This window comes from Ensifer sp. B1-9 (genome assembly GCF_050474445.1).
In the GTDB taxonomy this organism is placed as follows: Bacteria; Pseudomonadota; Alphaproteobacteria; order Rhizobiales; family Rhizobiaceae; genus Ensifer.
The window spans coordinates 55,738-281,466 of record NZ_JBCHVG010000012.1; the positions used below are offsets into that span (position 1 = coordinate 55,738).

The following is a 225,729-nucleotide window of genomic DNA, read 5'->3' on the forward strand; positions in this document are numbered from 1 at the left end:
TGACAGAAAGGACGGCACGGCCGCCACCGCATGGCTTCTTAAATCGAAATGGATTCAAGGACAGATCCGGGCAGCAGATCTCAGTGTCGCAGCGGACTCTCGCTAAGATCGCGCGCCGCACGATGCGCACTATCCTACGGGCAGGCGCACCGATCAAGCAAAAGCCGGATTCCAGTTACAGCTATCAGCGGCCGCGCCAGTGGCCGACGAACATCACCGCCGCCTCGTCGCAAGAGCGGGCCCGCTCCAGCGCCGCCTCGGGCGTCTGCTTGCGCGCGAGAAGCGCATGATAGAAGCAATGGACGAAGAGCGGCGCATCGGCCCCTTCGGGCGAACCGTCGGGAGCGACATAGAGTGCTGCCCCTCCCTTCCCGACGATGGCATCGGCGAACGCCTTGCCGCCGGTTTCGCAGCAGGTGCTGAGAACGATCTTGCCGTCGAGCCGGGCGTGCTCTGCGACCACCGAGGGCGGCAGACTTCCTTCGACCAGCATCGAGGTGTCGATATCCTCGATATATTCGCCGAAGACGAAACCGTTTTCGTCGCCGTGGCCGCAGATGATCAGATGCTGATGCACGCGTTCACCGCCAGCGATCAGGGTCAGGAAATCCTCAGGCGTTCCCGGCAGATGCAGCGTGACGACGGCGCCAAGGCTCTCCAGCATGGAACGGATCAACAGGGCCTCCAGCGTGTCGCCGATATCGACGACAGCCACCGGCACGCGCGGGAACATGAACTTCTGGTCGATCAATGCAGGCTCCCCGGATTTTTCGCCGCCTCCACAGGGCCGGCGGAATTCTGAGGCGCATATGCGGCCCAAGGGTCGTGCGTTCAACGGCGCAAGCCCCTTATTTACCGTGAACAGGGCGTGCGCCCTTGACCAGGAAGCGCCCTTCCCGCATAGCCACGCCAACGGAATTTTAAGATACGGACGAGACCCCATGGGCTTCAAATGCGGTATTGTCGGACTGCCGAACGTCGGCAAGTCCACTCTCTTCAACGCGCTCACCAAGACGGCGGCCGCGCAAGCCGCCAACTATCCCTTCTGCACCATCGAGCCGAACACCGGCGAAGTGGCAGTGCCGGATCCGCGCATGCGCAAGCTTGCCGAAACTGCCAAGTCGAAGGAAATCATCCCGACGCGCATCTCCTTCGTCGACATCGCCGGCCTGGTGCGCGGCGCGTCGAAGGGCGAAGGCCTCGGCAACCAGTTCCTCGCCAACATCCGCGAAGTGGACGCCGTCGTTCACGTGCTCCGCTGCTTCGAGGATGACGACATCACCCACGTCGAAGGCCGCATCCATCCGGTCGCCGACGCCGAGACGATCGAGACCGAGCTGATGCTCGCCGACCTCGATAGCCTGGAGCGCCGCACCGAGCAGACTCGCAAGCGCGCCGTCGGCAAGGACAAGGAGTCCATGGCCCAGCTTCCGATCATGGAGGCCTCACTGAACCTGCTGCGCGAAGGCAAGCCGGTCCGCACCCTGCTTTCGAAGCTCGATGCCGAAGAACTGCGCATCCTGCAGGGGCTCAACCTCCTGACCGCGCATCCGGTTCTCTATGTTTGCAACGTCGCCGAAAGTGACGCTGCCGACGGCAACGAACACACCCGTGCCGTCGCCGAAATGGCCAAGGCCCAGGGCGCCGAGTCCGTCGTGATTTCGGCTGCCATCGAGTCGGAAGTGGCGCAGCTGCCGGATGAAGAGGCCAAGGAATTCCTCAGCGCGCTCGGCCTGGAAGAAGCCGGTCTCGACCGCCTGATCCGTGCCGGCTACAAGCTGCTCGACCTCATCACCTATTTCACCGTCGGCCCCAAGGAAACCCGCGCCTGGACGATCCAGCGCGGCACCAAGGCGCCGCAGGCTGCCGGCGTCATCCACTCGGATTTCGAACGCGGTTTCATTCGCGCCAACACCATCGCCTATGACGACTACATCGCGCTCGGCGGCGAAACCGGCGCCAAGGAAGCTGGCAAGGCGCGCGACGAAGGCAAGGAATACGTTGTCCAGGACGGCGACGTCATCCACTTCCGCTTCAACACGTAAGTGTTGCGGCGGTCTTGCGCGACACGCGCAAGATCAAGGACCAGGCGCGATGCAAGGAGTGCAGCGCGCGACGAACTCGGCATTTCGGCGCGGCATGCAACCGCGCCGTAATCGTTTCCGGCAACAGGTCCATGATCATGCGGCGCAGTCGCTGCCGGAGGGTGCCGATGACGTCGAGGCCGGCATCCGGCCATCCCGCTCAAATCGATTCCGCTCCGCGAAATTATGCAGTAGGTAAGGCGGCAACAAATCAGACGGGACAACTCAAGCATGCTGTATTTCGAGGATTTTTCCGAAGGGCGGCGTTTCGACTACAAGCCGGTCGAGATGAAGCCGGCGGAGATGATCGCCTTCGCCAGCGAGTTCGACCAGCAGCCGATGCATCTCGACGAGGAAGCGGGAAAACGCAGCATCCTAGGTGGTCTTGCAGCGTCCGGCTGGCACACCAGCGCCGTCGGCATGCGCATGATGCTCGACGCCTTCATGGGCGACTCGACGTCCCAGGGTTCGCCCGGCATCGACTTCATGGACTGGAGGAAACCGGTTATCGCTGGAGACGTCCTCACCGGCTTCAGCCTCGTGCTCGAGGCGCGGCGCTCGCGGTCGAAGCCTGAGCTCGGCATCGTCAAGTTCCGCAACGAAATCACCAACCAGACGGGTGAACCCGTGGCGATCTCCGAATGTACGGTTCTCTTTCGCGCCCGCGAGAAGGGCCAGGCCTGATGATGACGATGGAAGAATTTTACGCCGCCCGGGCCAAGACTGCCATCGGCAGCCTGACTTTCACGGCCGAGGACATCATCCGCTTCGCTCGCGACTTCGACCCGCAGCCTTTCCATCTCGATGAAGAAGCGGCGCGGCATTCGCTGTTCGGCGGGCTCTGCGCATCGGGCTGGCATACCTCAGCCGGTTGGATGCAATGCTTCGTCCGCTTCTGGAAGAACGAGCAGCGCCGGCTTGCCGCCGAGGGGCTGCGTGCGCCGAACCTCGGCCCCTCGCCCGGCTTCCGCGACCTCAAATGGCTGAAGCCGGTCTATGCCGGAGACACCGTCACCTATTTCGTGACCTTCCTCGAAAGCCGCTCGCTCAACTCGAAACCCGGCTGGCGGATCAACACGATCCTGTGCGAAGGCGACAACCAGCATGGCGAGGCGGTGATCCGCTTCGAGAGCAAGGTGATCGAGTTCGTCTGACGCGGCGATGGCCGCCCCGCCTACAGTGCCACGCTGCTTTTAAGAGGCGCCAAGATCGCTGTAACACCTTGAACCGCCGCACCTCCATAAATTCGCCGCTGACCAGAGATAGACTGTCTATTCGCAAGCAAGGTCGCGCGCCGTCGGCCGCGTCTCCGGCGGCTTGAGGGCGACGAACCGCTCGTAGCGGAGGAGTAGCCATGGAAAAAACCCATGTCCGCGAACTGGCGGACGAATATATACGTCTCGGCGGTCACCGTCGTGTCGTCATAGACGACAACCAAACATCGGTCAGAAGCTGGGAAGAAGAGCCGCCGGAAGCCGAAAGCTTCTGGCAGAAGGAAGTGGAAACACTGCCACCGGCAACACAGCGTGAAGTGCAGCTGATGTTGCGGACGATCAATCGGCTCTAGCGCAGAGACGAGAAAGGGCGCAGCATTCGCCCCGCTCTATGGCGTCGCGCGTCTTATCACGCGCGACGGTGGCCGATTTGCTGCATATCTGCGTCCCGACGACATGCAGGAATCGCCGGATTGATCAATGGCCTTCGAATTCGATCAGCGTCCGGACGTTGACGCCGAGCGCTTCGAGCTTCTTACGTCCGCCGAGTTCGGGCAGATCGATGACGAAACAGGCCGCTACGATTTCGGCGCCCATCTGCTTCAGAAGCTTGGTAGCGGCTTCCGCCGTGCCGCCGGTTGCGATCAGGTCGTCGACGAGGATCACCTTTTCACCCGGTCGGATCGCATCCTTGTGCATCTCCATCTCGTCGACGCCGTATTCCAGGCTGTAGGCGATGCGCACGGTGTCGTGCGGCAGCTTGCCTTTCTTGCGGATCGGCACGAAGCCCGACGAAAGCTGGTGTGCGATCGCGCCACCGAGAATGAAACCGCGCGCCTCGATGCCGGCGATCTTATCGATCTTGGTACCGGCGTAGGGATGTACCAGCTCGTCAATCGCGCGGCGAAAGGCGCGTGGATTACCGAGCAGCGTGGTGATATCGCGAAACATCACGCCCGGCTTCGGATAATCAGGAATGTTCCGGATGGCGGAGATCAGTTCCGATTGAACGGTGGTCATGGGCAAAAGGGCCTTTGCGTCTCTTGTTACCGCAAACCCATAACACCATCGGCACGCTTGTCGATAATGCTTTCTGCTCGCGCGCCCGGCTGGAACAATTTGGCCGCCTCGGGGGTTGATGCTACTCTATTTGCGCGGTCGCCCGGCTGGCGCACCGCGCTCTCGCATCAAACTTACACAGGGAAGGAAGCACCATGCGCCTGTTTGAATGCGGTTCACTCGTCCCGGGTTGCGAATGGCACACGCGCGCCGACAACGATGCCGAAATCGTGCGCCGCGTCGTGGAGCACATGCGCGAAACGCACGGCGAGACGATCATCCGCGAAAACATGATCGAAAACATCAAGGCCCGGATCACCGACGAATCCAAGGCGGCGTAGCCGTCCTCTAGGCGGCGTAAGCCGTCCGATCAGTCCGGCCGCACCATGGCTTCGAGCCGGGCGACGAGGTTTGCCCGGTCGAGAGTGAAGTTGCGCTCGATCCAAAGATTTTCGAGTTCGCCGAGGATTTCCCCCACTCTTGGGCCGGCCGGCACGCCGGCCTTCAGCACGTCACCGCCACTCAGCGGAAAGCTTGGCCGTTTCCAGGCTTCCGCACGCGCCAATAGCCGGCGCAGCGCCGCGGTTTCCGACAACAATGCCGGATCGCCTTCCGACTTGCGCCGCGCCGTTGCCAGCGCCAGCCGCAGCCGGACGACAATCCCCTCCGCGCCATGACGATAAAGCAGCCGGTCGAAGGCCGTATCGGCGGTCGCCGCCGGGACCGCCGGCGCCTTGGCCCAGCGACCGAAATAGGCAGCCTCGACCTTCGACAGACGCAGACGCTCCGCCATCGCCTCCAGCCGCTCCTCGTCCGGCGGCACGATTGCGGCCAGGCGCAGAAGCGGGCTCGGCGTCCAGCCAAAGGCCCGCTCGGCGGCAACGATATCCGGGATCGCGTCGATGCCCCATTTCTCCGTTTCCGGCAGAATCTCGGTCAGCACGCCGGCCTGGCGCATCCAAAGGAGCGCACGGCCGGGATCCTCGGCGGAGAGCAATTTCTTCGTTTCGGCCCAGACCCGTTCGGCCGAGAGCGTTGCAAGTTTCGAACGCGCCCTCGCGCAGGCGCGCAAGCCGTCGGCATCCGGTCGGCCGCTGCCGTAATGAGCGAAGAACCGGAAGAAACGCAGGATGCGCAGATAATCCTCGGCGACCCGCTCGGAAGCATCGCCGATGAAGCGTACCGTGCGGGTCTCGATATCCGCCAGCCCACCGACGTCATCGAACACTTCGCCGCGATCGTTGGCATAGAGTGCGTTGATCGTGAAATCCCGCCGCTCCGCATCCGCCTTCCAGTCGGTGCCGAACGCGACTTCCGCGCGCCGCCCATCGGTCTCAACGTCGCGGCGGAGCGTCGTGACTTCATAGGGTGTTGCGTCGATGACGAGCGTCACCGTGCCATGATCGATGCCGGTCGGCACCACCTTGATGCCCGCCGCCTTCGCCCGCTCGGACACGTCCTGCGGGCGCCAGGTGGTCGCCATGTCGATGTCGCCGGCAGGCAGGCCCATCAAGCTGTTGCGCACCGCGCCGCCGACGACCCTGACCTCGCCGCCCTCGACGTTCAGGACCTCGAAGACGCGGCGGAGAGAAGGCGATGAAAACCAGCCTTCGCCGGCAACGGAAATCATGCATAAAGCCTTTCATAGAGCATGCGGAGAATGCCGGCGGTGATACCCCAGATGTTGTAGTCGCCATAGGGCATTCGGTAGAAATGCCGTTCCTCGCCCTGCCAATGTCCGCGCCCGCGGGCGTGATTGCTCGGGTTCATCAGGAAGGACAGCGGCACCTCGAAGACGCTTTCGACCTCATCCGGATTGGCTGTCAGTTCGAAGCCGGGTTTCACCACCGCCAGCACCGGAGTGATGCGAAAACCGGACATGGCCATGTAATGCGGCAGCCGGCCGATGGTTTCGACAAAGCGCGGATCGAGACCGATCTCCTCCTGCGCCTCGCGGAGCGCTGCCACTTCGACGGACCGGTCCTCGGGATCGACAGCGCCCCCGGGGAAAGCCACCTGGCCGGAATGCTTGCGCAGGCTGGTGGTGCGCTGGGTCAGGATGACGCTCGCATCGTCGCCATCGTCGACAACCGGCACGAGAACGGCAGCGTCCTTCAGGTGCAGCGTCTCGAGATAAGGCACCATGCCGGGATTGAGCAGGAAGTCGCCATGATCGCGCCAGGCGGTTTCCACCGGCCCGCCCATCTGGGTCAGCGCGCGTCGACGGAACTCGTCAGCAGAGAAGAGATGCCGGTTCATCGGGAAAGCGCTTCCAACTCGACCGCCGGCATGATCGGGAAGACGGCGCCGGCGGAGCGCACGCAGAACATTTCCGTGCCGTCGACTTCAAGCGTCTCGCCGAGTTCGACGATGTCATACATCACCGGCCGGGAGACCAGTGCCTCCAGGCGTCCGCGCACATGTAGATATGGCTTCAGCTCCCGGTTCTCGCCATGGATGACGAAGCGCAGCGGGTGCTCCGGCCCCGCTTCGACCACGTCGCCGACATTGGTGCGGAAGGTCAGGACCTGGCCCTCTCCTCCATGCGTGACGCTCATCTCGACGGCGACGAAGGGGGCATCGACGATGCGGATGCCGACCTTTTCCACAGGAGTCACAAGATAGGTGCGCCCGTCCTCGTCCTTGCGCAGAACGGTGGAGAACAGTCTGACCAGGGGCTGCCGGCCGATCGGAGTGCCCAGATAGAACCAGGTGCCGTCGGCGCGAATCTCCATGTCGATGTCACCGCAGAACGGCGGATTCCAACGGTCCACCGGCGGCAGGCCGCGCGCCTTTTCGCCGGTCTGCCCGGCGGCACGCGCAATCAGCGCCGCCAGTCCGGCGGCATCGCCGGTTTGCTGAATTTCGGCTTCTGCCATTGTTCCGTCCCGTTTGACCCCGATTTTTGCATCGAGACCTTTGATATCTCACGAGATAGTGCGTCGGCGCCGACTTGTCAGCCGTCCGGCAGGGTCTAAATTGGAATTTGGCAACTGAAATCCCGGCTACCGTATAATTCCGTAAATCGGAATCGATTTAAGGACAAAATTATGCAGCAGCTCAAAATGTTACAGCGACCTTTGCACGTCTTATAAAGACGCGCGGCGCTGTAAGGCGATTCGGTTTAACAACGGGCGACCGGGGAGTACGACCATGACTGTAATGAAAGGCGCGGCCGACGCGATCGACGAGAAGGCGATTGTCGCCGCAGCCGAAAGCGCTCTCGGAGAAATCGCCCGGGTGCGTGCGGAAGTCGGCAAGGTCATCTTCGGCCAGGAAAGCGTCGTCGAGCAGACCCTGCTCGCCGTTCTCTCCGGCGGCCATGCCCTGCTCGTCGGCGTTCCCGGTCTTGCCAAGACGAAGCTCGTCGCCACGCTCGGCACGGTGCTCGGCCTTGATTCCAGCCGCGTGCAATTCACGCCCGACCTGATGCCCTCCGACATCCTCGGCTCCGAAGTCATGGACCAGGATGCGGCCGGCCACCGCTCGTTCCGCTTCATCCCCGGCCCGATCTTCACGCAATTGCTGATGGCCGACGAGATCAACCGCGCCTCGCCGCGGACGCAATCGGCGCTGCTGCAGGCAATGCAGGAGTATCACATCACCGTTGCGGGCGCGCGCAAGGATCTGCCCCAGCCTTTCCACGTGCTCGCCACCCAGAACCCCCTGGAGCAGGAAGGCACCTATCCCCTGCCTGAGGCGCAGCTCGACCGCTTCCTGATGCAGGTGGACGTCGGCTATCCGGACCTTTCCGCCGAGCGGCAGATCCTGCTCGAAACCACCGGCGTCGGCGAAGCGACCGCCCACCCGGTCATTGATGCCGCGCGGCTTCAGCAGATCCAGGCCCTCATCCGCCAGATGCCGGTCGGCGAAAAGGTGGTCGATGCGATCCTGTCGCTGGTGCGCTCTGCCCGTCCGGGCAACGGCAACGCCGCGACCGACAAGAACGTCGCCTGGGGTCCCGGCCCCCGCGCCGGCCAGGCGCTGATGCTCTGCGCTCGCGCTCGCGCGCTCTACGATGGCCGCCTGGCGCCGTCGATCGACGACATCCTGGCGCTCGCCGAGCCCGTGCTTCAGCACCGCATGGCGCTCACCTTCGCTGCCCGTGCCGAAGGCATGACCGTGCGCGACGTCATCGCCGGCCTGGTGAAGCAGGCCAGAGGCTAGGGCATGGCCACCGTCGGGCACATAGTCTCGCGTACTCCCGCTGGTGAAGTGCTTTCGCGCGCCCAGCAGCGCGCCATGCTCGTTCCCGATTGCCTGGTCGAGGCACGGCGGATCGCCAACACGGTGATCTCCGGCTGGCATGGCCGGCGCAAGCGTGGGATCGGCGAGAATTTCTGGCAGTTCCGGCCCTATAGCGACGGCGAAAGCATGTCGCGCATCGACTGGCGCCGCTCGGCCCGCGACGACCACACCTATGTCCGCGACCGCGAATGGGAGGCCGCGCATACGATCTGGCTGTGGGCGGATCTTTCCCCTTCGATGATGTACAAGTCGAAGCTCGGCGCCGTCTCCAAGGAAAGCCGCGCGCTGGTCCTGATGCTGGCGCTCGCGGAGATCCTCGCGCGCTCCGGCGAACGCATCGGTTGCCCCGGCATCATGGAGCCGATCTCGGCTCGCAACGCCGCCGAAAGGCTGGCGACCGCGATCATGCTGAGCCCGCTCGCGGAAGGCATCCCCAATACCGGGATGATCCGCAACGCCAGCGATCTCGTGCTGATCGGCGATTTTCTCGATCCGGCGGAAAAGATCATGGACCGCCTCGGCCCGCTGGCACGGCGGGGGCTGCGCGGCCATGTGGTCGAGATCGCCGACCCGGCCGAAGAGGTGTTTCCCTATAGCGGCCGCACCGAGTTCACCGACCCGGAGACCGGCGAGACGCTGACGGCCGGCCGCGCCGAAGTGCTGCGCGAGGACTATCAGCGTGCCTATGTCAGCCGGCGCGACGGCCTGGGCGTGACGCTCCGTCATCTCGGCTGGACCTTCATCCCGCACAGAACCGACCGGCCCGCCTCGGAGGCGCTCGTCGCCGTGCACACCTACCTCTCCGGCATGCCGGGACGCGCAACGCACGGGGGGCTGCTATGAGCGGCTTGCCCTTCCTCTTCACCAATCCCGCCATCCTCGCCGCCCTGGTCGCCCTGCCTGTCATCTGGTGGCTGCTGCGCATGACGCCGCCAAGGCCCGCGGCCGAAGTCTTCCCGCCGCTGCGCATCCTGGCCTCCGTGATAAAGCGCGAGGAAACCCCGGCGCAAAGCCCGTGGTGGCTGACGCTGCTGCGCATGCTGATGGCGGCCGCGGTGATCCTGGCGATCGCCGATCCGGTGTTCAACCCGCGACAGAACACGCTTTCCTCCTCTGGTCCGCTCGCACTCGTCATCGACAATAGCTGGGCGACGGTCTCCGATTGGGATCGGCGGGTCGAGGCCGCTAACGCCCTCATCGACGATGCGGAAGCCAAGGACCTGCCGGTTTCGATCGCCTTCACGACCGACCGGCAGCACGACGCGACACCGGCCTCGGCCACCACTGCGCGCGATCGTCTCGCCGCGGCGCAGCCGCAACCGCTGCCAGCCGTGCGCGACCAGGCGCTTGCCGCCATGAAGGCTGCCCTTTCGAGTTCGCCGCCCGGCACGCTTGCCTTCCTCAGTGACGGGATCGAGACCGGGGACGGCCATACGATGCGGCAAGTGGCGGAGATCGGCGCCGCCAACGTTCGTCGGATCGAAGGCAATGCGGAAAGCGCCATCGCGCTGACGTCCGCGACCAACGAAAACGATGGTATGCGCGTCACGGCATCGCGGCTGCCGCTTGGCGAGCCACGGGCCTATTACGTTTTTGCCCGCGACGCGCGCGGCACCGCCATTGCCGAAGGCGAACTCCGCTTCGGTGCAGGCGCCACGACTGCGAACGCACTTCTGAAAGCTCCCTTCGAGCTGCGCAACGACTTCGCACGCCTGACGATCGAGGGCCAGGCGACGGCCGGCGCCATCCACCTGCTCGACGACGGCAACCGCCGCCGTCGCGTGGCGTTGCTGAGCGGCGAGGTCCACCAGTCGCAGCCGCTGCTCTCGCCGCTCTACTACATCAAGCGGGCGCTCGAACCGCATGCCGATCTGATCGAGCCGCGAGAGGAAGCGATCGGCAAGGCGATTGCCGAACTTCTCGCTCAAAATCCCTCGATCCTTGTCATGGCCGACGTCGGCCGGTTGCCGGACGAAAGCTATCCGCTGGTGACGCGCTGGCTGGAGAACGGCGGCATGCTCGTTCGCTTTGCCGGCCCGAGACTGGCCGGTGCGCCTGCCGATGACCCGCTGGTCCCCGTCGTGCTCAGGCAGGGCGAACGTTCCCTCGATGGCGCGCTCTCCTGGTCAGAGCCGCAGCCGCTTGCCGACTACCCGTCTTCCAGCCCCTTTGCCGGTCTCGAGCATCCGCGCGATGTGCTTGTCAAACGCCAGGTGCTGGCACAGCCGACACCAGACCTCGCCGAACGGACCTGGGCCAACCTCGCCGATGGCACGCCGCTGGTCACGACAGCCGAACGCGGACGCGGACGCATCGTGCTCTTCCACGTGAGCGCAGACCCGGGCTGGTCGAACCTGCCGATTTCAGGCTCCTTCGTCGATATGCTGCGCCGATCCATCCAGCTTTCGCGTGCCGGCGGCATCGCCGGCGACCAGGCGAGCAAGGCTGAGACCCTGCCGCCCTATCGCCTGGTAAGCGCCCGGGGCGAACTGACCACCGAGACCGGCAGCGCCCGGCCGCTCGAGATCGCCCCTGGCGTCGCCCCGACCGTTTCCGCAGACACACCACCCGGCCTCTACGGCTCGGAAGAGGGCTTCGTTGCCAACAATCTTCTTCCCGACGGCGGCAGCCTCGCTCCGATCAGGGGCAACCTCGTCAGCGAACGCGCGGAAGGGCTGGAAGGCGCGCGCCCCTTCTCTATCCGGCCGTATCTCTTCGGGCTGGCGCTGATGCTCTTCCTCATCGACACCCTGATCGTGCTTTACATGGCCGGCGGCCTTGCGGGATTGCGCGGCCGCGGAAGCCGTGGCGCCGCCACCGCAGCGGTGCTCGCCACGCTCGGCCTCGCAACGCTTGGCTTTACGGCGTTGGCGCCCACGAGCGCGCATGCGCAGGATAGCCAGCCGAGCGACGAGCAGACGCTGCAACGCCTCGACACGACCCACCTCGCCTATGTCATCACCGGCGAGGCCGATGTTGACCGGCTGTCGGAACAGGGCCTCGTCGGCCTGAGCAACTACCTGACCTATCGCACGGCTCTCGAACCGGGCGCGCCTGTCGGCGTCGACCTCGAACAGGACGAGCTGGCCTTCTACCCGATCATCTACTGGCCGGTATCCGCGACGGCGCCGATGCCGAGCAGCAGAGTGATGAGCCGGATCGACGCCTATATGCGCAACGGCGGCACCGTTCTCTTCGACACGCGCGACCAGTTCTCCTCGCTCACGCCTTCGGCGGCAGGCGACAGTCCCAATGTGCAGCGCCTGCAGGAGATGCTGAACGGTCTCGACATTCCGCCGCTGGAACCGGTGCCCGCCGACCACGTCCTGACAAAGGCCTTCTACCTGCTTTCGAATTTTCCCGGCCGCTACACCGAGAGCCAGTTGTGGGTGGAAGCCGCCCCCAACGGCGCCGAGGAACAGAGCAACCGGCCGGTGCGCGGCGGCGACGGTGTCACGCCGATCATGATCACCGGCAACGATTTCGCCGGCGCCTGGGCCGTGGACGCCAACGGCGCGCCGCTCCTGCCGACGGTTCCGCCGGACGAAATGCAGCGCGAATATGCCTATCGGGCAGGCGTCAACATCATGATGTATATGCTGACCGGCAACTATAAGTCCGATCAGGTTCATGTGCCGGACCTCCTCCAGAGGCTTGGGCAGTGAGGGCCGATCGATGACCTATGGTTTTGCTCCGTTGCTTCCGCTGATGTTCTTCGCGCCGCTTCTGGTCGTCGCGGCACTGTTCATCGGCTATGGCCTGTGGCGAAAGATACGCGGCGCCTGGCTGCGCGCCCTCGCCTTGGCTGCACTCGCCCTGGCGATCGCCAACCCTTCCATCTTCGTCGAACTGCGTGATCCGCTTTCGACGATCGTCGCGATCGTCGTCGACCGCAGCCAGAGCCAGCAAAATGGCGACCGTACCGCGCAGACCGATCGTGCGGTCGAAGGCCTGAAGGCGCGGCTGGCCGGGATACCGCTGATCGAGCCCCGCATCGTCGAGGCCAAGTCCGATCCGGCGAGCGTCTCGCCGGCGACCAATCTGTTCTCCGCTCTCGCAACAGCGCTCGCCGACGTTCCGCCGGCGCGCATCGGCGGCGCGATCTTCGTGACCGACGGCCAGATCCACGACGTGCCCGACGTCAGCCGCAAGCTGGGATTCGACGCCCCGATTCATGGCCTCATCACCGGCAAGCCTGATGAATTCGACCGGCGTGTCGAGCTCATCAACCCGCCGCGCTTCGGCATCGTCGGCGAAGAGCAGAAGCTTTCGTTCCGGGTCGTCGACGACGGCGCCGCACCCGGCGGGACCGCGGAAGTCAGCATCCGCCTCAACGGCAATGAAATCGCCCGGGAAAGGGCCGAGCCGGGCACCGACGTTCCCTTCAGCTTCAAGGTTCCGCGCGGCGGCAACAACGTGCTTGAATTTGCGGTGGATGCGGTTCCCGGCGAAGTGACCACGGCCAACAACCGCGCGGTGCACGTGCTCGACGGCATTCGCGAAAACCTCCGCGTCCTGCTCGTCTCCGGCGAACCCCACGCCGGCGAGCGCGCCTGGCGCAACCTTTTGAAATCCGACGCTGCGGTCGATCTGGTGCACTTCACCATTCTGCGTCCGCAGGAAAAGCAGGACGGCACGCCGATCAATGAGCTGTCGCTGATTGCCTTCCCGACGCGTGAGCTGTTCGTCGACAAGATCAACGAGTTCGACCTGATCATCCTCGACCGCTATCAGCATCGCGGCCTGCTGCCGATCCTCTACTACGACAACATCGCGCAATATGTGGAGAACGGCGGCGCGCTTCTGATTGCCGCCGGACCGGAACATGCCGGCGACGATTCGATCGCCGCAACGCCGCTCTCGGCCGTGCTTCCGGCCGCGCCCACGGGCGTCATGAACGAGAAGGCCTTCTTCCCCCGCCTGTCGGAGGAAGGGAAGAAACATCCGGTGACCCGCGGCCTTGAAGGCTCCGATAGCGAGCCGCCGCACTGGGGCCGCTGGTTCCGCACGGTCGATGTCAACAGGCCGCAGGGCAATACGGTGATGGAAGCTGCCGACGGCAAGCCGCTGCTCGTGCTCAACCGCGTCGGCAAGGGCCGCGTCGCCATGCTGCTCTCCGACCAGGGCTGGCTCTGGGCACGCGGCTTCGAAGGCGGCGGCCCGCATGTCTCGCTCTATCGTCGCACCGCCCATTGGCTGATGCAGGAGCCGTCGCTCGAGGAAGAAGCCTTGACGGCACGCGCCCGGGGCCGGACGCTGGAAATCACCCGCCAGACGATCGATGGCGATCCTGGTCCCGTTTCTCTCGTTTCGCCGTCGGGCCAAAAGCAGGATGTGAAGCTGACCGAGCGCCAGCCGGGCCTCTACTCGGCAGAACTCGCCACGACCGAGACCGGCCTGTTCGAGATGACCAATGGCGAACTCACGGCCCTTGCCCATGTCGGCGATCCCAATGCGCCGGAGTTCAAGGCGGCGATTTCGACCGAGGACAAGCTGCGCCCCTGGGCGGAGAAGACCAAGGGGCTGGTGCGGCGTCTCGCAAGCGCCGACGGCCCGCTTGACCTGCCGACGGTGCTGCCGGTCAGAGGCTCGATTAGGTCGGCCGACGATCAGCGCCTCTCCATCCGCATGACCGACGAAACCGTATTGAAGGGCATCAACTCGCTGCCGTTGTTCACCGGGCTTCTCGGGCTTGCGGCACTGCTCTTCCTGATCTCCGCCACCTGGTATCGCGAGGGACGATGATCGGTCAGACCGTTGTCGTCAGCGACCTTCGCGACGCACCGCATTTCTTCGATACTGTGGCCGACCGTATCTGGCGCGCCTGGTGGGAGCCACAGGGCTTCCCGCTGAGCCATATCACCGGCCTGCTCGAAGAGAGTCTTGCCGATAGCGCAGAACCCCTTTGCCTGGTGGCCCACGCCGGAGATCGCTTCGTCGGCACCGCCTCGGTGATTGCCTCGGACCTTGAGGAGCGGCCGAACCTCACCCCTTGGGTGGCAGCCGTCTGGGTCGACTCGCCGTTCCGCGGCCTCGGCATCGGCGGCGATATCGTGCTGAAAGCCGCTTCTGCGGCGCTCGATACCGGGGCCGACACCGTGCATCTCTGCGCCCTTCCCGGCAAGCGGGCCTTCTACGAGCGCCTCGGCTGGCGGCTCGATGAAAAGGACGTGGGCGAGGATCGCCTCGACGTCTTCAGCATGCGCCGCACGTGAGAGGTCTTCGATGTTCGAGGTAACGGACGCGCCCTCACCCGAGGCGCTGGAAACGATCGGCAATGGCCTGACGGCCTTCAATGCCGCCGATGTCGGGCCGTCGGAGCGGCGACCGCTCGCCGTTCTGGTCGGCGGTCCCGATGCGAAAGGGAAACGCGGTGGCCTGAACGGTTACACCGGCTGGGGTTGGCTCTTCGTGCAGTGGCTGTGGCTGCCGGAGGATCTTCGTGGCCAAGGCCTCGCCGGCAAGCTGCTTCAGGCAGCAGAGGATGAGGCTCGAAGCCGCGGCTGCCACAGTGCCTGGATCGATACCTTCAATCCGCAAGCCCGGCGCGCTTACGAACGCCAGGGTTACCAGGCCTTCGGTGAGCTGCCTGACTTCCCCATCGGCCGCACCCGGGTTTTCCTGAAGAAATCGCTCGCCGCCCGATAGCATCCGCGTCAGACCGCAAGCGGCAGATCGAGCACCACGACCGGCACGACCGCATCGTCCCGCCAGCCGATGACACCAGCAAGGCCAGCATGCACGTCGTCTGCCATCGGCACGACGAGCACACGCGCGGGATCGACCGGCCCGGGAAACTCGAGCGCGCCGTAGCGGACCTTCTCGAAGCCGAGCGGCTGGTAGTAAGGCGGATCACCGACGAGGATCACCGCCTGCGACCCCTTCCGCCGTGCCGCTTCGACGGCGATGCGCACCAGTTCCCGGCCAATGCCCTGGTTCTTGTGCGACGGCCGCACCGCGAGCGGCCCGAGCAGATGACCTTTGACCGAACCGGCCATGACCGGCGTCATCCTGACCGAGGCGATCGTCTCGCCGTTGTCGGCGCAGATGAAGGACAGCGACCGATCATGCGGCCCCTGCTCGCGAATACGCGCGGCCGCCCGGGCGAACCGACCGGGGCCGAAGGCTTCTTCGTTGATGATTTCGATGGCTGCGTCATGGGACGCGTCTTCGGTCAGGTAGACGAGATCGTGCTTTTTCATGGGAACGGGAACCAAGCATGCGGACAGACATAAGGATGGCTTCGCCCGAATTAGGGCGTTGGCAGCATCAGCGTCGTCGCAGGTTTCCCGAGAACATCATCGGTGTGGTTTCTTCCAACACGAAAAAAATTGTGAGATCGCCGATATCAGAAAAATGCCCTCTGTCAAAGCCTAAAACGCACTGTTCCCAATTCGCTACCTATCGGACGCCGCTGGAAGCGCTATCTATGAGGGCAAGGATCACGAAGGAGATTTCAGGATGGGCAGGTTGGTGGACGGCGTCTGGCAGGACGTTTGGTACGATACCGTGGCAACGAACGGCCATTTCAAGCGCAGCGCTTCGCAGTTCCGCAACTGGGTGACGGCAGATGGATCGGCCGGCCCGAGCGGTGACGCCGGCTTCAAGGCGGAGCCCGGTCGCTATCATCTCTATGTTTCGCTCGCCTGTCCCTGGGCGCACCGCACGCTGATCTTCCGCAAGCTGAAGAAGCTCGAGGACCTCATCTCCGTTTCGGTCGTCGATCCGCTGATGCTCGCCCAGGGCTGGGAATTCAAGGAAGGCGGTATCGGCACGAGCGACCACCTCTTCGGATCGAAGGCGCTGTGGCAGATCTATACCCGCGCCGATGCCCACTACTCCGGCCGCGTGACCGTGCCGGTTCTCTGGGACAAGCAGCAAAACACCATCGTCTCGAATGAATCCTCCGAGATCATCCGGATGTTCAATTCCGCCTTCGATGGCCTGACCGGCTCGAGGCTCGACTTCTACCCGGAAGAACTGCGCGACGAGATCGATGCGATGAACACGGACGTCTACAACGACGTCAACAACGGCGTCTATAAGGCGGGCTTCGCCACCACGCAGACCGCCTATGAAGAGAGCGTCACCGCGCTCTTCGCCCGGCTCGACAAGCTGGAAGAACGCCTTGCATCGCATCGCTACCTGATCGGCAACCACCTCACCGAGGCCGACTGGCGCCTGTTCACGACGCTGGTGCGCTTCGACCCGGTCTATGTCGGCCATTTCAAGTGCAATATTCGCCGGATCGCCGACTATCCGAACCTTCAGGGTTACCTCCGGGAGCTCTACCAGGTGCCGGGCGTGGCCGAGACGGTCGACATGCGCCACATCAAGGAGCACTACTACCGCAGCCACACGACCATCAACCCGACCGGCGTCGTGCCGGTGGGTCCGGTGCTTAACCTTTCCTCCCCGCACGGACGTGAGCGGCTGTAGACTGATCGTTCGAGGGGACCGATCGCCTCTACCAGTAAAGGTCGAAAGCAGCGCTGCCGGCGAGTTCCGCAAGCCGGCGGCGCGTCGCCGGCGTGGTCTCCTCCGGCAGCGCATCGAGCGCGAAGAAGCCGCTCGCGGCAATCTCCAGGTCCGGCGCCTTCGGCGCAATCTGCCTGACGCCGGTGCAGCGATAGAAGACGACATGGTCACGGCGGCTCGTGCGCCTGTTGTAATAGACCTGGATCAGCACCGGCGGCGTCGTCACCTCCAGGTTCCCCTCTTCGCGCAGCTCCCGCAGCAGCCCGTCGATCGAGGCTTCGTCGCGATCGAGCCCGCCCCCCGGCAGGTGCCAGCCCGGCAGATAGGAATGACGCACCAGAAAGACCCGGCCCTCGTCATCGAAACAGGCAGCGCGCACGCCGATCGTCATGCCGCGCGCAAGTGCGAAATAGCCATGCGCGAGCCGCATCAGGAGCCGGAGATACCAGCGCCGCATCTCCGGTGGCCGTTCGTCGCTCAGTCGTCTCGTCCTTCTCAGTGTTCGGCCACACGCGATTCATCGGGCGACCTGATTCCCCTCGACCGGAATATGCGCTAGACGGGGGCGATGTTCAAACTTGCCCATATCTCCGATGTCCATCTCGGCCCCCTGCCCGAATTGTCCCTGCGGGAGCTCGCGTCGAAGCGCATCACCGGTTTCGTCAATTGGCACCGCAACCGCAGCCGGAATCTCTTTACCGGCATGCTCGACACCCTGCTGGCCGATATCGAGAAGAAGGACCCCGACCATCTGGCGATCACCGGCGACCTCGTGAACCTGGCGTCTTCGCTGGAGATCAAGGCCGTGACCGAATGGCTGGAGGATGCCGGCAAGCCGGAGAACATTTCCGTCGTGCCCGGCAACCACGACGCCTATGTGCCGGGCGCTTACGAGAAAACCACCCGTGCCTGGTACCCCTATATGCGGGGCGACGATGCGCCCGCCCATTGGCACGACCGGTACCATTGCTTTCCCTATATGCGGGTGCGAGGGCCCGTCGCACTGATCGGCTGTTCGACCGCCGTCGCGACGCCCCCTTTTGCGGCAAGCGGCTATTTCGGCCAGCGGCAGGCGCGCGCGACCGTCAACATGCTCAGGGCCGCCGGCGAGGCCGGCCTCTTTCGCATCGTCATGATCCATCACCCGCCGATCCGCGGCGCGACCTCGATGCACAAGCGCATGATCGGTATTCGCCGCTTTGCCGCGACGATTTCATCGGGCGGCGCGGAACTGGTCATTCACGGCCACACCCATCTCAACACCGTCTATTGGCTCAAAGGACCAGAGGCTCCCGTCCCGGTCGTCGGCATCGCCTCCGCTTCGCAGGCACCCGACGGCCACAAGCCGCCAGCCGCCTACAACCTGTTCACCGTCGTCGGCGAGCCTGGAAACTGGCACCTCACGCGCGAGCGCTACGCGCTGAACAGCGACGCGACCACGCTGACGCTCGCCGAAACGACGCGCTTCTGAAGCCGTCAGGCGGATCCGCTTCGCAGAATATTCATCGCCCCGCGAATAAATTCCCATATTCATGCGTCATACGCCGGTCGCGCACCGCTCGCCGGTGGCGTCCCCGTGTTCTGGCATCTTCGTGGGTGAATTGGCCGACGGCGGTTCACCTCCTTTCGGGGGCGTCAAGGACATGCGATCAATTTGAAACGATGCGCTGACTTTCGAGGGCATGCGCGAGGAACAGGAGATGGCATGATGTACCGGAAGAGCCTGCTTGGTGCCATGATTGTGGCCGGCGCAACCAGCTTCATGGCGCAAGCCGTGATAGCCGCCGGAGAAGACACCAGCGAACCGCCCAAGAAAACCAAGACGACCAGCGAATGCACGGATGGCAAGGTGTGGGACGCAAAGAAGAATGCTTGCGTCAACGCCAAGAAAAGCGACCTCAGCGACGATATCCTGTTCCAGGCCGCCCGCGAACTCGCCTATGCCGGCCAGTATGAAAATTCCATCAAGGTGCTCGGCGCGGTCAAGGACCAGAAGAGCGCCCGCGTGCTCAACTATCTCGGCTATGCCAACCGCAAGGCCGGCCGCATGGAACTCGGCATGCAATACTACAAACGTGCACTCCAGGCTGACGAGAACTACATTCTCGCCCGCTCCTACATGGGCCAGGCGCTGATCGAACAGGGACGCGTCGAGGAAGCCCGCGTGCAGCTCGTCGAGATCCGCGATCGCGGCGGCGAAAACACCTGGGCCTACCGCGCCCTGTTGCAGTCGCTAGGCGGCATTCGCCAATACTGACCAACAGCAATCGAGGTGGCGCTGGGCGCCACCTCGATTGCCAAGCGACGGATCGCCGTGCGTTCAGCCAAGCGTACAAGCGGCGCTACCGCATTGGTTTCTAGCTCTTCTTTGCGCCTCCGCCGGCACCGCTCGCAATCGGCGCGCTCTCGTTCTTCTTCTCCGACCATTCCGGCGGCAGGCCGAGTGCGCCACTGGCGATGCCGCCGAGGCCGGATCCTTTTCCGAAAACGGCGCAATCCGGATCGGAGGGCTTGCCCGTCACCGCATAGGCGACGCTGTTCTTGACGTTCTTCATCGAAGGCAGTTTGAAATCGGATTTCATCGGGTCACCCGATTTTTCCAGCAACGCGCTGAAATCGCCTGAAAAATCTCCCGCGAGTTCAAAGGCGTCGGCTGCCGTCGAGGCGCGGGAGCCATTGGTGAGGATATTGGCGCCACGTGCCCAGGTCAGCCCGGCGATCTGCTTGCCAGTCGCATCGAAAGCCTCCGCCTCGACCGCAAGACTTCCGAGACCGATCGGAATGCGCGGAACCGGAACGGGAGAAACCGCCGAGGTGACGGTCGACACGCCCGCAACGACGGCATTTGTCGATTTGACCTTGCTGATCACCGACCGCACGGCCATATCCGCCGGCTTCGATATCGGCACGACATCGAATTGCGCACTTAATGCTTCGCAGAGCGAGCGGTCAATCGCTGTCGCCACCAGCTTCTTCTGCGGATCTCCAAGCTTGTCGAGATCGGCATTGGCCGCGAAGGTGGTCGGGATCACGTGCACCGTCTTTACGTTCTTGGTGGCGGCGGCATCGACCCGATATTTCGTCTTGGTCACCATCCCGTTGCTGGCGACGAAATCCTTGTAGGATGATAGCGATCCGGTTTCGATGACCTCAGCGCTCTGGCAGGCAGCGAGTCCCGCAAGCAAAGGAGCCAGAGCAACCGTGCGGATGGCCGCGGCGCCTCCCCGGACGCAGCCTCCGCCACGATGTCTCCCGACAAACCAGGCAAAATTCATCCTATTCCGATGCTGTGCGTTCATTGGCGTGTCCCCGACATCGACTTGCAGTTGTGCGATGAGGTCTGGCCAGATTCGGGCCGAACTTTGACGCGATCTCCGGGCGCCACTGCAGTTTACGGTAACGAGGACCTTGGTTAACGGCCGCCGGCAAGCAAAAGCTTTTTGGGAAAAGACGCCAAGAAGCAGCAGAATTTGCTTTCCGTTCCGGCACTTCCCTTGCAGACTAAGGGGCAAATGTTTCATACAATCCGGCTCGTGCCCCGTACCGCGAATAAACGCACGATCCGGCACGTTTCATTTGGAAGAGCAATGCGTCCAGCGGCAGAAACGAAGGACTTCAGACGCGACTTGGTCAGCCTCCTGCCCAAATTGCGCCGGTTCGCGATGACGCTGACGCGCAATGCCAATGACGCCGACGATCTCGTTCAGGAAGCCTGCGAGCGCGCGATTACGCGCAGCCACCTCTGGAACGGAGAAGGCCGTCTGGAGAGCTGGATCTATGCGATGACGCGCAACCTCTGGGTCGACGAGATTCGCAAGCGCAAGGTCCGCGCCGGCAGCGGCACGGTCGATGCGCTTGGCCAGGACGAGCTCAGCATCGAGCCTTCGGCCGAAAAAGCCGTCTACGCCAACCAGTTGCAGAAAATGATCCTGTCGATGCCCGAAGGGCTTGCGAGTGTGTTCCTGCTGGTCAACGTCGAAGGCCATAGCTATCGCGAGACGGCCGACATCCTCGGCATTCCGATCGGCACCGTCATGAGCAGGCTGTCGACCGCGCGCCTCAGGCTTGCGGCCTTGATCTCCGAAAATACCGAAAGGAGGGCCTGACCGTTGCAACAGACAAAGGGTCACGCACTCGAAGTTCGCCTTTCCGCCTATATCGACGGCGAGGTCGGCGAAGCGGAACGAGCTGAACTCGAAGCGCTTCTCGCCCGCGACGACGACGCCAAGGCCTTGTTCGATAAGCTGAAGGCCGGCAGCAGCTTCGGCGATACGGCTTTTGAGGATTTCCTGCACGATCCGGTGCCGCTGGCCCTGGTGCGGCAGATCAAGCAGGGTCCCGGTGTCAGCCCCAAGACCGAACGCGTGACGGCAACGGCCGCCAGCGTCCGAAATGTGCGTATCTGGCCGCGCGTGGTTGCTGCGTCGGTGGCGCTGATACTGCTCGGCGGTTCGGCCGGCTTCATCATCGGCGCGGCAAACAATGTGGGCGAACCGACCCAAGTGGCCGCCGCGCGCGGCTGGCTGGACGATATCGCCGACTATCACCGGGTCTATTCGCGCCAGAAGGAACATCTCGTCGAGGTTCCCGCCTCCGAGGCCCCCAAGATCGAGACCTGGCTTGCGTCCAGCGTCGGCGTTCCCTTCAAGATTCCGCAGCTCGGCGGCAAGGGCCTGACCTTCGAAGGCGCCCGCCTGCTGGTGGCCAACGGCAAACCCGTGGCACAGCTTGTCTACCGCAGCGCCGAAGGCGAGATCTTCGCGATCTGCTTCCTCAAGAACACGACCGGGCCGCAGTCGGACAATTTTGACGAAAGCATCCGCGACGATCTCGGCATGGTCTCCTGGCAGAGAGGCGGCGCCTCCTTCGTGCTCGTCGGCCCTTCCGCCCATGTGGGATTGCAGGATATCGCCGAGGCAGCCGCCGCAACGATCTGAAGCCGTTTCTGGAAAAAACGGCGTCCCTTCAAGGCGCAAGCCACAATCGAATTCATGGCATGAAAAAGGCCGCACCGGCTTGCCGGTACGGCCTGTTGTTTGCTCGCCTGACGCGGCGGTCAGCCGCGCTTCATGTCCAGGACGCGGTTCGCCGCCGAGACGATCGCTTCGAGCGAGGCCGCGACGATGTTGGTGTTGATGCCGGCGCCGAACAGCTTTCCGCCCGGATGCTCCATCTCGACATAGGCGATGGCCGCCGCGTTGGAGCCGTGCTGCAGCGAGTGCTCGGAGTAATCCGCTACCGAGAGGTCGATGCCGAGATAGATCGACAGCGCATTGATGAAGCCGTCGATCGGGCCGGTGCCCTTGCCTTCGATCCGCTTGACCTCGCCATTGTCGGTGATCTCGGCCGCAACCACGCGCACGCCCTTGTGTTCGCCCACCGGATAGGTGTGGTGGTCGACGAACTTGATGCGCGCGCCCGGCTGCTCGACATAACGCTCGATGAAGCGTTCGTAGATGCGCTTCGAGGGCAGCTCCTTGCCTTCCTCGTCGGTGATGCGCTGAATGTCCTCGCGGAACTCGACCTGGAGGTTGCGCGGCAGGTTGATGCCGTAATCCTCCTGCAGGATGTAGGCAATGCCGCCCTTGCCCGATTGCGAGTTGATGCGGATGATCGCCTCGTAGGAGCGGCCGACGTCGCGCGGGTCGATCGGCAGATACGGCACTTCCCAGAGCGGCTTGTTGGCGGTCTTGATCGCCTTCATGCCCTTGTTGATCGCGTCCTGGTGCGAGCCGGAGAAGGCCGTATAGACCAGTTCGCCGACATAAGGATGGCGCTCCGGAATGACCATCTGGTTGGAGTATTCGTAGACTTCCTTGATGCGCTCGATATCGGAGCAGTCGAGCAGCGGGTCGACGCCTTGCGTGAACATGTTCAGCGCCAGCGTGACGACGTCGACGTTGCCGGTCCGCTCGCCATTGCCGAACAGCGTGCCCTCGACGCGATCTGCGCCGGCCATCAGACCCAGTTCGGTGGCCGCGATGCCGGTGCCGCGGTCGTTATGCGGGTGCAACGAGATGATCAGGCTTTCGCGGTTGTCGAGGTTGCGGCACATCCACTCGATCTGGTCGGCATAGATGTTCGGCGTCGCCATCTCGACGGTCGACGGCAGGTTCAGGATCAGCTTGTTGTCGGGCGTCGGCTTGACGATTTCGGTGACCGCGTTGCAGATCTCCAGCGCCACTTCGAGCTCGGTGCCGGTGAAGCTCTCCGGCGAATATTCGAAGCGGTAGCCGCCGCCAGCCTTGGCCGCCATGTCGGTGATCATCTTGGCGGCATCGGTGGCGATCTTCTTGATGCCGGCGACGTCCTTGGCAAAGACCACACGGCGCTGCAATTCGCTGGTCGAATTGTAGAAGTGCACGATCGGCTTGTGGGCGCCTTCCAATGCTTCGAATGTGCGGGTGATCAGCTCGGGCCGGCACTGCACCAGCACCTGCAGCGACACGTCGTCGGCAACATTGCCCTCTTCGATGCACCAGCGGGCGAAGTCGAAGTCGGTCTGCGATGCCGAGGGGAAGCCGATCTCGATTTCCTTGAAGCCCATGTCGAGCAGCAACTGGAACATGCGGGCCTTGCGATCGTGGCCCATCGGGTCGATCAGCGACTGGTTGCCGTCGCGCAGGTCGACCGAGCACCAGATCGGCGCCTTGGTGATCGTCTTTGACGGCCAGGTACGGTCGGCAAGCGCAATCTGCGGATAGGGTTGATACTTCACCGCCGCGTCCGGCATGCCAATCTTAACGGGGTGCGATTTCTGGATCATTGCAGCTTCTCTTCATCACTGAGCGTCCTGGCCGCCTTGCCATAGCCGATCGGAGATCGGATTGCGATGGCTACTGCGCGATTCCTTAAATCGGAAGGCGATTTAAGGACAAATTATGCAGCAGACCTAAAGCGTTACAGCATCGCGTCGAACGCGTCTTTTCCTAAAACTCTTATGGATTCGAGGAGCATCTGCCGGCGTGGCTTTTCGGCCGCCGGGCGCTCCTCAGCGAACCCGGCAACCGCGAGTAAGGCCGAGAAGAAGAAGCGATGCGAAGGCGCGCAACGGCGCACGATTGTCATCGTGTCCGGCGGGGATCGAGGCGATCCGATATGCGTCTGCCTTGGTCATGGTCAAAGCCTATACACGGCTTGCCGGACCGGAGCAAGCGTCGCAATGCGCGAAGGTCGCTGCAAAAGAAAAAGGCACCGAGCGATGTCGGTGCCCTCGATATCTATTCGACTGAAGCGGACTCAGACGTCCGCAGCCGAAGTGATGATGCGCGACACGAGACCATAGGCCTTGGCTTCTTCAGCCGAGAGCCAGTAGTCGCGGTCGGTGTCCTTGGCGATCTTCTCGACCGGCTGGCCGGTCGCATCGGAGAAGATCTTGTTCAGGCGCTCGTTCATCTTGATGATTTCGCGTGCCTGGATCTCGATGTCCGAAGCCATGCCACGAGTGCCGCCGGACGGTTGATGCAGCAGGAAGCGCGTGTTCGGCATGCAGATGCGGCGCTCCTTCGCGGCGCCGACATAGATCAGGGCGCCGGCGGAAGCGACCCAGCCGGTGCCGATGGTCCAGACCTTCGGCTTCACGAACTTGATCATGTCGTGGATGCTGTCACCCGACTCGACATGGCCGCCCGGCGAATTGACGAAGATGCGGATGTCTTCGTCGCTGGCCGCGGCAAGCGCCACGAGCTGCGAGCAGACCTTCTGCGCCAGTTCCTGGTTGATCGTGCCGTAGATGAAAATCGAACGCGACTTGAAAAGGTTCGCCTCCGTTTCCTTGCCGAGCGGCAATTCAATCTTCTTGTCGTCCTCGTCGTCGTTGTCGTTCATCCGTATTTCTCCGGCGTCTCATGAATTCACAGTCAAAATCAGATAATGCGACTCGGCCCCGAAAACAATGCAACAAACGGAAGGGGCAACATAGCGGCAGGGCGGACTATGCTTATGGTAAAAACTGCTTGCGCCAAATGCCGTATAGACAGGTCCGGAAAGGCCAATAAGATCAATCGCGTCGAACAATCGCAGGACGGGGCCATCCTCCCAGGCCCCGCCGATCCACGGGGACACGCATGAACAGACGCATCCTGATCGCTGCGGCGGCACTGGCGGCTTCGGCCGCGCCCGCCTTCGCCCATCTCAATCCGGCCGAACATGGCTCGCTTGCCGCCGGCTTCTCCCATCCGCTCTTCGGCGTCGACCATATCCTGGTCATGGTCGCCGTTGGCCTCTGGGCCGCCCAGATCGGCGGCCGCGCCTTGTGGGTCGTGCCCACCGCCTTCGTCGCCATGATGACGGCAGGCTTCGCGCTGGCGGTGGCCGGCGTCACGCTCCCCTTCGTCGAACCGGCAATTCTTGCTTCCGTGGTGGCGCTCGGCCTGCTCGTCGCCATGGCCGCGCGTCTCGACACGGCTGCGTCGGCAGCAATCGTCGGCGTTTTCGCCCTCTTCCATGGGCATGCGCATGGCGGCGAACTCGGCAGCGCCGGGGCGCTCGCCTTCTCGGCCGGTTTCATCGCCGCCACTGCGGCTCTTCACGGGGCGGGCATCGGCCTCGGTATCGCCCTGCAGCGCCTCTCCGGCGGCGGCCTGCTGGCCCGCATCCTCGGCGGCCTCACCGCCCTTGCCGGCGCCGCCCTGATCTTCGGCTGATCTAAATCACCCGGAGAAAAGCAAATGGCGGGCCGAGCCCGCCATTTTCGTTTAACCGCGACCGCGATAGGTCGGCACGCCCTGGTCGGGCAGCCACAAACCCTCCGGCGGCTTGCCGGTCTGCCAGAAGACGTCGATCGGGATGCCGCCGCGCGGATACCAATAGGCGCCAATGCGAAGCCAGCGCGGCGAAAGCAGCGAAACCAGCCGGCTGGCGATCTCGATCGTGCAATCCTCGTGGAAAGCGCCGTGGTTACGGAAGGAATGCAGGAACAGCTTCAGCGACTTCGATTCCACCAGCCACTCGTCCGGCACATAGTCGATGACGATATGGGCGAAATCCGGCTGGCCGGTCATCGGGCAGAGCGAGGTGAATTCCGGCGCGGTGAAGCGCACCAGATAATCCTTGCCCCGGTTGCCGCTCGGCACCCGCTCCAGCACAGCCTCTTCCGGGCTTTGCGGTAGATCGACCTTCGCGCCCAGTTGCGAAAGGCCGGATACGTCGGTCTTGCTCATTTGCCTGTTGCTCCGTGAGAACATTTGCGCATCAGCGCGATCGGCTCTGGCTCGCACCACACCGACCCGCCTCGCTTGCGGCCCTTAAATCAGAACTGCCTTAAGAAGGAAACCTTCTTGCGGTTCAAGAGAAATATGGCCGTTTGTGCTTTCAGTGGCGCGCCGACGTCGTCTTGACGCGCACGCCGTGCGCCTTTTCACCTTCCGGCTCCACATGGATCGCGATCCTGGCGCCCGGATGCACGGCGCGGATCGCATCCTCGATCCGGTCGCAGATATCATGCGCCTCGCCGACCGGCATAGCCTCCGGCACGACCATGTGGAAATCCACGAAGATCGCAGGGCCGGCCTGGCGGGTCTTGAGGTCATGCACGCCGAGCGATCCCTTGGCATTGGCCGCGATCGCCTGCTTGATCGCCTCTTCCTCTTCACCCGAAACCGCCCGGTCCATCAAGCCGTCGATCGAACGGGAGATGACCTTCCAGCCCTGAAACAGGATATTGCAGGCAACGACAACTGCCAGCAGCGGGTCGAGGATCGCGTAGCCGGTGGCGATGGCGAGAACAAGGCCGACGAGCACGCCGGCCGAAGTCACCACATCGGACAGGATATGGTGACCGTCGGCGCTGAGCGCGGGAGAGCGATGGCGCGCGCCGGCGCGGATCAGCACATAGGCCCAGACGGCGTTGATGACGCCGGCGACGAAGTTGATCGCAAGCCCGAACACAGGAGCCTCGAGCAGGACCGGCGACAGGATCGCCGGCACCGCCTCCCAGACGATGAGCAGCGCCGCGACGACGATCAGCACGCCTTCGATGACGGCCGAAAAATACTCCGCCTTGTGGTGGCCGAAGGGATGCCCCGCATCGGCCGGCTTTGCCGCATAGCCGATCATCGCATAGGCGATCACCGCCGCGATCACGTTGACCGTCGACTCCAGCCCATCGGACAGAAGCGCGATCGAACCGGTCAACCACCAGGCGAGCAGCTTCAGGCCGAGCACGGCGAGCGAGAGTGGTATGCCCCAGAAGGCCAGTCGGAGCACGGTACGGTTTTCGGTTCCAGTCGTCATTGTCATTCCTCGTGCAGATGCAAACGAGTTGCAAACGCAAGCCCATTCAAACGCAAAACCGCCCGCGCGAATTTTCGCGCAGGCGGTCGATGGACAAGCATATGGTGGATTAAACGCCGCTTGTCAAAGATTGGTTCGGCTGGATCCGGTTTCTCCGCAGGGAATGGCCTCGAAAGCCAGCAGCTCGGCGTTGGTTTCACCGTCGTCGGCAGCCTTGCCGCCCCGGCCAATGAAGAAAAACACGACCGCTGCGGTCGCCACCGTAATGCCGGTCAGTAGCCAAAGCAGGGCACTGAACGCGTCGGCGTAGGCTTGCAGGAGAACGGCATGCGATGTCTGGGGAGCAAGCAATGCTGCGTCCGCGAGGTTGCCGGTCACGACGCGCTGTGCCGTCGCAGCCGCGTTCGCGCTCGCTTCCGCACCCAGGTTCGAAGCCGTGAGCGCGGAGAGAAGCGCGGTCACGATCGCGAGCGCCACCCCCTCGCCTGCCACGCGCGTGGTACTGAATATTCCCGTTGCCATGCCCGCGCGCTCCTTCGGCACCACACTCACCGCAAGCCCGTCCATCAGCCCCCAGGGCAAGCTGATACCAAGACCGATCAACAGCAGAGGGGCCAGCAGCATGGCCGGCTCGGAGCCCACCGGAATCCGACCGAGCCAGAAGAGCCCCGCCGCCGAGAGCAGCAAGCCCACGCCGCAGATTGCCGCCGGCGTGAACCAGCGCGTCAAAAGGCCCGCGGCAACCGGCAGGACTAGAAGCGGCGCCGACATGGCGATCATCATTTGCCCCCCGGCAACCGCGCTCATCCCCTCTATGCCGATGAAACGCACGGGAAGCAGGATGAGCAGCACCACGAACCCATAGGCAGGCGCGGCCGCAAGCAGTTGCACGCCGACGAAGCGCGGATAGCGAAAGAGCGTCAGATCCAGCATCGGCCGCGCGGCTGACCGTTCGATCCGCCAGAAGGCCAGAAAGAGGAACGCGGAGGCCGCGAGCATGGCGATCACGAGCGGATCACTCCAGCCCCTTTCCGGGGCCTGCAGGATGCCGAAGGTGAGCGCGGTCAACGCCGCGGTGAAGCTCGCGGCTCCCTTCCAGTCAAGGCCTGTTGCATCCGGATCGCGCGTCTCTCGCATGAAGACCGCTCCGAGCGCCAGCGCCAGGCCCGCGAGAACAACGACGAGCAGGAAGATCGCGGGCCATCCGAATGCCTCGATCATGAGGCCTGAGGCGATTGGCCCGAAGGCCAGGCCGACGCCGAAGCTGGCACCGACGAGACTGAAGGCTCTCAGCCGCTCGTTTTCTTCGAATTCCTGGGCAAGCGAGGCCATGCCGCCGGAGAATGCGGCGGCCGCCCCGACCCCTTGGAGCGCGCGCAACACATCGAACCAGACGATATTGCCGGCGAATGCCAGAGCAGCCGAGAACAAGAGGAAGGCGGCAAGACCGCCGAGAAAGACACGCTTGCGACCGAAACTGTCGGCAACTGCCCCTGCCGCCATCAGCGAACTGCCGAAGGCCAGCATGAAGGCATTGGTGACCCAATTGAGTGCGATGGGATCGGCGCCGAGGCTGCGGCTGATCGCCGGCAGCGCCACCGCCGGTCCCGTGAAAGTGAGCGGCATCGCCGCGGCGGCGCAACAAACCGCTGGGAGCACGAACCAGCGTCTGCGTGTATTTCGAATATCTTCTCTCATGCCTCATTCCATCCGTTCGAGCAAAGGAGATGCCCCCGCGCAGGCTCCGTGGACCCTCCGCCCAGAGGTCGCAACTCCCGGGTATCCGTTGACGAATGCAGGATAGTTTCGACATAATTGTATGAATACAGTGCCACTTGGCCGTTCATACTGGAATATGACGCTCGAATGGAGAAGCAATGGATCGCTTGAGCGGATTGACGGCCTTCGTGCGCACCGCCGATCTCGGCAGCTTCGTTGCCGCCGGACGCGTGCTCGGCTTGTCCGCCTCCGCGGTCGGCAAGGCCGTGACCAATCTCGAAAGAGAGCTCGGGGTGCGCCTGCTGCAGCGCTCGACGCGCAGTATCCGGCTGACCGAGGAAGGACGCCTCTTTCACGAGCGCTGCCGCCGCATCCTCGACGATCTCGACGACGCCGAGGCTTCATTGGCCGAGGCGGTGGCCGTTCCACGCGGACGGCTGCGCGTCAGCGTGCCGATCGTCAGCTACCATCTGCTGCTGCCGGTCCTGCCGGAATTCGTGCGGCGTTATCCCGAGGTCGAGCTCGACCTCGACTTCAACGACCGCATCGTCGACCTCATCGATGAGGAAGTGGATGTTGCCATCCGTAGCGGCGTGCTGCCGGATTCCCGGCTGATGACCCGGGCGCTCAGGCCATTCCAGCTTCTGCTCTGCGCCGCCCCCGCCTATCTCGATCGGCACGGCACGCCTGAACGCCCGCGCGACCTCGATGGGCACCACGCGATCCGGTTCCGTTTCCCCAACAGCCGCAAGCTGCAGGAATGGCCGATCGTCATGCCCCCGGGCGGGCCCGACCCACAGATCAGGACCGTGCTCACCTGCAACAACATGGAGGCGCTGAGCGGTTCTGTCCTCAGCGGCCTTGGCATCGGCTGCCTGCCGGATTTCCTCGCCCGTCGGCCGCTCACCGATGGCCGCCTCCGCACAGTGCTCGATGCCTATCTCGACGCTCCCGGACAGTTCCACCTTCTCTGGCCGTCAAGCCGGCATCTGTCGCCAAAGGTGCGCGTTTTCGTCGACTTCCTGAGCGAGCGGCTTTTTTCCGATCGCTGCGAGCGCGTGCCGGCAATGCCTGCGACACGGTGAAGACAAAAAGGTGCCGCCTCCCGCGCGGAAGCGGCACCTTGGGTTTCCTCTTCAGCATCGCCCGACTTCGGGAATGCTCCAGCGATCAGGCGGCCTTGATCTTTGCGCGCTTGGCAAGATGCGCCACCACGTTCTCGATCATCCGCATGCCGGCATCGCCACCGAGCGTCATGATCGATTCCGGGTGGAACTGCACTGCCGCCACCGGTTCCTTCGTGTGCTCGATCCCCATGATCGTGCCGTCTTCGCTTTCGGCGGTGATCATGAAATCGTTGGGCAGGCTCGACGGATCGGCGAAGATCGAGTGGTAACGACCGACCGTCACTTCCTTGCCGAGGCCGGAGAAGACGATGCCGGGTTCCAGCACGCGGATGCGCGACGGCTTGCCGTGCATCGGGATCGCGAGCTGGCGCAGGTCCCCACCATAGGCTTCGGCCAGCGCCTGCAGGCCGAGGCAGACGCCGAAAATCGGCAGGTCGCGCGCCCGCGCCTTCTTGATCGTCGCCTTGCAATCGAAGTCTTTCGGATTGCCCGGTCCAGGCGAAAGCACGACGAGGTCCGGCTTGACGCGTTCGAAGATCTCTTCGGCCACCGGCGTGCGCACCGTCGTCACGGTGGCCCCCGTCTGGCGGAAATAGTTCGCCAGCGTATGAACGAAGCTGTCCTCGTGATCGACGAGCAGGATGTTGACGCCGGCGCCAACCGCGGCAACGTCGCGGCTTGCCTTGGCGCTGTTGGCGGATTTCGCGTCACGAATGGCTGCGATCATGGCGGAGGCCTTCAGTTCGGTTTCGGCTTCTTCTTCTTCCGGGCTTGAATCGTAGAGCAGCGTCGCCCCCGCCCTCACCTCGGCGATGCCGTCCTTGATGCGGATCGTGCGCAGCGTCAGGCCCGTGTTCATGTCGCCGTTGAAGCCGACCATGCCGATGGCGCCACCATACCACGCGCGCGGGCTCTTCTCATGGCTTTCGATGAAGCGCATCGCCCAGAGCTTCGGCGCACCGGTGACCGTCACCGCCCAGGCATGGCTCAAGAAGCCGTCGAAGGCGTCCATGTCGTCGCGCAGGCGTCCTTCGATATGGTCGACCGTGTGGATCAGGCGCGAATACATCTCGATCTGGCGGCGGCCGATGACCTTGACGGAGCCCGGCACGCATACACGGCTCTTGTCGTTGCGGTCGACGTCCGAACACATGGTGAGTTCGGATTCGTCCTTCTTGGAGTTCAGCAGCTTCAGGATCTGTTCGCTGTCGGCGATCGGGTCGTCGCCACGCTTGATCGTGCCGGAGATCGGGCAGGTTTCGATGCGACGACCGGAAACGCGCACGAACATTTCCGGCGATGCGCCGACGAGATATTCCTGGTTTCCGAGATTGATGAAGAAGGAATAGGGCGACGGATTGATCGCCTTCAGCCGGTTGGAGATCTCCGAAGGCTTGCTCTCGCAGCGCTCATAGAACTTCTGGCCGGGCACCACTTCAAAGAGGTCGCCGCGGCGGAAGCTCTCCTTCGCCTTGACCACGAGTTCGGCATATTCGCCCGGACGATGGTCGCCATGCGGCGGGATAGTGTCGACCGTCTGGAACGGTTCCGGCGCAATCTCGTCCGCCTTGCCTTCGGTGGTGCGGCCATCCTTGGCGAAATCATAGCGATCGATCCAGGCCTTGGCGGCATAGTGGTCGACGACCAGGATCTCGTCCGGCAGGAACAGCACCATGTCGCGCTGGTCGTCCGGGCGCTTGAGCTTCAGCTCGATCGCATCGAACTGGAAGGCGAGATCGTAGCCGAAGGCGCCATAGAGGCCGAGGCTCGCATCCTCGGCCGAATGGAAAAGATTGGTGACGGCGCGAAGCACGCTGAACACCGTCGGTATCTTCGAGCGCTCTTCCTCGGTGAAGACGCGATCCGGTTCGTTGATCGTGAGATCCAGACGACGGTTGGTCGAAGCGCCGAGCGTGATGTCGGAAACGGTCTTCAGATGCTCGGTGATGATCGACAGCAGCACCTCGCCGCGGCCGTTATAGGCTTCGATCCAGAGCGAACGGCCGAAAGAGGAGATGCCGAGCGGAGGGTCGACGACCGCCGTATCCCAGCGGGTGTAGCGGCCGGGATATTCATAGTTGGAAGAAAACACCGCGCCGCGGCGTTCATCGAGCTTGTCCACATAGCTCGCGATCGCCTGGCCATAGGAAGCTTCGCGCCGCCTGCGCGTCACCACGATGCCGCCCTTGGTGGTGTAGCTCTCCGCTCCGTCTTCGAGAATTACCGTTGCCATTCGCCTCGCTCCGTAAAAGCCCGGTCCTTGAGCGGCCCAAACATGAAAAAAGCCGCCTCGAAATCTCCGGGCGGCTTCATCTCTCAATCACGCATGACTGGTCAAGGCCGCCTCAGCGAACCCACCACCAGATCGAAATGTTGCGTGCGTTTTCCATGGGCGAAAGTGTTAGCGTGGCTTTATGCCACGCGCAAGCGGGAAAGCGACGGCAACTGCGGTGGCTGCGGCAAAAAAAGAGGCGACCCTTGCGAGCCGCCCCGACTGGAGTTGATCCGATACTATCAGAACTTCGCCTTCGCCGTCACCAGGAAGGTGCGGCCGCGGCCCGTATCGATCGTGCTGCCGGCAATCGTGCTCGACGACGGCGTATAGGTCTTGTCGAACAGGTTCGTCACCGTCGCCGTCACCTCGAAGCCATTCTCGAACTTGTAGTTCGCGAAGAGGTCGACGAGGCCATAGCCCGGAACGTTCGGTGGCGTGCGGTTGATCTCGCCGACGAAGGCGTTCGATACGGCATAGAGCCGCGTGCCGACCGTCAGGCGCTGGTCTTCGAGGAAGCGCGCACCGAGCGTTGCGCTGATGATGTTGTCAGGCAGGTAGCTCTGGACGCCGAAACCGTTGACCTGGGAAGGCAGATCGCTCTCGGTGTAGGTGTAGGCGAGATCGCCGAAGACAAAGCCGGCATCGTAAGCCGCCTGGAGTTCGAAGCCCTGCACCGTCGAAGTGCCCGGATTGTTGACGAAGAAGATCTGGCGACCGCCACCGAGGAGCGCTGCAGTGATGTAGTTGTCGATGCGGTTGTGGAAGTAGTTGGCCTTCAGGCGCAGGCTGTCGCTGGGATCGAGCAGTCCGTCGAAGGTGAAGTTCGCGCCGATTTCCCAGCCTTTCGAGATTTCAGGCTCGAGGAACGGGTTGGGGAAGAACATCTGGAAGCCGCCCGGGTGGGAGCCGCCGGCAAAGGTCTCGTTGACCGTCGGCGAACGCGAGGTCTCGGCATAGGTCACATAGGGCTGGAACCAGTCGGTGGGGTTCAGCGCGACCGTGACGCTTGGGTTGAGACGTCCGTCGGACTTGTCGACCGTGTACGGACCCGCCGGCAGGCCGATCGGGTTGCCGGCCGAGACGGCACCGGAGCCATCGAGGCTGAAGTGATCCCAACGCAGGCCGGCCGTCAGGTCGACGATGCCGTAGGTGAAGGTGGTGTTGCTGAAGACACCGGTCGTCGCATTGGTGCCGCTGCCGTTGACGCCGCCGGACGGACGCGCCGCACTGTTGATGACGTCGTAGTCGTCGCGGAAATACTCGACGCCGTAGTTCGCCCTGACCGAAACATCGCCAAGATCGAACAGCGAGGTGTTCGAGATATCGAAGCCCTTGCCGGTGTCGGTGATGCGGCGGCCGGCCGCCGAGCCGCCACCGCGAACGTCGGTGTCGTACTTCATCCTCAGCCGGTTCCAATAGGCATTGGCCTTGAAGTCGATGAGTTCGTTGTCCGGCGTGTAGGAATAGCTGGCCGAAATCGTCTCATTCTTCACGTTCTGGAAGTAGGAGTTCGCGAAGAAGTCGTTGTCATAGGTGATGCCGGTGAGCTTGAAGGTGTGATCCTTGTCCGGCGTCACCTCGAACTTCAACAGGCCCGACAGCAGGTCTTCCTCGGTAAAGGGCACCTTTACGCCATTGCCGTTGTCGTAGTTGCCGGGGTCGGCCTTGCTGATACCGCCGAGCACCGAGAAGACGTCGTTGAAGCGGTAGGCGCCGATCAGTGATTCCGACCAGCCGGCCTCGTTGCTGCCGTAGGTGGCCGAAGCGATGCCGCCGTAGTTCTTGCCGTCCTGGATCAGGTCTTCGACGTCATAGGTCTTGAAATTGACCGCACCGGCGAGTGCGCCACCGCCAATACCGGTGACGGCGCCACGGGTCACGTCGATCTCGGACAGGAATGCCGGATCGAAATAGGCAAAGCCCTGGGCTTCATGGCCGGTGAAACGGAAATTCTGGCGCACACCATCGATCATCATGTTGACGCGGCCGGAGCCCTCGAAGCCGCGGATGTTCACGGCGACGCCCGGGTTTTGCGGGTTGTTCGCGGTCGAAGTACCGGGAACGCCGCGCAGCAGGTCGTCGGTATCCAGGCCGGATTGCAGGTCGATCTGGTCGGACGTGACAACGCTGACCGGGCCGGCCTTGGCATAGGGGTCGGCGGTGCGCGAGCCCTTGGCAACGATCGGCGACAGGTAGGTTTCGCCCTTCTTGGTCTCCTCGGCCTTTTTCTCTTCCGGCTTTACCTGGGTTGTCGCGCTCTGGGCGAAGGCGACGGTGGCGACTGAAATTGCAAGAGTTGTCGTGCAAGCCAAGAGGGCCTGGCGACGATGCCGGGTGAGCATGGACCAATCCTTTGAGGTTCGAGGCCGGGCTTGCTGTTGAGCGGCAAACTCAAGGGGCTGGCTGGGCGTTCTGGGCGTTACGACATGTCGTCGCCTCATTCATGCCGCATAAAAAACATGAGTATCTTTGTCAACATACAAAGATCCTCCCCACAATTTGTGGGGTTGCGGCAATTCGAGGCGTTGCCGAACTGCAACGCTTTTGCCCGAAGAGCTGGAGCGGATGAGGAAAAGTGCCTGAGCCGTCCCGCTCGCATCCCGCTCTAATTCATTGGAATCGGTGATGTTTATGATTTCGGTCGACCCACCCAAATCATCGTGATCTCATGAAACCAGATCCGGTTCCGCGCGTTCCCTCCGCTCAAAGCCCGCTGCGCGGGCAGCAAGAAAGGAACTGGATGCGTCGCTCTTTCCCCCTGATCCTGCTGTCATTCCTGATCCTGACGGGCGCCAGCCTGCCGAAATACGGCCCCATCCCCGCAAAAAGGCCGGCGACAGATGCGGGGACGGAGGAGGCCGTTCCAACGCCCGACAAGAAGCCGACGGACGATGCCAAGGGCGCAACGACGCAACAGCCGCCGGCGGGCAACGGCGAGCGACCCGTCCCGCAGCCGAAGCAGACGGCTGGAGACGAGCAACCGCCAAAGGACGAGAAGCCGGTGGCGGACGAAAAGGACCAGCGCGCGGACGAGAAGAAGGATATCGAGCCCGCGCCGGCGCCAATCGTCTATCCACCGGTCGAAACGGAGAATGCAGCCGAATATGCGAAATGCCTGGCCGACTTGAGGGCGGTCGGGGCGACGTTCGTCGAAGCCAAGCGCATCGACGACGGCAAGGGCTGCGGCATCGACAAGCCGTTGGAGGTCACAAGCATTCTGCCGGACGTCAAGCTCTCACCCAAGGGATTGATGCGGTGCGAAACGGCGCTGGCGCTGGCACGCTGGACGAAGGAGACCGCCCAGCCGGCTGCCGAAGTCGCCTTCGCCAAGACCATCAAGATCAAGGCGCTGAACCAGGCATCGACCTATGTTTGTCGCCTGCGCAACAATGCGACGACAGGCAAGATCTCCGAACATGCCCACGGCAATGCCATCGACATCGCGTCCTTCAGCTTGAGCGACGGGACGACGATCGCCATCCAGCCGCGCGATGAGGACGGTACGATGGAAGGTGCGTTCCAGCGCGCGGTCACCGCCTCCGCCTGCCTGTATTTCAAGACCGTGCTCGATCCCGGCAGCGATGCCGCCCACGAAACTCACCTGCATCTCGACGTCATCAATCGCCGCAACGGCTATCGCTACTGCCGTTAGGCGAGGACCATTGGCGAGGGGCGTCGCGGCTCAGCCCTTGCCATATCCGAGGGCGACGAATTCACCCTCGAAGCGTCCGGCCAAAGCGTCGCCGTCGAGGAGGTCTGCAGCGACCACGGCGCGCGCCCTGCCCCGCCGTTCGAGCATCCGCAGAAAGCTCGGCCATTGCGCGGCGTCCGCCAGCGACGAGCGGGCGGAAAAGGCGCCGGCGACGGGTTTCAGATAGTCCATCCGGTTGCTCTGGATCACCAGGCGGGCCGCCACGCCGTTGTTGCGCAACCGCACATGCAGGAGCGACCAGGCCGAAAGGATCGTGAGCGCCGAGGCGCTGCCGCCAAACACCGTTTCGCGGTGGTTGATGTTTGGCGCCAAAGGAGCAGAGAGCCGAACATGGTCGTCGGTTATGTCGTCCACGTGCACCTGCATCGCCGCCGAAAGCGGGATATGGGCGTGAAGATAGGCCTGCAAATCCTGAGGTGTCATCGCGGTGTCCATGGTCTTGCTGCAGCGCTGCACGCCTTATGGGACGCGCGGTGTTCGCTTTCGATCAATGCGAGACCCCATGTCCTGGCCAGAACAGCGGCAGGCCTGCATCCTATCGCCTCTTGCCAGCGCTCCATGGCCCGCAAAGATACCGGTTCGCCCGCCTTGCAGGAACGGGCCTCGGCCCCCAAAATACAAGCGCGAGGAAATCCACCCGTTTTACGCCCAGTCTCAAGGATAATTGTCATGGCATTGACGATGTACCAGCTCTCCATTCCCGCTCTCATTCGCGGGCTCGGTGTCCTCACCAAACTGCTCGACAAGGCCGAGGCTTTCGCGCGCGACAACGGCATCTCCTCCGGCGACCTCGTCAATGCCCGGCTTGCGCCGGACATGTTGACGCTGGCCGGCCAGGTGCAGCGCGTCAGCGATACGAGCAAGGGCCTGGTCGGCCGCCTGACCTCGATCGAGGTGCCCCGTTTCCCGGATGAGGAAAAGACCCTGGACGAACTGCGGCAGCGCATCGCCAACACCGTTGCCTTCCTCGAAACGGTCCGTCCGGTCGATCTGGAGGACAGCGCCAGCCGCCAGGTCGTCCTCAACTTCCCGACGCTGAAAGTGACGCTCACGGGTGAAGAGTATCTGTTGAGGTTCGTGTTGCCGAACTTCTATTTCCACCTGACGACGGCCTACGACATTCTGCGCCACAACGGCGTTCCGATCGGCAAGGGTGACTTCCTCAGCCTCACGGCCTAGTTTCCGCCGCGGAAGCGAACAGAAATGCAGACATGACAACGCCGCGCATCTGCCGGATGCGCGGCGTTGTTTTCGTCAGGCTGCCGGTAAGCAAGCGCGCCCTAGAACAGGCCTTCAATATAACCCTGCTCGTTCAGGAAGATCTTCTCCGACGACGGCACCTTGGGAAGGCCGGGCATGGTCATGATCTCGCCGGTGATGACGACGATGAAGCCGGCGCCGGCCGCAAGCCGCACCTCGCGGATCGGCACCGCATGGCCGGTTGGCGCGCCGCGCAGGTTCGGATCGGTCGAGAAGGAATATTGCGTCTTCGCCATGCAGATCGGCAGGTGGCCATAGCCCTGCTCCTCCCAAGTGCGCAACTGGTCGCGCACTGTCTTGTCGGCGATCACCTCGCTCGCGTGGTAGATGTCCTTGGCGATCGTCTCGATCTTGTGGAAGAGCGACATGTCGTCGGGATAAAGCGGCGAGAACTGCGAGTGACCGGCTTCGGCCAGTTCCGCAACCCTGCGCGCCAATTCCTCGATGCCAGCCGACCCTTGGGCCCAATGCCGGCAGAGCACCGCTTCGGCACCAAGCGTCGCGACGTAGTCCTTGATCGCCTGGATCTCGGCTTCGGTATCGGACGTGAAGTGATTGATCGCGACGACGACGGGCACGCCGAATTTCTTGACGTTCTGCACGTGCCGCCCGAGATTGGCGCAGCCCCTGCGCAGCGCCTCCAGGTTTTCCTTGCCGAGATCGTCCTTCTTGACGCCGCCGTTCATCTTGATCGCCCGGACCGTCGCGACGATCACTGCGGCGTCTGGCTTCAACCCCGCCTTGCGGCACTTGATGTCGAAGAATTTCTCCGCGCCGAGATCGGCACCGAAACCGGCTTCGGTCACCACGTAGTCGGCGAGCTTCAGCGCCGTCGTCGTCGCGATCACCGAATTGCAGCCATGGGCAATGTTGGCGAAGGGACCGCCGTGCACGAAGGCGGGATTGTTTTCGAGCGTCTGCACCAGGTTCGGCTGCATCGCGTCCTTGAGCAGCACCGTCATCGCGCCATCGGCCTTGATGTCACGGGCAAAGACCGGGCTCTTGTCGCGGCGATAGCCGATGATGATATTGCCGAGCCGTTGTTCGAGATCCTTAAGATCGGTCGCCAGGCAAAGGATCGCCATCACCTCGGAGGCGACGGTAATGTCGAAGCCGGTCTCGCGCGGATAGCCGTTGGCGACGCCGCCGAGCGAGCCGACGATGTGACGCAGCGCCCGGTCGTTCATGTCCATGACCCGCCGCCAGGCGATGCGGCGGACGTCGATATTCTGCTCATTGCTCCAATAGATGTGGTTGTCGATCAACGCGGCGAGCAGATTGTGCGCCGACGTGATCGCATGGAAATCGCCGGTGAAGTGCAGGTTTATGTCTTCCATCGGCACGACCTGGGAATACCCGCCGCCGGCGGCGCCGCCCTTGATGCCGAAACAGGGGCCGAGCGAGGCCTCGCGGATACAGACGATCGCCTTCTTGCCGATGCGGTTGAGGCCGTCGCCGAGACCCACCGTGGTCGTCGTCTTGCCTTCGCCGGCCGGCGTCGGGTTGATCGCGGTTACCAGGATCAGGCGGCCGTTCTTCTTGTCCTGTTGGCGCGCGATGAAATCGGCGCCGATCTTCGCCTTGTCGTGGCCATAGGGCAGCAGGTCTTCGGGTGGTATTCCGAGCGCCGCGCCGATCTCCAGGATCGGCTTCTTCCTGGCCGCGCGCGCGATTTCGATATCCGACTTCACCTCCGTCATGCCATGCTCCTCCCTGGCTCTTTTCTTGTTCGCTCCATTTCGGGCGCGTTATGAACGCATGCAAGGGCGGCCGTCGCCGACTGCCCTCTTTCGCGTTAGCGGGCGAGAATATCGCGCATTTCGACGATGTTCGAGCGCACCCTCAGAATGTAGAAGCCCATGGTCGCCAGATGCGTCGGCATGATCCAACCGGCCTCCTCACCATTGGAGATGATGAACGGCTGGATGCGCAAGGCGGCACGCAACTGCTTGATCGTCTCGGCCCAGATCGGCGTCAGCCCGCGCTGGGCAACCACGTTTTCGAAATCGGCACCGGCCGCCGACAGGATGCCGTAGTAGCCATAGAGCTGACCATAGGAGAACCAGAAGCGGTCGTCGGCGCGCGTGTCGAACCAGCCGCCATTGTGGTTTTCCGAACGCTCGCGAAGGATCGCCGAGGTGTTGCCGAGGTCGTTGGCGACACGATCGAGAAACTCGACGAGGTTGTCGGAACGGCCGTCGAAGATCGCTTCGCACTTGCTGAGCGAGGTATTGAATGAGCGCAGGTCCTTCATTGCCGCACGGTAGAAGCTCGGCGTCGGCGTCTTCGGACCAAACGGGTTCAGGCCGAAATACCAGGTCTCCTCGTCGAACTGGACGTTGCCGCGCGCGCGCTGCAGGTCGTTGTTGATGCCGGACGTACCGCGCACGCGGCCGAGCGAGTCGACCAGCTCGACCGAAGTACGGCGGATCGCCTGGTTGATGCCGCGCTGGAACGACGCCTTGTTGTCGAGCCACGGCGTGTCATCCCAATCGAGCCCGAAGAAGCCGAGCTTGTAGAGCAGCATCGACGAGATCCAGGCATTCTCGTTGACATTGAAATCGATGAGGTCGGCGGTGACATCGACGATTGCCGAGGTCTGGCAGACGGTGCCGGCCGGCAACTGCACGGCCGACAGCGCTTCCGGCGTCGATTCCTGCGGCTGCCCCGCAACACCCGCGAGATTGTTGGCGCCACCCGTCGCCAACTGTCCTGTCGTCGCGCCGGGCCCGCTCATCGGCGAGCCGGCAGGAACCTTGCGTTCCGCCAGCTTGTAGCGGTCGACATAGTCCTCGTTGAAATTCGTCCAGGCCTGGGTCTGCCAGATGAAATAGCCATAGAACAGGATCAGGCCGAGCAGAATGATGCCGATCGGTCCCTTGATGATCCAGCTGCGCTGCCGATACCAGTCGCCGACCGCGATGAAGGGCCAGAGCAACCAGGCGACGGCGAGCCCGATGCCGCGGCCGATCGCGGTAAAGACACGCTGGAAAAACGCAACGATCGGGTCGAACATGTCCTATTCCTCTCTGAGGCCGTAAAGCTTGTGGCGGAAGGCCGCCTTGTCCTTGAGATATGAGCCCGTCAGCGTCGCCACAACATAGGCCTTGAAGCTCTCGCTATAGCGCTCATAGGCGTCATAGAAGCCCTGCTTGTCGAAGACGAAGCGGGAGATGAAATCGCGAGGGACGAGCTGGGAAATCAGGCGGTTGACGAGCCATTGATCAGGATGGGTCGGGGCCGCGCGCACCAGCATGAAGCGGTTCGCCGGCGCGACATCCTGCATCTTGATCGTGCCGGTGGCAGCCACGGTGCGGATCATCTCCTGCAGGAACGGATAGGCTCCGTCCCTGGCGACGGCGGCCGCATTGCGGTGCATCCAGGTCTGCAGCCAGATCCGGTCGGCGTTGGCGAGATCGGCCGTCGGGTCGCTTTCGTTGATCAGGCCGCGCACGACCATGTCGGCGCGATGCTGGTAGAGGCCGGAGTCCTCTACCCAGGAGGCCTGCGGCAACTGCAGCCGTTTGGTCGAGGCGAGAAAATCGTAGATCCGGGCGTGGTCGTTGATGGCGATGTAGCTCACCTGCCAGGGCCGCGACCGACGGAAGCCGGGAACCGAGGGGTCGCAGATGACGGTGGTCGTCTTGTCGTCGAGGAAGACGTAGACGCCGCCGAAATGATTGGCCCAGAAGGCTTCGTGGCGGAAGACGAGCTGATCCGGCACCAGCGCGTTCTGGCGGATATCGCCGGTCAGCTTGGCGAGCTCGACCATGCGGTTCAGCATCTCGTCGTCGGCCCAGGCCGTCGGTACTTTCTTCAGCCGGTCGACCAGCCCGCGCAACTCGGCCGCCTTGCCGAGCATGTCCTCGGCCGACAGAACCCGGAAGCGCACCTCGTTGATCGAGAGCAGATCATCGATGTCGTCGACGATCGAAACCGAATCCTCGATCTCGCCGTAGAGCGCATCCTTGATCGTCACCGCGTTGATCGCGCGGCTATTGGCGTTGAAGAATTCGTGCATCAGCGCCGCGGTGTTGGAAAAGCTGGTGTGAACGACCGGCAGTTCCGCCTGTTCCGGCGTCATGATGATGAAGCGGCGGTTGACGCGGTTCGGGTCGAGATAATCGCGATCGCCCAGTTCCTCGGCGATCTCGGGCGAAAACCCGGTCATGTCGATGCTGAAGGCCGTGACCGCCGTCGGCCGCAGGCCGAATCCCTCAAGCGCCTTGTTGTAGCGCGCGATCAGATGCGGCTCGGAAATATCGAGCAACCGCCCATAGATGAGTTCCGCTTCAAGCAGGCGTTTCATGCGACATCCCCTTCAGCGTAGGTGCCGCGTAGGCCGCATCGCGCACCGCGAACGCCGCGTGGGCCACGTCCCCTCTCCCCGCCTGCGGGGAGAGGGCTAGGGTGAGGGGCAACTCGCCGTAGCTTAATCATGCCTTCCGCCTGCTGGAATGAACGTCAAATCCGATGCCCTCACTTCGTCCGTTAGCCGCTTTTCCAGGATCGCCACGATCGTCTCGAGAACCGCACCACACTCCTTCAGAACCTGTGTGTTCCAGAAGCGAACGACACTCCATCCATTGGCCACCATGTACATATCGCGAATTGAATCGCCACTCCTGTTCGCGTGCTGACTGCCATCGACTTCGACGACGAGATGGTGATCCCGACAAGCAAAATCAGCAAAATAGCGACCTATCGGGAACTGCCGCACGAATTTGTAGCCGTTAAGCCGTCGCCCCCTCAGCTCCGACCACATGACCGCCTCGGCCTCGTTGTCTGAACGCCTGAGGAGCCGGGCGCGTTCGGTCCCTTTCGTATTCGCGCCTCTCAAGGTCTGCCCCTCACCCTAGCCCTCTCCCCGCAGGCGGGGAGAGGGGACGGCGTCGTGGCTCGCAGCCACCCTCTCAGTCTTGGGCACGGCCTAGACATCTTCATCCCTGCCACCGGCCGTCGCGTTTCATCGCCTCGATCTCGCGGATCGCCTTTTCGCGCTGGCGCTCGCGGCGGATGATGTCGGTGACGGCGGCATCGTCGGATTTGTCGGTGTAGCGGAATTCGCTGTCAGCGTAGCGGTTGATCTCCTGCAGCACCATCTCGATGGTGATCGGACCGCGCAGCGCCTCGATCATCGCCTTCTTCTCATCGTAGCCCTTGTGCATGAACGAGCCGGCGTCTTTGAACCAATCGTCAGGAAGCTCGACATCCATGGCCCTGAGCTTGATCGCATCGGTGATGTTCTTGATCGCCCGGCCGGTAAAGCGGGGCTCCGCCTCCTTGATCATGTGCAGGTAGGCGCCGACATCGGCGAGCGAGGCGATCTTGCCCCTCTCCTTCTCGTAGCGCTCCCAGACAGCTACGAGACCATCCTCTTTCGGCCGTGCGTGCTCGGCGTAGGATTGCGACACGGCGCGCTTGATCTCCTGGCCTTCGAACAACTCGTGCTCGCCGAGCGGGATCTTGTGGTTCTTGCCGACGAGAAGCGCGAAGATGTCGATATAGTCGTCCTCCGTCTGCGGCCCGTCCACCAGCCAGCGGGCACCGGCGCGCTGGCGCAGCGCATCGTCGACATTTTCCGGGTAGTTGGAGAACATGCCGAAGGTGCAATTGCCGCGCACCACCGTCGAGGCGCCGGCAAAGCTCTCCATCAGCACCGCCGTCACCTCGTGCTGGCCGGCCGAGGCGCGATCGTCGGAGCGCTTCGCCGCCACCTGGTCGACATCGTCGATCGTGCCGAATCCGATCGCCCGCGGGTTCATGACGTTGTTGACGAACTCCTTGCAGTTCTGGCCGGATTTGCCCTGATAGGAGGAGATCTGGTCGACACCGAAATTCTCGTAGTGGAAGGCGTAGCCGGCAATCGCGCAATAATCGTTGAGCATGCCGGCGAGCATCTGGATCAGGATCGTCTTGCCGGTACCCGGCATGCCGTCGCCGATGAAAGTGAAGAGAAAGCCGCCGAGCTCGACGAAGGGGTTCATCTGCCGGTCGAAGTCATAGGCCATCAGCATCTTGGCAAGCTTCAGCGCCTGGTACTTGGCGATGTGGTTGCCGATGATCTCCTCCGGCTTCTTGAAGGTCATGACCAGGGGCTTGCGCTTCTGGCCGGGCGCGACGTCGAAACCGTTCAGCGTGAAATCGTCCTGGTCGAGCCGGATATGCACGGTCTCGAAGCTTTGCAGGCCGGTGAAGCGCGCCTTGCGCGCGATCAGCCCTTCGATCGCCACGCGCGCGAACGCCCGCGTCCGGGCCGTCAGCGCCAGCTCGTCAGGAGCGCCGGCAATGCTGCGGTCAAGCGCCGCGACGAGACTCTTCAGCGCGTCCTGCGGCGTGTCGAACAAAAAGTCGGGCTCGGCCGCATCGTCGACCGGCTCGCCCTCGCCGGCAAGCGTCGAGCCGAGATAGGCGGCCAACGTGAAGGCGGCGACGTAAGCCGAGGCCGAAAGCAGCGCCTTGAACTGGTTCGCCTCGTCTCCGGCGAGCGGCGAGGTGGCGTTCCTCGCCTGCAACTGTTCCAGGCTCGTCTGGCGCGCGAAGACGTCGGCGACGGCCAGCGCCACCTGGATGCCGCGGCGCGTGCGGTAAAGCACGGCGTGCTGGGCCGGCGAGAACATCGGGTCGCCCTGGCGCACCGCCTGGATGGTCTTCGTCAGCTCGACCTCGCGCGTGCGGCGCTGGCCGCCGGTCGAAACCGTCGACACGAAACGGCGACCGGTACCGGCAAGCGACGTGCCGGCGGCCCCATCCTCTCGCTCCAGGATGATGAGCTTGGTGACCAGCCCCTGCGCCACCGCCTGGTGCTTGGCGATATCGTCCTCGTGCAGCGTCGTCAGCCCCGTATTGAGTGTCATCGTCAAACCTCGCTCACGACCTGATTGCCGGAAATGACGTGGACCTTGTAGTCGCCGAACACCTGTTCGGCCTCGCCGGCGGCATAGAGCGCCTGATAGGCATCATGCGGCACCAGCGCGTGCTTCTCGTAGGACGATACACCCATGCGCGTCGCTTCGAGGTTGGCGGTATCGATGTGGAATTCCTCCTGCGCCGGCGTCGTCGACCAGAAGCCACGCTTGGCAGGCCGCTCCGCCTTCGAGAAGACTTCCTGCACCGTCCAGGTCAAAAGCCAGGCATTCTCCGTCTTGCGGACCTTGGAGAGAATGTCGTTGATGCGGGCGTTGTTCTCGGTGATACCGGCCGAATAGAAGGGGCCGAGCACGATGCGGCGCAACTGCTTCGGGTGCAGTTCGTCGAAATCCTTGTCGAGATTGGTGACGATTGTCACCGGCGTCAGCGAATAGCTGCTGTTCTTGGAGGCAAAGTCGTCGAAGCGGCTGGCGAGATCCGGATTGAGCAGGCCGCCCACCGGCAGCGGAATCTCGACCTGCGGGTTGAGCTTGCCGTCCTCGGTCACGAGCATCTCGACGATCTTCTCGGACGAATCCTCGATCGTCGCCATGTAGACCATCGGCAAGGTGTTGGCGCCGTCGAAGGCACCCCAGCTCACCACGTAATAGGGCCGCATCGTCTTGGAATTGACGGCAACGCGGATGGTTTCCGGCAGGATGAAGGGCGAGAAGATCTCTCCCTTGCCGATCTGCTCGAGATAGAGCCGCTCGGCCATGCGCGTCTGCAGCGCCTCCGGAAAGGCCTTCTGCCTCAGGATGAAATCGACCATCTCGTCACGCAGCGCATCGGCCGAGGGAATGTCGGCCAGGCGCTTGGCCGCCGTCTGGCGGTCGTTCTCCAGTTCCAGCACGTTCTGGAAGACGGGAAAACCGCTTTCGGCGCGGGAAATCCGGAACTGGTCGACGAAACCGATCCGGTTTTCCCAGCAGTCGATCGAGGCTTTCAAGCGCGCGAGATAGGGAATGATGACCTCGCCGACGACAGTGTTGCGGTAGAGCGGCGAGTTGCGGTCGCCGAGAAAAAGCTCGAGCCCGGCGAGCGCCGCGTGGATCGACGCGAAATATTGTGAGACAGCGGATGAAGCCGCGACCTTCATGCAAATCCCCGTGGCGCGTGCCAGGCAAACGCGGTTGCGATCATGCGCCTGCCGATCACTGCTTCACGTAGTTGGCAGTGTTGTGTTTGTCCATCACCGCCTGGAAGCGGCGGGCAAAGGCATCGTCGGCGAGCTTCTTGCGGCGCTGGATATCCTGCGTCGAAAGCATGTTCTTTTCGTGCATTTCGAGGAGATCGCCGATATGGCGCTGCGCCGCGGCACCGATGCCGGCCATCGTTTCTTCGGCGGCCGTGTCGACCTGGCTGCCGAGCGTGTTGATCTTATGCGCGACGTCCTGCTGCGCAGCCGTCTTCAACGAGTCTTCCAGTGCCTTGTAGAGCACGATGCGCTGCTCGGTATCGATCGTCAGCTTGTTGATCAGCGTGTTCTGCGCGGCGATCTGGTTGTTGAGCGAATCGACGAAGGTCTGGAACATCGAGGTGTAGCGCTCGAGCGTCTGGCTCTCGGCCAGCAGTTCCTGCTCCTTGGCCTGCTTCTCGTTGTATTCGGTGGCAAGCGCGGAGCGTTCGCCTTCGAGCTCGGTGCGGACCTTCTGCTCCGTCGAGGCGGCAATGCGGTTCTCGATGTCGAGCAGCAGCGGATTCAGTTCTTCGATCCGCTTCTGCACGGTTTCGAGGTTCGCCATCGTGCCTTTGCGGCGCTCGATCACCTGGATGAGGCTCTGCTCCGAGGTTTTGTAGCGCTGGTCGAGGATCGACTTCTGCTCCTTGAGGATGCCGACGATCATGTCGGACTTCGACAGCAGCTCCTGCAGGTTGCCGGCGAGCGACATGTTGCGTACGCGGTCGGTGCGCATGCGCTGCATCTTCTGCTTGGAGAAGATGCCGATGAACTTCTCATAGCCGGTATAGTTCTTCATGCTCTCGAATTCGGAGCCGAAGACGTTGGTCGCATCCTCAAGGCCGATGATCAGGTCGGCGATGTTGGCTTCCATCACCTTCTGCTGGTTGATCACGTCCTGGATGCGGGCGTTCTCGATGTCGAAGTTGACGTCGCCGAGCTTGGTCTCTGCCTTGGCGAACTGCTCCAGCACCACACCGGATTGCTCGAGCTTGCCGCGCATCTGTTCGACGACGCCTTTCGTCTTCTCGATCTCCGCATCAAAATTCTGAAGACTCGCCATGTCCTGCCCCCTCGATCTACCCCGGCGAAACGCGCCAGCCCGGCCGAATTATTCAGCCTTCGATTGCAGTTATATAAAGGGTGTTTGCGGGAAGAGAACAAGCCTTTCCCGGCGGCTTTTTTCGATCAGGCGTTGCAGCGAAGTGCTTGAGATATCGAAGGCATTGCCTATTTGGCGGCCGGCTGCGCCTTGAGATAGGCAATCACGTCGGCAATGTCCTGAGGCTTCTTGAGACCGGGAAAACTCATCTTGGTGCCGCCGACCATCGCCTTGGGGCTCAGGAGATATTCGCTCAGCGTCGCCTCGTCCCAGACATGTCCCTCGGCGCCGAAAGCCTTCATCGCCTCTGAATAGCTGTAGCCGGAAACCGATGCCGCCGGCCGGCCGACGACCCCCATGAGGCTCGGCCCCACCCGATTGACCGGCTCGCTCGCCGTGTGACAGGTCGCGCATTTGCGAAACACCGCCGCGCCCGCGGTCGCATCGCCACCGGCCTCAGCGGCCGGCACTTCAAGACAGAGACAGAGCAGAAGGCCGGCAACCAGACGCGACATGGAAGACCTCATGGAGAGAAGACCGGGGCACAATGGCACCGTGAATGCGGCGATTCAACGTGCGACGGCGACCGCGTCTTAAAGGACGCGCAGTGCCGTCAGCCGCCGCACTCATTCGCAACGCATCAGGTCGTCCCAGTGACGCCGGCAATAGGAGACATATTTCTCGTTGCCGCCGACGTCGACCTGGGCGCCCTCGCGGACGACCTTGCCTTGGCCATCAAGACGCACGACCATGGTCGCCTTCCGGCCGCAATGGCAGATGGTGCGCACTTCACGCAGCTCGTCGGCGATCGCCAGCAGCGCCATCGAGCCCGGAAACAGCTTGCCCTGAAAATCCGTGCGCAGGCCGTAGGCCATGACGGGAATGCCGATGCGGTCAGCGACGCGCGCGAGCTGCCAGACCTGCCCCTCGTTGAGGAACTGTGCCTCGTCGACGAACACGCAGGCGATCTCGCCGCCACCATCGGAATGGAGCGTTTCTATCAGCGTGTAGAGGTCGTCGTCGCCATGGAACGGAATGGCGTCGGAGGCAAGACCGATGCGCGACGAGATGCGACCCACCCCTGCCCGGTCGTCATGCGCGGCGATCAGCATCACCACGCGCATGCCGCGCTCCTGGTAGTTGTAGGAGGCCTGCAAGAGCATCGTGCTCTTGCCAGCGTTCATCGTCGCATAGCTGAAATAGAGTTTGGCCATCTTCACCGCGTCCGGTTTCCGTCTCCCGGGTAATGACGAGGCTTGTCCCGGAAGGCCAGAGCGTCTTTGCAGCACCCACAGTTTTTCGCTGGACCAGACCATTTCGTGGACATTGCGACATTCAGCGTCGCACCGTGCACCCCGTCAGCATATTGACGCAATACACTTCCTTCGACATCAAAGCGCTTGAATTCGCTATCCAATGGTGTTTGGCTAAAACAATAATCGAGGCAGGGGAACGACAATGAAAAAAGGACTCTCTCTCAAATTGATGCTGGCGGGCGCCGTTTCGGTCTTCGCCCTTACCGCTGGGCAGGCTGCAGCTGCCGAGCCGGAAAGCTGTGCAACCGTCCGTTTCTCCGACGTCGGATGGACGGACATCACTGCAACCACAGCGACGATCTCGACCGTCCTCAAGGGCCTCGGCTACCAGACCGACATCAAGGTTCTCTCGGTTCCGGTCACCTACACGTCGCTCAAGAACAAGGACATCGACGTCTTCCTCGGCAACTGGATGCCGACCCAGGAAAACGACGTGCGCCCCTATCTCGACGACAAGTCGGTCGAATCCTTCGGGCCGAACCTGGTCGGCGCCAAGTACACGCTGGCGACCAATGCCAAGGGTGCCGAACTCGGCATCAAGGATTTCAAGGATATCGCCACCAAGAAGGACGCCCTTGATGGCAAGATCTATGGCATCGAGCCCGGCAATGACGGCAACCGCCTGATCATCGACATGGTCGACAAGGATACCTTCGGCCTGAAGGGCTTCGAGGTGGTCGAATCCTCCGAGCAGGGCATGCTCGCCCAGGTCGCCCGCGCCGAAAAGGACGGCTCGCCGATCGTCTTCCTCGGATGGGAACCGCATCCGATGAACGCCAACTTCAAGCTGACCTATCTCTCGGGCGGCGACGACATCTTCGGCGCGAACTACGGCGGCGCGGAAGTCTTCACCAACGTGCGCGCCGGTTACACCACCGAGTGCCCGAACGTCGGCAAGCTGCTCACCAATCTGAAGTTCTCGCTCCAGATGGAAAACGAGATCATGGGCAAGATCCTGAACGACGGGCAGGAGCCGGACAAGGCTGCGGAAGAATGGCTGAAGGCCAACCCGACCACGATCGATCCGTGGCTTGCGGGTGTGACCGCCAAGGATGGCGGCGATGGGCTCGCCGCGGTCAAGGCCGCGCTCGGCCTCTGATCGGCATCAAGGCGGGGAAAGACCCCGCCTTTTTTTCACCGCGTCATGCGCACTTTTTGACCTGATGAAACGGATCTACCTTCGTGGAATATCTGACCGATAATCGCATCCCCATCGGCGGCTGGGCCAAGGCGTTCGTCGACTGGCTGACGACCAATTTCGAACTGTTCTTCGACCAGCTCGCCCGCTTCCTCTCCGGCGTCGTTGCCGTGCTGCTCTGGGTGCTGCAGACCCCGCACCCGCTGATCGTCGTCGCCGTCATCACGGCGGCTGCCTGGTGGTTCCGCCGGTCGCTCGGCGTCACGCTGTTCACCGGCCTCGGCCTGCTGTTGATCATCAACCAGGGCTATTGGAAGGAAACGACGGAAACCTTGGCACTGGTGCTCGCCGCCAGCTTCGTCAGCATGGCCGTCGGCGTGCCGCTCGGCATCGCCGCCGCCCGCCGCGCCTGGGTCTATGCCATCATGCGGCCGATCCTCGACCTGATGCAGACGATCCCGACCTTCGTCTATCTGATCCCGGCGCTGATCCTCTTCGGCCTCGGCATGGTCCCGGGCCTCATCGCCACCGTGATCTTCGCGATCCCCGCGCCGATCCGCCTCACCCGCCTCGGCATCATCTCGACGCCGCCGTCGCTCGTCGAGGCCGCCCAGGCCTTCGGCGCGACGCCCGGCCAGGTGCTGCGCAAGGTGGAGCTGCCCTTCGCCATGCCGCAGATCATGGCCGGCCTCACCCAGACGATCATGTTGTCGCTGTCGATGGTGGTTATCGCGGCACTGGTCGGCGCCAACGGTCTCGGCGTTCCGGTTCTGCGCGCGCTGAACTCCGTCAACGTCGCCAAGGGCTTTGAAGCCGGCCTCTGCATCGTTATCCTGGCGATCATTCTCGACCGCCTTTTCCGCTCGTCCGACGAAGGAGAAGGCGCATGACCAACGCCGTCGTTTTCAAGAATGTCGATATCATCTTTGGCAACAACCCGCAGACAGCGCTGCAAATGGTCGATCAGGGCAAGACCCGCGACGAGATCGGCGCCGAAACCGGGCTGGTGCTGGGTGTCGCCGGCGCATCGCTCGAAATCACCGAGGGCGAAATCCTTGTGCTGATGGGGCTTTCGGGTTCCGGCAAGTCGACGCTTCTGCGCGCCGTCAACGGCCTCGCCCCTGTGGTGCGTGGCGACGTCGAGGTGAAGACCTCGAACGGACCGCTCAACCCCTACCGGACCAATGCGAAATCGTTGCGCGACTTCCGCATGCACACGGTCTCGATGGTGTTCCAGCAGTTCGCACTGCTGCCCTGGCGCACCGTTGCCGACAATGTGGGCTTCGGCCTGGAGCTTGCCGGCATGCCGGACGCCGAGCGCAAGGCGCGTGTCGGCGAACAGCTCGATCTCGTCAATCTGACGAAATGGGCGGGGCGTAAGGTCAACGAACTTTCGGGCGGTATGCAACAGCGCGTCGGGCTTGCCCGCGCCTTTGCCACCGGCGCACCGATCCTTCTGATGGATGAACCGTTCTCGGCGCTCGACCCCCTGATCCGCACCCGCCTGCAGGACGAACTGCTCGAGTTCCAGCGGCGGCTGAAGAAGACGATCATCTTCGTCAGCCACGACCTCGACGAGGCCTTCCGCATCGGTAACCGCATTGCCATCATGGAAGGCGGGCGCATCATCCAGTGCGGCACGCCGCAGGATATCGTCAAGAATCCGGCCAACCAGTATGTCGCGGATTTCGTTCAGCACATGAACCCGATCACCATGCTGACCGCCAAGGACGTAATGCAGACCGGCGTACAGCGCGGCGCAACGGTTGCCGGCGTTACCGCTACCGCCAAGCCGACGACACCACTCGTCGATATTCTCGACGCCATGTCACGCCAGCCGGGCAGCATCGGCGTCGTCGAAAACGGTTCGGTGGTCGGCACCATCGATGCCCAGGACATCGTCCATGGATTGACGCGCCACCGCAACAAAAGTTGACGAAACCGCTCAGCAAGCCAATAAAGGCCCGGGGTCCCGCTCCGGGCTTTTTTGTTACTGCATGTTTCCCCAAGTCATAACCGACCGAAGGACGAAAAGATGCAGTCCTTCAAAGTGCCGTTGCGGCCTCTGTGCGTCTGATAAAACGCGCGGCACCGTGATAGCATGAAGGAAGGGTTGAGGACATGAGCGACAAGCCGAACGTATTGCGCGATACCGATGACGAGGCCCGCACCCTCGCCCGCACCCTTCTGCGGGGCGCCCGCAGCGGTTCGCTCGCCGCGATCGAACCGGAAAGCGGTGGCTTCCCCTTCGTCAGCCGCGTCCTCGTCGGCATGGATGTCGACGGCGTGCCGGTGATCCTGATCTCCCGGCTCTCGACGCACACCCAGGCGCTGCTTGCCGACAACCGCGCCTCGTTGCTGACGGGCGAGCCCGGCAAAGGTGATCCTCTGGCGCACCCGCGCCTCACCGTGCAGTGCGCGGCCGAGCAGGTCGCCCGCGACAGCGACATCCACGCCCGCATCCGTGAGCGATTCGTTCGCCGTCACCCGAAGTCGAAGCTCTATGTGGATTTTCCCGATTTCGGCTTCTTCCGGCTGAGACCGTTACGCGCCAGCCTCAACGGCGGTTTCGGTCGCGCCTATGTCCTGACGGCGGAAGATCTCCTGATCGACACGCCCGCCATAGCCTCGCTTGCCGCCAAGGAAGCAAGCGCGATCGAGCATATGAATGCGGATCATTCGGACGCCGTGCAGCACTATGCCGTCAAGCTCTGCAACGCGCCGGAAGGCAACTGGAAGATCGTCGGGATCGACGCTGCCGGCATCGATCTTGCCGATGGCGATCGGCTGAAGCGCCTTGAATTTTCCGTGCCAATCGAAGACAGTTCCAATTTACGGGCAATTTTGCGTGAACTTTACGGTTAATCGCAAAAGAACTACCCCCATTTCTTGCAGTGGGTGGTTGCCCTTTTATGCGTCACGACTAATTATCGTGCTTCGTCAACCATAACTACGTGTGATGTAATTTTCGCATGGAGCACGCAATGCAGCCACTTTCGCCTGAAAAACACGATGAAGCCGAGGTAGCAGCCGGTTTCCTCTCGGCCATGGCAAACCCTAAGCGCCTTCTCATCCTCGATTCCCTCGTCAAGGAAGAGATGGCGGTCGGCGCATTGGCCAACAAGGTTGGGCTGAGCCAGTCGGCTCTCTCCCAGCATCTTTCGAAGCTCCGTGCCCAGAATCTCGTCAGCACCCGCCGCGATGCGCAGACGATCTATTATTCGAGCTCATCCGACGCAGTGATGCGGATTCTAGGCACGCTCAACCAAATCTACGGCGACGAGCAGAACGTCACCGCAGAAAAGACTGTGGTCCGCAAGTCGGCCTGATATTTCGGTTCGCTCTGCGGACCCGTTCGAACAGCCCCACACGAGAAATCGCGCGGGGCTTATTCTTTTCCTGTGGGATCGCAACGAGCCCGCGAAGCGTGCCGGCCTCGCCTCCGCCGTTTACCGAGCCTTGAGACTTCCGCGGCACCATGCGCCCGACAAGATCAGCCCGAACGGCGGACATTAGGGAATGCGTGACAGGGTCCGTTGGGGCATCGCCGGTACCGGCACAATCGCGAACAGCTTCGCATCGGATTTGCGGTTCGCCGGCAACGCGACGCTTGCTGCCGTTTCCTCCCGCAGTGCTGAGAAAGCCCATGCTTTCGCCGCGCATTATGGCGGCATCCGCAGCTACCACGATATCCAGGCGCTAGCCGAAGCGCCGGATATCGATGCCATCTATATCGCCTCACCCAATGCGGTGCACTGCGACCATGCCGCCTTGGCCCTTGCTGCCGGCAAGGCCGTGCTGGTCGAGAAGCCGCTGACCACATGCGTCATTGATGCGCGCGTCCTCGCGGAAGCCGCCGCTGCCAGCGGCGCCTTCGCAATGGAAGCGCTATGGACCTGCTTCCTGCCGGCGATCGCCGCGCTTTGCATGCTCCTCCGCGACGAGAGGATCGGCACCATCGTGCGCGTCCGGACGGAACTCGCCTATGAAAAGCCGTTCGATGCGGGCAGCCGCTTTTTCGATCCGAAACTGGGCGGTGGTTCGCTGCTCGATCTCGGCATCTATCCGATCGCGCTTTGCCTGAACCTCTTCGGCCATCCGAAGTCGATTGCCGGCACCTGGAGAAGCGCGCCGACCGGCGTCGACGTCTCGGCAGACATCAGGCTGGGCTACGACGGCTTCGATGCCGAACTCCGCTGTGGTTTTGATCGAAACGGCGACAATCGCTTCGTCATCGAAGGCGACCGCGGCACACTTGCCATTGACGCGCCGTTTCTGAAGGCAAGCCGCCTGTTCGTCGGCACCACCGCCCCGGCGCGCAGGCTGCTGGCATCGACAGGGCAGTCCCTTTTCAAGGTCGCTCGGCGGATCCCCTTGCCCGGTCTCGAACGCTTCGACCATGCGTTTCCGGGCAACGGCCTTCAGTTCGAGATCGAGGCCGCCAGCGCGGCCATTCTGCACGGCCGGCGCGAGCATCCGCTGATGCCGCTTTCGCGCAGCATCGCAGCTCTGGAAATCATCGAGACGATCCGCGCCAAGGCACCCCTGGCCTGACCATCCTGCCCGACACGCCGGCGGCCGCCCTTCGGAAGAGTTTCCGGAGCATCCTTTGTGCATTTACCTGAACGCACGGCGTCCTAGAGATCGAGCGGACGATAGTCCCGCCAGCCGCTGTTGAGTGCGAGCACGACCTCGGTCAGGTGCCGTGCCGTCGCGCCAGAGAAAAACGGCGTTTCGCCGCGCCTGATCGCGTCGGCCTGGATTGCGATCCCCCGCACGAAATCGATCTGCGACGGAAAGGCCGGAAGGGCCGGCCCGGACGACGCCTTGGCGTAACGCACCCTCGTTCCGGGATAGAGCCGAACAGGCAATTTTCGCCCCATTTTCCATTCCAGCCAGTCGAGCCCGCGATGCACAAGCGAGCGCCTGGCACCGAACGCCTCCACATGAACGGGCGAGCGGTTGTCCCAGAGGTCGCGAACGACGATGGTTCCCTTATCGCCGATGATCGTCAGCGACCGGTCGCGTGGCGCCGCCAGGCCGCAGGTGACGCGCGCCGTCACGCCGGAGCGGAACGTGAGACACCCCACCGAAAAATCAGGACCGAGCGCCAGCGTCTCGGTTCCCGGGCCCTTGTCCGGAAAGGTCAGGGCGGAAACGGCGCTGACCTCGGCGACCGGCCCGAAGAGCGAGACGAGCCAGCTTGCGGCATAGCCTGCATGCTCGAGAGTGCAGCCCACCTCGAACTCATGTACGCCGGGCCAGCGGGCACCTGAGTGGCTGCGCCAGGCGCGCCAGTTCGCCTTGAAGACCGGGCCATCCTCCATCTCGGCATAGACCAGCCGCGGCGTGCCGATGGTCCCGGCCGCAAGCAGGCTCGCACAGAGCGCCTGCGCATCGCTAAGGCCATTGGCAGGCGCGCCGGCAAGCACGCGTGCACGCCCACGGGCGAGCTCCACCAGTTCGCTCGCCTCCTCGACCGTCATTGCCAGCGGCTTCTCGCAATAGACATGCTTGCCGGCGGAGAGAGCGGCGCGGTTGATGCTGTAATGGCTTTCCGGCGTCGTCAGATTGACGACGATCGAGACGGCGGGATCGGCAAGCACCGCATTCAGCGAAGCGTAGGCCGCAACGTTCCAGTAGCGCGCAAAGGCGTCGAGACGCTCCGCATCGCGATCCCAGACGCCGACGAGCCGGAGTTGCGGATGGTTGGCGAGCGTCGTCATGTAATAGTCGGCGACGAAGCCGGTTCCGACGAAGGCTATTCCGGTCACGCTTTCACTCTCCTAGCGCGCATCGGCAAGGAACGAAGCGACATAGACGAGCGGCGCGTTCCAGTTGATGGCGATTTCATTGGATCCATAGGCTTCGATATCATCGGCATAGCAGGTCTGCGGCGCGCAGCCCTTCAAGTGCTGCCGTGCGACGTCATCGACAAGGGTGGAGTTCGGGCCGCCGGCGAGAGAGCCGACCGGCGGGTTCGGCAGTTGCGGATCGCGCTGCTGCGCGTACCAGCGACTGTGCTGGTTCTTGGCGGCGCGCGTGCCGTAGCCGGTGATATAGGATAGCGCCAACGCATTGCGGCCGAGAATGTAATCCATGCCCTCGCGCGCACCGTCGAGAAAGGTCTTCTCGCCGGAGAGATCGAAAGCGGCCGAGAGCACGATGATGTTCTGCAGCATCAGCTGGTTCGATCCCCAGTCGTAACGCCGGTCCTCGGGTCGGTAGACGACACCGAAGGGTTCTGTCTTTTGCAGCGACAGGAAGTGCCGCGCTGCCGAAAGCACCGAGTTCCGGATCGCGTCACGGTCGCCGTCCGGCAACCCGGTGCCATAAAGGGCCAATTGCAGCCGTGCAAAGCCTGCGACGTTGCGCCAATCGAAGGCACCGCCGGGAGACAGCGTATCCGCCGCCCAAAGCAGCGACGCCCTCACCACGTCGAGATAGGCCTCGTCACCGGTCGTCAGATAGAGCTCGGTCGCCGCCCAGAAGAGTTCGTCCGAAATACTGTCGTCGTCGTAGTCGCCGCCGCCGGCAAGTCCGTCCGATGTTGGCGCGAAGAGCGCGGGATTGGCATTGGCCGCCACCCATGCCTTGCGTGCGGCCGCAAGCAGCCGTTCCGAGAACGTCGGATCCTGATCGGCGAAAAGCCGGGCGCCCTGAGCCGCGACGGCTGCGACGTCGAGCGTTGCGGCAGTCGAAGGGCGGTAAAGCGCCCGCGGCTGCGGGTCGTCGCTCGGCAGCATCGGCACCGCGGTCCAGGCGATGTCATGGACCTTGTGATGCACCATGCCCGCGAGCGGCTCGCCATCCGGCACCATCATGCGCAACAGGAATTCGAGCTCCCAGCGGGCCTCGTCGAGGATGTCGGGCATGCCGTTGCCGTCTTCGGGAATGTGCGAGAGACCGTCGCGCGTCACCGGCGACCCCGTGGCATAAACACGCCCGCGCTCGTAGGTGGCGAGCAGTTGCGCTGCGGACAGCGCGCCGGTCATCGCGTATTTGCCGTGGTCGCCTGCATCGTACCACCCGCCGGAAACGTCCAGCCGATAGGAACAGGACCAGCCGCTGTAGAGCGCCTCGGCTTGCTTGCCATCGAGGCACGCGACCGCCTTGTCGCCCTGGTTCGGGGCCACACCGATATGGCCGGCGGAACGGGCGTAGGCCTTGCCGGCGATCGCCGCCTTGATCTCGATGCCGCTTCGCTGCGGATAGAACCAGGACAGCGCATCGACGCGCAGGCGGTCATAGAGATCATCGCCGATCGAAAAGCGATCACTCGCCCAGTCGCCGGCCACGAGACGATAGCCGTTTCCAGCCGTTGCGAAGGATGAGAAATCCGCGACCTGGGTTTCGACACCCGCCATCGGATCGAAGCCGCTTGGTTGCGTGCGACCCTTGCCGACGACCGTGTCCTTGGCATCGTGCAACTGGAAATCTATCGGGCGTTTCGCAGCGGCAACGAAGGTCGCACGCTTCGGGCCGCCGGTGAAGTAACCGAGCTGATTGACGCGGATGGCAGGCTCCTCGATCGCTCGCTTTGCCATCGACGAGACGGCGCCGGTCGCGACCAGCGATATGTCGTCAAGACAGAGGCGGCCGGCCTCCCCACCCCCGAGCGGCAGCACAAACTGCGCCTCATTCGCTTCGCTTGCCTCAAATTCAATCGAGAACGGGGTGCCGCCGGGTGACCCCGCCATCGCAAATTCGGCAACGGCAGTCCAGGGATCTGCAGCCCGCTGCACCCTTGCCGGGATCGCGCGCGCCGGCTGGGCGGTGACTTTCGCCGAGAGGCGGTAGAGATGCCCCGGCATCAGCTTCAACCCATTGACGCCGATGATCTGGCTCCAGACCTCTCCCCCGCCCCGGGTCTCCACGCAGAGCCGCCCGCTCTCTCGCTCGAGCGTCAACCCGTCGCTCGCCCAGAACGCGTCCCGCCCCTTTTCGAAGCGACCGTCGGCGATCAGTTCGGCAGCAGCCGGGGCAGGCAGGAAGAGCGCGGCAACTGCCGCGTGTACTATCCCGAACCTCGACACGTCTAAGCTCCCAAGTGGCTCAGCCGGGCCGCAGGCGCGAAGACCCATTCACAGGCGGCCATGGACCCGGCAAGGCATGGCAACGCAGCGTTGACGCAAACAAGTTAAGCTAGAGAAAATATCCAGCCCCGAGACAAAAATTCGCCACCCCGAAGGCTCTCTGTGCGGGACTTCCAAGGCTTGACGCGTCCCGGGGCGCTGATAGTTTGACCAAAGGGTAAAAAATGCGGGCGGCGAGCGCCTGACGAAAAACGGACCGAGGAGAACTGGAATGTCGAACCGTCTCAACACCCCGAACGATCTGCGCGCCTTCTGGATGCCGTTCACCGCGAACCGGCAGTTCAAGAAGGAACCGCGCCTGTTCGTCGGCGCCAAGGATATGTACTACACGACCCATGACGGTCGTACGGTTCTGGACGGGACGGCGGGTCTGTGGTGCGTGAACGCCGGCCATTGTCGCCCGAAGATCACCGAGGCGATCCGCGAACAGGCGGGCGAACTCGATTATGCGCCGGCCTTCCAGCTCGGCCACCCCAAGGCCTTTGAGCTTGCAAACCGCCTGGTCGACATCGCGCCCGAAGGCATGAACCACGTTCTCTACACCAACTCCGGTTCGGAATCGGTCGACACCGCACTCAAAGTGGCGCTCGCCTATCACCGCGCCAAGGGCGACGGCTCGCGCTTCCGGCTGATCGGCCGCGAGCGCGGCTATCACGGCGTCAATTTCGGCGGCGTCTCGGTCGGCGGCATCGTCTCCAACCGCAAGATGTTCGGCACGCTTCTGACCGGTGTCGACCACATGCCGCACACCCACCTGCCGGCGCAGAATTCCTTTACCCGCGGCGAGCCGGAACATGGCGGCGACATCGCCACCGAACTCGAGCGCATCGTGACGCTGCATGACGCTTCCACCATCGCCGCCGTGATCGTCGAGCCGGTGGCCGGCTCCACCGGCGTGCTGATCCCGCCGAAGGGCTACCTGCAGAAGCTTCGCGACATCTGCACCAAGCATGGCATCCTGTTGATCTTCGATGAAGTCATCACCGGTTTCGGCCGCCTTGGCACGCCCTTTGCCGCACAGTATTTCGACGTGAAGCCGGACATCATCACCACCGCCAAGGGCCTGACCAACGGCGTCATCCCGATGGGCGCGGTCTTCGTCACCTCCGAGATCCATGATGCCTTCATGAACGGCCCGGAGCACATGATCGAGTTCTTCCACGGCTACACCTATTCCGGCAATCCGATCGCCTCGGCCGCAGCCCTCGGCACGCTCGACACCTACAAGGAAGAAGGCTTGCTGACGCGCGCCGCCGAGCTCGCCCCCTACTGGGAAGACGGGCTGCACTCGCTGAAAGATTGCCCGAATGTCATCGACATCCGCAATCTCGGCCTGATCGGTGCGATCGAGCTCCAGCCGATCGCCGGCGAGCCGACCAAGCGCGCCTTCTCCGCCTTCCTGAAGGCCTATGAGAGCGGCCTGCTGATCCGCACCACCGGCGATATCATCGCGCTGTCGCCACCGCTGATCATCAGCAAGACCCAGATCGACGAGCTGTTCGGCAAGCTGCGCGCCGTTCTCAACAACAACATCTGATCCGGCCTCGCGCCGACCATCAATGACCCTTTCCCCGGCGACGGGGAGAGGGTTACTCTTATCTGCCACGCGGAACCGAAGCACGGTCGCTGCCAGACCGGTGGCTCGATGCACACAAGAACTGGAGTTGTCCCCATGTCCGAAGCGCTGGAACGCTACATCGATCAGGGCGTCGGACGCGAACCGGCCGATATCGTTTTGAAGGGCGGGCGCTTCTTCGATCTCGTGACCGGCGAGCTGGTCGCCTCCGACATTGCGATCTGCGGCGACCGCATCGTCGGCACCTTCGGCAGCTACGAGGGGCGCGAGGAGATCGACATCACCGGCCGCATCGTCGTGCCCGGCTTCATCGACACGCATCTGCACATCGAATCCTCGCTCGTCACGCCGCATGAATTCGACCGCTGCGTCCTGCCGCTCGGCATCACCACCGTTGTCTGCGACCCGCATGAAATTGCCAACGTGCTCGGCACCGAGGGTATCCAGTTCTTCCTGGATTCGGCCCAGGAAACGATCATGGACATCCGTGTCCAGCTCTCCTCCTGCGTACCGGCAACTCACCTGGAAACGTCGGGCGCCGACCTACCGATCGAAAGGCTCCTGCCCTTCCGCCATCACCCCAAGGTCATCGGCCTCGCCGAGTTCATGAATTTCCCCGGCGTCGTCCACAAGGATCCCGTCTGCCTTACCAAGCTCGACGCCTTCCAGGGCGGCCATATCGATGGCCATGCGCCGTTGCTCTCCGGCAAGGATCTGAACGGCTATCTCGCCGCCGGCATCCGCACCGACCACGAATGCACCAGTGCCGAAGAAGCGATGGAGAAGATCCGCAAGGGCATGCACATCCTCGTGCGCGAGGGTTCGGTCTCGAAGGACCTCAATGCGCTGATGCCGATCATCACCGTACGCCTGTCACCGCATCTGGCCCTCTGCACCGACGATCGAAATCCGCTCGACATCGCCGAACAGGGCCATCTCGACCACATGATCCGTACGGCTATCGCCGCCGGCGTCGAGCCGCTGGCGATCTATCGCGCCGCTTCGATCTCAGCCGCCCGCGCCTTCGGGCTCTCCGACCGCGGCCTCGTCGCGCCCGGCTGGCGCGCCGATCTCGTCGTCGTCGACAGCCTGGAAAACTGCAAGGCCGAGACAGTCTTTTCCGGTGGCCGACGTGTGACGGACGCTCTGTTTGCCACCCGCAAGCCGGTGGCGCCCGTCGGGCTCGACAGCGTCAAGGCCGGCCAGGTTCATGCCAGCGCCTTCGGCATCCCCGTCACCGATGGCGACAGTTCGGTCATCGGCGTGCTCCCCGGCAAGATCATCACCGAACACCGCCGCTACCGCCTGCCGGCCGTCGGCAACCAGACCGGCGTCGATCTCGGCCGCGACATCATCAAGGTGGCAGTCATCGAGCGGCACGGCGTCAACGGCAACCAAGCCAACGGCTTCGTTCAGGGTTTCGGATTGAAAAAGGGCGCGATCGCTTCGACCGTCGGTCATGACAGCCACAATATCTGCGTCGTCGGCGTCAACGACGAGGACATGGCGATCGCCGCCAACCGGCTCGGCGAAATCAAGGGCGGTTTCGTCGTCGTCGAGGACGGCAAAGTGACCGGCGAGATCGCGCTTCCGGTCGCGGGCCTGATGAGCCTGGAGCCCTACGAGTCCGTGCGCGATACCCTGCATCACCTGAGACACGCCGCCTTCGCGCTCGGCGCCACGCTGGAAGAGCCCTTCCTGCAGCTCGCCTTCCTGCCTCTACCGGTCATCCCGCACCTGAAGATCTCCGACCGCGGGCTGGTCGACGTCGACAAGTTCATGCTGATCGGCTGAGGCCCGCCTCTGGCCGCTGGAGCGCTCAATTGTCCGCTGCAGCCGGCGCGAGCTCCTTGCGGAAATAGACGACCCGCTCCGTCTCTTCGAAGCCGAGCGCCATGTGCAGGCTCTGGCTCCTGAGATTGTCGGTCGCCGTGTCGGAGGCAAGTTCCTGGCATCCCTGGCTCGTCGCCCAGCGTTCGACGGCAGTGACCAGTGCCCGCGCGACCCCGCGCCGGCGATAGGCCGGCAACACATAAATCCCTTCGAGAAAGGCCACGGGCGAGGTTTCGCAGCCGTTGACATAGTCCCGGCGGATCGACGCCTCGGCAAAGCCTGCGGCGACCCCCGCCTCGTCCTCGCACAGGAACGACGCATAGCGATCACTTTCGGCAAGAGAGGATTCGACCTCGGCGCGATGCTCCGCTTCCGGCGTATCCGGCCACAGCGCCAGGCGCATTTCGACCCAGCGGCCGATGGTTTCACCATCCATCAACAAGACGCGCATCAGAATTTTCCTGAGAAGGCCGACAATCCGGCGAGCTTGATGCTACCGGCTTCGAGGCGCGCCGGATATCCGGGCAAATCCAGGGGTTGCACCGTGTCGGCCGGAGCCAGAAACTCGAGCGGTTCACGCGTGAGGTTGAAGACGAAGAGCAGCCGCTCGCCGTCCTTCTCGCGAACGAAGGCGAGCAGCTCGCTGTTGCTGTCGAGGAAGCGCATCGCACCATCGCGCAATACCGGTTGCGAATTGCGGAAAGCGAGCGTCGCCCGGTAATGGTCGAGGGTCGTATCCACGCCCGCAACCATGGCATCCACAGCCAGGCGGCGGTGTTCAGCCGGCACCGGCAGCCAAGGCTTGCCAGCGGAGAAGCCGGCATTGGCCGCCGCCTCTTCCCAGACCATCGGCGTGCGGCACCCGTCGCGGCCCTTGTAGGACGGCCAGAAGCGGATGCCGTAGGGATCGCGCAGGTCCTCGAAGGCGAGCTCCGCCTCCGGAAGCCCCAGTTCTTCGCCCTGATAGAGACAGATCGAGCCGCGCAGGCTGGAAAGCAGCGTGATCGCCAGCCGCGCTATCCTCTCCCGCTCTGCCTCGCTCCGGGCGAAGCGGCTGACATGGCGCGTCACGTCGTGGTTGGAGAAGGCCCAGCAAACCCAGCCATCGGTGACCACCTTCTGGAAATTCTCGACGCAGCGGCGGATATGCCGCGCCGTAAAGTCCGGACCGAGCAGATCGAAGGTGTAGCACATGTTGAGCTTGTCGCCGCCGCCGGTATAGGCGGCCACCGTCTTCAGCGAGCGGGCGCCATCGCCGACTTCGCCGACGGTCATGCGCCCCTTGTAACGGTCGAGCAGCGCCCGGAACCGCTGGAGAAACGCGATGTTTTCCGGCTGGCTCTTGTCGTGGAGATGGTCCTGCATGCCGTAGGGGTTCACGTCAGGCGCATCGTTGCTGGTGGCATCGGGATCGGGAACAAGCGGCGGGTTGTCTCTGAGATGCCGGTCGTGAAAATAGAAATTCACGGTATCGAGGCGGAAGCCGTCGACGCCGCGGTCGAGCCAGAAGCGGGCGGCATCGAGCACCGCGTCCTGGACTGCGGGATTGTGGAAGTTGAGGTCTGGCTGTGAGCCGAGGAAGTTGTGCATGTAATATTGCTTGCGCACCCCGTCCCATTCCCAGGCCGGCCCACCAAAGATCGACAGCCAGTTGTTGGGCGCCGTGCCATCCGGCTTCGGATCCGCCCAGACATACCAATCGGCCTTCGGATTCGTCCGGTCCGAGCGGCTTTCGATGAACCAGGGATGGCGGTCGGACGTATGCGAGATCACCTGATCGATGATCACCTTGAGGCCGAGACGGTGGGCCTCGCCGAGCATCTCGTCGAAATCGGCGAGCGTTCCGAACATCGGGTCGACGCCGCAATAGTCGGAGACGTCGTAGCCCATGTCGGCCTGCGGTGAAGTGAAGAAAGGCGACAGCCAGATCGCGTCCACGCCCAGCGAGGCGATATGCGCCAGCCGACGGGTGACGCCCTTCAGATCGCCGATGCCGTCGTCGTCGGTATCCTGGAAGGAGCGCGGATAGACCTGGTAGATCACCGCGCCGCGCCACCAATCGTCACCCGTTACCTGCCGAGACGTCATGAGTGCCCCCTTGAAGACGGTTCGCCCGCAAAGGTGTAGCGTTGCTCGCCGGATCAGTAAACGCCGTCTTCTATCGACACCAACGCCACCGGAAACAATCTCTTGCCGAGAACGGCAGAGCCCCTTATCCCGTCTCAGGCGAAATCTTGCGAGGAGGAATGTCGTTGGCCGGGAAGATGCTTGCGATCGGGGAGTGCATGGTCGAGCTCATGCAGGCGGAAGGCGGACTGCTGCGCAAGGGTTATGCCGGCGACACCTTCAACGCCGCCTACTACGCGCGGCTGTTCATGCCTGCCGACTGGACCGTCGCCTATTGCTCCGCCGTCGGCACCGATACGGTCTCGGACGAGATGCTGGCCTTCATGGCGGAAAAAGGGATCGACACCTCGGCCGTGCGCCGGATCGAGAACCGTTCCGCCGGGCTCTACATGATCCACCTGAAGGACGGCGAGCGCAGCTTCTCCTACTGGCGCTCGCACTCGGCCGCCAAGCTTCTGGCCGACGATGCCGAGCACCTTCGGCGCGCGATCGAGGCTTCCGACCTCATTCTCTATTCCGGCATCACCCTGGCGATCCTTGCACCCGATGCGGTGGAAACGCTGCTTTCGGAGCTCCGCCGCGCGAAAGCCGCCGGCAAGCTGGTGGTCTTCGACCCCAATATTCGCCCGCGGCTTTGGGACGACGCCGAACGCATGCGCCGGACGCTGACCGATGGCGCCCGTGCGGCAAGCCTCGTCATGCCGAGTTTCGACGACGAGGTCACCCATTTCGGCGACGCATCAATCGAAGCGACGATCGCGCGCTACAAGGGCCTCGGCGCCGCCAATGTCGTTGTGAAAGATGGCGAAAAGGGCGTGACGCTTGCCTTCGGCGATGCAGCCCTCCAGCACGTGCCGGCAACGCCGGTCGCGCGCGTCGTCGACACGACGAGCGCCGGCGACAGCTTCAACGGCGCCTTCGTTGCCCGCCTGGTCGCCGGTGCTCAACCGGCCGAGGCCGCCGCCTTTGCAGCAAGCGTTGCCGCGGGCGTTATCGGCCATCATGGGGCGCTCGTCCCCAAGGAAAAGCTGCCTGCGGCCTGAGCGGAAGGATCCCTTTCAGCTTTGCTTTGGTCACGCAATTCCGGACGGAAAACCGCTTCGCACTTTTCCTGGAACTGCTTTAACGCCGCTTCTTCGCCTTCGATTCGTAGGGGTTGTCGCCCGAACGGAAATGCATGCGGATCGGCACGCCCGGCAGGTCGAAATCGTTGCGCAGACCGTTGATCAGGTAGCGCACGTAAGATTCCGGCAGCGCGTCGGGGCGCGTGCAGGAGATCATGAAGCCCGGCGGGCGGGCCTTCACCTGGGTCATGTATTTGAGTTTCAGGCGGCGGCCGGATACCGCCGGTGGCGGATGCTGCACCTGCTGCGACTCCAGCCAACGGTTGAGCCGCGCGGTGGAGATGCGGCGGTTCCAGGTCCTGTCCGTCTCGATGATCGCCTGCATCAGCCGGTCGAGGCCATAACCGGTGTGGCCGGAAATCGGCACGGCACGGATGCCGCGCGCCTGCGGCAAGAGCCGCTCGGTCTTTTCACGAAGGTCGGCAAGCACCGCCTGCCAGTCCTCGACAAGGTCCCACTTGTTGAAGGCGAGCACGGCCGCCCGGCCCTCGCGCAGGACGAGGTCGACGATCTGCAGATCCTGCTTCTCGAAGGGGATGGTCGCGTCGAAGACGATGACGACCGTTTCGGCAAAGCGGATGGCGCGCAGCGCATCGGCGACCGAGAGCTTTTCCAGCTTCTCCTGCACCTTCGCCTTGCGACGCATGCCGGCCGTGTCGAACATCTTGATGGTGCGGCCGCGCCATTCCCATTCAACGGAAATGGAATCGCGCGTGATGCCGGCTTCCGGGCCGGTCAGCAGGCGGTCTTCACCGAGGAAGCGGTTGATCAGCGTCGACTTGCCGGCATTCGGACGACCGACGATCGCCACGCGCAACGGCTTGGTCTCGTCATAGGCAGCCTCGATTTCTTCCTCTTCGCCCTCGCCGTCTCTCGCCGTCGGGCGCAGATCGATATCGGTCTCCGCCACGTCGTCTTCCGGTGGGAAGGCGCGGTCTTCGCCGATCGCGGCGACGATCGCATCGCGCAGGTCGAGCATGCCCTGGCCGTGTTCGGCCGAGATTGGACAAGGTTCGCCAAGACCGAGCGTGAAGGCATCATAGAAGCCGCCGTCGGAACCGCGCGCCTCGGACTTGTTGGCGACCAGCACCACCGGCTTGCCGCGCCGGCGCAGCATTTCGGCAAGCGTCTCGTCGGCCGGCGTCAGGCCGCCCTTGGCATCGACCAGAAACAGCGAAAGATCCGCCTCGTCGATCGCAGCCTCGGTCTGCGCCCACATCCGTCCCTGAAGCGTGTCTGGCGCCGATTGCTCGAGGCCGGCCGTATCGATGATGCGGAAGCGCAGGTCGATGAGCTTTGCCTCGCCCGGCCGCCGGTCACGGGTAACGCCCGGCGTATCGTCGACGAGCGCCAGCTTCTTGCCGACCAGACGGTTGAACAAGGTGGACTTGCCGACATTGGGACGCCCGACGATGGCGACGGTGAAGCTCATGGATCTATCCGTTTCCGCTTGGAGCGCGGCAGCCGATCGGGCGGCCGCGCTCGTAATTTCGTTCTCTGCCGCATTGAGGCGGCCTGGGAGCGTTTCCTCTGGAGAACCGCTCCGTCTGATTGCTGGCGCAATTCCAGGCGCAAAATTACCGCGCACTTTTGCTGGAACTGCTTGTCTACCTCTTGCAGTTCCGGACGCAAAACCGCTACGCACTTTTGCTGGAACTGCTTGTCTGTCTTTCGCAGTTCCGGACGCAAAACCGCTACGCACTTTTGCTGGAACTGCTTGCCTGTCTTTCGCAGTTCCGGACGCAAAACCGCTGCGCACTTTTGCTGGAACTGCTTGTCTGTCTTTCGCAGTTCCGGACGCAAAACCGCTACGCACTTTTGCTGGAACTGCTTTAAATGCTTTAGCGCACAACCCCAAGATCGAGATCGATTTTGGGATCATGCGCTGATTCGAAAGGGTCGTGCACCCTGTGCCCATCCACATGGCGGATGGGCGAAACGTCAGGCCTTGCCGCTGGCGGTGATCACATCGAGCAGCATCTGGGCGCGACCGGTGATGTTGCGCGGGCTCTGCGGATCGTCGACGATCTGCTGAAACCAGGTCTTTGCCTTGGCGTAGTCGCCGGCCTTGTAGGCTGCGAGGCCAAGCGCTTCGCGCGCCGAGTGGCGCATGTTGTTCTGCGGCGTCGCGAGCTGTTCGACCTCGGCCGAAACCTGATCGTAGCTGCCGGCGTCAACCAGCAGATAGGCGGCACGCAGCCGCGCCGCGTCCTGAATGGCCGCCGGTACGCTGCCGTCCTTGCCGATGGCCGAGAATGCCTTCACGGCCGCATCGATGTCGCCCTTCTGGGCCTGAAGCGTCGCCGCGCGCAAGCGCGCGAGTACCGGATAGGCGCCGTAGCCGTCCTTTTCCAGCGCGTTCAAGGCAGCAAGCGCCTCGTCCGTCTTGTTTTCCTTGGCAAGGTTGAGCGCCTGGAGGAAGGCATCGCCCGACTTCGAGGAAGCTCCCTCCTGCCAGTAGTCGAACCCGACCTTGCCGATGGTTCCGAGGACGATAAGTAGGGCGATCGCGACGATGACACCGCCGAAACGAGCCCAGATGTTCTTCATCTGGTCGGAACGCAGTTCCTCATTGACCTCGCGGATAAAGCTGTCGTCTTGGTTCGCCATCTACTGCCCCGGCCTTGCCTGCCACTGGTGCGCCATTCCGACCGTCATCAACGGGAACAGCGCATGATCTCAAACTGTTCGAGCGCGCGCGACGCGTTCTTGCCCACGCACCGCGCTCTCATGGATTTTGCGCCTTCTACCCGATTTTGCGGCGCTTGTAAGGGGGCCGACGTGATTTAGAGCGCCTACGGTCGACACGAGGCCACCTCCGCCGCTCTAGATTTCTCGTTCCAGGCAATCCCGAAGCAAGACCCGCTGCGCACTTTCTCCGGAATTGCCTTAGCCCATCGCCACGGGGGCAACCCCGATCAGCCATTCGTGCAGCTTCCAGACGAAGAGCACATAGCCGACGAGACCGATGACGATCGCCAACACGTCGTTCGTCGATGATTTGAACACCGGCAGCACGCGCTCCCCTGCCCGCTCGCGGCGCTTCAACGAGATGCGCAGGATCACGCCCCAGGCGAGAAACGAACCGAACAGCAGGACGGAGGATGTCTCGCCGTTGGCGAGCAGATGCGCGAAGGCCCAGATTTTGATCGACAGGATCTGCGGATGCTTGACCGCCACGGCAATACGACCTGCCGGCAGGAAGCCGGCTGCCAGGAAGACGAATGCGAAGAGCATCAGCAGAAGCGCAATGTGGCGCAGGAACACCGGCGGATTGTAGAGCATGCCCGTTTCGCTGCGGGCCTGGCCGAAGCCGTAGATGATCAGACAGAGGCCGATGAGGCTGAGGATCGCATAGATCCCCATCCAGGTTCCCTTGCCGCGGCTCTCGATGACGCTGGCGCGGAAACCGGGCGCAACCACGCGGATGAGATGCAAGCCGAGAAAGATGATGATGCCGAGAACGAGTATCGCCATGGGGCCACCGCTTTGTTCGAGAGATCGGACCAACACAGCGTCCGCGTGCCGGGCAGGCGCGCTTGAGTCGCTGTAGCTCTTTGATTTTTTATGCCATTCGCCCTTGGACCGATTCTGGCCCGGGTTGCTATGGAGTAGCCTTGATGGCGTCCTTTTTCCAGCCCGATCAAAGGATTGCCGCAATTTCGAACCATCTGCGACGAAAATTCCTCGCTGCAGTTGATCATGATTCGTATATCTCTCGCCTTTTCCCTTGCCATGGTACCTGCGCTTGCGCGCTCCGAACCGGCGACGCCGGCCACCGTTCCCACCGCTGACCAGCAGCTTGTCATCGTCTCTTTCGACGGTGCCCATGACAATGCGCTTTGGGAAAAGAGCCTGGCGATGGCGAAGCGCACCGGCGCACACTTCACCTATTTCCTCTCCTGCACCTTCCTGATGACCAGGGCCGACGGCAAGGAGATCTATAGGCCGCCGGGCCAGAAACCCGGCCGCTCGAATGTCGGCTTCGCCCAGAGCCGCGAGGAGATCGCGGTTCGCGCCGGTCATATCTGGCAGGCCCACCTCGATGGCCACGACATCGCCAGCCACGCCTGCGGACATTTCGACGGCAAGGGCTGGAGCAAGGCCGATTGGCAGAGCGAATTCACAACGTTCAACACCGCGCTCCGCGACGCCTGGAAGAAGGCGGATCGACCGGAGGCAGAGCCCGGGGGCTGGGCCGAGTTCGCCAAAGCCGGCGTCAAGGGTTTCCGTGCTCCCTATCTTTCACTGAGCGACGGCTTGCTGCCGGCCCTGACGGAATCGGGCTTCACCTATGACGCCAGCCTGGTGACCAAGGGACCGGGCTGGCCGACGACCAAGGACGGGTTGCCGCGCTTCGGCTTGCCGATGATTCCCGAGGGACCGTCGCAGCGCCCCATCATCGGCATGGACTACAATCTCTTCGTCCGCCACTCCATGGGTGTCGAGAACAAGAAAGACAGCGCGCGCTTCGAGGAGCGCACCTACGAGGCCTACCGGAAAGCCTTCGACCGCGAATATGGCGGCGACCGGATTCCCCTGCAGCTCGGCTTCCACTTCGTCGAGATGAACGGCGGCGCCTATTGGCGCGCCCTCGATCGTTTACTGACGGAAGTCTGCGGAAAACCGGACGTTGCCTGCGTCAGTTATGCCCAGGCGTTGCCTGTCATCGAGCAGGCAAAAAAGAAGGCGGATCGCTCCGCCTTCTGATCGTCGTCGATGGTTTGCGCACCCGCCTCAGGCGGGCTGCGCATCTTCCGCAGCGCCGCGCTCCAGATAGCGCTGGTCGATATCCGGCAGCGGTTCGTCGGAGATGGCCGCCTCGAAGGCCTTCAGGCGCTTGTGGATCGACAGCAGCTCGATGATCGTCGACCAGTAATTCACCAGGTACTGGAACGAGTTGCTGACCTCGCCGAAGGCCGTGGCTATCTGCTGCCAGATACCCATCGTGATCTTCCCGGCGACGAATGTCGGGATCAGGATGAAGTTCAGGAAAATCGCATCGAGCTGGCCATAGGAAAAGCGCGCGATGTTGAAATAGAGATAGTGCCAGTACATGCGGAAGTAGTTTCGGCGAACATTGCCGAAAAGCTCCCGCACCGTAACCGGCTGCGCGCGATCCTCATGGTCCTCGCCATAGACCAGTTCCTTGCGATAGGCCGCCTCGACGCGCTGGTTTTTGAAGTTCAGCCCAGGCAGCTTGATACCGGCAAGCGCCAGAAGCACCGTGCCGAACAGCGACCACGCGATCGCCAGCCAGAACAGCGCGTGCGGGACCGCGCCGATGATCGGAAGGTCGGAGACGTGCTGCGACATGTTGAACAGCAAAGGCAGGAACACCACCAGCGTCATCACCGAGTTGATCAGGGTAACGCCGAGCCCTTCGAGGATATTGGCAAAGCGCATGGTGTCTTCCTGCACACGTTGCGACGCTCCCTCGATGTGGCGCAACTTGTCCCACTTCGACATATAGAAGTCGTTCATGGCGGTGCGCCAGCGGAACACATAGTGATTGGTGAAAAACGCGGTGACGACGTTCAACGTGACGCCGACGAAGCCGATTTCGAGGAAGCGCAGTTGCAGCGTGTAGAACTGGCTGGTGGTAATGCCGGGCTTTCCGGCAAGCGCATCCTGCAGGAGATCGAAGAACGGACCGCGCCAGTTGTTGAGCGCCACGGACGCCTGCACAGCGAAATAGGCGATAAAGATGATGAAGGCCGAGCCCCAGATCGACCAGTTGGCCCAGGGGTGATCCCTGGCGATGATCTTCCAGACACCGCCGTATATCGCCACGAAGATGGTGAAGTAGAGATAGAACCAGAGATTGTCCGGCGTGAAGAAATAGGCAAGGCCTATCGGTGGCTTTTCGCCCGGAGCCAGTGGCGGCAGGCCGATAGCCGCGCCCATTTGCGGACCGACCGTGTACCAGACGAGAATGCAGATAAGCGACCAGAGGGCGCCGGAGGTGAAGAACAGTTTCGGCTTCGGGAAGAAGGAATGGAACAAAGGGTCTACTCACGTTTCGGTAAGGCGATATGTCACCGCTCGAAGCGCCGAAACTAGGGCAAAGCGCCGTCGTCAACAATCGGATAATATAAACGTTACTGTTATTTCATCCGGGCAAACCGCGACGAACACGGCCTTTTTTGCCGCAGCGCATGGCGCCCGTCAGGCCCTTAGTGCTGCGGAAATCCGCTTCAATTCGGCCAGGATGACGCCACCACAGAGGAAGAGCACGATCGCCGCGATCAAGGTCGGTGCGGCGAAGCTGCCGGTGCGTTCCGCCAGCCAACCGGCGACCAGCGGGCCGATGATCTGGCCGATGCCGAAGGCGGCGGTCATCAGGGCGAGCGCCTTGCGCGGGCTTTCCGGCGCGAGCTTGCGGCCGATCTGGAGGCCATAGGCCGTTATCATCATGAAGGTAGCCCCAAGCATCAGCCCGCCGGCAAGGGGCGCATAGGGCAAGGGCAGTCCGACCGTCAGCACCAGGCCGACCGCCTCGACCAAAAGGCCGACCGCGTAGACACCGGCAAGACCGAGGCGCGGGACGGCAAAGCGCCAGAGATGGACGGAGAGCGCCGCGGCAAGGCCGGTCAGCAGCCAGGCGAGAAACTCGATGCTGTGGCCGCCGCTCGGGTCACGCGCCATGGCGACAAGGAAGGTGGCGGTGATGACATAGCCGAAGCCGAACAGCGCATAGGTAAATGTCACCACCGTGAACGGTCGCGTCCAGGCAAGCGGCTTCTCGCGCACCGTGCCGCCACCGGACGAAGGAACGCCGGGCAGGAGCGCTGCGACCAAAATGGTCCCGACCAGCCCAACGAGGGCACCGGTAAACCAATCGCTCATCGAAGTCGTCAAGCTGGCATGCCCCGCAAGCGGGTTTGCCCAGACGCAGAGCGAAGAAAATGCGATGCCGAGGCCGACGCCGCCAAAGTGGACGGCCGGCACATGCTCCGACCGCGCAAGCAGGCCATGGCCAAGCACGATGCCGGAGATGAAGATCATGGCAAAGGCGCTGGCAAGGCCGGCCAGGAAGCGGATGAGCGCCAGCACGGCGACGGAGGACGAGAGCCCCATGGCCGCCAGCAGTGCCGTCGTGGCGACGAGCGACGCCAGCCCGATCCGGCGCTCGTGCCCATGCGCCCAACCATAGGCGGCGAGAATGGCACCGGCGAGATAGCCGACGAAGTTGGCCGAGGCGATGAGGCCGGCATCGCCCGGCGAAAGGCCGAGATCGGCCATCATCGCCGGCAGGATCGGCGTATAGGAAAAACGGCCGAAGCCCATGGCGACGGCCATGGCGATAGCGCCTGCAGTGGCCGTGGCGGAGATGTTGGTCTGGAGCGGTCTGTCGAGCGTGGTCATGCTCTTTTATTGCACCGCAACAAGGGCCCCACAAATGACAATAATTGAAGGACCTATTGAAGAAATCGAACGATCGAACGACTTCAATGGGTTACGGGGGGCGCGACCCCGAACCCGCGCGCAACGCCGGACGGAAAACCGCCGCGCACTTTTCCTGGCGTTGCCCCTGTAGACGCAACGCCGGACGGAAAACCGCTGCGCACCTTTCCTGGCGTTACCCCTGTAGACGCAACACCGGACGGAAAACCGCTTCGCACTTTTCCTGGCGTTGCCCCTGTAAGACGCAACACCGGACGGAAAACCGCTTCGCACTTTTCCTGGCGTTGCTTTAGCCAGGCAGCGTCACCACCAGCGGCCCACCGCGGGTGACCACGACGGTGTGCTCGTATTGCACCGTCGGCGCCCGCGGATCGCTGTAGAGCGTCCAGTCGTCATTGCCGCCCTCGGCCCATTGCGCGCCCATGGAGAGGAAAGGCTCGACGGTGAAGACCATGCCGTCGGTCATCCGGCGGCGCTCGCGCGGATCCGGCCAAGTGGCAATCTCGGTCGGCTCTTCATGCAGCGAGCGGCCGATGCCGTGGCTGGCGAGATTGGTGACGAGCGAATAGCGGTTCTTGCGGGCGAAGTCGCCGATCGCGTTGCCGATGGCCGCCAGCGGTTGGTCGGGGCGCACCTGCTTGAGGCCCACCCACATCGCCCGCTTGCCATCGCGGCAGAGCCTGTCGATCGCGACGCTGACCGGCGGCACCGGGAAGGAGGCGCCCGTGTCGGCGAAGATGCCGTCCTTTTCGGCCGAGACGTCGATGTTGACAAGATCACCCGCCTGGATCACCCGGCTGCCGGGAATGCCGTGGGCGATTTCCTCGTTGACGCTGATGCAGGTGGCACCGGGGAAATTGTAGCAGAGCTCGGGCGCCGAGCGTGCGCCGGCCTCTTCCAGCACCTTGCGGCCGATCGCATCCAGTTCCGCCGTGGTGATGCCGGGCTCGAGCGCCTCGCCCATGGCCTGCAATGCATTGGCGCAGATGCGGCCGATTTCCTTCAGCCGCAGCAGATCTTCTTCGTTGTTCAGGGTCATCCGTGTCTCGCTTTCGCGCTCACATGTAGCGTGTCGCCATATGTTATGCCAGCGCCGAACGGGACGGCCGGCAATCGGGCCCTGAAACCCCGCGTTGCAGGTCAGACGGCGGCCGGTGCCGCCGCCTTCTCTTCCGCCACCGCCTTGCGCACGAGCGGTGCCACCTTGGTGCCGTATAGTTCGATGCCGCGCATGATCTGGTCGTGCGGCATCGGCCCGATCGCCATCTGCAGCAGGAAGCGATCGTTGCGGAAGACCTTCCAGTTTTCGACGATCTTCTGCGCCACCGTTTCCGGATCGCCGAGGAAGAGGTTGCCGCTAGGCCCACGCGCCTGATCGAAATGCGCCCGATTCGTCGGTCCCCAGCCGCGCTCGCGACCGATGCGGTTCATCACTTCCGCCTGCGGCCCATAGAACTGGTCGGCGGCCAGATCGGTCGTGTCGGCGATGAAGCCGTGCACGTTGATGCTGGTTTTCAGCTTGGCAGGATCCTGACCGGCGCGACGCGCGGCCTCGCGGTAGAGATCAAAGAGCGGCGCGAAACGGCGCGGCTCGCCGCCGATGATCGCAAGCGCCACCGGCAGGCCGAGCGCGCCGGCGCGCGCCACCGATTGCGGCGTGCCGCCAACGGCGATCCAGAGCGGTAACGAATCCTGCAGCGGCCGCGGGTAGACGCCGCGATCGTGGATCGCCGGCCGCATCTCGCCCGACCACGTGACCTTCTCGCTGTCACGCAACGCCATCAAGAGATCGAGCTTCTCGGCAAATAGCTGGTCGTAGTCATCGAGCGACTGGCCGAAGAGCGGGAAGGACTCGATGAAGGACCCGCGCCCCGCCATGATCTCGGCGCGGCCATTGGAGATCAGGTCCAGGGTCGAGAACTGCTGGAAGACGCGCACGGGATCGTCCGAACTCAGCACCGTGACGGCGCTGCTCAATCGGATATTCTTCGTCTTGGCGGCGGCCGCAGCCAGAATGACGGATGGTACAGAAGCCGCATAATCGGGGCGATGATGCTCGCCGAGCCCGAAAACGTCGAGGCCTACCTGATCGGCGAGCTCGATTTCTTCGAGAAGGTTCTTGAGGCGGCGCTGCCCCTCTTTGCCCTTTTCTTCAGCATTCGGATCGACATCCGCGAAAGTGTAAAGCCCGAGTTCCATGATGCCCGTCCTGTTTCTGTTGCGACAACAGATAGTTGCCGCGCGCAGGAGCAGCAAATGCTCATCCGGGAAACGCAGTGTTTCCCAGATGAACATGAATGGAGCCTGTGTCGGATGATTGGCGGGAACCGGATATTACGGCTGAAAATCGCGTCTCGCCCGCGCTGTTAGTTCAGCGTGCGCCTCACGGCGTTATGCCATCCCCTGAGCTTGGCCTTGCGCGTCTTCTCGTCCATGGCCGGCTCAAAGCGGCGGTCGCGCGCCCAGGACTGGGCGAACGCTTCCTGTTTCGGCCAGACGCCGGCGCGGCCGCCGGCGAGCCAGGCGACGCCGAGCGCGGTCGTTTCGAGGATGATGGGCCGATCGACCGGTGCGTCGAGCAGATCAGACAACCGCTGCATCGTCCAGTCGGAGGCAACCATGCCGCCATCGACGCGCAGCACCGTTTCGTTACCGTTGTTGCGCCAGTCCTTGTGCATCGCCTCCAGCAGGTCGCGCGTCTGGTAGCAGACGGCTTCGAGCGCGGCGCGGGCAAACTCGGCCGGGCCGGTGTTTCGGGTCATGCCGAAGATTGCGCCGCGCGCATCCGGATCCCAGTGCGGCGCGCCGAGACCGGTGAAGGCCGGGACCAGATAGACCTCCTGCGTCGGATCGGCGCCTTCAGCGAGCGTACCGGTATCGGGTGCGGCCTTGATGACCTTGAGCCCATCGCGCAGCCACTGCACGGCTGCACCGGCGACGAAGATCGAACCTTCCAGCGCATAGGTCGTTTCGCCGTCGAGCCGGTAGGCAATGGTGGTGAGCAGCCGGTTCTTGGAGCGCACCATGTCCTTACCGGTGTTGAGCAGCGCGAAGCAGCCGGTGCCATAGGTGGATTTCAGCATGCCCGGCTTGAAGCAGGCCTGGCCGATCGTCGCCGCCTGCTGGTCGCCGGCAACGCCGAGAATCGGGATTGCCGCGCCGAAGATCGCCGGGTAGGTCATGCCGAAATCGGCGGCGCAGTCCTTGACCTCCGGCAGCATGGCGCGCGGCACCTTGAGAATCTTCAGCAGCTCGTCGTCCCAAGCGTTCTCGGCGATATTGTAGAGAAGCGTGCGCGACGCATTGGTGGCGTCGGTCGCGAAGGACTTGCCGCCGGTCAGCCGCCAGATGAGGAAGGTATCGATCGTGCCGAAGCAGAGCTCGCCCCTGGCCGCGCGCGCCTGCGCGCCCTCGATGTTGGTCAGTAGCCAGTTGAGTTTGGTGCCGGAAAAATAGGGATCGAGCAACAGGCCGGTCTTCTTGGTGAAGGTCTTTTCAAGCCCCTGCTTCTTGAGCTTGTCGCAATAGGCGGCGGTGCGGCGATCCTGCCAGACGATCGCGTTGTGGATCGGGTTGCCGGTTTCGCGATCCCAGACGACGACGGTTTCGCGCTGGTTGGTGATGCCGATGCCCGAGATGTCGCCGGCGGTGATGCCTGCCTTGGCGATCGCTTCCTGGACCGTCGAAAGCACCGTCTGCCAGATTTCCTCGGGATCGTGCTCGACCCAGCCGGATTTCGGGAAGTGCTGCTTGAATTCCTTCTGGCCGGCACCGACGACCTGCTGCCGACCGTCGAAGACGATCGCACGGCTCGAGGTCGTACCCTGATCGATCGCGAGAATATATCCGCCCATATGCCCCTCCCCGGCCGCATCAAAAGTCAGAGCGGGAGGCGGGCGGACAACCGCACACACATTTCCTCATCCCGCTCAATGTTCTCCGCCCTTCCTCAAGGGCGGGACGTCATTTCGGAAACTTCAATACGATGGCAAAACGAATGTCAAACGAAAACAAAACGCAACCACCCGCCTTCGCTGATCCCTGCGGCAACTCTGCGGTCCCTACAGCGCCGCGCGTCTCATCAGACGCGCAAAGGTCGCTGTAGCACTCTGAACTGCTGCATGCTTGCTTAACTCGGATCCAATTTAAGCAAGCATGCAGGGCTCAAAAACACAATTGTCAGCGCTGCGGTTTTACGCGTAGGCTGGCGCTGTTGCGCCGCAACAAGGGCAGTCCGCGGCGCCGCAAAGGGAGAGAGCAGCAATGACGAAAACAGCGGTCATCACCGGTTCGACGAGCGGCATCGGGCTTGCGATCGCCAAGGCCTTCGCCAAGGGCGGCGCCAACATCGTGTTGAACGGCTTCGGCAGCCCCGATGAAATCAGACAAGCGACGGACGACGTCGGCGCACTGACGAGCGGGACGGTCGTATATCATGGCGCCGACATGACGAAGCCGACCGAGATCGCCGATCTGATCGCCACGGCGACGACCCGCTTCGGCGGCGTCGATATCCTCGTCAATAATGCGGGCATTCAATATGTCGAGAAAGTCGAGGATTTCCCGATCGAGCAATGGGACCGCATCATTGCGATCAACCTCTCCTCTTCCTTCCATACGATCCGCGCCGCCGTTCCCGGCATGAAGGCGAAGGGCTGGGGTCGCATCGTCAACATCGCCTCCGCCCACGGCCTCGTCGCCTCGCCATTCAAGGCGGCCTATGTCGCTGCCAAGCACGGCGTCCTCGGCCTGACGAAGACCGTGGCTCTCGAAGTCGCGGAAAGCGGCATCACCGTAAATTCGATCTGCCCCGGCTACGTGCTGACGCCACTCGTCGAAAAGCAGATCCCGGACCAGGCGCGCACCCGCGGCATCACCGAGCAGCAGGTAATCAATGACGTGATGCTGAAGGGCCAGCCGACCAAGAAATTCATCACCGTCGAACAGGTCGCTTCCCTCGCCGTCTATCTCGCCGGCGACGACGCGGCCCAGATCACCGGCACCCATGTTTCCATGGACGGCGGCTGGACGGCGCAATAGGCACGCCCCTGGAGCAGGCAAAAGTTTCTTCGGCCCTTTGCTTTTCTGCATAACCACCTAAAATCAAAGTGATTTCAGGTAATGCAGCCGCAGGGAATGAATGGCATGCCCCAGTCGAACGGAACGATCAGCTTCATCCTCAACGACCGCGAGGTCTCGCTTTCGGACATCGCGCCGACCACGACCCTGCTCGACTATCTGCGGCTCGGGCGCCGGCTGACCGGCACCAAGGAAGGCTGCGCCGAGGGCGACTGCGGCGCCTGCACCGTGCTGGTCGGGCGGCTCGCAGGCGACGCACTCGTCTACGAAAGCGTCAACGCCTGCATCCGCTTCCTCGGCTCGCTGCAGGCAACGCATGTGGTCACCGTCGAGCATCTGGCCGGCAAGGACGGCACGTTGCATCCGGTACAGCAGGCAATGGTCGATTTCCACGGCTCGCAATGCGGCTTCTGCACGCCCGGATTCGTCATGTCGCTCTATGGCCTCTGGCTTACGAACGACGACCCGAGCCGGGCTGCTATCGAGAAGGCGCTGCAAGGCAATCTCTGTCGCTGCACCGGCTACGAGCCGATCGTGCGCGCCGCGGAAGCGGCCGCGAAAGAGCGGCCCTCCGCCATTTTCGATCCGATCACCAGGGAGCGTGAAGCGATCACCGCAAGGCTCAAGGCGCTGATACCGGCCGAAACGATCACCATTCGCCAGGGCGAAAACTGTCTGATCGTGCCGGCGGACGGCGACGGCCTGGCCGCGGCACTTGCGGAACATCCGGGAGCGACGGTCGTTGCGGGTTCCACCGATGTCGGTCTCTGGGTGACCAAGCAGATGCGGCCGATCAACCCGGTCATCTTCATCAACGGCATCGCCGAGTTGCAGCGCATCGAAGAGACCGAGGCAGGCCTGACGATCGGCGCCGGCGTCACCTATACCGCCGCATTTTCGGCCCTCGCCAAGATCCATCCCGGCTTCGGTCCGTTGATCGACCGGATCGGCGGCGAGCAGGTGCGCAACATGGGCACGATCGGCGGCAACATCGCCAACGGCTCGCCGATCGGCGACAGCCCGCCGCCCTTGATCGTGCTCGAGGCCACCGTGACGCTCAGCTCGACCAACGGCCGGCGCACGTTGCCGCTCGAATCCTTCTTCATCGCCTATGGCAAGCAGGATCGCCAACCCGGCGAATTCGTCGAGAGCATTTTCGTGCCGCGCCTGCCGGCCGGGGATCTCTTTGCCGCCTACAAGGTCTCCAAACGCCGCGACGAGGATATCTCCGCCCTGCTCGGCGCCTTCCGCCTGTCGGTGGAAAATGGCGTTGTCCATTCCGCCCGCGTCGCCTTCGGCGGCATGGCCGCCACGCCGAAGCGCGCCACGACCGTGGAATCAGCGCTGATCGGCAAGCCATGGACCGAAGAAACGATCCACGCGGCACAGCCAGCCTTCGAGACCGATTATCAGCCGCTCACCGACTGGCGTGCCACCGGCGAATATCGCATGCTAGCGGCGAAGAACCTGTTGATGCGCTTCTTCCTGGAAAGCAGCGGCGAGACGGCTCAACTGCGGCGTTTCGAGGAGGCGGTATGAGCATCGATCGCCAGTTTAATGGGCGGGATTTGCCCCTCACCCCAGCCCCTTCCCCGCAAGCGGGGAGAGCAAACGAGGACGTCGCAGGTTTCGCCAACCAGGCGGTGGTGTCAGGCCAAGCAGCGGCCAGGAGCGTTCAACCCGCCATGGGCGGTTACCACGAGTCTTCTCCCCGCATGGCGGGGAGAAGGTGGCCGGCAGGCCGGATGACGGGCATTTTCTTCGGAAGGAACCAGTAAGATGGACAAATCGACTTTCGAGGAACGCAAGGCGATCCGAGGCGAGATGCATGCGCCGCTGCGTCATGACAGCGCCCACAAGCATGTGGCCGGCACCGCCGATTATATCGACGATATGCCCGAACCGGCAGGCACCCTGCATGGCGCGCTCGGCATGACCGACCGGGCGCATGCGGAAATCATCGCCATGGACCTCGCGGCGGTCGCCGCCGTGCCCGGCGTCGTCTTGGTGCTGACCGCCAAGGACATGCCGCATTCCAACGACATCAGCCCCAGCCACCTGCACGACGAGCCGGTGCTCGCCGATGGGCTGGTGCAGTTCCATGGTCAGCCGGCCTTTGCCGTGATTGCGGAGACCCGCGACATTGCCCGCCGGGCCGCGCGGCTGGCGAAGATCACCTACCGCGACCTGCCGCATTTCACCGACATTCTCGATGCTGTCGCCCACGGCGGCGAACTCGTCACCCAACCCTTGACCCTGCAGCGCGGCGACGCCGAGGCGGAGCTGGAAAAGGCGCCGCGCCGGCTCAAGGGCAGCATCCGGATCGGCGGCCAGGAGCATTTCTACCTTGAAGGCCATATCGCGCTCGCCATTCCCGGCGAGGACGACGAGGTCACCGTCTGGTCCTCGACCCAGCATCCGAGCGAAATCCAGCATATGGTATCGCACGTGCTCGGCGTTCCCTCGAACGCGGTGACGGTGAACGTGCGCCGCATGGGCGGCGGCTTCGGCGGCAAGGAAACGCAAGGCAACCAGTTCGCAGCGCTTGCGGCCGTTGCGGCGAAGAAGCTCAACCGCGCGGTCAAGTTCCGCCCGGATCGCGACGAGGACATGACGGCGACCGGCAAGCGCCACGACTTCCTGGTCGACTATGACGTCGGCTACGACGACGAGGGCCGCATCCATGCCGTCCACGCCAATTATGCGGCGCGCTGCGGCTATTCGTCCGACCTCTCCGGACCGGTCACCGACCGGGCCCTGTTCCACGCGGACAGCTCCTATTTCTACCCGCATGTAAAGCTCACGTCGCAACCGCTGAAGACCAACACGGTATCGAACACCGCCTATCGCGGCTTCGGCGGCCCGCAGGGCATGCTCGGCGGCGAGCGCATCATCGAAGAGATCGCCTATCAGCTTGGCAAGGACCCGCTCGATATCCGCAAGCTGAACTTTTATGGCGAAAAGAGCTCCGGCCGCGACATCACTCCCTATCATCAGCAGGTCGAAGACAACATCATCGCGCAGATCGTCGCCGAACTCGAAGAGGGTGCGGATTATCAGGCGCGCCGCCGGGCGGTTCTCGACTTCAACCGGACCAGCCGCGTCATCCGCAAGGGCATTGCGTTGACGCCGGTGAAGTTCGGCATCTCCTTCACCATGACCGCCTTCAACCAGGCGGGAGCCCTGGTGCATATCTATCAGGACGGATCGATCCACCTGAACCATGGCGGCACCGAGATGGGCCAGGGCCTCTATATCAAGGTGGCGCAGGTGATCGCCGACAGTTTCCAGGTCGATCTCGACCGCGTCCGCATCACCGCGACGACGACGGGCAAGGTGCCGAATACGTCGGCGACCGCCGCCTCCTCCGGCTCCGACCTCAACGGCATGGCCGCCTTCGACGCCGCCCGCCAGATCAAGGAACGGCTGGTGAGCTTCGCCTGCGAGCGCTGGCAGACAACGCCGGACAGTGTCAGCTTCGTGGCCAACCATGTGAAAATCGGCGAAGAGCTGGTGCCCTTCCCCGAATTCATCAAGCAGGCCTATATGGGTCGCATCCAGCTTTCGGCCGCCGGCTACTACAAGACGCCGAAGATCCATTGGGATCGCGCCACCGGTCGCGGCACGCCCTTCTATTATTTCGCCTATGGCGCCGCGGTTTCGGAGGTCTCAATCGACACGCTGACCGGCGAGTACATGGTCGATCGTGTCGACGTGCTGCACGATGTCGGCCGCTCGCTCAACCCGGCGATCGATATCGGCCAGATCGAGGGCGGTTTCGTGCAGGGCATGGGCTGGCTGACGACGGAAGAACTCTGGTGGGACGACAAGGGCCGGCTGCGCACCCACGCCCCCTCCACCTACAAGATCCCGCTCGCTTCCGACCGGCCGAAGATCTTCAACGTCAGGCTTGCCGAATGGTCGAGCAACGTCGAGAAAACCATTGGTCGCTCCAAGGCGGTGGGAGAGCCGCCCTTCATGCTACCGATCTCAGTACTGGAAGCCCTGTCGATGGCAGTCGCGAGCGTCGCGGATTACCGCGAATGCCCGCGGCTCGACGCGCCGGCAACACCGGAGCGCGTGCTGATGGCCGTCGAACGCCTTCGGCGCGCCTGACCGGCCATCGATCCCGCGTCCAGAGCATCCCGCTTTCAAGTCGAATCACCGGAAGCGGGAAGATGCTCTAGAAACGGAACGTACGGCCTCTACAGCCGCGGCAGTTCATTGATGCTGAGCAGACGGCGAGCGTTGGCCATTGCCTCCTCGTCGTCGCTGTGGGGGCTGTGGACATCCATGAAACCCATATCTCTCTTCATGTGATCGGAGAGCGCGTTGACATCCAGCATCGGCTTGGGGGCAACGAGGCCTCCGAGCAGGGCGGCCGTGAGCCGGACCACCGGCTCAAACGAAAGAAATGGTTTTCTTTCAGTACGTTCGAAAGTATCGCAAGTCATCTCGGCACCTGTTCGTCTTGGGAAGTTGACTTGGAGGATGCCGTGGAGGAGGATCGAAATCCAATCGAACATCCGTCTGCATGCATCAAGAGAACTTATCCATGAAGATGTCGAAGCAGTTTCCGCTGAATGCGCTCCGGGTCTTCGAAGCGGTCGCGAGACTCGGCAGTTTCACCAAGGCCGGCGAAGAGCTGGGCATGACCCAGACGGCCGTCAGCTACCAGGTCAAGTTGATCGAGGAGAATGTCGGCGAGCCGCTGTTCCTGCGCCGCCCGCGCCAGATCTCGCTGACGGAAGTCGGCCAGCGCATGGCCCCACGCGTGACCGAAGCCTTCGAAATGCTGCAGGAAGCGGTATCCAACGCCCGCGGCGATATCGACAGCGCGCTCCTGATCAGCTCGACGCCGACCTTCGCCTCGCAATGGCTCGCGCGCAACATCGGCAGCTTCCAGCTCGCCCATCCCAACATTGCCGTCCGGCTGACGACGAGCGACTCGCTCACCGATTTCACCCGGGAGCCGGCCGATCTCGCGATCCGTTCAGGCGCCGGCGTCTGGCCCGGCCTCGACACACACCCGCTGATGCGCGTGGAATTCAGCCCGATGCTGAGCCCGGCACTTGCCGAAACCATCGGCGGCGTGCACGAGCCGCGCGACCTGCTGAAGCTCAGGATCATCGACGCCGGCGATCCCTGGTGGCGGATGTGGTTCAAGGCGGCAGGGGTCGACGATCCCGATCTCGAAGGGCGGCCGCACAGCCGGCTCGGCGCGCAATCCTTCGAGGCGCGCGCTGCCGTCGCGGGCCAAGGGGTCGCGATCCTGACGCCGGAATTCTATCCGGACGATGTGGCACTCGGCCGCCTCTACCAGCCGTTCGATCTGCGCTGCAGCGACGGTTGCGACTACTGGCTCGCCTATCCGCACGCCCGCCGCAACACACCGAAGATCCGGATCTTCCGCGAGTGGATCCTCGGTGAGCTCTGCCCGCCAGAATTCCTTAAAGCAAATAGCTCTTGAGAAGATAATGTAGTGCCGTAAAAAGCAAGACAGGATTACTAGAGAAGCCAGATAATTTGAGTATATATGCAGCAGCCATCTCGAAAGAGAGATGGTTTTGTTCCAGTCTGCTCGAATTTTCCTGTTAAGGCTAACCATCGCTCAAGGATGGCAAGCACGTGAAGAAGGCAACCACCCTCCGCACTTTGTTTTATGCCGCGGCTACTGCTGTAGCGACCCCTTTTTTAGGCGCCATTGTATATTACGATGTAAAGCCCGGCGAGGAACAAGGCACGACTCTATTCACAATAATCTTCATAGCTTCGATTTTAATCGTAATAAGTCTCGGATTTATGACGTTTATCTCTCTTTTAACTGAGGTGTTCATAAACGCCTCGGGAGGAAAGTATGTCGGGGAAAGACTGGGAGCCCATTTCACTACCTTCTGTGGAATGAACTGCGGGAACGCATTGAACGCGACTGAGGCTCGATCACACCTCGAGCGCCGATCGCCCTGTCACATGGTCTCTCTGCATCAAGTGCTGCAACGGCGCGAGCGACATTGCAGAGCCGTGCGTCTTATCAGACGCGCAAAGGTCGCTATAGCACTTTGAATTGCCGCATGTTTTTGTCCTTTAGCCGGCTACGATTAAAGGACACGTGCAGGATACCTAGATCGCAACGAATGGAGCCAACGCAATGAATAATTCTGAAGTCTTCAGAGGACCGGCTACCTGGCGGATTGTGCTTGCCGCATTGCTTGACTTCTTCACCGCCTTCTTCGGGATCGGATATCTTTTGGCACTGATCTTCGGCGGAAGAACTGAAGCAGGCTTCCACCTCAAGGGCGGCCCTGCGCTCCTCGCGATCATCTTGATCGTGGCGTACTTTCTGGTTTTCAATAAGTATTTGGGCGGCACGATCTGGAAGAGAATACTGCGGGCGCAGCGTTGACCGCCTTCTCATCGGCTATTTTTGCGCAAAGCGTTAAACGCAGACAAAAGGGGATCTGAATGTACGAGTTCGCCATTGCCTGGGAATGGCTGGCCTTTGCCGTGCGCTGGCTGCACGTGATCACCGCCATCGCCTGGATCGGCTCATCCTTCTATTTCATCGCGCTCGACCTCGGCCTGATGAAGCGCGATCACCTGCCCGTCGGCGCCTATGGCGAGGAGTGGCAGGTGCATGGCGGCGGCTTCTACCATATCCAGAAATACCTGGTGGCGCCGGCCGCGATGCCGGAGCATCTCACCTGGTTCAAATGGGAATCCTACATGACATGGCTTTCGGGCTTCGCCATGCTCTGTATCGTCTATTACGGCGGCGCCGATCTCTTCCTCATCGACCGCCATGTGCTCGATATTTCCGCAACGACCGCGATCCTGATCTCGCTCGCCTCGCTCGGCGTCGGCTGGCTGTTCTACGATCTCCTGTGCAAATCGCCGGTCGGCCGGAACACCTGGGGGCTGATGGCGCTGCTCTATGTCGCGCTCGTCGCCATGGCCTGGGGCTATACCCAGCTTTTCGCCGGCCGCGCCGCCTTCCTCCATCTCGGCGCCTTCACCGCGACGATCATGTCGGCCAACGTGTTCTTCATCATCATCCCCAACCAGAAGATCGTCGTCGCGGATTTGATCGCCGGCCGCACGCCGGATCCGAAGCTCGGAGCGCAAGCCAAGCAGCGTTCGCTCCACAACAACTACCTGACGCTTCCCGTCATCTTCTTCATGCTGTCGAACCACTATCCGCTGGCGTTTGCGACGGCGTTCAACTGGATCATCGCGGCGCTGGTCTTCCTGATGGGCGTCACCATCCGCCACTGGTTCAACACCACCCATGCCCGCAAGGGCAAGCCGACCTGGACCTGGCTCGTCACCGCGCTGATCTTCGTCCTGATCATGTGGCTTTCGACCGTGCCGAAGGTTCTGACCGGCGGCGAGAAGGCGGAAGTGGCGCCGGCCTTCGCCCGCTTTGCCGCGAACGCCCACTTCCCCGCCGTCAAAGACACGATCTCGACCCGCTGCTCCATGTGCCATGCCGTCGAACCGGTTTATGAGGGCATCACCCGGGCGCCGAAGGGCGTGGTGCTGGAAAGCGAGGCGGAGATTGCCGCCCATGCCCGTGAAATCTATATCCAGGCCGGGCGCAGCCACGCAATGCCGCCCGGCAACGTGACAGACATGACGACGGACGAGCGTCAGCTTCTGACAGCGTGGTTCGAAGGCGCCGTCGAGGAAGGCAGGACACGATGACAACCACTCTCATCCGCGGCCGACTCTTAAGCTTCCACCGCGCGCCAACGTCGATCGACGACAGCGCCGCCTATAGCTACGAGAGCGACGGCGCGCTGTTGGTCGAAGGGGGGCAGATCATTGCCAGCGGCGGCTACACCGCGGTCAAGGCACGCGCTCCCGAGGGCGTCCCGGAAATCGATCATCGCCCGCACCTGATCGTACCCGGTTTCATCGACACGCACCTGCATTTCCCGCAGATGCAGGTGATGGCCTCCTATGCCGCCAACCTCTTGGAGTGGCTGAACACCTACACCTTCCCGGAGGAATGCCGCTTCGTCGAAACCGCCCATGCCGAACGCATTGCGACGCGTTTCTTCGACGAGATGGTGCGGCACGGAACGACGACGGCGACCGCCTATTGCTCGGTGCACAAGGCCTCCGCCGACGCCTTCTTCGCCGAGGCGCTCCGCCGCGACATGCGCATGGTCGCCGGCAAGGTGATGATGGACCGCAACGCGCCGCAAGGGCTGCTCGACACGCCTGAGATGAGCTACGACGAAACCCGCGCGGTGATCCGCGAATGGCACGGCAAGGGCCGCAACCACGTGGCCATCACGCCGCGCTTCGCCATCACCTCGACGCCGGAACAGATGGACGTCGCCAGGTCGCTGGTGCGCGAGTTCCCCGACCTGCACGTCCAGACCCATCTTTCGGAAAACCGCGACGAGATCGCCTTTACCTGCGAGCTCTATCCGGAAGCCAAGGACTATACCGACGTCTACGCCCGCTATGGCCTGCTCGGACCGAAAAGCCTGTTCGGCCATTGCATCCACCTGTCGGAGCGCGAGGCGGATGCGATGAGCGAAACCGGTTCCGTCGCCGTCTTCTGCCCGACCTCCAATCTCTTTCTCGGTTCCGGTCTCTTTCCGCTGCGCGCGCTCACCCGCCGCGACAAGCCGGTGCGCACCTCGGTCGCCTCCGACATCGGCGGCGGCACCAGCTATTCGATGCTGAAGACACTCGACGAGGCCTACAAGATCCTGCAGTTGCAGGGCGAGCGGCTGAACCCCTTCGACAGCTTCTTCATGATGACCCGCGGCAACGCCGAAGCGCTCTCGCTCGTCGACAGGATCGGCACGCTCGAAGCTGGTACGGATGCCGATTTCATCGTGCTCGACATGGCGGCGACGCCGGCGATGGCGCTCCGCGCCGAAGTGGTCAATTCACTGGCCGACGAACTCTTCCTGCTGCAGACCATGGGCGACGACCGCGCGATCGTCGAAACCTATGTCGCCGGCAAGCCGGCGAAATCGGCGCTCGCCGCCGCGTGACCCGCCAAACGCGGAGAGGTCAAGAAAATTGACCTCTCCGCGTTCTGGCTATTAACAAGCCTCCGGCAAACATGATAATGGCTCGTCAATCTCCCTTGGACGAAGGCCGTTTCCATGACGCAAATCCTCGAAATCAGCGACCTCAAGGCTCTTGCCAAGCGCCGCGTGCCGAAGCTCTTCTTCGACTATGCCGACAGCGGCGCCTGGACCGAAGGCACCTATCGCGCCAACGAGGAGGATTTCGCCAAGGTGAAGCTGCGCCAGCGGGTGCTGGTCGACATGACCAACCGTTCGCTGGAAACGACGATGATCGGCCAGAAGGTCTCGATGCCGGTGGCGCTCGCCCCAACCGGCCTCACCGGCATGCAGCACGCCGACGGAGAGATGCTGGCAGCCCAAGCCGCCGAAGCCTTCGGCGTCCCCTTCACGCTCTCGACCATGAGCATCTGCTCGATCGAGGACGTCGCCTCGGTCACCACCAAGCCCTTCTGGTTCCAGCTCTACGTCATGCGCGAGCGTGAATTCGTGCTGAACCTGATCGACCGCGCCAAGGCAGCGAAATGCTCGGCGCTGGTGTTGACGCTCGACCTGCAGATCCTCGGCCAGCGCCACAAGGACTTGAGGAACGGCCTTTCCGCACCGCCGAAAATGACGCCCAAGCATCTCTGGCAGATGGCGACGCGCCCCGGCTGGTGCATGAAGATGCTCGGCACCAAGCGCCGCACCTTCCGCAACATCGTCGGCCACGCCAAGAGCGTTACCGACCTTTCCTCGCTCGGCGCCTGGACGGCGGAACAGTTCGATCCGCAACTCTCGTGGAAGGATGTCGCCTGGATCAAGGAGCGTTGGGGCGGGCCGCTGATCCTCAAGGGTATTCTTGACCCCGAAGACGCCAAGATGGCAGCCGCGACCGGCGCCGACGCGATTATCGTTTCCAACCATGGCGGCCGCCAGCTCGACGGCGCTCATTCGTCGATCAGCATGCTGCCGCGCATCGTCGATGCGGTCGGCCACCAGATCGAGGTCCATATCGACGGCGGCATCCGCTCCGGCCAGGACGTGCTGAAGGCTGTCGCCATGGGCGCCAAGGGCACCTATATCGGCCGCCCCTTCCTCTACGGCCTCGGCGCCATGGGCAAGGAAGGCGTGACCAAGGCGCTGGAAATCATCCGCAAGGAGATGGACATCACCATGGCGCTCTGCGGCAAGCGCAACATCAACGACGTCGACCGCAGCATTCTGGCGGATTGAGAAGGCGCGTCACCACTCCGTCATGCTCGGGCTTGACCCGCGCATCCATTGCCGCGGGTGGCCGTATGAATGCTTGTGCCCGAGGATGACCGAAGGAGAGGTCAGCACGCGACCCGCTTTAGGCAGGGGGACGTCGAACGGAAGCCCTCAGCTCCCCCGATAGGTCGAGTAGCCATAGGGCGAGAGCAACAGCGGCACGTGATAGTGGTTGGCCGGGTCGGCGATGCCGAAGCGCAACGGGATGCGGTCGAGGAAGGCCGGCTCCGGCAGCGTGGCGCCGGTGCGGCGCAGGTAGTCGCCGGCATGGAAGACCAACTCGTAATGGCCGGCCATGAAGCCGATGCCTTCGACCATCGGTCCGTCGACCCGGCCGTCGCTGTTGGTGTGGACGGTGCGGATCAACTGCCGCTCTTCGCCCTCGAGCCAGTAGAGATCGATGCGCAGGCCCTCGGCCGGCTTGCCGAGTGCGGTGTCGAGAACATGGGTCGTCAGGCGGCCGGTGCTGCTCATGGCATCCTCTTTCTGCTGGCGCGGCATGCGGGCGTCCAACCCGCTAGACTGGGCTCGGAATGACAAAAGGCTCGTCGTAGAAATATTCTTCCAGATTGTTGCCCGGCCCTTCGCGATCGACGATCAGGAAATCACTGACAGCCCCGACCGACATCAGCGGATGATGCCAGACATTGCGACCATAGTTGACGCCCTGCCGACCACTTGCCTGGAATACCCTCGGCGTGCCCGGACGCCCGTCCTCGTCTTCGGCGACAACGACGAGCCAAGGGCGATCGTCGAGCGGCGAGAAGCTCTGGCTGCCGAGCGGATGGCGCTCCATCATGGTCACGGCATACGGAAACGCGCGCGGCTGGCCACGGAAGATGTTGATGATGACATTGGCGCCGTCGCCGACCATATCCGCGCGCGCCAGCCCGTGAAAGCGTTCCGTATTGCCGCCGTTGATGTAGCGCATCGTCGCCGGATCCGCTTCGATGATGGTTCCGAAGGGTGCAAAGGCGTCGCGCGTCAGCGGTTCGATCTCAAGCAGGCGCGGCATCAGACATTGGCCTCACGAGAGGGGGCCGCACTTGCGGATATCAGCTCCAGTTCGACGGCCTCCCCAGTGCGTGAGAGCGCGTATCGAACGGATTTGTCAGGCATTTTCGTCTCCAGGAAGCATCGACTGCAGCCGCAGGCGGGCGATTTTTTCCACCTGCGCGCAAGCGGTTTCAAATTCCTCTTCGGGCGAATTGTCAATGCGGCTTTCGAAGGAGGCGAGAATCTGGCCCTTGGTGAGCCCCTTCACCGCGATGATGAAGGGAAAACCGAATTTCTGCGTATAGGCGTCGTTGAGCGCCGTGAAGCGCTGATGCTCCTCGGGCGTCAGCCGATCGAGGCCGGCAGACGCCTGCTCCGCAGTCGAGTCCGCCGTGAGCTTGCCCGCGATCGCCAGCTTGCCGGCAAGATCGGGATGGGCGCGCAAGACCTCCAGCTTCTCGCGCGGCAGCGCCGCACGAAAAGCCTGGCAGAGCGCGGAATGCACGTTGCCCGCCGTCAGACCCGTCGCCGCGGCGCGATCGAAGGCGCGTTCGGCCACCCAGGGCGAATGCTCGAACACACCCCCGAAACGGGCGACGAAGGCGTCGCGGTCGGACATCAAAGCGCCCCTTCCGGCTTGTGGTGCTGGTACCAATGGCGGGCGATGTCGATGCGCCTGGGCACCCAGACCTTGTCGTGCGACATGACGTAATCGATGAAGCGGGCGAGCGCGGCGGCCCGGCCGGGGCGGCCGACAAGCCGGCAATGCAGGCCGATATTCATCATCTTGGCATCGCCCTGGCGGCCTTCCTCGTAGAGCACGTCGAAGGTGTCCTTGAGATAGGTGAAGAACTGGTCGCCGGAGTTGAAGCCCTGATTGGTGGCAAAGCGCATGTCGTTGGCATCGAGCGTATAGGGAATGATCAGGTGCGGCTTGTCGGCCGGCAGACCCGGCACCCAATAGGGCAACTCGTCGGCGTAGGAATCGCAGGAATAGAGGAACCCCCCCTCTTCCAGCACCAGTTTCAGCGTGTTGGCCGAGGGCTTGCCCTGGTAGATGCCGAGCGGGCGCTCGCCGGTCAGCTCCGTATGCAGGCGCACGACCTCGCGGATATGCTCGCGTTCCACATCTTCCGGGAAATCCTTGTACTCCAGCCAGCGCAGGCCGTGGCTGGCGATCTCCCAACCGGCTTCCTTCATGGCCGCAACCGCCTCGGGGTTGCGCGCCATGGCAAGCGTCACGCCATAGACGGTCAGCGGCACGTTGCGGCTCGTGAACATGCGCCACAGCCGCCAAAAGCCGGAACGGGCGCCATATTCGTAGATCGATTCCATGTTGAGGTTGCGCTGGCCGTGCCAGGGCTGCGCGCCGACGATCTCGGACAGCAGACATTCGGACGCCGGATCGCCATCGAGAATGCAGCTTTCGCCGCCCTCCTCGTAGTTCAGCACGAACTGCACGGCAATGCGCGCATCGCCCGGCCAGTTTGCCTTCGGCGGATTGCGGCCATAGCCAACAAGGTCGCGTGGATACTTCGTCTCAGACATCAAATCACCCTTCGATTTTTCCAGAACGGTATCACCGCCGGCCGGATTGTCGATACCGAAATGACGGGAGACGACGCAGCGATATCGTCAGGATCTGGGCTGAAATCACCAGAATAGCCCAACCCAAGCCTAGGTTGAGCACTTACCTGAAGTAACGTTAAATGGATCGACAATTCGAGCGGCCTCGTCGAGATGAAATCTTACATTCAAACGCTTCGCGAAAAAATCGGCACCGGCCTTCTCCTTTGTCCGTCGGTGGCGGCCGCCATTCTTGATTCCGCTGGCCAGATTCTGCTGCAGGAAAAATCAAGCGGCGAAGGCTGGAGCTTGCCGGCGGGAGCAATCGAACCGGGCGAAACGCCAGCGGAGGCCATCATCCGGGAGGTGATGGAAGAAACGGGTTATCCCGTCTCGGTGGAAACGATCTTGGGTGTATTCGGCGGGAAAGAGTTCCGGCACACCTACCCGAACGGCGACCGGGTTGAATATGTAGTTACCCTCTTTAGGTGTCGGATCGTCGGCTCTCAGACCGCCATCGCCGACGGGGAAACAAAGTCGCTGCGCTACTTCTCGCAAGCGAACATGCCGTCTCTGGGCTTGCCCTATCCAAAAGCGCTTTTGTTTAGCTCTTGCTGCACAGCCGCCAAATTTAACGCTGCGCCATCAAGGCCGCAACGATGAGCGGCAAGGGCCGGATCGATCCCGGACCAAGGGAGGGCTCGGCGGCAACGCGTTTGGCGCGCTCGGTGCGCGCACTGGTGGAGATCTTGCCGAGCGGGTGCTGCGAATGCACGCGCAGAGGTGCGCCGGTCTCCGGCTCGACGAAGAGAGCAAGGCTGCCGATGGCAAGCGGTGGCGCCAGGTGCGGTTCGAACAGGCCGCGAAGCGGCGCCTCGACCTGACGCAGCGCTTCCGGGGCGAGCGGGCCGGTGAGCAGCATATGGAAGCGATACTCGTCCATGACGTGAGGGGCGCCCCAGCGGTGCAGATTGGAGAATTGCGGCGCGGTCAGCCGGTCCGGATCGGAACGCTCGATCTCGTCTTCGCTGAGCGGTGCGCGAAAGGCGTTGAACTCCTGCACGATATTGGCTGCCAGCAGGTGCATGGCAGTGCTCGGCACCTGCGGCATCAGGCCGAAGCACCGACCGATGCGGGCGACCTCCAGCCGGTCGATTTCGAACGGCGTCTGCGCGCCGGCAAAGTGCATGAGCGCCTTCAGGAGCTGCGATTCCGTCATGTCCGGGTGCAGGCGAAACGGCGGCATCATCATCGCATGGAAACCGAAGCGGCGCGGCACGGCCGTGTGGTAGGCAATGTCGGCAGAGCTCAGGCCGGCAACCGAAGGCAGCTCCGTCGGCTCGCCGGAATAGACGTTGCGCCCCAGCCAGCTTGCGGCAACCGCGGAAAGCGGGTCGGCCATCGGCGGTGTGAAACAAATGGCGTAGCGCATGGGTGGCTCCGGTTGTCCTTGAGCGGGATGAGGAAAACACGTGCGATTTCCGCCCGCATCCCCCGCCCAACTCATGAGAATAGACCATGATGATCTATCGGCCGCGTCTTAGGTGATTTGCGTGACAGATTGACGAAGTGGACCGGGCAAAACCGCCCGACACCACCGGTTTGCGTCGAGACATCGGAACCATCCGGCCCAAGATCCGTTCCTTCGAGGTAACAATCAAGGATGGAGAAGAAGCGTGAGCTACCACAACGCAAGCCTGCAGGACGCCGGGATCAAGGAAACCCATGACCTGATCGCAAGCGACAAGGTTGAAGGCACGAAGGTTTATGGCTCCGACAACAAGCACATCGGCTCGATCGAGCGCGTGATCATCGAAAAGCGCAGCGGTCGCGTGGCCTATGCCGTGCTCGGTTTCGGCGGCTTTCTCGGCGTCGGCGAAGATCACTATCCGTTGCCCTGGGCGAAGTTGACCTATGACGAAAGCCTCGGCGGCTACCGCACCGACGTGACGCGTGATCAGGTGGAGCGCGCACCGAAATATCGCGGCGACGAGGAATACGACTGGAACGAGGAAAACGGCCGCCGCGTCTACGACTACTACGGCGTGCCGCCCTATTGGATGTAAGGTCGGGCTTTCGATTGTCCGAACAGGGCTCCGCCGGCGGGCGGGGCCCTTCCTCGATCCAGCCCTAAAGATGCTCCTCGCGAAGCGCCCCCAAGTGATTCCGGCACAGGAAAGATGCGGGAATGTCGATCGTCGGAATGCCGGCGATCTCGTCGACGACAAATCGCGCGAGGCGGTGCGCTATGCCGAAGCTTACCTTGAAACCGCCGGTCAGCACGGAAATGTTCGAATGATCAGGATGCCGGCCGACGATGGGTTCGCGCCCCGCCGACTTTGGCCTGAGCCCTGCCCAGCGCTCGACCACCTGCGCATCGGCCAGACGCGGCGCCAGGAGGATGGCGCGCCGCAACAGATCGTCGAGCTGTTCGTCCGTGGACAATGGATCGGCAAAGCTGTTTTCGCTGGTGCTGCCCACCGCCACATGGCCGTCGTCATGCGCGATGATATAGACGCCGTCGGTGAAGATAACCGGCAAGGCGGGGTCCACCGCTGCCCGCAAGAGCGCGGCCTGCCCCTTGACAGCCGTGCCGCTCGTCGCTTTCAGCGGACCTGACACCGCATCGATCAGCGGGAAACTGCCGACGCCGGCTGCGATGATGCAATGATCGAAGCTGTGTCGACTGCCATCGTCGAGCTCGATCCGGCCATGCACCGGGAGAACGGCGCGCACGCCTGAGCCTTCGTCGATCTGAACATTGGAGAACCGCGACAGGGCGGCACGCAGGGCCGACAGCATTCTGCGCGGCGACACCCGCGCGGCGAGCGTATCGAAAACGACGCCGTGCGCCGTTGCCTCCCCGGTCGGCCAGCCCTCGGGTCCATTCTCCTGGACATGCCAGAAGAATTGCCGGTCGCCCGCGCGCCATTGCTGTTTCGCGTCCTGCTCATGCCGGAGCGCGATGTCGCGCAGATGCGGCTTGGCGAGCGGCATCAGCCGCCCGGTGCGCCGATAGCCGGTCGACGTCCCCGCCTCGGCTTCGAGCTGCGCGATCTCCTCTTCGAGCGACACCAGCGCATCGAACTGGAATTGCTTCTTGGCGTTCCAGCGGTCGGGCATGTGCGGCATGAGCGCGCCCAGCAGGCCGCCGCTCGCGCCGGCGCCGATCGCCTGCTGCTCGACAAGCCGCACTTCCATGCCCTTGCGCGCGGCGGAAAGGGCGGCCCACAGCCCCATGATGCCGCCGCCGACGACCAAAAGCTCGCTCATCGATTGACCTTCTCCGGCCAGCGGATTATCGCCTTCGCCATGACAGGATCCGCAGACCCGTTCGAGCCCCCGGCGCACCAAAACCTCGATTGGCACGAGGGCGATATGCCCTATTCCCGGGAGTTTGGCGATCACTTTTATTGCCGCACCGATGGCCGGCTGGAATGCGGCCATGTCTTCCTTTCCGGCAACGGCCTGCCGCATCGCTGGGTCGGTGCGGGCACCTTCCGCATCGGCGAACTGGGCTTCGGCACCGGGCTCAATTTCTGCGAGACGTGGCGCCAGTGGACGATGACCGCGACCGTCGGCGACCGCCTGCATTTCGTCTCGTTCGAGCGCTTCCCGATGGCGGCCGAGGAGATTTCCCGGGCGCTCGCTCACTGGCCGGAGATCGACGCGGAACGGCAGGCACTGGTCTCGCGCTGGCCGGCAAGCCCCGACGGTGACGTCCACATCGACTTTGGCGACCATGTCACCCTCACCGTCGTCTGCGGCCCGGCGCTCGAAGGCGTTGCCCGGGCTGAAGATCCGTTCAACGCCTGGTATCTCGACGGCTTCGCGCCGTCCCGCAATCCCGACATGTGGTCGGAAGAGCTGATGCGCCTCGTCTTCGAAAAGACGGCATCACGCGGCAGCTTCGCGACTTACGCGGCCGCCGGCTTCGTCCGCCGCAATCTCCAGGCCGCCGGCTTCGTCGTCGAGAAGCGCAAGGGTTTTGCCGGCAAGCGCGAGATGTTACGGGGCGACCGCCCCTAAATCACCTTCCCCCGATTTCGACCCGTCTTGAACGCTTGCGCCATCGCACTGCGAAAATGCGTCAGCGGCAACGATTTACTCCACAAGAGAACTGAACTGTCGCAAATGGCGGGCCATCGCCACCGAGAATCTGCGACACACACCCATCGGCAACGCGGTGGGACCATCATGAACAACGATCAGTTTCCCGATGCAGCAACCGGCGATGCGGCCTCGACGCCGCTGGAGCGGCGACGCAGGCCGGGCGGCCGCGGAGCAGAACGGGCTCGCAAGTCCACAGGCGGGAAATACCTCAATCTCGTCAATACGTTGAGCAAATCGACGATCCTTTCGGAAGATGCGATCGAGGCGATCCATGACGCGTCGCTGACCATCCTCGAAGAGATCGGCATGGACATCATCCTGCCGGAAGCGCGTGACCGGATGAAGGCTGCCGGCGCTGACGTGACGCCCGGCACCGACCGGGTGCGCTTCGACCGCGGCCTGATCATGGAGATGGTCGCGTCAGCGCCCTCCTCCTTCACCATGCATGCCCGCAACCCGGCGCGCAACGTCGCGATCGGCGGCAACAATCTCGTCTTCGCCCAGATCGCCAGCGCGCCTTTTGTCGCCGATCGTGACGGTGGCCGCCGCACCGGCAACCACGAAGATTTCCGCAAGCTGGTGAAGCTCGCCCAGTCCTACGACATCGTCCACACGACCGGCGGCTATCCCGTCGAGCCCGTGGACCTGCACGCGTCCGTGCGTCACCTCGACTGCCTCTCCGACATGGTGAAGCTGACGGACAAGGTCTTCCACGTCTATTCACTCGGGCGGCAGCGCAACACCGACGGCATCGAGATCGCCCGCATCGGCCGCGGCATTTCCATGGAGCAGATGGAGCGCGAACCGTCGCTCTTCACCATCATCAACACCTCCTCGCCGCTGCGCCTCGATGGACCGATGCTGCAAGGGATCATCGAGATGTCCTCGCGCAATCAGGTGGTGGTGGTCACGCCCTTTACGCTGGCCGGCGCCATGGCCCCCGTGACGATCGCCGGTGCCCTGGTGCAGCAGAACGCCGAGGCGCTCTGCGGCATCGCCTTCACCCAGATGGTCCGGCGCGGGGCGCCTGTGATGTATGGCGGCTTTACCTCGAATGTCGACATGAAGACCGGCGCGCCGGCCTTCGGCACGCCCGAATACATGAAGGCGGTGGTTGCTGGCGGCCAGCTCGCGCGCAAATACAACATCCCCTACCGCACCTCGAACACCAATGCCGCCAATACGCTCGATGCCCAGGCGGCCTACGAGTCGGCGATGTCGCTCTGGGCGCTGACGCAAGGGGGCGGCAATTTCGTCATGCATGCCGCCGGCTGGACCGAAGGCGGGCTCACCGCCTCCTTCGAGAAGTTCATCCTCGACGTCGACATGCTGCAGATGGTGGCGGAATATCTGGCGCCGCTCGATGTCAGCGAGGATGCCCTCGGCCTCGATGCCGTGCGCGACGTTGGTCCCGGTGGCCACTACTTCGGCACGCTGCATACGCTGCAGCGCTACGAAACGGCCTTCTATTCGCCGATCCTTTCCGACTGGCGCAATTTCGAGACCTGGACCGAAGCCGGGCGACCGACGACCTACGACCACGCCAACCGGATCTTCAAGCAGAAGCTCAACGAATACGAGCGGCCGCCCCTCGACCCTGCGATCGAGGAGGAGCTCGATGCCTTTGTCGCCAAGCGCAAGGCAGAAGGCGGCGTCCCGACGGACTTCTGACGGGGCGCGCGCCCAAGAGATGCATTGCGAAGCTTAATCTCGCCCGAACTTAGGGGAACACCGCGGCCCGCGCTGTCGCGATCAGTTGCTCGGTGGTGGCCGCAACGCAATTGCGGTCGATCTCGGCGACCGTCCGCTCCCGGACGTGCGTGGAAAGGTGCTTCCTGAGATCGCCGAGCGTCTTTGGAGCCGCGCAGATCACCAGGCTGTCGAAAGCATGGTCGGCGGCGTAGCTCTCCAGTTTTTCAGCCACGTCTGCAACGAAGCGTTGCTGCTCTTCGCGAACGGGATCGCTCTTGTATTCCATTGCGGATCGGCCGTATCCGACCGAAGTGTGCGACCGACCCGGCTTGTCGGCCATGATGTCCTGCACGCGCTTGGGTTCGGTGTGAAAAGTCTCCTCGTCCGGTCGCTGGCGGCACTCTTTCAAGAGATTAACGCCCTTGACGATGCGCGCGGTGTTGCCGTCCGCGACCAGTATCCATGTCCGGTTCTGCACGATTGTCTCCCAGTGAAAGGTGTGGATCGTGGCGGGCCGAAGAGGCCCTTTAAAGAAACGCACGAGGCCCGGTTCGGTTCCATAGGCGGCCGCTTCCGCGCCATTTATTTGCGCCCGCGGTGGCATCTACATCCGTGCAAGATAGGCTTCGAAGCTGCGCTCGGGCATCGCCTCGTAGCGTTCGCGTTCGACCTGGAGCGAACTGATCCGGTCGACCCGGAAATCCCGGAAGTCCGACCTCAGCTCGCACCAGCCGGTCAGCAGCCAGTTATGACCGAAGACGCTGAGGCCGAGCGGCCAGATGGTGCGCTCGGAGTGCTCGTCCTTGAGGCTGTCATAGGCAAGCCGAAGCTTGCGCCGCTCGGCGATCGCCTGTCGGAGATCGCCGAGCAGTGCCGGCGGTTCCGGCTGGAGTGCCGAGCGGAAGGCGCGAAGCGGTGCCGCCGTCAGCCGCTGCCGGTGTTCGGGCGGCAGACCGTGGGCGATCTTCTCCATCGCCTCGCGCGCCGACTGGGCAAGCCGCCCGTCGCCCAGCATCTGCACGGCGCGGGCACCGAAGGCGAGCGCTTCGAGCTGCTCGAAGGTGAAGGCGAGCGGCGGCGCGTCGAAGGCCCCGCGCAGCAGATAGCCGACGCCGCGCTCGCCATCGATCGGAGCGCCCGAGGCGATCAGATGCTCCATGTCGCGGTAGATCGTCCGTTGAGCGACCTCCATCTTCTCGGCGATCTCACGCGCCGTCATCGCCCGCCCGGTGGCGCGCATGAGCTGGATGATGCGAAAGAGCCGGTCGGCGGGTCTCATGCGTGGCCTCCTTCGCCGTCGTGCCGCACGTTTGAAGGGGTACAGCGACCGCCCGCCACACACAAGCATGCGAAGGTCGACTATGGCCATAAGGCTGTCAGTTGCCCTGTGCTAAATCAAGCTCCAACAGACATGGAGCATGAACATGACCAGCGATCACATCCTTGAGCTTGCCGTTTGCATCGTCCTCGACAAGCCCGCGGCGACAGCCACGCGCCACCGGGCGATGCAAGCCGTTTCCCGCTATCCCGGCTTCATCTCCTGGCGCGCGGTCGACTCCTGCGAGACGTCGGGAATGTTTGCGGATCTGGTCGAATGGGAGACGCTGGAGGCTGCCCGATCCGCCGGTGAACGCGTTCGGGTCGATCCGGAGTTTGCGCCTTATGCGGCAACGATCAGTGCGGTAATGCTGGTGCAGCATTTTACCGACGGCCAGAAGATCTGAGCGCCAGAGAGACGAGAGTCCAGAGAGACGAGAGGAAGGACTGCCTGACAATGGCCGAGCCACTGAAGAACCTGCTGCACCCCGGCGTCGTCACGGACATTGCCGACCGGATCGCCCGTGGCGCCAGCGCCTTCGATCGGGCAAAATTCCTGAGGTTCGCGGGCGATGGCCTCGAGGCGCTGGAACTGATGCAGCGTTCGCTCAAGATCCGCGACGCGCTCGTCGAGACCTTGCCGCAACCGTTTGCCGGGGCCGCCGAGATTCTCGCAGCCTGCCTGCCCCGGGATGGCGTTCCCGGCATCAGCGGCTGGGCGCTTCTGCCCGTCAGCCAGTTTGTCGCCCTGCGCGGTCTCGAGGACTTCGATCTGTCGCTATCGCTGCTGCGCGCCTTGACACCGCATTTCACCGGCGAGTTCGGCATTCGCGTCTTCATCGATCACGACCAGGATCGCGCACTGGCGACGATCCGGACCTGGACCGGCGACGCCAACCATCACGTCCGGCGGCTGGCGAGCGAAGGTACGCGGCCGCGCCTGCCCTGGGCAATGCGTCTGCCGAAACTCATTCGCGATCCGAAACCGATCCTGCCGATCCTGACGGCGCTCCTCGACGACCCCGAGGACTATGTGCGCCGCTCGGTCGCCAACAGTCTCAACGACATTGCCAAGGACCACCCGGATATGGTGGCAGCCTTCGTCGCCGAACATGTCGGCGATGCGCCACCTGAGCGTCGCCAGCTTCTGCGCCACGCCTCGCGCACGCTCCTGAAGCAGGGGCATTCCGCCGCGCTTTCGAATTTCGGCTTCGCCCCTCCGAGCCGCGTCCACGCCCGCCTCTCGCTCGACCGCTCCGAAATCGTGCTCGGCGAAAGCCTCGGCCTGCGCCTTGCAATCAGCCATCAGGCCAAAACCAGCCAGAAGGTGATGATCGACTACGCCGTGCACCATCGCAAGGCGAACGGCTCGACAACACCCAAAGTCTTCAAATGGACATCGGCGACGCTTGCGCCCGGCGGCTCGATCGAGATCGAGAAACGCCATGCGATCCGGCCGATCACGACGCGCCGCTACTATGCCGGCACGCACCGCATCGTCATCCTCGTCAACGGACAGGAAGCGGCGGAAGCCGGTTTTGAACTCGCGCTGGAGTAGATCTCATTTCGCACCTGCGAAAAGATGCACCTTGACTTTTTCGTCCAAACCAACGACATGGTGCCCAGCGTCACCTTCCGGCCGCCGCGTGAGCGCGCCCTCGGCAAGCACTGAAAGCCGAGAAGAAGGTATAGCGCACCCATCGCCGCACTAGGCGGCATAGCACAGGCGCTTGACGACTTTCTTTAACCCACAAGTTCCCAATTCACGCGGGGTTCTTGACGCCGAACGACACCGGAACAGCAAGGATGCGGTTCCGGCGAATGCGTTTGGCGCCCCCAAAAGGTATATGCATTTGTCCACCTTTAAAGATCTCGGCCTCTCCCAGCACATTCTGGACACCCTGTCCGCCAACGGCTTCGAAAAACCGACGCCGATCCAGGCGCAGGCCATTCCGCAGGTGCTGAAGGGCAACGATCTCATCGGTCTCGCCCAGACCGGCACCGGCAAGACGGCCGCCTTCGGCCTGCCAATGATCGAAAAGCTCGTTGCCGAAGGCAGACGTCCTGACCCCCGCAACATCCGCGCCCTCGTGCTCGCTCCGACCCGCGAACTGGTCAACCAGATCGCTGCCAACCTCAAGCTCTTCGTCAAGAAGTCTCCGCTGAAGATCGGCGTCGTCGTCGGTGGCGTCTCGATCAACAAGCAGACCGAACAGCTCGCCCGCGGCGTCGATATCCTGGTCGCAACGCCGGGCCGCCTGCTCGATCTCGTCGCCCGCAAGGCCGTGACACTGACGCAGGGGCGCTACCTCGTGCTCGACGAAGCCGACCAGATGCTCGACCTCGGCTTCATCCACGACCTGCGCAAGATTTCCAAGCTCGTGCCGAAGACCCGCCAGACGCTGCTGTTCTCGGCGACCATGCCGAAGCAGATCGCGGATCTCGCGGGTGAATATCTGACCAACCCGGTCAAGGTCGAAGTGACGCCTCCGGGCAAGGCCGCCGACAAGGTCGAGCAGTATGTGCACTTCGTGCCCGGCAAGGACCTGAAGACGCAGATCCTCAAGCAGTCGCTGACCGACAATCCGGACGGCCTGTCGCTGATCTTCAGCCGCACCAAGCATGGCGCCGAGAAGCTGATGAAGCATCTCGACCACGTCGGCTTCAAGGCCGCTTCGATCCATGGCAACAAGAGCCAGGGCCAGCGCGAGCGCGCGCTGAAGGCGTTCCGTGACGGCGAAATCCGCGTGCTGGTCGCGACCGACGTCGCCGCCCGCGGCATCGACATCCCCGGCGTCACCCACGTCTACAACTACGACCTGCCGGAAGTGCCCGACGCCTATGTTCACCGCATCGGCCGCACCGCCCGTGCCGGCCGCGACGGCATCGCGATCGCTTTCTGCGCACCGGACGAAATCCGCCTGCTGCGTGACATCGAGAAGCTGATGGGCATCTCTATCGCCGTTGCCAGCGGCGAAGCGCCGGCCGACCAGGCACGCGCCGCTAAAAGCCGCAGCGGCCGCGGCAATGGCCATCGCAAGGGCAACGGCGGCGGCCAGCACCAGAACGGCGGTCGCCCGCGTCGTGAACGCCCGGCCGGAGAACCGATTGCCGTCACCAGCGGCTTCACCGGCGATGACCTGCTGCGCGACGAACGCCGCCCGCAGAAGCAGGAGCGCCGTGACCATGGCCATCCGCAGAACGACGGCCGTGGCGAGGGTAACCGCAACCACGAAGGCAAGAAGCACCATGGTCGCCCCGGCCAGAAGCAGGGCGAACGGCGTGACCGCAACCATGGCGGCCGCAACGACAACCGCGGTGGCGGCGAGCGCCGCGACGGTGGCCAGGGCATGCGCCGTGGTGCCGGCGGCGGCCGCGGCCACCAGGGCTGATCCCTAGACTAGAAATCGTCGATACGGACGGCGGGTCGTTTCGGCCCGCCGTTTGAGTTTCTGGTTATTCGCATGTCGTTATCGCAAAACCGCCGCACACTTTTGCGCGACATGCTTTATGCCCGTTGCTTGCGGTTGGTGAGATAGACCCCGGCAACGGCGATCACCGTTCCGATGATCATCGGCAGGGTCAGCGCCTCGCCGAAGAAAATAGCCGCCTGCACCGCCGCAAGCGGCGGCACGAGATAGATCAGCGATGCCGCGCGCGACACCTGGCCACGCCGAATGAGATAGAGCAGCAGCGCGATCGCCCCCATCGAAAGCCCCAGCACCGACCAGGCGAGCGCCGCAACGACCTGAAGATTCCAGGTGACATGCAGGTCCTCCAGCAGCAGCGCCAGCGGAACTGTGACGATCAGCGCGCCGAGATATTGAAGGGCCGCGATGGTGCGGATATCGCCGCTCTGCAGATGGCGCTTCTGGTAGAGCGTGCCGTAGGTGACGGCGCCCATTCCGAGCACGTTGACGATGACGGGCAGGAGATGGATCGGCGTCGCACCGGTATCGATCGCCAGCACCTTCGGCAGCACCGCAAGAGCAATGCCGAAGAAGCCGAGCACCAGCCCGAGCTTTTGTTGGATCGTCAGTTTTTCGTCGATGACGAAGGCGGCGGTGACCGCCGTCATCAGCGGCTGCAGGCCGGCAATGATGCCGGAAATGCCAGCGGGCACGCCCTCGCCGATCGCCCACCAGACCGCCCCGAGATAGAGTCCATGCAGGAACATGCCCGACACCACGGCGTGGCCGGCTACCGCCCACGATTTCGGCCATCGGGCGCCGGTCGCGACACAGAACAGGATGAAGAGCGCGATCGCCAGTGTGTAGCGCAGCACCAGAAAGGTCAGCGGATCGGCATAAACCGCCGCATATTTCGCGACGACCCAGCCGGTCGACCAGAGCAGAACGAAGATGGCGGGGGCCAGGCGGGCGAGCATAATGAGCCTATCGGGGTGACGGTGGCGAAAGGGCAAAGCAATACAACGCGCCTTCCGGGATGGCTCGAAGCCGCTATAACACTTTGATCTGCCGTTGATTTCTGCTCAAACCCTCTGATTTGAGCACTCATGCAAGTATCCGTGACCCCATTGATGGTCAAAGCAATTTTTCTGATGGCAAGCATCAGCCAATCGGAACCATCAGCCGCAGCGGGGAAAGCGACAGCGAGACGAACCCGGGTTCGTACTCTTCGCGATAGTGCAGCAGGGCCGTGTCGACCGCGTACCCCTCGGCCGCAATCCAATCGAACATTTTCTGGTAGTGCGCGAAAACGTCGCCGCTCTCCGGATGATGCAAGGCCGTGGCGAAGCGCATCTGCGGCAGGTCGACATGCCCGGGGTGAACCGTCGCCTCGGCCTCGTCCGAGACATAACCGACGAGATAGCGGAAACCGTCCGGTCGGCCGTTCCAGGAAAGGCCGACCAAGGCGGCATGATCCCTGGGGTGAAGGCGCCTGTGATGCTCCTGCATCTCGGCGATCAGCCGGCGTACGGCGCCATCGGCCGCCTCGACGAAAGTCCCTTCCCAGAAGGCACCGGCAATACGCTGTGCGGGTCTCTCGACGATTTCGAATGCCATGGTCACCTCTTCAAGCGAAAGACCCTACAAGGATTGCCCATTTTCCCGCGTTGCAGCCGCGCGAGCAAAACGAAATTTGCCTCAAAGCAGTTCCACGAAGGCGCGCGCCGCATGGCTGAACTGTCTTTCACGATGGGTCAGCAGTTCGAAGCTGCGCTCCGCGAGTTCGAACGGCAGCTCGACCAGGCGGCCACTATCGACGAAGGGCTGGGCGGCAAGCCGGGAAACGGCCGTCACGAACGGACCGCCTTCGACAGCCGTCAGCACCGCTTCGTTGGAAGGCAGCTCGAGCTCGATCTTCAACCCCTCGAGGTCCGCTCCATGATCACCCATCGATTGCAGGAACATTGCCCGCGTACCGGACCCCTCTTCGCGCAGCACCCAACGCGCCGCAAGCAGCATCGCCAGATTGACCGGGGCGCCGACGAGCGGATGAGCGGGTGAAGCATAGACCGCGATGCGATCGATCGCGACGCGGCGATGGTCGAGCTTGGCACCATCGACCCGCCCTTCGACGAAGCCGAGCTGTGCGGTCCCCTCCTCCACTGCTTCGGCGACGACGGCCGTATTGCGCACGGTCAGCTTCACGTCGACCTGCGGATAGTCGTGGGTGAAGCGGGCGAGACGCGCCGGCAGCCAGTAGCTCGCAACCGTCTGGCTTGCGGCAATCGAGAGTTCGCCGCGGCGAAGCTGCGAGAGATCGTTGAGACAGGCAGTCGCTGCCGTCGCCCGGGCGAGGACCGCCCTCGCTTCCGGCAGGAACGCCTTGCCGGCGTCCGTCAGCGCCAAGCCGCGGCCGACCCGATCGAACAACCGCACGTCGTGCTGGGTTTCGAGCGCGGCGATTGCGGCGCTTGCCGCCGACTGGGTGACGTTCATCGCCTCGGCGGCTTTGGTCATGTGCAGGCGCTCGGCGACCGCGACGAAGATTCTAAGCTGATCGAGTGTCATGGCAGATCAATCTCAAAAATCGATCAGAATGACAAGAATAATCCGTTAGACTGATTCATGGATCGGCGTAGGTTGCGCGCCATGTCCAGATTGCATCCCACATCCCGCTTCGCTCTTTCATCCTCCATTTCCCGTCTGACGTGTATTCTTCCGGGACTTTTCCTCTGCTGTCTCGTCGCGCTCGCGGCCATCGGCCTCGAATGGATCGAGTGGCGCTGGACAGGTCGGGCCTGGCTGGAGGCCCTTGTTCTTGCCATTCTTCTTGGCGCCATCGTGCGCACCATCTGGACGCCCGGCGCCCGCTTCCTCTCCGGCATCCATTTCTCCGCCAAGGTTCTGCTGGAGACGGCGATCGTCCTGATCGGTGCCATGCTGAGCTTCGACGCGATCGTCGCGAGCGGGCCGACGCTGCTCGCCACCATCGTCTCCATGGTGTTGCTGTCGATCTCGACCGGTTACCTGATCGCAAGGCTGCTCGGCCTGCCGAAACGCCTGGCGACGCTGATCGCCTGCGGCAACGCCATCTGCGGCAACTCCGCCATCGCGGCCGTTGCTCCCGCGATCGGCGCCCGCGGCGAAGAGGTGGCAGCCGCCATCTCGTTCACCGCCATTCTCGGCATCGCCGTCGTCCTGTCGCTGCCCTTCGTCGGCGGCTGGCTCGGCATGACGCCGCAGGGCTACGGCGTCTTTGCCGGCATGACGGTCTATGCCGTGCCGCAGGTGCTGGCCGCTGCCAGCCCTTTCAGTTCGCTCTCGGTTCAGGTCGGCACGCTCGTCAAGCTCGTGCGCGTGCTGATGCTCGGCCCCGTCGTCTTCTGTTTCTCGCTGATCGGCGGCCGCGATGCCGAGCCTGAATCCGTGCCGGGCGAGCGCCATAAAGCGGGTTCGCGTCTCGCCACCGTCGCCCACTTCGTTCCCTGGTTCATCCTCGGTTTCCTGGCCGTCGCCATCGCCCGCAACAGCGGTGTAATCTCCGATCCGCTCGCGACAGGCGCCGTGAAGGCCTCCACCTGGCTGACCGTCATCGCCATGGCCGCTCTCGGCCTCGAGGTCGACATCCGCACGCTCGCTAATGCCGGCCCGCGCGCCAGTGCCGCTGCCCTGCTCTCGCTCCTCGTTCTCTGCATACTGTCGGCGCTCGCAATCGCCTGCCTTGGGCTCGGTTAGCCTCGAGAACCGAGCCCAATTTTAGAGCATGTGCATATTTTGTAGCCGAACGGCAGCCACAGTTTTTCGGCGGCTGGATCCCGCTGCCCGGATGTTGGGCAGTTTTCCCCGCAAACAGGCGTCAATTTTCTTTTCAGGCGACTGAGCACGCTTCTTGCATTGCAACCAGCGTTGTACTCAAATGGTCAAAAATAAGGGGACCACGCCTTTGGCATTTGACGAAATGATGAATGCGGACAGCAGTCCGCGCCAGCCATATTCGACCTATCATGAATGGTATGCCAGCCAGGACAGAAATCGGCTCATAGCGAAATCCAAGGAAGCCGAGAACATATTCCGCAAAACCGGCATCACCTTCGCAGTCTACGGACACGCGGACTCCTCCGAAAAGCTCATCCCCTTCGATCTTATCCCCCGCATCATCTCCGGCCGCGAATGGCGCAAGCTCGCCCAAGGCATCGAACAGCGGGTCATCGCCCTCAACGCCTTCCTCGACGACATCTACCACAAGCAGGAAATCATCCGCGCCGGCCGCATCCCGCGCGAACTGATCGAGAAGAATGAAGCATTTCTGCCGCAGATGATCGGCTTCAGGCCGCCGGGCGGCGTCTACACCCACATCGTCGGCACCGACATCGTGCGCACCGGCGAAGACCAGTTCTATGTGCTGGAGGACAATGCGCGCACGCCGTCCGGCGTCAGCTACATGCTGGAAAACCGCGAAACGATGATGCAGATGTTCCCGGAACTCTTCCATCAGAACCGCGTACGCCCGGTCGAGAACTATCCCTATCTGCTGCGCCAGAGCCTTGCTTCGCTCGCCCCTCCCGGCTGCAGCGGCAAGCCGCGCGTCGCGGTTCTGACGCCCGGCATCTACAACTCCGCCTTCTACGAACACGCCTTCCTCGCCGACATGATGGGCGTGGAACTCGTCGAGGGCTCGGATCTGCGGGTCATCGACGGCAAGGTGAAGATGCGCACGACCCGCGGCTACGAGGCGATCGATGTGCTCTACCGCCGCGTCGACGACGACTTCCTCGATCCGCTGACCTTCCGGCCGGATTCGGCGCTCGGCATTCCCGGCATCATGGATGTCTACCGCGCCGGCAACATCACGATCGCCAACGCCCCCGGCACCGGGATTTCCGACGATAAGGCGATCTATTCCTACATGCCCGAGATCGTCGAGTTCTACACCGGTCGTAAGCCGCTGCTCGAAAACGTGCCCACCTGGCGCTGTTCCGAGCCGCAGAGCCTGAAATACGTGCTCGAACATCTGGAAGAGCTGGTGGTCAAGGAAGTGCACGGTTCCGGCGGCTACGGCATGCTGGTTGGACCGACGGCGACCAGGAAGGAGCGCGCCGTCTTTGCGGAAAAGCTGAAGAGCCGCCCCAACAACTACATCGCCCAGCCGACGCTTTCCCTCTCCACCGTACCGATCCTCGTCAACAAGGGCATTGCGCCCCGGCACGTCGACCTTCGCCCCTATGTCCTCGTCTCCGACAAGGTGCAGATCATCCCCGGCGGCCTGACGCGCGTGGCGCTCAAGGCCGGTTCGCTCGTCGTGAATTCCAGCCAGGGCGGCGGGACCAAGGACACCTGGGTGCTGGAGGACTGAGAGATGCTGGGAAGAACTGCAAACGGCCTCTACTGGATGTTCCGCTACATCGAGCGCGCGGAAAACGGCGCCCGGCTGATCGATGCCGGCCTGCGCATGTCGCTGACGCGCAGCGAAGCGAGCGAAGACGATTGGGACGGCGTGCTGCAAAGCGCCGGCGTGCGCGAAAACTATGACGAGGTGCACGACAAGCTGACGAGCATCGACGCGATCGACTTCCTGCTGCGCGACCGCGCCAATCCGTCGAGTGTGATGTCCTGCATCGAGGCAGGCCGCCACAACGCCCGCATGGTGCGCACGGCGCTCACCCGTGAGACCTGGGAAGCGACCAACGAATGCTGGATCGAGATGAAGGCGATGCTTTCCAAGAAGGCGCGTCCGACCGACATGCCGGAGATCATCGACACGATCAAGCGCCGCGCCGGTCTCATCCGCGGCGCATTCCACGGCACGATGCTCAGAAACGAGATCTTCAACTTCTCGCGCATCGGCACCTTCATCGAGCGGGCCGACAATACCGCCCGGATCCTCGACGTGAAATACTACGTGCTTTTGCCGGCGGTCGCCGCCGTCGGCTCGTCCATGGACAATGTGCAGTGGGAATCGATCCTGCGGTCGGTCTCGGCGCACCGCGCCTACGGCTGGGTCTATGATGCCGAGCTTCGCCCCGCCAATATCGCGGACTTCCTGATTTCCAACGGCCGCATGCCGCGTTCGCTAGCCTATTGCTACGAGAAGATCGCCAGCAACCTCGGCTATCTCGAGCGGGAATATGGCGAGCGCCACGCCGCCCACGACACGGCCGACCGCACGCTCGCATCGCTGCGCAGCCAGTCCATCAAGGACATCATGGACCAGGGTCTGCACGAATATCTCGAAGGCTTCATCAGCCACAACAACCGTCTGGGACAGGAAATCTCCGACGGTTACCGGTTCTATTGAGTTCGGGAGGATGGCATGCACCTGAAGATCAGCCACACGACCGAATACCACTATGACGAGCCCGTGCAATACGCGCTGCAGCGCCTGCGGCTAACGCCGTTGACGCAGCCTGGCCAGACCGTGCTCGGCTGGCAGACGCTGGTTGACGGCGCCGCGATCGAAGTGAGCTACGACGATCACTTCGGCAACCGGGTTCACCTGGTCAGCGTCGACGGCGACCGCGAGGCGATCCGCATCACCGCCTCCGGCGAGGTCCATACGGAGGACCGCGCCGGCGTCTTCGGCCCGCATCAGTCCTACGTGCCGCTGTGGCTCTATGCCCGCGAAACGCCTCTGACCAAGGCCGGCAAATTGATCCGGGAACTGGCGAAATCTGCCGAGGGCGATACCGATCTTGCCCGCATGCATGCGCTGATGGCGACGATCCACGAGGCGGTGGAGTACAAGCCCGGCGAGACCCATGCGGAGACGACGGCCGAGGATGCGCTGGAAAGCGGCCGCGGCGTCTGCCAGGACCACGCCCATATCCTGATCGCGGCGGCGCGCTCGCTCGACCTGCCGGCCCGTTACATCTCAGGCTATCTGATGATGGAGGGTCAGCCTGACCAAACGGCGAGCCACGCCTGGGCGGAAATTCATCTGAACGGACTGGGCTGGGTCGGCTTCGACGCCGCCAACAAGATTTGCCCCAACGACCGCTATGTCCGGATCGCCTCTGGCCTCTGCTACCGCGACGCCGCGCCTATATCGGGCCTGATCCATGGCGAAGCCAAGGAGACGCTCAAAGTATCGGTGACGGTCGAACAGCAGCAAAGCCAGAGTCAGAGCCAGTCATAAGACCGGTAACTTTCGCGATGGCGCGCAAAGCTTGCGCACTCTTTCGATCGATCGGATCAAAAATGGAAATGCCGCACCGACAAGCGGTGCGGCATTGCATTCCAACAGCCAGAAAAATCAGTGGCTGTCGCGGTTCATCGGAATGTCCGCGCCGCGCGGACCGACGAGGAAGTCCAGATCCGCGCCGGTATCGGCTTGCATGACCGTCTTGACGTAGAGGCCGCCATAGCCACCGGCAAGCGGCTTCACCGGCGACACCCAGGCCGCGCGACGGCGAGCCAGTTCCTCATCCGAAACCTCGAGGTGGATGGTGCGAGCCGGCACGTCGACGGCGATCATGTCGCCATTCTCCACGAGCGCCAGCGGACCGCCATCGGCCGCCTCCGGTGCGGTGTGCAGGATCACCGTGCCATAGGCCGTGCCGGACATGCGCGCATCGGAAATGCGGATCATGTCGGTGATGCCCTTCTTCAGGACTTTCGGCGGCAGGCCCATATTACCGACCTCGGCCATGCCGGGATAACCCTTCGGGCCGCAATATTTCAGCACCATGATGCAGGTCTCGTCGATATCGAGATCGTCGCGATTGATGCGGGCGTGGTAGTCCTCGATGCTCTCGAACACGACGGCGCGGCCCTTGTGCTGCATCAGGTGCGGCGAAGCGGCGGACGGCTTCAGGACGCAGCCCTTCGGCGCCAGGTTGCCGCGCAGCACCGCGATGCCGCCGGACTTGGTCAGTGCCTTGTCGCGCGGCACGATGACGTCGTCGTTGTAGTTCACCGCATCCTTGACGTCGGTCCAGATCGTATCGCCGGTGACCGTCAGCGCCTCCTTATGCAAGAGGCCCATTTCGCCGACGGCCTTGATCACGACCGGAAGGCCACCGGCGTAATAGAACTCCTCCATCAGGTATTTGCCCGACGGCTGCAGGTTGACGATCGTCGGTACGTCGCGGCCGAGGCGATCCCAATCGTCGAGCGTCAGGTCGACGCCGATGCGGCCGGCAAGCGCCAGGAGGTGGAGCACGGCGTTGGTCGAGCCGCCGACGGCGCCGTTGACGCGGATGGCATTCTCGAAGGCTTCCTTCGTTAGGATGTCCGAGGGCTTCAGGTCCTCCTTGACCATCTCGACGATGCGGCGGCCGGAAAGCTGCGAGATCACCCGCCGACGTGCGTCGACCGCGGGGATCGCCGCATTGCCGGGCAGCGTCATTCCCAAGGCTTCCGCCATCGAGGCCATGGTGGAAGCGGTGCCCATGGTCATGCAGCTTCCGGCCGAGCGGGCCATGCCCTGTTCCGCATCCATGAACTCGGTCAGCGACATCTCGCCGGATTTCACCATTTCCGAGAATTGCCAGATCGCCGTGCCGGAGCCGACGTCCTTGCCGCGCCACTTGCCGTTCAGCATCGGGCCGCCGGAAACGAGGATGACCGGGATATCGACGCTGGCAGCCCCCATCAGCAGGCTCGGCGTGGTCTTGTCACAGCCGCCGAGCAGCACGACACCATCGACCGGATTGCCGCGGATCGCCTCTTCCACGTCCATCGCCGCAAGATTGCGGAACATCATCGCCGTCGGGCGCAGCGTGCTTTCGCCGACGGAGAACACCGGAAACTCAACCGGGAAGCCGCCCGCCTCGTAGACGCCGCGCTTCACCCGCTCGGCAAGGTCGCGCAGATGCGCGTTGCACGGCGTCAGCTCCGACCAGGTGTTACAGATGCCGATGATCGGCCGCCCGTCGAACGTGTCGGCGGGCAGACCCTGGTTCTTCATCCAGGAGCGATGCATGATGGCATTCTTGCCCGTACCGCCGAACCACTCCTGGGAACGGAGCTTGCGCGGCCACTCAGCTTTCTTCTTCATCTTTTCCTTCCTTGAGCGGCCCGCGCAGATCACGCGGGCCCTGCACGGCTTCCCTTAGGCCAGGGTATAGGCCGTCTTGACGGTGGTGTAGAACTCGGCGGCGTAGCGTCCCTGCTCGCGCGAGCCGTAGGACGAGCCCTTGCGGCCGCCGAAGGGCACGTGGAAATCGACGCCCGCCGTCGGCAGGTTGACCATCACCATGCCGGCTTCGGCATTGCGCTTGAAATGGGTCGCATGCTTGAGGCTGGTGGTGGCGATGCCGGAGGACAGGCCGAAGGGCGTGTCGTTGGCGACCGAGAGCGCCTCGTCGTAGTCGCGGACGCGGATGACGGCGGCGACCGGCCCGAAGATCTCCTCGCGGGAGATGCGCATCGCGTTCGTCGCCTCGGTGAACAGCGCCGGCTGCAGGTAGAAGCCGGGCGTGTCGCGCTTCAGAAGCTCGCCGCCAAAAGCCAGCTTCGCGCCTTCCTGCTTGCCGATGGCGATGTAATCGGTGTCCTGGTTGAGCTGGCTCTCGTCGACCACCGGGCCGATATGGGTGCCGGCCTTCAGCGCATCATCGATCGTCAGCCCTTTCATCCGTTCGCCCACGGCCGCCACGAAACGATCGTGAATGCCTTCGGTGACGATGATGCGCGAGGACGCGGTGCAGCGCTGGCCGGTGGAGAAGAAGGCGGAATTGACCGCCGCCTCGACCGCCACAGAAAGATCGGCGTCGTCGAGCACGACGAAGGGGTTCTTGCCGCCCATCTCCAGCTGGTACTTGCGATTGTGCTCGACGGAGGCGGCAGCGACGCGCTTGCCGGTGCCGACCGAGCCGGTGAAGGTGATGGCGTGGATATCGGGGCTGTCGAGCATCGCCTGGCCGACGACCGAGCCCTTGCCCATGACAAGGTTGAGCACGCCCTTCGGCAGGCCGGCGCGATGCAGGATGTCGACGATCGCCCAGGAACTGCCGGGCACCAGTTCGGCCGGCTTGAAGACGACGGTGTTGCCGTAGCAGAGCGCCGGGGCGATCTTCCAGGCGGGAATGGCGATCGGGAAGTTCCAGGGGGTGATGATGCCGACGACGCCGACCGGCTCGCGGGTGATCTCGACGCCGATATTGGGCCGCGCCGACGGCAACACTTCGCCAGCCAGGCGCAGGCACTCGCCGGCGAAGAAGTCGAAGATCTGGCCGGCACGCACGGTCTCGCCGATGCCTTCGACCAGCGTCTTGCCTTCCTCGCGCGACAGGAGCTTTCCGAGCTCGTCCTTGCGGGCGAGGATCTCGTCGGCGGCCTTCCTCAGGATCGCATGGCGCTCGAGGATGCCGGAGCGCGACCAGGCGGGAAATGCTTTCCTTGCGGCCGCGATCGCCGCCCGCGCATCGTCAGCCGAGGCGCGGGCATATTCGCCCACCACGTCATTGGTGTTCGACGGGTTGATGTTGGCAACCCCGTCGCCGCCGACCCATTCGCCGGCAATCAGGTTCTGGTGCAATGTCATAGGCTTCGAGCCTCCTTGATAAAGGCGCATGACCGCTCCGGGTGAACGGTCGCGCTTAGGAGATGTGTCAGAGCTGGCTTATGGCGACCTGTTCTTCCGCGGCGATGGCAAGGGCGTTGCGAAGCGGAAGGCCGAAGCCCGACGCCTCGATCTCGAACACGTCGCCTTCCTCGGTGCGCATGCCATCGCCGAAGGAGAGCGTCGCCGTCCCGAACATGTGAACGTGGATGTCGCCCGGCTGGCGGAACAGTGCGTACTTGAAATGATGATGCTCAAGATTGGCGAAACTGTGCGACATGTTGGCTTCGCCAGACAGGAACGGTTTCTCCCACAGTACCTTGCCGCCACGCAGGATCCGCGACATGCCGCGGATATCTTCCGGCGCTGCGCCGATGCGGATTTCCGGACCGAAGCTCGCCTGCCGCAGCTTCGAATGCGCCAGCCAGAGATAGTTGACCCGCTCGGTCTTGTGGTCGGAGAACTCGTTGGCGACGGCAAAGCCGATGCGGCACGGCACCCCCTTGTCGGAGATCACGTAGATGCCGGCCATTTCCGGCTCTTCGCCGCCGTCCTCGGCAAAAGAGGGCGAGATGAGCGCAGCACCGGGGGCCACGGCGCTGGTGCCGTTGCCCTTGTAGAACCATTCCGGCTGCACGCCGATCTCGCCGGCCTTCGGCTTGCCGCCTTCGAGCCCCATGCGGAACATCTTCATCGAGTCCGTCAGCGTTTCCTCGGCCGCCTCGCTCGTCTTCTTGTGCATGGCGTCGCGGGTCGCGGCGGAGCCGAGATGGGTGAGGCCCGTGCCGGTCAGGTGCAGGTGCGCCGGATCCGGATGGGTGATCGGCGGCAGGAAGCGTCCCGCCGCATAGGCCTTGTCGAGGTCGACGGCGGCCCCGAGACCCTTGGCCTCGATCGTCTCCTTCAGGCTGCGCCCGGCATTGGCCGCTTCCATCGCCAGGGCATAGACGCTTGCGGCGCCCTTGACCGCATGCGCGGTTTCTCCGGGCAAGCGCACCGCGACCGTTATCGATCCGTCTTCGTTCCTGATCTGCGAAATCAGCACGATCCTGTCCTTCCTGTCGTCGTTCGGGTCGCAGTCTTCGCCTTCTCAAGGCAAAAGCGTCCCCGTGGGTGACTTTCGCCACCCAATTCCAGCGGGCCAATCCGCCGATCCTGGCAACCGCGGCTGCCGGTGAATGTTACTGGTTCGCGTCGGGTCTTATGGCTTTCGGCTCAACCCTTGTTCTTGTTGTAGACATCGAAGAAGACGGCAGCGAGCAGGACGAGACCCTTGATCAGCTGCTGGTAGTCGATGCCGATGCCCATGATCGACATGCCGTTGTTCATCACGCCCATGATGAAGGCGCCGATCACCGCGCCGATGATCTTGCCGACACCGCCGGACGCCGAGGCGCCGCCGATGAAGCAGGCCGCGATGACGTCGAGCTCGAAGCCGACGCCGGCCTTAGGCGTCGCCGAATTGAGGCGGGCGGTGATGATCATGCCGGCGAGTGCCGCTAGCACGCCCATGTTGACGAAGGTGTAGAAGGTCAGCCGCTCGGTATTGATGCCCGAAAGCTTGGTCGCCTTGACATTGCCGCCCATGGCATAGATGCGGCGGCCGATCGTCGAGCGCGTGGTGATGAAGGTATAGAGCGCAATGAGAACGGCCATGGCGATCAGCACGTTCGGCAGGCCGCGATAGGTCGCAAGCTGGAAGCCGATGAACAGCGCCACGGCGGCGATCACCGCCATCTGCACCGCGAAGAAGACGAAGGGCTCGTTCTCCGTGCCGTGCTGCTCGTTGATCTTGCGGTCGCGAAGGCCCGCATAGATCGCGTAGCCGACGAGCGCGATAACGGCGATGAGTGCCACCACGTTCTGAATGGTCTCGGGTGCCGGATTGAGGAAAAAGAGGAAGTCCGGAACGAAGCCGGTCGACAGCAGTTGGAATTCTTTCGGGAACGGGCCGATCGGGCGGCCGCCGAGCACCACATAGGTGAGCCCGCGGAAGACCAGCATGCCGGCAAGCGTCACGATGAAGGACGGGATCTTCTGGTAGGCCACCCAGTAGCCCTGGGCCGCCCCCATGATGCCGCCGACGATCAGACAGGCCGGGATGACGACAATGGCCGGCAGACCCCATTTGACCAGCATGATCGCCGAGATCGCACCGATAAAGGCGACGATCGAACCGACCGACAGGTCGATATGGCCGGCGACGATGATCAGCAGCATACCGAGCGCCATGATGACGATGAACGAGTTCTGCAGCACCAGGTTGGTGATGTTGACCGGCTTGAACAACACGCCGCTGGTCACGAACTGGAAGAACAGCATGATCACGACGAGTGCGACGAGCAGGCCGTATTCGCGGATGTTGTTCCGAAGATAATCCCCGATCGAGGGTTTGTTGGTTTGGGTGCTCGTATCGGCGACCATTAGTGTTTCTCCCCTGAACGCATGATGGCACGCATGATGGATTCCTGGCTCGCTTCCGCCTTCGAGAGCTCGGCGACGATGCGGCCCTCGTTCATGACGTAGATGCGATCGCAGGTTCCAAGCAGCTCCGGCATTTCCGATGAAATCATCAGGATGCCTTTGCCCTCGGCGGCAAGCTGGTTGATGATGGTGTAGATCTCATACTTCGCGCCGATATCGATACCGCGTGTCGGCTCGTCGAGAATGAGAACTTCCGGATTGGTGAACAGCCATTTGGACAGCACGACCTTCTGCTGGTTGCCGCCCGAAAGGTTGACCGTTTCCTGATAGATCGAGTGCGAACGGATGCGCAGCTTCGAGCGATAGTCGGAGGCGACCTTCGCTTCCTTGCGGTCGTCGATGACGCCGTTTGCCGCAACCGCCTTCAGGTTGGAGAGCGTCGTGTTCTCCTTGATGTTGTTGATCAGCACGAGGCCGAGTTGCTTGCGGTCCTCGGTAACGTAAGCGAGACCCGCGTCGATCGCCCGCGAAATGGTGCTGACATCGACGGGCTTCCCGCGCATCGTCACCTCGCCGGTGATCTTGTGGCCCCAGGACTTGCCGAAGAGGCTCATGGCCGTTTCGGTGCGCCCGGCGCCCATCAGCCCGGCGATGCCGACGACCTCGCCGGCGCGCACGGTGAAATTGACGTCGTGCAGGAACTGCCGGTCGCGGTGATGCTGGTGGAAGACGTTCCAGTTCTTCACCTCCAGCAGCGTCTCGCCGATATTCGGCTCGCGCGGCGGATAGCGGTCTTCCATGGCGCGGCCGACCATGCCCTTGATGATCCGGTCTTCGCCGATGTCTTCGCTGTGACAGTCGAGCGTCTCGACCGTGCCGCCGTCGCGCAGGATGGTGATCTGGTCGGCAACCTTCCGGATCTCGTTCAGCTTGTGCGAAATGATGATCGAGGTCATGCCCTGCGTGCGAAACTCCATCAGGAGCTTCAGCAGCGCATCGGAATCGGTTTCGTTGAGCGAGGCGGTCGGCTCGTCGAGGATCAGGAGCCGCACCTTCTTCGATAGCGCCTTGGCGATCTCGACCAGCTGCTGCTTGCCGACGCCGATGTCGGTGATGAGCGTTGCCGGGGATTCGCTCAAGCCCACCTTCTTCAGGAGTTCCTGCGTGCGGGCGAAGGTCTGCGGCCAGTGGATCACGCCGTTGCTGGCGATCTCGTTGCCGAGGAAGATGTTCTCGGCGATCGAGAGCAGCGGCACCAGCGCCAGTTCCTGGTGGATGATGATGATACCGAGGTCTTCGCTGTCGGAAATCGTCGAGAAGCGTCGGGCTTCGCCGTCATAGTGGATCTCGCCGTCATAGGTGCCGGCGGGATAGACGCCGCTCAGCACCTTCATCAGCGTCGACTTGCCGGCGCCGTTCTCGCCGACGAGTGCGTGAATTTCACCTTCGCGGACCTTGAAGCTGACATTGTCCAGCGCCTTGACGCCCGGAAACGTCTTGGTGATGCCCCGCATTTCAAGAATGATATTGTCCATTTTCAGTCATTCCAGCGGCAGTCTGCGAGAGAGTACCGGCTCCGTCACCTGGATAAAAGGGGTCCGTGCCGTGGCACGGGCCCCCGCGCTCAAAAAGATCAGTTGTTGATCTGGTCTTCGGTGTAGTAGCCCGAGCTGACGAGCACGTCCTTGACGTTGGACTTGTCGACGGCAACCGGCTTCAGCAGGTAGGACGGAACGACCTTGACGCCGTTTTCATACGTCTTGGTGTCGTTCACTTCCGGCTCCTTGCCGTCCATGATCGCATTGACCATGCCGACGGTGACCTTTGCCAGTTCGCGCGTATCCTTGAAGATCGACGAATACTGTTCGCCGGCGAGGATCGACTTGACCGACGGCAGTTCCGCGTCCTGACCGGTGACAACAGGCATCGGCATGTCGCCCGAGCCATAGCCGACGCCCTTCAGCGCCGAGATGATGCCGATCGAGAGGCCATCATAGGGCGACAGCACGCCATCGACCTTGGCGTCGGTGTAGTTCGACGACAGCAGGTTTTCCATGCGGGCCTGGGCAACCGCACCGTCCCAACGCAGCGTGCCGACCTGGTCCATGCCCTTCTGGCCGGACTTGACGACGATCTTGCCGCTGTCGATCAGCGGCTGCAGAACCGACATCGCGCCGTCATAGAAGAAGAAGGCGTTGTTGTCGTCCGGCGAACCACCGAAGAGCTCGATGTTCTTGGGCTCGGTCGCACCGTCGAGCTTGAGGCCCTGGACCAGCGACGTCGCCTGCTGCACGCCGACCTGGAAGTTGTCGAAGGTGGCGTAGTAGTCGACGTTGCCCGAGTCGCGGATCAGGCGGTCATAGGCAATAACCTTGACGCCTGCGTCATGGGCCTTCTGCAGGATGTCGGAGAGCGTCGTGCCGTCGATTGCGCCGATGACGAGAACCTTGGCACCCTTCGTCACCATGTTCTCGATCTGTGCGAGCTGGTTCGGAATGTCGTCGTCAGCGAACTGCAGGTCCGGGGTGTAGCCGGCTTCCTTGAACAGCTTCTCCATCGTCTCGCCGTCGGAAATCCAGCGGGTCGACGTCTTCGTCGGCATGGAAATGCCGACCGTACCCTTGTCCTGCGCAAACACCGGCGCAGCGAAGGACGCGATCGAAATCGCAGCGGCTGCGAGAAGCGAAGTCATCAATTTCATCAGTTCTCTCCCAAAAAAGTTGAAGCCGGCAGGCAAAGCCTTCCCGTCTATGCGCAGTAATCCGCCGCCCGAGATCTTCGTCCCTGGCTGCGGATCAAGGTGAAGGAGAGGCCTCCCCGCCTCGCATGCTCCCACATGCGCTGGCACATGAGTAAAAACTGGAATCAAAACATATAACTGTCAAATACAATATCGCTTTGAATGCATACCAAAAATGATATAGCACTTGCAAACAGTGTGATTTTTGAAAATCCTTGAAAACCAAGGGGAAAATGAAGGAGGCGGAGAATGCGCGACCAGAAGCACGGCACCGCCGGCACGACCGGGGAACTCTTCGATTCGGCGCTCTTCCGCTCCGGCCTGAAGATCAGCCACCTCCGGCTGATTCTCGCGATCGACGATCACAGACGCATCAGCGCCGCCGCCGAAGCCCTCGGAATCTCGCAGCCGGCCGCCTCGCGCATGCTGTCGGAAATCGAGACTATGCTGAAGGCGCCGGTCTGCGAACGCGTGGCCCGCGGCGTCGAACTGACACCCTATGGCGAGGCGCTGGCGCGGCGAGCGCGGACGATCTTTCTGGAGCTTCGGGAGGCCTCTCGCGAAATCAGCGAACTCAAGACCGGCAGCGGCGGCTCGGTCTCGCTGGGCTCGGTCACCGGCCCGGCGCTCAACCTCGCAGTCCCCGCCATTCGCCAGGTGATCACCGCCTATCCCGGCATCGAAATCAACGTCCAGATCGAAAACAGCAACGTGCTGGCGAGGGAACTGCTCGCCGCGCGGCACGACTTCATCATTGGACGCATCCCCGACGACCAGCCGCCGCGGCTCTTCAACATGGTGGAAATCGGTTACGAGGAGGTCTGCCTGATCGTGCGTGATGGCCATCCGCTGCTCGACAAGCCCGTGGTCGGCGCCGAGGACCTGCCCTCCTATGACTGGGTGTTCCAGCCGCCGGGCACGCTGCTCAGACGCGCCGTCGAGGACAGCTTCATGTCCGCCGGGGTCAGGCTGCCGGCGACCGTGATCAACACCTCGTCGATCATCCTGACGCTGTCCATCGTGCGCAACACCAATGCGATCGCGCCGGTGGCGCTCGACGTCGCCAACCTCATTGCCGGCAACCGCACGCCGGCCGGAGAAATCCGCATCCTCAAGACCGAAATCCCGATCCGCATCAAGCCCTACGGGCTGATCACGGCGGAGGGACGCGCACTGCCGCCGAGCGCCAAGCTGCTCTACGACCTCATCCTGAAGCAGGGGCGGGCATGACCCGCCCGGCATGATCCGATGATCAGCCCGGCATGATCGGGTGATCAGCCCGGCATGATCGAATGATCAGCCCGGGATAATCTCCGCCTGCCATGGTGCGCCTCCATTGGAGGCGCCATGTTTGGAATGTCAGTCTTTCAGTCGGTGCTCGAGCGACTGAAAACGGAAGAGGATAGCGAACCGGCACCGGCCGAAGCGACGCGTGTCGCTACGCCCTATGCCCCCGCGCTCGACAGCACCTTTACCGCCGAAGGCGTTGGCCTGGCTTCCTTCGGTGCGGTCGAGCGCGCCTATCTCGACGCGTCTTTCGTGGAGCCGCCGCCCGCGCCCGTCATGCCCAACTTTCTCACCCGTACGAGCCTTGCGGAGATAGCCGAGGAACTGGCGCTTGCGGACGACGAAACGCAAGCAACCCTTGCTGCGAAGCGGCGGGCATTCGCTGGCCTGAACCACCCGGACCGGCTACCGGCCGCCTTCCGCACCAATGCGACCGCGCGGATGAAACTCGCCAACATGCTGATTGACGAAGCCTCTCGGCAGGTGCGTGCGAACAGCCCGGCCCCGTAATCCTCAGCCGGTGGTGCCGTCTTCGTCGCCCTTGTCTTGCTCCTCGTCACCGGCCTTTGCCTCGCCCTTTTCGCTCGGGCTGTAGAAGATCAACAGCGCCGCCGAGGCGTAGGCGGTGATCGCCAGGAAGATCATGCCCCAAAGTGTCTGCTCGCCAACGAACTCGACCACCGTCCACACGGCGCAGAAGAGAACGATCAGCAGACGGATCCACAGCGGGCGGTAAAAGGGGTGATCCGGGTCGATGAACTTGATCATTCTGTCCTCTGGCAACCTTATCTTGAGTGCTCCATTTACGAGAAGTTCGTCCACAACGGCAAGCCTCGGACCACGAACGCCCCTTGACGGGAAGCGCAAAAATGGAATAAAAATTCCGAAAATATACGTATCGGCCGTTTCATTCCGATCATGCGGGATTGGGTGGCCGAACGGACAACGGAGGTACCAAGGGAGAGGCGCCGGCGCAGCGTTCCGACGCGCGATCTTTCGTGGCAACTTTTCGACCCATTCGCGGAAACGCTATTCCGCGGCGCCTTTGCGCGATGAGCGCCGATCATCACGCCCCTTCCCGGTCGCGAACCGGACTTCGAGAGAAACAGAGATGACAGTCAGATTTGGTCTTCTGGGCGCCGGACGCATCGGCAAGGTTCACGCGAAAGCCGTCAGCGGCAATCCGGACGCGGTGCTTGTTGCCGTTGCCGATGCCTTCCCCGCCGCTGCCGAAGCCATCGCCAAGCAGTATGGCTGCGACGTGCGCACCATCGAAGCGATCGAAGCCGCCAAGGACATCGACGCCGTCGTCATCTGCACCCCGACCGACACCCATGCCGACCTGATCGAGCGTTTCGCCCGCGCCGGCAAGGCGATCTTCTGCGAAAAGCCTGTCGATCTCGACGTCGAGCGCGTCAAGGCCTGCCTCAAGGTGGTCAACGAAACCAAGGCCAAGCTGATGGTCGGCTTCAACCGTCGCTTCGACCCACATTTCATGGCCGTGCGCAAGGCGATCGACGCCGGCAAGATCGGCGACGTCGAGATGGTGACGATCACCTCGCGCGATCCCGGCGCCCCGCCGGTCGACTACATCAAGCGTTCGGGCGGCATCTTCCGCGACATGACCATCCACGACTTCGACATGGCCCGCTTCCTGCTCGGCGAGGAGCCGGTCTCGGTGACGGCGACCGCCGCCGTTCTCGTCGACAAGGCGATCGGCGAGGCCGGCGATTATGACAGCGTCTCGGTAATCCTGCAGACGGCATCCGGCAAGCAGGCCATCATCTCCAACTCCCGCCGCGCCACCTATGGCTATGACCAGCGCATCGAAGTGCACGGCTCGAAGGGCGTCGTTTCGGCTGAGAACCAGCGGCCGGTGTCGATCGAGATCGCCAACGGCGATGGCTACACCCGCCCGCCGCTGCACGACTTCTTCATGACCCGCTATACCGAAGCCTATGCCAACGAGATTGAGAGCTTCATCGCCACGATCGAAAAGGGCGCCGAGATCACGCCTTCCGGCAAGGACGGCCTTGCCGCACTGGCGCTCGCCGACGCAGCCGTAAAGTCGGTTGTCGAAAAGCGCCAGATCAGCGTGGCGTAGCAACGCGCGCCAAGGAAACGTGCAGGTCGGGCGCCACATGCCCGGCCTTTTTTACAGCCACACTCTGCAAGCCGTTGCCCGAGACATCTCAGCCCTCGGCGCAAGCCGGCATCTTCTCCCACCGCGGCGCTTCCCGGCCGGTGCTGGGCGCAGCACCCGGCCGGCCGGAAAGAAAGCCTTGGATCTGCAGGCAGCCTTCCTCCGCCAGGATCTGCCGTTGTCGTTCGGTCTCGACGCCTTCGGTCACGACCGCCAGCTTGAGGCTGTGGCCGAGCGCGATGATCGCCCGGACGATCGCCTGTGCCGAAGGATCCCTTTCGAGAGCGGCGGTGAAGCTGCAATCGATCTTCAGCTTGTCGAAGGGGAATGTCTGCAGGTTGCTCAGCGACGAATGTCCGGTGCCGAAATCGTCCATGACGATCCTGACGCCGAGGATGCGCAGGCGAACCAGCACCGCCAGCACGTCCTCGCGATTGTGCATCAACGCCGCCTCGGTGATTTCGAGTTCCAGTCGCCACGGATCGAGGCCCGTCCGGCGCAAGATGCTGGCGACCTGGTCGAAGAGATTGGGCAGCAGGAACTGGACCGGCGAGATGTTGACGGAAATCGGCAGCGGCTCATTCCATTTTGCCGCTTCCGTGCAGGCCTGTTCCAGCACCCACTCGCCGATCTGGATGATCGAGCCGCTTTCCTCTGCGATCGGAATGAACACGTCGGGCCCGATCAGCCCGCGCTGCGGATGGCTCCAGCGCAGAAGCGCCTCGTAGCCGATGATCCTGTCGCTCTGAACCTCGACCAGCGGCTGGTATTCGAGAAAGAACTGGCGGCGAAGCACCGCATGGCGCAGGTCGTTTTCGATCTGCCGGCGGGTGCGAACCGCTTCATCCATCTCCCGGTCGAAGAAGCAGGCGATACCCTTGCCGCTCTGCTTGGCGCGGTAGAGCGCCGTGTCGGCGTTGTTGCGCAGCTGATCTGCCGTCTGCCCGTCGGTCGGGTAAAGCGCGGCGCCGATGCTGACGCCGACGGCGGTCGGGTCGCGATTGGTATCCATTTCCGCGGCAAACAGCGCCAGGATGCGGTCCGTCACCAGGCGCGCCGCCTGCGGCTGCTTGCCGCCCACCTGGATGATTGCGAATTCGTCGCCGCCGAGACGGGCGATCGTGTCCTGCTCTCCGGCAGCCTCGCGCAGGATGTCGGCGACCTTGCGCAGGATGCGGTCGCCTTCGCCGTGGCCGAAGATGTCGTTGACCGCCTTGAAGCGATCGAGATCGAGGCAGAGGATCGCCAGTTCCTCGCCTCGCACGGAGGCCGCCGCCAGCGTCTGGGCCAGCCTGCGGTCGAAGAAGGCGCGGTTCGGCAAGTCGGTGAGCGCATCATGATGGGCCAGATGCTCGATCGTGCGCTCGGCTTCCTTCCTTGCCCTCAAGTCGCGCACGAAGATCACCTCGCATTCGCGTCCACGATACTCGATCGTCCGACACATGAATTCCACGGGGATGGTGCGCCCATCGGCATTCAGAAGGTCGATCTCGCCAGGACCGTCCCCGCGCCTGTGCCCCTCGAGCCCCTCCTCGCCGAAGACGAAGATCTCGGACGGGCGACGCCCGGACAGTTCCGCAAGCGACCGGCCGGTGAGGCCGGAAAACCGCTCATTGGCTTCGACGATGACGCCATCGAAAACGATCGCCATGCCTTCGAGCGAGGCGTTGGCGAGCCCCCTGAGATCGGTCAGGTGCCGATCGACGAAGAGCGCGCCGAAGGCAAGCACGATCAAGGTGGTCGAGGCGGCGATGACCCCACCGGCGAGCCAGGCGGGATGAATGGTATCGGCGACGGCGACACTGGCCTCCGGCACCAGCGTCACGCCGCTCATCGATGTGAAGTGCATGGCACAGATCGCCAGCACCAGCAGCAGTGAGGAGACGACCAACCGCCGCATGCTGCGCAGGACATGAAAGGCGTAGAGCGCAGCACCCGCCAGCAGCATTCCCGCGACGACCGCCGAAGCAGTCGCTCGCAGATCGTAGGCTATGTGCCCATGGATCTCGATCGCCTGCATGCCGGTGAAATGCATCGCCGCAACGCCGGCACCAAGCACGAAACCGCCGCAGCCCATCGACAGACGCGAACCACCGCCGAGGCAGATTGCAAAGGCGATACACGACGCGGCTATGGCTACGACCATCGACAGGGCGGTGCCCCAGAGGCCGTAAGCAACCGGCACGCCGCCGTCATAGGCCAGCATCGCGATGAAGTGCGTCGACCAGACGCCGAAACCGCAGGCAAGGCCGCTGGCGGCAACCCAGAGACTGCGCTGGCCGCCTTCGCTTCGCTCGGCACGCAGCAGCAGCAACATCGTTGCGACGCTGCCTGCCAGGCAGACGATCGCGGCGGCCACGATGAGCCGCCAGTCATGATCGTCGCGTATGCATGCAATCACTGAAAACATAGACGTCTCCCGCGTCACGGCCACATTGACAAGGAGTCGCTAAATAACTGTAAATTGTATTGCCAAAGGTGTTCGCTTTCGACACAACCCCAAAAATGGTCGCACCTGGCGATCCAACGTCAGCCGAGCATCACGAAAGGCCGGTGGTGGCGATATCGGCATCGATCGCGCCCAGCGCCCGCTCCAGATGCCCTTCGAAGACGAGACGTTGCTCGTCAGGCACGACCGATATTTCGGGAGCGCCCTGGAGACGAACCTGCATCGATTGGCCAAGTCCCTCCTCGATGCCCGGCAGCATGAGATCGAAGTAGCGGATGCCGGGGCCGGTGACGTGGACGGGCATGCGTTCGTAGAGGCTCAGCATGCGCGAGATGCCGTTGCCGAGCGCGATGCCCGCCTGGCGGAACGCATAGCCGGCCATGCGATGCCCCTGCCGCGCACTGACGGCGATCTTGTCGAGCTCGGCGACGGGAACGAATTTGGCGGGGATGGTATCCGCCGGCACCTCGAACGCCGCACGCAGAATCCCATAGAAACCCGCAGCCGCCTCGATGCAGCCATAGGCGCCGCAACGGCACAGGCCGGCCGACGGCGCATGCAGCATATGGCCGAAGTTGGGCGCGCTGACGTCCATCTCCCCGCTCTGGTTCTTGCGGGCGACGCCGAGGCCGATGCTGTGGCCGAGCGAGATCGCCGCAAGCGCCCTGAACCCGCCCTCAGGCTTGCGCTCGGCCTGGGCGGCGAGCGCCTGCGCGACCAGCAGCGTCTCGTTGCTGAGGATGACTTTCGCGCGCCACTGCGGCGCAAGCAACGCAGCGAAATCCAGCTCTTCCTGGCCGAAGACCGGCGACCATAAAAGCCGCGCGGCCTCGCTGTCGACCAGGCCCTTGCTGCTGATCGAAACGGCGAGCACCCGATCGCGCTCCAGCCTCGAACGCTGCAGCAGGCGTTCGAGCGCATCCACGAATGCGCGGGCGAAAGGAACCGTGCCGCGCTCGCCGTGGTTTCGCGTTTCGTCGAAACGGTCGAGAAGCGTGCCGCCGTAATCGATCAGCGAATATTGCACGATGTCGGAGGAGATCCTGACGACCACGAGATGGCCGTAGTCGCGCCGCGGCGTGAAGAGGACACGAGGCCGCCCTCGCCCACCCTGAACCTGTTGCTCCGCCTTCGCGAGTACCCCGGCCTTCTCCAGTTCCGCGGTGATCACGGAAACGGTCGCCGAGGCAAGCCCCGTCTCAGCCGAGATTTCCGTATGGGAGAGATTGCCGGCACGCCTGAGCGCCGCAAGGACCAACGCGCTGTTCTGCTGACGCACGAGCTCAGTGCTGGATTTGGTCAGCATGAGACGTCCCTGTCAGTGGCGGATCCTTCGAACACATGCCCCTCCCAAAGCATCTGTTGAACGGCAAGACAAGGCGCCGACAGCCTTGTCGCACCGATTTTCTCGACGGTCGAGAAACAACGCACGAGACCGCTCGCGAAGCACTTTGTTGATGCCGCAATCACCGCATTCGCGCCGTGTTGACAGCCTCCAAAATCCATGACATTCATTTTCTCGACTGTCGAGAAAATAATTCCGCACGATGTGGCGGCGCGATCTCCGACAGCATTCAAGGCTGGCGGGGGATGGTGCGGGAGGTTCGCACGCTCGGCCGGCCCTCACTCGGGAGGATGAAATGAAATCCGTTTTGAAGCTGATGGCAGGGGTTGCCGTCATCGTTTCCCTGCATTCGGTCGCCCAGGCGAAGGACCTGGTCGTCGGCGTTTCCTGGTCCAACTTCCAGGAAGAGCGCTGGAAAACCGACGAAGCCGCCATCAAGGCCGCACTGGAAGCGTCCGGTGACAAGTACATCTCTGCCGACGCGCAGTCGTCCGCAGCCAAGCAACTGACTGACGTCGAGTCGCTGATCGCCCAGGGCGCCAATGCACTGATCGTGCTCGCCCAGGACAGCGACGCCATCGGCCCGGCCATCGAAAAGGCCGCAGCCGAAGGCATTCCGGTCGTCGGCTACGACCGCCTGATCGAAAACCCTGCCGCCTTCTACATCACCTTCGACAACAAGGAAGTCGGCCGCATGCAGGCCCGCGAAGTGTTCAAGGTGAAGCCGGAAGGCAACTACGTCTTCATCAAGGGTTCCTCGGCCGACCCGAACGCCGACTTCCTCTTCTCCGGACAGATGGAAGTGCTGAAGGAAGCCGTCGACGCCGGCAAGATCAAGAACGTCGGCGAAGCCTACACGGACGGCTGGAAGCCGGAGAACGCCCAGAAGAACATGGAGCAGTTCCTGACCGCCAACGACAACAAGGTCGATGCGGTCGTCGCCTCGAACGACGGTACGGCGGGCGGCGCGATAGCAGCCCTCGATGCGCAGGGCCTCGCCGGTTCGGTCCCGGTCTCCGGCCAGGACGCCGACAAGGCGGCACTGAACCGCGTGGCGCTCGGCACGCAGACCGTGTCGGTCTGGAAGGACTCCCGTGAACTCGGCAAGCGCGCCGCGGAAGTCGCGGTCGAACTCGCCGGCGGCAAGAAGATGGAAGAAATCGCCGGCGTCACCACCTTCAACGGCGGACCGAAGGGCGTGGCCATGCAGTCGGTTTTCCTTGCACCGCTGCCGATCACCAAGGACAACCTGAACGTCGTCATCGACGCGGGCTGGATCTCCAAGGCGGAAGCCTGCCAGGGCGTCAAGGGCGACGTCGCGGCTTGCGAGTAAACCGCATCAGCAGAACTGAGCGCTGACGTCAGACAAGCGCCGCAACGCAACCCGTTGCGGCGCTTGCGCAAGGTACGAGCCCGGCGGACAATGCCGCACGCGCGACCGCGCAGCCCAACGAAAACGCTCGATCTCTGCCGTCGCACCGGACTTGTCGCGTCGATCCCGGCTCCTGGTGCCACCTGACGCGACGACATCAACACGAAAAGTGGGGGAAGGCACGTCCATGGCCGACATCACACAAGGCAACACGCAGGGCGCACAAGCAAATCGCGCCCGCACAGCGGACGAAAACCCGGTGAAGCGCTTCTTCCGCGCCACCGAAATCGACACCCGGCTGCTCGGCATGGTCGGCGCGCTCGTCATCATCTGGATCGGCTTTCAGATCATGACCGGCGGCCTGTTCCTGACGCCGCGCAACCTGTGGAACCTGACGGTCCAGACCTCCTCCGTCGCCGTGATGGCGACCGGCATGGTGCTGATCATCGTCACTCGCAACATCGACCTCTCCGTCGGCTCCGTGCTCGGCTTCTGCGGCATGGTGATGGGCGTCATGCAGGTGAAATTCCTGCCGCAATATCTCGGCCTCGAACATCCGGCCATCTGGATCATCACGCTTTTGAGCGGCATCGCCGTCGGCGCCGCCATCGGCGCGCTCCAGGGCTCGATCATCGCCTTCCTCAACGTGCCCGCCTTCATCGTCACGCTCGGCGGCCTGCTCGTCTGGCGCGGTGCCACCTGGTTCGTGACCAGCGGCCAGACGGTCGCGCCGATGAACGCCACCTTCCGTCTCATGGGTGGCGGCACCGAAGGGTCGATCGGCGCAACGGCAAGCTGGATCGTCGGCATCCTCGCCTGCATCGCCATCGTCGCCGCCATCCTCAATTCGCGCAAGCAGCGCAAGCGCTTCCGCTTCCCGCTGCGTCCGGTCTGGGCGGAGTATTTCCTGGCGATCCTCGGCTGTATCCTGGTGCTCGGCGCGATCGCTGTCGCCAACAGCTACTACTGGCCGACCAACATCGCCCGCAAATATGCCGACGCCAACGGCATCGCCTGGCCCGAAGGCGGCCTGCAGATCCCGCACGGTATCGCCATCCCCGTGCTCGTCGCCATCGCCGTCGGCATCGTCATGACCTTCATCGCCACGCGGCTCCGCTTCGGCCGCTATGTCTTCGCGCTCGGCGGCAACCCTGAGGCTGCGGAACTCGCCGGCATCAAGACCCGCTGGGTCACCGTCAAGATCTTCACGCTGATGGGCATCCTCTGCGCCATCGCCGCGGCGATCTCGACCGCCCGCCTCAATGCGGCAACCAACGCGCAGGGCGAACTCGACGAACTCTACACGATCGCCGCCGCGGTCATCGGCGGCACCTCGCTCGCCGGCGGTGTCGGCACGATCGCCGGCGCCATGATCGGCGCGCTCGTCATGCAATCACTACAGTCGGGCATGGTGCTCTTGGGGATCGACTCGCCATTCCAGCGCATCGTCGTCGGTGTGGTTCTGGTCGTTGCCGTCTGGCTCGACACCATCTACCGCGCCCGCGCCAAGTAAGGAGTACGATCCATGAAAGACCAACGCACTCCGCTCGTGGAAATGAAGAACATTTCCATCTCCTTCGGCGGCATCCACGCGGTGGACAACGCTTCCGTCGATCTCTACCCCGGGGAGGTCGTGGCCCTGCTCGGCCACAACGGCGCCGGCAAGTCGACCCTGATCAAGATCCTCTCCGGCGCCTACAAGCGCGATGCCGGCGAGATCCTGATCAATGGCGAGCCCGCCGACATCAACAACCCGCGCGACGCCAAGAAATACGGCATCGAGACGATCTACCAGACGCTCGCTGTCGCCGACAATGTCGACGCTGCCGCCAATCTCTATCTCGGCCGTGAGCTCAGGACCCCCTGGGGCACGCTCGACGACGTGGCGATGGAGGCGAAGGCCCGCGAGGTTATGGGGCGCCTCAATCCCAACTTCCAACGCTTCAAGGAGCCGGTGAAGGCACTTTCCGGCGGCCAGCGGCAATCGGTGGCGATCGCGCGCGCGATCCTCTTCGACGCCCGCATCCTGATCATGGACGAGCCGACGGCGGCCCTCGGGCCCCAGGAAACCGCCCAGGTCGGCGACCTCATCAAGCAGTTGAAGCGCGAAGGCATCGGCATCTTCCTGATCAGCCACGACATTCACGACGTCTTCGACCTTGCCGACCGTGTGTCGGTCATGAAGAACGGCCAGGTCGTCGGCCAGGCCCGCACCGAGGACGTCACCAAGGATGAAGTGCTCGGCATGATCATCATGGGCAAGGTGCCGCCGAAGGCGATCCCCGGCCCCGGAGCAATGCAGGTCGCCTGAAACAATCCTCGGCGGCGCGCCTCAATGGCCCGCCGCCAGACACCATTTGCCGACCGGCAGAGGCACTGCAAGCAGTTGCATTTTCGGCAACAATGGCAAATTCCCCTGCGAACTCCGCCTTTTCACCATTGATGCGGCGCCAAAGCTAAGCTATGAACCGCTTCACAGCCTGCTTCGGCGGCCCTGCCGCCAACGGATGCACCCGTAGCTCAGCTGGATAGAGTGTTGGATTCCGATTCCAAAGGTCACAGGTTCGAATCCTGTCGGGTGCGCCATTTTCCTCCCCAATTATTATCGCGCAAGCGCTTGATATAATTACGTTTCCCCGAGATTTTTCACGGGATCGGGCGCCGTATGACGCGATTCTGCTGCACCTTTTGCTGCACATATTGCTATACATCAACGCGTCAGGCATGGTTTTGGAACCGAAGGGAGTTCCGCCATGAACATCAAGCGCCGCAACAAGACCTTCCACCTGATCAAGCGCGTTCCGAAACGCTACGAGGCAATCGAGTCCCGCAAAGTCGTGTGGATCAGCCTGCACACTGATTCCGAGTCCGTTGCACGGCAGAAGGCCTCGACGGCATGGCAGAACATGGTTGAGGCATGGGAAGCCCGTCTTGCGGGCGACAGCGACGACGCCGAACGCCGTTTCGAGGCGGCGCGGGAACTCGCCCAAGTCCGGGGCTTCCGCTACCTCACGGCAGATCGTGTCGCCAAGTTGCCACGCGAAGAGTTCCTTGAACGGGTCCGCGCCGCCGTGCGGCCCGACGGTGAGCCGGATCGGATAGAAGCTGCGGCCGTCCTTGGCGGGGCGAAGGAACCGCCGATCACGGTCGAGCGAGCGCTTGAACTGTTCTGGACACTGGCGAAGGACCGGACGCTCGGCAAAAGCGAAGACCAACTTCGTCGATGGAAGAATCCACGCATGAAGGCAATTCGCAACTTCGTCGAGGTCGTCGGCAACAAGAACATTGCCGAGATCACGGCCGACGACATGCTCGACTTCCGCGACTGGTGGGTTGACCGGCTGGCGTCCGAAGGACTGGCCCCGAATAGCGCGAACAAAGACCTGATCCATGTCGCCGACACGCTGAAGACCGTCAACAAGATGAAGCGGCTCGGGCTGGTGCTGCCCGTCGGCAATCTGTCCTTCAAGGACGGAAAGAAGCACAAGCGCGAGCGGCCCCCTTTCTCGACGGAATGGATCAAGACCAAGTTGCTCGCGCCGGGCGCGCTCGACGGGCTCAATACGGAAGCACGCTGCATCGTGCTCGGCATGGTCAACACGGGCTATCGCCCAAGCGAGGCGGCCGGGCTTCTGCCGGAGCACATTCGTCTTGAACACGACGTCCCGCATATCTCGATTGAGCCGGTCGGGCGGCAACTGAAGACTGACCAGTCGAAGCGCGTCATCCCGCTCACTGGCGTCAGCCTCGAAGCCTTCCGGCAGTGCCCGAAGGGGTTCCAGCGCTATCAGGAGACCAGCGCCAGCCTTAGCGCCACGGTGAACAAATTCATGCGGGAAAACGGGCTTCTCGAAACACCCGACCATGTGCTCTATAGCTTGCGCCACTCGTTTGAAGACCGGATGCTCGCAGCCGGAGTCGACGAACGAATCCGCCGTGACATCTTCGGCCATCGGCTTGACCGGGAACGGTATGGGGCGGGCGCGACTCTCGAACACAAGCGGGACATCCTTCAGGCGATTGCCTTCTGACCAGCTACTATCGCCCGCGCCCGTGCTACAGGGTCGGAGGCTTCTAAGCTGGCAATTTCGATTTCGAGTCGTTCGAAGATCGGCGCATAGATCGGATTTTCGACGACGAGTTTAGCGACGGCCGCCCGTAAGCGGACCAATTCGTCCTTTTCCATGGAACGCCCTCAAGGGCGTGGTCCCGTTGAAGAACGCGAGCGAGCGGAGCGGTCAGGATCACGCTCGCCTGCGGGATGGGTCAGAACGCCCCGTTGAGGCGCACGTCGGTCGTGCCGGAAGGATTGACGGCCGTGGCGAGGGACACGCCGATCTTGGTATTGCCGGTCGCCGTCGTCGTGACCAGCTTCGCCGTATTGTCCCAATAGATCGGATCGCCGACGGCCATCACGTCCGTTGAAACCTTGGGCAGCGTGAAGACGCCGACGGTCACGATATCGACTTCAGCACCCGACTCGGCGTCGCCAGCGGCCACGCCGAAGATGCTGCCCTTCAATACGCCGTCGCCGCTCGACACGGCGTATGGCGCGGGAAGGGTCAGATTCTCGCCCTTCTGCACATAGTTCTTCATAGTCAGATTCCTTTCGAAGTCTTGAAGAGGATGGTGTTGACGGGCTTGGCCTGTGCCGCCGCAATCGCCGCGTCGGCGGCAGCGAGCGCCCGGGCCATTTCGGCGTCGGACTTGTAGACAACGGTTTCGCCCGTCTGATCGCGGAACTCCCGCACGCCTTGTAGACGCGCTTTAAAGAGCGCGTCCCGCCAAGCCTGAAGCTGTTGCAGCGATGCGGCCATGACGATCAGAGACCCGGATTGCGGTAAGCTCCCCGGAAGTCGGTTGCGCCACAACCAAAGTCCAGCACGACGCGGAACTCCTGCCCCAGCACGTCCCAGCCTTCGCGGCTCGCCATCTGCGGACCTTGCGCGCTCGACAGGTAAGCATATTCGAGCACGGGCAGGACGGCCGGATCGGCGAAGACGTACCACGACTTGTCTGTGATGCGCGGTTCAACCAGCAATTCCAGCTTGCCCGTGAACGGGTTCGCCGTGGCAACCGTGGCCGCATAAATCGCCGCCAGCAACTTTTCGGCGCTTGTCTCAAGCTGTGGCCCGACGACCAGATATTTCGGCGCGGCATTGATCGGCGTCTTGCCGTCCAGCGCCTTCACGCCACGCATGGCGAGCCGGGCAGCGGACAAATTTGCTTCGTCCAGCGCCGTGCCCGAACCGGCAAGGTTGCCGTGATCCGCGTGGAAGAGGCGCTTATTGTCCTCGCCCATGACCGGCCCTGCCCCGCTCGACTGGCGGAAAAGCGTGAAGAGCAGGTTGTTTTCGGTTTCGGCCGCCATGCGCCCGGCGGTCGCGCCCCAATCTCGGAACGCGCCAAGGTCGTCATTGATCAGCGCCTTGCGCGACAGCGCGAACATGGTTCCGTAGGTGTCGAGTGCGTAGGACTCGGCCGCCTCACCACGCGTCGTGCTCTTGATCTCGCCCGACTCGCTCACCTTTTCCAGAAGACCGGTGTCAGACAGCTTCAGCTTCGACGCGGCCCGGAAGTCGGGAAGCGTCGTCTGCCGCGCAAGTAAGGTCTTCAGCGGCGATCCGGCGACCTGATAGGCGGCCATCAAAGTCCGGCGACCGACGCCCGTCAGAAGCTGGGGGAAGTCACTGGTCGTGTGCATCGCCGCCCGGAAGAGCGCGTCGGCGTCCATGCCGCGCGTCGAGACGCCCGCCGCTTCGACCAGTGCGCGGGCGTGGTCGCGAAGCGTGTCACTCATGAAGGGGCGAGCTTCGTCGGTCGGTGCGGTCCCGCTCACGCGAGCGTAAAGCGCCTCTTCGCGCCGCGTGCGGATCACGGCCGGGTCTTCGCTGGACGGGCTCACGACGCGGATGCGCGGAGTGTTGCGTGTCCGCGCCTGCATCGCCTCGAATGCTTCCGCACGGGCTTCCGTGACGGACAGGTCGCGGTCAATCATGTCGTCCGCTTGTTCCGCCGTCATGCCCGCCGCGCGGGCGATAGTGCGGATTGCCGCACGGGTCGCGGCCGGAGTTTCTTCGGCCGGGGTTTCGATCACTTCGTCTTCCATGGTTTCGCTCCGAAAGGTTGCGCCCGGATCGGCCGGGACCGGCACGGCGGAAACTTCAAAGATCGACCACGCCGCCGCCGTGCGGACGCGGACCTTGTTTTCGAGAGAATCGAGCCAACGTTGGACGCGGTAGCCGACAGAGACGCCCCGAATGATGCCCTGCCGGATGCGCTCGACGATCGGCTTCACGTCATCGGACTGAAGCAAACGAATGGTGGCAATCAGCGCGTTGCCTTCACTGCGGAACGCGGTCACGACTCCGATGGAGTCGCGCGCGCTGCCCTGTCGATGGCCGTCGAGAACGGGCGCGCCGATCAGCCGCGACGTGTCGAGCCCGGCCGGGTCCAGCCGCTCGACATAGGCCCCGCGCGGATCGCGGCGCTGGACATCGGAAAATGTCGAGATCGTCGCTTCCACGGTCAAAGCCGCTTCGTCGAACGACTCGGGCGAAATGACCGCGCGGCGGATCATCACCTCTTGCGATTCCAGCGGCACCCCACGTTTCCTAGCTTGCGGCATTGGCGGACTCCTTCTTCATCGGATCGGCGGCAATCTCTTCGTCCAGTTGCTCGATTGACCAGCCGCGTTCGGCCACGGCCTTGCGACGGCTGGTAAGCCCAGCCTCGATTTCGGCGACAGTCGCTTGCGTGTCCTTCAGCGGATCGACCTGAAGCGGCTTGGGCGGCAGCCACTCGACGGCCAGCCATTCGCGGCCGAAGTCGCCCGCGTCGAGTTCGCCGGACAGGACCGCATAGGTGATCACGCGCCGCCACACGGGCGCGAGGAATTGCGGAACGAAAACGCCGTATTGGATTTGTTCGACACGCTGCCGGAAGGGCAGAAGACCGGCCCGAAGGCTCGAATAGTTCGCTCCGGTCAAGTCGCCGTCCACGAAATGCGTCGGCAGCCCGAGTCCGGCGGCAAGCTGCTGAAGGTTGAGTCGAAGGAACGCAGCCACTTCGGCCGTCTGCTGTGGCGTCGAAAACTTTATGTCCATGCCCGTCGGCAGGCGGCGCAACGTGCCCGGCTCGAGTCCAGCTTCCAAGACACCGCCCTCGCCCGTGCCGTCGAACGACTCGCCCGCTGTGCCGTTCTGATCGACCAGAAAGCCCGCATGCATGGCCGCGACCTTCACGCCGACAAGCAGTGCGTCGAGAAGTTGGTCTAGCTCACTGGCGGGCAGGATGACCGGCGCAAGCCACGACACGCCCCGGACCTGTCCAGCCGCCAGCGGCTTCATGACGTGGAGGATTTCGGAAGCATCGATCCGCACGGGTGGCGCATAAGTGGCGAACTGGTCGTGGGGGCGCGACGGCAAGACGTGATAGGCGACGCGGCGGCCGTCGGCGTCGAACTCGACGCCCTGCACGATCACGCCGCCGTTCCCAAGTTCGCGGGTCATCGACTCGTCGATCAACTCCGGCGGGATCAGCCGGACGCGAAGACCGTCGGTATCGAGGAACTGGACGAAGGCTTCGCCGTCCACGACAAGGCCGCGCGCAACGTCGGCCTGCCAGCCCCAAAAGGTCGCGCGGCCGTCGGCGTCCGCCTCTTCCGCCCAGGCATTGAAGAGCGTCGCCAGTGCCTTCCGGGCGGCCGCGTCGGGGTGCTGGGAAGTTGGCATGATGCCGGAGCCGACAAGCGCGCCGGTCCAGTTCGCAACGGCATTCGCAATCCACGGGTTGTTGTTGGCGAGGTAGCGGGCACGGCCACGAAGGTTCGCCCCGGCGGCCGCCACTTCGGGATTGATCCGGCCGAAGGTGCCCATGCCCCAGCCGCGACGTCCGCCCGCCGCGCCGTCGAACCGGCGGACATGCTGGCGGCGATGCGCGCGATTGAAGAGGCCGAAAAGGCTGGGGAGGCGGACAGGCATGGCGTCACTTCTCGTCGAGGACGGCAAGAACGGCGCGGATGAGACGCCCGGCGTCGAGACGGAACGCGGCGTCAGGCCCGGCCGCCGGAGCAATGTCGACAAGGATTGACCGCGCTTCATCGGTCAGAATGTCGGGCGGAAACCATGCCTTCGGCTCGACGCGACCGTGGGCGTCAAGTGTGAGGCCAACGGCGAAATCCTCGCCTGCACGGGCACGCTCGACAGCCTCTTCAATCCGAGTCAGGCCGATGGAAACGCCGTCGCCCTGCCGAAAACGCGTAGGAAGGTGCGGAGCGCTATGAAGAAACCGAAGCAAGGCGTCGAGCGCCACGCGGTCAATGCCGAAGGCGGCAGCACGCTGCGCGAGGCGCAACGCACACACGGTCTCGATGGAATAAAGATCGGCACGCCCCTCGCGCGCGGACGGGGGCAGGTAATGACGCTGCGACAAATTACGAAGGAATTTGTCGAGTGCCGGGGTCGCGTCGTCGGAAATCCGGTCGATCTTCGCGAACGCCACGGCAGCCTCTGAAAGTCGGAACATGGGCGGTCTCCATTGCATCTATGACTCTATTACTCAAAACTGAGTTGTATTGCAATGAGGAATGTGCCATATGGAGTCTGTCAGATGAGGGTCTGACCGATTGCCATGCTTTCGGGTTGTCCTGCCCGATGGCTCCCTTGACTGGCCGGGGCGGGCGACTGCCTCGGCCCTTTTTCATGAGGATGAAAGATGGACGCGAAGGTGTTTCAAGGATTGGCATTGGCCGGAACGGCTTGCCTCGGCGGGGCTGGCGGCCGTAGGGCGAGCGCGTCGGCCGTCACGCGCTCGACACGGGCGCGGCGTCGGTCATTCGAGCGAGAAGTCCGCAAGCTCTTCGCTGCATATGAGCGCAAGCACGGCATCACCGTTCCGTGGCACATGAGTGACGATCAGGTCAGGGCGTGGTCCGACCGTGACTCGGCCTTCGCGGAACTGGTCGAGAAGATCGACGCGCTTCGTCGGGAATGGCTCGGGTAGATTTGCGAGGCGGAGCGACGGTGCTTTTATTCAATAGGTCAAGTCGGGGCCTATCGGATTTGCCTCAATGAAGCCCACGGCGCGCTTGATTGCGGGACAAACCACTATACCGGTATTTGCAGGACTCGACAGTCCAGTTTGCTTTCCCTGAAAGGTGATCGGAATGTTTTCGGATTTGAAGGCACTGACAATACCGAAAACGCGAAACTCGCCGTTCGGCGAGCCTATAGGTCTAAACACGGCAGGGCCACCAGAAAAGCCGGGATTATTGTGACCGTCTAGTAGAAATGTCTCCATCTGCTGGCCCACACTTCCTGACATCAATGCCTTTTTGATTAGCGGAAGGGGATAGCCGTCGTTCACGTTCTGCTCGGTATGAAGCCCATAGGGAAAACCGAGAAAATAGACATCCTGCCCCCAAACCAGATCGGCCGAAGTTGCTGACATTGGGAAGGATGGTGAGACCTGCGAATCTAGGGCGAGGACAATAACGTCATCTTCGAGATTTCCCGGCGTACCAGCGCCGACCACCTTTACCGGCCAATCCAGCCATTGCCCGTGGCGACAAACAGAGATGGTGTTTCCGTCAGCGATGTTAGGGCAGACATGTAGCGCGGTGACGAGATATTGCTTGCCGTCATGATCGATTGTAAACGCCGTCCCCGTAGAATTTTCGTACTTGATGAAGAAGGTTCTACGAAAAACGTTTGCGGTAATCATACTGCCCCCTTACCGATTCAGCCAAGCGGACCTTACCACGGAAGGGACTCTCTTAGGCAAGGTTGCGCTGACAACTTCCTCTTCCCGCCGATCCAAATTGGCCGTGACCAAATTGCGGACGGCCATGGCGTAGATCGTGCAATCGAGTGACTCGGCCCGGCGGCCGGGAATCCGTTCCCATAGGCGGACAGGCGCGCCGCGCACATAGCGCATGATTAGGCGTTCGCTCGCAAGTTCCTCATAGAACCGGGCTTCCAATCGGTCGCTGAAGCGGACGGTGCGGCCGCGCGTCAACCGGCTCGCAAGCTGACCCTTCAGGCTGTCCACGCCGACGATGAAGAGCTTCGCCCCCTTGGTGTCGCTGGCCCTGATTGCGGGGCGATTTCCGGTCGCCCCCTTCAAAGCGTATATACGCCTCGCCATACGAGCCCGTGCGAAGCCGATCACGCGGTCCATGGTCTCCCCATCGCCCGCGTCCACTCCGGCCGCGTCCACGCGCAAGATTCCGCCCTTCGGATGCTTCCAGACGGTACGCAAAGCGTCGTCGAGTTCCGACCACACGTCATCGCCCGCCGGGTCTCCATAGATGACACTTTGGCACAGGACGAAGATTTCATCGCGCGACCAGCCGAGGAAGACGATTTCCAGCCGATCCCGCTGCACGTCCACGCCCGCCGTGATGATCAGTACTTCCGGCGGAAGCGCGTCGAGCCCGAACGGCTCCGCACGCGCCGCAAGTGCGGCTTCGTCGATCTCTTCGGCCGCTTCCCGCCAGCCTTGGGCGAGGATCGTGTTGACGAAGACCTGCAGCGTGTCTGGCGAGCGCTTCGCCTCGACAAACTCGGCTGCCAGCTTGCCCCAAGAGGCGTTCGTCAGCGTCGAGACAAGCGCGTTGAGGCGGAATCCGGCATGGCCGCGCACATGCGGCGCGGTCGCCCGCCAGCGGCCGTTTTCGACCAAAGCCGCCTTGTGCCGCTCTTCCACCACGGAACCGCATTCCGGGCAAACGTAGTGCGCCCGCTCCGGCTCGCCTTCGGGCCATTGGATATCGGCCCAGGTGATTTCATGACGGTGGCCGCACTCCGGGCAAGGGACTTCGAAAACGCGCCGATCCGACCGGGCGTAGGACCGGAGCACGTTGCTGGTCTCTTCGATTGTCGGCGTGCTGCCCAAGATAATCTTGCGATTTGCGAAGGACAGCGTGCGCCGTTCCGCCAGTGTGATCGGCGAACCTTCAACGCCCGGCTCCATGGCGTCGGCTTCATCGATCAACAGAACGCGGACGTTGTGCCGCCGGAGATTGCGGGGCGACTTCGCCGCAATAATCTTCAGCGAGCCGCCCGCGAAGCGGCGCGACAGAAGCGTGTTGCGGCCGGTCTCGTCGGCTTCCGCCGATAGCAGGCCCCGGAGTGCGGGGGTCGCCTCGAAGATCGGTTCAAGGTCCGACACGACGTAATCGCGGCAGTCCGCTTCCGTCGGCAGAAGGGCGAGGATCGGTGACGGCTCATTGGCGACGTAGGACGCCAGCGCCCCGGTCAACAGCGTGGTGAAGCCGACGCGCACGGGCTTGACCAGCGTCACGCGCTCCAGTTCCGGGTCGGAAATGGCGTCGGCGATTTCCCGTTGATAGGGCCATAGGGTCACACGACCGGGCAGCGCCGACACGGCTTCCGGCAGGCGCATATGGGTTTCGATCCAGTCGGACAGGCGAAGGCGCGGCGGCGGGATCAGCGCCCGGAGAGCGCGCCCGCGAGTGTGACGAAGTGGTGACAGCTCACTCATCCCCACATCAAACGCGAATGTTTCGAATGAAGACTTGGGCCGTACCCTTTTCCCTACCTTCGGGCCAATATTGGGGCTTGTGAATTGTTACAACGCCTTCGGAAACTGAGTACGCAAATATCTCGCACTCAATGTCATAAATCGCATCCAAGCAATGCAATGCCCGTTGTTCTAATTTTGAGTGGTCTCGCTCTAAATCCTTGTTCAAATGATGAAAGTCATTTCGATCCGTAAATAGCGACTTAGCGCTTGCGGCGACATCCTTCGATACGATTCCCTCTTTGGAAAGTCGGCCCCAAAGAATCGGGGGGTCGTTGGATACCCGAACTTGATGAACGCCAGATAGATATTTTCCGAGCGCTTCGACATAGGCTTGCGCAACCGAAATGCACCCGTAGAAATGCCCATGAATAAACATCTGCACGCATTCCGAGGCAGCGGCGGAAAACCAATGGCCGGGGATGAAGTGCTGAAACTTTACAAGCTTAGCACGCGCTGCAACTTGAGGCCCTACCTTAACCAAACGTTCACGCATGCGATCTTCGTCATCCATTCCAGTTCCTCCTAAGAATCTGCGACCTCTTCGAGGGCATCCCGAATCTCCCGGTCGATTGCATTAATATCGTGCATCGTCAGATGCCCATGGCGCTGTTGCAACCGGGATGGCAGGGCGAGCATGGCCGCGCGCACTTCCCGAAGAATGGCGGACCATTCGCGCTCGACTTCGGCCGCGGGAATAAGCTCACGGCGAGCGACGGCGTTCGCGGTTTCCAACTTCTCCGCAGTCGCTTCCGCCGCGCGGGTCTTCGCCGCCGTATAGGCGGGATCGGCGCGGCCGCGGCCGGAAGTCTTTGACCGCTGGTCAGCACAATAGGAGAGGATCGACGCCCGGAGCGCATAGCGGGCACGGGCCGCACGGGTCAGCACGCCCGCGATGGTCAGTTCGTCGATGCGGCGGCGCGACAGGCCCAGCCACTCGGCAAGCTCTTCGGCCGTGACGAGCGTGTCGGTTGGTTGCTTACGGACAGTGCCGACCAGTTCTTCGATGTCCGACAAAATCGTAGAGTCCATTTTCTATTTTTCCTCGCAGATCGAAAAGCCGGGGCTCCGCGCTCCCCGCGACGGCCGCCACCGGGGAAGGACCCGGTTGCTAACGGAGACGGTCGCTTCATTAGCGTGCTTGCGCGCGCCCCGAATGAAGACAAAACCAGTGCATCGGCGACCGGACAGCCGGACAGCCCCTAAAGGGGCTTGTCCGTGTCCGTCCGGCGCACGACGCGATTTGCCGGGTGGACATAACCGGACATGTCCGGGCAGTGTCCGTGTCCGTCCGCTGCCCGCTGCCTGTCCGTGGTGACGTTCGGTTGCCATCGAATCCCCCTCAAACCAATTCATCGAAGGATTCATGCCCGTGTTCGGGCGGCCGATATTCGCCGTCACTGAAGACAACCTTCCCTTTGCGTGTGAGTTCTTCGACTGCCCGCTTGTAGGCGCGTCGACGACTATCGGCGTCGTCCGCTGCCGACACTTTCCGCCCGCTGATACAAGCCTCGCGAAGCTCGCCTTCTGGCACGGCGTCGCGACCGTCGAGCAAGTAATGGAAGGTCTCGTAGGCGGCCTTCGCGCTAGGCGTCAGGTGTTCTTTCCGTTCCGGTGCGCTGCCCGGATCGAGTTCACGGCAAACGGCCGCCGTGATCATGTCGCCGTCTTCGTCGAGCCCGAGCGCTTGCGTGCCGATGGTGAAGGCGATGTCGCGTTCGGTCGAACCGTTGCGGTTCTTGGTCAGCTTTGCCCGGACAATGCCGTCCTCGCCACGCGACAGGTGAAGCGACACGTCGAGCGCGCCATTCAAGAGCGAGTGACCGCGCGGGAGTCCTTGCTGCCCGTCCTTGGTGTCGTGGTGAATCAGAATCACGGCCGCTCCCCACTTGGTCAGCGAACGGGCGACGGCGACGACGCGGCTCATTCCTTCTGCACTGTTCTCTTCAAGGCCGGGAAACGCCATGGCGAGCGTGTCGATAATGACAAGCGATGGCCGCCGATCCTTCACGGCCGCCTTCAGCCGCTTCAAGTGCTCGCTGTTCTTGCTCAACAGGTCCGCCACGGCAGCGACAAGAGCGAAGTCGTCGGCCTCGCCGTGTTCGCGTCGGAGGGCTGCCACGCGGCCGCGCATACCGTGCTGATCTTCGGCCGCGACGTAAAGCACGCCACCCTGCCGAACGCGCATCCCGAAAATGTCTTGTCCCTGCGCAACGGCATAGGCCAGGCGCGGCGCTAACAGCGACTTACCGACGCCCGGAGCGCCGACAATGCATGCCACGTCACCTTCGGCCACAAGGCCCTTAATCACATACCGCCGGGTGTCGCTGGCGCTGCACTCCGAAGGCTTCAGAAAGGTCAGGCCATCAGTTTCGGCCTTGGCCTTACCGCCGACAAGCTCTTCAATGTCGGCGTCGATTTCCGCCTGTTCTTCGGCGGTCGGAATCTCGTCGAACGCCTCGCCCCGACGCTTCTCTTCGGCAATGTCCTCTTCGACCTGCTTCCCGTAGACGTGATTCAGGACCGTCGGCAGGTCGGCCACGCGCTCTTTCCAGCGCGAGTCCCGGTCCACTTCCGGCACCCGGTCGAACGCCGCCCGGAGGCGCTGCAGCGCCTCGATATATGGCACGCCAGCGGCCGCCCATTTGCCCGCCAAGGCAATGGCCGCCGGATGGTAGGACTCGCCGGTCGCAATGGCGTCAAGATAGGCGGCTTCGTCGAAGCCGTGATTGTCATTCGCGGTCTTGGTCCGCCCGCGCTTCCCTTTCGCCGTGGCGTCCAGATCGGAGGCGGAATCCACATACCGACCGTCGACAAGAAAGGTCTTGACCTTCAGACGGCCCGTCACGTTACCGCCATAGTAGCTTTGCGACAGCGTGAAGGACGCATCGTCGAGCGACCCGCCGAATATGCCGTTGAGGCGCGCCATGTGGCGTTCGCGCTCGCTCGGCTGAAGCTCTTTGCTAAAGGGGGCGAACACACGCCAGCGAGGCGCGTCGGGCGAATGCGAGGGCGTCGTGTAGACGGCCGCCACAATGCCAGCTTCGGCCAGCATGTCGCGGGCGTCTTCGGGCATGATCTCTTCGCCGTCATAGTCCGCTTCAATGCCGCTCACGGCGACGACGTTGGCGTTGCTGCGGAAGGAATACCCCGACGGCGAGGCAGCGCGATTGTTGCCGAAGACGGCCATCTTGAACCACGGCAGCTTCGACTTGTCGTCGGCTTCCGTTTGTTCGATCAGCCCGGCAAGCTGCCGAAGCGACAGGCGCATGTCCTTCTTCTTAGTCGCGGCCATGGTCGGGAACTGCGTGAGGCGGATCGGACGGTCCAAGGTCGGCGAGCCGACCAATTCGTCTTGCCCGTCATAGGCATGTATGGTATGAGAATACCTCATCATGAGAGTCCTTTCCCTGATTGGCAAATTGTCCTAACAAGGCTGCGTTTCAGCGCCGCTCCGGTCGTCCTCCGGGGCGGCGTCTCTCAATTCGAATTTGTGGGAAAAGTGCAGATTTTTGCTGCACATTTTGCTGCACAAAACGCAACATAGTTTCAGGCTAACTATTTGAAAAAAAAACGACTATAAAATTGATATGGCGGATGTCGGGTGCGCCACTTTTCTCCTTGAAATAATTGACTTACCGATCATCCTTGGATTGCAATGATCGACCCATCATTTCGATAGTCCTGAGGAACTGAGCGACTTGAGTAAAGACCCCTCCGAAATGCAAAGACTGGCACGCCAGTTTTATCGGGATCATAGGAAGGTGATGGGGCTCATCGCGGAACGCAGCACCGACACGGGGTTCGGCCCCGCGATCAGTCGATTGTTTGGCGACAATCCCGAGCGCGGAAAATTGATCAGGATCGGCAACAGCAGGTTCGTCTGTTTTGGGCTGCAGAAGAACCTCGTGAGCTTTCTGCCCGTACGATGGCATGAGGAGTTCGAAAGGACCGGGATTGCCTGGCCCGGTTGCCAAAATTGGTGGGCAGGCTATCCGCTCATCGCTTGGGTCGAAGTCCGGGCAGGCGACGATGGTGTCAAGGGATACCTCAAACTGAATGCCGAAGTTGGCCCGATCTCAAATCATCAAGCCCGCAAAGGCGTCATCGAGGCGATCACCGCGGCAGCATATGTGAAAGAGCTGGAACGCGTCCATTTCCCAGCCGAGGCTTCCGACGAAGGGCGCCTCTATTCGCGCTTCCTGCGGAAAAACTCCGTCGCTGTGAACGATATCCGCGACACCGACGAAGTTGAGACGAAATTCGTTCAGCTTGTAGCTGACTTCGAAACGGAGTTCGAACTCGTCGCGACCGTCATACCGCAATTCGCGCGTCCCCACGACAGGCTAGAGCGCTGATGCTGGCGCCAAATGGTGTCCTCGCTTCGGGCATTATTCCCGATACAGGGATGATTCGTTTAAAATTGGTATCCCGGCGGCGGCGCCGTTAACCTTTTGTTAACCTATCCTGTTGCAAAAACGTTAACGAAAGTGTTCGGCTGGATTGCGGAATGAGCATCCCGCCGAGCGAGCCCTAAACCACCCAGCTACCTGGTTTTTAGGGTGACGGTCTCGCCATGATGGCGGGCACCCCAGTGGTTAACCGTTAAAAGTGTTCCCACCATTGCTAACCCTTTGTGCCGGACTGGTCTCGAGGTCCGGGGGTTAGCCTGTGCTCACGGGCCTTTTAACATGACCAGCATTTTGACGAATACGGCCGCTATGGCCGCGTTGCAGACCCTTCGCAGCGTCGGAAGCGAGCTCTCACGGACACAGGACCAAATCAGCTCTGGCTTGCGCGTGCAGACGGCGACCGACAACGCCGCCTATTGGTCGATCTCCACCACCATGCGCTCCGATAACATGGCCATTTCCGCCGTTACCGATGCCCTTGGCCTCGGAGCGGCGAAAATCGATGTCAGCTATGCCGGCCTCGATACGACGGTGGATATTCTCAGCGAGTTTCAGGCGAAGCTAGTTGCTGCGAAAGAACCTGGCGTTGACAAGACGAAGGTCCAGAAGGAACTGGATCAACTCAAGCAGCAACTTCTGTCGACGGCCTCCTCGGCAAGCTTCAACGGTGTCAACTGGCTGAAGACCGATGCGCCGCAAAACCTGTGGGAGCTGTCCTCATTGCCGACGAGCCTCACCTCGTCGTTCATCAGGTCCGCCGACGGCCTGGTGCAAGTCGGCACGACCGAGGTCAATCTCGCGGATGTCAGTCTATTCAATGTCGGCGGCGGCGGCGCGCTACAGAGAGATATTCGCAGCCTGGGCGATATCGGCGGATTCCGCTCAGCTTTGCTCAGCGATGCCGGACTGCCAGGAACTCAGACACGGCAGCTGACAGGTCTGCCCATCACGCTCGCGAGCGGCGACACGATAACCTTGGACATCAATGTCGATGGGGCGATCTCGCGGACGCTCGTCATCGATAAGTCCCTCGTCGATTCGGTGCTCGGTGTCTCCACCGGCTCGATCGGCAGCGCGGCCGATTATAGGGCGGTCGTGGCGCAAGCGTTGGTCGCAGCAGGGATTGACAACAATGTCACCGTCTCCGCGGTCGGCTCCAATCTGCAGTTCCGCAGCCAGGAGACTTCGGGCAGCACGGAAGCCAGCGTTACGGTCGGGAGCGTAGCGCGTAGCCCGAATGGAGCAACAGGATTTATTTCCTCCACCACGCAGACATGGCAGACGACGGGTTTGCCTGTTACGCTCGCCGCAGGTGAAGCCGTCAGCCTTCATGTCGATGTGGATGGCGTGATTTCGCAGACGCTGACGATCGATGAAGCCTTGATCAATTCGACGCTCGGCGTTTCCACGGGCACGATTACCAGTGCGGCCGACTATGCGGCGGTTCTGACGCAGGCGTTTTTCGCTGCCGCGATCAACAGCAATGTCGCCGTAACCACAATCGGGGCCAGCCTGCAGTTCCAGACCTCTGGAGTGTCGAGCGGGGCCAGCGTCGGGATCAGCGGCATTACCCGCTCCCCGGCCGGCACAACCGGACTTGCCGGCGCCCCCACAACGACAGCAGGTGTCGCGAGTGCCAGCATTGGCGACCATGCCAAAACGCAGTTTGCATTCACATCGCCGTTCAGAATTTATCGCGAGGTCGCATTTCAGTTCGAGTTGAAGGTGCACAACACCGTCGAGCAGATCAGCATCGACCGCAATCTGGTCGATGCCACACTCGGTACCACAGATGGTTTTATCAACACCGCCACACAGATGGCACAGGTTCTCAATGCAGCGCTGGCCAACCATGGAGTCAAAGTCAGCGCCAACGCTGGCAATGTCGTTCTGGATATCGATCCGAACATGCACCCCCAGAAAGGAATGCGTTCGATCATCGCCATCGACAAGGTCAAAGACAACATCGGCCCCATTGCCGATTTTGATATAGCCGATGTGGATATCACAGGTCCCGCAAACAGCCTCGACAACTACATGTCCGGGCTCAACGTTATGCTGCAAAAGGTCACGTCCGCCGCAAGCACGCTCGGCTCGGCCAAGACCCGCATCGACATGCAGACCAACTTTGCGCAAACCCTTATGGACACCCTCGACAAGGGCATTGGCCGCCTCGTCGACGCCGATATGAACGAAGCGTCAACCCGGCTCAAAGCCCTTCAGGCGCAACAGCAGCTTGCCATTCAAGCCCTGCAGATTGCGAATTCCGACGCCGGCAACATCATGATGCTGTTCAAATGAGAGCGTGCGCGGGATTTCCGGCGACGCCATGCCGCTGGAATGTTGAGAGCCCGTAGAGAATGGCAGATACATAGCAGCATGCTGACGCAGGGGAGAAATGATGCAGCTTTTCGAGCCGCTGGGTCGAATCTGGGCAGCAACCAAGAGCGACAATCCCCTGCGTTTCACATCTCCCCATCAGGAACGTCCAATGACCACGCATACCGCTTCCGGCAAGGCGGCAATGATTGCACTCGCAGCAATCTCGGCCGCCTCCCCCGCCTATTCGCTCGACAAGGTCCGCTTCGGCACCGACTGGCTCGCCGAGGCCGATCACGGCGGCTTCTATCAAGCGGTCGCTGATGGCACATATGCCAGATACGGCCTCGATGTCCAAATCCTGCAGGGCGGGCCGGGAGCGCAGAACCGTGCCTTGCTGTTGACGGGCAAGCTCGATTTCTATCTCGGAACCCAGCAGGAGCAACTCGTCGGCATCGAACAGGGCATTCCCCTTGTCGATGTCGCAGCGTTTTATCAGAAGAACGCGCAGGTCATTTTGGCTCATCCCGACAGCGGCATCGAGACATTCCAGGATCTGGCCAAGCTCGAAACGATCTACATGACGCAGGGCGGGTTCGGAGCGTATTTCGAATGGATGAAGGCCAACTTCGGCGGTTTCCACGACGGGCAATTCAGGCCCTATAATTTCAGCCCCGCGCCGTTTCTCGCCAACAGACAATCGGCCCAACAGGGACTGATCACCGCCGAGCCCTATGAAGTGCGAAAGCAGACCGGCACGGAACCGAAGATCTTTCTTCTCGCCGACAGCGGCTACAAGCCCTACGCGACGACGATCACCGTGCCGCAAAGCCTCGTCGACGGCAATCCCGATCTCGTGCAGCGATTTGTCGATGCTTCGATCGAGGGCTGGTACAACTATCTCTATGGGGACAACGCGGCGGCCAACGCGCTGATCAAGGCCACCAACCCCGAGATGACGGATGGCCAGATCGAATATGCCATCGAGAAGATCAGGCAGTACGGGATCGTCGATAGCGGCGATGCGCTGGACAAGGGCATCGGTTGCCTCACCGCAGAACGCTATAAGCAGCTTGCCGACGAACTGGTAAAGGTGAAGCTGCTCAAGGCCGACACCGATTACACCCGGGCATTCGATACACGCTTTTCCTGCAAGGGCGTCGGGCTGAGCCTGAAAAGATGAACCTTCTGCGACGGCCGAACCTATTGCCAGCCTTAGCCCTTCGAGGCGCGTTCGCTCTCATGCCAGCGCCGAAGAACTAGCCATGAGAGAAATGCCGTCGCGGAAAAAAGCAAGGCCCCGAGTCCTGCAAGCAGCACCAGCGCCGCAAAGACACGGGGCGTGAACAGTCGGCTTTGTGCTTCCAACAGCCGGAAGGCCAAGCCAGCATGCTCACCCGCCTGTCCTACGGAAAATTCCGCGACGACGGCCCCGACCAACGCAAGGCCTGCGCCGATTTTGACGCCCCCGAAAATGCCCGGCAGGGCGGAAGGAATTTGCAGATAGCGAAATGTCTGCCACCGGGACGCGCCATAGGTGCGGAGCAAGTCGGCGTGATGGCGCTCGGCACTTTTCAGCCCCTGCAATGTGCTCAGCATGATCGGGAAGAAGGCGACAATGAACGCGCAGATCAATTGCGCCACAAGCGGGGTCGGCGCGTAGATGGCGATCAGCGGTGCAATCGCGACGATAGGCGTCACCTGGATCGCCACGGCAAGCGGAGCAAAAAACGCTTCCATCCACCGTGCCTGCGCCAGTGACACGGCGATGCCCCATCCGCCGAACAGGGCGAAAAGCAGGGCAAGCAGCGTCGTTTTTGTCGTCGCCCAAAGCGCCGGTCCCAAGATGTGCCAATCGCCGATCATCGTCGCGGCCACCGTCAACGGGCCCGGAAGAATATACGGAGGAACCCCCGACAGCGTCACACCCGCCGCCCATAGAGCAATCATTGCGAGGAAGCCAAAAGCAGGGACTGCGGCACGCAAGGCTATGTTGATGAGCGTTTGTCCGACGCGGGATATTCGGGTGTCTGCGGTGGCCAAGAACGTCCCTCGTGTGCAACGTTTCTATGCGGCATAGCGGGGATTGATTTCGCGTGGCTTGCGGGAAAACCATGGATCGGCGTCACCGGCGAATGTGACACACGAAACTTGCAGCCTCGATGTTCTGGAAGATCGGACCCCGGTTCGGGACATTGTCGCCGCCCGGAGGCAGGGAGACTGCGCGGTCATCCGCTGCCGCGCGCAACTCGAAGTAATTTTCCGGGGCCACATGAATACCGACGAATGCAGAGGCGGGCAGTGGATGGTGGTCTGGTCGCGGGCAGTTCCCGTTCAGCAAGGAACGGTCCACCACTATGTCACGAACTCGCGATGAGAGGTCGTCCTCCTTGCGAGAGCGCAACGGCTGAAATCCGCTTGCGCTCTCCGAAAGACGTGCAGGCGACGCGCGATCAGATCGCGTCGCGTTCGGTGCGTAGATTGGAGACGACGCGGCGGTTCTGCACCTTGCAGGAGCGCTCCGTGCAGTCGCGAACCTCGCGATCGTTGCCGTAGCCTTTGGCCCACATGCGGTTCGGGTCCACGCCTTTCGAGCTGAGATAGGCCATGACCGCATCGGCGCGTTGCTGCGACAGGGTCGCCATCTTCGACGCGGAACCGGAATCGTCGGAAAAGCCCTGCAGCTTGACGAGCCAGCGCGGATTGCTGTTGAGCCAGATGGCCTGCTTGTCCAACGTTGCCTTGGCGACGGAATCGAGCGTGGCCGAGTCCTGCGTGAAGTAGGTCCGTCGGCCGACATTGAGGATGAAATCCTCTTCGCTGCCAGCGGCGACAGTTTCGAAGCCGGGCGCCGGATCGTCGGTCTGTCCGGTCATCGGCGCCACGGACGGTTCTTCGACCGCGGCAATCTCGGTGGTGCTGCAGGCGGTCAGCGTCAGCAAAATGGCAGCAACAGAAAGCAGCCTCGTATATCCGGGCATAGCGGGCATCAGGGTGATATTCCTCATTCGACCGGAGTTGCGACCGGGGTTGCTTGGCTGACCTCGGGGGCCTTGTCGGCGATATGCGGCAGGACCTGCACGGCGGTGCCGATCGGGCATCGCTGATAAAGATCGATCGCATCCTCGTTGAACATGCGGATGCAACCGCTGGAAGCATCCTTGCCGATGCTGCCCGGCTCCAGCGTACCGTGGAAGCGATAGCCGGTATCGACGCCATCGCGAAGCAGGTACATGGCGCGCGGGCCGAGCGGGTTCTTCGGCGAACCGCCCTCGACGAACTCGGGCAGTTCGGGGTGACGCTCACGCATCTCCGGCGGCGGGGTCCAGCGCGGCCAGAGCGATTTGCGGTCGATCGTGGCGCGGCCATACCATTTGAAGCCCTCGCGCCCGACGCCGACGCCATAGCGGATGGCCGTCTTGTTCTCCATGATCAGGTAGAGAAAATGGTGTCTGGTATCGACGACGACGGTGCCGATCGGCTCGCTGCTGAAATACTTGACAACCTGGCGCTGCCATTTCCTGTCGATCTTGGCGAAATTCGTGCTTCGATAGGTCACGCCATTGTCGACTGCCGGGTCGGAAAAATAGGCCGTCGCTGCGGCAAAGGCCGGTTTCTGTACCGCGCCGGCGCCGAGCAGCGCCAAACCACCAAGCATAATATCCCTGCGGGTGCACTCCATCGGCAATATCCCCCGAAAAGCCAAGCAGCGAGGTGCAGTAAATCAGATTTTTCATTTGTCACAACGGAAATTTATCGGATACCGATTCTTTCGGTGACTGTTTCGCAAGGATTGTTTTGCCGATAGCCGCAGACCATCGGACGATTTTGCATGTTCCGCAGGTTAGAACATGAGCTTCATCACCGGAGCGGTCCTCCCGTGAGCAACAGCGGCACGTGACGCTTGCGAATGCGCCGGGGTCGATTGGCTCTACTCAGTATTCGCAATAACGGCACGCCGGTTATTGTCGAATTTCACGACATCGGGTGATTACCTTTAGGCGAAGATAGCCGTCGCGGCTGGGACCGAGCCAACGGTCGCCGATCACGGGCTCGATGGCCACGCGAGTTGCCCCTGCCGCCGCTTTGGCAAAGCCCGAGGTTGTATCCGAGCGCCGAAGCCCGACCACCGGCCGGCTATCCCCTTAGGGCCAGGCGAAAGGCGCGCGCAAGCGTCGCCCCGGCGAACCGCCGGATTGGCAAATTCGCCATTGAGCGGCCGTTACGCCGGGTGGCTGAAGCGGGCGATCTGCGCACCCTTCATCAGGTTGCGGAAGTTCGATCCGCTCATATGCACCAGCGTCTTGTGGTCGCCGCCCTCGAAGTAGACGTCGTTTACGTCGCCCAGACTTTCGTCGAGCAACACCGGCACGTCATAGGCTGAACCGATGGGCGGCACCGCGCCGATATCGCAATCGGCGAAGAGGTTGCAGACCTCCTCCTCCGAAGCGAGACCGAGGCGCCGGTCCATCACGTCCTGCAAGGTGGAGAGTTCAACCCGGTGCGTGCTCGGCACAACGGCGAGCACATAGCCCATCTCGTGGTGGACGACCACGGATTTGGCAAGCCTGCTGCCGGGTACATGTGCCGCTCGCGCCGTCTGGCTGGTGGTGGCTGTCCGGTGATGGGCGACGGTGTCATAGGCGACACCCGCACCATCGATATAGTCCTGAAGTTTTCTGGCGATCGTCATCGTCGACACCCCTTCTCTCTCGTGGTGGCGCGGAAAGGTCATTGTCCACCCATCCACCATGAAGTCAACGACGGTCAGCGTGCGGCAGTCAGCACTCGGCCCTGAGCATGGGGAAGGCCTGGTCGCGTGCCGACATCTGCGCGACCGGCAAGGGCCAGGCGATCCCCAGCCTTGGATCCAGGGCATTGAGCCCGCCCTCGGCCTGCGGCGCATAGGGCTTGTCGTGCAGGTAGATCAGCTCGCAGTCGGCGGCAAGCGTCTGGAATCCATGCGCGAACCCCCCGGGGATCATCATCGACCTCCCGTTTTCTGCGCTCAGCACTTCGCCATGCCATTGGAGGTAGGTCGGGGAGTCCGGCCGCATGTCGACGGCAACATCGAAGACCGTGCCGGCGAGACAAGAGACAAACTTCGTCTCGTCGTGCGGCGCCCGCTGGAAATGCATGCCGCGAACCGTGCCTGCCGCCTGCGTCAATGTGTGATTGATCTGCGCGATCGAACCGTCTGCGCCAAAATCGGCGAGTTCCTCGCGGCAGAAGAAGCGTGAAAAGAAGCCGCGATCATCGCCAAAGCGCTGACGTTCGACGACAATGAGACCCGCGAGGGGTGTAGGAACTCGGTTGAAGCGCGACATTTGAAACTTCCACGAGCGAGCGAGACGCCCTCTCTTTTCCCCCTTAAGAAACCGGCCTTGACCGTATTTGCAATTGCCGACATGAAAGCGTTCACAGGAAAGCGATTACGAATCGACGAGGTTGCCAGACCGCGAATCGTGACCTCCGGCGTATTGGTGGATTGTATCCGAAAAGGGTATCAGCAGTTATGGCAGTAGCAGACGATCGTCTCGCATTCGAGGCTCACAAGAAGGAAATGTCGCTCGCGCTCGGCAAGGACGACGACGCCTTTCGCCAGTCTCTCGACACGCTGGTGACGCTCGACAAATATGACTATTCCTACCTCTGGTCGTTCATGGGCGTGCCGATCATCCAGATGCCGGCCGATGTCATGGCAACCCAGGAAGTCATCTGGAACACCAAGCCGGACGTCATCATCGAAACGGGCGTCGCCCGCGGCGGTTCGGTGATCTTCATGGCCGCGATGCTGCAACTGATCGGCAAGGGCAAGGTCATCGGCGTCGACATCGACATCCGCGCCCACAATCGCGCCTCGATCGAAAAGCACCCGATGTCCTCGCGCATCACGCTGATCGAAGGCCCGTCGACGACGGCCGAAACGCTGGCGAAGGTGAAGGCCGAAATCCCGGAGGGCGCTTCGGTCATGGTCGTGCTCGACAGCGATCACAGCCGCGACCACGTGCTGGACGAATTGCGCGCCTACGGCCCGCTCGTCACCGAAGGCCAGTACATGGTCGTGGCGGATACGGTTCTCGGCTGGGCCGACGCATCGCAGACCCCCACCAAGCGCTCGAAAATCTGGCGCGCCGGCGACGAGCCCTACGCGGCGCTCACGGCTTACATGGCAGAGACGACCCGCTTTGAGGCCGACGAGGTTTTGAACGGCAAGCTTGTGCTTTCAAGCTCGCCGCGCGGCTATCTGAAATGCGTCGGCGCCTAACGCCGGCAACCAGGGCCAAGGAAACCATCACCACGGCAAGGTAACGAACGAACAGCTCATGGACCGCACCATCGTTGTCTCGCAATCTATGTATTTCCCTTGGGTTGGGCTGCTCGAACAAGTCCGCCTGGCGGATGTCTTCGTGCACTACGACGACGTTCAATTTGCCCGGGGCTTCTTCAATAGGGTGCAGGTGAAGACCAGCGGCGGTCGGAATTGGATCACGGTTCCGTTGCGGGATCATCACCAGGGCGACCTGATCGACGAGGTGGTCATCGATGACCGGGAGGACTGGCGAAGCAAGCACCGAAAGATCCTGCAGCATGCCTATCAGAAGGCCCCATTCCGCGACGACATGCTGAAGATCGTGGACAAGGTCTTTGATCGGAATTCGCCGACATTGGCCGAGCTTGCCCGTCATTCGATCCTCGAGCTCGTGCGCTATTTCGATCTCCCGGCCCCGGAGTTCTTGAACGCGCGCGCGCTCGGCATCGGCGGCTCGGGTAGCCAGAGGCTTTACGATATCGTCACCCGGCTCGACGGGACCATCTACGTCACGGGCCACGGGGCAAAAAACTATCTCGACCACGAACTCTTCGAGCGCAACGGCGTCAATGTGCGCTACATGAGCTACGAGCTTACCCCCTATCCGCAGCTCTATGGCGAGTTCACCCCTTATGTCACCGGGCTGGATCTTGTTGCCAATTGCGGGCCGGAAGGTGCAAATGTCGTGCGGTCGGGAGCGATCGATTGGAAGGAATTTACGCAATGACCTCCGAGAATCTGGATGCCGTCGCATCGGAATACCTTCCGAATGCGCCGACCGCGATTGAAAACGACCTGATCCTCAACTGGTATCCGCAGCGTGTGGTCAAGCGCTTCGGGTCCTGCCATTCATTGCTGGATCTCGGCATCGGCCACGGCTACACCCCGCATCTCTTCAATGCGGTTTGCGAGCGCCATGTGATCGTCGAAGGATCGCAGTTGGTGATCGACCTCTTCAAGGAGAAGAGCCCCGATTTCGCCGGCGAAATCGTCTTCTCCTATTTCGAGAATTTCGATACCGACGAGCGCTTCGACGTCATCGTGATGGGCTTCATCCTCGAGCACGTGGACGATCCCGGCTACGTGCTGGATCGCTTCAAGCGCTTCCTCAAGCCCGGCGGCCGGCTGTTTGCTGCCGTACCAAATGCAAAGTCCCTGAACCGCCGGCTTGGCCTGGAGCTCGGCAAGATCGATGACATCTACAGCCTGAACGCCAACGATCTCGCCCTTGGACACAAGCGCCAATACTGCCGCGACACGTTCCGCAGCGAGTTGCAAAACCATGGGTTCCGGGTCGTGCATGAGGAAGGCATCTACCTGAAACCGCTGCCGCTACCGGTGCTGCAGACACTTCCCGACTTCCAGGCCAATTTGCAGGCCATGCTGCAGGTCGGCATCGAATTCCCGGATCTATGCGTCGGTCTGTTGATGGAAGCCGAGCCGACATGAAGAAGGCGGCCGTCATCGGCGCACGATCGATGCTTGGCAGTCATGTGGTTGCACAGCTTCAGGCGTGCGGCGTTGAAACGCTAAGCGTCGGGCGCTCGTCCGAGGACGATCTCTTCTTTGACCTGGAAGGCGCTCCCGCCGGCACCTCCGGCGCGTCCGCCGATATCGTCTTCCATTGCGCCTCGAGCTTTGGCGACGATAGCGACGCCGGCCTAAGGCAGAACTACGCAACGAACACCACCAGTTCCCTGGGCGTTGGCGAACTCGTCCTTCGACTGAAGGCAAGAGCCTTGGTCTATGCCGGCTCGATCTGGTCCTATGAGGACCTGAACCGAGACAGGTTCACATCCTACGGGCTCACCAAAGCTCTGGCCGAGCAGATGTTGAACTGGCAGTTGCACAAGCAAGGCAAGCTCTTCTGCAGTCTCCGACTGTCACAACTGTACGATACCGAGGGTCGCTGCTGCGCCCATCAACCGTGGTTCGGCCGGATCATCGCCTACGCCTCTCGCGGTGCAACCATCCGGATGCCGGATTCGCGAGGTTCTCAAAACTTCCTCCATGTGCGCGATGCCGCAGATCTGATGATACGTGCGGCGGAAAAAGGGCTGTCGGGTGTCCATGCGGCAGTTAACCCCGCCCCCTTGAGCTACCGTGATATCGCCGATATCGCCTATGCCGTGTTCGACCGTGGCGGAGCGGTCGAAGTCGCACCGGAAAAGACGCCCTTCCGGCCTGTTGACACCCCCGCTGCGGGGGAGACGCTGACGTCGTTGGGGAAGCTCTCCTTGATCACAATGCACGAAGGGATCAGCGGCATCCGGGATGCCTGTACGGCCGGCGCATTCGGACCAATGGACGTGAAATGATGGACACAGCCGACAAGCAGCCGCAACGGACGATCACGGTTGTCGTAACAGCAGTCGGCGCGATCATCGGCCAGGGGATCGCCGCATCGCTGCGAAAGCTGGATACCCCGATCCGCATCGTCGGCGTCGATCGGGACGCCGATGGCATCGGCCGGCATTGGTGCGACCATTTCGTCGCCAAGCCGGCCTGCGACGAGGCTTCACGGGAGTATCTCGATTTCTGGCTGGATCTGCTGCAGCGTGAAGACGTCGCGGTGGTGCTGCCTGGCCTGGAGCACGATGTTCTGTTTTTCAACGAACACCGCGCTCTGTTCGACACGATAGCGACACGGATAGCGTTGAACACGGCCCATCTGATTGCCCTCGCTCAGGACAAATGGGACATGGGCACGGCGCTGTTGCAGGCCGGACTTCCAGCAATCCCGAGCACGCTCAACCGCAACCTGGCCGACTGCGAACGCGAACTGGGCTCCTTGCCATTGCTCTTGAAGCCCCGCCGCGGAAATGGCTCACGCGGCATCGTGCTGCTTCGTGACAAGGCGGATTTCGACTACTGGACGCACAAGAGCGCCGACGATTTCCTCATTCAAAAACGTGTCGGCACGGACGATCAAGAATACACCGTCGGTGCATTCGGCCTCGGCGACGGCACGATGCTGCCGCCGATCGTCTTCCGTCGGCGACTGTCGGTCGCCGGCAACACGCAATATGCCGAGGTCGTCGATGCTCCCGTTATCACCAAAGCGGTTCAGCAGCTTGCCGAACACTTCAAGCCGCTCGGCCCGACGAACTATCAGTTCCGGCTAGAGGGCACGACCCCCTATCTGCTCGAAATCAATCCCCGCTTCTCGAGCAGTACGTCACTGCGTGCAGCCTTCGGCTACAACGAGGCGGCGATGGCGCTCGACTATTACGTATACGGAAGAAAACCCGAGGCACCGGAGATCAAAACGGGCCGTGCCTGGCGCTACTCAGAAGATCTGGTCGTCCTATGATCGCCATCATTTCCGACATTCACGGCAACCTTCCTGCCCTGGAGGCCGTGCTCGCGCGCATCGATGAACTCGGCTGCAGCTCGGTCCTTTCGCTTGGTGACGTCGTCGGATACTACGCCCAACCGGGCGAGTGCATCGACGCGCTGAAAGCGCGCCGCATTGCGAACATCATGGGCAATCACGACCATTACATCGTCAGCGGCGAAGGCTGCCCGCGATCGAAGATGGTCAACGACATCATCGAATACCAGAGAGGCATCATCTCGGCCGATCAACGCGCCTGGCTCTCCGGATCTCAATCCTATGTCATCGACGGATCGACTTACTTCGTCCACGGTAGCTGGCAGGATCCGATAGACGAATATCTCTACAAGATCTCGGAGGCGCAGTTTCCCGACGGGTGCGAACGGCTTTTCGCCGGGCACACCCATGTGCAGGTCCGTTTGGAGATCGGTGGCAGATCTTTCTGCAATCCCGGCTCGGTCGGGCAACCGCGCGACGGCGACCCGCGCGCCGCTTTCGCCACGCTTTCGGAAACAGGTATCGAGCTCCATCGTGTCGCCTATGATATCGACAGGACGGCCTATCATATGCGGCAGGCCGGCTTCCCGGACCGCTATTACGAGAACCTCTATCTCGGCGCGCAGATCGGCGGCCGGATTGACAAGATCGTTGCCGCAGAGGCAACCAATGACCGATCGGCTTGAGCACAGGCAGCCCACATGACGAAACCTCGTATTCTCTACACCAAGCCCTCAATCACCGAACGCGAAGTCGCCTATGCCACCGACGCAGCCGCGAACGGCTGGGGCGAGCGCTGCTACGACTACATCAACCGCTTCGAGGCCGCCTTTGCCGCTCATCTCGGCGTCACCCATGCGATCTCGACATCAAGCTGCACCGGCGCGTTGCACATGGGCCTTGCCGCCCTCGGCGTCGGGCCGGGTGATGAAGTCATTCTCGCCGACACGAACTGGACCGCATCCGCCGCCCCGATCGTCCACCTCGGAGCAAAGCCCGTTTTTGTCGACGTGCTGCCCGACAGTTGGTGCATCGATCCCGAGAAAGCGGCAGCGGCAATCACCCCGAAGACCAAGGCGATCATGGCCGTGCACATCTACGGCAATCTCTGCGACATGGACCGCCTGCTCGCGATCGGCGCGCGGCACAACATTCCCGTTGTCGAAGACGCAGCCGAAGCACTCGGATCGGAATGGCGCGGACGCAAGGCCGGCTCGCTCGGCGCCTTCGGTGCATTTTCGTTCCATGGCACCAAGACCGTGACGACGGGCGAAGGCGGCATGTTCGTCACCAGTGACAGCAAGCTCTACGAAAAGGTGCTGACTCTTTCCAATCACGGTCGGGCGCGCGGACAAAAGAAACAGTTCTGGCCGGACGAGGTCGGTTTCAAATACAAGATGTCGAACCTGCAGGCGGCCGTGGGTCTCGCCCAGATCGAACGCGTGAACGAACTGGTCGAGCGCAAGCGCGAGATCTTCTACGCCTATCAGGAACAACTCGCGGGCGTGAACGCCATTTCCATGAACCCGGAACCCGCGAATACGAAGAACGGCTTCTGGATGCCGACGGTCGTTTTCGCGCCGGAAACCGACGTCACGCGCGAAAAACTGCAGGGCGCTTTCGCCGCTGAGAACATCGACGCCCGCGTCTTCTTCTGGCCCCTGAGCTCGCTGCCACCCTTCGAAGGCATGCCGGAAAACACCGTCGCCTATGACCTCCCCGGTCGGGCGATCAATCTCCCGAGCTATCACGACATGACGACCGAAGAGATCGGCCGGGTCGTGCAGGTGTTGCGCGACTGCGTCGCGCATTGATGGGCGAAACCGGAGAAGCGACAAGGCGAACCGGACTCTGCCCGAGCGCGAGGCACGCAGCGATGAGATCCGCGCCGTCATGTGTCGGCAGCCCGATACCTGCCCGCGCCGTTCCCTGTCCGTCCCGGCAATTGATTGAGCCGGCAAATCGTGCAAAGAACCGTGCGCCCGCCCCGAAAACCGCGTTCCGGCCGTGATAATTCGACCGCCTGGATTGTCCACATCGCACGAGCGATCCACGCGCAAGGTAGCATGGGTTATCTCGATGGGAGGAATGCGTCGCGCGCCGAACGCGCGTCACTATGAGGTAGCTGCATGAAAGTCGTCATACTTGCCGGTGGTTACGGCACGCGCATCTCGGAAGAGAGCCATCTGAGACCCAAGCCGATGATCGAAATCGGCGGGCGGCCGATCCTCTGGCATATCATGAAGATCTACAGCCACTATGGCTTCTCGGATTTCGTGATCTGCCTCGGCTACCGCGGCTATATGATCAAGGAATACTTCTCCAACTACATCCTGCATTCTTCCGACGTCACCTATGACATGGCGACCGGCGAGACGCTCTTTCATTCCAACAAGGCCGAGCCGTGGCGCGTGACGCTCGTCGACACCGGCACGGACTCCATGACCGGCGGGCGCCTGAAGCGCGTCGCCGATCATCTGGGGGATACCTTCTGCCTCACCTATGGCGATGGCGTTGCCGACATCGACATCAAGGCGCTTACCGACTTCCATCGCAGCCACGGCCGCGAAGCGACCGTGACCAGCGTGGTTCCGCCGGGCCGTTACGGCGCGCTAGCCGTCAGCGATGGACGCGTTCAAAGTTTCATCGAGAAGCCCGCCGGCGACAACAACCGCATCAATGGCGGCTTCTTCGTCCTCAACAGGGCCGTGCTCGATCGCATCGAGGGTGACCACACCTCGTTCGAAACAACGCCGCTCGAAGGCCTGGCCCGCGATGGTCAGTTGATGGCCTTCCCGCATGACGGCTTCTGGCGACCGATGGACACGTTGCGCGACAAGAACCAGCTCGAAGAGCTCTGGCAAAACGGCTCGGCACCCTGGAAAGTCTGGTCATGAGCCGGCTGGCCAATCCCGCCTTCTGGGCCGGCAAGCGCGTGCTTCTGACGGGGCACACCGGCTTCAAGGGAAGCTGGGCGCGGCTTTGGCTGGCGCGAATGGGTGCTCGCGTTGCCGGCTACGCCTTGCCGCCTGCCGCTGAGCTGTCCCTGCACGCGCTGCTCGGGCCCGGCGAAACCGCCGACGAACATCTGAGCGATATCCGCGACGGCGATACGCTCGCGACGGCCATGCGACAGTTCGACCCGGAAATCGTCCTGCATATGGCGGCGCAGCCGCTGGTGCGCGAAAGCTATCGGACACCGGCCGAAACCTTCGACGTCAACGTCATGGGAACCGTGCGACTGCTGGAGGCCGCACGCGCGGCGCCCGCTCTGAAGACGATCGTCGTCGTGACCACCGACAAGGTCTACCGCAACGACGAAAGCGGCCGGCATTTTCCGGAAGAGGCCGTGCTCGGCGGCCATGACCCCTATTCCGGCTCGAAGGCCGCTTGCGAGCTGGTCGTTTCGACCTGGCGGGATTCGTTCCTGCGCGAACGCGGCATCCGGGTAGCGACCGCCCGCGGCGGTAACGTGCTGGGCGGTGGAGACTTCTCGGTCGACCGACTTGTCCCCGACATCGTCCGTGCCGCACTGTCGGGCGAGATGCTCGATATCCGCAGCCCGATGGCGACGCGGCCCTGGCAGCATGTACTCGATTGCCTCAACGGCTATTTCGTCTATGCCGAAGCACTACACGAGGGCCGAACCGATGCTGCGGCGCTGAATTTCGGCCCCTCTCCCGCAGAACGGCAGATTCCCGTGCGCGATGTCGCCGGCGCGATCCAGGCCGCCATGGGCCTGACGACGCAATGGCGCGACAGCTCGTCGCAGGATCAGCCCCGCGAGATGCAGGCGCTCGGCCTCGATCCCGCACTCGCGCTGAAGACCTTGTCCTGGACCGCCAGGCTCTCGCAGGATCAGGCCATCGCCTGGACCGCGCACTGGTATGACGGCTGGCGTCGCGGCGGCTCCGCCCGCGACCTGACGCTCGGCCAAATCGACGCATTCATGAGAGGCTAACGACTTCGATGTCCCACAACTGCCGTTTCTGCTCGACGCCGCTCGCGACTGTCGTCGCCGACCTGGGATCGACCCCCTGGTCGAATTCGTTCCTGGAGCCGACCGAAGAAGCGATCGCGCGTGAACGCTCGTTTCCGCTGAAGGCGATGGTCTGCTCCGAATGCCTGCTGGTGCAGACGACAGAAACCGTGCCGGCCGACGAGATCTTCACCGACGGCTACGCCTACCTCTCCTCGTTCTCGACGAGCTGGCTGGAACACGCACGCCGTTATGCCGACGCCATGACCGAGCGCTTCGGGCTTAACAGCACGTCGCAGGTCGTCGAGATCGCCTCGAACGACGGCTACCTGCTGCAATATTTCGTTGCCAAGGGCGTACCCGTTCTCGGCGTCGAGCCCGCTGCCAATGCGGCGCGCATCGCTGAGGATCGCAAGGTTCCGACCGAGGTCGCCTTCTTCGGCCGCGAAACCGCGACTGCCCTCGTCAACCGCGGCATCCGCGCTGATTTGACGGCGGCCAACAACGTGCTGGCGCATGTGCCGGATATCGCCGATTTCGTCGGCGGCTTCGCGATCCTGCTGAAGCCCGATGGCGTGGCGACGTTCGAGTTCCCGCACCTGCTGCGCCTCATGGAAGGCGTACAGTTCGACACGATCTACCATGAACACTATTCCTACCTGTCGCTGGCTGCCGTCGAACGCATCTTCGAAAGCTCCGGGCTGAAGGTGTTCGACGTCGAGGAACTCGCCACCCACGGCGGCTCGCTGCGCGTCTTTGCCCAGCTTGCCTCGGGTAAGCGTGAAGCGACCGAAAGGCTCGCGGCCGTGCGCGAGAAGGAAGCTGCTGCCGGCCTGATGCGGATGGAAACCTATGCCGCCTTCGACGACCGGATCGCCGCCGTCTGCAGAGGGTTTCAGGAATTCCTGGCGCGTGCCAAGGCCGAAGGCAAGACGGTGGCCGCCTATGGCGCCGCGGCCAAGGGAAACACCTTTCTCAATGTCTGCGGCGTGAAGCCGGGCGACATTGCCTTCGCAGTCGACCGCAATGACTTGAAGCAGGGCAAGCTCTTGCCGGGCACCCACATTCCGGTGCACGCACCGGCCCATCTGCAGGTTGCGAAGCCCGGTTATCTCGTGATCCTGCCGTGGAATCTCACGGACGAAATCGTCGCCGACAATGCCGCGATCCGGGCTTGGGGCGGCCAATTCGTCGTTGCAATTCCGGAGCTGAAAATCTTCTGATTTCCCGGCGCCGGGCGGAGAAAACATGGACGTCCTTCCGCCCGGACAGTACACCGGGCAGCGAAAATCCATAATGTTTATCGCCTTGGGTTGGTTTGCCCCAAATTTGACGTCTTCGGATTGAAATTCGGCGACGGCGTGGGTTCCAACAGTTGCAAATCAGCACCCAAGGAGGTGCAATGTCCACTATTGACCTATGCCTTGTCGCCACCCGGCGACCGGATCTGCTCGCCCAGACGCTGGCGAGCTTCCGGGAAAAGATCTTTCTTAGACTCGAGCTGCGCGGCGCCTTTCTCAATCTTGACCCGATCTTCGGATCGACGGACGATCACGGCGCCTGCGTCGAGATCTTCCGCAGCCACTTCCCCGACGGGGTCGTCTTCCAGCCGGAAAGCCCCGGCTTCTGCGCGGCCGTCGCGAGGCTCTGGTCGTCGGCGAGCGGCGACTATGTCTTTCATCTCGAAGACGATTGGATTGCCTTGAGGGACATGGGCGAGGAATTGCTAGCGCCCTTCGCCGATCCGGCAGTCACCCAGGTGTCGTTCCATACGGCGGACCAGAATTGGGACATCCGACGCAAGGGTCATTTCCATCGGCGAAACGAGTATGCGCATCTGCTCGGGATCAAGGTCCCTCTCTTCCGCACCTTCCCGAAATTCACGACGTCTCCGTCGATCCTGCGTGGCGGGTTTGCGCGGCACTGCGCCGGCCTGATGGATCTCTCCCGCGATCCGGAGAAGCAGTTCTATTCGGGCGTGAACCCGGCAATGGAAGCCTACGTCGCCCGCTCCCGTAACTATATCTTCTCGCCCGAGGCGCGCCCTGTCATCAAGGACATGGGACGAGAATGGCGTGAGCAGCGCCGCATCCAAAAGGTGATCACCGACTCGACCTCGGTCTGGCGGCAAAGCGCTTAAATGGACCGGACTTAGGCACCGTTCCTTGCGACAAACAGCATACAAGCGGGACGGCTGCCCCGCTTGTCGCGGTCTCGTCACGCAGTCGCTGCAGCGTCCTTGCGCTGGAAGCCCTTGCTCGCCACCATCAGGCTGCGCGTGTAGTCCTCGCCGATCCGCCCGGCCACGAGATCCGCCGAGGACAGGCGCTCCACGACACGTCCACCCTGCATGACCGCCAGCCGGTCGCACATATGGGTGACGACGCCGAGGTCGTGGCTGACCATGATAAAGGTGAGCTTGTGGTTGCGCCTGACCTGTTCCAGCAGGTTCAGGACCTCGGCCTGAACCGAGGCGTCGAGGGCCGAGGTCGGCTCGTCGAGCAACAGGATCGATGGCTCGAGGATCAGCGCACGGGCGATCGCAACGCGCTGACGCTGGCCACCCGAGAGCTGATGCGGATAGCGGAACCGGAACCCGGATCCGAGACCGACCTCGTCAAGCGCCTTCAGGATGCGGCGTTCGCCATCGGCCACACCGTGGATCGCCAGGGGTTCTAGCAATTGCCGGTCGATCGTCTGGCGCGGGTGCAGCGAACCGTAGGGATCCTGGAAGACCATCTGCACCGCGCGATAGAAGGCCTTGTCGCGCTTTGCCCCCTGCAGAACGCGATCATGCACGCGAATGGTGCCGCCCGTGACGGGCGCCAGACCGGCGATCGCTCGGAGCAAGGTCGACTTGCCCGACCCGGATTCGCCGACGAGCCCGAAGGATTCGCCCGGCGCGATCTCGACGCTGACGTCGTTCAGCGCCTTGAAGTCGTCATAAGTGACGGAGAGGTTGGAAACGGAAACGGCTGATGTCATTGAGCCCACTCCGGCTTGCGGTCGAGAACCGGCAGGGGATGACGATCGGACCCGATCGCCGGCATGCAGTTCAGCAGCCCCTGGGTATAGGGATGCTTGGCGTTGGCAAGTTCGGAGGCTGCCAGTTCCTCGACGATCCTGCCGGCATACATGACGATCACCCGGTCGCAGAAGGACGAGACCAGGCGCAGGTCGTGCGACACGAAGATCAGACCCATGCCGCGCTCGGCAACCAGCTTGTCGAGGATACCAAGCACTTCGAGCTGTACCGTCACGTCGAGCGCCGATGTCGGTTCGTCGGCAATCAGGAGCTCCGGCCCCGCAACCAGCATCATGGCGATCATCGTGCGCTGCCCCATGCCGCCCGAAACCTCGTGCGGATAGAGATCGTAGACGCGCTTCGGATCGCGAATCTGCACGGCCGCGAGCATGTCGAGCGCCCGCTCCCGGGCTTCCGCCCGGCTGACATTCTCGTGCTGCCTGAGCGTCTCGACGATCTGCCGGCCGATGCTCATGACCGGGTTCAGCGAGTACTTCGGGTCCTGCAGGATCATGGCGATGCGCTTGCCCCTGAGATCCCGGCGGACCTTCGGCGATGCGGAGAGCAGATCGGTGCCGTCAAAGGACAACTGCTTGGCGGTTACCTGCGCATGACCAGGCGTCAGCCCCATGATGGCGCGGCCCGTTTGCGACTTGCCGGAACCGCTTTCGCCGACGATGCCGAGGCGTTCGCGGCCGAGCGTGAAGGAGACGCCGCGCACGGCCTCAACGAGGCCGGTGCGGGTCGGGAACGAAACCTTGAGGTCTTCAACGGTCAGAAGCGCACTCATTGGCCGCTCTCCCGGGGATCGAGGGCATCGCGCAGGCCGTCGCCAAGAAGGTTGAAGCCGAGGCTGACGATCAGGATCGCGATGCCGGGCATGGTCGCCACCCACCATTGGTCGAGGATGAAGCGCCGGCCCGAAGCAATCATCGCGCCCCATTCCGGCAGCGGCGGCTGTGCGCCGAGGCCGAGGAAGCCGAGGCCCGCCGCGGTCAGGATGATGCCGGCCATGTCGAGCGTGACGCGCACGATCAGCGACGACATGCACATCGGCATCACGTGACGGAAGACGATGCGAATGGGCGACGCGCCCATCAGTTGCACCGCGGCAATATAGTCGGAGTTGCGCACCGTCAATGTCTCGGCGCGGGCGATACGCGCATAAGGCGGCCAGGAGGTGATGGCGATCGCGATGACGGCATTCTCGATGCCCGGGCCGAGTGCCGCGACGAAAGCGAGCGCCAGGACCAGCTTGGGGAAAGCCAGGAAGATGTCGGTGATACGCATCAGCACCGCATCGACCCAACCGCCCGCATAGCCGGCGACCGCGCCGACGATCAGGCCAATGGGTGCCGCGATGATGGCAACGAGCAACACGACGGCGAGCGTCAGCCGCGACCCGTGGATTAGCCGCGAGAGGATGTCGCGGCCGAGATCGTCGGTGCCGAGCAGGTAGCCGGGGCTTCCAGGCGGCAGCAGCCGGGCATTGGCGAGATCGCCGAGATAGGGGGAATGCGGCGCCAGGAAATCGGCGAAGGCCGCAACAAAGACCAGCGCCAACAGGATGATGAGGCCGAGAACGGCGAGCCTGTTGGCGGCAAAGCGCTGCCAGGTCATGTAGGCGCGGCCGAGACGGGCCTGTGTGCGCGATTGCGGGCGATCGGACAACAGCCATTCGCGGCGCGTCATCGGACGTGTTTCGGTAATGGTGCTCATCGCTGACGCGTCCTCGGGTCGAGTGTCCGGTAGAGAAGATCGGACAGCAGATTGATGCCGATGAAGACCGAACCGATGACGATGGTGCCACCGAGGACGGCGTTCATGTCGGCGTTCTGCAGCGAGTTGGTGATGTAGAGGCCGAGGCCCGGCCAGGCGAAGACGGTTTCGGTCAGCACCGAGCCTTCGAGCAGGCCGGCATAGGAGAGCGCAATCACGGTCACGAGCGGCACCGCCGCGTTTCGAAGCGCATGCCCCCAGATGATCCGGGTCTCGGACAAGCCCTTGGCGCGCGCCGCGACGATGTATTCCTGCTGCAATTCATTGAGCATGAAGCTGCGCGTCATGCGGCTGATATAGGCGAGCGAGAAATAGCCGAGCAGCGCGGCCGGCAGGATGATGTGGCGGAAGACGTCCCAAAAGACGTCCCACTGCCGTTGCCAGAGCGAATCCAGGAGATAGAAGCCCGTGATGGGCGTGAAGGTGTATTCGAACACGATATCGATGCGGCCCGGATAGGCGACCCACTTCAGCCGCGCATAGAAGACGAGCAGCGACAGAAGCGCCAGCCAGAAGATCGGCACCGAATAGCCGACGAGGCCGATGACGCGCACGATCTGGTCGGCGATGCTGCCGCGCTTCACGGCGGCAAGCACTCCGAGCGGCACGCCGATCAGCGCGCCGATGAGTGTACCGAGCGTCGCAAGCTCCATCGTCGCGGGAAACACACGGCGAATGTCGGTCATGACCGGATTGGTCGTCAGCACCGAAACGCCGAAATCACCGGTCAGCGCCTGGCGGACATAGATGAAGAACTGTTGGTAGAGGGGCAGGTTCAGCCCCATCGCCTCGCGCGTCCTTTCGACGACGTGCGTCGGCGCCCGGTCGCCGAGGACGGCGAGAACCGGGTCGATCGGGATCACCCGGCCGATGAAGAAGGTGACGGCCAGAAGACCGAGATAGGTCGTGACGACGACGACGAAAAAGCGCAGCACGGCTGCCGCGATCTTGCCGGGACGGGCGCGTTTGCGCCCGTCCACGGTCCCTGTTCCGCTCATGCTCAAGGGAACGATCCTTTCGGTTTATTCCTTCGAGACGGCTTATTCTTTTGTGATACCGGCAACGAAGTTGGTGTCGAAGCTCGGACCGAGCTTCAGGCCCTTGACGTTGTCGCGGTAGCCGGCGACTTCGGTCTGCTGGAAGATGATGACGAAGGGGCTTTCGTTGAGCACCGTCTTCTGCAGTTCCTTGTAGGTCTCGGCACGCTTGGCACTGTCACGCTCGAGCAGCGCTTCCTTGGTCTTCTTCGTCAACTCCGGAACGTCCCAGGCATTGCGCCAGGCAAGCGTCTTGTTCTTGCCCTCGTCCGAATTGTCCGGGTTGCTGGTGAAGGTTTCCGCGTTGGAGTTCGGATCGAAGTAATCCATGCCCCACTGACCGATGTACATGTCGTGGTTACGGGCCCGATACTTCGTCAGCGTCTGCTTGCCGTCGCCGGGGATGATTTCGAGCTTCACGCCGGCTTGGCCGAGCGTCTGCTGGAAGGATTCGGCAATGCCGGTGACCGGCTGGCCGTTGCGAACATCCATGGTGACGGTGAAGCCGTCGGCCAGGCCGGCCTTTGCGAGCAGTTCCTTCGCCTTGGCGACGTCGAGCTTGTAGGGGTTTTCGTCGAGAGCACCGAGCACGCCCTTCGGCAGGAAGCTCTGGTGGATTTCGCCGATACCCTTGATGATCGTCGAGCCGAGCGCATCATAGTCGACCAGATACTTGAAGGCCTCGCGTACCTCGGGCTTGGCAAGGTTCGCATTCTTCTGGTTGAGGCTGATGTAGTAGACCGTGCCCTTGGGCGCACTGGTGGCGGCCAGATCCGCGTTCTTCGAGACGGCATCGAGATCGCCGGGCTCGAGGTTGCGGGCAACGTCGATATCACCGGCTTCAAGCGCCAGGCGCTGGCCGGAGCTTTCCTTCATGTGGCGATAGATGACGCGGGCGAGCTTTGCCTGTTCGCCATAATAATTGTCGTTGCGTTCGAGAACGATGACTTCGTTGGCGCGCCATTCGCGCAGCTTGAACGGACCGGAGCCGGCATAGCCGGTCTTCAGCCATTCATTGCCAAAATCGTCGTCGTACTTGAAATCTTCGCTTGGGGTTACAGCCTTGGCGTGTTCGAGAACGAGCTTCTTGTCGAGCACAGCGGCAACGGTCGCCGTCAGGCAGTTCAGGACGAAGCTCGGTGCATAGGGCTGGTCAACGGTGAAGACGAAGGTCTGTTCGTCCGTAGCCTTCGCCTTTTCCGTCACGTTGTCGCCGGTAAGGCCGAACTGGGTAAGGATGAAGGCCGGGCTCTTGTCGAGCTTCACGGCGCGTTCGAACGACCATGCGACGTCCTCAGCGGTCACGGGATTGCCGGAGGCAAACTTCAGGCCGGACTTGAGTTTGAAGGTGTAGGTCAGACCATCGTCGGACACGGTCCAGCTATCGGCGAGATCGCCGACGACCTTGGAGGTATCGTTGATGTCGAGGCGCACCAGCATGCTGTAGGTGTTGCCGGTGATTTCGGCGGCGGTCAGCTCGAAGGCTTCGCCCGGATCCATGGAAATGACGTCGTCAATCGCAAAGGCTTCGACCAGCGTGTCCTTCGGCGTTTCGGCGAAGGCCGGCGCGGTCGCGGCCATGACCATGGCCAGCGCCGCCGAAGCGGTCAGAAGACGAAAACGTCCGTTGAGCTTGTGCATCATTTTTGCAGTTCCCTCGTTTGCGCCCTTTTGGGCCCCTTCTTCATGGTTCAGGCGGCCTCGTGCCAAGCCTGTCCCAGAACTCTCCACCAGTTCTCCCGGCATATCTTGGCCAGTTCGGCGTCACCATATCCGGCACCTCTCAGTGCAGCAACGAGCGCCTGGTTACCGGCTGCGTCGGCGATCCCCTCGGGGATCGTCGCACCATCGAAATCCGATCCGAGCGCCACGCATTCGATGCCCATGCGCTCGACCATGTAGTCGACATGGCGAACCATGTCGGAAAGCGGTGTCGCCGCATTCTCCTGGCCATCGGCACGCAGCATCGTCGTCGCATAGTTGAGCCCGACGAGGCCCTTGCTTTCCTTGACGGCGTCGAGCTGCCGGTCGGTGAGGTTGCGCGCAACCGGCGTCAGCGCATGCGCGTTCGAATGGCTGGCGACCAGCGGCTGGTCCGTGGTCTTTGCGACGTCCCAGAACCCCTGCTCGGTGATGTGCGCGAGATCGATCAGGATGCCAAGGCGATTGCAGGCGCGCACCAGTTCAAAACCCGCCTCGGTCAAGCCCGGCGCCGTGTCCGGCGACTTCGGATAGGAGAACGGCACGCCATGGCCGAAGACGTTGTGGCGGCTCCAGACCGGCCCAAGCGAGCGCAGTCCGGCGGCATGGAAGGTCTCAAGTGCCGAGAGATCAGCACCAATCGCCTCGCAGCCTTCCATATGCAGGACGGAAGCGAAGATGCCGGCCTCGACCGCACGGCGGATCTCGCCGGTCGAACGGCAGAGTTTCCATGCTCCTGCCCGGTCGAGCCGAACGGCGATGTCTGCGAGCTCCATGGCGACGGCCAGCGACGGCAAGTGTTCGAGGGGCGCCGAAAGCGGCGTTTCATAGTGGCCGTTTTCATCCGGCGGCTGCAGGATCAGATCGCCTGAGGGCACGTAGATCGCAGAGAGACCGCCAATGAGGCCGCCCGCCTTGGCGCGCGGCGCATCGATATGGCCCTCGCCGATACCGTCGACGAATTCGCGGACCGGGTCGGAACCCTTCCGGGCGTTCTGCCACAGGCGCAGAAGCACGTCGTTATGGCCATCGAAAACCGCCTGCATTCCTGAATTCCTTCATCATTTCAGGGAGATCGAACAGGCCGTTTACGGCCGTGTCCGGGAGAAAGTCGTGGCGATGCTATTGAAAGGCCAAAGCCTTTTCAATGAATATCAGGGGGTTTTACCCAGGCCTGCCTGTAGCGAAATGTTGCATGATTGCCGCAATCTCGCCGTCAAACACAGCGGCAACAGGTGCGCAATGCCGATCAAGGGATGAAAATCCGCCGTTTCTAATGCAAGGAAATAGCTTGGTCCCGATGGCCGGGATGTCGCACCGCATGATGCGGTACTGGGGGGTTGGTTGCTGCGTCCGTTTTCACTCGCAGGTTCGCAAGGGCATTGGAGCCGCGTCGCCGCCACGCTCCTCCTCGCCGTAACCCTCGCTGCCTGTGCCGGCCGTCCGGTGGGCGTGCTCGTTCCTTCAGGCACGACGGGTGGCGCCTCCGAGGTCGACCTGATGGTCGCGACAACACGCGCCCCCACGGCGGAACCGGGCGTGCTTTTCAGCGGCGAACGGTCGGACCAGCTTTCCCTGACGGAAATCGTCGTTTCCATCCCGCCGGAAAAGAACCGCGAAGTCGGCCAGGTGCAATGGCCGAAGAAGCTCCCGGCCAATCCGGAGCGCGACTTCTCCACGGTCAGCGTCACGCCGCTGCATCAGGGCAACGACGTCCAAAGCTGGCTGAAGGGAAATCTGCCGAAGAGCCGTCGCGTGCTGATCTTCGTGCACGGCTTCAACAACCGCTACGAGGATGCCGTCTACCGGTTTGCCCAGATCGTGCACGATTCCGGCACGGACGTCGCTCCGGTCATCTTCACCTGGCCCTCGCGCGCCAGCATCTTCGACTACAATTACGACAAGGAAAGCACCAACTATTCGCGTGATGCGCTGGAGGAACTGCTTCGACGCGCCTCGAGCAACCCCCAGGTCAGCGAAATCACCGTCATGGCCCACTCCATGGGCTCGTGGCTGACGGTTGAGGCCCTGCGCCAGATGGCGATCCGCGACAAGCGCATCGCGCCCAAGATCACCGACGTCATCCTGGCGTCGCCCGATCTCGACGTCGATGTCTTCGGCCAGCAGATCCGCGCCATGGGCGACAAGCGGCCGAAGTTCACACTGTTCGTGTCGCGCGACGACCGGGCGCTGACCTTGTCCAGGCGCATTTCCGGCAATGTCGACCGCCTTGGGCAGATCGACCCGACCGCCGAGCCTTACCGTACGCAACTGGAAAAGGCCGGCATCAGCGTCATCGACCTGACCGCGCTGAAGGGCGGCGACAAGCTGAACCATGGCAAGTTCGCCGAAAGCCCGGAGGTCGTGCGCCTGCTCGGCAACCGCCTGATCGCGGGCCAGACCGTGACCGATTCCGACGTCGGACTTGGCGAACGCCTGGGCGCCGTCACGCTCGGCGCCACACAGACCGTCGGCAACGCGGCGAGCCTCGCGGTCTCGACGCCGATCATGATTTTCGACCCCAACACCCGCAAGAACTACAACGAGCAAGTACGACGTCTCGGCCAGTCGGTGGAAAACACCGTCGGCGCAACGGTAACACCCTGACGCGCGGACCCTGTTGCATAAACCCTTGGCATCAATCGAGGGCAAATTATGCAGCAGTTCAGGGTGTTACAACGGCCCTAGCGTGCCTTAGAAGACGCGGGGTCCAGTACCGCATTCGGCGGTCCGTGCTGTGAAACACGGATCGCCGAATGGGCTTTCGGGGGAGCTGAAATCAGCCCTTGAACGAGGCGGCGGGCGGCAATGGCTACGCCGCCGGCCCGGCCAGTGCGTCAAACCGCGAGTTCGCGCCGTCCCGCTTCCGTCTCCATCGCCAGGTCGAGCACCTTCTGCAGGTTTGCCGCGTGGCGGAAGCCCGGATCTTCGGTCTTGCCCACGCGAACCGCAGCCACGAACCGCTGGTAGTTGGTCGGAACGGTACCTGCATCGACGTCGCGCCAGGTGGCGGTCTCGACATCGGTGCCGAGACAGGCGCGCAGCGTGGAACCATCGGGCGTGTGCACCACTTCGAGCGCGCCCTTGTCGCCATGCAGCCGGAGCCGCAGTTCGTTCAGATGTCCCGTCGCCCAGCGGCTGGCATGGATGACGCCCATGGCGCCATTGCCGAATTCCGCCGTCATGACGAAGCTGTCATTGGCGTCGAGGTCATATTCACCGATGCGGTTGCCGGGCGCCTTGTCGAAGGTCTTGAGGCGGGCGAAGATCCGGGCTGCATCCGTCCCGGCCCCGTAGCCGGCAAAGTCGAGGATATGGATGCCGACATCGCCGAGCACGCCGTTCGAGCCGTGCTTGGTCGAGAGCCGCCACAGCCACTGCGATTCCGTCGCCCAGTCGCCCCAGGCCTTGGAGACGAGCCAGCTCTGCAGATAGGAGGCCTCGAGATGGCGCAACTGCCCGACCTCACCGGCGAGCACCATCGCCCGCGCCTTCTGCAGCGGCGCAACATTGCGATAGGTGAGGTTGACCATCGTCACCAGGCCGGAGCGCTCGGCGACTTCCGCCATCTCCGCCGCCTTGGCGTAGTTCTCGGCGAGCGGTTTCTCGCAGAGCACGTGCTTGCCGGCCGCCAGCAGTGCCAGCGTCGTCGGGTGATGCGCCTTATCCGGCGTCACGTTCGTCGCCGCATCGAACTTGCCCCAAGCGATCGCCTCGTCGAGCGACGTGAAGGCCTCGGCAATGCCGTGCTTCTCGGCAAAGGCACGGGCGCGCGACGGATCGACATCGACGGCGCCGACCATTTCAACGCCGTCGATCTTGGCAAAGGCCTGGGCATGGCTGTTCGCCATGCCGCCGGTTCCAACAACAAGAAGACGCATCGTTCTCACCTATATCCTGCTTCGCCGGCCTGGTGCAGCTTCGGTCCACGTTCGACGATCGGCTCCAGCGCCTTTTCGACCGGCACGTTCGGCGCATCATGGATCGCCGTGTAGCGATTGTCGGGGTTGTAGGCCCACTTCACCGAATTGCGCAGCACCTTCTGCACATTGGCGTCGTGATAGGTCGGATAGGTCTCATGGCCGGGGCGGAAATAGAAGATGTTACCGGCGCCGCGACGCCAGGTGAGACCCGAACGGAACACTTCACCGCCGGCAAACCACGAGATGAACACGGTTTCGAGCGGCTCGGGAACCGAGAACTGCTCGCCATACATTTCTTCGTTCTCGAGCACGAAATTCTCTTCGAGCCCCTCGGCGATCGGATGGCGCGGGTTGATCGCCCAGACGCGTTCGCGTTCGCCGGCCTCGCGCCACTTCAGCGCGCAGGGTGTTCCCATCAGGCGCTTGAAGATCTTGGAGAAATGGCCGGAATGCAGCACGATCAGGCCCATGCCCTCCCAGACGCGCTTGGCGACCCGCTCGACCACCTCGTCGCTGACGGCGCCGTGATCCTTGTGGCCCCACCACAGGAGCACGTCGGTATTGGCCAGACGCTCGACGCTAAGTCCGTGTTCCGGTTCCTGCAGCGTCGCGGTCGTCGCTTCGATCGCGCTTTCCGTGTTCAGCGCCGCTGCGATCGTGTTGTGCATCCCGTTCGGATAGATGCTGCGGACCACCTCGTTGGTCTGCTCGTGGATGTTTTCGCCCCAAACGACTGTTCTGATAGGCACGTTCATTCTCCTTGCGTTTTGCCCGTTTCGGGCCTGTCGTCGTACGATAGATGGCGCCGCCGGGAATGGGCGACCCCGAAGCTCAAAACTGCCTCTCTGTTCATCAGGGTTTGTCAGGCCGCCCCTTTCATCGGCATGCGACCCAAGGCCTGCCCCTCCGCATCGAAGCGGTGGATGTTGTCGCCGACTGGCGAGATCTGCACCGTCTCGCCCGGCCGGTGAAGCGAGGTGCCGCCTTCCCGGACGATGACCGGTTCTGCAGCGCCGATGTCGAGATAGATATAGCTGTCGGATCCCAGCATTTCCGAATGCACCACCGAGCCCGACCACTTGCCGTCCCCTGCCCTGATCTCCAGATGTTCGGCACGGATGCCGATCGTGTGCGCATCGTAGGGAGCGGCAAGGGCGCCGGTGAGGAAGTTCATCTTCGGCGAGCCGATGAAGCCGGCAACGAACACCGAGTTCGGGCTCTCGTAGAGCTCGAGCGGCGTGCCGATCTGTTCGACCCGACCATCCCGTAGCACGCAAATGCGATCGGCCAGTGTCATCGCCTCGACCTGGTCGTGGGTGACATAGATCATTGTCGTCTTGTGCATGCTGCGATGCAGTTTGGCGATCTCGATCCGGGTCGCCACCCGGAGTGCTGCATCGAGATTGGAGAGCGGTTCGTCGAACAGGAAGACCTTGGGGTCGCGGACGATCGCCCGGCCGATCGCGACGCGCTGCCGCTGGCCGCCGGAGAGCTGCCGCGGAAGCCGCTTGAGATAGGGCGTAAGCTGCAGCATCTCCGCTGCCGCCTCAACGCGCTTCTTGCATTGCTCCTTGTCCTTGCCCGCAAGCTGCATGCCGAAGGACATGTTCTCGAAGACGGTCATGTGCGGATAGAGCGCATAGGACTGGAACACCATCGCGATGCCGCGCTTCGACGGCGTCAACTGGTTGACCACCTGCCCGTCGAACGAGAGTGTCCCCGAAGAAATGTCCTCAAGCCCGGCGATCAGGCGCAGCAGCGTGGACTTGCCGCAGCCGGACGGCCCGACGAAGACCATGAACTCGCCGGCCCGGATATCCATGCTGACGCCCTTGATGACCTCGAAGGCGCCGAAGGACTTGCGGATGTTGCGCAATTGAAGTTCTGCCATGTTTTCCTCCTCAGATCACGATTGTTTTGGGTCGAGCCGACCCAAAACAATAACGTCATCGATTCCAATAGGTTAGAGCGGGATACGGGCGGAAAACCCGCACACACTTTTCCTCATCCCGCTCTATCCTTTGACGCCACCGGCCGTGAGCCCGGAAATGATCCGCCGCTGAAAGATCAGGACGAGGATCACCAGCGGCACGGTGACGATGATCGATGCGGCCATGATGTTGCCCCACGGGATTTCGTATTGGCTGCTGCCGGAAAGCAGCGCGATCGCGACCGGGACGGTGCGCTGGCTGTCGGACGACGTGAAGGTCAGCGCGAACAGGAACTCGTTCCAGGCGGCGATGAAGGCGAGTAGCCCCGTCGTCACCAGCGCCGGCCACATCAGCGGCATGAACACGCGCGTGATGATCACCCAGGGTGTGGCGCCGTCGACGATCGCCGCCTCCTCGATCTCCACCGGCAGATCGCGCATGAAGGTGGTGAGCACCCACACCGTGAAGGGCAGCGTAAAGATCATGTAGGAGAAGATCAGCGCCAAGGGCGTGTTGAAGATCCCGACACTGCGGATGAGCTCGAACAGGCCGGCAAGCACGGCGATCTGCGGAAACATCGACACCGACAGGATCGTCAGAAGCAAGAGGCCCCGTCCGCGGAACCGCACCCGCGCCAACGCGTAGGCAGCGGTGACGGCCAACAGCAGCGACACGGCGACCACGATCGTTGCAACCAGCAGCGAATTGGCGAGGTTGCGCAGGAATCCACTGCTCGACACGACTCCGGCATAGTTCTCGAAGGAAATCTCGGTCGGCCAGTAATCGACCTGGAAGAGCGCCGTTCCGGATTTGAAGCTCGTCAGCACGGCGTAATAGAACGGAAAGACGGCCATGACGATGATGGCGGCGACGAGGGCGTAGAACGCCGTGCGCTTGGCAAGGGTGGCGACCATCAGCGTTCTCCTCCTTCGAGATTGACGCGGCCGAACCACATATAGGCGACGGTGATCGCTGCAATGATCAGGAACAGCATCGTCGAGGCGGTTGCGCCGTAGGCGAACTTGTCGAAGTCGAACAGGTTCTCGCGGGCAAGCACCGACATGGTCTTCGTCTGGGCGTTGTTGGGCGTCAGCACATAGATGAGATCGAAGATGCGCAGGGCATCGAGCATGCGGAAGATCACCGCGACCATCAGCGCCGGCCGGATCAGAGGCAGCGTCAGCCGCCAGAACACCTTCAGCGGATGGACCCCGTCGATCTTGGCCGCCTCGTAGATATCGGAGGGCACCATCTGTAGGCCGGCAAGGATCAAGAGCGCCATGAAGGGCGTCGTCTTCCAGACGTCGACGATCAGCACCGCAACCATCGCCGTCTCCGGATTGGCGGTCCAGGCGATCTTCTGGCTGATCAGCCCGAGGCCGAGCAGGAGATCGTTCAAGATGCCGAACTGGTCGTTGAGCATCCAGGCCCACATCTTGGCGGAAACGATGGTCGGAATGGCCCAGGGGATGAGGATCGCCGCGCGCACGAGCCCGCGCCCCGGAAAATTGGCGTTCAGCACCAGGGCGACGACGAGGCCCAGCACCGTCTCGATGGTGACGGAGATCGCCGAGAACTTCAGCGTGTTCCAGACGGCGTTCCACCAGGCGGGATCGGCGAGCAGGCCGTTATAGATCGTGCGCCCGCTCTTCAGCGTGATCCAGCTCAGATAGTTCTTGAAGCCGACGAACTCGGCGCCTTCGAGATTGGTCAGCGACGCGTTGGTGAAGCTGAAATAGATGGTGCGCAGCAGCGGCCAGCCAGCGACGAGCGCGAGCACCAGCAAGGTCGGCGCGAGAAAGATCCAGGCGGAGCGAACGCGGCTGGCGTTGAGATCGGAACGGATCCCTGCCTGCTGTTCGAGTGCGGAGGGGGGATCTGCGAGTGAAAGATCGGTCATGTCTATACTCACCCTTGCCGTTCGGCGCGCGGCCGGACGGTTGGCCCGAGAGGAACGATGCGGCTCTCGGCAAATCACGGCGTGACGCGGTATCGTGTCCGGAATTGCCTGGTTCGAAGAGCGCGTCGGCGGCGGTGGCTCGGTGGAGCGAGGGAAGGCCCGAAGGCACTCCCCTCGCCCCCGGGAGGATCACCAGCTATCGCCTTTCATCTCCGTGAGTTCGACTTCGAGCAGTTCGAGGTTTTCCGCGGCCGTGCCGTTGCCAGACAGCGTGTTGTGGACGGCATTCCAGAACTTGGCCGAAACCTCGTTATATTTGACCTTGGTGACAGCCGACGGCCGCGGTACAGCGCTTTCGAAGATCGGCTTCCAGGCCGGCATGAACGGCTGCGCCTTGGCGACCTCCGCATCGTCGTAGAGAGCGGCAACGGTCGGAAGGTTGGAGAGCTGGATGGCCCGCTGCTTCTGCACCTCGGGGGACGCGAGGAACTTGACGAGCGCGATCGCCGCCTCCTGGTCGTCGGAATATTTGGAGACGGCAAGGTTCCAGCCACCGAGCGTCGAGGACGGCTGGTCGCCATCGGTCGCCGTCGGCAGCGGCGCCACGGCGAACTTGCCCTTCACCGCGCTGTCGTCGCCATTGCCGAGCGCGTAGGCATAGGGCCAGTTGCGCATGAAGACGGCATTGCCCGTCTGCCAGACCCCGCGCGACTCTTCCTCCTGGTAGGCGAGCACGCCCTGCGGAGAAATCGCGCCGATCCATTCCTTGACGCGGTCGATCGCAGCCGCCGCTTTCTCGTTATTGATCGAGATCGTGCCATCGGGCTCGACGATCTGGCCGCCGCCTGACGACTTGATCCATTCGAGCGCGTTGCAGGTCAGCCCTTCATAGGCGTTGCCCTGGAAGACGTAGCCCCAAAGATCACCCTGGCCAGCGGCACGCTCCTTCTCCTGGATTTCCTTGGCGGTCGCCGCCAGCTCGTCCCAGGTCTTCGGCGGCGCCTTGCCGTACTTTTCCAGGAGGTCCTTGCGATAATACAGCGCCGGCGCATCGGTGAAGGCCGGCAGGGCCACGAGACGACCGTTGACCGTCTGCGAGGCAATGATCGACGGGAAGTGCTGACCGACGACGTCCTTGGTTGCTTCCGTCAGATCGATGAACTGGTCGGCCAACTGCGGCGCCCAGACGACATCGGTCTGGTAGACGTCGACATCCTTGTTTCCGGCGGCAAGCCACAGCCGGTACTGGCTGAACTGCTCGCTGCTCGACGGCGGCATGGTGACTAGGCTCACCTTGTGTCCCGTCTGCTTCTCGAAGATGTCGAGTTGCTCGCGGATGAAATTGACGTTCTTGCCGGTCGTGTTGGCGGCGAGCGAAAGCTCGGCGGCGCTGGCCGTCCCGGCTGCAACGATCGCGGCGCAAAAACTCAGGGCATTGAGCATGGTTCTCATGATGGTCGACTCCTCCTGTTCCCCTCCACCGCCCGAACGCTCCTCAGCAAAATCGAAAGCGGTTTGGATCGGAAAAAGTTGGCAGAAGACGGAAAAACTGTCAATCCATGCGTCTGAAAAAGTCGAGCGGCGGTGAATTTATAAGGCATAGATATTTATTTTCAATTACTTACAAAAAGAGACCGAAATTCGTGCACAAGGCGCGGCGACCCATAAAATCCAAGGGGAGATGCAGCAATTTAAAACGGTTTGGTACAACTCCCTTCGGATGCAAGGCAGGGGACGGGCCCGACAAACTGATTGTTACCGGCGGGGAAGGTGTATATTTCTGGGACCGGGGTCAGGCTGAGGAAACGCATACCGAATGAAACTGAGGGAGTTCGCACAGCAACTGGGCCTTTCGCCAACCACCGTCAGCCGGGCGCTGAGCGGTTACCCAGAGGTCAGCGAAAAGACACGCAAACGCGTGGCCGAAGAGGCATCGCGCCTTGGCTATCGTCCGAACATCAATGCCGTGAGGCTCGCCACCGGTCGCGCCGGCGCCATCGGCGTCGTCATGGGACGAGCGGGTGAATTTCACTTCTCCGAGTTCATGGGCGGACTGGCCGAGCGGCTCGGCACGGAGGACATCGACATCCTCGTCAGCCCGATGGACGACAAGGATCCCAAGGGCGAAATCCAACTCTATAGCCGGCTCGCCGTCAGCGGCCGTGTCGATGCCGTGATCGTGCATTCGCCCGAACCGAACGACGAACGCATAGCACTCCTCCACAAGCTCGGCATGCCCTTCCTCGTCCACGGTCGATCCGATATCGACGTGCCGCATGCCTGGCTCGACATCGACAACGAAGGCGCGATCCGGCGGGCGACCTCGCATCTGATCGATCTCGGCCATCGCCGCATCGCCATGATCAACGGACGGAAAGGACGCACCTTCTCGCTCCACCGCGACAAGGGCTACCGCGACGCACTGCAGGCACGCGGCATTCCGTTTGATCCGCGTCTCGTCGCCCACGGCAACTTCACCGATGAACTGGGCTTCCGCTTCGCACGCTCCTTCCTGGAGCAGGCGCCGCGCCCAACCGCCTTCGTCGCCGGCTCGATGATGACCGCCCTCGGCATCTACAGAGCGGCCCGGTCCATGGGTCTGGAGATCGGCCGCGAGGTTTCGGTGATCGCCCATGACGACGTCTTTCCCTACCTGACCGCGGAAAACATGGTGCCGTCGCTCTCGGCGACACGGTCTTCGATGCGCGCTGCCGGCGCACGCTCGGCCGACCTCGTGCTGCAGCTTCTCTCAGGCAGGCCGACCGAAGAGGTTCACGAACTCTGGCCGGTCGAACTGATCCTGCGGGAATCCACAGCGCCGCCACCCGAGGATGCGTGAGAACCGTCTTTGACAGCCTCAATCAAAGACGGACTCGATGAGACCCGGGCGCGGACGGACATAAGGGACACGGGCCGGCCGCGATGAAACGCCGCAAAGCCGTTGCCAGGAAAACCGTTGTCGGACCGGATGCCGCGCGCTAGGACCGAAGGAACGAAGGATGCGAGCATGGCGGAAACGGAAACCACCACCCTCTATGAAGCGATCGGAGGCGACCCGACGGTTCGTGCGCTGACGCGCCGCTTCTATGAGTTGATGGACACGCTGCCCGAAGCGGCACGATGCCGCGCCGTGCATCCGCCCGACCTTTCGGGCAGCGAGGAGAAATTCTACGAGTACCTGACCGGCTGGCTTGGCGGACCGCCAATCTATGTCGAGAAGCGCGGACACCCGATGCTGCGCCGTCGCCATTTCGTCGCCGAAATCGGCCCGGAGGAACGGGACGAATGGCTGCTCTGTTTCACCCGCGCGCTTGAGGAAACGATCGCCCATCCGCAGCTCAGGCAGATCATTCTCGAGCCGATCACCCGCCTCGCCCTTCATATGCAGAACAAGGAATGACGTGACATGTCGCAGAGCGGATTTCGCGCAACGACGCTTTTTGTTGCCGGTTTGATGGGTCTGACCGGCGTTGTCAGCGCGGCCGCGGCCTCGCATGGCGACGATCCGAGATTGCTCGCCGGCATTTCCGCGATGTGCCTGGCGCACGCGCCTGCACTGGTCGCGCTCTACGCAGCCTGGCCAAGCTTTCGCACGGCCCCTGCTGCGGCCTTGCTGATCGCCGTGGGAACGGCGCTGTTCTCGGCGGATCTCGCCATGCGCCATGCTTCCGGCCACGGCCTGTTCCCGATGTCGGCGCCGCTCGGCGGCACGACGATCATGGCGGGCTGGCTCGCCGTCTCGCTCGGCGCCTTCCTGCCGCGAAAGGCCTAGCCTAGAAACAATTCGCCTCCCGGATGGGTCCATCCCAGGAGGCGAATGACAGGCAATATCAGGGACTATGCCCAAGCCCACACGGCGCGGATCAGGCACCTTCGACGGCGGTGAAACCTTCGAACTTCGGCGGACCGAGATACATCGCCTTGTTGTCGCCGGCACTCCGGTGCGCGGCCCGGAAGTTTTCCGATTTCGTCCAGGCCAAGAACGAATCCCTGTCCTTCCAGACCGAGTTCGAGACGAAGAGCGTATAGCCCTCTTCCGGCACGCTGCCGCCACGAAGCAGATGGAAGGAAACGAAGCCCGGCATTTCAGAAAGACTGGAATCGCGGCCCTTCCACACGGCCTCGAAAGCCTCTTCCTGGCCGATGGCGATACGAAAACGGTTCATGGCAACGTACATCTTGGTCTCCGTAGGTCCTTTCGCCAAACTGCGAAACAATCCGGCTCTTTGAAACGGCGCAATCCCGGACGGAAAACCGCTTCGCACTTTTCCTGGACTTGCTTCCTTAGTCTACGCAATTCCGGACGGAAAACCGCTTCGCACTTTTCCTGGACTTGCTTCCTTAGCCTACGCAATCCCGGGCGGAAAACCGCTTCGCACTTTTCCTGGACTTGCTCTCAGGCACTTTCTTTCTTGCGGCCGGCATCATTGGCCGCGCGCGGAAAGGCGAGGATAGTTCCTTCTTTCGGCTCCGCAAGGCCGAGAGGATCGCGAACCGGCGGTCGCGCCTGCCAGCTTGGGAACTCCGCGACGTTGGTGGTGTCTTCCAGCATGCGCGCGCGGCGGGTCAGGATCTCGTAGAGCTCCGGCACCAGGCCATCGCCATTCTGTACCGCCAGCTTGTGCAGACCGAGCATCATGGCGAGGTCAGGACGTTCTTCGTTCATTGCAAACTCTCGTCTTGCTTGGGGGATCAGCGCTCGTCGCGGCTGGTGGTCAGGTCCTGAAGCGCGCGCTCCAGGCTCGATTTCGAGCCGTTGCGCAGCGGTACGAAGGCCTTGCCCCACTTCTTGCAGCCGGTCTTCACGCGAAGACATGCGTCATGGCTGATGCAGTCGATCGGGCAGAAGACGCAGTCGACGGACGGCAGCACCCGGTCGATCCGCGAGACGGCCTCACGCAGGCCGCCATCGTGATGCAGCAGCTCGGCGCCAAAGGCGCTGGCGATTTCGCGCAGATGCGCCACCTGACAATCGCGGCCGCCGACATAGAGGAAACTGCGTCCTTCAAGCGTTGCCTTGCCGGCCTCCTGGCGTGCCTCGGTCGCTTCCGAACCCGAACGACCCTTGCCATTCTTCGCCGCATTCTGGTGACGCTTGCCGCGCATGCAATCCTCTCCGCCTGATCGCGCGACAAGGGCCTTCACGGGCAGCCGGTCGCATCGGGACATCATCTCGACACACGCCCTTCGGCTGCGTGACGAACGCAACCTATTAAACTTGATAATCCGAGTAAAGTATAAACATGAGTTTTATAATCATATTTTCGAGAAAAAATCAGCTCTTCGCTCGCTGGCCGGAAAGCGGCGCGTCCGCCCGTCAGTTTACGGACATCGGGACGGTAAAGGTCCAACTGCTCTTGCCGGAACCGGCCGGGATGGCCGCGAAAGGTGCTGCGCTGCGAACCGAATCCAAGGCCGCCTTGTCGAGACGGTCTGATCCGGAGCTGCGAACGAGATTGACCCCTGCCAAGCCTCCATTCGCGGCGACGACGAACGTAACCGTCGCGGTATCGCCTTCGCCACTGCGGATCCCGCGGGTCTTCCTGAGGAAAGCGCGCTGGACCTTTGAGCGAACCTTGCCCTTGTAGTTTTCCTCTCCCGCGTTACCGGTCACCGACGCTGCCCGTCCCTGACCGGTGGCGGCCGTGGAAGCACCATTGATATCGCCGTCCGCCTGGCCTTTGACCTGGGTCTGTTTCTGCTCACCCTTGTCGCCAGCCTTCTTGCGGGTGACCTTCTTTTTCTTGACCGGTTCCTTCTTCGGTTCAGGTTTGTCCACCTGCTCCTTCTTCGGCTCTACGATCTCGGGCTTTACTTCCGGCACGACGGATTCGACCGGCGCGACGCTTGCGGTGACCACAGCTTCGGCAACCGCAGGGGTCGGCATCTCTTCGGCCGGCAGGATGACGTCGGCCTCGGTCGCTGTCAGATCGTGCGGTTCGTCCGCGGCGATTTCCGGTGTGGTTGAAGTCTGCTCCTCGACCGGCGCAAGCTCCTCCGGCTTCACCTCGTCAGGGACATCATCAATCGGCTCGACGATCTCGGAGGGATCGCCCGCCTGCAGCGTTTCAGAGAACGCGTCGCCGAGAACGGCAACTTCCGTCGCCGTACCGCCGATCATGAGCGTCGATTCGTCCTTCGGCGGCGAAGATGCGAACAGGGTGGCAAGAACAACGCCATGCGTTGCAAGCGAGATGATGGCGGCCCCCGCCCAAATGACGATACGCTTCATTACTGCCTTACCTTCGCCGCACCGGGTGGCGCAAACCCACGCCCTTTAAGGAGCGGTCTCAATCAGCCCTGTTCGCTCAGCCCTTGAGTTCCACCGCGGATTTCGAGCCGGTCTTGATTCCGCTCATGCAGGCGCCCGGCTGCACGCCGTCGCCGACACAGGCCGGCGCATCGTTGATCAGCAGGCTCTTCACCGCATCGCAATTGGTGCCGGGCAGATCAAACTGGCGAACCTTGGTCTTGCCGGCGGGCAGATCGCGGAAGTCGAGGACGGCCATGCGCTCGACGAGACCCTTCTGGTTGAAGATCACGAACTCGAAAGACACCTTGCTCAGCGACTGCGCCAAGGCGTTGCCAGCAACGAAAGTGAGCTTGCAGCCCTTCTGCGACGGCGCGACATCGTTCAACTCGATCGTCAGCCCGCCGGCGGGCACAGCCTCCTGGGCGTTGACACTGGTCCCCGCGATAAGGGTCGCAAGAGCAACGGAAGCAATCGGAAGGCTGGAAAACTGCATAACGACATCACTCCAGAGGGTTGCAGCGAGCCACCGAACGAGGCCCGCACGCCCTTGTCCACAAGCCGGCAATAAATAACTTGAGTTTTTAAGTCCGGTATTGCGTCCATAAATAAATATGAGTAATGAAGTCAAGATAGTAAACGAATTGCACGGCAGGAAATGCTGGAAAAACAGCGCGGCCTGCCCTCTCGAAACGGCCAACCCAGTGACCAACGACAATGACCTTGCACGCCCATCCGAGCCGCCGATCCAGGCCGGGCGCGCGCAACGGATAATTGAAAGTCGCGAACTTTTCGGCAGCGAAAACGAGATCCTCATTTCCCACGACGGCGCGATCTACCGCATGAAGATCACCCGCCAAGGCAAACTGATCCTGAACAAATAGGCAGATGAAAATGACCGAGAGCCTCCGTCCCACTCCTTCCGAAATCCGCGCCTACCGCGCCGAGAACCCGAAGATGCGCGAGCGTGATGTCGCAGCCCAGCTCGGTGTTTCCGAAGCCGCTCTCGTCGCTGCCGAATGCGGGCTGACTGCCGTGCGTATCGATGCCGATGCCAACCGTTTCCTGTCGCGCGTCGAGGAACTCGGCGAAGTCATGGCCCTGACCCGCAACGAAAGCGCGGTCCACGAAAAGATCGGCGTCTACGAAAAGATCACCACAGGTGAGATGGCAAGCATCGTGCTCGGCGGTGAGATCGACCTCCGGGTTTTCCCGAGCGCCTGGGCGCACGCCTTCGCCGTGACGAAGACCGACAACCAGGGTGAAACCCGCAAGAGCCTGCAGTTCTTCGACAAGTGGGGCAACGCCGTACACAAGGTGCACCTGCGCCCGGAATCGAATGTGGCGGCCTATGACAAGATCGTCGCGGATTTCCGCCTTGACGACCAGACGCAGGAATTCGCCGCCGACGCCAGCGTGCCCGCCGCTGACGACAGGCCTGAGACCGTCGTCGATGTTGCCGAGCTGCGCGACCGCTGGACGAAAATGACGGACACCCATCAGTTCCATGGCATGCTGCGCAAGCTGAAGATCGGCCGCCGCCAGGCGCTCAGCAACATCGGCGAAGATTTCGCCTGGCAGCTCGACCCGTCCAGCATCGAAACCATGATGCGTTCCAGCGCCGAGATCGAACTGCCGATCATGTGCTTCGTCGGCAACCGCGGCATGATCCAGATCCATTCCGGCCCGATCGCCAGGATCGCGCCGATGGGCCCCTGGCTCAACGTCATGGACCCGACCTTCCACCTGCACCTGCGCACCGACCACATCGCCGAACTCTGGGCCGTGCGCAAGCCGACGGCCGACGGCCACGTCACTTCGATCGAGGCGCTCGACGCCAAGGGCGAGATGATCATCCAGTTCTTCGGCAAGCGGAAAGAGGGCCTCGCGGAACGTCCGGAATGGCGCGCGATCGCCGAGGGCCTGCCGCGTCTCGACACGACCGTCGCCGCCTGAGGACAGGATAAGGAACACTTCGATGATCAACGGTCTCGACTTCCGTCGCCTTCGCCGCCGGGAACTGGCGCTTGCCGCCTTTGCCGTTTCGGCGCCCTTCCTGCTGCCGGCGGTGGCACCCGGTGCGCCCTCCTTCATCCGGCCGGCGATGGCCGAGGAGATACAGAAGGCCGACGTCTCGCGCGTCGTTTCGGTCGGCGGAGCGATCACCGAGATCATCTATGCGCTCGGCGAGGAAGGCCGCCTCGTCGGCCGCGATTCCACGAGCACCTATCCCGAAGCGGCAAAGGCGCTGCCGGATGTCGGCTACATGCGCCAGCTCGCACCGGAAGGCATCATCGCCGCCAACCCGAGCGCCATCATCGCCATCGAAGGCAGCGGCCCGCCAGAAGCGCTGGCGGTGCTGAAGGAGGCGAACATCGCCTTCACCAGCGTGCCTGAGACCTTCGACAAGGCCGGCATCCCCGCGAAGATCCGCACCGTCGGCACTTTCCTCGGCGTCGAGGAAAAGGCCGAAACCCTGGCAAAGAGCGTGGAAGCCGATCTCGATGCGGCAGTCGCCGAGAGTGTCGCCCGTCCGGTAGCCGAACGCAAGCGCGTGCTCTTCATCCTGAGCACGCAGGGCGGAAAGATCATGGCCTCGGGACAGGGCACCGCGGCCAACGGCATCATCGAGCTCGCGGGCGCCGTAAACGCGGTCGGAACTTTCCCCGGCTACAAGGCGCTGACCGACGAGGCCATCATCGAGGCCAAACCCGATGTCGTCCTGATGATGGACCGTGGCGGCGAACATTCCGCCAAGGCGGACGAACTCTTCGCCCTGCCGGCGCTCAGCCTTACGCCTGCCGCCAAGAACAAGGCGCTGATCCGCATGGACGGCCTGCACCTGCTCGGCTTCGGCCCACGTACGGCAAGCGCCGTGCGCGAACTGAATGCCGCCATTTACGGGAAGAAGGCCAATGCCGCGCAGTGAGGCGGCGGACCGCGGCATGCGCCTGACCGGTTTCGCCGCCGATATCCGCAATGAATGGCGCGCGGGCAACCGCTCGCGGCTGGCGCGTCTCGTCATCGCCGCCTTGATCGCGTTTGCCGTCGCGACCTTCGTCGGCTCGATCATGACTGGTGCTGCCGATGCGTCGCTCGCCAATGTCTGGCGCTGGTTGATCGGTGAGGCCGATCAGGGCTTAAGCATCCGCGACCGCATCATTATCCTCGATATCCGCCTGCCGCGCGCCGTGCTCGGCCTGCTCGTCGGCGCTTCGCTCGCCGTTTCCGGCGTCGTCATGCAGGGTCTTTTCCGCAACCCCCTGGCAGATCCCGGCCTCGTCGGCGTCTCCTCGGGCGCGAGCCTCGGCGCCGTGCTGCTGATCGTGCTCGGAACCGCCGCCTTCGGGCCGCTTTTCGCGCTGTTCGGTTTCTATGCGCTGCCGGTCGCAGCCTTCGTCGGCGGCCTCGCCACGACCCTGCTGCTCTACCGTATCGCCACCCGCGGCGGCCAGACGTCGATCGCCACGCTGCTGCTTGCCGGTATCGCGCTCGGCGCGCTGACCGGCGCGATCACCGGCGTTCTCGTCTTCAGGGCCGACGACAAGCAACTGCGTGACCTCACCTTCTGGGGGCTCGGTTCGCTCGCAGGCGCCAACTGGACGAAGATCCTGGCGGCAGCGCCGATCATCCTCGCGTCGCTCGCGGTGACCCCATTCCTGGCACGTGGACTGAATGCCATCACCCTCGGCGAAGCGGCGGCCTTTCATATGGGCATTCCCGTGCAGCGGCTGAAGAACATCGCGATCGTCAGCGTCGCCGCGGCCACCGGCGCATCCGTTGCCGTCAGCGGCGGCATCGGCTTCGTCGGCATCGTCGTTCCGCACCTGCTGCGCCTCGTCATCGGCCCCGACCATCGCTACCTGCTGCCCGCCTCGGCGCTGTTCGGCGGTACGCTGTTGATCCTCGCCGACATGATCGCCCGCACCATCGTATCTCCGGCGGAACTGCCGATCGGCATCGTCACCGCCTTTATCGGCGCGCCGTTCTTCCTCTGGATCCTGCTGCGCGGCCGTTCGAACATGGGACTCTGAAGGAAACCATGATCAACGTCTCCAATCTCTCCGTCCGACTCGGCGGGCGACCTGTCATCCACGGCGTATCCCTCGAGGCTTTGCCGGGCGCATTGACCGCCATCGTCGGACCGAACGGCTCCGGCAAGACCACGACGCTGAAGGCGATCTCCGGCGAGCTTTCGCCGTCGAGCGGAGCGATCCGCATCAATGGCCGCGACCTCAGCGGGCTGAAGCCGTGGGAACTCGCACTGATGCGCGGTGTTCTGCCCCAGTCGGTGGTCATCTCCTTCCCCTTCACCGTGCGCGAGGTCGTGAGGTTGGGCCTTGCCGCCGGTGCCAATGCGGACTCCGCCGCGCACGACCGGGTCACGGCCGAGGCGCTGGAAGCGGTGGATCTCGCGGGCTTTGCCGGACGTTTCTACCAGGAACTGTCGGGCGGCGAGCAGCAGCGCGTGCAGCTTGCCCGCGTCCTCTGCCAGATCACCGATCCGGTAATCGACGGCGAGCCGCGCTACCTGCTTCTCGACGAACCCGTGTCGAGCCTCGATATCCGTCATCAGCTCGGGATCATGCAGCTCGCCCGCAAGTTCTGCGAACGCGGCGGTGGGGTCGTCGCCGTGATGCATGACCTCAATCTCACGGCTATGTTCGCGGACCATATGGTGATGATGAAGACCGGCAAGGTCCGCGCCAGTGGTGCCCCCCGCGAGGTTCTGACCGACGAGACGATGGAAGCCGTTTTCGGCTGCCGCATGCAGGTGGGTGTCGCACCGGCACCGCACGTGCCCTTCGTCCTGCCGCAGACAGCATCGCTCTGACCGACCCTTGGGGCGTCGCGGGTGAAACAGCCCTTGTCGCCGCAATTCGCTTGACTGGCCAAGGTCAAGTTTTCACGAAACAATTTCTGCACTTGTGCGTTGTTCTCCCGAAGCGCCGGAAAGGGCCTCTAGTTGTGCCCGCCGGTTCCGTCAGACAGCGCCGACCGCTTGCGGCCGGCGCATGCGTGAAAGGGAGTATCCGTCATGGCGCCAGGCCTCTTCTCCGGTTCGGGATCGCGATCGACAAAAAGCAATGGCAAGCTCGCCGATCTCTCCATTGAGGAACAACTGGGCGAGCTGCGGAGCGATGTGGCAACGCTTGTCGCCTTGCTAGCCGATCGCGGATCGGCCGCCTCGAAGCAGGCGCGCGGCAAAGTGCAGGATGCCCGTGAACAGGCGGAAGCCGGCATCAGCGAATTGCTGGCAAGCGGCGAAGACCTGCTGGCCGAGCTTCGCGACCGCTATGCCGGCACGGAAAAGCAGGTCCGCCACGCGGTTCGCGAGCATCCCGTCGCCACGCTCGGCGCGGCCGCCCTGATCGGGCTCGCCGTGGCGGCGCTGCTTCGTCGCTGACTTGCGATCCGTCAAGCTGGACCGGCGCGCAATGGCTCGCAGTTCCGGCCGAGATGAGGAAAGGCATGGAGCTTTTCCGCCGGTATTTCGCCTCCAAACCTCTGAGAGTCGAGCACGACGGGAGTAACGCATGGGACCATTGACGGCCGCCCTCGCCAGCCTTTTGGCCGCCGACATCGGCGCCACTGCCGCTCGCGTGAAGCGCAATGCAGCCCTATGGAGCGTCATAGGGCTGTTGCTCCTCACCGCCTATGTCTTCGCCCTCGCCGCCGCCTTTCTGTTTCTTAGTGTTCGCTACTCCCCTGTCGCGGCCGCAGCGGCAATCGCCGGGGCACTGGTCGCCACAGCCCTGGTGTTTATAGCCATCCTCATCGCCCTGCAGAACCGAGACCGCCGGCTTCAGGAAGAACGCCGCCGCCGCACGCAGATGCAAACCAATCTGACGCTGCTCGCAGCAGCCGGCATCCTGCGCAAACAGCCGCTTCTTGCCGTTGCCATGGCTCTCGCGGTCGGCGCTCTCTTGGGGACCGGCAAGCGACGCGGACGCAAACACGACGATTGATGGGCGGGTGCGGTCCCGTCAGAGCGGCAACCGGATAAGCGCCGTCACACCGGCTGGGAGATATTCGACCTTCACCGAACTCCCCAGCACCTTGTCGAGGCTGCGCTCGATCAGGATGGAGCCGAAGCCGCGCCGCTTCGGCTCGCGCACCGGCGGCCCGCCAACTTCGCTCCACGTAAGATGAAGGACGGTGTCGCCGTCTTCGACGACGTTTCGCGCCGTCAACACAACCTTGCCTTTCGGCACCGAAAGCGATCCGTATTTCACGGCGTTGGTTGCAAGCTCGTGCAGCACCAGCCCCAAGCCGACGGCCTGGTCGGGACCGAGCGACACTTCGTCCTTATGCAGTTCGATCTGGTCCGCATAGGCGCTCACATGCGGCAGCAGTTGCTTGGCGATCAGGTCGGCAAGCCGGATCGTGCCCCACTCGTGATCGGACAGCAGACCATGCGCCTCGGAGATCGCCTGCAAGCGACCGGCAAACGCGGTCATGAACTCGGCCGGGTCGCTCGTCTGGCGAAGCGTCTGGCGCGCAAGCGATTGCAGCATGGCGAGCGTGTTCTTGACCCGGTGATTGAGCTCCTTCAGCAGGAGCCGGGTGCGCTGCGCCGAAGCCTGCTGGTCGGTGACATCGATCGTCACGCCGATGAATGTCAGCGGATTGCCCTTGCCGTCCCGGTCGTGCACGCGGCCGCGGCCGAGCAGCCAGCGCCCCGTGTCGCCGATACGGAACATGCCGTCATATTCGTCGTCGGCCTTCATCGCCTGGCGGAGCTTGGCGAAAGTCGCGCCGCGATCGTCGACGTGGATCGCGCCGAAGATGTCGCGGGCGCCAACCGAACTGTCGGCCGAAAGTCCGAACATGCGTTTCAAGGCGCTGTTGCCGGCGATCGCACCCGAGCGGATATCCCAAAGCCAGCTACCGATGTTGGCCGCTTCGAGCGCCATCGCGTGCCGCTGCTCCTCGCGCGACAAGGCCGCCTCCTTCAGCGCGCGTCGACGGGCCTCGTCCTTGACCTTGAAAAGCGAGGCTGCGAGCGCGGCAAGTCGGCACAATTGGTGGATGAGCGATTGCGATACCTCAGTGCGCGGCTTGTCGTCGAACACGCAAACCGTGCCCACCGCCTGCCCTTCCAGCATGATCGGCGCGCCGGCATAGAAGCGCACAAATGGCGGCCCCTTGACCTGCCGATGGCGTGCGAACCGCGGATCGACCGAGGCGTCGAGGACGACGAGGCTTGCATCGGCCGCAGCGGCTACATGCGTACAAAATGCGTCTTCGGCCGGGGCACGGGTCTCATCGGTACCGACGGCTGCCTTGAACCACTGCCATTGGCGGTCGATCAGTGTCACCAGTGCGACCTGAGCGTCGAAAAGCCCGGCAGCGATTTCGGCGATCCCGTCGAAATCCCGGTCCGGAACGGCCATGTCAGGCACGGTCGCGTGCAGGACGCCAAGACGCTCGGGCGCGTCGAGCAGCCTCGTCACAGACGGATCCGTTTTCTCTGTCCTCACGTGCATACGGTCTCAATTCTCAATCTGAACGAGATGAGGAAGCCGCCGGGGTCAACCGCATTCCGCTCGGTTTGGAGCGTCTCGACCCAATATCGTCACGACTGCACCTTCGTCAGTCGATGTCGGCCGTCACCGCCTATCCCCTCGGGCCCCAGCCGTCAGTGAAAGCAGGACACCGCCACTTTTGCAACGGTATCCGGCCGGAAATTCTTCCCTCAGGAGACGAAGGCGCGCGACGTGATCGGAGCCGAGGTTTCGTCCGGCCCGTAGTCGTTTTCACCCTTCACCTGCAGGATGTCCTGCAGCCGCTGGCGCGCACGGTTCACCCGGCTCTTGATCGTGCCGAGAGCGCAGCCGCAGATCGTCGCCGCCTCTTCGTAGGAGAAGCCGGAAGCGCCGACCAGGATGATCGCTTCGCGCTGGTCCGGCGGCAGCATATCGAGCGCACGCCGGAAATCCTGCAGGTCGAGGGACCCGTATTGCTCCGGGTGATGGGCCAGCGACTCGGTGAAGTGCCCGTCGGTGTCCTGCACCTCGCGCCCGCGCTTGCGCATCTGGCTGTAGAGCTCGTTGCGCAGGATCGTGAAGAGCCAGGCTTTCATATTGGTGCCCATCTCGAAATGGTCCTGCTTCGCCCAGGCCTTCATGATCGTGTCCTGGACGAGGTCGTCGGCACGGTCGTGGCGACCGATCAACGACATCGCGAAGGCGCGCAAGCTCGGCAGCGCGGCAAGCATCTCTCGCTTGAAATCATTCTTTTCGGACGACATTCTGGCACTTACTCCCTGCCCTGCAGTGCCGACCGCTGCTCGGCCGCGTCGAGTTTTTCCAGAAGATCGAGAAAACGCGCGGGTATCGCCTCTTCCTGCACGGACTGATAAAGCGCTTTCAGCTTTGCTGCGATTTGCGCGTTTGGGTCTTCTGTCCATAAGGTCGTGCCGGTAGTCCGCCCTGCCCCTGTTTTATATTTCATTGTCAAACTGTCGCCTTCGAGTGTCCATAGCCGCGATAACGCGGCAGAAAATTGAAATGTTCCCTTGGGGAACCTTTTTTTACGTCCGGCGTTCTCGCAACGTCACCGTAGAAAGATATTCGAGGGAGTTCCCCCTATGACATTGTCCACGCGGATCGCACCGCTTCTGCCGTATCTGCGCCGGTACTCACGCGCGCTGACCGGCTCGCAGACATCCGGCGACGCCTATGTCGCTGCCGTTCTCGAAGCGCTGATCGCCGACACGTCGATTTTCCCGGAAGCAAGCAATGACCGCGTCGGCCTGTTCAGACTCTTCACCTCACTTTTCGGCTCCTCATCCGTCCTTGTGCCGGAGCCGATCTCGCCTTTCGCCTGGGAACAGCGCGCGTCGATCAATCTCGCGACGGTCTCGCCCCTAGCCCGCCAGGCCTTCCTGCTGGTCTCGGTCGAAGGTTTCCGTCCCGAGGAAGCCGCCGAAGTCCTCGACGTCTCCACCGAAAAGGTCGGCGGCCTGCTCGACCGCGCCTCGCAGGAAATCTCGCGTCAGGTCGCAACCGATATCATGATCATCGAGGACGAACCGCTGATCGCCATCGACATCGAGCAGATGGTCGAGAGCCTCGGCCATCGCGTCACCGGCATCGCCCGGACCCGCGACGAAGCGATTGCCCTCTACAAGCAGACCCGGCCAAGCATGGTGCTTGCCGACATCCAGCTCGCCGACGGCAGCTCGGGTATCGACGCCGTCAACGACATCCTGAAGACAAGCGCCATTCCGGTGATCTTCATCACCGCCTTCCCGGAACGGCTCCTGACCGGCGAACGGCCGGAACCGACCTTCCTCGTCACCAAGCCGTTCAACCCGGACATGGTCAAGGCACTGATCAGCCAAGCGCTGTTCTTCAACGAATCGACCAAGGCGGCGGCCTGAGCAACGGGTCATTTCGCCGTTTCCGAAACGGCGAAATGACCACCTTTGCTGGACGGTACCCTTCGAGACAACATCTCAAATTTTCCCGCAATCGACCCTGGCAGCGGCGCCCGCACGCACCCGACTCTGCTGGCAGCATCGGCGCAGCGTACTTGGGTGGACAGCCGTTTTTCGATTACCCCCAAACACACGACAGCCAGTGCCGAGGGAAGGCACTGGCTGGTATGTGCAACTCACTCGGGGAGTGTGAGTTGTAGGCCGGCGGTCTGCCTCCGGCGCGGCATTGGGGGCTATGCGCGCCACCGTCCGGTCGCAAGCAAAATGCGCGACGCGGCAAAAGGTTCCATGCGCTTGCAATGGCTGTTTTCGCCTACCAATTCATAGCATCTTGTCGAGTTCGTCACGGTGACGGTAGAGCGCCAGGAACCGACGGTAATCGCGATCATAGGTGGCACGAACGCTTGCATCCGGCAGGCGCTCATGTCCGTCCGACGCCATTGCCATGCCCGCGGCTGCGAGGTCCTGGTGAATGCCGCCGGCAACCGCCGCCGCCATCGCCGTACCGAGCAGCACCGCGTCCGGCGCCTGTGGCGCCACCACGCGGCAGCCGGTCACATCGCAATAGAGCTCCATCAGAAGTGCGTTGCGCACGTGGCCGCCGGTAACGTGCAGCGTGTCGAGCTGATAGCCGACCTCGCGCATCATCTCGAGGATGTGGCGAATGCCGAGCGCGATCGCGACACAGGTGCGCCAATAAAGCCGGCAGAGCGCATCGAAGGAGGAATCGAGCGGCAAGCCACTGATAACGCCGAGCCCGTGCGGATCGGCAAGCGGCGAGCGGTTGCCATGGAAGTCGGGAAGCACATGCAGGCGATCGGCAAAAGCGGTCCCCTGCTCCGCCCGCAGTTCCTGCACCCGGGCGATGATCCGGCCATGCGTCTCGGCGGTCGGCTCGAGACCGCCGCCGTGCAGCCGCACGATATGGTCGAGCAGCGCACCGGTCGCCGACTGCCCGCCTTCGATCAGCCAGGCGCCGGGAAGAACCGCTTCGTAATAGGGGCCCCACATGCCGAAGCCGGGCTTCATGTCCTTGGAGAAGGCGACGATGCAGCTCGACGTGCCGGCAATCAGCGCCAGTTGCCTTTCGAGCTTCTCCGGCGCACCGATGAACCCGCCAACGACGCCGAGCGCACCGGCATAGGCGTCGATCAGACCCGGCGCCACCTGGCAGCCTTCGTCCAGTCCGAGCTCGGCCGCCGCCGCTGCACTCAAATGGCCGACCGAGCTTCCGATCGGCAGGCTTTCCTCGGGCAGACCGCCGCGCTCGATAAGATCCTCGAGCCCGATCCTTGAGAGATAGTCGGGCTGCCAGCCACGCTTCTCATGCGCCAGATAGTTCCATTTTGCCGTCAAAGTGCAGCGCGAGCGTGCGGCGCTTCCCGTCGCCCGCCAGGAGAGATAATCCGCGAGATCGAAGAAGAAGCCGGCCTTGTTCCACTGTCCCGGCAGGTTGCGCTTCAGCCACATCAGCTTCGGCATTTCCATTTCCGGCGACATGACACGGCCGGAAAAATCGAGCACCGGGTGACCGGTGGCCGTGCAGAAGTCAGCCTCTGCCAGCGCCCGATGGTCGAGCCACACGATCGTGTCCCAGCGCGCCTCGCCCTTGCGGTTGACGGAAAGCGGCTTGCCGTCCCGGTCGCGCACCACCAATGAGCAAGTGGCGTCGAAACCGATCGCCGCAATGTCTTGCGCAGCGATGCCAGCCTTATCCTTGGCCGCCTTGACCGCGCCGCAGACGGCGCGCCAGATATCCTCGGAGTCATGCTCGGCGTGGTTTTCTTCCGGCCGGTTCATGGCGATCGGCAGGTCGGCACGCGCCAGCAGCGTACCCCTTCGGTCAAAGATACCGGCGCGCGCACTGCCGGTGCCGACATCGACCGCAACGACGAATTCACGCATCAATGAATGCCCCGCCCCCTGGATCACGGTGATTTTCGGTTGGATCGACCCAAAATCAAAACCGTGATCGATTGTCATTCGTTCGAGCGGGATGCGGGCGGAAATCCGCACACATTCTCCTCACCCCGCTCTCCTGCATGTTTCCTTTAGTCGTCTCCGATTATGGACAAAAACATGCGGCACTTCAAAATGCTACAGCGACGTTTGCGCGTCTGATAAGACGTGCGGCGCTGTAGTTCCGTCCCTGCTATCGGCCGACAAATTGTAACAATTCGCCCATGTCGTCAAACAGCACGTCGGGGCTGAGGTCGGAGAGACTTTGCCGATGCTTGTCGGTGCGCGCGTGGCTGCCGCCGGCAAAGGCGAAGACCCGCATGCCCGCCGCCTTCGCCGCTTCGATGCCCGCCGGACTGTCCTCGACGACGACGCAATCTTTGGGCGCGAAACCCATTTCGCGGCTCGCATGCAGGAAGAGATCAGGTGCCGGCTTGCCATGTTTGACCATGGTAGCGGAGAAGATGTTGGGCTCGAAGAGATCGATGAGGCCGGTGACGGTCAGCGACAGGCGGATGCGTTCCGGCTGGCTGGACGAGGCGACGCAGCACGCGCCTTCGAGGCCCTCGACCGCTTCGCGAATGCCTGCAATCGGCTGCAGTTCCGAACGAAAGCGATCGTAGAGACGAAGGCGCATGCCCTCGAGGAACGCGTCGTCGGTGGCGAGCCCGTATTCGTCGTGCAGGATCGCCGACATGCTTTTCAGGCTGCGCCCGAGAAAGCGTTCCGTCGCCTCCTCGGTGGTCATCGAAACGCCGGCGGCCGAGAGCACGTCCACCAGCACTTCCAGCGAGATCGGCTCGCTATCGACGAGCACCCCGTCGCAATCGAAGATCACCAGCCCGGACGCCGCATCCGCCATAACACCCTACCCCTTACAGCGACGCGCATTACGCAAGGGCCGCCGTAACGCTTTGAATTGGCGCATAATTCGCCCTTGCATCGAATCCGATCCAAGGAATTATGCGGTAAGCTTCTCGTCCAGATAAAGCTGGAGCGTAGCGCGCGTACCCTTTTCCCAGAGCGTTTTCAATGCATGAGCGAAACGGCGGCGGAAGAGATCGGAGCCCGCGACATCGCCGAAGATATCGCCGAGCGCCAGGAAGGCCATCGGATCGTCCTTGGCGGCCAGCGCCGCCTTGTTCAGCCGGTCGGCGCTCTGGTCGTTGAAGACGATCGCCCTGCCGCTGTCGGACGTGCCGGCAAAATAGCGGCACCAGAGCGCCGAAACCAGCGACAGCCCGACGACGTCCTCGCCGCGCGCCAGCCGATCGGCGGTCGAAGGCAGGATGAATTTCGGCTGCCGGTTGGAGCCGTCCTGCGCCAGGCGGGGGATCGTGTCGCCGATCTTCGGATTGGAGAAGCGCGTCTCGATCAGCTTGTAATAGTCGCCGAGATCGGTGTTCGGCACCGGCGGAATGACCGGAATGATCTCGTCGTGTTCGAGCTTGGCAAGGAAGGCGCGGATCAGCGGTTCCTCCATCGCCTCGTGCACGAAATGGATGTCGAGCAAGGCGGCCGGATAGGCGATCGCCGCATGACCGCCATTGAGGATGCGGATCTTCATGTGCTCGTAGGGCGCAACGTCAGGCACGAACTGGACGCCCACCTTCTCCAGCGCCGGGCGGCCGAGCGGGAAATGATCCTCCAGCACCCATTGCTTGAATTCCTCGCAGAACACCGGCCAGGCATCCTCGATGCCGTACTCGTCGGCGACGATGCCGATCTCGCGTGCGCCGGTCGCCGGCGTGATCCGGTCCACCATGCCGTTCGGGAAAGCGACATTGGCGTCGATCCAATCGGCGAAGGCCGGGTCGAAGAGCCGCGCGAGGCCGGCGACCGCCGCGTGCGTGACCTCGCCATTGCCCGGAATATTGTCGCAAGACATCACTGTGAAAGGCGGAACGTTCTTGTCCCTGCGCGCTTTCATCCCGGCAACGATCAGCCCGAACACCGTCTTCGGGGCCGCCGGGTTCTGCGCGTCGGCAACGATTGCCGGATGGGTCGGGTTGAACACGCCCGAGGCCGGATCGATGAAATAGCCGCCTTCGGTGATCGTCAGCGACACGATGCGGATCGCCGGATCGGTGAGCTTCGCAACGATCGCTTGGACGTCGCCGGGCTCGAGATAGTCGATCATCGCGCCGGTGACATGGGCGCCGGTGCGGTTGTTGTCCTGCTCCACGACGGTCGTCAGGAAATCCTGTGCCGCAAGCTTGGCGCGCATCGCTGCATCTGAGGCAAGCACGCCGGCCCCGATGATGGCCCAGTCCAGGTCGTGTCCGGCATTGAAGAGGTCATCGAGATAGACGGCCTGGTGCGCCCTGTGGAAGTTGCCGACGCCGAAATGCACGATACCCGCCGTCAGCTGCGACCGGTCGTAGTTCGGCACGCCGGCCTTGGCCTTGATCGTGTCGAGGGCGGCAAGTGAGAGTTTGGTCGTCATGGTCTCGTATCCTTTCGAGGCCTTGCCTGCGTGCACAGGCTCAGCTCATCCAGTTGCCGCCGTCGACGTTATAGGTCTGCGAAACGACGTAGTCGCTCTCCGCCGAGGCGAGGAAGATCGCCATTCCGGTCAGGTCCTCGGCCGTTCCCATCCGGCCAAAGGGCACCTCGGCGCCGACCAGTTTCTTCTTTTCGCCGAGCGGGCGGTTCTCGTATTTGGCAAACAGCGCATCGACGCCGTCCCAGTGCTCGCCGTCGACCACGCCGGGCGCGATCGCGTTGACGTTGATGCCATGCTTGATGAGGTTGAGGCCGGCCGACTGGGTAAGGCTGATGACCGCCGCCTTGGTGGCGCAATAGATCGCGACCAGCGCTTCGCCGCGGCGTCCCGCCTGGCTCGCCATGTTGATGATCTTGCCGCCCCGGCCCTGGGCGATCATCTGCTTTGCCGCCGCCTGCAGGGTGAACAAAGTGCCGGCGACGTTGATCGAAAACAGCCGGTCATAGCTTTCGCGGGTGATCTCGACGATCGGCGCGAGATCGAAGAGCGCGGCATTGTTGACGAGGATGTCGAGCCCGCCGGCGTGCTTGACGACCGCCGCGATCGCTGCATCGATCGATGCCTGCTGCGTCACGTCCATCTCGACCGCATAGGCGCCCGCACCGATCTCGGAGGCCGTCTGCCGCGCCTGATCGATGTTGATGTCGGCGATCGCGACCGTGGCGCCTTCGCGGATATAGGCCTCGGCGAAGGCACGGCCGATCCCCCGCGCAGACCCGGTGATCAGCGCGCTTTTTCCTTCGAGCCGTCTCATCGGATTGCCAGGCCCTTGTCGTCGAATCTGTGGACGCGCTGCGGATCCGGCGTCAGGAACACACGATCGCCATGGGTCACGGCGAAATCACCGCTGACTCGCGCCGTCACCGTGCCGATGCCGTCGACGTTGACATGGAGGAAGGTGTCGGAGCCGAGATGTTCGGCGACGCCGACCGTGCCCTGCCAGGTGCCACTGTCCTTGGAGAGCGCCAGGTGCTCGGGGCGGACGCCCATCGTGTGCGCCTGATAGGCGGAAGCTGGGGCACCGCCTACGAAGTTCATGCGCGGCGAGCCGATGAAGCCGGCGACAAACAGGTTGTCCGGTCTGTGGTAAAGCTCGAGCGGCGAGCCGACCTGCTCGATGCGGCCGCGATTCAGCACCACGATCTTGTCGGCCATGGTCATGGCCTCCACCTGGTCGTGGGTGACGTAGATCATCGTCGTCTTCAGGTCCTGGTGCAGCTGGCTGATTTCCAGCCGCATGTTGACGCGCAGCGCCGCATCGAGGTTCGACAGCGGCTCGTCGAACAGGAAGGCCTTCGGCTGGCGCACGATCGCCCGGCCGATCGCGACACGCTGGCGCTGGCCGCCGGAAAGCTGGCGCGGCTTGCGGTCGAGATAATCGGAGAGGTTCAGCACACGGGCCGCCTCCGACACCTTCTTGTCGATGACGGCCTTGTCCTCGCCCGCCATCTTCAGGGGAAAGGCGATGTTCGAGCGCACGCTCATATGGGGATAGAGCGCATAGGACTGGAATACCATCGAGAGACCCCGCTGCGCCGGCGGCAGTTCGGTGGCGTTTTTGCCGTCGATGACGATGTCGCCGTCACTGACGTCTTCCAAGCCGGCGATCAGCCTGAGCAGCGTCGACTTTCCGCAACCCGACGGTCCGACGAAGACGACGAATTCGCCATTGTTGATGTCGAGGTCGATCGAGGGGATGACGGCATGGGCGCCGAAAACCTTCGAAACCTTGCTGAGTGTAATGCTTCCCATTGTCGTATCCCTTATTTGACTGCGCCGAAGGTGAGGCCGCGTACGAGCTGCTTCTGCGAAAACCAGCCGAGTATGAGGATGGGGGCGATCGCCATGGTCGAGGCGGCCGAGAGCTTGGCGTAGAACAGGCCTTCGGGGCTCGAATAGGAGGCGATGAAGGCCGTCAGTGGCGCGGCTTTCGCGGCGCTGAGGTTCAGCGTCCAGAACGCCTCGTTCCAGGAGAGGATGATGTTGAGCAGCAGCGTCGAGGCGATGCCGGGAATCGCCATCGGCGTGAGCACGTAGATGATCTCCTTGGAGAGCGAGGCGCCGTCCATGCGGGCGGCCTCCAGAATCTCGCCGGGGATCTCCTTGAAATAGGTGTAGAGCATCCAGATGATGATCGGCAGGTTGATCAGCGTCAGCACGATCACCAGGCCGGTGCGGGTATCGAGCAGGCCCGTGTTGCGGAACATCAGATACATCGGCACCAGCACGCCGACCGACGGCATCATCTTGGTGGAGAGCATCCACATCAGCACGTCCTTGGTGCGCTTGGTCGGCGAGAACGCCATCGCCCAGGCGGACGGAATGGCGATGACCAGGCCGATCAGCGTCGAACCGAAGGAGACGACGACCGAGTTCATGAAGTGCAGGAAATAGTTCGAGCGGCTCTGCACCTCATGATAGTTCTCCGTCGTCCAGTCGAAGAACAGCAGTGACGGCGGCGAAGCGATCGCTTCGGCCTCGGTCTTGAAGCTCGTCAGGAACGTCCAGAGGATCGGGAAGAAGATCAGGATGCCGATCGTCCAGGCGACGACCGTTATGACGATCTTTCGTTGGGTGGAGACGTTGCGTGCCATGGTTCTCAAGCCTCCAGCGTCTTGCCGATCATGCGCATCAGGAAGAATGCGACGATGTTGGCGAGGATGACCGCGATGATGCCGCCGGCCGATGCGCCGCCCACGTCGAATTGCAGCAGTGCCTGCGCATAGACGAGGAATGTCAGATTGGTGCTCTGCGTGCCCGGCCCGCCATTGGTGGTCACCAGGATCTCGGCGAAGACCGAGAGCAGGAAGATCGTCTGGATGAGGATGACGACCGTGATCGCGCGGGAAAGATGCGGCAGCACCAGATAGATGAAACGGCTCCAGGCGCCGGCGCCGTCCATCTGCGCCGCTTCCTTCTGCTCCTCGTCGAGCGACTGCAGCGCCGTCAACAGGATCAGCGTCGCAAAGGGCAGCCATTGCCAGGCGACGATGAGGATCACCGACAGCAGCGGCGCATTGGCAAGGAAGTCGAAGGGCTGCAGCCCGAAGAGCTTGGCGATCCAGGCAAAGAGCCCGTTGACCGGGTTCATGAACATGTTCTTCCAGACGAGGGCCGCCACGGTGGGCATGATCAGGAAGGGTGCGATCACCAGGATGCGCACGATCCCCTGCCCGAACATCGGCTGGTCGAGCAGCAGCGCCAGCGCGATGCCGCCAACGACCGTGATGAAGAGCACGCCGAGCACGATTGCGAGCGTATTGAAGATCGCCTGGAAGAAGGCGGGATCGGTCAGGAAGTATTTGTAGTTCGAGAAGCCGGCGAACTCTTCCATTCCCGGCATCAGAAGATTGTAACGCAGGAACGAGAAGTAGATCGTCATGGCCAGGGGAACGATCATCCAGGCCAGAAGCAAAAGCACCGAGGGCGCGATCATCAGCCGCGCGGCGGAGCGGGTGTGCAAGGTCGCCATGGCGTCCCCCAATGATGGAATTCAACGCGGTTTCGAGAGCTTGGACCAGGCGCGGGCTTGCCGCGCGCCTGCCTCCAGGCACAGGCCCGAAGGAGAATTACCGGGGCGCCGGCCATTTGCGGCCAGCACCCCGGGCCCTTGGGAGCCCTATTTGATGTAGCCGGCCTTGGTCATCTCACGCTCGGTGAGCTGCTGGGCACTGGCAAGCGCCTGGTCGACGCTCATCTGCCCGGCAAGCGCTGCCGAGAACTGCTGGCCGACCGCCGTACCGAGACCCTGGAATTCCGGGATCGCCACGAACTGCACGCCGACATAGGGAACGGGCTTTACAGCCGGGTTCTTCGGGTCAGCCGCGTTGATCGAGTCGAGCGTCATCTTCGCGAATGGCGCCGCCTTCTGGTACTCGGGGTTTGCGTAGAGCGAGGTGCGCGTGCCCGGAGGTACGTTGGCCCAGCCTTCCTTGTCGGCGACCAGCTTCAGATAATCCTTGCTGGTGGCCCAGGCGATGAACTTCTCGGCTGAAGCGGCCTTCTGCGAGCCTGCGGGGATTGCGAGGTTCCAGGCCCAGAGCCAGTTGCCGCGCTTGCCGAGCCCGGTGTCCGGAGCGAGCGCGAAGCCGACCTTGTCGGCAACCGTCGATTCCTTCGGGTTGGTGACGAAGGACGCGGCCACGGTCGCATCGATCCACATGCCGCACTTGCCGGTCTGGAACAGCGACAGGTTCTCGTTGAAGCCGTTGGAGGACGCGCCGGGCGGGCCAGCGTCGTTCATCAGCTTGACGTAGAAGTCGAGTGCCTTCTTCCATTCCGGCTGGTCGAACTGCGGCTTCCAGTTCTCGTCGAACCAGCGGGCGCCGAAAGCGTTCGCGGTCGCCGTCAGGAAGGCCATGTTCTCGCCCCAGCCTGCCTTGCCGCGCAGGCAGATGCCGTAGACCTCGTTGCCTTTGTCGGTGATCTTGCGCGCGGCATCGGCGATGAAGTCCCAGGTCGGCGCGTCGGGCATTGTGAGCCCCGCCTTCTCGAACAGGTCCTTGCGATACATCACCATCGAGCTCTCACCGTAGAACGGCGCGGCATAGAGCTTGCCGTCGATGGTGAGACCGGAGCGGATCGCCGGCAGGAGATCGTCGACATCGTAGTCGGCGCCGAGATTGTCGAGCGGCAGCAGCCAACCCTGCTTCGCCCAGATCGGCACTTCATAGGTGCCGATCGTCATGATGTCGTACTGGCCGCCCTTGGTGGCGATATCGGTCGTCACGCGCTGGCGCAGCACGTTTTCCTCGAGCGTTACCCACTCGACCTGAATGTCCGGATTCTTTGACGTGAAATCCCCCGTCAGCTTCTGCATCCGGATCATGTCACCGTTGTTCACGGTCGCGATCGTCAGGGTTTCTGCTTGGGCCAGACCCGACAGTGCGACTGCCGAGCACGTGCCCAGCAGGAAAGTTCTCAAGTTCATCGACTTCCTCCCAGAAGAATTGAGCATTTGCCTCGCTCATGAGCAATTACTCACTTCTCGTGACAAAATGTCAATGTGCAATCGTCGCTGCGTTGCACACAGAAACATTAGATGATTGTTTTGATTGTTGATTTTTTCCTTACGCACATGCGAAAGGCCGGCGCATCGGCCGGCCTTTTCAAACGTTTCGTATTGCGATCAGGCGTTGAGTAGATAGATCGCCGTCGCCTCATCGGTGATGAGACCGTTGATGATTCCACCTTTCACGGCCGCTCTCAGCGCTTCGTATTTGCGCCGGCCCTTGGCGAGGCCGATGACCGACGCCTTGTCCCGCGAAGGAAGCGGCACCGATGCGACGCGCTCGTTGAAGCTTCCCGAAAGCAATCCACCGTCATGGTCGAACATCCAGCCGCAGATCTCGCCGGCGGCGCCAGCCTTGGTGAGCTCGGCCATTTCGTCCTGCGCCAGGAACCCGTCCTGGCAGAGCGGTGCGTCCGGGCCGAGTTCGCCGACGCCGACGAAGGCGACATTGGCTTCTGCCCCGAGCCTCAGCGCCACCTGCACGAGGCTCTGGCTGTGCAACACTTCCCGCTCCTCCGGCGAGGAGGCAAGGACCGGCAACGGCATGGGAAAATGCCGCGCCTTGACCGCATCGGCCATGCTGAAGATGACGTTGTAATAGGCGGCCGAACCGTCGAGGCCGATATTGCCGGTGAGCGACACGATGCGGTGCTGCGGACATTCCATCGGTGGCAACTGGTCGACGGCTGCCTTCAATGTGCGGCCGGTGCCGATTGCCAGCACCTGCGGCTCGGGCGACTTCAGCCACCGCTCGATTTCGGCGGCGCCCGCCTCGGCGATGCCGACGATCGTCGAGGTCGAGCCGGGGTCGCTCGGCACCACCTCCACATGTTTCAGCCCGTATTTGTCGCGCAGGCCCGCCGCCGCCTCCAGGCAGGCGGCGATCGGATGGTCGAGCCGAACCTTGATCAGCCGCTCGGACATGGCGAGCGAAACGAGCCGCTGCGCCGATTGGCGCGAGATACCCATGACGGTCGCAATCTCGTCCTGGGTGCGGCCGGCGACATAATATAGCCAGCCCGCACGGGCAGCATCATCAAGCCTGTTGTTCGCCTCGCCCCTGCGCGCCATGCCTATTCTACCGATCCTCATAAGTAGAGCGGGATGCGGACGGAAAGCCACACACACTTTTCCTCATCCCGCTCCAGTTTGCTGCCACTATTTGCCCTGCCCTGTCAAACGGAGCCTCGGAACAACACGGGGTGGCAAGCCTGCCCGAAGGCCGGGATCACAAGGGATTTGGCCCCGTTCGACCTCAAACTTTTACCGTTTGATAAAAAAATAAAGCGTGTTACCGTTCCATCATCCTGAGAAAACATTGGGAGCCAAAAATGGGAACGACACAATCTGGGATCCTCGGCGGCCGCCTGCCGCTCGGGGAGTACGAGAGCAATTTCTCCGACCTCCATCCGCCGCTCGACAAGCACGAGGCCCTCGTCGCTTCCGACCGCTGTTACTTCTGTCATGACGCGCCGTGCATGACGGCCTGTCCCACCTCCATCGATATCCCGCTATTCATTCGGCAGATATCGACCGGAAACCCGATCGGATCGGCCAAGACGATCTTCGATCAGAACATCCTGGGCGGCATGTGCGCCCGCGTCTGTCCCACCGAAACGCTCTGCGAACAGGCGTGCGTTCGCAACACCGCCGAGGAGCGCCCGGTCGAGATCGGCCGCCTGCAACGCTATGCGACCGACGTGGCGATGAAGGAGAACAAGCAGTTCTACACTCGCGCCGCCTCCTCCGGCCGCAAGGTTGCCATCGTCGGCGCCGGCCCGGCAGGACTTGCGGCCGCCCACCGGCTCGCCGTCAAGGGCCACGACGTCGTGATCTACGACGCCCGCCCGAAATCGGGCGGCCTTAACGAATACGGCATCGCCGCCTATAAGTCGGTCGACGACTTCGCCCAGAAGGAAGTCGACTACGTGCTGTCAATCGGCGGCATCGAGGTGCGCAACGGCCAGGCACTCGGCCGCGATTTCACCCTCGCCCAACTTCAGGAACAATATGACGCCGTCTTCCTCGGCCTCGGCCTTGCCGGCGTCAACGCGCTGCGCCTCGAAGGCGAAAATGCCGAGGGCGTCGAGGACGCCGTCGATTTCATCGCGGCGCTCCGCCAGTCGAAGACCAAGGCCGATATCCCGGTCGGACGCCGGGTTGTCGTTCTCGGCGGCGGCATGACTGCGATCGACGCGGCGGTTCAGGCGAAGCTGCTCGGCGCCGAAGAGGTGACGATCTGCTACCGCCGCGGCAAGGAGCACATGAACGCTTCCGAGTTCGAGCAGGATCTCGCGGCTTCCAAGGGCGTCACCATCCGCCACTGGCTGCAGCCGAAGCGCATTGCCGAGAAGGACGGCAAGGTCGCCGGCATCGAGCTGGAATACACGACGCTCGAAGACGGAAAGCTGACGGCGACGGGTGAAACCGGTATCATTGCAGCCGACCAGATCTTCAAGGCGATCGGCCAGAGCTTCCTCGGAAGCGGCCTCGGCGCCCTGAAGCTCGAAGGCGGCCGTATCGTCACTGATGCCGAAGGGCGTACCTCGATCGACAACGTCTGGGCCGGCGGCGACTGCGTGCTGGGCGGCGAAGACCTGACGGTCTCGGCCGTTGCCATGGGCCGCGATGCCGCTGAATCGATCAACCGGGCCTTCGCCGCGGCCGCGCCGCGCGCGAGCGCGGTTGCCTAAGGATCGGGAGGAGAAACCAATGGCTGATCTTCGCAACAATTTCGTCGGTATCAAATCCCCGAACCCGTTCTGGCTGGCATCCGCCCCGCCCACGGACAAGGCCTACAACGTCGAGCGCGCCTTCAAGGCGGGCTGGGGCGGCGTCGTCTGGAAGACGCTCGGCGAGGAAGGACCGCCGGTCGTCAACGTCAACGGACCGCGCTACGGCGCAATCTGGGGCGCCGACCGCCGGCTGCTGGGCTTGAACAACATCGAGCTCATCACCGACCGCGACCTCTATGTGAACCTGCGCGAGATGAAGCAGGTGAAGATGAACTGGCCGGACCGGGCATTGATCGCCTCGATCATGGTGCCCTGTGAGGAAGAAGCGTGGAAGGCGATCCTGCCGCTCGTCGAGGAAACCGGGGCCGACGGCATCGAACTCAACTTCGGCTGTCCGCACGGCATGTCCGAGCGCGGCATGGGCTCGGCGGTCGGACAGGTGCCAGAGTACATCGAGATGGTCGTGCGCTGGTGCAAGCAATATACCCGGATGCCCGTCATCACCAAGCTGACGCCGAATATCACGGACATCCGCAAGCCCGCGCGCGCCGCCAAGGCCGGCGGAACCGACGCCGTGTCACTGATCAACACGATCAACTCGATCGTCTCCGTCGATCTCGACAACTTCGCCCCGAACCCGACGGTCGGCGGCAAGGGGACCCACGGCGGCTATTGCGGCCCGGCGGTCAAGCCGATCGCGCTCAACATGGTCGCCGAGATCGCCCGCGATCCGGAAACCTATGGTCTGCCGATCTCTGGCATCGGCGGGGTCACCACCTGGCGCGACGCGGCCGAATTCCTGGTGCTTGGCGCCGGCAACGTCCAGGTTTGCACCGCCGCCATGACCTACGGCTTCAAGATCGTCCAGGAGATGATCTCGGGTCTTTCCGACTGGATGGATGCCAAGGGCCACCGCACACTCGACGATATCACCGGCCGCGCGGTTCCGAATGTCACCGACTGGCAGTATCTGAACCTCAACTACATCGCCAAGGCGAAGATCGACCAGGATGCCTGCATCAAGTGCGGTCGCTGCCACATCGCTTGCGAGGATACCTCGCACCAGGCGATCACCCAGTTCATCAACGGCGTGCGCCACTTCGAGGTGATGGAAGACGAGTGCGTCGGCTGCAATCTCTGCGTCAACGTCTGTCCGGTCGAGAACTGCATCACCATGGAAGAGCTGCCGGCGGGCACGATCGACCAGCGCACCGGCAAGCCGGTTGACCCGAACTACGCCAACTGGACGACCCACCCGAACAATCCGATGGCCCGCCAGGCCGCGGAGTGAGGAAGCCAGCGCGCGATCCGCTCGGATCTCGCCTCAACCAGTGAAGACGCCGCCGGATCCGCAATCCGGCGGCGTTGTCTTTCGGTTCTAGAACTCGACGACCACCTTCCCCAACGGCCCGCGATCAAGATGCGCCAGCGCCTCCCGCAACTCCGCGAATCGGTAGCGGGCATCGATGACCGGCTTGATGCCCGTCCGGTCGATGGCGCCGACCAGATCTTCCAACGCCCGGCGATGGCCGACGCCGATGCCTTGAATGACCGGCGATTTCAGCAGCACGAACGGTGCTGGCGCCGAGATCTCGCCGCCTTCGAGCACGCCGATCACCGAGATCCGTCCCTGCACGGCCACCGCCTGCAGCGACTTGCCTAGATTGGCGCCGCCGGCAAGCTCCAGAATGTGGTCGGCGCCGTAGTCGCCGGTGATTTCCAGAACACGCTCCGCCCAGTCCTCTTTCACGCGATCAATGCCATGGTCGGCGCCGAGAGCAAGGGCGCGCTCGAGCTTGTCCTGACTGGCTGAGGTCACGATGACTTCGGCCCCATGCGCCTTGGCGATCTGCAGCCCGAACAGCGAAACGCCGCCGGTCCCCTGCACCACGACGCGATCGCCGACCTTCAGGTGGCCCTTCTCGACCAGCGCGAACCACGCGGTCACACCGGCGCAGGGCAAGGTGCTCGCCTCGCCATCGTCGAGGCTCTCGGGTGCCTTCACGAACCAGTTTTCCGGGAAGGCGACATATTCGGAAGCGACGCCCGGGTTGAGGCCGCCGAGTGCAAACGAGGTCGGATGACGTGCAGTCCCCGGCTTCTGACCGTCGATCCAGGTGGGATCGAAGACGGAAATCACGCGATCGCCCGGCTGGAAGCGGGTCACGCCCCGGCCGACCGCCTCGACCACGCCGGCCATGTCGGATCCCGGCACGAAGGGGAAGACGAGCGGCATGCCCATGCCGTTCTCCAGCACCAGCTTGTCACGGTAGTTGAGCGACAGGGCGGTCGTTCGAACCAGCACCTCGCCCGGACCGGCCTCCGGAACACGCTGCTCGGTGACCTTCAGGTTCGAAGCGCCGAACGCGTCGATGGTCCACGCCTTCATCAGTCTTGCCATGGTCTTTCCTTTCATCGGTTTGATCTGATGAAGAAACCATAGCGTTGAAATTATCTCTCCAGTTGCGATAAGATTTCGCCATATTGGTTCCATATGAGATACAAAAATGAGCTACCTGAATGGGGTCTCCGTGTTCGTGGAAGCGGCCGACGCCGGCGGATTTTCTGCCGCCGCCGATAGGCTCAACCTGTCGCGTTCGGCGGTCGGCAAGACCGTTGCCAAGCTGGAACAGAGGCTGGGCGTTCGCCTGTTTCATCGCACGACCCGGACGCAGAGCCTCACCGACGAAGGCCAACTGTTCTATGAAAACTGCCTGAGGGCGCTCAGCGAGATCCGGGCCGGCGAGGCGCTGCTGGAATCCGGCAAGCAGGAGATCCAGGGCCGACTGCGCCTGTCGATGCCCGTGCATTTCGGCCGCCAATGCATCATGCCGCTGCTGTCGGAACTGCTGCGGCTGCACCCGCGCCTGGAATTCGACCTCAACTTCAGCGATCGCAACGTCGATCTTGTCGAGGACGGTTTCGATCTTGCCATCCGCACCGGTCCACTGCGTGGCGAACCGGAATTGATGATGCGCAAGCTTGCCGACCAGAGCATGACCGTGTGCGCCTCACCGGCCTATCTTGAAGCAAACGGCACGCCCAAAACAATCGATGACCTGATGTCGCATCAGGCGATCCTCTATCGGCGCAGCGGGCAGCCGCTCGCCTGGTCCTTTCCGGTGAAGGCCGGTCAGGTGCGGACCATCACGCCGCCGGCGCGGCTGCGGCTCGACGACCTGACGTCGATCGCCGATGCGGCGGCTGACGGCTTCGGCATCGCCTGGCTGCCGTGCTGGCTCGTCGGCGACCGTATCGCCTCCGGCTCGCTGGTGCGGATCCTCACTGACGCGCCGGCGTTGTCCTACGGCACCTATGCCGTCTGGCCGAAAACCCAATACATGCCGCCGAAGCTGCGCCTGCTCATCGATACGCTTGCCGCGCGCTTGCCTGCCGTGATGGAATGACGGCAACGAAACGAGTGCGACTCGCTCCGGCATTGCCGCCGCTACCGCCGAAAGGCGTTCGGCATGCCCAGGGCGGCAGGCATGGACGTGGTTATCGATCCCCGACGCGAAGGCCGCCTCTACGATCACGACAGCAACCCGCTCCGAATCCCGCTGAATAGCGTTCCCCGCCGATAACGTACAGGACACGAAAACGAAACAGATTGTGTAAAAATGGTAAGTTGTCGGCTCGCGCGATCTGGATAATAAGGGAGAACTCATACGGAGTGCGCGACGCGTTGCGCAGTCACCGATAGTTTTGACACTGCGGCCGGACGGCGCTCCGGCAGAGCCGGACCTGCTGTTTGACGATCATTTCGGCCAACCGACGCAAGCGAATCCACCTCGTCTCCGGGGCCATACTCGGTTCGTTCGTGGTGGCCCACTTCTTCAATCATTCGCTCGGTCTGATTTCCATCGAGGCGATGGAGTCCGCCCGCAAGGGCTTCAATCTGATCTGGCACAGCGTTCCCGGCACGGTGCTGCTCTACGGCGCCCTGCTGCTGCATTTCGCCATGGCGCTCGAAAGCATCTATCGCCGCCAGACGCTGAGGATGCCCGCGCGCGAAGCGCTGAAGATCGTCTTCGGCCTCTGCCTGCCCTTCCTGCTGACCGGCCACGTCAGCGCCGCGCGCATCGAACCACTGCTGACCGGTGTCGAGGCCGATTACCCGAACATGCTGCGGTTGCTCTGGTCGAACTCGATCAATGCCATCAGGCAATCGGTCGCCCTGCTGCTCGTCTGGGGCCATGGCTGCCTCGGTGCCTGGTTCTGGATGCGCGGCCGGACCTGGTTCCCGCGCTATGAAATCCTGCTCTATACGGTCGCGATCCTCGTGCCGATCTTCGCGCTGCTCGGCTTCGTCAGCGGCGCCCGATCGATCGAGAGCGATTACGCTGAACATGGCGGCTACGGCGACAGGGCCTACGCCAGGCCGGCAGTCGATCTCACGCTTCTCGAGGATATCCGCCTCGGCTTCTATCTCGGCTTCAGCGGGCTGATCGGCGGCACCTTCCTGTTGCGCGCCATGCCGAAGGGCGGCCGCATACGCGTCCGCTATCCCGATGGCCGGGTCGCAACCGTCAATCTCGGTTTCAGCGTGCTCGAAGCGAGCCGCGCTGCAGGAATCTCGCACGTCTCGGTCTGCGGCGGCCGCGGGCGTTGCTCGACCTGCCGCGTGCGCGTCATCCAGGGATTGGAAGACCAGCCTGCCCCTGAGGACGCCGAGCTTGCGACGCTGACCCGTATCGGCGCGCCCGACAATGTCCGTCTCGCCTGCCAGTTTCGCCCTGTCCACAACGTGACCGTCGTGCCGATCCTCGACAGTGACAGCCTCGGCATCAAGAAGCAGCTCGGGCGCGAGGGTGGCGAAGGCCGGGAACGGCGGATTGCCGTGCTGTTCTGCGATCTGCGCGGCTTCACCAGCATTGCCGAACACAAGCTGCCCTTCGACACCGTGTTCCTGCTCAACCGCTACTTCGAAATGGTCGGCGAAGCGGTCGAGGATTCCGGCGGGGTCGTCGACAAGTTCATCGGCGACGGCGCGCTTGCGATCTTCGGCCTCAAGAGTTCCTACACCGAGGCCTGCCGGCAGTCGCTCGCCGCCGCCGTTCGCATATCCAAGGGCATCGAGACGCTCAACCAGACCTTCCGCGGCGAGCTCGACGAACCGCTGCGCATCGCCATGGGGCTGCATGCCGGCCCCGCCATCATCGGCGAGATCGGCTACGGCCAGGCAACCTCGCTGACCGCCGTCGGCGACACGATCAACACCGCCAGCCGGCTCGAAGGCCTCGCCAAGGAGCACGACGTGCAACTCGCCGTTTCCGCCGAACTCGTCAACCGCGCGGGTCTCGTGATCGAAGGGCACGAACGGCTCGACATCAGCCTGCGCGGCCGGCAGGCAACGCTCGAAACCTGGATCGTTGCGGACGCCGCGCGCATCTCCGCGGCCTTGCAACCAACACCATCGAACGATTAGGTTGGGATCCCCGCCCTCACACTCCCCGGAAGCTCGAATGAAGCAGGACGTGTCCCCGAAAACGGCTCATCAGGTTCACGCCAGAGGCATCGAGAAGCTCCGGGCGCATCTGGCGATGCTGACCTTCGCCATTCTGATTGCCGGTTCCTTCTCTTTCGGCGGCCTCGCGACCCAGCACATGGGCGCCGGCCCGCTGACGCTCTGGCGCTATCTGCTCACCGTCGTCGTGCTGGGGCTGATGACCTTCGGCTATGCGCGGGTACCTTTCCGTTTCCCCAAGCAATGGTGGCGCTTCCTCATCCTCGGCGGCCTGATCGCCGTCTACATGCTGACGATGTTCAAGGCGCTGGAGTTCACCAATCCGGTTTCGACCGGCGCGGTCTTCACGCTGATGCCGTTGCTCAGCGCCGGTTTCGCCTATCTGCTCCTCGGCCAGCGCACGCGCCCGGGCGTGCTTGCAGGCCTCATCATTGCAGCGCTCGGCGCCGTCTGGGTGATCTTCCGCGCCAATATCCAGGCGATCCTTGCCTTCGACGTCGGCCGGGGTGAACTGATCTTCTTCGTCGGCGTCGTCTGCCACGCGGTCTATGTGCCGCTGATCCGCAAATTCGGCCGCGAGGAGAGCCCTTTCGCCTTCGGCTTCTGGGTTGCAGTCTTCACCGTGCCCTGGCTGCTGGTTCCCGGCGGCGTCGGCCTCGTCACCACGGATTTTGCAAGCCTGCCTGCGGTCGTCTGGATCGCCGTCCTCTATCTCGCGGTGGTCACCACCGCGATCACCTTCCTGCTCCTGCAATACGCCTCGATGCGGCTGCCGGCGTCCAAGGTGCTCGGCTACGGCTATCTGACGCCGAGCTTCATCATCCTGCTCGAAGGCCTGCTCGGCCACGGCTGGACCAGCCTGCCGGTTCTCGCCGGCGCGCTCACTACCGCCTGCGGCCTGCTGTTGATGGCGCTGCTGCCCGATTAAAATAGGAGGAGCGGCTCAGGCCGCCGGTTGCTCGCTCACCTGCAGCCCGTCGACGAACAATCGTTCGAGAAAGCGGGCCGCATCTTCGAACCGTCCCTCGCCGGCATTGCCCTGGCCGAGCACGGCGCGCACCTGCACGTCGAAGTCGGCATAGTGCTGGGTGGTCGACCAGATCGCAAAGATAAGGTGGTAGGGGTCGCATTTGGCGATCTTGCCGGCCTTGGCCCAGGCGCGGATGACCTCGGCCTTCTCGTCGACCAGCGCCTTCAACGGCCCCTTGAGTTCGTCCTCGATATGCGGCGCGCCCTGCAGCACCTCGTTGGCGAAGAGCCGGCTTTCACGCGGATAGTCGCGCGCCATTTCGAGCTTGCGCCGGATATAGCTGCGGATTTCGGCGACCGGATTTCCCTCCGCGTTGAACTCGCGCAAGGGATCGAGCCAGGTATCGAGCACCCGGTCGATCAACGCCCGGTGCATCGCTTCCTTGGTGCGGAAATAATAGAGCAGGTTCGGCTTGGACATGCCCGCGACTTCGGCGATCTGGTCGACCGTCGCGCCGCGAAAACCATTGGCCGAGAAGACTTCGAGCGCGGCTTCCAGGATGCGCTCTTCCTTCTCCTCCTGGATGCGTGTCCGCCTCTGGGTCTTCGCCGCTCTCGGTAATACCATCTGTCCCCCTGGCGATACCCGCGCATTCGTCGCGCAGGAACCGGTCTGCCCAATTTCTGGCCCCGCCATCTTCTTGGGCAACAACTTCGTTTTTTTGTTTTTCCGGCTTGAGTGCCGCAACGGAAGTTGTAATGTTTACCAACCGGTCAAATTATCAGTCAGTTCGCCGCCAAAGGCAACGGCTGATCGAAGGGCACCAGAAAAAACCAAGCCTGGATTTGACCACGGGAGCAGGAGGGCGCGCCGATCGAGGCAAAGCCCTGAAAAGATGAGGAGACCGCCGTGGCTGCACCTGGCGAGAACATGCGCGTCAATGCCGACCGCCTGTGGAATTCACTTATGGAAATGGCCAAGATCGGCCCTGGTGTCGCCGGCGGCAACAACCGCCAGACGCTAACCGACGAGGATGCCGAAGGGCGCCGGCTGTTCAAGTCCTGGTGCGACGAGGCCGGACTCACTATGGGCGTCGACACCATGGGCAACATGTTCTTCACCCGGCCCGGCACCGATCCGGATGCACTGCCCGTCTATGTCGGTTCGCATCTCGATACCCAGCCGACCGGCGGCAAATATGACGGCGTGCTCGGCGTACTCTCCGGCCTCGAAGTCGTGCGCTCGATGAACGACCTTGGCATCAAGACCAAGCACCCGATCGTCGTCACCAACTGGACGAACGAAGAAGGCGCGCGCTTCGCGCCCGCGATGCTCGCGTCGGGCGTCTTTGCCGGCGTGCATACCCAGGATTTCGCCTATGGCCGCAAGGATCCGGAAGGAAAAACCTTCGGCGATGAATTGAAGCGCATCGGCTGGGTCGGCGACGAGGAAGTCGGCGCCCGCAAGATGCACGCCTATTTCGAATACCACATCGAACAGGGCCCGATCCTCGAGGCCGAGGGCAAGGATATCGGCGTCGTCACCCACTGTCAGGGCCTCTGGTGGCTGGAGTTCACGCTGACAGGTCGCGAGGCCCACACGGGCTCTACCCCGATGAACATGCGCGTCAATGCCGGCCTTGCCATGGCCCGTATCCTGGAAATGGTCCAGGGCGTTGCGATGGAGAACCAGCCGGGCGCCGTCGGCGGCGTCGGCCAGGTGTTCTTCTCGCCCAATTCCCGCAACGTGCTGCCAGGCAAAGTGGTCTTCACCGTCGATATCCGTTCGCCCGACAAGGCCAAGCTCGACCGCATGCGGGCCACGATCGAGGCTGAGGCGCCAAAGATCACAGAACCGCTCGGCGTCGGCTGTTCCATCGAGGCGATCGGCCATTTCGAGCCGGTGACCTTCGACCCGAAGCTGGTGAGCGCCGTGCGCAACGCCGCCGAACATCTCGGTTACAGCCACATGAACATCATCTCAGGCGCCGGCCACGATGCCTGCTGGGCCGCCAAGGTGGCGCCGACGACGATGATCATGTGCCCCTGCGTCGGAGGCTTGAGCCACAACGAGGCGGAGGACATCTCCAAGGAGTGGGCCAGCGCCGGCGCCGACGTCCTCTTCCACGCCGTCGTCGAAACGGCCGAAATCGTCGAATGAGTTTGCGGGCGGGACGAAGGTTCCGCCCTTTTTCGTGGCGACCGCCTACTGCATAATTCCTTAAATCGGGATCGATTTAAGGGCAAATTATGCAGCAAATCTAAAATGCTACAGCGACCTTAGCGCGTATTGAAACACGCGCGGCGCTGTAGGCGCCGGAAGCGCAATCGCGAGGATCAAGAACCATGAGCACTGTCATCAAGGGTGGAACCATCGTCACGGCCGACCTGACCTACAAGGCGGACGTCAAGATCGAGGGCGGCAGGATCGTCGAGATCGGGCCGAACCTCGCGGGCGACGAAACGCTGGATGCGAGCGGCTGTTACGTCATGCCCGGCGGCATCGACCCGCACACGCATCTCGAAATGCCCTTCATGGGCACCTACTCCTCGGACGATTTCGAAAGCGGCACGCGCGCGGCCCTTGCCGGCGGCACGACCATGGTGGTCGATTTCGCGCTCCCCTCGCCCAACCAGTCGCTGCTCGAAGCGCTGACCATGTGGGACAACAAGTCCACCCGCGCCAATTGCGACTATTCCTTCCACATGGCGATCACCTGGTGGAGCGAACAGGTCTTCAACGAGATGGAGACCATCGTCAAGGACAAGGGCATCAACACTTTCAAGCACTTCATGGCCTACAAGGGCGCGCTGATGGTCGATGACGACGAGATGTTCTCGTCCTTCCAGCGCTGCGCAGCACTTGGCGCGCTGCCGCTGGTACATGCCGAAAACGGCGACGTCGTTGCCCAGCTCCAGGCGAAGCTGCTGGCCGAAGGCAACAATGGGCCCGAAGCGCACGCCTATTCGCGCCCGGCGGAAGTCGAGGGCGAAGCCACCAACCGCGCGATCATGATCGCCGACATGGCGGGCTGCCCCGTCTACATCGTGCACACGTCCTGCGAACAGGCGCACGAGGCGATCCGCCGCGCCCGCTCCAAGGGCATGCGCGTCTTCGGCGAGCCGCTGATCCAGCACCTGACACTCGACGAAAGCGAATATTTCAACAAGGACTGGGACCATGCGGCCCGCCGCGTGATGTCGCCGCCCTTCCGCAACAAGCTGCACCAGGACAGTCTCTGGGCCGGCCTTGCCTCGGGCTCGCTGCAAGTGGTGGCGACCGACCATTGCGCCTTCACGAGCGAGCAGAAGCGCTTCGGCGTCGGCGACTTCACCAAGATCCCGAACGGCACCGGCGGCCTCGAAGACCGCATGCCGATGCTCTGGACCCATGGCGTCAACACTGGCCGCATCACCATGAACGAGTTCGTGGCCGTCACCTCGACCAACATCGCCAAGATCCTCAACATCTACCCGAAGAAGGGCGCGATCCTCGTCGGCGCCGATGCCGACCTCGTCGTCTGGGATCCGAAGCGCACCAAGACAATCTCCGCCAAGAGCCAGCAATCAGCGATCGATTACAACGTCTTCGAGGGCAAGGAGGTGAAGGGGCTGCCGCGCTTTACGTTGACCCGCGGCGTCGTCGCGATCGAGGAAGGCACGATCAAGACCCGCGAAGGCCACGGCGAATTCGTCCGCCGCGATCCGTTCCCGGCGGTCAGTTCCGCCCTTTCCACCTGGAAGGAAGTCACCGCGCCCCGCGCCGTCCAGCGCACCGGCATTCCGGCCACCGGGGTGTGAGTGAAAGGGAACCGGGACAGGGTGCTACCTATGTATGCTCATCAACGCGAGAACCGGTTTTCGCGGCTACACGCCGCGGCTGCCCTTGCCGGCACCTATACCGCATTCGCATCGTTGGTGTTCATCGATCCCAAATCCTTTGCCGAGGTCCCTTCCCAGGTTCTCATTCCGGCCAGTATTCTGCTGCCTTTCTGTGCGTCTTTCATCGCATTTGTTGTCTTCGCTCCAGCGAGCTTCGGACTTTATTGGCTCATGGAGCGGTTTGACCGACGTAATCTAAGCCATCATTGCGTTGCTGGTGTCGTGTGCGTTGCATTGACATTCGCACTCATTCTTCTGGCGGGATTTGCTGCATCCCTGATCGGAAACGCCCCCGAACAAATAGAGGAAACGGGTCTCCTTGGCCCGGCGATGACATCGCAGGACCACCTGCTCCTCGCAGCCTGTGCGATCAGCGGCGCCGCCGGCGGAGCAGCCTTCTACTTCGCACGGAAGGTAGGGTCTCCCGGAAGCTCCCTAGCGCAGACCGGCGGAGGACGATCCTAGATGCTCCAGATGCTATCGGTCCAGTCGTTGCGTTTGCCTCTCTCTGTCAGTCTGGCTGACTTCCCCCTACAGCTCTGTCCCATCGGACATGTCCCGCCAGGCCAGCGGGGCGCTTCGGCGCGGTTTGCGTCAGGTGGGAACGAACGCGTCCAGCTCGGGCAGCAGCACGAGGCTTTCCCGCTGCTTGGCGTCCGTTCGCGCGATGACCGCCGTGCAGGCTTCGTTCGACCGGTTCTCCGGCAGGTGCGGCATGCCGGCGGGGATGTAGACCATGTCGCCGGCGCGCGCGACGACGTGCTCCTCCAGCCGTTCGCCGAACCAGGTCCAGGCCTCGCCCGAAAGCACGTAGATCGCCGTCTCGTGGCTCTCATGCAGATGCGCCTTGGCGCGCGCGCCGGGCGGGATCGTGACGATATGCATGCAGAGCCCGGTCGCGCCGACGGTCTCGGCTGCGATGCCCTCGAAATAGTTGAGCCCCTGCTGGCCGGCCGTGATGCCTTCAGGACGAACCACGCGACAGCCCGGATTGGATGATCGAGACATGAACGTTCTCCAGAATTCCCTGAAAAACCAGCAACAAACGGCTCCGCACCCAAATCCGCGATTGCATGTTGCCGGTCCGGATAGCAGTCTGACACAGACCAGCCAGAATGAGTATTCGCCGATGACGTCCAACACCGCATCCGTGGTTTCGGCCCGGGACCTCTGCCTGACTTTCGAAACCGCCGACGGGCCGGTCCATGCGCTGACCGGCGTCAACCTGGACGTTGCCAAGGGCGATTTCGTTTCCTTCATCGGCCCGTCCGGCTGCGGCAAGACGACGTTTCTGAGGGTGATCGCCGATCTCGAAAAGGCAACCTCCGGCAAGATCAGCGTCAACGGCATGACACCGGAAGAAGCGCGCAAGCAACGCGCCTATGGCTACGTCTTCCAGGCGGCCGCACTTTATCCCTGGCGCACGATCGAGAACAACATCGCGCTGCCGCTCGAGATCATGGGCTATTCGAAGGAAGAGAAGAAAGCGCGCATCGAGCGCACGCTCGAACTCGTCAATCTCTCGGGCTTCGGCAAGAAATATCCCTGGCAGCTCTCCGGCGGCATGCAGCAGCGCGCATCGATTGCGCGGGCGCTCGCCTTCGACGCAGATCTCCTGCTGATGGACGAGCCCTTCGGCGCGCTGGACGAGATCGTGCGCGACCATCTGAACGAACAGCTGCTGAAGCTCTGGGCCCGCACCAACAAGACGATCTGTTTCGTCACCCATTCGATCCCGGAGGCGGTCTATCTCTCGACCAAGATCGTGGTGATGAGCCCGCGCCCCGGCCGGGTGACCGACGTGATCGAGTCGCCGCTGCCGCGCGAACGGCCGCTCGGCATCCGCGAAACGCCGGAGTTTCTGGAAATCGCCCACCGCGTTCGCGAGGGCCTGCGCGCAGGACACAGCTATGACGAATAGCGTCGAGATCCGCCGGGCCGAGCGGGACGACATGACCGCCTGCGCCGGCATCCTCAACCGCTGGATCGACGCAACGCCGTGGATGCCGCGCGTGCACGATCATGCCGACGTCGAGCGGTTCTACGCCGATACGGTCTTTGCCGAACGCACGGTGCTGCTGGCGGAAAATGACGGCACCATTGCCGGCTTCCTTTCGCTCTCCTCGGACGGTCACGTCACCGCGCTCTATATCGATGCATCACATCGGGGCTCGGGCATTGGCTCCCAACTGATCGAAGCCGCGAAGGCTCTGTCTCCTGACGAGCTCAGTCTCTGGACCTTCGAACACAATCGCGAAGCCCAGCGCTTCTACGAGCACCAGGGTTTTCAGGCGGTGAGCCGCACCGACGGCGACAACGAAGAGCAACTGCCGGATATCCTCTATCGCTGGCGAACCAAGGAGATGCAGGCATGAACCTCGCCTATGGCCTCTGGCTGCTGCTCGCAACGACGATCTTCCTCGGCGGCGCGACGGCCTCTCGCGCCTATGTCTCGAACGACCATCTCGGCATGCTCAGCCTTGCGCTCGGCCTCTACATGATCGGCAACATCATCATGGTGAAACTGATGCGTGATGGCGGCCTCGGACTTGCAATCTCGCTGTCGGCCGTGGTGCAGCTCGTGCTCGTCAACATCATCGCCTTCGCCGTCTTCGGTGAAAGACTGAGCCTCACACAGGCGGCCGGTGTCGCTCTCGGCATCGCCGCAATGGGCCTGATGATGATCCCGGCGAGCGGAAAGGCGTAACGATGCAGGAACCAAGCTTCCTCAGGGACAAACTGCTGCCGGTTGGCACCGTCATCGTGCTGCTGATTGCACTCTGGTACGTCGCCGCCGTGTTCCTGAACGCGCCCTTCGAACGTGACACGGCGGCACGCGCCGGCACCGAGATCGCCTTCTCCGAGATCGTGCGCAACACCATGGCGCAGGAGCGTCCGGTACTGCCGGCACCGCATCAGGTGATCGCCGAGATTTGGGACACCACCGTCAACAAGGCGATCACGTCCAAGCGCAGCCTCGTCTACCATGCCTGGATCACGCTCTCGGCGACCCTGCTCGGCTTCGGTATCGGTGCGGCGCTTGGCATTTTGCTGGCGGTCGGCATCGTGCACAACCGCGCGATGGACCGTTCGCTGATGCCCTGGGTGATCGCCAGTCAGACGATCCCGATCCTCGCCGTGGCGCCGATGATCATCGTCGTGCTCAATGCCGTCGGCATCTCCGGCCTGCTGCCGAAGGCGCTGATCTCCACCTACCTGTCTTTCTTCCCTGTCGTCGTCGGCATGGTGAAGGGTCTAAGGAGCCCGGAGACGATCCAGCTCGACCTGATGCACACCTACAACGCCTCCTCGGCGCAGACCTTCTGGAAGCTGCGCTGGCCGTCGTCGATGCCCTATCTCTTCACCTCACTGAAGGTTGCCGTCGCCATCTCGCTGGTCGGCGCCATCGTCGGCGAGCTGCCGACCGGCGCGGTCGCGGGCCTCGGCGCCCGCCTGCTCGCCGGCTCCTACTACGGACAGACGGTGCAGATCTGGGCGGCGCTGTTCATGGCGGCAGCACTCGCCGCAGTCCTCGTCATGATCGTCGGCTTCGCCCACACGGCCGTCCTGAAGCGCATGGGAGCCAAGCCATGAACCTTCCCATCCTTGCGGGCGCGATCATCTTCTGGCTCGCCGCCTGGGCCTTCAACGAATGGCTGGTGCGCCAGACCTTCCAGAGCGAAGCCGCCAGGGGCGCCGCACGCTTTGCCGTGCCGCTGATCTTCGGCGTCACCATCCTGGTCCTCTGGGAAGGCATCGTACGCGGCTTCTCCGTGCCATCGGTGCTGCTGCCGGCGCCCTCGATGATCTGGCACAAGCTGATCAACTCGCTGCCGACGCTCGGTGCCGATTTCCGCCAGACCTTCCTGAAGGCGGTACTGTCAGGCTATGCGCTCGGCTGCGGCCTCGGCTTCGCCGTCGCAATCCTGATCGATCGCTCGCCCTTCCTGCAGAAGGGCCTGCTGCCGCTCGGCAACTTCGTCTCCGCCCTCCCCGTCATCGGCGTGGCGCCGATCATGGTCATGTGGTTCGGCTTCGACTGGCAATCGAAGGTCGCGGTCGTCGTCATCATGACCTTCTTCCCGATGCTGGTGAACACCGTTGCCGGCCTTGCCGCCGCCAGCCACATGGAGCGCGACCTGATGCGGACCTATGCGGCGTCCTGGTGGCAGACGCTCGTCAAGCTGCGCCTGCCGGCCGCCTGGCCGTTCATCTTCAACGCGCTGAAGATCAATTCGACGTTGGCGCTGATCGGCGCCATCGTCGCCGAGTTCTTCGGGACCCCCATCGTCGGCATGGGGTTCCGGATTTCCACGGAAGTGGGACGCATGAATGTCGACATGGTCTGGGCCGAGATCGCCGTTGCGGCCGTCGCCGGCTCCGTCTTCTACGGGGTGGTCGCGCTCGTCGAGCGTGCCGTCACCTTCTGGCATCCTTCCATCCGCGGAGGGCGCGCCTGAGGCATACTGCCTGAGCAATTCCAGGAAAAGTGCGAAACGGTTTTCCGTCCGGAACTGCGCAGTTGAAAGAAAATGAAGTAAAAACAAGAGGGAACTGACATGAACAAAAGACTTGCATCGCTTCTCGCCGCAGGCGTCTTTTCGCTCGCAGCGTTTCAGGCCGAGGCCGCCGACAAGGTGACGCTGCAGCTGAAATGGGTGACCCAGGCGCAGTTCGCTGGCTACTACGTCGCCAAGGACAAGGGCTTCTACGAGGAGGAAGGCCTTGACGTCGACATCAAGCCCGGCGGTCCTGATATCGCCCCGGCACAGGTGATCGCCGGCGGTGGCGCCGATGTGATCGTCGACTGGATGCCCTCGGCGCTTGCCACCCGTGAGAAAGGCGTGCCGCTCGTCAACATCGCCCAGCCCTTCAAGAAATCGGGCATGATGCTGACCTGCCTCAAGGAAACCGGCGTCACCAGCCCTGACAAGTTCAAGGGGCAGACGCTCGGCGTCTGGTTCTTCGGCAACGAATATCCGTTCCTCTCCTGGATGTCACACCTGAAGATCCCGACCGATGGCGGCCCGAACGGTGTCACGGTCCTGAAGCAGGGCTTCAACGTCGACCCGCTGATCCAGAAGCAGGCCGCCTGCATCTCAACCATGACCTATAACGAATATTGGCAGGTCATCGATGCCGGCATCAAGCCGGACGACCTGGTCACCTTCAAGTATGAAGACCAGGGCGTGGCGACGCTCGAAGACGGCCTCTATGTGCTCGAAGACAAGCTCAAGGACGCCGCCTTCAAGGAGAAGATGGTCAAGTTCGTGCGCGCCTCGATGAAGGGCTGGAAGTACGCCGAGGAGAACCCGGACGAAGCTGCGGATATCGTTCTCGAAAACGACTCCACCGGCGCGCAGACGGAAAAGCACCAGAAGCGCATGATGGGCGAAGTGGCGAAACTGACGTCGGGCTCCAACGGCGCGCTCGACGAGGCCGACTACAAGCGCACGGTGCAGTCGCTGCTTGCCGGCGGTTCCGATCCCGTGATTTCCAAGGAGCCGGAAGGCGCCTGGACGCATGAGATCACCGATGCCGCACTGAAGTAGGCGATCGCCAAAACGTCAGAAGAGGGTCGCACGATCGTGCGGCCCTCTTCCGTTTCTGCAGCGCCGCGCGTCCTCTCAGACGCACAAAGGTCGCTACTGCATGTTTTTCTCCTTAGATCGTTCAGGATTTAAGGAAACATGCAGCGGGCGGCCGTTCGCATCCGCCATGTTGCCGCCGGATACCGGGCGTGGGGGTGGTAACCCGGCTGACAACGGCACTACCCTTGCTTGCCATTGTCAAGATCGTGTCAAGATCGCAACCATAACCGCAGAACAAGTTGAATATTGAGGCACCATCGCTTCGTGCGCTCTTGTAAGCGTCAAGAGCCGAGATTACATAGGCCCCGATGTTTGTTGGAGGCAGGCATGGCGGAGGACATTCTTTTCCCGATGCATTGCCTGCGGTAACCGGTCCCAGTTCCGCCGGCGTCTACGGTCTGATACCGTGCACGCGGAGCGCGAAATGAGGAAAAGCGCAGTCTCCTGTCCCCGCGCGATCAGCCGGGGCGCGACGTCGGCGTGATAAAATCGCCTGATTGCCCGTGGATCCTGTCTCGAGCTGTGATCCGCTCTAAGTTGTTTTCATTGCCGGGATTATGAAGCCGATGGCTCAAAAAGTACTGCCTATTCTCAGCGTGTGCGCTGCGATGACCTTTGGTTCGCTTTCCGTTGCCGGGGCGCAGGAAGTGACAGAACCGAAGCAGACACAAAGCCTCCCGTCCATCGTCGTCACTTCGGCGGTCGACCAGTCGATCAGCGACCGCGTCGTCGCGACCGGCACCATCCAGGCCGTCGAGCAGGTCTATGTCGCCCCGATGGTCGACGGCCTCTCCATCCGCACACTCAATGTCGATGTCGGCGACGAGGTCGAAGCCGGCAGCGTTCTGGTGGTCCTGAACGACGACGCGCTTCGCCTGCAAAAAAGCGAACTCGAAGCGTCACTTGCCAAGGCGGAAGCCGGGCTTGCTCAGTTGAATGCACAGCTCAGCGAGACCAGGGCGAACGCGGACGAGGCCAAGCGGGTCAGCGACCGCGCCGCCGAACTCTCCAAGAACGGCACCGTTTCGACGGCCGAGGCTGACCGCGTCCGAGCCCTCGCGATCGCGACGCAGGCACGCGTCCTTTCCGCCGAGCAGGCCGTCGCCGTGGCCAATGCCGACATCAAGGTGGCCGAAGCGCAGATCGACGACATCGACCTTCGCCTCGCCCGTACCGAGGTCAAGGCGCCTGTCGCCGGCGTGATCTCCGCCAAGAACGCCAAGGTCGGCGCGATCGCCACCGGCAATAGCGAGCCGCTCTTCGCCATGATCCGCGATGGCGCGATCGAGATGAAGGCCGACGTCGCCGAAGCCGATATCATCAAGCTCGCTGTCGGCCAGCCGGCAACCGTGACGCTCGCCGGCGGCAACACCAAGGTCGAGGGCACGATCCGCCTGATCGCGCCGACCGTCGATCCCGTCAGCCGCCTCGGAACCGTCTTCATCAGCCTGACGGCCACCGAGAAGGCACGCGCCGGCATGTATGCGAGCGCGCTGATCACCGCCGAGCAGAAGCAGGCAGTGGTCCTGCCGCAAACGGCCGTTACCAATGAGAACGGCCGCACCATCGTCCGCAAGGTCGAAAACGGCGTCATCCGCATCCTGCCCGTCAAGACAGGGATTTCCGACGGCAAGTTCATCGAAGTCCTCGAAGGCCTGAAGGCCGGCGAGGAAGTGGTGGCGAGGGCCGGAGCCTATGTCCGCGACGGCGACCGCATCAACCCCGTCAAGTCCGCTGTATCAGCGACCAACTGACAGGAACCGTGACCATGAACTTCTCAGCCTGGTCCATACGCAATCCGATCGCGCCGATCCTTGCTTTCGTCGTTCTGATGGTGCTCGGCTATCAGTCCTTCGAATCGCTGCCGATCACCCGCTTCCCCAATATCGACGTGCCGATCGTCTCGATCAACGTGACGCAGAGCGGCGCATCACCGGCCGAGCTCGAGACGCAGGTCACCAAGGAAATCGAGGACGCGGTCGCGAGCGTCACCGGCGTCGACCACATCGAATCGACGATCAATGACGGCACGTCGACGACCGCGGTCATCTTCCGCATGGAAGTGCCGACGGCCCAGGCGGTGCAGGACGTCAAGGACGCAATCGACCGCATCCGCAGCGATCTCCCCACCTCGATCGAGGAACCGATCGTCTCCAAGGTCGACGTCGAAGGCCAGGCGATCCAGACCTTCTCCGTCTCCGCGCCCGGCATGTCGCTGGAAGAGCTCTCCTGGTTCGTCGATGACGTCATCAAGCGCGAAATCCAGGGCAAGAAGGGCATCGGCCGTGTCGACCGCTATGGCGGCGCCGACCGCGAGGTTCGGATCGAACTCAACGACGACAAGCTGAATTCGCTCGGCATCACCGCCGCCGACGTCAACGGCCAGCTTCGCCGCATGAACATGGATCTCGGCTCCGGCCGCGGCCAGGTCGGCGGCAGCGAGCAGGCGATCCGCACCCTTGGCGACACCCGCAACGTCAACCAGCTCGCCAACACGATGATCTCGGTGCCGAGCGGTCGCTTCGTGCGCCTCTCCGATCTCGGCACGGTCACCGACACCTATGAGGAGCCGCGCTCCTTCTCGCGCTTCAACGGCAATCCCGGCGTGACCTTCGCGGTCTTCCGCGCCAAGGGCGCCAGCGAGGTCAGCGTCGCCGAGACGGTCGCCAAGTCGCTCGAAAAGATCCGTGCGGCGAACCCCGATGTCACCATCGAGATGGTCGACGATTCCGTCTACTTCACCTACGGCAACTACGAAGCGGCGCTGCACACGCTGATGGAAGGCGCGCTGCTCGCCGTCATCGTCGTCATGCTCTTTCTGCGCAACTGGCGCGCCACCTTGATCTCGGCCGTCGCACTGCCGCTGTCGGCGATCCCGACCTTCTGGGTCATGGACCTGCTCGGCTTCTCGCTGAACCTCGTCAGCTTCCTCGCGATGACGCTCGCGACCGGTATCCTCGTCGACGACGCAATCGTCGAGATCGAGAACATCGAGCGGCACATCCATATGGGCAAGTCGCCCTATCGGGCCGCGATCGAGGCGGCGGATGAGATCGGCCTGGCGGTTATCGCGACGACCTTCACGATCATCGCGGTCTTCGTGCCCGTGTCCTTCATGCCGGGCATTCCTGGCCAGTACTTCATCCAGTTCGGTCTGACGGTTGCCGTCGCAGTGTTCTTCTCGCTGCTCGTCGCCCGCCTGATCACGCCTGTCATGGCCGCCTATCTGATGCGTGCTTCGGACGCGGGCGCCGACCACCACAACAAAGACGGCTTCATGATGCGCAACTACACGCGCCTCGTGCAGGTCACGACCAAACATTGGTACACGCGTTACCTGACGCTGCTTGCCGCAATCGCCTTCTCGGTCGGCTCCGTCTTTGCGCTGATCCTCTATGTACCCGGCAGCTTCCTGCCGCCGGAGGACGCCTCGCGCGTCAGCCTGTCGATCGAGCTGCCTCCGGATGCCATGCTCGAGGACACCGACCGGACCACGACGGAGATCTACAACCGGATCAAGGGTATCGATGGGGTCGACAACATTTTCGTCCTCGGCGGTGCCTCGCCGAAAGGCGATCTGGAGCTGCGCCGCGCCACCGTCACGGTGCTTCTGAAAAAGCTCGACCATTCGCTCGTGAACAAGGTCGTCAACGACGTCATCGGCCGCACGCCGCTGATCGGCCCTTACCTGCCGAAGATGGCCCCTGCCGGCCGCATCGTCCCGCAGTCGGAGATCGAGAAGGAAATCTTCGCCCGCGTTCGCGACATACCGGACGTGCGGGTCATCAAGCTCAACGACCGCGGCCAGCGCGACCTTGCGTTCAACCTGCTCTCCAACAACGAGGCCGATCTCGACCAGGGCGTCGCGATCCTGGAAGCGAAGCTGCGCAGCGATCCGCTGCTCGCCAATGTCAGCCCGGATGGGGCGCTCCCCCGCCCGGAACTTCAGATCCGCCCGCGTGACGAACAGATGTCGCGCCTCGGCATCACCACGGCGCAGATCTCGGAGGTCATCCGCGTCGCCACCATCGGCGATATCGACGCGGCGCTGACCAAGATCGCGCTCGACGGACGGCTGATTCCGATCCGCGTGCAGATCAACCGCGACTTCCGCACCGATATCGCGGCGATCCGGAATCTCAAGATCACGACGGCAGCGGGTGCTACCGTGCCGCTGTCGAGCGTTGCCGATATCAACTATTCGGAAGGCCCGAGCTCGATCAAGCGCTACGACCGCAACCGGGTCGTCTCGCTCGGCGCGGACCTGCCGGTCGGCGTCGCGCTCAACACCGCCTCGGACCGCTTCAAGCAGATCGCCGGTCAGGCCGAGTTGCCCAAATCCGTGCAGTTCCTCGAAAGCGGCGACGCCGAGGTCCAGGCGGAGATGCAGCAGAGCTTCGGCAATGCCATGCTGCTTGGCCTGATGCTGGTGCTGGTGGTGCTGATCCTGCTCTTCAAGGACGTGATCCAGCCGTTCACCATCCTGTTCTCGCTGCCGCTTGCCATCGGCGGCGTCGCCGCCGCGCTGATCCTGACGCAGAACGCGCTGTCGATGCCGGTGCTGATCGGTATCCTGATGTTGATGGGCATCGTCACCAAGAACGCGATCCTGCTCGTCGACTTCGGCATCGAGATGATGCACCACGGCATGGACCGTCAGGTCGCGATGATCGAGGCCGGCCGCAAGCGCGCCCGCCCGATCATCATGACCTCGATCGCCATGTCGGCGGGCATGCTGCCCTCCGCGCTGGGCGTCGGCGAAGGCGGCTCGTTCCGCGCCCCGATGGCAATCGCGGTGATCGGCGGCATCATTGTCTCGACGGTGCTGAGCCTTGTGATCGTGCCGTCGTTCTTCCTGATCATGGACGACCTCTCGCGGCTGCTCGCCCGCATCTTCGGCCGTTTCGTCGGCCGAAAGGACGAGGAGAACCTGCCGCTCGACCGCGGCACTCTGACGGACCTGGTCCAGGAGCAGAGCAAGACGATCGAAGGCCTGGAAGATCGCCTGAAGACGCTCGAGTCGGACCAGACCAAAGGACGATCCGGCGGCAAGGTCATCAACCATCCGGCGCTCGCCGCCGAATAGGCTACTGCCTGTCTCCTTAAATCGACCTCGATTTAAGGACAAAGACATGCAGCAAATCAAAGTGCGACAGCGACCTTTGCGCGTCTCACAAGACGCGCGGCGCTGTAGCGGCCGAAGCGACGCTTCGCCCGCAACTGTCACAATCCAAGTACGAGCCCGCGCCCTGCAAGCGCGGGCTTTTTGTTGATTTTATTTGATCGAGGTCAAATCGCCTTCCGCCAAGCTTTATTACCTTGCACCTACAGCGCCGCGCGTCTGATCAGACGCGCAAAGGTCGCTGTAGCACTTTGATTTGCTGCATGTCTTCGTCCTTAAATCGCGGTCGATTTAAGGAGACATGCAGCTGGATCTTGCTCAGGACGGGTGTGATGAAGACGTTGCGATTGAACTCGAACGATAGGGCGGTGCTGCTCGGTTCTTGCTTCTTCGAGAAGCTGCCCTTGGCGGCAACGAACGCAATTCTGGACGATGTGGTCGTTTCCACCCATGAAGAGCACGACATCCTCTTTGGCCATGGCGAGCCGCTCGATCACGTCTTCTTCGTCCTTTCCGGCCTGGTCCGTCTCTACCGTCTGGGCAAGGACGGACGCGAGGCGGATATCGCCGTGTTTCCGAAAGGTGAGCTCTTCGGCGAGAGCGCCATGTTCCTCGGAAACCGCGCCACCGCCAACGCCCAGACGATCGAGACGACGATGCTTGCGCGGATCGACAGCCGCAAGCTGCGCAAGCTCGCCGAGCAGACACCCGAAATCGCCGACGCGCTGATGCAGCTCCTGTGCCGGCACGCGCAGATGGCCGAGGATTGCCTGGCCGAAGACCGACTGCTGACGGCGCCGCAACGGGTGGCAAGCTATATTCTCGGCAACTGCCCGGACGGCATCACGAACTTTTCCTTCCGCCTGCCCTTCCAGAAAAATGTGCTGGCCGGCAAGCTGGGCCTGGCGCCGGAAGCGCTGTCGCGCGCCTTCTCCGCACTTCGCCGCTCGGGCGTTACGGTCAAGGGCCGCGTCATCGAGATCCATGACAGGCAGGCGCTCGAACGCTTCTGACGCGCCGACAAGGTTCGGCTGTCAGTAGCCTGCGAGCGTCACAGTCCGCCGTGCAGCGCCAGGAAATCAACGATCCGGTTGACGCCGTCGCCGCGTTTCATGTCGGTGAAGACGAAGGGTTTTTCCGCCCGCATCCGCGTCGCATCCCGCTGCATGACGTCGAGATCGGCCCCGACATAGGGAGCGAGATCCTTCTTGTTGATGACAAGCAGATCCGACTTGGTGATGCCCGGCCCGCCCTTTCGCGGGATCTCCTCGCCCTGGCAGACGGAGATGACATAGATCGTCAGGTCGGCAAGATCGGGCGAAAAGGTCGCCGCGAGATTGTCGCCGCCGGATTCGATGAAGACGACGTCAAGATCGGGTATGCGCCGATTGAGATCAGCGATTGCCTGCAGATTGATCGTGGCGTCCTCGCGGATCGCCGTATGCGGGCAGCCCCCGGTCTCCACGCCAACGATGCGCTCGGACGGCAGCGCCTGCATGCGCACCAGAGCCTCCGCGTCTTCCTTGGTGTAGATATCGTTGGTAACGACGGCGACGGAGTACTTCTCCCGCATCGCCTTGCAGAGCTTGTCGGTCAGCGCCGTCTTGCCCGAGCCCACCGGCCCGCCGATGCCGACGCGAAGGGGACCGTTCTTCGATGCCATCTGGATGTCCTTTCGAGGCGATCTCTTCCTAGAGCAATTCCAGGAAAAGCGTGAAACGGTTTCCCGTCCGGAATTGCGTAATTTCAAGAGGTTAGATCATTTCACTGTCTCTGTGAAACAGTGAAATGATCTAGGAACGGAAGAGCCGCGAATGCAGGGTTTCGTGTCTCAAGGCCGAAATATCGGCGACGATCGTGGCCGAGCCAAGATCGTCCAGCGAGGCGGTTGCGGCTTTGCTTGCCGTCGCCGCGATGACCGGCTCGAGCGCTGCGATGACGCCCATGCCATCGCGCTGGCCGATGACGCCGCAGCGGATCGCCACCGAAACGCCGTTTGAAACGGAAGCGTTGAGAAAGGCGGCAAGCGCCGGCTCGAGACCGGTCTCATGGCCACCGGCAACGGCACCGACGGCCACCGGATAGGCGACAGTCTCGCCGAGTGCATCGAAGACCGGATGCGGCCACGACCGCGCAGCCGCCAGAAACGCCTGGCCCTGCAGCATTGTTTCCGCATGCCGCTCGCGACTTCCCGCCAGGGCTTCGGCAAGTTCCGCGGCCGCAGCCAGCCGCGCAGCATCACCGCAGGCTCGATAGCTTTCGGCAAGAAGCAGGGCATCGTTCCAGCCGGAGCCGTGGCAGACGACCGTCTCCAGCCAGGAGCGGAGCTCCGCCGCGTCCGTGACCAAACGATCATGAATCGCCTGTTCGAGCCCGCTGGAATAGGAGAAAGCACCGACCGGGAAGGCCGGAGACAGCCAGGTCGCAAGCCGCAGCAGCGCCTGCGTATCGGCCCGTTCAGCCATGGTGGTGGCCGTGGTCATGGTTGTGACCGCCGGCGTGGTAGGCGCCGCGCATCGGCTGGAAGGGTTCCGAAACCTCGCTCACCTCCGCGCCCAAACCTTCGAGCATCTGGCGGATGACCGGATCACGGGCAATCAGAATGCGTTTCGCCTCGATCTGCGCCGACAGATGGCGATTGCCGAGATGCCAGGCGAGCTCGATCAGATGCAGCGGGTCGCGCGGGCGGATTTCGTAAAGCGCCTCTGGCGCGGCAACGATCCGGATATAGCCGCCACCGTCGAGCACCAGGAGATCGCCGTCGGCGAGCATCACCGGTTCCCTGAGGTCCAGCATCACCACGTCGTCGTTTTCGAGATGCAGCAGCTTGCGCCGCAGGTGCCGCGCGTCGTGCGCCAGCGTCACGCTGTGGAGCGGCGCCTTGTCGCCCGGCCCCGGCGAGAGAACTTCAGTCGAGCGATACGGCATCTCAGAGTACCTCGACCTTTTCCGGGGTCACGAGCTCGATGCGCGCCTCGATCAGCAGGTCCGCCATAGCCGCCTGGAAGGTTTTCAGATGCGGCTCCTCGAAATGTGCATCGACGGCCGCCTTGCTCTGCCAGGTCTCAACGAACACCAGCGCATCGGGATCGGCCGGCTTGCGATAAAGGTCATAGGTGATGCAACCGGCCTCGCGCCGCGTAGCGTCGATCAGCGGTGCTGCCAGCGACACGACCTCATCTCCCTTGCCCGGATGCGCGGTCAGGTAGGCGATAATGTAAACCATTGAACCCTCGATATCTTTTCTATCCGCCAGTCTAGCAAGAAAAAGCCTCGACGCCAGTCGTGGAACCGCTTTTCAAGGTCTGCCTGCCCCGCATCGAGCAAGAAAAAGCCCGAAGACCGGATCCGATCTTCGGGCTTTCTCAAATCAGGGACGGTATGTCCTTGCCATCAGGCAGCAAGCTTCTGAGATTTCAACGTCTCCAGAATGTTCTGGGGCGAGGAAACGCCATAGGGGTCGCTGTCGCAATTGTCGGAGTAGCCCTCTTCCTCGAACCACTGCTCGACGACGCCGTTGTTGACGACGGCCGCGTAGCGCCAGGAGCGCATGCCGAAGCCGAGATTGTCCTTGGCGACCAGCATGCCCATCTTGCGGGTGAATTCACCCGAACCGTCCGGGATCAGCTTGACGTTTTCGAGGTTCTGGGACTTGCCCCAGGCATTCATGACGAAGGCGTCATTGACCGAGATGCAGTAGATCTCGTCGATGCCTTCGGCGCGGAAATCGGCGGTCAGCTTTTCGAAATCCGGCAGCTGATAGGTCGAGCAGGTCGGCGTGAAGGCGCCGGGCAGCGAGAACAGCACGACGCGCTTGCCGGCGAAGTAATCGTCGGTGGACACGTCCTCCCAGCGGAACGGGTTGGGGCCGCCAACGGCTTCGTCGCGAACGCGGGTACGGAACGTTACAGCGGGTACTTTTCTGCCAAGCATCGTCATCTCCTTTAGATCACAATGATTTGGTTCGGATCGACCCAAATCATCGACGTGATCGCTTCTCATAAGTCAGAGCGGGATGGGGGCGGAAACCGCATGCACTTTTCCTCATCCCGCTCCAGCGGCTCTCGGTCGGCAGGTCTTGGGAGGATTGCTGGCAACCGAGAAAAGGTCAGCCGCTTTCCTATCTGATCTTGCGCTGCGGCGCAGCACGAAACGGCCCGATTCACATGCGGGCATGGCAGCCATGCAAGAGTCGCATGGCTTCTGTTCATTCCACGAGGGCCTCAATTGTGGATGCGCAAGGACAGTCCGAGGCTCGGCGGGACCGGGTTCCACAAGCCTGTTCTCAAACCTGCTTCGCGCAGTGCCCGCGCCGTCCAGGTATTGCAGCCGAAAAGCGCATTGAAACTGCCCTCCGCTTCGAAGAAGCGGTCGTTGCCATTGTAGGAATAGCCGTCGATCGGAACGACAGCCCCGCCGTCACGCGTAAAGCCATCGGCAATGAAAGCGAGCAGCCGCTCATAGCCAGCCGCGTCCAGCTCGAAGCCGGCGACGGACGCTTGCGGTTCGGCGATCCGGCCGGCGACATCCACATGCATCACCGAGCGGTCGAGCGTCAGCGCCTTGAAGACCGGCATGGCCTTCAGCTCCGACCAGGTCGGCGTTTCCAGATAGAAGGAGCGCCCGCCCCAGCCGAAGATCAACCATTGTGCCTGTGGATGGGCAATCGGTACGCCGGCCGGCTCGATGAAACCGAACCGGACCCTCGTTTCCTTCGTCAAGGGCACGGCGATATCCGTGTGGATCGGACCTGAGAGCACCAGGATGCGCGTACCCCCCGCGCCCATCGCGGCGGCGGACGCCGGCAAGAGCGGCCGCGGCAGAAGCGTTCCGAGAACGACCGCCAGCACCGCCGCCAGCAGGCCGAAGAAAGCCCATTTCAGGCTGCGCTTCATGCTCGGCTCTTGCTCGCTCAGAACAGGAAGTAGCGCTGCGCCATCGGCACGATCGTCGCCGGCTCACAGGTCAGCAGCTCGCCGTCGGCGCGCACTTCATAGGTCTCCGGATCGACCTCGATATGCGGCGTCAGGCTGTTATGGATCATCGACGCCTTGCCGATGCCGCCGCGGGTGTTCCTGACGGCCACGAGCTGCTTGGCAACGCCGAGCTTGGCGGCAAGCCCGGCATCGAGCGAAGCCTGCGACACGAAGGTGACGGAGGAGCTTGTGCGGTTCTTGCCGTAGGCTGCAAACATCGGCCGGTAGTGCACCGGCTGCGGCGTCGGGATGGAGGCGTTCGGGTCGCCCATCGGGGCGATGGCGATCGAACCGCCGAGCAGCACGAAGTCCGGCTTCACGCCGAAGAAGGCCGGGTTCCAGATGACGAGATCGGCGCGCTTGCCGACCTCCAGCGAACCGATCTCGTGGCTGAGCCCATGGGCGATCGCCGGGTTGATCGTGTATTTGGCGATATAGCGCTTCACCCGGAAATTGTCGTTGTCGCCGGTTTCCTGCGGCAAGGGCCCGCGCTGGCGCTTCATCTTGTCGGCCGTCTGCCAGGTGCGGATCGCCACCTCGCCGACGCGGCCCATCGCCTGGCTGTCGGAGGAAATGATCGAAAACGCGCCGATGTCGTGCAGGATGTCTTCCGCCGCGATCGTTTCCTTACGGATGCGGCTCTCGGCAAAGGCGATGTCCTCGGGGA

The 225,729-nt window shown here is 62.8% G+C and carries 215 protein-coding genes and 1 tRNA gene (1 of these 216 only partly in view); 102 read left to right on the plus strand and 114 right to left on the minus strand.

Annotated features, from left to right (window positions below; all coding sequences use genetic code 11):
• Positions 1-184 precede the first annotated feature (184 nt).
• Positions 185-751: a hypothetical protein gene (locus ACQ5BM_RS22410; protein WP_429816112.1), complete on the minus strand. Its 567-nt coding sequence runs from the start codon at positions 749-751 to the stop codon at positions 185-187.
• Positions 752-941: 190 nt separating this feature from the next.
• On the opposite strand from ACQ5BM_RS22410, the gene ychF reads away from it, so the two are divergent.
• The 4 genes from ychF (at position 942) to ACQ5BM_RS22430 (ending at position 3,651) form a co-directional block, all read left to right on the plus strand.
• Positions 942-2,045, plus strand: a complete 1,104-nt coding sequence (ychF, locus tag ACQ5BM_RS22415) for a redox-regulated ATPase YchF (protein ID WP_429816115.1) — start codon at positions 942-944, stop codon at positions 2,043-2,045.
• A 270-nt stretch (positions 2,046-2,315) separates the two neighbouring features.
• Positions 2,316-2,768: a MaoC family dehydratase gene (locus ACQ5BM_RS22420; protein WP_429816118.1), complete on the plus strand. Its 453-nt coding sequence runs from the start codon at positions 2,316-2,318 to the stop codon at positions 2,766-2,768.
• The gene (locus ACQ5BM_RS22425) at positions 2,768-3,238 is read left to right on the plus strand and encodes a MaoC family dehydratase (RefSeq protein ID WP_429816121.1); all 471 of its coding nucleotides are present in this window, start codon (positions 2,768-2,770) and stop codon (positions 3,236-3,238) included. Before ACQ5BM_RS22420 ends, ACQ5BM_RS22425 begins: the two co-directional genes overlap by 1 nt.
• Before the next feature lie 200 nt (positions 3,239-3,438).
• Positions 3,439-3,651 (plus strand): hypothetical protein, encoded by a 213-nt coding sequence (locus tag ACQ5BM_RS22430; protein WP_429816124.1) that lies wholly within the window; start codon positions 3,439-3,441, stop codon positions 3,649-3,651.
• A 124-nt stretch (positions 3,652-3,775) separates the two neighbouring features.
• Here the strand turns inward: ACQ5BM_RS22430 and ACQ5BM_RS22435 are convergent, their stop codons facing one another.
• Positions 3,776-4,318, minus strand: a complete 543-nt coding sequence (locus ACQ5BM_RS22435; RefSeq protein ID WP_429816127.1) for an adenine phosphoribosyltransferase — start codon at positions 4,316-4,318, stop codon at positions 3,776-3,778.
• A gap of 194 nt (positions 4,319-4,512) precedes the next feature.
• Here ACQ5BM_RS22435 and ACQ5BM_RS22440 point away from each other — a divergent pair, with 194 nt between their 5' ends.
• Positions 4,513-4,698, plus strand: a complete 186-nt coding sequence (locus ACQ5BM_RS22440; RefSeq protein WP_173517404.1) for a DUF1059 domain-containing protein — start codon at positions 4,513-4,515, stop codon at positions 4,696-4,698.
• Between the two features lie 29 nt (positions 4,699-4,727).
• Here ACQ5BM_RS22440 and ACQ5BM_RS22445 read toward each other — a convergent pair whose 3' ends face one another.
• Genes ACQ5BM_RS22445 through ACQ5BM_RS22455 form a run of 3 tightly spaced genes read right to left on the minus strand, consistent with a single transcriptional unit; the run spans position 4,728 to position 7,236 of the window.
• Positions 4,728-5,987, minus strand: coding sequence for a CCA tRNA nucleotidyltransferase (locus ACQ5BM_RS22445; RefSeq protein ID WP_429816130.1), 1,260 nt, complete (start codon positions 5,985-5,987; stop codon positions 4,728-4,730).
• Positions 5,984-6,616 carry a CoA pyrophosphatase gene (locus tag ACQ5BM_RS22450; RefSeq protein ID WP_429816133.1) on the minus strand — a complete coding sequence of 211 codons (633 nt, stop codon included), beginning with the start codon at positions 6,614-6,616 and terminating at the stop codon, positions 5,984-5,986. The genes ACQ5BM_RS22445 and ACQ5BM_RS22450 overlap by 4 nt, the downstream gene beginning before the upstream one ends.
• Complete coding sequence (locus ACQ5BM_RS22455) at positions 6,613-7,236, minus strand: DUF1285 domain-containing protein (RefSeq protein WP_429816136.1); 624 nt, start codon at positions 7,234-7,236, stop codon at positions 6,613-6,615. The genes ACQ5BM_RS22450 and ACQ5BM_RS22455 overlap by 4 nt, the downstream gene beginning before the upstream one ends.
• Positions 7,237-7,510: 274 nt before the next feature.
• Here ACQ5BM_RS22455 and ACQ5BM_RS22460 point away from each other — a divergent pair, with 274 nt between their 5' ends.
• Genes ACQ5BM_RS22460 through ACQ5BM_RS22485 form a run of 6 tightly spaced genes read left to right on the plus strand, consistent with a single transcriptional unit; the run spans position 7,511 to position 15,253 of the window.
• A complete protein-coding gene (locus ACQ5BM_RS22460; RefSeq protein WP_429816139.1) occupies positions 7,511-8,524 on the plus strand; it encodes an AAA family ATPase in 1,014 nt (337 codons plus the stop codon).
• Positions 8,525-8,527: 3 nt separating this feature from the next.
• The gene (locus ACQ5BM_RS22465; protein ID WP_429816142.1) at positions 8,528-9,448 is read left to right on the plus strand and encodes a DUF58 domain-containing protein; all 921 of its coding nucleotides are present in this window, start codon (positions 8,528-8,530) and stop codon (positions 9,446-9,448) included.
• Complete coding sequence (locus ACQ5BM_RS22470) at positions 9,445-12,270, plus strand: DUF4159 domain-containing protein (protein ID WP_429816145.1); 2,826 nt, start codon at positions 9,445-9,447, stop codon at positions 12,268-12,270. The genes ACQ5BM_RS22465 and ACQ5BM_RS22470 overlap by 4 nt, the downstream gene beginning before the upstream one ends.
• Before the next feature lie 10 nt (positions 12,271-12,280).
• Complete coding sequence (locus ACQ5BM_RS22475) at positions 12,281-14,350, plus strand: hypothetical protein (RefSeq protein ID WP_429816147.1); 2,070 nt, start codon at positions 12,281-12,283, stop codon at positions 14,348-14,350.
• On the plus strand, positions 14,347-14,820 hold the full coding sequence (locus ACQ5BM_RS22480) for a GNAT family N-acetyltransferase (RefSeq protein WP_429816150.1): 474 nt from the start codon (positions 14,347-14,349) through the stop codon (positions 14,818-14,820). The genes ACQ5BM_RS22475 and ACQ5BM_RS22480 overlap by 4 nt, the downstream gene beginning before the upstream one ends.
• Positions 14,821-14,830: 10 nt before the next feature.
• Positions 14,831-15,253, plus strand: a complete 423-nt coding sequence (locus ACQ5BM_RS22485) for a GNAT family N-acetyltransferase (protein WP_429816153.1) — start codon at positions 14,831-14,833, stop codon at positions 15,251-15,253.
• An 8-nt stretch (positions 15,254-15,261) separates the two neighbouring features.
• On the opposite strand, the gene ACQ5BM_RS22490 is transcribed toward ACQ5BM_RS22485, so the two are convergent.
• Entirely contained in the window at positions 15,262-15,807 is a 546-nt protein-coding gene (locus tag ACQ5BM_RS22490) for a GNAT family N-acetyltransferase (protein WP_429816156.1), read from the minus strand.
• A 259-nt stretch (positions 15,808-16,066) separates the two neighbouring features.
• On the opposite strand from ACQ5BM_RS22490, the gene ACQ5BM_RS22495 reads away from it, so the two are divergent.
• Positions 16,067-17,044, plus strand: a complete 978-nt coding sequence (locus ACQ5BM_RS22495; RefSeq protein WP_429816158.1) for a glutathione S-transferase family protein — start codon at positions 16,067-16,069, stop codon at positions 17,042-17,044.
• 28 nt (positions 17,045-17,072) lie between these two features.
• On the opposite strand, the gene ACQ5BM_RS22500 is transcribed toward ACQ5BM_RS22495, so the two are convergent.
• Positions 17,073-17,540 (minus strand): NUDIX domain-containing protein, encoded by a 468-nt coding sequence (locus ACQ5BM_RS22500; RefSeq protein WP_429816161.1) that lies wholly within the window; start codon positions 17,538-17,540, stop codon positions 17,073-17,075.
• A gap of 111 nt (positions 17,541-17,651) precedes the next feature.
• On the opposite strand from ACQ5BM_RS22500, the gene ACQ5BM_RS22505 reads away from it, so the two are divergent.
• Both ACQ5BM_RS22505 and ACQ5BM_RS22510 read left to right on the plus strand, forming a co-directional pair.
• Positions 17,652-18,554 (plus strand): metallophosphoesterase family protein, encoded by a 903-nt coding sequence (locus ACQ5BM_RS22505; RefSeq protein WP_429816164.1) that lies wholly within the window; start codon positions 17,652-17,654, stop codon positions 18,552-18,554.
• 237 nt (positions 18,555-18,791) lie between these two features.
• Entirely contained in the window at positions 18,792-19,340 is a 549-nt protein-coding gene (locus tag ACQ5BM_RS22510; RefSeq protein ID WP_429816167.1) for a tetratricopeptide repeat protein, read from the plus strand.
• Between the two features lie 100 nt (positions 19,341-19,440).
• Here the strand turns inward: ACQ5BM_RS22510 and ACQ5BM_RS22515 are convergent, their stop codons facing one another.
• Positions 19,441-20,382: a DUF3313 domain-containing protein gene (locus tag ACQ5BM_RS22515; RefSeq protein WP_429816170.1), complete on the minus strand. Its 942-nt coding sequence runs from the start codon at positions 20,380-20,382 to the stop codon at positions 19,441-19,443.
• A 288-nt stretch (positions 20,383-20,670) separates the two neighbouring features.
• Between ACQ5BM_RS22515 and ACQ5BM_RS22520 the strand changes: the two genes are divergently transcribed.
• Complete coding sequence (locus tag ACQ5BM_RS22520) at positions 20,671-21,189, plus strand: RNA polymerase sigma factor (protein WP_429816173.1); 519 nt, start codon at positions 20,671-20,673, stop codon at positions 21,187-21,189.
• A gap of 3 nt (positions 21,190-21,192) precedes the next feature.
• On the plus strand, positions 21,193-22,020 hold the full coding sequence (locus ACQ5BM_RS22525) for an anti-sigma factor family protein (RefSeq protein ID WP_429816176.1): 828 nt from the start codon (positions 21,193-21,195) through the stop codon (positions 22,018-22,020).
• A 119-nt stretch (positions 22,021-22,139) separates the two neighbouring features.
• Here ACQ5BM_RS22525 and leuA read toward each other — a convergent pair whose 3' ends face one another.
• The gene (gene leuA / locus ACQ5BM_RS22530) at positions 22,140-23,849 is read right to left on the minus strand and encodes a 2-isopropylmalate synthase (RefSeq protein WP_429816178.1); all 1,710 of its coding nucleotides are present in this window, start codon (positions 23,847-23,849) and stop codon (positions 22,140-22,142) included.
• A 473-nt stretch (positions 23,850-24,322) separates the two neighbouring features.
• A complete protein-coding gene (locus ACQ5BM_RS22535) occupies positions 24,323-24,910 on the minus strand; it encodes an ATP-dependent Clp protease proteolytic subunit (protein WP_429816181.1) in 588 nt (195 codons plus the stop codon).
• 239 nt (positions 24,911-25,149) lie between these two features.
• Here ACQ5BM_RS22535 and ACQ5BM_RS22540 point away from each other — a divergent pair, with 239 nt between their 5' ends.
• Positions 25,150-25,728 carry a HupE/UreJ family protein gene (locus ACQ5BM_RS22540; RefSeq protein ID WP_429816184.1) on the plus strand — a complete coding sequence of 193 codons (579 nt, stop codon included), beginning with the start codon at positions 25,150-25,152 and terminating at the stop codon, positions 25,726-25,728.
• A gap of 51 nt (positions 25,729-25,779) precedes the next feature.
• Here the strand turns inward: ACQ5BM_RS22540 and queF are convergent, their stop codons facing one another.
• The 3 genes from queF to ACQ5BM_RS22555 all read right to left on the minus strand — a co-directional run bounded on the left by queF (position 25,780) and on the right by ACQ5BM_RS22555 (position 29,014).
• A complete protein-coding gene (queF, locus tag ACQ5BM_RS22545; RefSeq protein ID WP_429816187.1) occupies positions 25,780-26,244 on the minus strand; it encodes a preQ(1) synthase in 465 nt (154 codons plus the stop codon).
• A 151-nt stretch (positions 26,245-26,395) separates the two neighbouring features.
• Complete coding sequence (locus ACQ5BM_RS22550) at positions 26,396-27,316, minus strand: cation diffusion facilitator family transporter (RefSeq protein ID WP_429816189.1); 921 nt, start codon at positions 27,314-27,316, stop codon at positions 26,396-26,398.
• A gap of 123 nt (positions 27,317-27,439) precedes the next feature.
• A complete protein-coding gene (locus ACQ5BM_RS22555) occupies positions 27,440-29,014 on the minus strand; it encodes an MFS transporter (RefSeq protein ID WP_429816192.1) in 1,575 nt (524 codons plus the stop codon).
• A 179-nt stretch (positions 29,015-29,193) separates the two neighbouring features.
• Here ACQ5BM_RS22555 and ACQ5BM_RS22560 point away from each other — a divergent pair, with 179 nt between their 5' ends.
• Complete coding sequence (locus ACQ5BM_RS22560; RefSeq protein ID WP_429816195.1) at positions 29,194-30,120, plus strand: LysR substrate-binding domain-containing protein; 927 nt, start codon at positions 29,194-29,196, stop codon at positions 30,118-30,120.
• An 85-nt stretch (positions 30,121-30,205) separates the two neighbouring features.
• Here the strand turns inward: ACQ5BM_RS22560 and ACQ5BM_RS22565 are convergent, their stop codons facing one another.
• From ACQ5BM_RS22565 to ACQ5BM_RS22575, 3 genes are all read right to left on the minus strand, one after another.
• Positions 30,206-32,395, minus strand: a complete 2,190-nt coding sequence (locus ACQ5BM_RS22565; protein WP_429816197.1) for an anthranilate synthase — start codon at positions 32,393-32,395, stop codon at positions 30,206-30,208.
• Between the two features lie 112 nt (positions 32,396-32,507).
• Complete coding sequence (trpLE, locus tag ACQ5BM_RS22570; RefSeq protein ID WP_429816646.1) at positions 32,508-32,552, minus strand: trpE operon leader peptide TrpLE; 45 nt, start codon at positions 32,550-32,552, stop codon at positions 32,508-32,510.
• Between the two features lie 124 nt (positions 32,553-32,676).
• On the minus strand, positions 32,677-34,779 hold the full coding sequence (locus tag ACQ5BM_RS22575) for a TonB-dependent receptor domain-containing protein (RefSeq protein ID WP_429816199.1): 2,103 nt from the start codon (positions 34,777-34,779) through the stop codon (positions 32,677-32,679).
• 398 nt (positions 34,780-35,177) lie between these two features.
• Between ACQ5BM_RS22575 and ACQ5BM_RS22580 the strand changes: the two genes are divergently transcribed.
• Complete coding sequence (locus ACQ5BM_RS22580) at positions 35,178-36,089, plus strand: extensin family protein (RefSeq protein WP_429816202.1); 912 nt, start codon at positions 35,178-35,180, stop codon at positions 36,087-36,089.
• Between the two features lie 30 nt (positions 36,090-36,119).
• Here the strand turns inward: ACQ5BM_RS22580 and ACQ5BM_RS22585 are convergent, their stop codons facing one another.
• A complete protein-coding gene (locus ACQ5BM_RS22585; protein WP_429816205.1) occupies positions 36,120-36,572 on the minus strand; it encodes a thioesterase domain-containing protein in 453 nt (150 codons plus the stop codon).
• 246 nt (positions 36,573-36,818) lie between these two features.
• Between ACQ5BM_RS22585 and ACQ5BM_RS22590 the strand changes: the two genes are divergently transcribed.
• Positions 36,819-37,328 (plus strand): DUF1993 domain-containing protein, encoded by a 510-nt coding sequence (locus tag ACQ5BM_RS22590; protein WP_429816208.1) that lies wholly within the window; start codon positions 36,819-36,821, stop codon positions 37,326-37,328.
• 101 nt (positions 37,329-37,429) lie between these two features.
• On the opposite strand, the gene ACQ5BM_RS22595 is transcribed toward ACQ5BM_RS22590, so the two are convergent.
• The 9 genes from ACQ5BM_RS22595 to ACQ5BM_RS22635 form a co-directional block, all read right to left on the minus strand.
• Positions 37,430-39,109: a formate--tetrahydrofolate ligase gene (locus ACQ5BM_RS22595; RefSeq protein ID WP_429816210.1), complete on the minus strand. Its 1,680-nt coding sequence runs from the start codon at positions 39,107-39,109 to the stop codon at positions 37,430-37,432.
• A 95-nt stretch (positions 39,110-39,204) separates the two neighbouring features.
• Positions 39,205-40,425: a DUF2333 family protein gene (locus ACQ5BM_RS22600; RefSeq protein WP_429816212.1), complete on the minus strand. Its 1,221-nt coding sequence runs from the start codon at positions 40,423-40,425 to the stop codon at positions 39,205-39,207.
• A gap of 3 nt (positions 40,426-40,428) precedes the next feature.
• The gene (locus ACQ5BM_RS22605) at positions 40,429-41,718 is read right to left on the minus strand and encodes a DUF6638 family protein (RefSeq protein WP_429816215.1); all 1,290 of its coding nucleotides are present in this window, start codon (positions 41,716-41,718) and stop codon (positions 40,429-40,431) included.
• A gap of 123 nt (positions 41,719-41,841) precedes the next feature.
• Positions 41,842-42,249, minus strand: a complete 408-nt coding sequence (locus ACQ5BM_RS22610; protein ID WP_429816217.1) for an endonuclease domain-containing protein — start codon at positions 42,247-42,249, stop codon at positions 41,842-41,844.
• A 100-nt stretch (positions 42,250-42,349) separates the two neighbouring features.
• Positions 42,350-44,266: an AAA family ATPase gene (locus tag ACQ5BM_RS22615; protein ID WP_429816219.1), complete on the minus strand. Its 1,917-nt coding sequence runs from the start codon at positions 44,264-44,266 to the stop codon at positions 42,350-42,352.
• A 2-nt stretch (positions 44,267-44,268) separates the two neighbouring features.
• Positions 44,269-45,417 (minus strand): hypothetical protein, encoded by a 1,149-nt coding sequence (locus ACQ5BM_RS22620; protein WP_429816223.1) that lies wholly within the window; start codon positions 45,415-45,417, stop codon positions 44,269-44,271.
• 55 nt (positions 45,418-45,472) lie between these two features.
• Positions 45,473-46,561 (minus strand): hypothetical protein, encoded by a 1,089-nt coding sequence (locus ACQ5BM_RS22625; protein ID WP_429816225.1) that lies wholly within the window; start codon positions 46,559-46,561, stop codon positions 45,473-45,475.
• Positions 46,562-46,728: 167 nt separating this feature from the next.
• The gene (locus tag ACQ5BM_RS22630) at positions 46,729-47,115 is read right to left on the minus strand and encodes a c-type cytochrome (protein WP_429816228.1); all 387 of its coding nucleotides are present in this window, start codon (positions 47,113-47,115) and stop codon (positions 46,729-46,731) included.
• 111 nt (positions 47,116-47,226) lie between these two features.
• A complete protein-coding gene (locus ACQ5BM_RS22635) occupies positions 47,227-47,814 on the minus strand; it encodes a thymidine kinase (RefSeq protein WP_429816231.1) in 588 nt (195 codons plus the stop codon).
• A 244-nt stretch (positions 47,815-48,058) separates the two neighbouring features.
• On the opposite strand from ACQ5BM_RS22635, the gene ACQ5BM_RS22640 reads away from it, so the two are divergent.
• The 6 genes from ACQ5BM_RS22640 to ACQ5BM_RS22665 all read left to right on the plus strand — a co-directional run bounded on the left by ACQ5BM_RS22640 (position 48,059) and on the right by ACQ5BM_RS22665 (position 53,608).
• On the plus strand, positions 48,059-49,015 hold the full coding sequence (locus tag ACQ5BM_RS22640) for a choline ABC transporter substrate-binding protein (protein WP_429816234.1): 957 nt from the start codon (positions 48,059-48,061) through the stop codon (positions 49,013-49,015).
• 83 nt (positions 49,016-49,098) lie between these two features.
• Positions 49,099-49,944, plus strand: coding sequence for a choline ABC transporter permease subunit (gene choW / locus ACQ5BM_RS22645; RefSeq protein ID WP_429816236.1), 846 nt, complete (start codon positions 49,099-49,101; stop codon positions 49,942-49,944).
• Positions 49,941-50,990 carry a choline ABC transporter ATP-binding protein gene (gene choV / locus ACQ5BM_RS22650; protein WP_429816239.1) on the plus strand — a complete coding sequence of 350 codons (1,050 nt, stop codon included), beginning with the start codon at positions 49,941-49,943 and terminating at the stop codon, positions 50,988-50,990. Before choW ends, choV begins: the two co-directional genes overlap by 4 nt.
• A gap of 185 nt (positions 50,991-51,175) precedes the next feature.
• Positions 51,176-51,919: a HugZ family protein gene (locus ACQ5BM_RS22655; protein ID WP_429816241.1), complete on the plus strand. Its 744-nt coding sequence runs from the start codon at positions 51,176-51,178 to the stop codon at positions 51,917-51,919.
• A gap of 119 nt (positions 51,920-52,038) precedes the next feature.
• Positions 52,039-52,383, plus strand: a complete 345-nt coding sequence (locus ACQ5BM_RS22660) for an ArsR/SmtB family transcription factor (protein WP_429816244.1) — start codon at positions 52,039-52,041, stop codon at positions 52,381-52,383.
• Between the two features lie 190 nt (positions 52,384-52,573).
• Positions 52,574-53,608 carry a Gfo/Idh/MocA family protein gene (locus ACQ5BM_RS22665; RefSeq protein ID WP_429816247.1) on the plus strand — a complete coding sequence of 345 codons (1,035 nt, stop codon included), beginning with the start codon at positions 52,574-52,576 and terminating at the stop codon, positions 53,606-53,608.
• Positions 53,609-53,691: 83 nt separating this feature from the next.
• Here the strand turns inward: ACQ5BM_RS22665 and ACQ5BM_RS22670 are convergent, their stop codons facing one another.
• A complete protein-coding gene (locus ACQ5BM_RS22670; protein WP_429816648.1) occupies positions 53,692-54,780 on the minus strand; it encodes a Gfo/Idh/MocA family protein in 1,089 nt (362 codons plus the stop codon).
• 60 nt (positions 54,781-54,840) lie between these two features.
• A complete protein-coding gene (locus ACQ5BM_RS22675) occupies positions 54,841-57,090 on the minus strand; it encodes a glycoside hydrolase family 9 protein (RefSeq protein WP_429816250.1) in 2,250 nt (749 codons plus the stop codon).
• 271 nt (positions 57,091-57,361) lie between these two features.
• Between ACQ5BM_RS22675 and ACQ5BM_RS22680 the strand changes: the two genes are divergently transcribed.
• Complete coding sequence (locus ACQ5BM_RS22680; protein ID WP_429816252.1) at positions 57,362-58,687, plus strand: aspartate aminotransferase family protein; 1,326 nt, start codon at positions 57,362-57,364, stop codon at positions 58,685-58,687.
• A 135-nt stretch (positions 58,688-58,822) separates the two neighbouring features.
• Complete coding sequence (ade, locus tag ACQ5BM_RS22685; RefSeq protein ID WP_429816255.1) at positions 58,823-60,520, plus strand: adenine deaminase; 1,698 nt, start codon at positions 58,823-58,825, stop codon at positions 60,518-60,520.
• A 25-nt stretch (positions 60,521-60,545) separates the two neighbouring features.
• Here the strand turns inward: ade and aac(6') are convergent, their stop codons facing one another.
• On the minus strand, positions 60,546-61,010 hold the full coding sequence (gene aac(6'), locus ACQ5BM_RS22690; RefSeq protein WP_429816257.1) for an aminoglycoside 6'-N-acetyltransferase: 465 nt from the start codon (positions 61,008-61,010) through the stop codon (positions 60,546-60,548).
• Positions 61,010-62,647, minus strand: a complete 1,638-nt coding sequence (locus ACQ5BM_RS22695; RefSeq protein ID WP_429816259.1) for an alpha-glucosidase family protein — start codon at positions 62,645-62,647, stop codon at positions 61,010-61,012. Before ACQ5BM_RS22695 ends, aac(6') begins: the two co-directional genes overlap by 1 nt.
• 164 nt (positions 62,648-62,811) lie before the next feature.
• On the opposite strand from ACQ5BM_RS22695, the gene ACQ5BM_RS22700 reads away from it, so the two are divergent.
• On the plus strand, positions 62,812-63,729 hold the full coding sequence (locus tag ACQ5BM_RS22700; protein WP_429816262.1) for a sugar kinase: 918 nt from the start codon (positions 62,812-62,814) through the stop codon (positions 63,727-63,729).
• Positions 63,730-63,808: 79 nt separating this feature from the next.
• Here the strand turns inward: ACQ5BM_RS22700 and der are convergent, their stop codons facing one another.
• Positions 63,809-65,242 (minus strand): ribosome biogenesis GTPase Der, encoded by a 1,434-nt coding sequence (der, locus tag ACQ5BM_RS22705; protein ID WP_429816264.1) that lies wholly within the window; start codon positions 65,240-65,242, stop codon positions 63,809-63,811.
• Between the two features lie 119 nt (positions 65,243-65,361).
• Between der and ACQ5BM_RS22710 the strand changes: the two genes are divergently transcribed.
• Positions 65,362-65,646 (plus strand): hypothetical protein, encoded by a 285-nt coding sequence (locus ACQ5BM_RS22710; RefSeq protein ID WP_429816267.1) that lies wholly within the window; start codon positions 65,362-65,364, stop codon positions 65,644-65,646.
• A gap of 105 nt (positions 65,647-65,751) precedes the next feature.
• Here ACQ5BM_RS22710 and ACQ5BM_RS22715 read toward each other — a convergent pair whose 3' ends face one another.
• Both ACQ5BM_RS22715 and ACQ5BM_RS22720 read right to left on the minus strand, forming a co-directional pair.
• Positions 65,752-66,420: a tetratricopeptide repeat protein gene (locus tag ACQ5BM_RS22715; RefSeq protein ID WP_429816270.1), complete on the minus strand. Its 669-nt coding sequence runs from the start codon at positions 66,418-66,420 to the stop codon at positions 65,752-65,754.
• A 279-nt stretch (positions 66,421-66,699) separates the two neighbouring features.
• Positions 66,700-67,287 (minus strand): NnrU family protein, encoded by a 588-nt coding sequence (locus ACQ5BM_RS22720; RefSeq protein WP_429816272.1) that lies wholly within the window; start codon positions 67,285-67,287, stop codon positions 66,700-66,702.
• A gap of 225 nt (positions 67,288-67,512) precedes the next feature.
• On the opposite strand from ACQ5BM_RS22720, the gene ACQ5BM_RS22725 reads away from it, so the two are divergent.
• The gene (locus ACQ5BM_RS22725) at positions 67,513-68,520 is read left to right on the plus strand and encodes a polysaccharide deacetylase family protein (RefSeq protein WP_429816275.1); all 1,008 of its coding nucleotides are present in this window, start codon (positions 67,513-67,515) and stop codon (positions 68,518-68,520) included.
• Between the two features lie 27 nt (positions 68,521-68,547).
• On the opposite strand, the gene sbmA is transcribed toward ACQ5BM_RS22725, so the two are convergent.
• The 5 genes from sbmA to glpK all read right to left on the minus strand — a co-directional run bounded on the left by sbmA (position 68,548) and on the right by glpK (position 75,071).
• A complete protein-coding gene (gene sbmA / locus ACQ5BM_RS22730; RefSeq protein ID WP_429816278.1) occupies positions 68,548-69,816 on the minus strand; it encodes a peptide antibiotic transporter SbmA in 1,269 nt (422 codons plus the stop codon).
• Positions 69,817-69,978: 162 nt separating this feature from the next.
• Positions 69,979-71,178, minus strand: coding sequence for an MFS transporter (locus ACQ5BM_RS22735; protein WP_429816279.1), 1,200 nt, complete (start codon positions 71,176-71,178; stop codon positions 69,979-69,981).
• Between the two features lie 328 nt (positions 71,179-71,506).
• On the minus strand, positions 71,507-72,256 hold the full coding sequence (gene map / locus ACQ5BM_RS22740) for a type I methionyl aminopeptidase (RefSeq protein ID WP_429816282.1): 750 nt from the start codon (positions 72,254-72,256) through the stop codon (positions 71,507-71,509).
• A 101-nt stretch (positions 72,257-72,357) separates the two neighbouring features.
• On the minus strand, positions 72,358-73,416 hold the full coding sequence (locus ACQ5BM_RS22745; protein ID WP_429816285.1) for an LLM class flavin-dependent oxidoreductase: 1,059 nt from the start codon (positions 73,414-73,416) through the stop codon (positions 72,358-72,360).
• 167 nt (positions 73,417-73,583) lie between these two features.
• Positions 73,584-75,071: a glycerol kinase GlpK gene (glpK, locus tag ACQ5BM_RS22750; protein ID WP_429816287.1), complete on the minus strand. Its 1,488-nt coding sequence runs from the start codon at positions 75,069-75,071 to the stop codon at positions 73,584-73,586.
• Between the two features lie 409 nt (positions 75,072-75,480).
• Between glpK and ACQ5BM_RS22755 the strand changes: the two genes are divergently transcribed.
• The 3 genes from ACQ5BM_RS22755 to xdhB all read left to right on the plus strand — a co-directional run bounded on the left by ACQ5BM_RS22755 (position 75,481) and on the right by xdhB (position 80,412).
• Positions 75,481-76,257, plus strand: coding sequence for a 3-hydroxybutyrate dehydrogenase (locus ACQ5BM_RS22755; RefSeq protein ID WP_429816289.1), 777 nt, complete (start codon positions 75,481-75,483; stop codon positions 76,255-76,257).
• A gap of 105 nt (positions 76,258-76,362) precedes the next feature.
• The gene (gene xdhA / locus ACQ5BM_RS22760; protein ID WP_429816291.1) at positions 76,363-77,835 is read left to right on the plus strand and encodes a xanthine dehydrogenase small subunit; all 1,473 of its coding nucleotides are present in this window, start codon (positions 76,363-76,365) and stop codon (positions 77,833-77,835) included.
• Between the two features lie 240 nt (positions 77,836-78,075).
• A complete protein-coding gene (xdhB, locus tag ACQ5BM_RS22765; protein WP_429816294.1) occupies positions 78,076-80,412 on the plus strand; it encodes a xanthine dehydrogenase molybdopterin binding subunit in 2,337 nt (778 codons plus the stop codon).
• Positions 80,413-80,501: 89 nt separating this feature from the next.
• On the opposite strand, the gene ACQ5BM_RS22770 is transcribed toward xdhB, so the two are convergent.
• The gene (locus ACQ5BM_RS22770) at positions 80,502-80,822 is read right to left on the minus strand and encodes a hypothetical protein (RefSeq protein WP_429816296.1); all 321 of its coding nucleotides are present in this window, start codon (positions 80,820-80,822) and stop codon (positions 80,502-80,504) included.
• Between the two features lie 29 nt (positions 80,823-80,851).
• On the opposite strand from ACQ5BM_RS22770, the gene ACQ5BM_RS22775 reads away from it, so the two are divergent.
• The 5 genes from ACQ5BM_RS22775 to ACQ5BM_RS22795 all read left to right on the plus strand — a co-directional run bounded on the left by ACQ5BM_RS22775 (position 80,852) and on the right by ACQ5BM_RS22795 (position 86,561).
• Positions 80,852-81,766 (plus strand): LysR substrate-binding domain-containing protein, encoded by a 915-nt coding sequence (locus ACQ5BM_RS22775; RefSeq protein ID WP_429816299.1) that lies wholly within the window; start codon positions 80,852-80,854, stop codon positions 81,764-81,766.
• A gap of 678 nt (positions 81,767-82,444) precedes the next feature.
• Positions 82,445-82,699: a hypothetical protein gene (locus ACQ5BM_RS22780; protein WP_429816301.1), complete on the plus strand. Its 255-nt coding sequence runs from the start codon at positions 82,445-82,447 to the stop codon at positions 82,697-82,699.
• A gap of 59 nt (positions 82,700-82,758) precedes the next feature.
• The gene (locus tag ACQ5BM_RS22785; RefSeq protein ID WP_429816303.1) at positions 82,759-83,997 is read left to right on the plus strand and encodes a urate hydroxylase PuuD; all 1,239 of its coding nucleotides are present in this window, start codon (positions 82,759-82,761) and stop codon (positions 83,995-83,997) included.
• Positions 83,994-85,310: a guanine deaminase gene (guaD, locus tag ACQ5BM_RS22790; RefSeq protein ID WP_429816305.1), complete on the plus strand. Its 1,317-nt coding sequence runs from the start codon at positions 83,994-83,996 to the stop codon at positions 85,308-85,310. The genes ACQ5BM_RS22785 and guaD overlap by 4 nt, the downstream gene beginning before the upstream one ends.
• A gap of 114 nt (positions 85,311-85,424) precedes the next feature.
• Positions 85,425-86,561 (plus strand): alpha-hydroxy acid oxidase, encoded by a 1,137-nt coding sequence (locus ACQ5BM_RS22795; protein WP_429816307.1) that lies wholly within the window; start codon positions 85,425-85,427, stop codon positions 86,559-86,561.
• Positions 86,562-86,708: 147 nt separating this feature from the next.
• Here ACQ5BM_RS22795 and uraH read toward each other — a convergent pair whose 3' ends face one another.
• The 4 genes from uraH to puuE all read right to left on the minus strand — a co-directional run bounded on the left by uraH (position 86,709) and on the right by puuE (position 89,141).
• Entirely contained in the window at positions 86,709-87,071 is a 363-nt protein-coding gene (gene uraH, locus ACQ5BM_RS22800) for a hydroxyisourate hydrolase (protein ID WP_429816309.1), read from the minus strand.
• A 43-nt stretch (positions 87,072-87,114) separates the two neighbouring features.
• Positions 87,115-87,612, minus strand: coding sequence for an ureidoglycolate lyase (locus tag ACQ5BM_RS22805; RefSeq protein ID WP_429816311.1), 498 nt, complete (start codon positions 87,610-87,612; stop codon positions 87,115-87,117).
• Between the two features lie 96 nt (positions 87,613-87,708).
• Positions 87,709-88,212 (minus strand): 2-oxo-4-hydroxy-4-carboxy-5-ureidoimidazoline decarboxylase, encoded by a 504-nt coding sequence (gene uraD / locus ACQ5BM_RS22810; protein WP_429816312.1) that lies wholly within the window; start codon positions 88,210-88,212, stop codon positions 87,709-87,711.
• Positions 88,212-89,141: an allantoinase PuuE gene (puuE, locus tag ACQ5BM_RS22815; RefSeq protein WP_429816314.1), complete on the minus strand. Its 930-nt coding sequence runs from the start codon at positions 89,139-89,141 to the stop codon at positions 88,212-88,214. The genes uraD and puuE overlap by 1 nt, the downstream gene beginning before the upstream one ends.
• A gap of 192 nt (positions 89,142-89,333) precedes the next feature.
• Here puuE and ACQ5BM_RS22820 point away from each other — a divergent pair, with 192 nt between their 5' ends.
• Positions 89,334-89,822 carry an NUDIX domain-containing protein gene (locus tag ACQ5BM_RS22820; RefSeq protein WP_429816315.1) on the plus strand — a complete coding sequence of 163 codons (489 nt, stop codon included), beginning with the start codon at positions 89,334-89,336 and terminating at the stop codon, positions 89,820-89,822.
• Here ACQ5BM_RS22820 and ACQ5BM_RS22825 read toward each other — a convergent pair.
• Complete coding sequence (locus ACQ5BM_RS22825; protein WP_429816318.1) at positions 89,791-90,591, minus strand: DUF1045 domain-containing protein; 801 nt, start codon at positions 90,589-90,591, stop codon at positions 89,791-89,793. The genes ACQ5BM_RS22820 and ACQ5BM_RS22825 overlap by 32 nt on opposite strands.
• A gap of 244 nt (positions 90,592-90,835) precedes the next feature.
• Here ACQ5BM_RS22825 and ACQ5BM_RS22830 point away from each other — a divergent pair, with 244 nt between their 5' ends.
• Positions 90,836-91,225 carry a PRC-barrel domain-containing protein gene (locus ACQ5BM_RS22830; protein ID WP_429816320.1) on the plus strand — a complete coding sequence of 130 codons (390 nt, stop codon included), beginning with the start codon at positions 90,836-90,838 and terminating at the stop codon, positions 91,223-91,225.
• Positions 91,226-91,289: 64 nt separating this feature from the next.
• Here ACQ5BM_RS22830 and ACQ5BM_RS22835 read toward each other — a convergent pair whose 3' ends face one another.
• Entirely contained in the window at positions 91,290-92,432 is a 1,143-nt protein-coding gene (locus ACQ5BM_RS22835) for an NAD(P)/FAD-dependent oxidoreductase (RefSeq protein ID WP_429816322.1), read from the minus strand.
• 39 nt (positions 92,433-92,471) lie between these two features.
• On the opposite strand from ACQ5BM_RS22835, the gene mnmD reads away from it, so the two are divergent.
• Together mnmD and ACQ5BM_RS22845 are read left to right on the plus strand one after the other, a co-directional pair.
• Positions 92,472-93,188, plus strand: a complete 717-nt coding sequence (gene mnmD, locus ACQ5BM_RS22840) for a tRNA (5-methylaminomethyl-2-thiouridine)(34)-methyltransferase MnmD (protein ID WP_429816323.1) — start codon at positions 92,472-92,474, stop codon at positions 93,186-93,188.
• Between the two features lie 168 nt (positions 93,189-93,356).
• A complete protein-coding gene (locus ACQ5BM_RS22845; RefSeq protein WP_429816326.1) occupies positions 93,357-94,943 on the plus strand; it encodes a trimethylamine methyltransferase family protein in 1,587 nt (528 codons plus the stop codon).
• A gap of 49 nt (positions 94,944-94,992) precedes the next feature.
• Here ACQ5BM_RS22845 and ACQ5BM_RS22850 read toward each other — a convergent pair whose 3' ends face one another.
• The gene (locus tag ACQ5BM_RS22850; RefSeq protein WP_429816650.1) at positions 94,993-95,442 is read right to left on the minus strand and encodes a host attachment protein; all 450 of its coding nucleotides are present in this window, start codon (positions 95,440-95,442) and stop codon (positions 94,993-94,995) included.
• Positions 95,443-95,568: 126 nt separating this feature from the next.
• Positions 95,569-96,243 (minus strand): helix-turn-helix transcriptional regulator, encoded by a 675-nt coding sequence (locus ACQ5BM_RS22855; protein ID WP_429816329.1) that lies wholly within the window; start codon positions 96,241-96,243, stop codon positions 95,569-95,571.
• A 145-nt stretch (positions 96,244-96,388) separates the two neighbouring features.
• On the opposite strand from ACQ5BM_RS22855, the gene ACQ5BM_RS22860 reads away from it, so the two are divergent.
• The 3 genes from ACQ5BM_RS22860 (at position 96,389) to ACQ5BM_RS22870 (ending at position 99,673) form a co-directional block, all read left to right on the plus strand.
• Positions 96,389-96,688, plus strand: a complete 300-nt coding sequence (locus tag ACQ5BM_RS22860; protein ID WP_173517482.1) for a hypothetical protein — start codon at positions 96,389-96,391, stop codon at positions 96,686-96,688.
• Between the two features lie 50 nt (positions 96,689-96,738).
• On the plus strand, positions 96,739-97,839 hold the full coding sequence (locus ACQ5BM_RS22865; protein WP_429816332.1) for a DNA alkylation repair protein: 1,101 nt from the start codon (positions 96,739-96,741) through the stop codon (positions 97,837-97,839).
• Positions 97,840-98,134: 295 nt separating this feature from the next.
• Entirely contained in the window at positions 98,135-99,673 is a 1,539-nt protein-coding gene (locus tag ACQ5BM_RS22870) for a DEAD/DEAH box helicase (protein WP_429816335.1), read from the plus strand.
• A 116-nt stretch (positions 99,674-99,789) separates the two neighbouring features.
• Here ACQ5BM_RS22870 and ACQ5BM_RS22875 read toward each other — a convergent pair whose 3' ends face one another.
• The 3 genes from ACQ5BM_RS22875 to ACQ5BM_RS22885 form a co-directional block, all read right to left on the minus strand.
• Positions 99,790-100,668, minus strand: coding sequence for a DMT family transporter (locus ACQ5BM_RS22875; protein ID WP_429816337.1), 879 nt, complete (start codon positions 100,666-100,668; stop codon positions 99,790-99,792).
• Between the two features lie 184 nt (positions 100,669-100,852).
• On the minus strand, positions 100,853-101,308 hold the full coding sequence (locus ACQ5BM_RS22880) for a GyrI-like domain-containing protein (protein ID WP_429816338.1): 456 nt from the start codon (positions 101,306-101,308) through the stop codon (positions 100,853-100,855).
• Positions 101,309-101,389: 81 nt separating this feature from the next.
• Positions 101,390-102,259 (minus strand): LysR substrate-binding domain-containing protein, encoded by an 870-nt coding sequence (locus ACQ5BM_RS22885; protein ID WP_429816341.1) that lies wholly within the window; start codon positions 102,257-102,259, stop codon positions 101,390-101,392.
• Positions 102,260-102,340: 81 nt separating this feature from the next.
• Between ACQ5BM_RS22885 and ACQ5BM_RS22890 the strand changes: the two genes are divergently transcribed.
• The 4 genes from ACQ5BM_RS22890 (at position 102,341) to ACQ5BM_RS22905 (ending at position 106,823) form a co-directional block, all read left to right on the plus strand.
• Entirely contained in the window at positions 102,341-103,426 is a 1,086-nt protein-coding gene (locus tag ACQ5BM_RS22890) for a YeiH family protein (protein ID WP_429816343.1), read from the plus strand.
• Between the two features lie 223 nt (positions 103,427-103,649).
• Entirely contained in the window at positions 103,650-105,044 is a 1,395-nt protein-coding gene (locus ACQ5BM_RS22895) for a circularly permuted type 2 ATP-grasp protein (protein WP_429816653.1), read from the plus strand.
• Positions 105,045-105,047: 3 nt separating this feature from the next.
• On the plus strand, positions 105,048-105,986 hold the full coding sequence (locus ACQ5BM_RS22900; protein WP_429816345.1) for an alpha-E domain-containing protein: 939 nt from the start codon (positions 105,048-105,050) through the stop codon (positions 105,984-105,986).
• A gap of 15 nt (positions 105,987-106,001) precedes the next feature.
• Positions 106,002-106,823 carry a transglutaminase family protein gene (locus ACQ5BM_RS22905; protein WP_429816347.1) on the plus strand — a complete coding sequence of 274 codons (822 nt, stop codon included), beginning with the start codon at positions 106,002-106,004 and terminating at the stop codon, positions 106,821-106,823.
• A 117-nt stretch (positions 106,824-106,940) separates the two neighbouring features.
• Here ACQ5BM_RS22905 and araD read toward each other — a convergent pair whose 3' ends face one another.
• The 6 genes from araD to chvE all read right to left on the minus strand — a co-directional run bounded on the left by araD (position 106,941) and on the right by chvE (position 115,317).
• Positions 106,941-108,686, minus strand: a complete 1,746-nt coding sequence (gene araD / locus ACQ5BM_RS22910) for an L-arabinonate dehydratase (RefSeq protein WP_429816349.1) — start codon at positions 108,684-108,686, stop codon at positions 106,941-106,943.
• 54 nt (positions 108,687-108,740) lie between these two features.
• Positions 108,741-110,174, minus strand: a complete 1,434-nt coding sequence (locus ACQ5BM_RS22915; protein ID WP_429816351.1) for an aldehyde dehydrogenase family protein — start codon at positions 110,172-110,174, stop codon at positions 108,741-108,743.
• A 67-nt stretch (positions 110,175-110,241) separates the two neighbouring features.
• Positions 110,242-111,237, minus strand: coding sequence for an AraD1 family protein (gene araD1 / locus ACQ5BM_RS22920; RefSeq protein WP_429816354.1), 996 nt, complete (start codon positions 111,235-111,237; stop codon positions 110,242-110,244).
• Between the two features lie 170 nt (positions 111,238-111,407).
• Positions 111,408-112,616: a multiple monosaccharide ABC transporter permease gene (gene mmsB, locus ACQ5BM_RS22925; RefSeq protein ID WP_429816356.1), complete on the minus strand. Its 1,209-nt coding sequence runs from the start codon at positions 112,614-112,616 to the stop codon at positions 111,408-111,410.
• Positions 112,616-114,151: a multiple monosaccharide ABC transporter ATP-binding protein gene (gene mmsA, locus ACQ5BM_RS22930; RefSeq protein WP_429816358.1), complete on the minus strand. Its 1,536-nt coding sequence runs from the start codon at positions 114,149-114,151 to the stop codon at positions 112,616-112,618. Before mmsA ends, mmsB begins: the two co-directional genes overlap by 1 nt.
• A gap of 98 nt (positions 114,152-114,249) precedes the next feature.
• Positions 114,250-115,317: a multiple monosaccharide ABC transporter substrate-binding protein gene (gene chvE, locus ACQ5BM_RS22935; RefSeq protein WP_173517495.1), complete on the minus strand. Its 1,068-nt coding sequence runs from the start codon at positions 115,315-115,317 to the stop codon at positions 114,250-114,252.
• A gap of 288 nt (positions 115,318-115,605) precedes the next feature.
• Between chvE and ACQ5BM_RS22940 the strand changes: the two genes are divergently transcribed.
• Positions 115,606-116,586, plus strand: coding sequence for a LysR family transcriptional regulator (locus tag ACQ5BM_RS22940; protein WP_429816361.1), 981 nt, complete (start codon positions 115,606-115,608; stop codon positions 116,584-116,586).
• Positions 116,587-116,703: 117 nt separating this feature from the next.
• Complete coding sequence (locus ACQ5BM_RS22945; protein ID WP_429816364.1) at positions 116,704-117,153, plus strand: hypothetical protein; 450 nt, start codon at positions 116,704-116,706, stop codon at positions 117,151-117,153.
• A 3-nt stretch (positions 117,154-117,156) separates the two neighbouring features.
• Here ACQ5BM_RS22945 and ACQ5BM_RS22950 read toward each other — a convergent pair whose 3' ends face one another.
• Complete coding sequence (locus ACQ5BM_RS22950) at positions 117,157-117,411, minus strand: hypothetical protein (RefSeq protein WP_429816365.1); 255 nt, start codon at positions 117,409-117,411, stop codon at positions 117,157-117,159.
• Between the two features lie 343 nt (positions 117,412-117,754).
• On the opposite strand from ACQ5BM_RS22950, the gene iolG reads away from it, so the two are divergent.
• Positions 117,755-118,747 carry an inositol 2-dehydrogenase gene (gene iolG, locus ACQ5BM_RS22955; protein ID WP_429816368.1) on the plus strand — a complete coding sequence of 331 codons (993 nt, stop codon included), beginning with the start codon at positions 117,755-117,757 and terminating at the stop codon, positions 118,745-118,747.
• A gap of 88 nt (positions 118,748-118,835) precedes the next feature.
• Here the strand turns inward: iolG and ACQ5BM_RS22960 are convergent, their stop codons facing one another.
• Both ACQ5BM_RS22960 and ACQ5BM_RS22965 read right to left on the minus strand, forming a co-directional pair.
• Positions 118,836-121,196: a bifunctional diguanylate cyclase/phosphodiesterase gene (locus tag ACQ5BM_RS22960; RefSeq protein ID WP_429816369.1), complete on the minus strand. Its 2,361-nt coding sequence runs from the start codon at positions 121,194-121,196 to the stop codon at positions 118,836-118,838.
• Positions 121,197-121,326: 130 nt separating this feature from the next.
• On the minus strand, positions 121,327-122,541 hold the full coding sequence (locus ACQ5BM_RS22965) for an ROK family transcriptional regulator (RefSeq protein ID WP_429816372.1): 1,215 nt from the start codon (positions 122,539-122,541) through the stop codon (positions 121,327-121,329).
• A 334-nt stretch (positions 122,542-122,875) separates the two neighbouring features.
• On the opposite strand from ACQ5BM_RS22965, the gene xylF reads away from it, so the two are divergent.
• The 5 genes from xylF (at position 122,876) to ACQ5BM_RS22990 (ending at position 127,983) form a co-directional block, all read left to right on the plus strand.
• The gene (xylF, locus tag ACQ5BM_RS22970; protein ID WP_429816374.1) at positions 122,876-123,913 is read left to right on the plus strand and encodes a D-xylose ABC transporter substrate-binding protein; all 1,038 of its coding nucleotides are present in this window, start codon (positions 122,876-122,878) and stop codon (positions 123,911-123,913) included.
• A gap of 226 nt (positions 123,914-124,139) precedes the next feature.
• Positions 124,140-125,465 carry a sugar ABC transporter permease gene (locus tag ACQ5BM_RS22975; RefSeq protein ID WP_429816377.1) on the plus strand — a complete coding sequence of 442 codons (1,326 nt, stop codon included), beginning with the start codon at positions 124,140-124,142 and terminating at the stop codon, positions 125,463-125,465.
• Between the two features lie 12 nt (positions 125,466-125,477).
• Positions 125,478-126,263, plus strand: coding sequence for an ATP-binding cassette domain-containing protein (locus ACQ5BM_RS22980; RefSeq protein WP_077960103.1), 786 nt, complete (start codon positions 125,478-125,480; stop codon positions 126,261-126,263).
• 198 nt (positions 126,264-126,461) lie between these two features.
• A tRNA-Arg gene (locus ACQ5BM_RS22985) sits at positions 126,462-126,538 on the plus strand.
• 167 nt (positions 126,539-126,705) lie between these two features.
• On the plus strand, positions 126,706-127,983 hold the full coding sequence (locus ACQ5BM_RS22990) for a tyrosine-type recombinase/integrase (protein ID WP_429816380.1): 1,278 nt from the start codon (positions 126,706-126,708) through the stop codon (positions 127,981-127,983).
• Here ACQ5BM_RS22990 and ACQ5BM_RS22995 read toward each other — a convergent pair.
• From ACQ5BM_RS22995 to ACQ5BM_RS23020, 6 genes are all read right to left on the minus strand, one after another.
• Positions 127,965-128,138 (minus strand): hypothetical protein, encoded by a 174-nt coding sequence (locus ACQ5BM_RS22995; RefSeq protein WP_429816383.1) that lies wholly within the window; start codon positions 128,136-128,138, stop codon positions 127,965-127,967. The genes ACQ5BM_RS22990 and ACQ5BM_RS22995 overlap by 19 nt on opposite strands.
• Positions 128,139-128,218: 80 nt before the next feature.
• Positions 128,219-128,548 (minus strand): DUF2190 family protein, encoded by a 330-nt coding sequence (locus ACQ5BM_RS23000; RefSeq protein WP_429816385.1) that lies wholly within the window; start codon positions 128,546-128,548, stop codon positions 128,219-128,221.
• A 2-nt stretch (positions 128,549-128,550) separates the two neighbouring features.
• Positions 128,551-128,769: a phage head-tail joining protein gene (locus tag ACQ5BM_RS23005; RefSeq protein WP_429816387.1), complete on the minus strand. Its 219-nt coding sequence runs from the start codon at positions 128,767-128,769 to the stop codon at positions 128,551-128,553.
• 5 nt (positions 128,770-128,774) lie between these two features.
• Positions 128,775-130,556, minus strand: coding sequence for a prohead protease/major capsid protein fusion protein (locus ACQ5BM_RS23010; RefSeq protein ID WP_429816389.1), 1,782 nt, complete (start codon positions 130,554-130,556; stop codon positions 128,775-128,777).
• A gap of 10 nt (positions 130,557-130,566) precedes the next feature.
• Positions 130,567-131,934 carry a phage portal protein gene (locus ACQ5BM_RS23015; protein ID WP_429816391.1) on the minus strand — a complete coding sequence of 456 codons (1,368 nt, stop codon included), beginning with the start codon at positions 131,932-131,934 and terminating at the stop codon, positions 130,567-130,569.
• 4 nt (positions 131,935-131,938) lie between these two features.
• On the minus strand, positions 131,939-132,478 hold the full coding sequence (locus ACQ5BM_RS23020; protein WP_429816394.1) for a hypothetical protein: 540 nt from the start codon (positions 132,476-132,478) through the stop codon (positions 131,939-131,941).
• A gap of 189 nt (positions 132,479-132,667) precedes the next feature.
• Between ACQ5BM_RS23020 and ACQ5BM_RS23025 the strand changes: the two genes are divergently transcribed.
• On the plus strand, positions 132,668-132,955 hold the full coding sequence (locus tag ACQ5BM_RS23025) for a hypothetical protein (RefSeq protein ID WP_429816397.1): 288 nt from the start codon (positions 132,668-132,670) through the stop codon (positions 132,953-132,955).
• 30 nt (positions 132,956-132,985) lie between these two features.
• Here ACQ5BM_RS23025 and ACQ5BM_RS23030 read toward each other — a convergent pair whose 3' ends face one another.
• The 5 genes from ACQ5BM_RS23030 to ACQ5BM_RS23050 form a co-directional block, all read right to left on the minus strand.
• A complete protein-coding gene (locus tag ACQ5BM_RS23030; RefSeq protein WP_429816398.1) occupies positions 132,986-133,675 on the minus strand; it encodes a S1 family peptidase in 690 nt (229 codons plus the stop codon).
• A 9-nt stretch (positions 133,676-133,684) separates the two neighbouring features.
• Complete coding sequence (locus ACQ5BM_RS23035; protein WP_429816400.1) at positions 133,685-135,457, minus strand: phage terminase large subunit family protein; 1,773 nt, start codon at positions 135,455-135,457, stop codon at positions 133,685-133,687.
• A gap of 7 nt (positions 135,458-135,464) precedes the next feature.
• The gene (locus ACQ5BM_RS23040; RefSeq protein ID WP_429816403.1) at positions 135,465-136,010 is read right to left on the minus strand and encodes a hypothetical protein; all 546 of its coding nucleotides are present in this window, start codon (positions 136,008-136,010) and stop codon (positions 135,465-135,467) included.
• Between the two features lie 11 nt (positions 136,011-136,021).
• Positions 136,022-136,513 carry a hypothetical protein gene (locus tag ACQ5BM_RS23045; protein ID WP_429816404.1) on the minus strand — a complete coding sequence of 164 codons (492 nt, stop codon included), beginning with the start codon at positions 136,511-136,513 and terminating at the stop codon, positions 136,022-136,024.
• Positions 136,514-136,838: 325 nt separating this feature from the next.
• Positions 136,839-138,686: an AAA family ATPase gene (locus ACQ5BM_RS23050; protein ID WP_429816406.1), complete on the minus strand. Its 1,848-nt coding sequence runs from the start codon at positions 138,684-138,686 to the stop codon at positions 136,839-136,841.
• Positions 138,687-139,263: 577 nt separating this feature from the next.
• Here ACQ5BM_RS23050 and ACQ5BM_RS23055 point away from each other — a divergent pair.
• The 3 genes from ACQ5BM_RS23055 to ACQ5BM_RS23065 all read left to right on the plus strand — a co-directional run bounded on the left by ACQ5BM_RS23055 (position 139,264) and on the right by ACQ5BM_RS23065 (position 143,410).
• Positions 139,264-139,854, plus strand: coding sequence for a hypothetical protein (locus tag ACQ5BM_RS23055; RefSeq protein WP_429816409.1), 591 nt, complete (start codon positions 139,264-139,266; stop codon positions 139,852-139,854).
• Between the two features lie 333 nt (positions 139,855-140,187).
• On the plus strand, positions 140,188-142,209 hold the full coding sequence (locus ACQ5BM_RS23060) for a flagellin (protein WP_429816412.1): 2,022 nt from the start codon (positions 140,188-140,190) through the stop codon (positions 142,207-142,209).
• Positions 142,210-142,399: 190 nt separating this feature from the next.
• The gene (locus ACQ5BM_RS23065) at positions 142,400-143,410 is read left to right on the plus strand and encodes an ABC transporter substrate-binding protein (protein WP_429816415.1); all 1,011 of its coding nucleotides are present in this window, start codon (positions 142,400-142,402) and stop codon (positions 143,408-143,410) included.
• A 32-nt stretch (positions 143,411-143,442) separates the two neighbouring features.
• On the opposite strand, the gene ACQ5BM_RS23070 is transcribed toward ACQ5BM_RS23065, so the two are convergent.
• From ACQ5BM_RS23070 to rfbC, 5 genes are all read right to left on the minus strand, one after another.
• The gene (locus ACQ5BM_RS23070; RefSeq protein WP_429816417.1) at positions 143,443-144,270 is read right to left on the minus strand and encodes an ABC transporter permease; all 828 of its coding nucleotides are present in this window, start codon (positions 144,268-144,270) and stop codon (positions 143,443-143,445) included.
• A gap of 410 nt (positions 144,271-144,680) precedes the next feature.
• Complete coding sequence (locus ACQ5BM_RS23075) at positions 144,681-145,235, minus strand: OmpA family protein (protein ID WP_429816420.1); 555 nt, start codon at positions 145,233-145,235, stop codon at positions 144,681-144,683.
• Positions 145,232-145,909, minus strand: coding sequence for a L,D-transpeptidase (locus tag ACQ5BM_RS23080; protein ID WP_429816422.1), 678 nt, complete (start codon positions 145,907-145,909; stop codon positions 145,232-145,234). Before ACQ5BM_RS23080 ends, ACQ5BM_RS23075 begins: the two co-directional genes overlap by 4 nt.
• A gap of 540 nt (positions 145,910-146,449) precedes the next feature.
• Entirely contained in the window at positions 146,450-146,920 is a 471-nt protein-coding gene (locus ACQ5BM_RS23085) for an aminoacyl-tRNA deacylase (RefSeq protein ID WP_429816656.1), read from the minus strand.
• A gap of 88 nt (positions 146,921-147,008) precedes the next feature.
• Entirely contained in the window at positions 147,009-147,554 is a 546-nt protein-coding gene (gene rfbC, locus ACQ5BM_RS23090; protein WP_429816424.1) for a dTDP-4-dehydrorhamnose 3,5-epimerase, read from the minus strand.
• Positions 147,555-147,742: 188 nt separating this feature from the next.
• On the opposite strand from rfbC, the gene ACQ5BM_RS23095 reads away from it, so the two are divergent.
• The 11 genes from ACQ5BM_RS23095 (at position 147,743) to ACQ5BM_RS23145 (ending at position 157,993) form a co-directional block, all read left to right on the plus strand.
• Entirely contained in the window at positions 147,743-148,495 is a 753-nt protein-coding gene (locus ACQ5BM_RS23095; protein ID WP_429816427.1) for a cephalosporin hydroxylase family protein, read from the plus strand.
• Positions 148,496-148,553: 58 nt separating this feature from the next.
• The gene (locus ACQ5BM_RS23100) at positions 148,554-149,267 is read left to right on the plus strand and encodes a WbqC family protein (RefSeq protein ID WP_429816429.1); all 714 of its coding nucleotides are present in this window, start codon (positions 148,554-148,556) and stop codon (positions 149,265-149,267) included.
• A complete protein-coding gene (locus ACQ5BM_RS23105) occupies positions 149,264-149,989 on the plus strand; it encodes a class I SAM-dependent methyltransferase (protein WP_173517526.1) in 726 nt (241 codons plus the stop codon). Before ACQ5BM_RS23100 ends, ACQ5BM_RS23105 begins: the two co-directional genes overlap by 4 nt.
• Complete coding sequence (locus tag ACQ5BM_RS23110; RefSeq protein ID WP_429816432.1) at positions 149,986-150,858, plus strand: NAD-dependent epimerase/dehydratase family protein; 873 nt, start codon at positions 149,986-149,988, stop codon at positions 150,856-150,858. The genes ACQ5BM_RS23105 and ACQ5BM_RS23110 overlap by 4 nt, the downstream gene beginning before the upstream one ends.
• Positions 150,855-151,853, plus strand: a complete 999-nt coding sequence (locus ACQ5BM_RS23115) for an ATP-grasp domain-containing protein (RefSeq protein ID WP_429816434.1) — start codon at positions 150,855-150,857, stop codon at positions 151,851-151,853. The genes ACQ5BM_RS23110 and ACQ5BM_RS23115 overlap by 4 nt, the downstream gene beginning before the upstream one ends.
• Complete coding sequence (locus tag ACQ5BM_RS23120; RefSeq protein ID WP_429816437.1) at positions 151,850-152,560, plus strand: metallophosphoesterase family protein; 711 nt, start codon at positions 151,850-151,852, stop codon at positions 152,558-152,560. Before ACQ5BM_RS23115 ends, ACQ5BM_RS23120 begins: the two co-directional genes overlap by 4 nt.
• A gap of 15 nt (positions 152,561-152,575) precedes the next feature.
• Positions 152,576-153,688 (plus strand): DegT/DnrJ/EryC1/StrS family aminotransferase, encoded by a 1,113-nt coding sequence (locus ACQ5BM_RS23125; protein WP_429816439.1) that lies wholly within the window; start codon positions 152,576-152,578, stop codon positions 153,686-153,688.
• 315 nt (positions 153,689-154,003) lie between these two features.
• Positions 154,004-154,771: a glucose-1-phosphate cytidylyltransferase gene (rfbF, locus tag ACQ5BM_RS23130; protein ID WP_429816442.1), complete on the plus strand. Its 768-nt coding sequence runs from the start codon at positions 154,004-154,006 to the stop codon at positions 154,769-154,771.
• Positions 154,768-155,835 carry a CDP-glucose 4,6-dehydratase gene (gene rfbG / locus ACQ5BM_RS23135; RefSeq protein ID WP_429816445.1) on the plus strand — a complete coding sequence of 356 codons (1,068 nt, stop codon included), beginning with the start codon at positions 154,768-154,770 and terminating at the stop codon, positions 155,833-155,835. The genes rfbF and rfbG overlap by 4 nt, the downstream gene beginning before the upstream one ends.
• An 8-nt stretch (positions 155,836-155,843) precedes the next feature.
• Positions 155,844-157,076 (plus strand): class I SAM-dependent methyltransferase, encoded by a 1,233-nt coding sequence (locus ACQ5BM_RS23140; RefSeq protein ID WP_429816447.1) that lies wholly within the window; start codon positions 155,844-155,846, stop codon positions 157,074-157,076.
• A gap of 179 nt (positions 157,077-157,255) precedes the next feature.
• Entirely contained in the window at positions 157,256-157,993 is a 738-nt protein-coding gene (locus ACQ5BM_RS23145; RefSeq protein ID WP_429816449.1) for a glycosyltransferase family 2 protein, read from the plus strand.
• A gap of 77 nt (positions 157,994-158,070) precedes the next feature.
• On the opposite strand, the gene ACQ5BM_RS23150 is transcribed toward ACQ5BM_RS23145, so the two are convergent.
• Genes ACQ5BM_RS23150 through ACQ5BM_RS23175 form a run of 6 tightly spaced genes read right to left on the minus strand, consistent with a single transcriptional unit; the run spans position 158,071 to position 164,441 of the window.
• Positions 158,071-158,838, minus strand: coding sequence for an ABC transporter ATP-binding protein (locus ACQ5BM_RS23150; RefSeq protein ID WP_429816451.1), 768 nt, complete (start codon positions 158,836-158,838; stop codon positions 158,071-158,073).
• Complete coding sequence (locus ACQ5BM_RS23155; protein ID WP_429816454.1) at positions 158,835-159,668, minus strand: ABC transporter ATP-binding protein; 834 nt, start codon at positions 159,666-159,668, stop codon at positions 158,835-158,837. The genes ACQ5BM_RS23150 and ACQ5BM_RS23155 overlap by 4 nt, the downstream gene beginning before the upstream one ends.
• Entirely contained in the window at positions 159,665-160,597 is a 933-nt protein-coding gene (gene nikC / locus ACQ5BM_RS23160) for a nickel transporter permease (RefSeq protein ID WP_173517538.1), read from the minus strand. The genes ACQ5BM_RS23155 and nikC overlap by 4 nt, the downstream gene beginning before the upstream one ends.
• Positions 160,594-161,637 (minus strand): ABC transporter permease, encoded by a 1,044-nt coding sequence (locus ACQ5BM_RS23165; RefSeq protein ID WP_429816458.1) that lies wholly within the window; start codon positions 161,635-161,637, stop codon positions 160,594-160,596. Before ACQ5BM_RS23165 ends, nikC begins: the two co-directional genes overlap by 4 nt.
• 60 nt (positions 161,638-161,697) lie before the next feature.
• Positions 161,698-163,338 (minus strand): ABC transporter substrate-binding protein, encoded by a 1,641-nt coding sequence (locus ACQ5BM_RS23170; protein WP_429816461.1) that lies wholly within the window; start codon positions 163,336-163,338, stop codon positions 161,698-161,700.
• A gap of 47 nt (positions 163,339-163,385) precedes the next feature.
• On the minus strand, positions 163,386-164,441 hold the full coding sequence (locus ACQ5BM_RS23175) for a dipeptidase (RefSeq protein ID WP_429816463.1): 1,056 nt from the start codon (positions 164,439-164,441) through the stop codon (positions 163,386-163,388).
• 298 nt (positions 164,442-164,739) lie between these two features.
• Between ACQ5BM_RS23175 and ACQ5BM_RS23180 the strand changes: the two genes are divergently transcribed.
• Positions 164,740-166,002, plus strand: coding sequence for an alpha/beta hydrolase (locus ACQ5BM_RS23180; protein ID WP_429816466.1), 1,263 nt, complete (start codon positions 164,740-164,742; stop codon positions 166,000-166,002).
• A 230-nt stretch (positions 166,003-166,232) separates the two neighbouring features.
• Here the strand turns inward: ACQ5BM_RS23180 and ACQ5BM_RS23185 are convergent, their stop codons facing one another.
• The 6 genes from ACQ5BM_RS23185 to ACQ5BM_RS23210 all read right to left on the minus strand — a co-directional run bounded on the left by ACQ5BM_RS23185 (position 166,233) and on the right by ACQ5BM_RS23210 (position 172,601).
• Positions 166,233-167,276, minus strand: a complete 1,044-nt coding sequence (locus ACQ5BM_RS23185; RefSeq protein WP_429816468.1) for a Gfo/Idh/MocA family protein — start codon at positions 167,274-167,276, stop codon at positions 166,233-166,235.
• A gap of 5 nt (positions 167,277-167,281) precedes the next feature.
• Positions 167,282-168,073 carry a ThuA domain-containing protein gene (locus tag ACQ5BM_RS23190; protein WP_429816471.1) on the minus strand — a complete coding sequence of 264 codons (792 nt, stop codon included), beginning with the start codon at positions 168,071-168,073 and terminating at the stop codon, positions 167,282-167,284.
• A 107-nt stretch (positions 168,074-168,180) separates the two neighbouring features.
• Entirely contained in the window at positions 168,181-169,209 is a 1,029-nt protein-coding gene (locus tag ACQ5BM_RS23195) for an ABC transporter ATP-binding protein (protein WP_429816473.1), read from the minus strand.
• 123 nt (positions 169,210-169,332) lie between these two features.
• On the minus strand, positions 169,333-170,163 hold the full coding sequence (locus ACQ5BM_RS23200) for a carbohydrate ABC transporter permease (protein WP_247958626.1): 831 nt from the start codon (positions 170,161-170,163) through the stop codon (positions 169,333-169,335).
• Positions 170,163-171,149, minus strand: coding sequence for a carbohydrate ABC transporter permease (locus ACQ5BM_RS23205; protein ID WP_429816476.1), 987 nt, complete (start codon positions 171,147-171,149; stop codon positions 170,163-170,165). Before ACQ5BM_RS23205 ends, ACQ5BM_RS23200 begins: the two co-directional genes overlap by 1 nt.
• A 189-nt stretch (positions 171,150-171,338) precedes the next feature.
• Positions 171,339-172,601, minus strand: a complete 1,263-nt coding sequence (locus ACQ5BM_RS23210; RefSeq protein WP_429816479.1) for an ABC transporter substrate-binding protein — start codon at positions 172,599-172,601, stop codon at positions 171,339-171,341.
• 364 nt (positions 172,602-172,965) lie between these two features.
• Between ACQ5BM_RS23210 and ACQ5BM_RS23215 the strand changes: the two genes are divergently transcribed.
• From ACQ5BM_RS23215 to ACQ5BM_RS23225, 3 genes are all read left to right on the plus strand, one after another.
• Positions 172,966-173,988 carry a substrate-binding domain-containing protein gene (locus ACQ5BM_RS23215; protein WP_429816482.1) on the plus strand — a complete coding sequence of 341 codons (1,023 nt, stop codon included), beginning with the start codon at positions 172,966-172,968 and terminating at the stop codon, positions 173,986-173,988.
• Positions 173,989-174,156: 168 nt separating this feature from the next.
• Positions 174,157-174,549 (plus strand): group II truncated hemoglobin, encoded by a 393-nt coding sequence (locus ACQ5BM_RS23220; protein WP_429816485.1) that lies wholly within the window; start codon positions 174,157-174,159, stop codon positions 174,547-174,549.
• A gap of 6 nt (positions 174,550-174,555) precedes the next feature.
• Positions 174,556-174,921 (plus strand): DUF423 domain-containing protein, encoded by a 366-nt coding sequence (locus ACQ5BM_RS23225; RefSeq protein ID WP_429816488.1) that lies wholly within the window; start codon positions 174,556-174,558, stop codon positions 174,919-174,921.
• 91 nt (positions 174,922-175,012) lie between these two features.
• Here the strand turns inward: ACQ5BM_RS23225 and ACQ5BM_RS23230 are convergent, their stop codons facing one another.
• The 5 genes from ACQ5BM_RS23230 to ACQ5BM_RS23250 all read right to left on the minus strand — a co-directional run bounded on the left by ACQ5BM_RS23230 (position 175,013) and on the right by ACQ5BM_RS23250 (position 177,895).
• Positions 175,013-175,327 carry an antibiotic biosynthesis monooxygenase family protein gene (locus ACQ5BM_RS23230; RefSeq protein WP_429816491.1) on the minus strand — a complete coding sequence of 105 codons (315 nt, stop codon included), beginning with the start codon at positions 175,325-175,327 and terminating at the stop codon, positions 175,013-175,015.
• Between the two features lie 218 nt (positions 175,328-175,545).
• Positions 175,546-175,815 carry a hypothetical protein gene (locus ACQ5BM_RS23235; RefSeq protein WP_429816494.1) on the minus strand — a complete coding sequence of 90 codons (270 nt, stop codon included), beginning with the start codon at positions 175,813-175,815 and terminating at the stop codon, positions 175,546-175,548.
• A 26-nt stretch (positions 175,816-175,841) separates the two neighbouring features.
• Complete coding sequence (locus tag ACQ5BM_RS23240) at positions 175,842-176,255, minus strand: DUF2325 domain-containing protein (RefSeq protein WP_429816497.1); 414 nt, start codon at positions 176,253-176,255, stop codon at positions 175,842-175,844.
• 211 nt (positions 176,256-176,466) lie between these two features.
• Positions 176,467-177,381, minus strand: a complete 915-nt coding sequence (locus ACQ5BM_RS23245) for a TonB family protein (RefSeq protein ID WP_429816499.1) — start codon at positions 177,379-177,381, stop codon at positions 176,467-176,469.
• A 76-nt stretch (positions 177,382-177,457) separates the two neighbouring features.
• A complete protein-coding gene (locus ACQ5BM_RS23250; protein WP_429816502.1) occupies positions 177,458-177,895 on the minus strand; it encodes a hypothetical protein in 438 nt (145 codons plus the stop codon).
• Positions 177,896-178,013: 118 nt separating this feature from the next.
• Here ACQ5BM_RS23250 and hemP point away from each other — a divergent pair, with 118 nt between their 5' ends.
• From hemP to ACQ5BM_RS23285, 7 genes are all read left to right on the plus strand, one after another.
• Entirely contained in the window at positions 178,014-178,283 is a 270-nt protein-coding gene (gene hemP / locus ACQ5BM_RS23255; RefSeq protein ID WP_429816504.1) for a hemin uptake protein HemP, read from the plus strand.
• Between the two features lie 10 nt (positions 178,284-178,293).
• Positions 178,294-179,355, plus strand: a complete 1,062-nt coding sequence (locus ACQ5BM_RS23260; protein WP_429816506.1) for a hemin-degrading factor — start codon at positions 178,294-178,296, stop codon at positions 179,353-179,355.
• 22 nt (positions 179,356-179,377) lie between these two features.
• A complete protein-coding gene (locus ACQ5BM_RS23265) occupies positions 179,378-180,328 on the plus strand; it encodes a heme/hemin ABC transporter substrate-binding protein (RefSeq protein ID WP_429816509.1) in 951 nt (316 codons plus the stop codon).
• Positions 180,315-181,433 (plus strand): FecCD family ABC transporter permease, encoded by a 1,119-nt coding sequence (locus tag ACQ5BM_RS23270; RefSeq protein WP_429816512.1) that lies wholly within the window; start codon positions 180,315-180,317, stop codon positions 181,431-181,433. Before ACQ5BM_RS23265 ends, ACQ5BM_RS23270 begins: the two co-directional genes overlap by 14 nt.
• An 8-nt stretch (positions 181,434-181,441) precedes the next feature.
• Positions 181,442-182,233, plus strand: a complete 792-nt coding sequence (locus tag ACQ5BM_RS23275) for a heme ABC transporter ATP-binding protein (protein ID WP_429816515.1) — start codon at positions 181,442-181,444, stop codon at positions 182,231-182,233.
• 204 nt (positions 182,234-182,437) lie between these two features.
• Entirely contained in the window at positions 182,438-182,806 is a 369-nt protein-coding gene (locus tag ACQ5BM_RS23280) for a DUF883 family protein (protein ID WP_429816518.1), read from the plus strand.
• A gap of 130 nt (positions 182,807-182,936) precedes the next feature.
• Entirely contained in the window at positions 182,937-183,368 is a 432-nt protein-coding gene (locus ACQ5BM_RS23285; RefSeq protein WP_429816520.1) for a hypothetical protein, read from the plus strand.
• Between the two features lie 18 nt (positions 183,369-183,386).
• Here ACQ5BM_RS23285 and ACQ5BM_RS23290 read toward each other — a convergent pair whose 3' ends face one another.
• The 3 genes from ACQ5BM_RS23290 to ACQ5BM_RS23300 all read right to left on the minus strand — a co-directional run bounded on the left by ACQ5BM_RS23290 (position 183,387) and on the right by ACQ5BM_RS23300 (position 185,856).
• The gene (locus ACQ5BM_RS23290; protein WP_429816522.1) at positions 183,387-184,889 is read right to left on the minus strand and encodes a sensor histidine kinase; all 1,503 of its coding nucleotides are present in this window, start codon (positions 184,887-184,889) and stop codon (positions 183,387-183,389) included.
• Positions 184,890-185,098: 209 nt separating this feature from the next.
• A complete protein-coding gene (locus ACQ5BM_RS23295; RefSeq protein WP_113535624.1) occupies positions 185,099-185,653 on the minus strand; it encodes an RNA polymerase sigma factor in 555 nt (184 codons plus the stop codon).
• An 8-nt stretch (positions 185,654-185,661) separates the two neighbouring features.
• Positions 185,662-185,856, minus strand: coding sequence for a NepR family anti-sigma factor (locus ACQ5BM_RS23300; protein ID WP_429816525.1), 195 nt, complete (start codon positions 185,854-185,856; stop codon positions 185,662-185,664).
• A gap of 136 nt (positions 185,857-185,992) precedes the next feature.
• On the opposite strand from ACQ5BM_RS23300, the gene ACQ5BM_RS23305 reads away from it, so the two are divergent.
• Positions 185,993-186,787, plus strand: coding sequence for a response regulator (locus tag ACQ5BM_RS23305; RefSeq protein WP_429816528.1), 795 nt, complete (start codon positions 185,993-185,995; stop codon positions 186,785-186,787).
• Positions 186,788-187,165: 378 nt separating this feature from the next.
• Here ACQ5BM_RS23305 and ACQ5BM_RS23310 read toward each other — a convergent pair whose 3' ends face one another.
• The 9 genes from ACQ5BM_RS23310 to ACQ5BM_RS23350 all read right to left on the minus strand — a co-directional run bounded on the left by ACQ5BM_RS23310 (position 187,166) and on the right by ACQ5BM_RS23350 (position 197,391).
• Positions 187,166-188,749 (minus strand): FGGY-family carbohydrate kinase, encoded by a 1,584-nt coding sequence (locus tag ACQ5BM_RS23310; RefSeq protein WP_429816531.1) that lies wholly within the window; start codon positions 188,747-188,749, stop codon positions 187,166-187,168.
• 247 nt (positions 188,750-188,996) lie between these two features.
• Positions 188,997-189,665, minus strand: coding sequence for an HAD family hydrolase (locus tag ACQ5BM_RS23315; protein WP_429816534.1), 669 nt, complete (start codon positions 189,663-189,665; stop codon positions 188,997-188,999).
• A 99-nt stretch (positions 189,666-189,764) separates the two neighbouring features.
• Positions 189,765-191,249, minus strand: coding sequence for a mannitol dehydrogenase family protein (locus tag ACQ5BM_RS23320; RefSeq protein WP_429816537.1), 1,485 nt, complete (start codon positions 191,247-191,249; stop codon positions 189,765-189,767).
• Between the two features lie 40 nt (positions 191,250-191,289).
• Complete coding sequence (locus ACQ5BM_RS23325) at positions 191,290-192,063, minus strand: L-iditol 2-dehydrogenase (RefSeq protein ID WP_429816539.1); 774 nt, start codon at positions 192,061-192,063, stop codon at positions 191,290-191,292.
• Positions 192,060-193,061 carry an ABC transporter ATP-binding protein gene (locus ACQ5BM_RS23330; protein ID WP_429816541.1) on the minus strand — a complete coding sequence of 334 codons (1,002 nt, stop codon included), beginning with the start codon at positions 193,059-193,061 and terminating at the stop codon, positions 192,060-192,062. Before ACQ5BM_RS23330 ends, ACQ5BM_RS23325 begins: the two co-directional genes overlap by 4 nt.
• Before the next feature lie 11 nt (positions 193,062-193,072).
• Positions 193,073-193,903 carry a carbohydrate ABC transporter permease gene (locus ACQ5BM_RS23335; RefSeq protein ID WP_429816544.1) on the minus strand — a complete coding sequence of 277 codons (831 nt, stop codon included), beginning with the start codon at positions 193,901-193,903 and terminating at the stop codon, positions 193,073-193,075.
• Positions 193,904-193,908: 5 nt separating this feature from the next.
• Positions 193,909-194,781, minus strand: coding sequence for a carbohydrate ABC transporter permease (locus tag ACQ5BM_RS23340; RefSeq protein WP_429816547.1), 873 nt, complete (start codon positions 194,779-194,781; stop codon positions 193,909-193,911).
• Between the two features lie 147 nt (positions 194,782-194,928).
• The gene (locus ACQ5BM_RS23345; RefSeq protein WP_429816550.1) at positions 194,929-196,239 is read right to left on the minus strand and encodes an ABC transporter substrate-binding protein; all 1,311 of its coding nucleotides are present in this window, start codon (positions 196,237-196,239) and stop codon (positions 194,929-194,931) included.
• 198 nt (positions 196,240-196,437) lie between these two features.
• Positions 196,438-197,391 (minus strand): sugar-binding transcriptional regulator, encoded by a 954-nt coding sequence (locus ACQ5BM_RS23350; RefSeq protein WP_429816552.1) that lies wholly within the window; start codon positions 197,389-197,391, stop codon positions 196,438-196,440.
• A gap of 260 nt (positions 197,392-197,651) precedes the next feature.
• Here ACQ5BM_RS23350 and ACQ5BM_RS23355 point away from each other — a divergent pair, with 260 nt between their 5' ends.
• Both ACQ5BM_RS23355 and preA read left to right on the plus strand, forming a co-directional pair.
• Positions 197,652-199,013 carry an NAD(P)-dependent oxidoreductase gene (locus tag ACQ5BM_RS23355; protein WP_429816555.1) on the plus strand — a complete coding sequence of 454 codons (1,362 nt, stop codon included), beginning with the start codon at positions 197,652-197,654 and terminating at the stop codon, positions 199,011-199,013.
• 19 nt (positions 199,014-199,032) lie between these two features.
• Positions 199,033-200,346: an NAD-dependent dihydropyrimidine dehydrogenase subunit PreA gene (gene preA / locus ACQ5BM_RS23360; RefSeq protein ID WP_429816557.1), complete on the plus strand. Its 1,314-nt coding sequence runs from the start codon at positions 199,033-199,035 to the stop codon at positions 200,344-200,346.
• Positions 200,347-200,433: 87 nt separating this feature from the next.
• Here preA and ACQ5BM_RS23365 read toward each other — a convergent pair whose 3' ends face one another.
• A complete protein-coding gene (locus tag ACQ5BM_RS23365) occupies positions 200,434-201,456 on the minus strand; it encodes a zinc-dependent alcohol dehydrogenase family protein (protein WP_429816560.1) in 1,023 nt (340 codons plus the stop codon).
• A gap of 106 nt (positions 201,457-201,562) precedes the next feature.
• Between ACQ5BM_RS23365 and ACQ5BM_RS23370 the strand changes: the two genes are divergently transcribed.
• The 3 genes from ACQ5BM_RS23370 to ACQ5BM_RS23380 all read left to right on the plus strand — a co-directional run bounded on the left by ACQ5BM_RS23370 (position 201,563) and on the right by ACQ5BM_RS23380 (position 205,450).
• Positions 201,563-202,462, plus strand: coding sequence for a LysR family transcriptional regulator (locus ACQ5BM_RS23370; protein WP_429816563.1), 900 nt, complete (start codon positions 201,563-201,565; stop codon positions 202,460-202,462).
• Positions 202,463-202,806: 344 nt separating this feature from the next.
• Positions 202,807-204,483 carry an adenylate/guanylate cyclase domain-containing protein gene (locus ACQ5BM_RS23375; protein WP_429816565.1) on the plus strand — a complete coding sequence of 559 codons (1,677 nt, stop codon included), beginning with the start codon at positions 202,807-202,809 and terminating at the stop codon, positions 204,481-204,483.
• A 37-nt stretch (positions 204,484-204,520) separates the two neighbouring features.
• On the plus strand, positions 204,521-205,450 hold the full coding sequence (locus ACQ5BM_RS23380; RefSeq protein ID WP_429816568.1) for a DMT family transporter: 930 nt from the start codon (positions 204,521-204,523) through the stop codon (positions 205,448-205,450).
• A gap of 15 nt (positions 205,451-205,465) precedes the next feature.
• Here ACQ5BM_RS23380 and rutR read toward each other — a convergent pair whose 3' ends face one another.
• Positions 205,466-206,119, minus strand: a complete 654-nt coding sequence (gene rutR / locus ACQ5BM_RS23385; protein WP_173517579.1) for an HTH-type transcriptional regulator RutR — start codon at positions 206,117-206,119, stop codon at positions 205,466-205,468.
• A 282-nt stretch (positions 206,120-206,401) separates the two neighbouring features.
• Between rutR and ACQ5BM_RS23390 the strand changes: the two genes are divergently transcribed.
• The 3 genes from ACQ5BM_RS23390 (at position 206,402) to ACQ5BM_RS23400 (ending at position 209,838) form a co-directional block, all read left to right on the plus strand.
• The gene (locus ACQ5BM_RS23390; protein WP_429816571.1) at positions 206,402-207,652 is read left to right on the plus strand and encodes a Zn-dependent hydrolase; all 1,251 of its coding nucleotides are present in this window, start codon (positions 206,402-206,404) and stop codon (positions 207,650-207,652) included.
• Positions 207,653-207,837: 185 nt separating this feature from the next.
• Entirely contained in the window at positions 207,838-209,292 is a 1,455-nt protein-coding gene (gene hydA, locus ACQ5BM_RS23395; protein WP_429816573.1) for a dihydropyrimidinase, read from the plus strand.
• A gap of 30 nt (positions 209,293-209,322) precedes the next feature.
• A complete protein-coding gene (locus ACQ5BM_RS23400) occupies positions 209,323-209,838 on the plus strand; it encodes a hypothetical protein (RefSeq protein WP_429816575.1) in 516 nt (171 codons plus the stop codon).
• 129 nt (positions 209,839-209,967) lie between these two features.
• Here ACQ5BM_RS23400 and ACQ5BM_RS23405 read toward each other — a convergent pair whose 3' ends face one another.
• Positions 209,968-210,381: a cupin domain-containing protein gene (locus ACQ5BM_RS23405; protein WP_429816578.1), complete on the minus strand. Its 414-nt coding sequence runs from the start codon at positions 210,379-210,381 to the stop codon at positions 209,968-209,970.
• A 121-nt stretch (positions 210,382-210,502) separates the two neighbouring features.
• Between ACQ5BM_RS23405 and ACQ5BM_RS23410 the strand changes: the two genes are divergently transcribed.
• The 9 genes from ACQ5BM_RS23410 (at position 210,503) to ACQ5BM_RS23450 (ending at position 221,099) form a co-directional block, all read left to right on the plus strand.
• A complete protein-coding gene (locus ACQ5BM_RS23410; RefSeq protein ID WP_429816581.1) occupies positions 210,503-211,294 on the plus strand; it encodes an ABC transporter ATP-binding protein in 792 nt (263 codons plus the stop codon).
• Positions 211,284-211,748, plus strand: a complete 465-nt coding sequence (locus tag ACQ5BM_RS23415; RefSeq protein WP_429816584.1) for an N-acetyltransferase family protein — start codon at positions 211,284-211,286, stop codon at positions 211,746-211,748. Before ACQ5BM_RS23410 ends, ACQ5BM_RS23415 begins: the two co-directional genes overlap by 11 nt.
• Positions 211,745-212,080, plus strand: coding sequence for a hypothetical protein (locus ACQ5BM_RS23420; protein ID WP_429816587.1), 336 nt, complete (start codon positions 211,745-211,747; stop codon positions 212,078-212,080). Before ACQ5BM_RS23415 ends, ACQ5BM_RS23420 begins: the two co-directional genes overlap by 4 nt.
• Before the next feature lie 2 nt (positions 212,081-212,082).
• Positions 212,083-212,967 carry an ABC transporter permease gene (locus ACQ5BM_RS23425; protein WP_429816590.1) on the plus strand — a complete coding sequence of 295 codons (885 nt, stop codon included), beginning with the start codon at positions 212,083-212,085 and terminating at the stop codon, positions 212,965-212,967.
• Positions 212,964-213,833 (plus strand): ABC transporter permease, encoded by an 870-nt coding sequence (locus tag ACQ5BM_RS23430; RefSeq protein WP_429816593.1) that lies wholly within the window; start codon positions 212,964-212,966, stop codon positions 213,831-213,833. The genes ACQ5BM_RS23425 and ACQ5BM_RS23430 overlap by 4 nt, the downstream gene beginning before the upstream one ends.
• Positions 213,834-213,932: 99 nt before the next feature.
• A complete protein-coding gene (locus ACQ5BM_RS23435) occupies positions 213,933-214,925 on the plus strand; it encodes an ABC transporter substrate-binding protein (protein WP_429816596.1) in 993 nt (330 codons plus the stop codon).
• Between the two features lie 605 nt (positions 214,926-215,530).
• Positions 215,531-216,718: an efflux RND transporter periplasmic adaptor subunit gene (locus ACQ5BM_RS23440; RefSeq protein WP_429816598.1), complete on the plus strand. Its 1,188-nt coding sequence runs from the start codon at positions 215,531-215,533 to the stop codon at positions 216,716-216,718.
• A 14-nt stretch (positions 216,719-216,732) separates the two neighbouring features.
• Positions 216,733-220,050, plus strand: a complete 3,318-nt coding sequence (locus ACQ5BM_RS23445) for an efflux RND transporter permease subunit (protein WP_429816600.1) — start codon at positions 216,733-216,735, stop codon at positions 220,048-220,050.
• A 368-nt stretch (positions 220,051-220,418) separates the two neighbouring features.
• Entirely contained in the window at positions 220,419-221,099 is a 681-nt protein-coding gene (locus ACQ5BM_RS23450) for a Crp/Fnr family transcriptional regulator (protein ID WP_173517591.1), read from the plus strand.
• Between the two features lie 38 nt (positions 221,100-221,137).
• Here ACQ5BM_RS23450 and ureG read toward each other — a convergent pair whose 3' ends face one another.
• The 7 genes from ureG to ureC form a co-directional block, all read right to left on the minus strand.
• The gene (ureG, locus tag ACQ5BM_RS23455) at positions 221,138-221,749 is read right to left on the minus strand and encodes an urease accessory protein UreG (protein WP_429816603.1); all 612 of its coding nucleotides are present in this window, start codon (positions 221,747-221,749) and stop codon (positions 221,138-221,140) included.
• Positions 221,750-221,879: 130 nt separating this feature from the next.
• On the minus strand, positions 221,880-222,551 hold the full coding sequence (locus ACQ5BM_RS23460) for an urease accessory protein UreF (protein ID WP_429816658.1): 672 nt from the start codon (positions 222,549-222,551) through the stop codon (positions 221,880-221,882).
• A complete protein-coding gene (ureE, locus tag ACQ5BM_RS23465) occupies positions 222,544-223,014 on the minus strand; it encodes an urease accessory protein UreE (RefSeq protein ID WP_429816606.1) in 471 nt (156 codons plus the stop codon). The genes ACQ5BM_RS23460 and ureE overlap by 8 nt, the downstream gene beginning before the upstream one ends.
• A gap of 1 nt (position 223,015) precedes the next feature.
• The gene (locus ACQ5BM_RS23470; RefSeq protein WP_429816609.1) at positions 223,016-223,312 is read right to left on the minus strand and encodes a putative quinol monooxygenase; all 297 of its coding nucleotides are present in this window, start codon (positions 223,310-223,312) and stop codon (positions 223,016-223,018) included.
• Between the two features lie 167 nt (positions 223,313-223,479).
• On the minus strand, positions 223,480-224,019 hold the full coding sequence (locus ACQ5BM_RS23475; protein ID WP_429816612.1) for a peroxiredoxin: 540 nt from the start codon (positions 224,017-224,019) through the stop codon (positions 223,480-223,482).
• Positions 224,020-224,309: 290 nt separating this feature from the next.
• Positions 224,310-224,981 carry a TIGR02117 family protein gene (locus ACQ5BM_RS23480; protein ID WP_429816614.1) on the minus strand — a complete coding sequence of 224 codons (672 nt, stop codon included), beginning with the start codon at positions 224,979-224,981 and terminating at the stop codon, positions 224,310-224,312.
• A gap of 17 nt (positions 224,982-224,998) precedes the next feature.
• Positions 224,999-225,729, minus strand: partial view of an urease subunit alpha gene (gene ureC, locus ACQ5BM_RS23485; RefSeq protein WP_429816615.1) — the end only. It continues 982 nt past the right edge of the window; the window shows 731 of its 1,713 coding nt (coding positions 983-1,713); its start codon lies beyond the right edge, outside the window; it ends in the stop codon at positions 224,999-225,001.

Coding starts and splice junctions, on each gene's coding strand:
- ychF (WP_429816115.1), top strand. CDS start 942: ATGGGCTTCAAATGCGGTATTGTCGGACTGCCGAACGTCGGCAAGTCC.
- ACQ5BM_RS22420 (WP_429816118.1), top strand. CDS start 2,316: ATGCTGTATTTCGAGGATTTTTCCGAAGGGCGGCGTTTCGACTACAAG.
- ACQ5BM_RS22425 (WP_429816121.1), top strand. CDS start 2,768: ATGATGACGATGGAAGAATTTTACGCCGCCCGGGCCAAGACTGCCATC.
- ACQ5BM_RS22430 (WP_429816124.1), top strand. CDS start 3,439: ATGGAAAAAACCCATGTCCGCGAACTGGCGGACGAATATATACGTCTC.
- ACQ5BM_RS22435 (WP_429816127.1), bottom strand. CDS start 4,318: ATGACCACCGTTCAATCGGAACTGATCTCCGCCATCCGGAACATTCCT.
- ACQ5BM_RS22440 (WP_173517404.1), top strand. CDS start 4,513: ATGCGCCTGTTTGAATGCGGTTCACTCGTCCCGGGTTGCGAATGGCAC.
- ACQ5BM_RS22445 (WP_429816130.1), bottom strand. CDS start 5,987: ATGATTTCCGTTGCCGGCGAAGGCTGGTTTTCATCGCCTTCTCTCCGC.
- ACQ5BM_RS22450 (WP_429816133.1), bottom strand. CDS start 6,616: ATGAACCGGCATCTCTTCTCTGCTGACGAGTTCCGTCGACGCGCGCTG.
- ACQ5BM_RS22455 (WP_429816136.1), bottom strand. CDS start 7,236: ATGGCAGAAGCCGAAATTCAGCAAACCGGCGATGCCGCCGGACTGGCG.
- ACQ5BM_RS22460 (WP_429816139.1), top strand. CDS start 7,511: ATGACTGTAATGAAAGGCGCGGCCGACGCGATCGACGAGAAGGCGATT.
- ACQ5BM_RS22465 (WP_429816142.1), top strand. CDS start 8,528: ATGGCCACCGTCGGGCACATAGTCTCGCGTACTCCCGCTGGTGAAGTG.
- ACQ5BM_RS22470 (WP_429816145.1), top strand. CDS start 9,445: ATGAGCGGCTTGCCCTTCCTCTTCACCAATCCCGCCATCCTCGCCGCC.
- ACQ5BM_RS22475 (WP_429816147.1), top strand. CDS start 12,281: ATGACCTATGGTTTTGCTCCGTTGCTTCCGCTGATGTTCTTCGCGCCG.
- ACQ5BM_RS22480 (WP_429816150.1), top strand. CDS start 14,347: ATGATCGGTCAGACCGTTGTCGTCAGCGACCTTCGCGACGCACCGCAT.
- ACQ5BM_RS22485 (WP_429816153.1), top strand. CDS start 14,831: ATGTTCGAGGTAACGGACGCGCCCTCACCCGAGGCGCTGGAAACGATC.
- ACQ5BM_RS22490 (WP_429816156.1), bottom strand. CDS start 15,807: ATGAAAAAGCACGATCTCGTCTACCTGACCGAAGACGCGTCCCATGAC.
- ACQ5BM_RS22495 (WP_429816158.1), top strand. CDS start 16,067: ATGGGCAGGTTGGTGGACGGCGTCTGGCAGGACGTTTGGTACGATACC.
- ACQ5BM_RS22500 (WP_429816161.1), bottom strand. CDS start 17,540: ATGCGGCGCTGGTATCTCCGGCTCCTGATGCGGCTCGCGCATGGCTAT.
- ACQ5BM_RS22505 (WP_429816164.1), top strand. CDS start 17,652: ATGTTCAAACTTGCCCATATCTCCGATGTCCATCTCGGCCCCCTGCCC.
- ACQ5BM_RS22510 (WP_429816167.1), top strand. CDS start 18,792: ATGTACCGGAAGAGCCTGCTTGGTGCCATGATTGTGGCCGGCGCAACC.
- ACQ5BM_RS22515 (WP_429816170.1), bottom strand. CDS start 20,382: ATGAACGCACAGCATCGGAATAGGATGAATTTTGCCTGGTTTGTCGGG.
- ACQ5BM_RS22520 (WP_429816173.1), top strand. CDS start 20,671: ATGCGTCCAGCGGCAGAAACGAAGGACTTCAGACGCGACTTGGTCAGC.
- leuA (WP_429816178.1), bottom strand. CDS start 23,849: ATGATCCAGAAATCGCACCCCGTTAAGATTGGCATGCCGGACGCGGCG.
- ACQ5BM_RS22535 (WP_429816181.1), bottom strand. CDS start 24,910: ATGAACGACAACGACGACGAGGACGACAAGAAGATTGAATTGCCGCTC.
- ACQ5BM_RS22540 (WP_429816184.1), top strand. CDS start 25,150: ATGAACAGACGCATCCTGATCGCTGCGGCGGCACTGGCGGCTTCGGCC.
- queF (WP_429816187.1), bottom strand. CDS start 26,244: ATGAGCAAGACCGACGTATCCGGCCTTTCGCAACTGGGCGCGAAGGTC.
- ACQ5BM_RS22550 (WP_429816189.1), bottom strand. CDS start 27,316: ATGACGACTGGAACCGAAAACCGTACCGTGCTCCGACTGGCCTTCTGG.
- ACQ5BM_RS22555 (WP_429816192.1), bottom strand. CDS start 29,014: ATGAGAGAAGATATTCGAAATACACGCAGACGCTGGTTCGTGCTCCCA.
- ACQ5BM_RS22560 (WP_429816195.1), top strand. CDS start 29,194: ATGGATCGCTTGAGCGGATTGACGGCCTTCGTGCGCACCGCCGATCTC.
- ACQ5BM_RS22565 (WP_429816197.1), bottom strand. CDS start 32,395: ATGGCAACGGTAATTCTCGAAGACGGAGCGGAGAGCTACACCACCAAG.
- ACQ5BM_RS22575 (WP_429816199.1), bottom strand. CDS start 34,779: ATGCTCACCCGGCATCGTCGCCAGGCCCTCTTGGCTTGCACGACAACT.
- ACQ5BM_RS22580 (WP_429816202.1), top strand. CDS start 35,178: ATGCGTCGCTCTTTCCCCCTGATCCTGCTGTCATTCCTGATCCTGACG.
- ACQ5BM_RS22585 (WP_429816205.1), bottom strand. CDS start 36,572: ATGACACCTCAGGATTTGCAGGCCTATCTTCACGCCCATATCCCGCTT.
- ACQ5BM_RS22590 (WP_429816208.1), top strand. CDS start 36,819: ATGGCATTGACGATGTACCAGCTCTCCATTCCCGCTCTCATTCGCGGG.
- ACQ5BM_RS22595 (WP_429816210.1), bottom strand. CDS start 39,109: ATGACGGAGGTGAAGTCGGATATCGAAATCGCGCGCGCGGCCAGGAAG.
- ACQ5BM_RS22600 (WP_429816212.1), bottom strand. CDS start 40,425: ATGTTCGACCCGATCGTTGCGTTTTTCCAGCGTGTCTTTACCGCGATC.
- ACQ5BM_RS22605 (WP_429816215.1), bottom strand. CDS start 41,718: ATGAAACGCCTGCTTGAAGCGGAACTCATCTATGGGCGGTTGCTCGAT.
- ACQ5BM_RS22615 (WP_429816219.1), bottom strand. CDS start 44,266: ATGACACTCAATACGGGGCTGACGACGCTGCACGAGGACGATATCGCC.
- ACQ5BM_RS22620 (WP_429816223.1), bottom strand. CDS start 45,417: ATGAAGGTCGCGGCTTCATCCGCTGTCTCACAATATTTCGCGTCGATC.
- ACQ5BM_RS22625 (WP_429816225.1), bottom strand. CDS start 46,561: ATGGCGAGTCTTCAGAATTTTGATGCGGAGATCGAGAAGACGAAAGGC.
- ACQ5BM_RS22630 (WP_429816228.1), bottom strand. CDS start 47,115: ATGTCGCGTCTGGTTGCCGGCCTTCTGCTCTGTCTCTGTCTTGAAGTG.
- ACQ5BM_RS22635 (WP_429816231.1), bottom strand. CDS start 47,814: ATGGCCAAACTCTATTTCAGCTATGCGACGATGAACGCTGGCAAGAGC.
- ACQ5BM_RS22640 (WP_429816234.1), top strand. CDS start 48,059: ATGAAAAAAGGACTCTCTCTCAAATTGATGCTGGCGGGCGCCGTTTCG.
- choV (WP_429816239.1), top strand. CDS start 49,941: ATGACCAACGCCGTCGTTTTCAAGAATGTCGATATCATCTTTGGCAAC.
- ACQ5BM_RS22655 (WP_429816241.1), top strand. CDS start 51,176: ATGAGCGACAAGCCGAACGTATTGCGCGATACCGATGACGAGGCCCGC.
- ACQ5BM_RS22660 (WP_429816244.1), top strand. CDS start 52,039: ATGCAGCCACTTTCGCCTGAAAAACACGATGAAGCCGAGGTAGCAGCC.
- ACQ5BM_RS22665 (WP_429816247.1), top strand. CDS start 52,574: ATGCGTGACAGGGTCCGTTGGGGCATCGCCGGTACCGGCACAATCGCG.
- ACQ5BM_RS22670 (WP_429816648.1), bottom strand. CDS start 54,780: ATGACGACGCTCGCCAACCATCCGCAACTCCGGCTCGTCGGCGTCTGG.
- ACQ5BM_RS22680 (WP_429816252.1), top strand. CDS start 57,362: ATGTCGAACCGTCTCAACACCCCGAACGATCTGCGCGCCTTCTGGATG.
- ade (WP_429816255.1), top strand. CDS start 58,823: ATGTCCGAAGCGCTGGAACGCTACATCGATCAGGGCGTCGGACGCGAA.
- ACQ5BM_RS22695 (WP_429816259.1), bottom strand. CDS start 62,647: ATGACGTCTCGGCAGGTAACGGGTGACGATTGGTGGCGCGGCGCGGTG.
- der (WP_429816264.1), bottom strand. CDS start 65,242: ATGAGCTTCACCGTCGCCATCGTCGGGCGTCCCAATGTCGGCAAGTCC.
- ACQ5BM_RS22715 (WP_429816270.1), bottom strand. CDS start 66,420: ATGGCGAACCAAGACGACAGCTTTATCCGCGAGGTCAATGAGGAACTG.
- ACQ5BM_RS22720 (WP_429816272.1), bottom strand. CDS start 67,287: ATGGCGATACTCGTTCTCGGCATCATCATCTTTCTCGGCTTGCATCTC.
- ACQ5BM_RS22725 (WP_429816275.1), top strand. CDS start 67,513: ATGATTCGTATATCTCTCGCCTTTTCCCTTGCCATGGTACCTGCGCTT.
- ACQ5BM_RS22735 (WP_429816279.1), bottom strand. CDS start 71,178: ATGACCACGCTCGACAGACCGCTCCAGACCAACATCTCCGCCACGGCC.
- map (WP_429816282.1), bottom strand. CDS start 72,256: ATGACCCTGAACAACGAAGAAGATCTGCTGCGGCTGAAGGAAATCGGC.
- ACQ5BM_RS22745 (WP_429816285.1), bottom strand. CDS start 73,416: ATGGAACTCGGGCTTTACACTTTCGCGGATGTCGATCCGAATGCTGAA.
- glpK (WP_429816287.1), bottom strand. CDS start 75,071: ATGGGCGGATATATTCTCGCGATCGATCAGGGTACGACCTCGAGCCGT.
- ACQ5BM_RS22755 (WP_429816289.1), top strand. CDS start 75,481: ATGACGAAAACAGCGGTCATCACCGGTTCGACGAGCGGCATCGGGCTT.
- xdhA (WP_429816291.1), top strand. CDS start 76,363: ATGCCCCAGTCGAACGGAACGATCAGCTTCATCCTCAACGACCGCGAG.
- xdhB (WP_429816294.1), top strand. CDS start 78,076: ATGGACAAATCGACTTTCGAGGAACGCAAGGCGATCCGAGGCGAGATG.
- ACQ5BM_RS22770 (WP_429816296.1), bottom strand. CDS start 80,822: ATGTTCGATTGGATTTCGATCCTCCTCCACGGCATCCTCCAAGTCAAC.
- ACQ5BM_RS22775 (WP_429816299.1), top strand. CDS start 80,852: ATGAAGATGTCGAAGCAGTTTCCGCTGAATGCGCTCCGGGTCTTCGAA.
- ACQ5BM_RS22780 (WP_429816301.1), top strand. CDS start 82,445: ATGAATAATTCTGAAGTCTTCAGAGGACCGGCTACCTGGCGGATTGTG.
- ACQ5BM_RS22785 (WP_429816303.1), top strand. CDS start 82,759: ATGTACGAGTTCGCCATTGCCTGGGAATGGCTGGCCTTTGCCGTGCGC.
- guaD (WP_429816305.1), top strand. CDS start 83,994: ATGACAACCACTCTCATCCGCGGCCGACTCTTAAGCTTCCACCGCGCG.
- ACQ5BM_RS22795 (WP_429816307.1), top strand. CDS start 85,425: ATGACGCAAATCCTCGAAATCAGCGACCTCAAGGCTCTTGCCAAGCGC.
- uraH (WP_429816309.1), bottom strand. CDS start 87,071: ATGAGCAGCACCGGCCGCCTGACGACCCATGTTCTCGACACCGCACTC.
- ACQ5BM_RS22805 (WP_429816311.1), bottom strand. CDS start 87,612: ATGCCGCGCCTGCTTGAGATCGAACCGCTGACGCGCGACGCCTTTGCA.
- uraD (WP_429816312.1), bottom strand. CDS start 88,212: ATGTCCGACCGCGACGCCTTCGTCGCCCGTTTCGGGGGTGTGTTCGAG.
- puuE (WP_429816314.1), bottom strand. CDS start 89,141: ATGTCTGAGACGAAGTATCCACGCGACCTTGTTGGCTATGGCCGCAAT.
- ACQ5BM_RS22820 (WP_429816315.1), top strand. CDS start 89,334: ATGAAATCTTACATTCAAACGCTTCGCGAAAAAATCGGCACCGGCCTT.
- ACQ5BM_RS22825 (WP_429816318.1), bottom strand. CDS start 90,591: ATGCGCTACGCCATTTGTTTCACACCGCCGATGGCCGACCCGCTTTCC.
- ACQ5BM_RS22835 (WP_429816322.1), bottom strand. CDS start 92,432: ATGAGCGAGCTTTTGGTCGTCGGCGGCGGCATCATGGGGCTGTGGGCC.
- mnmD (WP_429816323.1), top strand. CDS start 92,472: ATGACAGGATCCGCAGACCCGTTCGAGCCCCCGGCGCACCAAAACCTC.
- ACQ5BM_RS22845 (WP_429816326.1), top strand. CDS start 93,357: ATGAACAACGATCAGTTTCCCGATGCAGCAACCGGCGATGCGGCCTCG.
- ACQ5BM_RS22855 (WP_429816329.1), bottom strand. CDS start 96,243: ATGAGACCCGCCGACCGGCTCTTTCGCATCATCCAGCTCATGCGCGCC.
- ACQ5BM_RS22860 (WP_173517482.1), top strand. CDS start 96,389: ATGACCAGCGATCACATCCTTGAGCTTGCCGTTTGCATCGTCCTCGAC.
- ACQ5BM_RS22865 (WP_429816332.1), top strand. CDS start 96,739: ATGGCCGAGCCACTGAAGAACCTGCTGCACCCCGGCGTCGTCACGGAC.
- ACQ5BM_RS22875 (WP_429816337.1), bottom strand. CDS start 100,668: ATGCTCGCCCGCCTGGCCCCCGCCATCTTCGTTCTGCTCTGGTCGACC.
- ACQ5BM_RS22880 (WP_429816338.1), bottom strand. CDS start 101,308: ATGGCATTCGAAATCGTCGAGAGACCCGCACAGCGTATTGCCGGTGCC.
- ACQ5BM_RS22885 (WP_429816341.1), bottom strand. CDS start 102,259: ATGACACTCGATCAGCTTAGAATCTTCGTCGCGGTCGCCGAGCGCCTG.
- ACQ5BM_RS22890 (WP_429816343.1), top strand. CDS start 102,341: ATGTCCAGATTGCATCCCACATCCCGCTTCGCTCTTTCATCCTCCATT.
- ACQ5BM_RS22895 (WP_429816653.1), top strand. CDS start 103,650: ATGATGAATGCGGACAGCAGTCCGCGCCAGCCATATTCGACCTATCAT.
- ACQ5BM_RS22900 (WP_429816345.1), top strand. CDS start 105,048: ATGCTGGGAAGAACTGCAAACGGCCTCTACTGGATGTTCCGCTACATC.
- ACQ5BM_RS22905 (WP_429816347.1), top strand. CDS start 106,002: ATGCACCTGAAGATCAGCCACACGACCGAATACCACTATGACGAGCCC.
- araD (WP_429816349.1), bottom strand. CDS start 108,686: ATGAAGAAGAAAGCTGAGTGGCCGCGCAAGCTCCGTTCCCAGGAGTGG.
- ACQ5BM_RS22915 (WP_429816351.1), bottom strand. CDS start 110,174: ATGACATTGCACCAGAACCTGATTGCCGGCGAATGGGTCGGCGGCGAC.
- mmsB (WP_429816356.1), bottom strand. CDS start 112,616: ATGGTCGCCGATACGAGCACCCAAACCAACAAACCCTCGATCGGGGAT.
- mmsA (WP_429816358.1), bottom strand. CDS start 114,151: ATGGACAATATCATTCTTGAAATGCGGGGCATCACCAAGACGTTTCCG.
- chvE (WP_173517495.1), bottom strand. CDS start 115,317: ATGAAATTGATGACTTCGCTTCTCGCAGCCGCTGCGATTTCGATCGCG.
- ACQ5BM_RS22940 (WP_429816361.1), top strand. CDS start 115,606: ATGCGCGACCAGAAGCACGGCACCGCCGGCACGACCGGGGAACTCTTC.
- ACQ5BM_RS22945 (WP_429816364.1), top strand. CDS start 116,704: ATGTTTGGAATGTCAGTCTTTCAGTCGGTGCTCGAGCGACTGAAAACG.
- ACQ5BM_RS22950 (WP_429816365.1), bottom strand. CDS start 117,411: ATGATCAAGTTCATCGACCCGGATCACCCCTTTTACCGCCCGCTGTGG.
- iolG (WP_429816368.1), top strand. CDS start 117,755: ATGACAGTCAGATTTGGTCTTCTGGGCGCCGGACGCATCGGCAAGGTT.
- ACQ5BM_RS22960 (WP_429816369.1), bottom strand. CDS start 121,196: ATGTTTTCAGTGATTGCATGCATACGCGACGATCATGACTGGCGGCTC.
- ACQ5BM_RS22965 (WP_429816372.1), bottom strand. CDS start 122,541: ATGCTGACCAAATCCAGCACTGAGCTCGTGCGTCAGCAGAACAGCGCG.
- xylF (WP_429816374.1), top strand. CDS start 122,876: ATGAAATCCGTTTTGAAGCTGATGGCAGGGGTTGCCGTCATCGTTTCC.
- ACQ5BM_RS22975 (WP_429816377.1), top strand. CDS start 124,140: ATGGCCGACATCACACAAGGCAACACGCAGGGCGCACAAGCAAATCGC.
- ACQ5BM_RS22980 (WP_077960103.1), top strand. CDS start 125,478: ATGAAAGACCAACGCACTCCGCTCGTGGAAATGAAGAACATTTCCATC.
- ACQ5BM_RS22990 (WP_429816380.1), top strand. CDS start 126,706: ATGAACATCAAGCGCCGCAACAAGACCTTCCACCTGATCAAGCGCGTT.
- ACQ5BM_RS22995 (WP_429816383.1), bottom strand. CDS start 128,138: ATGGAAAAGGACGAATTGGTCCGCTTACGGGCGGCCGTCGCTAAACTC.
- ACQ5BM_RS23000 (WP_429816385.1), bottom strand. CDS start 128,548: ATGAAGAACTATGTGCAGAAGGGCGAGAATCTGACCCTTCCCGCGCCA.
- ACQ5BM_RS23005 (WP_429816387.1), bottom strand. CDS start 128,769: ATGGCCGCATCGCTGCAACAGCTTCAGGCTTGGCGGGACGCGCTCTTT.
- ACQ5BM_RS23015 (WP_429816391.1), bottom strand. CDS start 131,934: ATGCCTGTCCGCCTCCCCAGCCTTTTCGGCCTCTTCAATCGCGCGCAT.
- ACQ5BM_RS23020 (WP_429816394.1), bottom strand. CDS start 132,478: ATGTTCCGACTTTCAGAGGCTGCCGTGGCGTTCGCGAAGATCGACCGG.
- ACQ5BM_RS23025 (WP_429816397.1), top strand. CDS start 132,668: ATGGACGCGAAGGTGTTTCAAGGATTGGCATTGGCCGGAACGGCTTGC.
- ACQ5BM_RS23030 (WP_429816398.1), bottom strand. CDS start 133,675: ATGATTACCGCAAACGTTTTTCGTAGAACCTTCTTCATCAAGTACGAA.
- ACQ5BM_RS23035 (WP_429816400.1), bottom strand. CDS start 135,457: ATGAGTGAGCTGTCACCACTTCGTCACACTCGCGGGCGCGCTCTCCGG.
- ACQ5BM_RS23040 (WP_429816403.1), bottom strand. CDS start 136,010: ATGGATGACGAAGATCGCATGCGTGAACGTTTGGTTAAGGTAGGGCCT.
- ACQ5BM_RS23050 (WP_429816406.1), bottom strand. CDS start 138,686: ATGGCCGTCTTCGGCAACAATCGCGCTGCCTCGCCGTCGGGGTATTCC.
- ACQ5BM_RS23055 (WP_429816409.1), top strand. CDS start 139,264: ATGGGGCTCATCGCGGAACGCAGCACCGACACGGGGTTCGGCCCCGCG.
- ACQ5BM_RS23060 (WP_429816412.1), top strand. CDS start 140,188: ATGACCAGCATTTTGACGAATACGGCCGCTATGGCCGCGTTGCAGACC.
- ACQ5BM_RS23065 (WP_429816415.1), top strand. CDS start 142,400: ATGACCACGCATACCGCTTCCGGCAAGGCGGCAATGATTGCACTCGCA.
- ACQ5BM_RS23075 (WP_429816420.1), bottom strand. CDS start 145,235: ATGAGGAATATCACCCTGATGCCCGCTATGCCCGGATATACGAGGCTG.
- ACQ5BM_RS23080 (WP_429816422.1), bottom strand. CDS start 145,909: ATGGAGTGCACCCGCAGGGATATTATGCTTGGTGGTTTGGCGCTGCTC.
- ACQ5BM_RS23085 (WP_429816656.1), bottom strand. CDS start 146,920: ATGACGATCGCCAGAAAACTTCAGGACTATATCGATGGTGCGGGTGTC.
- rfbC (WP_429816424.1), bottom strand. CDS start 147,554: ATGTCGCGCTTCAACCGAGTTCCTACACCCCTCGCGGGTCTCATTGTC.
- ACQ5BM_RS23095 (WP_429816427.1), top strand. CDS start 147,743: ATGGCAGTAGCAGACGATCGTCTCGCATTCGAGGCTCACAAGAAGGAA.
- ACQ5BM_RS23100 (WP_429816429.1), top strand. CDS start 148,554: ATGGACCGCACCATCGTTGTCTCGCAATCTATGTATTTCCCTTGGGTT.
- ACQ5BM_RS23105 (WP_173517526.1), top strand. CDS start 149,264: ATGACCTCCGAGAATCTGGATGCCGTCGCATCGGAATACCTTCCGAAT.
- ACQ5BM_RS23110 (WP_429816432.1), top strand. CDS start 149,986: ATGAAGAAGGCGGCCGTCATCGGCGCACGATCGATGCTTGGCAGTCAT.
- ACQ5BM_RS23115 (WP_429816434.1), top strand. CDS start 150,855: ATGATGGACACAGCCGACAAGCAGCCGCAACGGACGATCACGGTTGTC.
- ACQ5BM_RS23120 (WP_429816437.1), top strand. CDS start 151,850: ATGATCGCCATCATTTCCGACATTCACGGCAACCTTCCTGCCCTGGAG.
- ACQ5BM_RS23125 (WP_429816439.1), top strand. CDS start 152,576: ATGACGAAACCTCGTATTCTCTACACCAAGCCCTCAATCACCGAACGC.
- rfbF (WP_429816442.1), top strand. CDS start 154,004: ATGAAAGTCGTCATACTTGCCGGTGGTTACGGCACGCGCATCTCGGAA.
- rfbG (WP_429816445.1), top strand. CDS start 154,768: ATGAGCCGGCTGGCCAATCCCGCCTTCTGGGCCGGCAAGCGCGTGCTT.
- ACQ5BM_RS23140 (WP_429816447.1), top strand. CDS start 155,844: ATGTCCCACAACTGCCGTTTCTGCTCGACGCCGCTCGCGACTGTCGTC.
- ACQ5BM_RS23145 (WP_429816449.1), top strand. CDS start 157,256: ATGTCCACTATTGACCTATGCCTTGTCGCCACCCGGCGACCGGATCTG.
- ACQ5BM_RS23150 (WP_429816451.1), bottom strand. CDS start 158,838: ATGACATCAGCCGTTTCCGTTTCCAACCTCTCCGTCACTTATGACGAC.
- ACQ5BM_RS23155 (WP_429816454.1), bottom strand. CDS start 159,668: ATGAGTGCGCTTCTGACCGTTGAAGACCTCAAGGTTTCGTTCCCGACC.
- nikC (WP_173517538.1), bottom strand. CDS start 160,597: ATGAGCACCATTACCGAAACACGTCCGATGACGCGCCGCGAATGGCTG.
- ACQ5BM_RS23170 (WP_429816461.1), bottom strand. CDS start 163,338: ATGATGCACAAGCTCAACGGACGTTTTCGTCTTCTGACCGCTTCGGCG.
- ACQ5BM_RS23175 (WP_429816463.1), bottom strand. CDS start 164,441: ATGCAGGCGGTTTTCGATGGCCATAACGACGTGCTTCTGCGCCTGTGG.
- ACQ5BM_RS23185 (WP_429816468.1), bottom strand. CDS start 167,276: ATGCGTCTTCTTGTTGTTGGAACCGGCGGCATGGCGAACAGCCATGCC.
- ACQ5BM_RS23190 (WP_429816471.1), bottom strand. CDS start 168,073: ATGAACGTGCCTATCAGAACAGTCGTTTGGGGCGAAAACATCCACGAG.
- ACQ5BM_RS23195 (WP_429816473.1), bottom strand. CDS start 169,209: ATGGCAGAACTTCAATTGCGCAACATCCGCAAGTCCTTCGGCGCCTTC.
- ACQ5BM_RS23200 (WP_247958626.1), bottom strand. CDS start 170,163: ATGGTCGCCACCCTTGCCAAGCGCACGGCGTTCTACGCCCTCGTCGCC.
- ACQ5BM_RS23205 (WP_429816476.1), bottom strand. CDS start 171,149: ATGACCGATCTTTCACTCGCAGATCCCCCCTCCGCACTCGAACAGCAG.
- ACQ5BM_RS23210 (WP_429816479.1), bottom strand. CDS start 172,601: ATGAGAACCATGCTCAATGCCCTGAGTTTTTGCGCCGCGATCGTTGCA.
- ACQ5BM_RS23215 (WP_429816482.1), top strand. CDS start 172,966: ATGAAACTGAGGGAGTTCGCACAGCAACTGGGCCTTTCGCCAACCACC.
- ACQ5BM_RS23220 (WP_429816485.1), top strand. CDS start 174,157: ATGGCGGAAACGGAAACCACCACCCTCTATGAAGCGATCGGAGGCGAC.
- ACQ5BM_RS23225 (WP_429816488.1), top strand. CDS start 174,556: ATGTCGCAGAGCGGATTTCGCGCAACGACGCTTTTTGTTGCCGGTTTG.
- ACQ5BM_RS23230 (WP_429816491.1), bottom strand. CDS start 175,327: ATGTACGTTGCCATGAACCGTTTTCGTATCGCCATCGGCCAGGAAGAG.
- ACQ5BM_RS23235 (WP_429816494.1), bottom strand. CDS start 175,815: ATGAACGAAGAACGTCCTGACCTCGCCATGATGCTCGGTCTGCACAAG.
- ACQ5BM_RS23240 (WP_429816497.1), bottom strand. CDS start 176,255: ATGCGCGGCAAGCGTCACCAGAATGCGGCGAAGAATGGCAAGGGTCGT.
- ACQ5BM_RS23245 (WP_429816499.1), bottom strand. CDS start 177,381: ATGAAGCGTATCGTCATTTGGGCGGGGGCCGCCATCATCTCGCTTGCA.
- ACQ5BM_RS23250 (WP_429816502.1), bottom strand. CDS start 177,895: ATGCAGTTTTCCAGCCTTCCGATTGCTTCCGTTGCTCTTGCGACCCTT.
- hemP (WP_429816504.1), top strand. CDS start 178,014: ATGAGTAATGAAGTCAAGATAGTAAACGAATTGCACGGCAGGAAATGC.
- ACQ5BM_RS23260 (WP_429816506.1), top strand. CDS start 178,294: ATGACCGAGAGCCTCCGTCCCACTCCTTCCGAAATCCGCGCCTACCGC.
- ACQ5BM_RS23265 (WP_429816509.1), top strand. CDS start 179,378: ATGATCAACGGTCTCGACTTCCGTCGCCTTCGCCGCCGGGAACTGGCG.
- ACQ5BM_RS23270 (WP_429816512.1), top strand. CDS start 180,315: ATGCCGCGCAGTGAGGCGGCGGACCGCGGCATGCGCCTGACCGGTTTC.
- ACQ5BM_RS23275 (WP_429816515.1), top strand. CDS start 181,442: ATGATCAACGTCTCCAATCTCTCCGTCCGACTCGGCGGGCGACCTGTC.
- ACQ5BM_RS23280 (WP_429816518.1), top strand. CDS start 182,438: ATGGCGCCAGGCCTCTTCTCCGGTTCGGGATCGCGATCGACAAAAAGC.
- ACQ5BM_RS23285 (WP_429816520.1), top strand. CDS start 182,937: ATGGGACCATTGACGGCCGCCCTCGCCAGCCTTTTGGCCGCCGACATC.
- ACQ5BM_RS23290 (WP_429816522.1), bottom strand. CDS start 184,889: ATGCACGTGAGGACAGAGAAAACGGATCCGTCTGTGACGAGGCTGCTC.
- ACQ5BM_RS23295 (WP_113535624.1), bottom strand. CDS start 185,653: ATGTCGTCCGAAAAGAATGATTTCAAGCGAGAGATGCTTGCCGCGCTG.
- ACQ5BM_RS23300 (WP_429816525.1), bottom strand. CDS start 185,856: ATGAAATATAAAACAGGGGCAGGGCGGACTACCGGCACGACCTTATGG.
- ACQ5BM_RS23305 (WP_429816528.1), top strand. CDS start 185,993: ATGACATTGTCCACGCGGATCGCACCGCTTCTGCCGTATCTGCGCCGG.
- ACQ5BM_RS23310 (WP_429816531.1), bottom strand. CDS start 188,749: ATGCGTGAATTCGTCGTTGCGGTCGATGTCGGCACCGGCAGTGCGCGC.
- ACQ5BM_RS23315 (WP_429816534.1), bottom strand. CDS start 189,665: ATGGCGGATGCGGCGTCCGGGCTGGTGATCTTCGATTGCGACGGGGTG.
- ACQ5BM_RS23320 (WP_429816537.1), bottom strand. CDS start 191,249: ATGACGACCAAACTCTCACTTGCCGCCCTCGACACGATCAAGGCCAAG.
- ACQ5BM_RS23325 (WP_429816539.1), bottom strand. CDS start 192,063: ATGAGACGGCTCGAAGGAAAAAGCGCGCTGATCACCGGGTCTGCGCGG.
- ACQ5BM_RS23330 (WP_429816541.1), bottom strand. CDS start 193,061: ATGGGAAGCATTACACTCAGCAAGGTTTCGAAGGTTTTCGGCGCCCAT.
- ACQ5BM_RS23335 (WP_429816544.1), bottom strand. CDS start 193,903: ATGGCACGCAACGTCTCCACCCAACGAAAGATCGTCATAACGGTCGTC.
- ACQ5BM_RS23340 (WP_429816547.1), bottom strand. CDS start 194,781: ATGGCGACCTTGCACACCCGCTCCGCCGCGCGGCTGATGATCGCGCCC.
- ACQ5BM_RS23345 (WP_429816550.1), bottom strand. CDS start 196,239: ATGAACTTGAGAACTTTCCTGCTGGGCACGTGCTCGGCAGTCGCACTG.
- ACQ5BM_RS23350 (WP_429816552.1), bottom strand. CDS start 197,391: ATGGCGCGCAGGGGCGAGGCGAACAACAGGCTTGATGATGCTGCCCGT.
- ACQ5BM_RS23355 (WP_429816555.1), top strand. CDS start 197,652: ATGGGAACGACACAATCTGGGATCCTCGGCGGCCGCCTGCCGCTCGGG.
- preA (WP_429816557.1), top strand. CDS start 199,033: ATGGCTGATCTTCGCAACAATTTCGTCGGTATCAAATCCCCGAACCCG.
- ACQ5BM_RS23365 (WP_429816560.1), bottom strand. CDS start 201,456: ATGGCAAGACTGATGAAGGCGTGGACCATCGACGCGTTCGGCGCTTCG.
- ACQ5BM_RS23370 (WP_429816563.1), top strand. CDS start 201,563: ATGAGCTACCTGAATGGGGTCTCCGTGTTCGTGGAAGCGGCCGACGCC.
- ACQ5BM_RS23380 (WP_429816568.1), top strand. CDS start 204,521: ATGAAGCAGGACGTGTCCCCGAAAACGGCTCATCAGGTTCACGCCAGA.
- rutR (WP_173517579.1), bottom strand. CDS start 206,119: ATGGTATTACCGAGAGCGGCGAAGACCCAGAGGCGGACACGCATCCAG.
- hydA (WP_429816573.1), top strand. CDS start 207,838: ATGAGCACTGTCATCAAGGGTGGAACCATCGTCACGGCCGACCTGACC.
- ACQ5BM_RS23400 (WP_429816575.1), top strand. CDS start 209,323: ATGTATGCTCATCAACGCGAGAACCGGTTTTCGCGGCTACACGCCGCG.
- ACQ5BM_RS23405 (WP_429816578.1), bottom strand. CDS start 210,381: ATGTCTCGATCATCCAATCCGGGCTGTCGCGTGGTTCGTCCTGAAGGC.
- ACQ5BM_RS23410 (WP_429816581.1), top strand. CDS start 210,503: ATGACGTCCAACACCGCATCCGTGGTTTCGGCCCGGGACCTCTGCCTG.
- ACQ5BM_RS23415 (WP_429816584.1), top strand. CDS start 211,284: ATGACGAATAGCGTCGAGATCCGCCGGGCCGAGCGGGACGACATGACC.
- ACQ5BM_RS23420 (WP_429816587.1), top strand. CDS start 211,745: ATGAACCTCGCCTATGGCCTCTGGCTGCTGCTCGCAACGACGATCTTC.
- ACQ5BM_RS23425 (WP_429816590.1), top strand. CDS start 212,083: ATGCAGGAACCAAGCTTCCTCAGGGACAAACTGCTGCCGGTTGGCACC.
- ACQ5BM_RS23430 (WP_429816593.1), top strand. CDS start 212,964: ATGAACCTTCCCATCCTTGCGGGCGCGATCATCTTCTGGCTCGCCGCC.
- ACQ5BM_RS23435 (WP_429816596.1), top strand. CDS start 213,933: ATGAACAAAAGACTTGCATCGCTTCTCGCCGCAGGCGTCTTTTCGCTC.
- ACQ5BM_RS23440 (WP_429816598.1), top strand. CDS start 215,531: ATGGCTCAAAAAGTACTGCCTATTCTCAGCGTGTGCGCTGCGATGACC.
- ACQ5BM_RS23445 (WP_429816600.1), top strand. CDS start 216,733: ATGAACTTCTCAGCCTGGTCCATACGCAATCCGATCGCGCCGATCCTT.
- ACQ5BM_RS23450 (WP_173517591.1), top strand. CDS start 220,419: ATGAAGACGTTGCGATTGAACTCGAACGATAGGGCGGTGCTGCTCGGT.
- ureG (WP_429816603.1), bottom strand. CDS start 221,749: ATGGCATCGAAGAACGGTCCCCTTCGCGTCGGCATCGGCGGGCCGGTG.
- ACQ5BM_RS23460 (WP_429816658.1), bottom strand. CDS start 222,551: ATGGCTGAACGGGCCGATACGCAGGCGCTGCTGCGGCTTGCGACCTGG.
- ureE (WP_429816606.1), bottom strand. CDS start 223,014: ATGCCGTATCGCTCGACTGAAGTTCTCTCGCCGGGGCCGGGCGACAAG.
- ACQ5BM_RS23470 (WP_429816609.1), bottom strand. CDS start 223,312: ATGGTTTACATTATCGCCTACCTGACCGCGCATCCGGGCAAGGGAGAT.
- ACQ5BM_RS23475 (WP_429816612.1), bottom strand. CDS start 224,019: ATGCTTGGCAGAAAAGTACCCGCTGTAACGTTCCGTACCCGCGTTCGC.
- ACQ5BM_RS23480 (WP_429816614.1), bottom strand. CDS start 224,981: ATGAAGCGCAGCCTGAAATGGGCTTTCTTCGGCCTGCTGGCGGCGGTG.